158 protein-coding genes, 1 tRNA gene and 2 pseudogenes (1 of these 161 running past the window's edge) are annotated in these 165,007 nt (G+C 61.5%); 100 read left to right on the top strand and 61 right to left on the bottom strand.

What is annotated here, in order from left to right:
• Nucleotides 1–114 (bottom strand): annotated as a pseudogene (locus tag GTW23_RS09675) (sugar phosphate isomerase/epimerase); the annotation flags it as partial.
• Nucleotides 115–664: 550 nt separating this feature from the next.
• Here GTW23_RS09675 and GTW23_RS09670 point away from each other — a divergent pair.
• Nucleotides 665–1,942, top strand: coding sequence for a glycerate kinase type-2 family protein (locus GTW23_RS09670; RefSeq protein WP_252915534.1), 1,278 nt, complete (start codon nt 665–667; stop codon nt 1,940–1,942).
• A 167-nt stretch (nt 1,943–2,109) separates the two neighbouring features.
• Here the strand turns inward: GTW23_RS09670 and GTW23_RS09665 are convergent, their stop codons facing one another.
• Entirely contained in the window at nt 2,110–2,397 is a 288-nt protein-coding gene (locus GTW23_RS09665) for a hypothetical protein (RefSeq protein ID WP_152008920.1), read from the bottom strand.
• Between the two features lie 566 nt (nt 2,398–2,963).
• Here GTW23_RS09665 and mgtE point away from each other — a divergent pair.
• Nucleotides 2,964–4,337, top strand: coding sequence for a magnesium transporter (gene mgtE / locus GTW23_RS09660; RefSeq protein WP_244615402.1), 1,374 nt, complete (start codon nt 2,964–2,966; stop codon nt 4,335–4,337).
• An 86-nt stretch (nt 4,338–4,423) separates the two neighbouring features.
• Nucleotides 4,424–4,810 (top strand): MerR family transcriptional regulator, encoded by a 387-nt coding sequence (locus tag GTW23_RS09655; RefSeq protein WP_152008918.1) that lies wholly within the window; start codon nt 4,424–4,426, stop codon nt 4,808–4,810.
• Between the two features lie 46 nt (nt 4,811–4,856).
• Here GTW23_RS09655 and GTW23_RS09650 read toward each other — a convergent pair whose 3' ends face one another.
• From GTW23_RS09650 to GTW23_RS09630, 5 genes are all read right to left on the bottom strand, one after another.
• On the bottom strand, nt 4,857–5,321 hold the full coding sequence (locus GTW23_RS09650; protein ID WP_252915533.1) for a methyltransferase family protein: 465 nt from the start codon (nt 5,319–5,321) through the stop codon (nt 4,857–4,859).
• A gap of 55 nt (nt 5,322–5,376) precedes the next feature.
• Entirely contained in the window at nt 5,377–6,357 is a 981-nt protein-coding gene (locus GTW23_RS09645; RefSeq protein ID WP_252915532.1) for an acetyltransferase domain-containing protein, read from the bottom strand.
• Between the two features lie 126 nt (nt 6,358–6,483).
• Nucleotides 6,484–7,401 carry a DMT family transporter gene (locus tag GTW23_RS09640; RefSeq protein ID WP_252915531.1) on the bottom strand — a complete coding sequence of 306 codons (918 nt, stop codon included), beginning with the start codon at nt 7,399–7,401 and terminating at the stop codon, nt 6,484–6,486.
• Nucleotides 7,398–7,697: a DUF3253 domain-containing protein gene (locus GTW23_RS09635; RefSeq protein ID WP_252915530.1), complete on the bottom strand. Its 300-nt coding sequence runs from the start codon at nt 7,695–7,697 to the stop codon at nt 7,398–7,400. The genes GTW23_RS09640 and GTW23_RS09635 overlap by 4 nt, the downstream gene beginning before the upstream one ends.
• The gene (locus tag GTW23_RS09630) at nt 7,694–8,389 is read right to left on the bottom strand and encodes a DUF599 domain-containing protein (RefSeq protein WP_152008915.1); all 696 of its coding nucleotides are present in this window, start codon (nt 8,387–8,389) and stop codon (nt 7,694–7,696) included. The genes GTW23_RS09635 and GTW23_RS09630 overlap by 4 nt, the downstream gene beginning before the upstream one ends.
• Before the next feature lie 605 nt (nt 8,390–8,994).
• On the opposite strand from GTW23_RS09630, the gene GTW23_RS09625 reads away from it, so the two are divergent.
• Together GTW23_RS09625 and GTW23_RS09620 are read left to right on the top strand one after the other, a co-directional pair.
• Nucleotides 8,995–10,395: an L-serine ammonia-lyase gene (locus GTW23_RS09625; RefSeq protein WP_152008914.1), complete on the top strand. Its 1,401-nt coding sequence runs from the start codon at nt 8,995–8,997 to the stop codon at nt 10,393–10,395.
• Nucleotides 10,396–10,517: 122 nt separating this feature from the next.
• Nucleotides 10,518–10,955, top strand: coding sequence for a DUF1489 family protein (locus GTW23_RS09620; RefSeq protein WP_152008913.1), 438 nt, complete (start codon nt 10,518–10,520; stop codon nt 10,953–10,955).
• Between the two features lie 26 nt (nt 10,956–10,981).
• Here the strand turns inward: GTW23_RS09620 and GTW23_RS23495 are convergent, their stop codons facing one another.
• On the bottom strand, nt 10,982–12,943 hold the full coding sequence (locus GTW23_RS23495) for an autotransporter family protein (RefSeq protein ID WP_193217262.1): 1,962 nt from the start codon (nt 12,941–12,943) through the stop codon (nt 10,982–10,984).
• A gap of 211 nt (nt 12,944–13,154) precedes the next feature.
• On the opposite strand from GTW23_RS23495, the gene GTW23_RS09610 reads away from it, so the two are divergent.
• The 3 genes from GTW23_RS09610 to GTW23_RS09600 all read left to right on the top strand — a co-directional run bounded on the left by GTW23_RS09610 (nt 13,155) and on the right by GTW23_RS09600 (nt 15,288).
• Nucleotides 13,155–13,409, top strand: coding sequence for a hypothetical protein (locus tag GTW23_RS09610; protein WP_193217261.1), 255 nt, complete (start codon nt 13,155–13,157; stop codon nt 13,407–13,409).
• A 407-nt stretch (nt 13,410–13,816) separates the two neighbouring features.
• A complete protein-coding gene (locus tag GTW23_RS09605) occupies nt 13,817–14,596 on the top strand; it encodes a VWA domain-containing protein (protein WP_252915529.1) in 780 nt (259 codons plus the stop codon).
• Nucleotides 14,593–15,288, top strand: a complete 696-nt coding sequence (locus GTW23_RS09600) for a DnaJ domain-containing protein (protein WP_252915528.1) — start codon at nt 14,593–14,595, stop codon at nt 15,286–15,288. Before GTW23_RS09605 ends, GTW23_RS09600 begins: the two co-directional genes overlap by 4 nt.
• Nucleotides 15,289–15,373: 85 nt before the next feature.
• Here GTW23_RS09600 and GTW23_RS09595 read toward each other — a convergent pair whose 3' ends face one another.
• Nucleotides 15,374–16,711, bottom strand: a complete 1,338-nt coding sequence (locus GTW23_RS09595) for an SPOR domain-containing protein (protein WP_252915601.1) — start codon at nt 16,709–16,711, stop codon at nt 15,374–15,376.
• A gap of 344 nt (nt 16,712–17,055) precedes the next feature.
• Here GTW23_RS09595 and GTW23_RS09590 point away from each other — a divergent pair, with 344 nt between their 5' ends.
• The 5 genes from GTW23_RS09590 (at nt 17,056) to GTW23_RS09570 (ending at nt 21,754) form a co-directional block, all read left to right on the top strand.
• Nucleotides 17,056–17,385, top strand: a complete 330-nt coding sequence (locus GTW23_RS09590) for a phasin family protein (RefSeq protein WP_152008908.1) — start codon at nt 17,056–17,058, stop codon at nt 17,383–17,385.
• Nucleotides 17,386–17,618: 233 nt separating this feature from the next.
• A complete protein-coding gene (gene clpS, locus GTW23_RS09585; RefSeq protein ID WP_152011530.1) occupies nt 17,619–17,966 on the top strand; it encodes an ATP-dependent Clp protease adapter ClpS in 348 nt (115 codons plus the stop codon).
• 10 nt (nt 17,967–17,976) lie between these two features.
• Nucleotides 17,977–20,529, top strand: a complete 2,553-nt coding sequence (gene clpA / locus GTW23_RS09580) for an ATP-dependent Clp protease ATP-binding subunit ClpA (protein WP_252915527.1) — start codon at nt 17,977–17,979, stop codon at nt 20,527–20,529.
• Between the two features lie 143 nt (nt 20,530–20,672).
• A complete protein-coding gene (locus GTW23_RS09575) occupies nt 20,673–21,401 on the top strand; it encodes an AzlC family ABC transporter permease (RefSeq protein WP_252915526.1) in 729 nt (242 codons plus the stop codon).
• The gene (locus tag GTW23_RS09570) at nt 21,401–21,754 is read left to right on the top strand and encodes an AzlD domain-containing protein (RefSeq protein WP_252915525.1); all 354 of its coding nucleotides are present in this window, start codon (nt 21,401–21,403) and stop codon (nt 21,752–21,754) included. Before GTW23_RS09575 ends, GTW23_RS09570 begins: the two co-directional genes overlap by 1 nt.
• Before the next feature lie 36 nt (nt 21,755–21,790).
• Here GTW23_RS09570 and GTW23_RS09565 read toward each other — a convergent pair whose 3' ends face one another.
• Complete coding sequence (locus GTW23_RS09565) at nt 21,791–22,279, bottom strand: hypothetical protein (protein WP_252915524.1); 489 nt, start codon at nt 22,277–22,279, stop codon at nt 21,791–21,793.
• A 299-nt stretch (nt 22,280–22,578) separates the two neighbouring features.
• Between GTW23_RS09565 and GTW23_RS23490 the strand changes: the two genes are divergently transcribed.
• Complete coding sequence (locus tag GTW23_RS23490) at nt 22,579–23,466, top strand: SHOCT domain-containing protein (RefSeq protein ID WP_252915523.1); 888 nt, start codon at nt 22,579–22,581, stop codon at nt 23,464–23,466.
• 69 nt (nt 23,467–23,535) lie between these two features.
• On the opposite strand, the gene GTW23_RS09555 is transcribed toward GTW23_RS23490, so the two are convergent.
• The 4 genes from GTW23_RS09555 to GTW23_RS09540 all read right to left on the bottom strand — a co-directional run bounded on the left by GTW23_RS09555 (nt 23,536) and on the right by GTW23_RS09540 (nt 26,565).
• Nucleotides 23,536–23,964, bottom strand: coding sequence for an HIT family protein (locus tag GTW23_RS09555; RefSeq protein WP_252915522.1), 429 nt, complete (start codon nt 23,962–23,964; stop codon nt 23,536–23,538).
• Nucleotides 23,965–24,036: 72 nt separating this feature from the next.
• A complete protein-coding gene (locus GTW23_RS09550) occupies nt 24,037–25,272 on the bottom strand; it encodes a GNAT family N-acetyltransferase (RefSeq protein ID WP_252915521.1) in 1,236 nt (411 codons plus the stop codon).
• Nucleotides 25,273–25,350: 78 nt separating this feature from the next.
• Nucleotides 25,351–26,091: a glycerophosphodiester phosphodiesterase gene (locus tag GTW23_RS09545; RefSeq protein WP_252915520.1), complete on the bottom strand. Its 741-nt coding sequence runs from the start codon at nt 26,089–26,091 to the stop codon at nt 25,351–25,353.
• Nucleotides 26,092–26,097: 6 nt separating this feature from the next.
• The gene (locus GTW23_RS09540; protein ID WP_152008899.1) at nt 26,098–26,565 is read right to left on the bottom strand and encodes a RidA family protein; all 468 of its coding nucleotides are present in this window, start codon (nt 26,563–26,565) and stop codon (nt 26,098–26,100) included.
• A 125-nt stretch (nt 26,566–26,690) separates the two neighbouring features.
• On the opposite strand from GTW23_RS09540, the gene GTW23_RS09535 reads away from it, so the two are divergent.
• From GTW23_RS09535 to lpxB, 17 genes are all read left to right on the top strand, one after another.
• Nucleotides 26,691–27,512 (top strand): cell envelope integrity EipB family protein, encoded by an 822-nt coding sequence (locus tag GTW23_RS09535; protein WP_252915519.1) that lies wholly within the window; start codon nt 26,691–26,693, stop codon nt 27,510–27,512.
• Between the two features lie 163 nt (nt 27,513–27,675).
• Nucleotides 27,676–27,942: a hypothetical protein gene (locus GTW23_RS09530; protein WP_252915518.1), complete on the top strand. Its 267-nt coding sequence runs from the start codon at nt 27,676–27,678 to the stop codon at nt 27,940–27,942.
• 121 nt (nt 27,943–28,063) lie between these two features.
• Nucleotides 28,064–29,719: a hypothetical protein gene (locus GTW23_RS09525; protein WP_252915517.1), complete on the top strand. Its 1,656-nt coding sequence runs from the start codon at nt 28,064–28,066 to the stop codon at nt 29,717–29,719.
• A gap of 230 nt (nt 29,720–29,949) precedes the next feature.
• Nucleotides 29,950–31,254 carry an Hsp70 family protein gene (locus tag GTW23_RS09520; protein WP_252915516.1) on the top strand — a complete coding sequence of 435 codons (1,305 nt, stop codon included), beginning with the start codon at nt 29,950–29,952 and terminating at the stop codon, nt 31,252–31,254.
• 204 nt (nt 31,255–31,458) lie between these two features.
• Complete coding sequence (rpsB, locus tag GTW23_RS09515) at nt 31,459–32,253, top strand: 30S ribosomal protein S2 (protein WP_152008894.1); 795 nt, start codon at nt 31,459–31,461, stop codon at nt 32,251–32,253.
• Nucleotides 32,254–32,404: 151 nt separating this feature from the next.
• Nucleotides 32,405–33,328 carry a translation elongation factor Ts gene (gene tsf, locus GTW23_RS09510; RefSeq protein WP_252915515.1) on the top strand — a complete coding sequence of 308 codons (924 nt, stop codon included), beginning with the start codon at nt 32,405–32,407 and terminating at the stop codon, nt 33,326–33,328.
• A 107-nt stretch (nt 33,329–33,435) separates the two neighbouring features.
• Entirely contained in the window at nt 33,436–34,158 is a 723-nt protein-coding gene (pyrH, locus tag GTW23_RS09505; protein ID WP_152008892.1) for a UMP kinase, read from the top strand.
• A 63-nt stretch (nt 34,159–34,221) separates the two neighbouring features.
• On the top strand, nt 34,222–34,782 hold the full coding sequence (frr, locus tag GTW23_RS09500) for a ribosome recycling factor (RefSeq protein WP_152008891.1): 561 nt from the start codon (nt 34,222–34,224) through the stop codon (nt 34,780–34,782).
• Between the two features lie 38 nt (nt 34,783–34,820).
• The gene (locus GTW23_RS09495) at nt 34,821–35,564 is read left to right on the top strand and encodes an isoprenyl transferase (RefSeq protein ID WP_252915600.1); all 744 of its coding nucleotides are present in this window, start codon (nt 34,821–34,823) and stop codon (nt 35,562–35,564) included.
• Nucleotides 35,564–36,400: a phosphatidate cytidylyltransferase gene (locus tag GTW23_RS09490; RefSeq protein WP_252915514.1), complete on the top strand. Its 837-nt coding sequence runs from the start codon at nt 35,564–35,566 to the stop codon at nt 36,398–36,400. The genes GTW23_RS09495 and GTW23_RS09490 overlap by 1 nt, the downstream gene beginning before the upstream one ends.
• A gap of 77 nt (nt 36,401–36,477) precedes the next feature.
• Nucleotides 36,478–37,611, top strand: coding sequence for an RIP metalloprotease RseP (rseP, locus tag GTW23_RS09485; RefSeq protein WP_152008888.1), 1,134 nt, complete (start codon nt 36,478–36,480; stop codon nt 37,609–37,611).
• A 203-nt stretch (nt 37,612–37,814) separates the two neighbouring features.
• Nucleotides 37,815–40,166 (top strand): outer membrane protein assembly factor BamA, encoded by a 2,352-nt coding sequence (gene bamA / locus GTW23_RS09480; RefSeq protein WP_152008887.1) that lies wholly within the window; start codon nt 37,815–37,817, stop codon nt 40,164–40,166.
• A 52-nt stretch (nt 40,167–40,218) separates the two neighbouring features.
• Nucleotides 40,219–41,280, top strand: a complete 1,062-nt coding sequence (gene lpxD / locus GTW23_RS09475) for a UDP-3-O-(3-hydroxymyristoyl)glucosamine N-acyltransferase (RefSeq protein ID WP_252915513.1) — start codon at nt 40,219–40,221, stop codon at nt 41,278–41,280.
• A complete protein-coding gene (gene fabZ / locus GTW23_RS09470) occupies nt 41,280–41,750 on the top strand; it encodes a 3-hydroxyacyl-ACP dehydratase FabZ (RefSeq protein ID WP_152008885.1) in 471 nt (156 codons plus the stop codon). The genes lpxD and fabZ overlap by 1 nt, the downstream gene beginning before the upstream one ends.
• On the top strand, nt 41,750–42,580 hold the full coding sequence (gene lpxA / locus GTW23_RS09465; protein WP_252915512.1) for an acyl-ACP--UDP-N-acetylglucosamine O-acyltransferase: 831 nt from the start codon (nt 41,750–41,752) through the stop codon (nt 42,578–42,580). The genes fabZ and lpxA overlap by 1 nt, the downstream gene beginning before the upstream one ends.
• Before the next feature lie 5 nt (nt 42,581–42,585).
• On the top strand, nt 42,586–43,467 hold the full coding sequence (locus tag GTW23_RS09460; protein ID WP_252915511.1) for an LpxI family protein: 882 nt from the start codon (nt 42,586–42,588) through the stop codon (nt 43,465–43,467).
• Nucleotides 43,464–44,627 (top strand): lipid-A-disaccharide synthase, encoded by a 1,164-nt coding sequence (gene lpxB, locus GTW23_RS09455; protein WP_252915510.1) that lies wholly within the window; start codon nt 43,464–43,466, stop codon nt 44,625–44,627. The genes GTW23_RS09460 and lpxB overlap by 4 nt, the downstream gene beginning before the upstream one ends.
• Nucleotides 44,628–44,829: 202 nt before the next feature.
• On the opposite strand, the gene gltA is transcribed toward lpxB, so the two are convergent.
• Nucleotides 44,830–46,119: a citrate synthase gene (gene gltA / locus GTW23_RS09450; protein WP_252915509.1), complete on the bottom strand. Its 1,290-nt coding sequence runs from the start codon at nt 46,117–46,119 to the stop codon at nt 44,830–44,832.
• Between the two features lie 317 nt (nt 46,120–46,436).
• On the opposite strand from gltA, the gene GTW23_RS09445 reads away from it, so the two are divergent.
• Complete coding sequence (locus tag GTW23_RS09445; protein ID WP_252915508.1) at nt 46,437–48,884, top strand: ComEC/Rec2 family competence protein; 2,448 nt, start codon at nt 46,437–46,439, stop codon at nt 48,882–48,884.
• Between the two features lie 128 nt (nt 48,885–49,012).
• Here the strand turns inward: GTW23_RS09445 and lexA are convergent, their stop codons facing one another.
• Complete coding sequence (gene lexA / locus GTW23_RS09440) at nt 49,013–49,729, bottom strand: transcriptional repressor LexA (protein ID WP_152008879.1); 717 nt, start codon at nt 49,727–49,729, stop codon at nt 49,013–49,015.
• Nucleotides 49,730–50,081: 352 nt separating this feature from the next.
• Nucleotides 50,082–50,861 (bottom strand): IclR family transcriptional regulator, encoded by a 780-nt coding sequence (locus tag GTW23_RS09435; RefSeq protein WP_152008878.1) that lies wholly within the window; start codon nt 50,859–50,861, stop codon nt 50,082–50,084.
• Between the two features lie 204 nt (nt 50,862–51,065).
• On the opposite strand from GTW23_RS09435, the gene GTW23_RS09430 reads away from it, so the two are divergent.
• The 17 genes from GTW23_RS09430 to GTW23_RS09350 all read left to right on the top strand — a co-directional run bounded on the left by GTW23_RS09430 (nt 51,066) and on the right by GTW23_RS09350 (nt 70,233).
• Nucleotides 51,066–51,824: an SDR family NAD(P)-dependent oxidoreductase gene (locus tag GTW23_RS09430; protein WP_152008877.1), complete on the top strand. Its 759-nt coding sequence runs from the start codon at nt 51,066–51,068 to the stop codon at nt 51,822–51,824.
• A 65-nt stretch (nt 51,825–51,889) separates the two neighbouring features.
• The gene (locus GTW23_RS09425) at nt 51,890–53,116 is read left to right on the top strand and encodes an ABC transporter substrate-binding protein (protein ID WP_252915507.1); all 1,227 of its coding nucleotides are present in this window, start codon (nt 51,890–51,892) and stop codon (nt 53,114–53,116) included.
• Between the two features lie 72 nt (nt 53,117–53,188).
• Nucleotides 53,189–54,097 carry an SMP-30/gluconolactonase/LRE family protein gene (locus GTW23_RS09420; protein WP_252915506.1) on the top strand — a complete coding sequence of 303 codons (909 nt, stop codon included), beginning with the start codon at nt 53,189–53,191 and terminating at the stop codon, nt 54,095–54,097.
• A complete protein-coding gene (locus GTW23_RS09415; RefSeq protein WP_252915505.1) occupies nt 54,094–56,208 on the top strand; it encodes an acetate--CoA ligase family protein in 2,115 nt (704 codons plus the stop codon). Before GTW23_RS09420 ends, GTW23_RS09415 begins: the two co-directional genes overlap by 4 nt.
• A complete protein-coding gene (locus GTW23_RS09410) occupies nt 56,195–56,737 on the top strand; it encodes a nuclear transport factor 2 family protein (protein ID WP_324288458.1) in 543 nt (180 codons plus the stop codon). Before GTW23_RS09415 ends, GTW23_RS09410 begins: the two co-directional genes overlap by 14 nt.
• Nucleotides 56,738–56,843: 106 nt before the next feature.
• Nucleotides 56,844–57,350: a flavin reductase family protein gene (locus GTW23_RS09405; RefSeq protein ID WP_252915504.1), complete on the top strand. Its 507-nt coding sequence runs from the start codon at nt 56,844–56,846 to the stop codon at nt 57,348–57,350.
• A gap of 19 nt (nt 57,351–57,369) precedes the next feature.
• Complete coding sequence (locus tag GTW23_RS09400) at nt 57,370–58,950, top strand: glucose 1-dehydrogenase (protein WP_252915503.1); 1,581 nt, start codon at nt 57,370–57,372, stop codon at nt 58,948–58,950.
• A 175-nt stretch (nt 58,951–59,125) separates the two neighbouring features.
• Nucleotides 59,126–60,754 carry a long-chain-fatty-acid--CoA ligase gene (locus GTW23_RS09395; protein WP_252915502.1) on the top strand — a complete coding sequence of 543 codons (1,629 nt, stop codon included), beginning with the start codon at nt 59,126–59,128 and terminating at the stop codon, nt 60,752–60,754.
• A gap of 45 nt (nt 60,755–60,799) precedes the next feature.
• The gene (locus GTW23_RS09390) at nt 60,800–61,924 is read left to right on the top strand and encodes an acyl-CoA dehydrogenase family protein (RefSeq protein WP_252915501.1); all 1,125 of its coding nucleotides are present in this window, start codon (nt 60,800–60,802) and stop codon (nt 61,922–61,924) included.
• A gap of 11 nt (nt 61,925–61,935) precedes the next feature.
• The gene (locus GTW23_RS09385) at nt 61,936–62,715 is read left to right on the top strand and encodes an enoyl-CoA hydratase/isomerase family protein (RefSeq protein WP_152008871.1); all 780 of its coding nucleotides are present in this window, start codon (nt 61,936–61,938) and stop codon (nt 62,713–62,715) included.
• Complete coding sequence (locus GTW23_RS09380) at nt 62,715–63,878, top strand: acyl-CoA dehydrogenase family protein (protein WP_252915500.1); 1,164 nt, start codon at nt 62,715–62,717, stop codon at nt 63,876–63,878. Before GTW23_RS09385 ends, GTW23_RS09380 begins: the two co-directional genes overlap by 1 nt.
• A gap of 27 nt (nt 63,879–63,905) precedes the next feature.
• Nucleotides 63,906–64,706 (top strand): ABC transporter ATP-binding protein, encoded by an 801-nt coding sequence (locus GTW23_RS09375; RefSeq protein WP_252915499.1) that lies wholly within the window; start codon nt 63,906–63,908, stop codon nt 64,704–64,706.
• Nucleotides 64,696–65,415, top strand: a complete 720-nt coding sequence (locus tag GTW23_RS09370; protein WP_252915498.1) for an ABC transporter ATP-binding protein — start codon at nt 64,696–64,698, stop codon at nt 65,413–65,415. Before GTW23_RS09375 ends, GTW23_RS09370 begins: the two co-directional genes overlap by 11 nt.
• 6 nt (nt 65,416–65,421) lie before the next feature.
• On the top strand, nt 65,422–66,303 hold the full coding sequence (locus GTW23_RS09365; RefSeq protein ID WP_252915497.1) for a branched-chain amino acid ABC transporter permease: 882 nt from the start codon (nt 65,422–65,424) through the stop codon (nt 66,301–66,303).
• On the top strand, nt 66,303–67,235 hold the full coding sequence (locus GTW23_RS09360; protein WP_152008866.1) for a branched-chain amino acid ABC transporter permease: 933 nt from the start codon (nt 66,303–66,305) through the stop codon (nt 67,233–67,235). The genes GTW23_RS09365 and GTW23_RS09360 overlap by 1 nt, the downstream gene beginning before the upstream one ends.
• A gap of 97 nt (nt 67,236–67,332) precedes the next feature.
• Nucleotides 67,333–68,973: a flavin-containing monooxygenase gene (locus GTW23_RS09355; RefSeq protein ID WP_252915496.1), complete on the top strand. Its 1,641-nt coding sequence runs from the start codon at nt 67,333–67,335 to the stop codon at nt 68,971–68,973.
• A gap of 75 nt (nt 68,974–69,048) precedes the next feature.
• A complete protein-coding gene (locus GTW23_RS09350; protein WP_152008864.1) occupies nt 69,049–70,233 on the top strand; it encodes an NADH:flavin oxidoreductase/NADH oxidase in 1,185 nt (394 codons plus the stop codon).
• A gap of 30 nt (nt 70,234–70,263) precedes the next feature.
• Here GTW23_RS09350 and GTW23_RS09345 read toward each other — a convergent pair whose 3' ends face one another.
• From GTW23_RS09345 to GTW23_RS09325, 5 genes are read right to left on the bottom strand one after another with little or no spacing between them, the layout of a single operon-like run.
• Nucleotides 70,264–71,475 carry a molybdopterin molybdotransferase MoeA gene (locus tag GTW23_RS09345; RefSeq protein WP_252915495.1) on the bottom strand — a complete coding sequence of 404 codons (1,212 nt, stop codon included), beginning with the start codon at nt 71,473–71,475 and terminating at the stop codon, nt 70,264–70,266.
• A 10-nt stretch (nt 71,476–71,485) separates the two neighbouring features.
• Complete coding sequence (gene moaC / locus GTW23_RS09340) at nt 71,486–71,980, bottom strand: cyclic pyranopterin monophosphate synthase MoaC (RefSeq protein WP_252915494.1); 495 nt, start codon at nt 71,978–71,980, stop codon at nt 71,486–71,488.
• Complete coding sequence (gene trpC / locus GTW23_RS09335; RefSeq protein ID WP_252915493.1) at nt 71,981–72,796, bottom strand: indole-3-glycerol phosphate synthase TrpC; 816 nt, start codon at nt 72,794–72,796, stop codon at nt 71,981–71,983.
• A gap of 4 nt (nt 72,797–72,800) precedes the next feature.
• Complete coding sequence (gene trpD, locus GTW23_RS09330; protein WP_252915492.1) at nt 72,801–73,835, bottom strand: anthranilate phosphoribosyltransferase; 1,035 nt, start codon at nt 73,833–73,835, stop codon at nt 72,801–72,803.
• Nucleotides 73,836–73,862: 27 nt separating this feature from the next.
• Nucleotides 73,863–75,752: a peptidylprolyl isomerase gene (locus tag GTW23_RS09325; protein WP_252915491.1), complete on the bottom strand. Its 1,890-nt coding sequence runs from the start codon at nt 75,750–75,752 to the stop codon at nt 73,863–73,865.
• 254 nt (nt 75,753–76,006) lie between these two features.
• Between GTW23_RS09325 and GTW23_RS09320 the strand changes: the two genes are divergently transcribed.
• From GTW23_RS09320 to GTW23_RS09290, 7 genes are all read left to right on the top strand, one after another.
• Complete coding sequence (locus GTW23_RS09320) at nt 76,007–77,182, top strand: GGDEF domain-containing protein (protein ID WP_152008858.1); 1,176 nt, start codon at nt 76,007–76,009, stop codon at nt 77,180–77,182.
• 229 nt (nt 77,183–77,411) lie between these two features.
• Complete coding sequence (locus tag GTW23_RS09315; protein ID WP_152008857.1) at nt 77,412–77,873, top strand: PilZ domain-containing protein; 462 nt, start codon at nt 77,412–77,414, stop codon at nt 77,871–77,873.
• A gap of 156 nt (nt 77,874–78,029) precedes the next feature.
• The gene (tpiA, locus tag GTW23_RS09310) at nt 78,030–78,800 is read left to right on the top strand and encodes a triose-phosphate isomerase (protein WP_152008856.1); all 771 of its coding nucleotides are present in this window, start codon (nt 78,030–78,032) and stop codon (nt 78,798–78,800) included.
• A gap of 130 nt (nt 78,801–78,930) precedes the next feature.
• Nucleotides 78,931–79,338 carry a preprotein translocase subunit SecG gene (gene secG, locus GTW23_RS09305; RefSeq protein WP_152008855.1) on the top strand — a complete coding sequence of 136 codons (408 nt, stop codon included), beginning with the start codon at nt 78,931–78,933 and terminating at the stop codon, nt 79,336–79,338.
• Nucleotides 79,339–79,493: 155 nt separating this feature from the next.
• A complete protein-coding gene (gene pyrG, locus GTW23_RS09300; protein ID WP_152008854.1) occupies nt 79,494–81,131 on the top strand; it encodes a CTP synthase in 1,638 nt (545 codons plus the stop codon).
• A 381-nt stretch (nt 81,132–81,512) separates the two neighbouring features.
• Complete coding sequence (locus GTW23_RS09295; protein WP_252915490.1) at nt 81,513–82,913, top strand: BON domain-containing protein; 1,401 nt, start codon at nt 81,513–81,515, stop codon at nt 82,911–82,913.
• Nucleotides 82,914–83,235: 322 nt separating this feature from the next.
• Nucleotides 83,236–83,649, top strand: coding sequence for a hypothetical protein (locus GTW23_RS09290; protein ID WP_252915489.1), 414 nt, complete (start codon nt 83,236–83,238; stop codon nt 83,647–83,649).
• A gap of 85 nt (nt 83,650–83,734) precedes the next feature.
• Here GTW23_RS09290 and GTW23_RS09285 read toward each other — a convergent pair whose 3' ends face one another.
• Entirely contained in the window at nt 83,735–84,604 is an 870-nt protein-coding gene (locus GTW23_RS09285; protein ID WP_252915488.1) for a D-alanyl-D-alanine carboxypeptidase family protein, read from the bottom strand.
• A gap of 172 nt (nt 84,605–84,776) precedes the next feature.
• Here GTW23_RS09285 and GTW23_RS09280 point away from each other — a divergent pair, with 172 nt between their 5' ends.
• Both GTW23_RS09280 and kdsA read left to right on the top strand, forming a co-directional pair.
• Complete coding sequence (locus GTW23_RS09280) at nt 84,777–85,670, top strand: VOC family protein (RefSeq protein ID WP_252915487.1); 894 nt, start codon at nt 84,777–84,779, stop codon at nt 85,668–85,670.
• Nucleotides 85,667–86,497, top strand: a complete 831-nt coding sequence (gene kdsA, locus GTW23_RS09275) for a 3-deoxy-8-phosphooctulonate synthase (protein ID WP_252915486.1) — start codon at nt 85,667–85,669, stop codon at nt 86,495–86,497. Before GTW23_RS09280 ends, kdsA begins: the two co-directional genes overlap by 4 nt.
• A 91-nt stretch (nt 86,498–86,588) precedes the next feature.
• On the opposite strand, the gene GTW23_RS09270 is transcribed toward kdsA, so the two are convergent.
• Nucleotides 86,589–88,520 carry a methyl-accepting chemotaxis protein gene (locus tag GTW23_RS09270; protein ID WP_252915485.1) on the bottom strand — a complete coding sequence of 644 codons (1,932 nt, stop codon included), beginning with the start codon at nt 88,518–88,520 and terminating at the stop codon, nt 86,589–86,591.
• A gap of 597 nt (nt 88,521–89,117) precedes the next feature.
• On the opposite strand from GTW23_RS09270, the gene eno reads away from it, so the two are divergent.
• The 13 genes from eno to GTW23_RS09205 all read left to right on the top strand — a co-directional run bounded on the left by eno (nt 89,118) and on the right by GTW23_RS09205 (nt 99,966).
• Nucleotides 89,118–90,392 carry a phosphopyruvate hydratase gene (eno, locus tag GTW23_RS09265; RefSeq protein ID WP_152008848.1) on the top strand — a complete coding sequence of 425 codons (1,275 nt, stop codon included), beginning with the start codon at nt 89,118–89,120 and terminating at the stop codon, nt 90,390–90,392.
• Between the two features lie 171 nt (nt 90,393–90,563).
• Entirely contained in the window at nt 90,564–90,872 is a 309-nt protein-coding gene (locus tag GTW23_RS09260) for an FtsB family cell division protein (protein WP_152008847.1), read from the top strand.
• Nucleotides 90,873–91,019: 147 nt separating this feature from the next.
• Nucleotides 91,020–92,057 carry a pyruvate dehydrogenase (acetyl-transferring) E1 component subunit alpha gene (gene pdhA, locus GTW23_RS09255; RefSeq protein ID WP_252915484.1) on the top strand — a complete coding sequence of 346 codons (1,038 nt, stop codon included), beginning with the start codon at nt 91,020–91,022 and terminating at the stop codon, nt 92,055–92,057.
• Nucleotides 92,058–92,071: 14 nt separating this feature from the next.
• Complete coding sequence (locus tag GTW23_RS09250; RefSeq protein ID WP_252915483.1) at nt 92,072–93,466, top strand: pyruvate dehydrogenase complex E1 component subunit beta; 1,395 nt, start codon at nt 92,072–92,074, stop codon at nt 93,464–93,466.
• A 14-nt stretch (nt 93,467–93,480) separates the two neighbouring features.
• Nucleotides 93,481–94,863: a pyruvate dehydrogenase complex dihydrolipoamide acetyltransferase gene (locus GTW23_RS09245; RefSeq protein ID WP_252915482.1), complete on the top strand. Its 1,383-nt coding sequence runs from the start codon at nt 93,481–93,483 to the stop codon at nt 94,861–94,863.
• Between the two features lie 35 nt (nt 94,864–94,898).
• A complete protein-coding gene (locus GTW23_RS09240) occupies nt 94,899–95,447 on the top strand; it encodes an HdeD family acid-resistance protein (RefSeq protein WP_252915481.1) in 549 nt (182 codons plus the stop codon).
• A 39-nt stretch (nt 95,448–95,486) separates the two neighbouring features.
• Complete coding sequence (locus GTW23_RS09235; protein WP_252915480.1) at nt 95,487–96,125, top strand: SGNH/GDSL hydrolase family protein; 639 nt, start codon at nt 95,487–95,489, stop codon at nt 96,123–96,125.
• Nucleotides 96,126–96,211: 86 nt separating this feature from the next.
• Nucleotides 96,212–96,448 carry an HP1242/YdcH family protein gene (locus GTW23_RS09230; protein WP_152008841.1) on the top strand — a complete coding sequence of 79 codons (237 nt, stop codon included), beginning with the start codon at nt 96,212–96,214 and terminating at the stop codon, nt 96,446–96,448.
• Between the two features lie 75 nt (nt 96,449–96,523).
• Nucleotides 96,524–97,969 carry a dihydrolipoyl dehydrogenase gene (gene lpdA / locus GTW23_RS09225; protein ID WP_252915479.1) on the top strand — a complete coding sequence of 482 codons (1,446 nt, stop codon included), beginning with the start codon at nt 96,524–96,526 and terminating at the stop codon, nt 97,967–97,969.
• Nucleotides 97,966–98,217: a hypothetical protein gene (locus GTW23_RS09220; RefSeq protein ID WP_252915478.1), complete on the top strand. Its 252-nt coding sequence runs from the start codon at nt 97,966–97,968 to the stop codon at nt 98,215–98,217. The genes lpdA and GTW23_RS09220 overlap by 4 nt, the downstream gene beginning before the upstream one ends.
• A 2-nt stretch (nt 98,218–98,219) precedes the next feature.
• Nucleotides 98,220–98,495, top strand: coding sequence for a GlsB/YeaQ/YmgE family stress response membrane protein (locus GTW23_RS09215; protein WP_382263665.1), 276 nt, complete (start codon nt 98,220–98,222; stop codon nt 98,493–98,495).
• A 27-nt stretch (nt 98,496–98,522) separates the two neighbouring features.
• On the top strand, nt 98,523–99,500 hold the full coding sequence (lipA, locus tag GTW23_RS09210; protein WP_252915476.1) for a lipoyl synthase: 978 nt from the start codon (nt 98,523–98,525) through the stop codon (nt 99,498–99,500).
• A 4-nt stretch (nt 99,501–99,504) separates the two neighbouring features.
• Complete coding sequence (locus GTW23_RS09205) at nt 99,505–99,966, top strand: type II toxin-antitoxin system RatA family toxin (RefSeq protein ID WP_252915475.1); 462 nt, start codon at nt 99,505–99,507, stop codon at nt 99,964–99,966.
• On the opposite strand, the gene GTW23_RS09200 is transcribed toward GTW23_RS09205, so the two are convergent.
• Both GTW23_RS09200 and ispF read right to left on the bottom strand, forming a co-directional pair.
• Complete coding sequence (locus GTW23_RS09200) at nt 99,942–100,496, bottom strand: CinA family protein (protein ID WP_382263668.1); 555 nt, start codon at nt 100,494–100,496, stop codon at nt 99,942–99,944. The genes GTW23_RS09205 and GTW23_RS09200 overlap by 25 nt on opposite strands.
• Nucleotides 100,493–100,990: pseudogene (gene ispF, locus GTW23_RS09195) on the bottom strand (2-C-methyl-D-erythritol 2,4-cyclodiphosphate synthase); the annotation flags it as partial. The gene GTW23_RS09200 and the pseudogene ispF, both read right to left, overlap by 4 nt.
• A 201-nt stretch (nt 100,991–101,191) precedes the next feature.
• Between ispF and dusB the strand changes: the two are divergent.
• The 9 genes from dusB to hflX all read left to right on the top strand — a co-directional run bounded on the left by dusB (nt 101,192) and on the right by hflX (nt 113,569).
• Nucleotides 101,192–102,208, top strand: coding sequence for a tRNA dihydrouridine synthase DusB (gene dusB / locus GTW23_RS09190; RefSeq protein ID WP_252915474.1), 1,017 nt, complete (start codon nt 101,192–101,194; stop codon nt 102,206–102,208).
• Nucleotides 102,209–102,258: 50 nt separating this feature from the next.
• On the top strand, nt 102,259–103,368 hold the full coding sequence (locus tag GTW23_RS09185; protein WP_152011524.1) for a two-component system sensor histidine kinase NtrB: 1,110 nt from the start codon (nt 102,259–102,261) through the stop codon (nt 103,366–103,368).
• Between the two features lie 4 nt (nt 103,369–103,372).
• On the top strand, nt 103,373–104,824 hold the full coding sequence (gene ntrC / locus GTW23_RS09180; RefSeq protein WP_152008833.1) for a nitrogen regulation protein NR(I): 1,452 nt from the start codon (nt 103,373–103,375) through the stop codon (nt 104,822–104,824).
• A gap of 194 nt (nt 104,825–105,018) precedes the next feature.
• Nucleotides 105,019–107,283 (top strand): sensor histidine kinase NtrY-like, encoded by a 2,265-nt coding sequence (locus GTW23_RS09175; RefSeq protein ID WP_252915597.1) that lies wholly within the window; start codon nt 105,019–105,021, stop codon nt 107,281–107,283.
• Nucleotides 107,273–108,637, top strand: a complete 1,365-nt coding sequence (gene ntrX / locus GTW23_RS09170; protein WP_152008832.1) for a nitrogen assimilation response regulator NtrX — start codon at nt 107,273–107,275, stop codon at nt 108,635–108,637. The genes GTW23_RS09175 and ntrX overlap by 11 nt, the downstream gene beginning before the upstream one ends.
• 54 nt (nt 108,638–108,691) lie before the next feature.
• Entirely contained in the window at nt 108,692–110,068 is a 1,377-nt protein-coding gene (gene trkA / locus GTW23_RS09165; protein ID WP_152008831.1) for a Trk system potassium transporter TrkA, read from the top strand.
• Between the two features lie 4 nt (nt 110,069–110,072).
• Entirely contained in the window at nt 110,073–111,542 is a 1,470-nt protein-coding gene (locus tag GTW23_RS09160; protein WP_152008830.1) for a potassium transporter TrkG, read from the top strand.
• Between the two features lie 379 nt (nt 111,543–111,921).
• Nucleotides 111,922–112,170, top strand: a complete 249-nt coding sequence (hfq, locus tag GTW23_RS09155) for an RNA chaperone Hfq (RefSeq protein ID WP_152008829.1) — start codon at nt 111,922–111,924, stop codon at nt 112,168–112,170.
• Nucleotides 112,145–113,569, top strand: a complete 1,425-nt coding sequence (gene hflX / locus GTW23_RS09150; protein ID WP_252915473.1) for a GTPase HflX — start codon at nt 112,145–112,147, stop codon at nt 113,567–113,569. Before hfq ends, hflX begins: the two co-directional genes overlap by 26 nt.
• A 37-nt stretch (nt 113,570–113,606) precedes the next feature.
• On the opposite strand, the gene GTW23_RS09145 is transcribed toward hflX, so the two are convergent.
• The 4 genes from GTW23_RS09145 to GTW23_RS09130 all read right to left on the bottom strand — a co-directional run bounded on the left by GTW23_RS09145 (nt 113,607) and on the right by GTW23_RS09130 (nt 116,257).
• Nucleotides 113,607–114,029: a hypothetical protein gene (locus GTW23_RS09145; protein WP_252915472.1), complete on the bottom strand. Its 423-nt coding sequence runs from the start codon at nt 114,027–114,029 to the stop codon at nt 113,607–113,609.
• A 153-nt stretch (nt 114,030–114,182) separates the two neighbouring features.
• Nucleotides 114,183–115,004, bottom strand: a complete 822-nt coding sequence (gene mazG / locus GTW23_RS09140; RefSeq protein WP_252915471.1) for a nucleoside triphosphate pyrophosphohydrolase — start codon at nt 115,002–115,004, stop codon at nt 114,183–114,185.
• 157 nt (nt 115,005–115,161) lie between these two features.
• Nucleotides 115,162–115,572, bottom strand: a complete 411-nt coding sequence (locus tag GTW23_RS09135; RefSeq protein ID WP_252915470.1) for a GFA family protein — start codon at nt 115,570–115,572, stop codon at nt 115,162–115,164.
• Nucleotides 115,573–115,654: 82 nt separating this feature from the next.
• Nucleotides 115,655–116,257, bottom strand: a complete 603-nt coding sequence (locus GTW23_RS09130) for a nucleoside deaminase (RefSeq protein WP_252915469.1) — start codon at nt 116,255–116,257, stop codon at nt 115,655–115,657.
• Between the two features lie 180 nt (nt 116,258–116,437).
• Here GTW23_RS09130 and cysG point away from each other — a divergent pair, with 180 nt between their 5' ends.
• From cysG to GTW23_RS09075, 11 genes are all read left to right on the top strand, one after another.
• A complete protein-coding gene (cysG, locus tag GTW23_RS09125) occupies nt 116,438–117,883 on the top strand; it encodes a siroheme synthase CysG (protein WP_252915468.1) in 1,446 nt (481 codons plus the stop codon).
• Between the two features lie 10 nt (nt 117,884–117,893).
• Nucleotides 117,894–118,217 carry a DUF2849 domain-containing protein gene (locus GTW23_RS09120; RefSeq protein WP_152008825.1) on the top strand — a complete coding sequence of 108 codons (324 nt, stop codon included), beginning with the start codon at nt 117,894–117,896 and terminating at the stop codon, nt 118,215–118,217.
• A gap of 12 nt (nt 118,218–118,229) precedes the next feature.
• On the top strand, nt 118,230–119,900 hold the full coding sequence (locus tag GTW23_RS09115; protein WP_252915467.1) for a nitrite/sulfite reductase: 1,671 nt from the start codon (nt 118,230–118,232) through the stop codon (nt 119,898–119,900).
• A 20-nt stretch (nt 119,901–119,920) separates the two neighbouring features.
• Entirely contained in the window at nt 119,921–120,415 is a 495-nt protein-coding gene (locus GTW23_RS09110; protein WP_252915466.1) for a DUF934 domain-containing protein, read from the top strand.
• A 17-nt stretch (nt 120,416–120,432) separates the two neighbouring features.
• Nucleotides 120,433–120,768 carry a 2Fe-2S iron-sulfur cluster-binding protein gene (locus tag GTW23_RS09105; RefSeq protein WP_252915465.1) on the top strand — a complete coding sequence of 112 codons (336 nt, stop codon included), beginning with the start codon at nt 120,433–120,435 and terminating at the stop codon, nt 120,766–120,768.
• Nucleotides 120,769–120,859: 91 nt separating this feature from the next.
• Nucleotides 120,860–121,753, top strand: a complete 894-nt coding sequence (locus tag GTW23_RS09100) for a LysR family transcriptional regulator (protein ID WP_252915464.1) — start codon at nt 120,860–120,862, stop codon at nt 121,751–121,753.
• Between the two features lie 96 nt (nt 121,754–121,849).
• Nucleotides 121,850–122,329, top strand: a complete 480-nt coding sequence (locus GTW23_RS09095) for a formate dehydrogenase subunit gamma (RefSeq protein WP_252915463.1) — start codon at nt 121,850–121,852, stop codon at nt 122,327–122,329.
• Entirely contained in the window at nt 122,326–123,882 is a 1,557-nt protein-coding gene (locus GTW23_RS09090) for a formate dehydrogenase beta subunit (RefSeq protein ID WP_252915462.1), read from the top strand. Before GTW23_RS09095 ends, GTW23_RS09090 begins: the two co-directional genes overlap by 4 nt.
• Nucleotides 123,883–123,887: 5 nt before the next feature.
• Nucleotides 123,888–126,773 (top strand): formate dehydrogenase subunit alpha, encoded by a 2,886-nt coding sequence (gene fdhF, locus GTW23_RS09085; RefSeq protein WP_252915461.1) that lies wholly within the window; start codon nt 123,888–123,890, stop codon nt 126,771–126,773.
• A gap of 30 nt (nt 126,774–126,803) precedes the next feature.
• Nucleotides 126,804–127,649: a formate dehydrogenase accessory sulfurtransferase FdhD gene (fdhD, locus tag GTW23_RS09080; RefSeq protein WP_252915460.1), complete on the top strand. Its 846-nt coding sequence runs from the start codon at nt 126,804–126,806 to the stop codon at nt 127,647–127,649.
• Nucleotides 127,639–127,872: a formate dehydrogenase subunit delta gene (locus tag GTW23_RS09075; protein ID WP_252915459.1), complete on the top strand. Its 234-nt coding sequence runs from the start codon at nt 127,639–127,641 to the stop codon at nt 127,870–127,872. The genes fdhD and GTW23_RS09075 overlap by 11 nt, the downstream gene beginning before the upstream one ends.
• A 58-nt stretch (nt 127,873–127,930) precedes the next feature.
• On the opposite strand, the gene tmpT is transcribed toward GTW23_RS09075, so the two are convergent.
• The 5 genes from tmpT to GTW23_RS09050 form a co-directional block, all read right to left on the bottom strand.
• The gene (gene tmpT / locus GTW23_RS09070; protein ID WP_252915458.1) at nt 127,931–128,566 is read right to left on the bottom strand and encodes a thiopurine S-methyltransferase; all 636 of its coding nucleotides are present in this window, start codon (nt 128,564–128,566) and stop codon (nt 127,931–127,933) included.
• Nucleotides 128,567–128,576: 10 nt separating this feature from the next.
• Nucleotides 128,577–129,293 carry an LrgB family protein gene (locus tag GTW23_RS09065; RefSeq protein WP_252915457.1) on the bottom strand — a complete coding sequence of 239 codons (717 nt, stop codon included), beginning with the start codon at nt 129,291–129,293 and terminating at the stop codon, nt 128,577–128,579.
• Nucleotides 129,286–129,654: a CidA/LrgA family protein gene (locus tag GTW23_RS09060; RefSeq protein ID WP_152008813.1), complete on the bottom strand. Its 369-nt coding sequence runs from the start codon at nt 129,652–129,654 to the stop codon at nt 129,286–129,288. Before GTW23_RS09060 ends, GTW23_RS09065 begins: the two co-directional genes overlap by 8 nt.
• Before the next feature lie 73 nt (nt 129,655–129,727).
• Nucleotides 129,728–130,165 (bottom strand): YqaA family protein, encoded by a 438-nt coding sequence (locus GTW23_RS09055; RefSeq protein WP_252915456.1) that lies wholly within the window; start codon nt 130,163–130,165, stop codon nt 129,728–129,730.
• 101 nt (nt 130,166–130,266) lie between these two features.
• Nucleotides 130,267–130,485, bottom strand: a complete 219-nt coding sequence (locus GTW23_RS09050) for a GFA family protein (RefSeq protein ID WP_252915455.1) — start codon at nt 130,483–130,485, stop codon at nt 130,267–130,269.
• Nucleotides 130,486–130,713: 228 nt separating this feature from the next.
• Between GTW23_RS09050 and GTW23_RS09045 the strand changes: the two genes are divergently transcribed.
• Nucleotides 130,714–131,163 carry a MarR family winged helix-turn-helix transcriptional regulator gene (locus GTW23_RS09045; RefSeq protein WP_252915454.1) on the top strand — a complete coding sequence of 150 codons (450 nt, stop codon included), beginning with the start codon at nt 130,714–130,716 and terminating at the stop codon, nt 131,161–131,163.
• Between the two features lie 124 nt (nt 131,164–131,287).
• Complete coding sequence (locus GTW23_RS09040) at nt 131,288–132,196, top strand: DMT family transporter (protein ID WP_252915453.1); 909 nt, start codon at nt 131,288–131,290, stop codon at nt 132,194–132,196.
• 212 nt (nt 132,197–132,408) lie between these two features.
• On the opposite strand, the gene GTW23_RS09035 is transcribed toward GTW23_RS09040, so the two are convergent.
• Nucleotides 132,409–133,893, bottom strand: coding sequence for a carboxypeptidase M32 (locus GTW23_RS09035; protein ID WP_252915452.1), 1,485 nt, complete (start codon nt 133,891–133,893; stop codon nt 132,409–132,411).
• Nucleotides 133,894–134,135: 242 nt separating this feature from the next.
• Between GTW23_RS09035 and GTW23_RS09030 the strand changes: the two genes are divergently transcribed.
• A complete protein-coding gene (locus GTW23_RS09030; protein WP_252915451.1) occupies nt 134,136–135,071 on the top strand; it encodes a hypothetical protein in 936 nt (311 codons plus the stop codon).
• A gap of 268 nt (nt 135,072–135,339) precedes the next feature.
• A complete protein-coding gene (locus GTW23_RS09025; protein WP_252915450.1) occupies nt 135,340–136,437 on the top strand; it encodes a CaiB/BaiF CoA transferase family protein in 1,098 nt (365 codons plus the stop codon).
• Between the two features lie 15 nt (nt 136,438–136,452).
• On the opposite strand, the gene GTW23_RS09020 is transcribed toward GTW23_RS09025, so the two are convergent.
• The 9 genes from GTW23_RS09020 to GTW23_RS08980 form a co-directional block, all read right to left on the bottom strand.
• Nucleotides 136,453–136,971, bottom strand: coding sequence for a YbaK/EbsC family protein (locus tag GTW23_RS09020; protein ID WP_252915449.1), 519 nt, complete (start codon nt 136,969–136,971; stop codon nt 136,453–136,455).
• 2 nt (nt 136,972–136,973) lie between these two features.
• Nucleotides 136,974–137,816, bottom strand: a complete 843-nt coding sequence (locus tag GTW23_RS09015) for an MBL fold metallo-hydrolase (RefSeq protein WP_252915448.1) — start codon at nt 137,814–137,816, stop codon at nt 136,974–136,976.
• A complete protein-coding gene (locus tag GTW23_RS09010) occupies nt 137,789–138,571 on the bottom strand; it encodes a TatD family hydrolase (protein WP_252915447.1) in 783 nt (260 codons plus the stop codon). Before GTW23_RS09010 ends, GTW23_RS09015 begins: the two co-directional genes overlap by 28 nt.
• A 5-nt stretch (nt 138,572–138,576) precedes the next feature.
• Entirely contained in the window at nt 138,577–140,124 is a 1,548-nt protein-coding gene (metG, locus tag GTW23_RS09005; protein ID WP_382264191.1) for a methionine--tRNA ligase, read from the bottom strand.
• A gap of 122 nt (nt 140,125–140,246) precedes the next feature.
• Nucleotides 140,247–141,266: a DNA polymerase III subunit delta' gene (locus GTW23_RS09000; RefSeq protein WP_252915445.1), complete on the bottom strand. Its 1,020-nt coding sequence runs from the start codon at nt 141,264–141,266 to the stop codon at nt 140,247–140,249.
• Nucleotides 141,263–141,943 (bottom strand): dTMP kinase, encoded by a 681-nt coding sequence (tmk, locus tag GTW23_RS08995; protein WP_252915444.1) that lies wholly within the window; start codon nt 141,941–141,943, stop codon nt 141,263–141,265. Before tmk ends, GTW23_RS09000 begins: the two co-directional genes overlap by 4 nt.
• Nucleotides 141,944–142,067: 124 nt before the next feature.
• A complete protein-coding gene (locus tag GTW23_RS08990; RefSeq protein ID WP_252915443.1) occupies nt 142,068–143,225 on the bottom strand; it encodes a D-alanyl-D-alanine carboxypeptidase family protein in 1,158 nt (385 codons plus the stop codon).
• A gap of 152 nt (nt 143,226–143,377) precedes the next feature.
• Nucleotides 143,378–144,382 (bottom strand): septal ring lytic transglycosylase RlpA family protein, encoded by a 1,005-nt coding sequence (locus GTW23_RS08985; protein ID WP_152008799.1) that lies wholly within the window; start codon nt 144,380–144,382, stop codon nt 143,378–143,380.
• 204 nt (nt 144,383–144,586) lie between these two features.
• On the bottom strand, nt 144,587–144,982 hold the full coding sequence (locus tag GTW23_RS08980) for a hypothetical protein (protein ID WP_152008798.1): 396 nt from the start codon (nt 144,980–144,982) through the stop codon (nt 144,587–144,589).
• A 24-nt stretch (nt 144,983–145,006) separates the two neighbouring features.
• On the opposite strand from GTW23_RS08980, the gene GTW23_RS08975 reads away from it, so the two are divergent.
• Both GTW23_RS08975 and GTW23_RS08970 read left to right on the top strand, forming a co-directional pair.
• Nucleotides 145,007–145,330, top strand: coding sequence for a hypothetical protein (locus GTW23_RS08975; protein WP_252915442.1), 324 nt, complete (start codon nt 145,007–145,009; stop codon nt 145,328–145,330).
• Nucleotides 145,331–145,627: 297 nt separating this feature from the next.
• Nucleotides 145,628–145,717: transfer RNA gene (locus GTW23_RS08970), tRNA-Ser, on the top strand.
• A 159-nt stretch (nt 145,718–145,876) separates the two neighbouring features.
• Here the strand turns inward: GTW23_RS08970 and GTW23_RS08965 are convergent.
• The 4 genes from GTW23_RS08965 to GTW23_RS08950 form a co-directional block, all read right to left on the bottom strand.
• Nucleotides 145,877–146,875 (bottom strand): glycosyltransferase family 2 protein, encoded by a 999-nt coding sequence (locus tag GTW23_RS08965; protein WP_252915441.1) that lies wholly within the window; start codon nt 146,873–146,875, stop codon nt 145,877–145,879.
• Between the two features lie 29 nt (nt 146,876–146,904).
• Nucleotides 146,905–148,590 (bottom strand): ArnT family glycosyltransferase, encoded by a 1,686-nt coding sequence (locus GTW23_RS08960; RefSeq protein ID WP_252915440.1) that lies wholly within the window; start codon nt 148,588–148,590, stop codon nt 146,905–146,907.
• Nucleotides 148,591–148,753: 163 nt separating this feature from the next.
• The gene (locus GTW23_RS23485) at nt 148,754–149,575 is read right to left on the bottom strand and encodes a phosphatase PAP2 family protein (protein WP_252915439.1); all 822 of its coding nucleotides are present in this window, start codon (nt 149,573–149,575) and stop codon (nt 148,754–148,756) included.
• A 226-nt stretch (nt 149,576–149,801) separates the two neighbouring features.
• Complete coding sequence (locus tag GTW23_RS08950; RefSeq protein WP_152008793.1) at nt 149,802–150,017, bottom strand: hypothetical protein; 216 nt, start codon at nt 150,015–150,017, stop codon at nt 149,802–149,804.
• Between the two features lie 217 nt (nt 150,018–150,234).
• On the opposite strand from GTW23_RS08950, the gene GTW23_RS08945 reads away from it, so the two are divergent.
• Nucleotides 150,235–150,636, top strand: coding sequence for a DNA-binding transcriptional response regulator (locus GTW23_RS08945; RefSeq protein WP_252915438.1), 402 nt, complete (start codon nt 150,235–150,237; stop codon nt 150,634–150,636).
• 40 nt (nt 150,637–150,676) lie between these two features.
• On the opposite strand, the gene ligD is transcribed toward GTW23_RS08945, so the two are convergent.
• Nucleotides 150,677–151,789, bottom strand: a complete 1,113-nt coding sequence (ligD, locus tag GTW23_RS08940) for a DNA ligase D (RefSeq protein ID WP_252915437.1) — start codon at nt 151,787–151,789, stop codon at nt 150,677–150,679.
• A 53-nt stretch (nt 151,790–151,842) separates the two neighbouring features.
• On the opposite strand from ligD, the gene GTW23_RS23550 reads away from it, so the two are divergent.
• A complete protein-coding gene (locus GTW23_RS23550) occupies nt 151,843–151,995 on the top strand; it encodes a hypothetical protein (RefSeq protein ID WP_382263694.1) in 153 nt (50 codons plus the stop codon).
• Here the strand turns inward: GTW23_RS23550 and GTW23_RS08930 are convergent.
• The 4 genes from GTW23_RS08930 to GTW23_RS08915 all read right to left on the bottom strand — a co-directional run bounded on the left by GTW23_RS08930 (nt 151,977) and on the right by GTW23_RS08915 (nt 156,005).
• The gene (locus GTW23_RS08930) at nt 151,977–152,207 is read right to left on the bottom strand and encodes a hypothetical protein (protein WP_152008790.1); all 231 of its coding nucleotides are present in this window, start codon (nt 152,205–152,207) and stop codon (nt 151,977–151,979) included. The two genes, GTW23_RS23550 and GTW23_RS08930, sit on opposite strands and share 19 nt — an antisense overlap.
• Nucleotides 152,208–152,291: 84 nt before the next feature.
• Nucleotides 152,292–154,499, bottom strand: coding sequence for a xanthine dehydrogenase family protein molybdopterin-binding subunit (locus GTW23_RS08925; protein ID WP_252915436.1), 2,208 nt, complete (start codon nt 154,497–154,499; stop codon nt 152,292–152,294).
• 1 nt (nt 154,500) lies between these two features.
• Entirely contained in the window at nt 154,501–155,478 is a 978-nt protein-coding gene (locus GTW23_RS08920; RefSeq protein WP_252915435.1) for an FAD binding domain-containing protein, read from the bottom strand.
• Nucleotides 155,475–156,005 (bottom strand): 2Fe-2S iron-sulfur cluster-binding protein, encoded by a 531-nt coding sequence (locus GTW23_RS08915; RefSeq protein ID WP_382263699.1) that lies wholly within the window; start codon nt 156,003–156,005, stop codon nt 155,475–155,477. The genes GTW23_RS08920 and GTW23_RS08915 overlap by 4 nt, the downstream gene beginning before the upstream one ends.
• Before the next feature lie 149 nt (nt 156,006–156,154).
• Between GTW23_RS08915 and GTW23_RS08910 the strand changes: the two genes are divergently transcribed.
• On the top strand, nt 156,155–157,414 hold the full coding sequence (locus GTW23_RS08910) for an NAD(P)/FAD-dependent oxidoreductase (RefSeq protein WP_252915434.1): 1,260 nt from the start codon (nt 156,155–156,157) through the stop codon (nt 157,412–157,414).
• 57 nt (nt 157,415–157,471) lie between these two features.
• On the opposite strand, the gene GTW23_RS08905 is transcribed toward GTW23_RS08910, so the two are convergent.
• The 7 genes from GTW23_RS08905 to chvE all read right to left on the bottom strand — a co-directional run.
• Nucleotides 157,472–158,092, bottom strand: a complete 621-nt coding sequence (locus GTW23_RS08905; protein ID WP_152008786.1) for a glutathione S-transferase — start codon at nt 158,090–158,092, stop codon at nt 157,472–157,474.
• Nucleotides 158,093–158,173: 81 nt separating this feature from the next.
• Nucleotides 158,174–159,091, bottom strand: coding sequence for a dihydrodipicolinate synthase family protein (locus tag GTW23_RS08900; RefSeq protein WP_252915433.1), 918 nt, complete (start codon nt 159,089–159,091; stop codon nt 158,174–158,176).
• A 60-nt stretch (nt 159,092–159,151) separates the two neighbouring features.
• A complete protein-coding gene (locus GTW23_RS08895) occupies nt 159,152–160,093 on the bottom strand; it encodes a Gfo/Idh/MocA family protein (protein WP_252915595.1) in 942 nt (313 codons plus the stop codon).
• Nucleotides 160,090–161,832: an L-arabinonate dehydratase gene (araD, locus tag GTW23_RS08890; protein WP_252915432.1), complete on the bottom strand. Its 1,743-nt coding sequence runs from the start codon at nt 161,830–161,832 to the stop codon at nt 160,090–160,092. The genes GTW23_RS08895 and araD overlap by 4 nt, the downstream gene beginning before the upstream one ends.
• Nucleotides 161,833–161,891: 59 nt before the next feature.
• Nucleotides 161,892–163,115: a multiple monosaccharide ABC transporter permease gene (gene mmsB / locus GTW23_RS08885; RefSeq protein WP_252915431.1), complete on the bottom strand. Its 1,224-nt coding sequence runs from the start codon at nt 163,113–163,115 to the stop codon at nt 161,892–161,894.
• Nucleotides 163,116–163,119: 4 nt separating this feature from the next.
• Complete coding sequence (gene mmsA / locus GTW23_RS08880; RefSeq protein ID WP_252915430.1) at nt 163,120–164,640, bottom strand: multiple monosaccharide ABC transporter ATP-binding protein; 1,521 nt, start codon at nt 164,638–164,640, stop codon at nt 163,120–163,122.
• 96 nt (nt 164,641–164,736) lie between these two features.
• Nucleotides 164,737–165,007: the end of a multiple monosaccharide ABC transporter substrate-binding protein gene (gene chvE, locus GTW23_RS08875; protein WP_152008780.1), read on the bottom strand. It continues 794 nt past the right edge of the window; the window shows 271 of its 1,065 coding nt (coding positions 795–1,065); the start codon falls outside the window, past its right edge; the stop codon is at nt 164,737–164,739.

Below are 165,007 nucleotides of genomic sequence, written 5' to 3'. Positions count from 1 at the left end.
CCCCTTGTAGCCGCAATCCGCCGCCCACTTGGTGATCGACTCCCACGAATTGAACGGCGCTTCATCGCCGGCAAACTGCGCCAGGAACAACGCCGGCCCCTTGATCGTTCTCATTGGTTTCCTCCTCCAGAATTCAATCGCCCCCAGGCTTTCATTGAATGTCGTCCGCAGAAACGTGTCGACATCCATCCGTCCCGCACCATCCTAAAACAAGAGGCAGGAGGCGTTGAGACCCTCCGTTGTGGTGCAGGTCTCCTCACGGATCTGCAGCGTTTCTCGCCTGTGTTCAGTGCTCCCAGCGCAAATCATTAAATCGTTTGTATCTTCGCCAATACACTGCTTCAGGGCATTAGGCAAAACCGATATCCGGATTGCCAAGATTGTCGATGCTGATCGCCGGCGCTCCTTTGCCCGGCTGACCAATCAGCTTTGGGCTGCAGTTTCGGCGTGGTGCTGGAGGGATCCGGGGTGTCCGGCCAAATGCCTCATCGAGCCTTGTCTTCACCGCGGCCTTGATCGCTGTTCCCGCATCTGATGGCTGATCGATCCGGTTTGACTTCGTACGCAAAACAATCAGAAATGGCGTTTATGAAGCCGACGGCTGGGCCCGGCACTTATTCCAGTCTTGCCCCACCCGGCAGAGCTAGTTGATGTGGTAACAAGCGTGATTGATCCCCGAAAACGTGATTTTCTGACCAGCCTGTTTGAGGCCGCCGTAGAGCGGGCCGATCCGCGAAAGGCATTGATCGATGCGCTGCCGGAAAGGCCTGTTGGCAGGACCGTGGTGATCGGTGCGGGGAAGGGCGCGGCCCAACTGGCAGCGGCGTTCGAGGATCTGTGGGACGCTCCGCTGTCAGGCGTCGTCGTGACCCGGTATGGCTACGCCGCGCCGTGCCGCAGGATCAAGGTTCTCGAAGCCAGCCATCCCGTACCGGACCAGGCCGGACTTGAAGCAACCCGGACCCTGTTTGATGCCGTGTCGAACCTGACCGCGGACGATCTGGTCGTGGCGCTCATCTGCGGCGGCGGGTCGGCGCTTCTTCCGGCACCGCCCGAAGGCCTGACGCTTGCCGACGAGCAGCAGCTCAACCAGGCGCTGCTCGCCTCGGGCGCCCCGATCGGGGTGATGAACGCGATCAGAAAACACGCAAGCCGGATCAAGGGAGGCCGGCTTGCTGCCGCCGCCTTTCCGGCTCGGGTGGTCTCGCTGGTTGTCTCCGACGTGCCGGGAGACGAGCCCTCCCAGGTGGCCTCCGGCCCCACCGTGCCCGACCCGGTCACCATGTCCGAAGTCCGGTCCATGATCGAAGCCCGGAACATCGTCCTGCCCGAACGGATCCAGCGGTATTTTACCAGCGGTGCCGATCTGCCGCCCCGTCCAGATGATCCGGTCTTTGCAAGCAACGAGGTTCGGGTTATCGCGTCGGCCGGCTTGTCGCTTGAGGCCGCGGCCGATCTGGCGCGCAAGTCCGGGATCGATGCCGCCATCCTGTCTGATGCGGTGGAGGGAGAAGCCCGCGATGTCGGCCTCGTCCATGCGGCGATCGCCCGGGAAGTCGCCGGCCGCGACCGTCCGTTCGCCAAACCCGTCATTATCCTCTCCGGTGGAGAGACCACGGTCACCCTGAAAGGAAAGGGCAAGGGCGGGCGCAACACCGAATTCCTGCTCTCCTTTGCTTCCGCCATCGATGGCGTTGACGGGATTGCCGCGCTCGCCGCCGATACCGACGGCATTGACGGATCCGAGGACAATGCCGGCGCTTTCGCCGGTCCGCAGACCGCAGCTGAAATGCGGGCACGGGGCATTGATCCACTGGCGAGCCTTGCCGCCAACGATGCCTGGACGGCCTTCGATGCGATCGGTGCGTTGTTCGTTACCGGTCCGACCGGCACCAACGTCAATGATTTCCGGGCGATCCTGATCGGAGACGTGCCGGATTGAGCAATTTTGGAAGCTGTCGGCAAGCTGTCAGTTGGATGCTGTCAGGGGGTGTTGGGCATGCTCGGGCATATTCTTGAACGCCCGTGCGATGTACCGCAGGCGCATGTGAAGAGACGCCACGCCAAGTAGGCACGCTTGGAACAGAAACGCCGCCGAGCGGACGTTCATCATGCAGCCGAGTGCATTCTCAGTGAAATCTGGCTTCCGACATAGCTGCGCAACTGCACCAGCGCATTGTCGAGTTCCGCCGCTTCCTCAAGCAGGTCGTAGTTTCCCGGCTCGGCCGAAATCTCTCCGTAGAGCAGAGCCGAGATCCGGCACAGGTTGTTCAGGCAACCGTAAATCACTTGCTTCTGGCGGGTAGGAGTATTCGCATCTTCTGTCAGGCGAATGATTTCAGGCGCTTTGGTTTCGTGAACTCTCTTCAGATTTTCGAGCCGTTGTGAAACTGTCATCTGTTCGTGTCCTGACAGGAGTTGTTGGCGACACTCAAATCACGACTCAATACTGATGATTTAAAATAGAACTTTATAAGATAAGCCATGATTCGCAATGAATTGTCCAGTTTTCGCGCTGGTCTTATGATTTGCGCAAGTGGTAAGCTTGCAACGGGGTCTGTGATCTGCTCGCATTTTCGGGAATGAAAAGCCGCTCGCAGTCTTGCGGTCCGCGCCCATCTAGAGGGAGCAGTCCAAATCCTTTTCTGATCAGTTCAGAAACAGCGTTGCACGTAGCTTCGGTTGTAGCAATTCACCCAAGGTCGCGGGGGGACATGTTTCCACAGTTAAATACGCCTGTATTTTAGAACGGGCTTGAAATAGAGAGATAATCCTGTTCCGACCTGTGACGATTCGAAATTCGATGCCGCTGCAATAGGTATCCTTATGGCGCTGTTGCCCGCCGCACTTTAAGACCTGTTGGCCCGTTCCCGCTGACAAGAACCTGCCTGAGAGTTTTGGCCATGACCGACCCCGCTGACCGCGAAGAAGACATCACTGCGTCTCCATCCCCGTCGGAAGCGATGGATCAGGACGACATCTACGGCGACGACGGTTCCATCCGGCAGGATTACCTTACCGCGGTGGGCGCTGCGATTGCCGACCGGGATGTTCTGTTCCTGCGCGAGCACGTCGTTCGCCTGCACGAATCCGAGCTCGGCGACCTGCTGGAATCGATCAATGCCGCCCAGCGCCATGCGCTGGTCTCGCTGCTCGGCGATGATTTCGACTTCGCCGCGCTGACCGAAGTCGACGAGGCCATCCGCCTGGAGATCATCGAGGCGTTGCCCAACGCCAAGATCGCCGAAGCCCTCGGAGATCTCGATTCGGACGACGCGGTCTACATTCTTGAAGACCTCGACGAGGCGGACCAGAAGGAAATTCTCGCAGCCCTGCCATTTACCGAGCGGGTGCGTCTGCGCCGCTCGCTGGACTATCCCGAGGACACGGCCGGCCGCCGCATGCAGACCGAGTTTGTCGCCGTGCCGCCGTTCTGGACGGTTGGCCAGACCATCGACTACATGCGTGACGAGGAAGATCTGCCCGACAGCTTCAGCCAGATCTTCGTCATCGACCCGACCTTCAAGCTGGTCGGCGCAGTGGCTCTCGACAAGATCCTGCGCACCAAGCGGCTTGTTCGCATCGAAGAGGTCATGGACGAGACCCGCTACCGCATCAATGCGGAGATGGACCAGGAAGAAGCCGCGCAGCTGTTCGAGCAGTACGACCTTCTCTCCGCCGCCGTGGTTGACGAGAACGAGCGCCTGGTCGGTGTGCTGACCATCGATGATGTGGTCGATGTCATCCATGAGGAAGCCGAAGAGGACATCAAGCGTCTGGGCGGCGTGGGCGACGAGGAACTCTCCGACAGTATCCTGTCGACCGTGCGGTCCCGTTTTACCTGGCTGCTGATCAATCTCGGCACCGCCATCCTGGCCTCCGCCGTGATCAGCCTGTTTGATGCAACCATCGAGCAGATGGTGGCGCTGGCGGTGCTGATGCCGATCGTTGCCTCGATGGGCGGCAATGCCGGAACCCAGACCATGACGGTGACCGTGCGCGCTCTGGCCACCCGCGATCTTGATATCTACAATGCCGGCCGGATCATCCGCCGTGAAGCGGCCGTCGGTTTCATCAACGGGGTGTTGTTCGCGGTAATCATCGGTGTTGTCGCCGGCGCCTGGTTCTCGAGCCAGGGTCTTGGCGGCATCATTGCTGCGGCCATGGTGGTCAACATGCTGGCAGCGGCTCTCGCCGGCATCCTGCTGCCGCTGTTTCTCGACAAGGTGGGAGCCGACCCGGCGATCGCGTCGGCGGTGTTTGTCACCACCGTCACCGACGTCGTCGGCTTCTTCGCCTTTCTCGGATTGGCAGGATGGTGGTTGTCACTCGCCTGATTTGCGTTTGCAGCGGTGGCCATGCACGCGATTTTGACTTATACGTAAGCGTAAACTGTCATCAGAGATTTGCGGATAGGTCCCCCTTGGACAAGTACTATACCATTACCGAGTTGACCCGCGAGTTCGGGATCTCGACCAGGACCCTGCGTTTTTATGAGGACGAGGGGCTGATCCAGCCCGAGCGCCGCGGCCGGACACGTCTGTTCCGGTCGGCTGACCGGCGGTTGATCCAGGAAATCCTGCGCGGCCGCCGTATCGGCTTCACGATTGCTGAAATCCGGGAAATCATTCAGGTCTACAAGGACCCGCCGGGCGAAGCGGGTCAGTTGAGGCTGCTCATGCGCAAGGTCGAGGAGAAGCGCGAGGACCTGCGCCAGAAGCGCAGGGACATAGATGAAACGCTGGTCGAACTCGACCACATCGAGGAATCCTGCCTGACCCGCCTTGCTGAAATCGGCGTCAACACCTGAGCCGGAAAGGCCGCAAACCGGGTCCTGAACGCCTCTCTGGTGGCGCTCAGATCCAGCGCCGGACCTTACGGCAATAATCTTCGAACTGATACCCGAACCGGGCCAGCAGATGTCGCTCCTCGCGCCTGATCGCAAGCAGGTGCGTGAGGATGCCGTCCACAGGCGCCAGCACCACGAACCAGGCATTCATAGAAACAAAGCCCATGCCTGCAAGCAGCACCATGTTGGCCAGATAGATCGGATTGCGGCTGTAGCCGAACGGCCCGTTTGCGACGAGGTGGCTGGAGCCCCGGTTTGGCAGGATGGTGGTCTTGGCTTCGTGCAGGGTGCGCATCGCCCAAAGGTCAATCCCAAGAGCCGCGACAATCAGGATGCCGCCAAGCGTTCTGGTGCCTGTGAACTCAAGTGGCAGCGGGGATGCAAGGTTGAGCAGGATTGCCGAGAGGGTAAAGCCCACAAGCAGCAATGGTGGCCAAGGAATGAAATTCGGTCTCTCCCGGTAGGCATTCATGTTTCGGAATCCCTGTTTTGGCAATTAAAAAAATAAATATTACAAATATATAGGTCTATCGTGACTGTGCCGTGCACTGCTCCGCAATTGCCGGTATTCGCGCGTCTGTTTCCTGGGTGATCTGCCCCGAAACATAGGGCTGGAACAATCCGCGCGACAGCAGTTCATCGGTCACACACCCGCAAAACCGTTGACAGAATGCCGCGCTGTTGTTGGCACTGCAACCTGTTTCGCACTCGGCGACGAATGCGGGCAGGGGGTCGACCGGAGTTGGTGGGGCGACCTGGGATGCAGCCCAGACCAGCGACAGCAGCACCGGTTGATGCAAGAGATAAAAGGCCAGACTGTGGCGGCCGCAGAAACGGGTTGCGCGTGCAACCGGGCTGTCGCCCGGCTCAATCGCTGCAAGGCGCTCGGTCAGACCGCGCGAAAGGGCGGCACGGGTCACGCCCATGCCGATCAGGAAAGGACCAAGCCAGGGCAGCAGCGGAACGAAATCGTTGGAACGCGGCGGCACCGTGAACAGGCCGATCCAGCTCAGCCAGGCCGGGTTGAATGCCTCGTTGCGGTAGACCAGGGGGACGGCAATGCAGAGAATTCCTGAAAGCACGGTCAGCGGTGCCGGCAGCCTCAGAAACGCCAGCCCGACGATGCTGGCGGCCGCGATTGCATGCAATATCCCAAAAAAGATGAAACTGTCCGGCGTGGCGAAATAGGTCGCCAGGCTGATCAATGCCGCCGCACCTGCAACCATGCCTATCCGTTTGGCAAAGGCGCTTGGCCTTACTCCCTTGCCATGGGCGAGGACAAGGCTGACGCCTGCGAGGAACAGGAAGCTTGCAGCGATCGCACGGGCGTAGAGCTTGAGAGGCCCATGCGTGCTGGTCCCAGGATCGAGATAGCCGAACAGTTCGAGATCCCATGAGAAATGGTAGGTCGCCATGGCGAACAGGGCCAGGCCGCGAGCCAGGTCGAGCACATCGATGCGCCGCGTAGGTGTTTGCGGTTGCGGTGCAGTCCCGACGGTATCACTCAAGCCTGTTTCTCCATGGGAAGCATCGGCAAGGCCGCCGGCCTCCATTCTAGAACCGATGCCTGCGAAAGGGAATCGGGTGAACTCCGTTATACCCCAAACAGTCTTCGAAACTCCGCTCGCAGCCGATTACAAAATGTCGGAAGGCGGTTTTCTCCCGCCGCTGCTGACCACGAGCCCGGCCAGTACCAGGGCCAGAGCCGCAACAAGATTGAGAGATATCGGCTCACCAAGCAGGACCACGCCCAGGGCCACTCCGAAAATCGGAACCAGATTGATGGAGAGTGAGAACCGCGTATAGCCGATCGAGCGGATCAGCGAGAACCTGAGGATATAGGCAATGCCTGTGGGAAACAGGCCGAGATAGATCAGCGAGCCGATGGCTGTTGCCGACAGTGCAGGCGACAACAGGCCTTCGGTCGCGATTGCCAGGGGAATGAGCACCGCGGACCCGATCGCCAGCGCGAGACAGGCGAGCCGGACCGGGGGAAGCGTGATGCGCCGTATCAGAAGCCCCGCCATGACATAGCAGGCCGAAGCCGCCAGCGCGGCAAGCTTGCCGAGCAGGGGGCCTCCAGCCAGCCCGGCGAAGATGCTGGGTCCCACCAGAACCACAATTCCCGAAAAACCCAGCAGCACGGACACCAGCTTGCGCGGTGTCAGCCGGTCGTCATCGGTCATCAGATGGCTGCCAATCAGCGCAAGAAAGGGCCCGGTCCCCATCAGAAGTGCCAGGACACTCGCCTCGATGGTCTTGCCGGCCCAGGCCACGAGAATGAACGGCACCACCACGTTGAGCAGCGCCATGCCGATGATCAGCGCCCATTGCGATCGACTGGCGGGCCATACCATGCCGCGCCACATGGCATAGGGCAGAAGCACCATGAAACCGATGCCGACTCGGATCGCGGCAAGCCATACCGGCCCGGTCTCGGGCACGGCAAGCCTGATGGCGATGAACCCCGAGGCCAGCATCAGCGATGTCATGATCATGAGACCAAGATCGAGTTGCGTCGGGATCCTGATCGGTTGCGCGGGTGTGCTCATGACGCGCCAGACCCGTTGGCGTTGTTCGGCGGCAGGGCGAGGCGATAGACGCCGCGGAAGTCCGATGGATTGGCGGGCTTGTTCTTGCGCAGGATCTGGAGTTCACCCGCTTTGGCCATCTCGATGGCAACCGCGCGCAACGGCTTCATCAGGCGGCTCCATTGCTGCTCGTCCGGCCCGGCGATGGACCGCGCGGCTTCTGTGGGCGAGATGCTCTTGCCTTCCGGCTTCTGTGCAAGCAGGTCGAGTATGGCCGCCCGCAGCGCAGCCGGATCATGCGATTGATTGGATGTCACGAGATCACGGTGTCCTTGAGGATTGCATCGCGGGCATTGGAGAAGAATTGCCGCCGCAGCAACACCAGAATCACCAGCGTTGTCGAGCCCATGAGAAACCATGGCCCGGCGAACCAGCCGAGATAGCCAATGGAAAGAAAGGTGGCTCTCAGGCCGGAATTGAAATGACGTCCTGCGAGAATGTTGATCGAAGCGGCCCGGTTTGCCGCCGCTTCCAGCGCTGCATCGTCACCGCCGTCGCTGCCCTTCATCGGGATCGCGCCGAACAGGATCGAGGAATAGTTGAAAAGCCGGTAGGACCAGCCGAACTTGAAGAAGGCGTAAGCGAAGATCGCGATCAGGCCAAAGACCTTGAGTTCGAACGCGGCCGGATCTGCGACCAGCCTGATCGGCAGGTCATCGGCCACCGCCATCACCCGGTCGGTGGCGCCCAGCAAAGCAAAGCACCCGCCGATGGCAAATATGGTGGTTGAGGCGAAAAAAGCCGTGCCGTTCTGCAAGCCGGCCATGATCGCAGTGTCGATCATGCGCAGGTCGCGCCGCGCCGCCACCTGCATCCAGCGCTTGCGATGCTGATTCATGGCCGTAGTCAGGCTCACCCGCTTGATCGGCAGGTGATTGTTTGACGCCAGCGAAAAGGCGAACCAGGAAAACGCAAACCAGCAGAATGCCAGATAGTCATGATTTGTCATGCTTCGGTTTTGGCATGAAGCGATTGCGGACGCAAAGCTTCTGTTGCGGGATTGCCTGGTAACCATTCTTTCATGCCCATGGCCGAACTGTGGTCGAAATCACCGGTAGGTTTTTAGCCCGATCACGCTAAGGTGTTGAATTGTCATATAGCCATGCAGGAATGTCGGGGCTGATATGAAAACATGGCCACAGATTTGCCTTTTTTGCGGTTGCGAAAAGGTTTCCGGATCGTTAAACACCCGAGCCTGCGCCGAGCGCCGCCAAGCGGACGGGACGGCCTGAGATTTGTGTTTACAACCGGAGTGATCATGGAAGAGACCGCACAGAAATCCTGCTGGGGCATTACCGCCCGCGCAGTGATCGGTTTTTCGGGAATTCTCGCACTGGCCTACCTTTTCGGCGGCATCTGAGCGAACGTATCGTCTGACAATTTGTGATCGGAAAACGACAGCGCATGGCCCCGGCGGCCGGCGCTGTTTTTCTTTGTCCGAACGGCGCTCCAGACAAGCCCTGTCGCCTTAGCGGCACCGGACGTCGGTGGATTGACGGTCGTGCACCCGGCGCGCATGTAATGTGTGTCGTCTCACCGGAGCAGTCACGATCCATGTTTCTTTCAGTCTTTGATGTTTTCAAGATCGGCGTCGGCCCGTCGAGTTCCCACACCATGGGACCGATGTCTGCTGCCGTGCGCTTCCTCGATGAGATCGCCGGGTCCGACTGGCCCCGGCCGGCTGGCGCCAAGGTTGCCCAGATCAAGGCCTCTCTGCATGGTTCGCTGGCCTTCACCGGTGTCGGTCACGGAACGGGCAGGGCGGTGATTCTCGGCCTCACCGGCGAGTTGCCGGACCAGGTCGACCCTGACCGGATGGATGCGATCATCGACGGCGTGGAGAAGAGCCGGATGATCAACCCTCGCGGCCATCCCGGCTATCAGTTCGATCCGAAGGCCGACCTTGTCTTTGACAAGAAGAACCCTTTGCCGGGCCATGCCAACGGCATGACGTTTTCGGCCTATGATCGTGACGGGCAGATGCTGCTGCGCCGTATCTACTATTCCGTCGGCGGTGGCTTTGTCGTCTCCGACACCGAACTGGAGGCCATGAAGAGCGCAAAGAAGGCAGCTGTCGACAAGACAGTGCCCTATCCCTTCCGAAACGCCCAGCAGATGCTGGAAATGGCGAAGAAATCCGGCCTCAGCATCGCGCAGATGAAGCGGGCCAACGAAGAAACCCACATGTCCGGCGAGGAACTGGATGCCGGTCTCGACCGTATCTGGAGCGCCATGAGCGGCTGCATCGACCGCGGACTGGCTGGCGAGGGCATCATGCCGGGCGGTCTCAAGGTGCGCAGAAGAGCCCGCGTTCTTCACGACAAGCTGCAGGACGAATGGCGGCAGAACAGGCGCAATCCGCTGTTGGCCAACGACTGGCTGAGTGTCTACGCCATGGCGGTCAACGAGGAGAATGCCGTCGGCGGCCGTGTCGTTACCGCGCCGACCAATGGTGCGGCCGGCGTCATACCCGCCACCATCCGCTACGTTCTGCAGTTTCATGATGGTGCAGACCAGCAGGCTATCCGCGACTATCTGCTGACCGCGGCAGCGGTCGGCGGCATCATCAAGCACAACGCCTCGATTTCCGGCGCCGAGGTCGGCTGCCAGGGCGAAGTGGGTTCTGCCGCGGCGATGTCGGCGGCGGGGCTTGCCGCAGTCATGGGCGGCACTCCGGAGCAGATTGAAAATGCTGCCGAAATCGCGCTGGAGCATCATCTTGGCATGACCTGCGATCCGGTCGGCGGGCTGGTTCAGGTGCCGTGCATCGAGCGCAATGCGCTGGGTGCGGTCAAGGCAGTTACCGCCGCCTCCCTGGCGATGAAGGGCGATGGCCAGCATTTCGTGCCGCTCGACGCCTGCATCGAGACCATGCGGCAGACCGGGCTCGACATGAACGAGCGCTACAAGGAGACCTCCACCGGCGGCCTGGCCGTCAATGTGGTCGAATGCTGAGTGGCCTGGGCTGCTTTCGGGCGAGTGCCGCACGGGCGTCCGGACACTGAGCCTGTGGACGGCGCCGGGTTTCGTCCGCCTCTGTCTTGACCCCGGCCGGTCGGAACCCGATGTATCGTCCCATGGCTCTTCATCTTCTCAAACTCTGTGTCGGTGCGGAAAGCGTTGAGGACCAGCGCGACTGGATGCAGCGCCGCCTGGCAATGATGGCGGCCGCAGGACAGGAACCCGAGCAGTTTCACACCACCCGCATGGTCCCCAAGCGGATGGCCGAACTGCTCGATGGCGGCTCGCTCTACTGGGTGATCAAGGGCAATATCCAGGCCCGGCAACGTCTTGTCGACATCCGGCCATTCGTTGATACCGACGGTATCTCCCGGTGCCATCTCGTGCTTGAGCCGGTTCTGCACGAAACCTCCTGGGCACCGCGGCGCCCCTTCCAGGGCTGGCGTTACCTCGATCCCAAGGACGCGCCGCCTGATCTCGGCGCGCCTGGTAGCGGCGACGACGAATTGCCGCCCGAGCTCAAGCGGGAACTGGCGGGGCTGGGGTTACTCTGAGCGAAACGCCCCAGCTCTGGGCCTGATCAGAATTTGACTTTCAGATGTGCGCCGCCGCCAATCTCATGGCCATTCTGGTTGCGCGAAGCGGTCACTCCGGCGCGTATTGCTGTTCTGGCAGTCAGGGAACCGCTCAGTCCCAGCCCGCCTGTCACGGAATGTGCGCCCCGGTTCTGTCCGGCCTGCGTGAATGTCCCGAACAGGTGGCTCGTCGCGGAGACTTGGTGCGCCGTGGTCTTTGCGGCTTCGAAGTCGTGATCGTACCGCAGGAATGCGACCAGCATGAGATCACGGCCTGTCGCGGTGGTGGAGAGATCTGTACTGAAGTTCACGCCGACACCGCCTGTCAGGGCCTCGGCGTGAGCCTTTGCAATGCGGTAGTTGAAGTCATGCCCGCCGCTCTCGGCAAGGCCGCTCTGCCATATCCTGGAGTAGGAGCCGGTGACGAACGGCTCAAGACGCGTCGTGTCGTCAATCTCTATCCGGTAACCCAGCTGGGACGAGGCAAAGGCGCTTCTCGAGGTAAAGGCTGCGCTGGCCACGCCCCCGGTGAACAACCCGACATTCGGGTTGAAGCGCTTGGATGTGTGCCAGCCGTGTGCATAGCCCGCGGTCATCGACAGGACGAATTGGTCGATTTCTGCAAATCCGTAAACGCCTGCGACAGCACTTTGGCCCGAAAAGTCCTGAGACACCTTGTCGTGCTCGTGCATCGTCTTGTGGGCATAGCCACCATAGACGCCTGCACTGAAGCGCTCGTGCTCGATCAGGTCGGCGCCCACCAGCAGGTTGGACAGCGAGTAACCGAAATCGCCAAGACCGTTCTTGCCGTCCACACGTCCCCGAATATGCGAGACGTCCATCCACAGGCCATCATCTCTGGCGTTGGAGCCATCATCGGCCGACATGCGCGCCATTACCGACGAGGCAATGTGTTCGAGTTGTTCGAGGCCGACAGTCAGATTGGAGGAGTAGGGCTCCGCATGGACCTGGTCGAGTTGACCAACCTGAGCGTTCGTCAGTCCCAGCCAGGCGGTGCTGACGGTTTGTCCGTTGCTCAGTCGCTGTTGACCGCCACTGCCGCTTCCGGTCCCGCCCGGAGCGGTGCCGCCGCCAGCGATGCCGTTGACCACGGTATTGTGGTGGGTGGCCGCAATAGCCGAGGCCAGTGTAGACCACGGTGTTGAGGCAGGCAGTTTCGACGGCACATGGCCCGGAGTGGCGGAATTGTCGGTGAAGCCGACCACAACCTGACCGGTGGCGCTGGGCTGGCCGATCAGCCTGGCCGAAAGATGGGCGTTGAGCGATCCGCCCTCCACCAGCGTAACCGCATCGCTGTCGATGCTCGCTGCTGTCAGCACCGTATAGGTCGATCCGGTAAAGTCGGAAATTTCGCCTGCGCCGCTTGCTGAAAACCCGCTGTCCTTTTCAAGCGTGACGGTCAGGTTGTTGGCGCCGGTCAACGCCCCGGTGACGGAAAGCAGGTCTGCTTTCTGTGCTGCGTTGGGGTCGATTTCGGATATGAGTGATGTCGCTCCCTGAACGCCAAGACTGCCCTCAATGTTGAGTGTGCCGATTGACAGTCCCGGTGAAAGAACCGAGCCGGATCGCGTGAAGAAACTAACGCTGCTTCCGGCACCGGCTGCGCCGCGAATCGTCCCGTTGCCTGCCAGCGTTCCATCAAGCCTGACGAATTCCGTGTCGATGGTGCTGGCATCGAGTTTCAGGGTCGAGCCCTTTTCAATGCCCAGCACCTTTGCATTGGTAATGGCGCTCTGTTTCAGCGTCAGATCGGTTGGCTGGACAAATGTCTGTCCGATGATGTTGTAGGCGCCAATGGCAACCAGGTTGGGATTGGAGATGCTAAAGCTCTGATAGGTCCGAGGTTGGGCGCTCACGATGTAAACGTCCTGGATCTGTTTGATTCCCGATGCCTTGGTCAGCTCTATCGAGCGGTTCTCGCCGATGTCCACACCCACGAGGTTCACTCGCATCGCTCCGATTGAGTCAGCTATCGGGAGAGGGTGAGTTCTCAGGAACGGCGTACCCGGATTGGGGGCTGCGGCAATGCTTGTACCGGACAGCAGGATGGAATTGAGATGATAGGAATCGATGACAAAGGAAGGGGCAAAGGTCTGCCCTGTATAGACATCCAGCACGCCATTTGGTGGGATCGTGCCCGCTTGGAAGATTACATCGGTGCGCGAACTCAAACAGTATCTCTTTGGCGGATCCAGCGTGGCGGGATTCACGAACGCGTTGCCCGAGACCACGAAAGTGCCCACTCCCGCGGATATACAGCCCGATGCGGATGCGGGCTTGATTCCGAGCGGAACGGCCACGGCAACCGTCGCCAGCCCGACCATCAAGTTGCGATGCATGCTTCGTGAAATGTGCGGCCTGCAAACGATGGCTGGTTTCAAGGTTGCGCCCCTTTTGATCTTGAGCAAATAAGTAAATGCTCAAATAGCTGGCGTAACCTTGTGTGAAACTATTCCAAAGCCGCTGCACTGGATCACCAACGCAGTTCATGCTGCTTAACGTCTTGAATTTGACAGTTGTGTCGTAAGATACGGAGTGAATGATTCCTCTGTACTCCCAGTCTACACATTCACCCGGCCCGGGCAGTCCGCGTGGGCCGGCTCAGAATCGGCAAGCAGTTGGTTGAGGCGAACGGCTTGCCGATCGGGGACAGTACGACCTCGTGCAATCGACACGGCATGCGCCGGACCGGATGCGAAACCATGATACTCTTGTGTTTGTGGAACAAAGCGCCAAATAGGTTCTAACTGACCGCAGAAGTGAAGCTAAGAGTCGTCTGCGGGGCGAAGCAAATCCGAAAAGGGCGGTTCTACTCCTCAATGACAAAAGATAAGACCGGATCTGAGAAGGCCTTGTCAAAGCGTGGCGGTGCCGCGCCTGCAGAAGGCGCTGCCATGTCCTCGCGCTCCGAGATCGCGGCCTTTCTCACCGCCGCCAAATCCGTTGTTCCCGCAAGTGCCGGTGGCTCCGGCCGTCTGGCCTTTGCGCTGGACGCGACGATGAGCCGTCAGCCGACATGGGACAGCGCCTGCAAATTGCAGGCCGAGATGTTCGATGCGGTCGGCAAGACGGCCGCGCTGTCGGTGCAACTGGTCTACTTCCGTGGCCTCGGCGAATGCCGGGCGTCGCGCTGGGTCAACGACACCCGCCAACTGGCCGATCTGATGACCAGAATCGACTGCCGTGGCGGCCAGACCCAGATCGGACGGGTCTTGCGCCATGTTGCCGACGAGGCAAAGGGCAGGCCGGTCAGTGCGCTCGTCTACATCGGCGATGCCATGGAAGAGGACATTGACAAGCTTGCCGTGGTGGCAGGAGAGCTGGCGCTCAGGAAAGTCCCGTGTTTCATGTTTCACGAAGGTCATGATCCGGCCGCGGCCGTCGGATTCCGCGAGATCGCCCGTGTCACCGGCGGTGCCTATGTCCGGTTCGACCAGAACGCCGCATCGGAACTCGCAAGCCTGCTCAGGGCCGTGGCCACCTATGCCACCGGCGGCAGGCCCGCGCTGGAGAAGTCCGGCGGATCAGCGGCGCGCCTGTTACTTGAGCAGCTCGGACCGGGAAAACCCGGCAAGGGCGGAGGAGCCGGGCGGTCATGAGCGCTATCGCGATGTTTCTGGGCGGCTTGCTGGTTCTGGTGGCTGTCGCCGGTGGCCTGATGAGCGTCAATCCTTCCGCTCTGGCAAGGGCGCTGAGATACGGCTTGCCCGTCGGACTCGGGGCGTTCGCCGTGACAATGATCATTCTTGGACGCTCCGGCATCGGCATTCCGCTGCTGGCCTTTGCGGTTGCGATGCTCGCACGCGCCCGCAGCGCCGCGCGCGCCATCCGGCAACCCGGGGGGCATTCCCATGTCCGGTCTGCAGCTCTCGAGATGGAGCTTGACCTCGATACCGGCGAAATGAACGGTCTCGTGCTGGCCGGCAGTTACGAAGGGCGGGAACTCGACGATCTCGACGAGGCGGATCTCATGCACCTGTACACGGAGCTCGCCGCCGACGCTGAGAGTCTCGGCCTACTGGAAGCGTATCTTGACCGCCGCGCGCCCGACTGGCGTGCCGGCTTTGACATGAATGACGACGCGGGACTGGGAGCTTCTCCAAGCTCGGGCGCCATGACAGAGAAGGAGGCCTACGAGATCCTTGGTCTTGGCCCGGGGGCGGGTGAAGCCGAGATCCGCGAGGCGCATCGCCGCCTCATGAAGCGGATGCACCCCGACGCGGGCGGTTCTGCGTTTCTTGCTGGCCGGATCAACGAAGCCAAAGCTGTTCTCTTGAGTCGACATGACTGAATTCCCCGAATACGCGATACAAATACGTGGATAGTCCCGGATCCCTTGTTTCCGGACGCAGACGCTGAACAAGCGCCGCGGTTCTTCAGTTGGCTGTTGCCCAACAGGCGTAGCCTTTCTTCTTGAGTGTCTTGCAGGCCTGTGTGGCGGCTGCCTGTCCGTCAAAGCCGCCGAAACGGGCCCGGTAGAGCTGCTCGTTGCTCTTTGTATAGGCCATGGTGAATGGTTCGGTGCCCGACAGCGCGCTGCCGCCCGCGGTCTGCGCCCGCGCAAGCAGTTCGATTGCGGCATTGCGGTCTGGCATTGCACCGATCTGGATCATCCAGCCGTCCATGGCGTTCGTTGACGCGGTGGTGACCGGGTCGACCGCTTCGTTGGATGCTGTTTCCACCGGCAATGGCGGCACAACGGCCGGTGCGGGCGTTGGAATTGCGACCTTCTGGGCGATGAGCGAATTGACCAGCGCGGCGCGACCAACCACAGGTTCGGGCGTGGGTGCTGCATAGGCAAAGGCCAGGCGCTGGTTGCCCTGATGGCGCTGCGAGGGAACCGGGCCGACCTTCGGCAGTTCCAGCGCGGCAATCGCCACAGCCATGTTGGCAGGCGCGCCGCGGGCAATCAGGTTGCCGTTGCCGCGGGTCGATGCCTTGGGCAGATACCGTGCGATCAGATCCTTCATCTGGGCGTTGCGGCTGGCACCTGTTCGCCCACCCATCACCACGGCGACAATCGAGCGGTCACGGTCGATCACCGATGAGACCAGATTGAATCCGGAGGCGCGGGTGTAGCCGGTCTTTATGCCATCGACACCGCGCACGGCGCCCAAAAGCCTGTTGTGGTTGCCCATCCGCGTCTTGCCGAAGGTGAAGGACCGGGTGGAAAAGTACTTGTAGTAACGAGGATGGTGCTCGCGCAACGCGATGCCGAGCCGCGCCATGTCGCGTGCCGTGCTCACCTGCTTGGAGTTGGGCAGGCCATGGGCGTTGCGGAAAGTGGTGCGGCTCATCCCGAGCGAACGTGCCTTGGCCGTCATCATTGCGGCGAACTTGGCCTCGCTGCCGCCCAGATGCTCGGCGATTGCCGTGGAGGCGTCGTTCGCCGACTTGGTTACCAGCGCATAGATCCCCTGTTCGACCGTGATCGAACGGCCGGTGCCGACGCCAAGTTTGGTCGGAGGCTCCTTGGCGGCGTTGGCGGAAAACTTGATGCGGGTGCTGAGCTTGATCTGACCGCGCTCCAGCGCCTCGAACACAAGGTAGAGCGTCATCATCTTGGTGAGCGACGCCGGATACCGCAATTCGTCCGCATCATGGGCGTAGAGCGTCTTGCCCGTCTTGGCATCGACAACAATGCCCGCATACTTGGAATTGGCAGCGGCCGGACCGCTTCCAAGCACAAGCGCAATGCCGATCAGGGCAAGCAGATGAAGCGCGGAGGAGGGAAGGGCGGCAAACCGGTCGGCTGAACTGGATTTACGCTGGTACACGATAACTCACTCATGAACTTGCAGGTGAAAGGGTTTCTGACTGACGCCCTCCTTGATCAGCCATTGTGTCCGATCTTAGCCCCGCGTCGTTACCAATCCGTTTATGATGAATTATTCCTTTCCGGGTTTTGTGCCGGAGCGACCCGTTGAGCCGGGTGCCGGTGTGCCATTGTGAAAACCGTGGATTCGCGACTTTGGTGCAATGCACAATATTCTTGACATTATTGTGCATTGCACATAGATGAAACTCATAACCTTCCCCAACGACAGGAAATTCCGCCATGATGAACTTTGACAGCACTTCGAAAATGAGCAAGGAAGCCATGGACAGCATGCTGACCACGGTTTCGTCGATGACCAAGGGTTTCCAGCAGATCGCTGCCGAAGCAACCGAATATTCCAAGAAGTCCTACGAGGACGGCACCGCAGTCGTCGAGAAGCTGGCATCTGCCAAGAGCCTCGACAAGGCTATCGAAATTCAGACCGACTACGCCAAGAACGCCTATGAGACGTTTGTTGCGCAGGCCACCAAGATGAGCGAACTCTACGCTGACATGGCCAAGGAAGCCTACAAGCCCTTCGAAAAGGCAGCAGCCAAGGTTTCCGCCTGATACCTGCCTGCCTTCCACCTGTCTGGGTGGAGGATCGAATTCGCGCAAACCCGGTCGCATATCCGTGCGGCCGGGTTTTTGCGTTTGGCGCACCCGTGCGGGAAATCTCTTTCTTCGGTGTCGAAGGGGGCTTAAAATCCCCGCAGGAAAGACTAAGTTAGAGCCAATGCCGGTGCTTCGGTTTTGCGCGCGCCGGCGGCAAATGACAGGAACTTGCCAGAGTGAACGACAGCATGAATCTGCTACGCCTGCAGGCGGACAAGAAAAACGGCGACGGGGACTCGGAGAGAGGCACGTCCGTCATCACCCGTACCAAGCCGCAGGTGAAGAAGCCCAGCATGTACCGCGTGCTGCTACTGAATGACGACTACACCCCGATGGAGTTTGTAATTCATGTACTTGAGCGCTTTTTTCAGAAGGACCGAGAGCAGGCCACCCGGATCATGCTTCACGTCCACAATCACGGAGTCGGCGAATGCGGTGTGTTCACCTATGAAGTGGCTGAAACCAAAGTGACGCAGGTCATGGATTTTGCACGCGAAAACCACCATCCGCTGCAATGCGTGATGGAAAAGAAATGAGGACCTGAAATTGCCTAGCTTTTCAAACAGTCTCGAAAAGGCGATCCATCAGGCGCTGACCTATGCCAATGAGCGGCATCACGAATATGCCACGCTTGAGCATTTGTTGCTGGCGTTGATCGAGGATCCCGATGCTGCGGCGGTCATGGGCGCGTGCAATGTCGATATCGACCAGTTGCGCCGCACGGTCAGTGACTATGTCGACAAGGAACTCGGCAACCTGGTGACCGGCTACGACGAGGACTCCAAGCCCACATCCGGCTTTCAGCGCGTCATTCAGCGCGCGGTGATCCATGTCCAGTCGTCCGGTCGCGAGGAAGTCACCGGCGCCAATGTGCTCGTGGCGATCTTCGCCGAGCGCGAAAGTCATGCCGCCTATTTCCTGCAGGAGCAGGAGATGACCCGTTACGACGCGGTCAACTTCATCTCGCACGGCATCGCCAAGCGTCCCGGGGCGGAAGAAGGCCGCACCGTCCGCGGTGCGGAGGAACCTGATCCCGATTCGGCCAAGGCCGATCAGGCCGGCGAGGAAGGCGGCAAGAAGAAGGGCCAGGATGCCCTGACAGCTTACTGCGTCAATCTCAATGAGAAGGCCAAGACCGGGCGGATCGATCCGCTGATCGGTCGGATGGAAGAGGTCAACCGCACCATCCAGATCCTTTGCCGCCGGTCCAAGAACAATCCGCTCTATGTCGGCGATCCCGGCGTCGGCAAGACCGCCATCGCCGAAGGCCTCGCCAAGCGCATTGTCGAGGGCGACGTTCCCGACGTGCTGTCCGATGCGGTGATCTATTCGCTTGACATGGGCTCGCTGCTCGCCGGCACCCGCTATCGCGGCGATTTCGAGGAACGCCTCAAGCAGGTGGTCAAGGAACTCGAGGATCTGCCCGGCGCGGTGCTGTTCATCGACGAGATCCACACCGTGATCGGCGCCGGCGCGACCTCCGGCGGCGCAATGGATGCATCCAACCTGCTCAAGCCCGCCTTGTCTTCCGGCGCAATCCGTTGCATCGGTTCGACCACTTACAAGGAGTACCGCCAGTTCTTCGAGAAGGACCGGGCTCTGGTGCGCCGGTTCCAGAAGATCGATGTCGCCGAGCCGACGATCCCCGATGCGATCGAGATCCTCAAGGGCCTCAAGCCCTATTTCGAGGAGTATCACAAGGTCGGCTACACCGACGATGCAATCAAGGCCGCCGTGGAACTCTCGGCGCGCTACATCACCGACCGCAAGCTGCCCGACAAGGCCATCGACGTGATCGATGAATCGGGTGCGGCACAGATGCTGTTGCCCGAGAAGAACCGCAAGAAGACACTGACCGACGTCGAGATCGAGAACACCATTGCCACCATGGCGCGGATTCCGGCCAAGACCGTGTCCAAGGATGACGAGACCGTTCTCGCCAATCTCGACAAGGAACTGCGTTCGGTCGTTTACGGCCAGGATACGGCCATCGATGCTCTGACGGCTGCGATCCGCCTCGCCCGCGCCGGCCTGCGCGAGCCCGACAAGCCGATCGGCTCCTACCTGTTCTCGGGCCCCACCGGCGTCGGCAAGACCGAAGTCGCCAAGCAGCTGGCATCCTCGCTGGGGGTTGAGCTGTTGCGCTTCGACATGTCCGAGTACATGGAGCGGCACACGGTTTCACGCCTCATCGGCGCGCCTCCGGGCTATGTCGGTTTTGACCAGGGCGGGCTGCTCACCGATGGTGTCGACCAGCATCCCTATTGCGTGCTGCTGCTTGACGAGATCGAGAAGGCCCATCCGGACCTGTTCAACATCCTGTTGCAGGTCATGGATCACGGTTCGCTTACCGATCACAACGGCAAGAAGATCGACTTCCGCAACGTCATCCTGATCATGACGACCAATGCGGGCGCATCGGATATGGCAAAGGCCGCCATCGGCTTCGGTTCGTCCAAGCGCGAAGGCGACGACATGGAAGCGATCAACCGGCTGTTCACGCCGGAGTTCCGCAACCGTCTCGACGCGATCATCCCGTTTGGCGCACTGCCGGTGAAGGTCATTCACATGGTCGTGCAGAAGTTCGTCATGCAGCTTGAAGCACAGCTGGCCGAACGCAATGTCACCTTCGATCTCGGGGAAGACGCCATCGCCTGGCTGGCCGACAAGGGTTATGACGAACGAATGGGCGCCCGGCCTCTTGGCCGCGTGATCCAGGAGAACATCAAGAAGGAGCTCGCAAACGAGCTTCTGTTCGGCAAGCTCAAGCATGGCGGCACGGTCAAGGTCACCGTCGGTGACAAGGACAATGGCACCAGGGGACTGATCCTCGAGGCGATCTCGGCGGAAGTGCCGGTCAAACCGAAGAAGGAAAAGGCCCCGGCCAGGAAAAGCGCTCCGACCAAGGCGAAAGCCAAGCCGAAGGCGACGACTTCCAGGACCACGCGCAAACCCTCTGGCGGCAAGGGAACTTCCAATTCCGGCAGGCCCGAGCCGGAAGCCTCGGCACAGACGGAAGAGCCGAAGGCGGCTGTCGCCGAAAAGCCGGCCGCCAAGAAGCCTTCGAGCGCCGTCCCGAAGGTGCCGCGCAAGAAGTAGCCCCGCAAGGGAAGCGTGATAATCAAAAACACCCCGGTCATGCCGGGGTGTTTTGCGTTCCAGTTGCAGCCTTGCGGAAAATGCATCGTCAACATGCATGAAAAACGGTTGCAGCGCGGCTGAAAGTCTCTCACAAACCCTCCATGAGCACTCCTTCCGCCCAGCGCGGCCTCCACTGGTTTCTCAAGGGCGCGCGCGGCATCGTCTCGCTTCCCGCCATTATCCTGATGAGCGCCTTTGTCGGCTTCTGCGGTTTTGCCGTCGAGGCGGGGATTCCGCTCGGCGAGACCGTGTTCATGACTGGCATGATCTGGGCCCTGCCGGCAAAGGTGCTGCTGGTCGGCTCGATCCTGGCCGGCGTTTCGCTGCCGGCAGCCTTCATCACCGTTGCGCTGTCATCGATCAGACTGATGCCGATGGTCGCCGCGCTGATTCCTGAAATCCGGACCGAGAAAACGCCCACCTGGCTGCTGCTCTTCCTGTCACATTTCATCGCCATTACCGCCTATGTCTTCACCATGGAGCGGATCCGCGACGTGCCGCGCGAGCATCGTGTCGCCTTCTTCGCGGGCTTCGGCATCACGGTCACCTCGGCCAATATTGTCCTGGTCGCCGTCATCTACTCGACGGTCGCCAATCTTCCGGCGATGGTCGCGGGTGCCTTGTTCTTCCTCACGCCGGTCTATTTCCTGACCTCGATCTGGGCCTCGACCCGCGACCGGGCAGGGCACATCGCCATGATCATCGGTCTTGCCCTCGGGCCGCTGTTTCATCAGGTGGCACCGGAGTTCGATATTCTCTATGCCGGCGTTGTGGGGGGCACCCTTGCCTTTTTTGCTGACCGCCTCTGGACGCGGAGGGAGGGCAAGTGATGAGCTATGCCGCCTTTGACACCTGGTGGTGGCCCTACTTGTTCATTGCAATCGCCGGCTGGCTCGGAACCGATATCTGGCGCTGGCTGGGTGTGCTGGTCGGAAACCGGCTCAGCCAGGATTCGGCTGCGCTCACCTGGGTTCGCGCTGTCGCCACTGCCCTTCTGGCAGCGGTTATCGCCAAGCTCATCCTCTACCCGACCGGCGAATTGCGGACCGTTCCGGTCGAGGTGCGTCTGTTTGCCGTAACTGTCGGGTTTGCCGTCTTCCTGATCGGGGGAAAGCGGATCTGGCTCGGCATCGCCGTGGCATTGACGCTCCTGCTTGCAGGTCAGCTTCTCCCGGGGCCGTGAGCGGGCATCATCTGCATGGCTGGAAAGCGGGCCGGATCATTTTTCGAAACGGCGCGCGACCCAGGAGTAGCTGTCGGTGACCACATGAACCGGCTCCGTCATCAGTGACTTGAGGCTCTCGGTGTCAGGCAATGCGTCCTGAACCCGCTTCAGCATCCTCGCCGCAAAACCGGCTTCTGCCTCATCGTCATTCAGCTGTGTCTGCTCGGTGCTCTCGGCCGGAATGTCGACCTGCGGCACCAGCGCATTCTGCACCGAGGGCGCAATGTCGATTGTGCCTGTGTCTTGCGAAGGCAGGCCGCCCTGTTCGGCTGCGGCCTCCTCTATGCCGGTGTCTCCAGGCGTCTGGCAGACCGCGACCACAACCGGATAGTCGATATTGGCGTAGCCTCTCAGCCTGTCTTCCGAGTGCGCATCGCATTCCTGGATCGTCGCCCAGCGCTCTTCAAGCATTTCGACATAGTGGCACTGGGTCGCTGAATCGTCGCAACCAAGTATCGTCATGATGATCAGGGCGGTTTGCATGAAATCCTCACAAAATATGTCGGCTTCGTTTCATGCCCCGGCAGTGTTGCAAAAACAAGGCAGCGGGCCGGTCGGGTCTGCATCTTCGCAGTGAGCCTCTTGGTTCCTCCCGCCACCGTGCCTATCTGCACCCCACGCATTTCTCACGATTTAAGAGTGAACCGCGGAATGCTTGCCGCTGCGGGTCGTGGCGCTAACTGTCCAAAGGTGTTTCTTCAACAGTAGACATCAAGCCATTAGAGATGTTGAATGTGTTGCCCCGGTAGAATCTGGATCAGGCAGGTCAGGAGTTTTCCACAGTGTCACAATTTTCCGAGGAGGGCCGTGAGGCTCTCGCCCAAATCGCGAGCCGCCACGATGTCAGCCCCGACGCAGTCGAACATGTGCTTCTGGCGCTTCTGGCCGGGCAGGGGAGCCAGGCGCAGTTCAACCATCCCGACCTCGGGGGTATGGGGCAATGGTCGCAGGGCGGCATGACCATGGTCGGTGACATGTTCAACAATACGCTCAAGGCTAGGGTAGATTCGCTCTGTTCGGAGGTGGCGCAATTGATGCAGCGGTCTGAACTGCTGCACCGGCCAAATCAGGGCGCAAGCCAGTCACAGTCCCAGGGCGACGGGACGAGCTTGTTTGTTGCCGGCCGGGAGTCGGGCAACTGGTGGCCCGCAGGTCTCGGTCATGCCGCCTCCACCGGCGCACAGAACCAGATGCGCTACGCCTGGTTTCCTGACAAGGCAAGACTGGCGATTGATGCCGGCGACGGCAAAGTGCATGTCTATGACACCGCCGACCACCGCATCGGCGGCTTCTCCCAGCAGCAGTCGGGTGACCAGACGCTCAGCTTCACCTCGCAACATGGTCCTGTGAAACTCTCGGAATTGAGCGAAGTCCCGATGGGCGAAGAACCTGATTTGAAAAGCGGATCAGGAGCCAAGCAAGGCGCCAAAGCTTTGTCAGAGGCGCTTCTCAAGTCCGCCGCTGGTAGCCGCACCAAGGATCATGAACCGGAAGCGGAAACCATGGCTGCGCCCACCGGGATGAGCAATGCAAGCGATCTTGTTCAATCATCCGCTGAGGAGGCCGATATCTTCGCAAAGATCGAGCGGCTCGCGGCCCTGCATCAGAAAGGTATCCTGACCGATCAGGAATATCAGGCCAAGAAAGCTGAGTTGCTGGCACGGATTTGAGCCTGATTGATCAGGTTGCTGGCAAGGCGATTGCTTGAAAGGCGCGAAGACCGGCCGAAAACCGCGGGATCAGGCCAGCGCCGAACGGATCTTTTCTGCATTGGCCTTGAGCACGTCGCCGTCTTCCATCGTGCCGGTATGGGGCTTCAGGCTGACGCCGTCAAAACGCGGGATGACATGGACATGCAGGTGAAACACCACCTGGCCACCGGCGCTCTCGTTGAACTGCTGGATGGTCACCCCGTCCGCATCAAACGCCCTGATTACAGCCCGCGCCATCTTCTGCGTGGTCTCCATCACACGTGCAAGACTGTCGGTCCCGACATCGAGGATGTTGCGCGCCGGAGCCTTCGGGATCACCAGGCAGTGGCCGTTTCCACGCGGCATGATGTCCATGATCACCAGCGTATGCTCGTCCTCGTAAAGACGCTCGGCCGGCAGTTCGCCGCGCAGGATCTTTGCAAAAACATTGCTGTCGTCATAATGGGGCGCGGTCATCGGCAGGTCTCCGTTTGATCAGTCTGGCACGTTTGTATCCGGCCCGGAGCAGGGGTCAAGCATCTCGCCCGGTCAGGCATCCGTACCGTCGGTTCTGTTGCCCTTGCGGAACGGGCCATGTTCGCTCAGCACCTGGCCGATATGCGCGACATCGCGGCGCTCCCGCTCCAGATAATCGGCGACAGCACGCCTGAGCCCGGGGTGGTCGATGTAATGCGCCGAATGCGTCGTCGCAGGCAGGTAGCCGCGCGCCAGCTTGTGCTCGCCCTGCGCCCCTGCCTCTACCCGCGCAAGCCCTTTGGCGATGGCGAAGTCGATCGCCTGGTGGTAGCAGACCTCGAAATGAAGGAACGGGTGGTCCTCGACACAGCCCCAATGGCGGCCATACAGACACTCGCCGCCGATGAAATTGATGGCGCCGGCGACAAACCGGCCCTCGCGCCGCGCCATGACCAGAAGCACGTCTTCGGCCATGCGCTCGCCGATCAGAGAGAAGAACGGGCGTGTGAGATAGGGCCGTCCCCACTTGCGCCCGCCGGTGTCGATGTAGAAGTCGTAGAAGATATCCCAGATGCTTTCGGTCAGGTCCGCGCCGGTCAGCCACTCGATGGTAATGCCATTTTCGAGGGCTGCGTTGCGCTCCTTCCTGAGCTGCTTGCGCTTGCGTGAAGCCAGTGTGGCGAGAAAGTCCTCATAGCTTTCGTAGCCGGCATTCTGGAAATGGAACTGCTGGTCGGTACGGTGCAGGTAGCCCTCGGACTCGAAGCTTGCAATCTCCGCTTCGGGCACGAAGGTGGCATGCACCGAAGACAGGCCGAGCTGGTTGCACAGGGATCGCCCGCCCGCCGCAAGCGCCCGCCTTCGGCTGTCATCTCCCGGACCGGGCCGGACCATCAGCCGTGGCCCGGTCGCCGGCGTAAACGGCGCCGAACATTGCAGCTTTGGATAATACCGTCCGCCGGCCCGCTCAAAAGCATCTGCCCAGGCGTGGTCGAACACATACTCGCCCATCGAGTGGCTCTTGATATAGGCGGGCATTGCCCCCTCGAGCGATCCGTCCGGTGCCCGCAAAACGATATGCCGCGGCAGCCATCCGGTTTCGGCCGTGACGGAGCCAGACTCCTCCAGGGAGGATAAAAAAGCGTGACTGACGAAGGGGTTATAGACGACTCCAGACTCTGGATGTGAGCCGCTTGAATCAGATTGCGAGGCCCTTGCGGTACCGCCGAGGCGGCTCCAATCGGACGCAGTAACGGAAGCCATGCTGTCGATGGTCGACAGCGTGTAATCTGAACTCTCGGTGGTCATGCGTCTCCGTCCGGCAGGGATGGCCTGCGCGCTTGGTCTCTGCTCTTCAACTTATGAACCGGGCCGGGATTGGCAAGGTCAGGATGCGTCTTCCACCGCGTCCGGATCAAATCCCTCGAAAGTCATCTGGTCGGCATGAACCCGGGTCTTTTCCCGTGCCTCGGCATCGCGCACCGTCCAGGTGATGATCGGCACGCCCTGGGCGCGCTGCACCTCGATGAAGACGTTGGGCAGGTGGTGGACGCAATAGGAGATGAAGTTGAGCCCCAATTGCATCGCCTCTTCATGGACAAAGAAGATCTCGGGTTTCGTCCCTTCGGCTGTGAGCCCGATCGGGCAGCGGGGCGCACTGGCCTTGAGGTCGCGCAGCAGGCCGTGGTCGAAGCTCATCAGTGCCACCGGCCCCTCATAGCTTTCCAGGCATTCGACGACCGCATCGGCAAAGCCGTCATCATCGTCCGGTCTGCCCTTGAGCTCGATGACCAGCGGGACCTTGCCGGCAACCTGCTTGAGCAATTGCGGTAGGGAAGGGATCCTGTCGGCGGTGCCTCCGACTGTCAGCTGTCCCAGCTCCTGCGATGTGCGGGCCCGGACATCGCCGCGCAGCCCGCACAGCCGCTCGAGATCGTCATCGTGAAACACCACAGGCACCCCGTCGGCTGCGATCTGAACATCGCATTCGATAGCGTAGCCTGCGTCGATGGCCCGCTGGAATGCACTGGGCGTGTTTTCCCACACGCTCTGGTTCATGTCGTGATAACCGCGATGGGCGATGGGGCAAGCCGTCAGCCAGCCCAGATCCGTCTGCTGCTCGGCCATGGCGCGTTACCCGATCTCGATGACGGCGTCGATCTCGACCGACGCATTGAGCGGCAGGCAGGCCATGCCGACAGCGGCGCGGGCATGCTTGCCGCGCTCGCCGAGAACTTCGGCAATCAGGTTTGAAGCGCCGTTGATGACAAGGTGCTGCTCGGTGAACGAAGGCTCCGATGCGACAAAGCCGTTCAGCTTCACCACCCGGACGATCCGTTCGAGATCGCCGCCAAGCGCAGCCTTGGCCTGGGCCAGGATGTTGATCGCGCAAAGCTCCGCCGCTCTCTGGCCGGTGCCGACATCAACGTCGCGGCCGAGCAGGCCCTTGACCGCAATGGATCCGCTCTCCATCGGCAACTGGCCGGAAATGAACAAATGCGAACCGGTGATGACATAGGGAAGGTAATTGGCAGCGGGGGCCGCCGCCTCGGGAAGCGTGATGTTGCGGGCTGCCAGGCGGGATTCAATCGTGTCGGTCATCTAGGGCTCCAAGGTCGGCTCTGTTAAGGCTGCTCCAACGAATTGGCGTAGCACCAAAGTTACGCCTCGCTTTTGCCACCTGCGGTCATATATCATTGGTTCGGGATTCGACAGGAGAAAACCTGATGCGCATGCTTGCAATTGCGTCACTCGCCGTCATCGCAGCCACATCTGCACACGCCGCGCCACCCGTTGGCGGCGGCGGACTTGCCGCCCATCGCGCGGTCTATGATCTGTCGCTCAAGGACGCCTCCGAAAGGTCGGGAATCTCCGGGATGGTCGGCCGTATGGTCTATGAATTCAATGGATCGGCCTGCGAGGGCTACACGGTGAGTTTCCGTTTCGTCACCGAGATCGCGACCGCCGATGATTCCAGGCTGACCGATCAGCAGACGACGACCTTTGAAGATATCCGCAACGGCACCTTCCGCTTTGTCACCCGCTCCTATGTCAATCAGAAGCTCGATCACGAGGTGCGTGGCTCTGCTGCCACGAGTGGCGAGGGACTGGCGCTTGATCTCGAACAGCCCGAGCGGGTTGAACTCGACATCGCAGCAGCGCGTTTTCCAACGGAGCACATGATCGAATTGATCGACAAGGCCAACGAAGGCGAGCGCTTCTATGAATCGCGGATCTATGACGGCTCTGACGAGGGCGACAAGGCAATGATCACCACGACGATCATTGGCGAGAAGCAGTCGGCGGATGGCGGTGACGCAGAGGCAGAGCGGGCGGGTGAACTCGCCGATGACGATTACTGGCCGGTCTCGATGTCCTATTTCGAGGAGTCCGAAGAGGGTGATGCGCTGCCGGTCTATTCCATTGCCTTCAAGCTCTACGAAAACGGAGTTACGCGTGATCTCACCATGGATTACGGCGACTTCGTGCTGCAGGGCGAACTGGCGCAGCTCGAAATGTATGATCCGGAGCCATGCGTCGAGCAATGACGCATCTGGCTTGCCCGGAATCGATTGCGAAAACTCGACCCCTGCGGGGCTGAACCGCTCCCGGCACCGCGCGGATAAGCGAGTTCAAATCCCTCCATATCCGTGTCTTCAAGTCGGTGGAGCCTGTTTTGCATGGTGACAAATGCTGCGGGCATGCAGTCTGATGCCGGTGTACACCTTTGGAAGCGGCGCTGGACCGGGGCAGATCTCTGCAACAATCGTCGCAGAAGCTGCGCTCCGCCGCCGGGAAAAAACGGCGAAGGATCCAATCAGGCGCCTGCCGGTCGATAAACCTCAGTCTGAAATCCGTGGAGTGCACAACCGGTTAATCGAAACGAAACCAATATTCCCGATCCTGTTGGCATCCAAGTGGGGTGCTGGATTCAAGGTTGAGTTCAATTTTTTGAATTCATTGGATGTTTTGTCCTGAATGCGCTTTGGACCGATTTGGATTGCGCGTAACTGACGCCTGATGCAGAACCGTTCGAAAGTTAAACCTGAACATGAGCAAAGCCTACATAACCAATTCAATATATTGGATTTATGGTCTGATGCTTGGCACAGTAGCGCTGCTCGCCGCCTGTCTCAGCCTCCCCATGGAAGTGCCGCTCGGCGAAAGTTTCTGGGACACCTACATCTACATTGACGGTGCCCACCGGCTTTCCATCGGACAGGAAATCTACCGGGATTTTCACGCGCCAGTCGGGCCGCTCAACTACATCCTGTTCGATCTGTTGAGTTCGGTCTTCCCACATGGCAATGTGGCTCTTGTCATCCAGTGGTGCATGATGCTGGTGACGATGCCCGTGGCATTGGTCATTGGCCTTCATGCGCTTGAGCGGGGCACATTTGCCGCCTTCGGCCTGCTGCTGCCGTATCTGGCATTCTCGATCCTGCCCTTCAACGTCACATCCTGGAACGCCTTTCCCGGTGTCGACGGCTTCGCCTATTACAACCGGCACAGTTCCGTTCTGCTCTATCTGTTGGTCGCCACCTTGTTTTTCGTCCGCTCGCGATTGGTGCTTGTCGGTCTGGTGACGGTGCTTCTGCTCAGCCTCGCCTTCGTCAAGATCAACGGCTTTGCCGTCGCCGGGATCCTACTGGCCTTTGCGCTTGTTTCGCGTCGCATCAGTGTCAGCGCCTCGCTCGCAGTTGCGGCACTGTGCCTGCTTTTTGTCGGTGTGCTGGAAGTGTTGACCGGCAGTGTCTCGGCCTATCTTCAATCGGCATGGCGGCTTCTGGACGCCAATGACGGGGTCCTGCTGACCAATCTTGTGACCACGGTCAGCGCGCATTTCGATGTCATCCTGGTTGCGTCACTGCTGGCCGCCTACCTTCTTTACTCCCGCTGGCGCGGCGGTGAGAACCTCCTCACCGGTTTCGACCGCGCCCACCCGCGCGCACCAACGCCGGGTCAACTGGACCAGGACTGGCTGTGGGTCGGCGTGCTGGCCATCGCCAACACGGTGTTCGAATCGCAGAATTTCGGCGGCGCGGCCTTCATTTCTGCATGGCCGCTCCTGCTGGTCTTCCTGCTGGCGGCGGAACCGGAGAGGCGCATGCGGGTTTCACCATTGCCGGTGCTGGTCGCGTTGATCATCTTTCCGACCGCCACCAAAGTGGTCCATTCGGCGGCGCGTGCGGCTGCAACCGGGCTCAAGGACATGACGATCGAGACCGAGCACCTGCCATCGAGCATGCGGTTCAGTGCCAAGGACCTGGCCGTGGAAGCGGCTGAAAAAGCCCGCCCGATCATGGCCGCGGGCCGTGAGACCTACGGACAATATGCGGAAGCCAACATCCTGCCGGCCTATTGGCTCTATTTCGACCACCGCTTTCAGGTCAACGTGCTCACGACCATGGATGAGGTCATCGGGGCGATCCGCAGCCGCGAGGCGGAACTCGGCCATCATTACGAGGTGATCGATCTGCGTGACTTCGCCAACCCGGTCACGGCGGTGATGGGTCGGACGCCGGCGCGTGGCGTATCGATTGGCGGCGATCCCTACCGTGCCGTCTTGCCGCTGACACCGGAAGAAACGGCGGCATTGTCTCAGACAGATATCGTGCTGTTGCCGACATGCCCGCTCACAGCCGCCCGCGAGAAGCTCCATGACCGCTACGCCGAGGCCTATGCCGGCTTCAACCGCATCGTGCTGACCGATTGCTTCGATGCGCTGGAACACCCCCAGTTTGCTTCGCAATGACCGGCGCATGAGCATCAGAAAGCTCTGCGCTTCTGACATGCAGGGTGTGGTGACTTTCCGGTAATGGCATGGTTCCCGACTGCGAAGAACGCCAATCATGGCCGCCCGGGTGGACTGTGACAGCCCATCGTGGCAAGAGGCCACCTCGCGTCGGCCGGTTCCCGGTCCGGACTTCGCCCTGACCTCCCTGCAAGACAAGACTTCCCCGCAAGACAAGATGGAGCAACGCCATGGCGACCGCGCTTGGGCTCGATTTCGGCACGACCAACACCGTTCTTGCCCGATTGGCGCGGGGGACGGATACCACGTCTGTCAGCTTCCAGTCCCCTGCCGGGCAGAGCGATGCGATGCGCACTGCGCTGTCCTTCATCAAGGATCCGCAGCTTGGTGCCAGCGCTCTGCAGGTTGAAGCGGGCCAGGCCGCGATCCGCGCCTTCATCGACAATCCCGGTGAGTGCCGGTTCCTGCAATCGATCAAGACATTCGCCGCCTCGCCGCTGTTTCAGGGCACGCTGATCCATGGTCGGCGCTTCCAGTTCGAGGATCTGATGGAAGTCTTCCTCAAGCGGCTCGAGATCTATGCCGGCGACGATTGGCCATCGCCGGTCAGCCGTGTGGTCACCGGCCGTCCGGTCCAATTCGCTGGTGCCAGGCCGGATCCGGATCTGGCCATGCAGCGCTACAATGAGGCGCTTACCCGTCTCGGGTTTCCGGAGTTGCACTATGTCTACGAGCCGGTGGCCGCTGCTTTCTATTTTGCGCAGAACCTCAAGCACGATGCCACCGTTCTGGTTGCCGATTTCGGCGGCGGCACCAGTGATTTCTCGCTGATCCGGTTCGAAAGCCGGGCAGGGCGGATCAGTGCCTTGCCGGTTGGCCATTCGGGTGTGGGCGTCGCCGGCGACCAGTTCGATGCACGGATCATCGATCATCTGGTCGCGCCGGAAATCGGCAAGGGCAGCCAGTTCAGAAGTTTCGGCAAGAAACTTGATGTGCCCGGAAATTACTATTCGAACTTCGCCCGCTGGAACCAGATGTCGATCTTCAAGACAACCCGCGAGTTTGCCGACCTGAAGGGGCTGGTGCGCCAGGCCGTCGAGCCTGACAAGCTCGAGCTGTTCATCGACCTTGTCGAGCAGGACGAGGGATACCGGCTCAACCAGGCGGTCTCTGCCACCAAGGTGGCGCTGTCGTCGCAGGATGAGGCGGATTTCCGCTTCGAGCCGCTCGGCGGGGCGGGAGAAAAGCAGGTTCTGCGCCGGGACTTCGAATCCTGGATTGCCGCAGATCTCGACCGCATCGAGGCCGCGCTGGATGAGGTGCTGGACAAGACCCGTACCGCGGCCGACGCCGTCGACAAGGTCTTTCTCACCGGCGGCACCTCGTTTGTCCCCGCCGTGCGCCGTATCTTCTCCGAGCGCTTTGCCACGGACCGCATCGAGACCGGCGGCGAGCTGATCTCGATCGCCCACGGCCTGGCGCTGATCGGCGAGCGCGATGACATCGAACAGTGGACCGTGCCGGTTTCGGGGTGATCGTAGGCGCCTTTCGCCTGCCGGAGCGCCCGGATATGGCGGTTCCGCGCCCTTCGCACTTGCAATGCCGCCCGGTTGCCTGTATGGGCACGCTCATTCCACACGTGGGGCATGGGTCGGTCCGGGAGAAATCCGGATTGGTCCGCCGGTGGCGCAAAGCGCTCACGCCCTGCGGAGGTTCAACCGGAAACAGGAGTAAAAGGCATGGCATTGCCGGAATTTTCCATGCGCCAGCTGCTTGAAGCAGGCGTGCACTTCGGACACCAGACTCACCGCTGGAACCCGAAAATGAAGCCGTACATCTTCGGCGCTCGCAACAATCTTCACATTCTCGACCTCGGCCAGACCGTTCCGATGCTCAATCAGGCATTGAAGCTGGTCTCCGACACCGTGTCCAAGGGCGGCCGCGTGCTGTTCGTCGGCACCAAGCGTCAGGCTGCCGAGATCGTTGCCGATGCTGCATCGCGTTCGGCCCAGTACTACGTCAACGCCCGCTGGCTCGGCGGCATGCTGACCAACTGGAAGACCATCTCTCATTCGATCCAGCGTCTGCGCAAGCTCGATGAGATCCTTTCGGCTGAAGCTTCGGGCTTTACCAAGAAGGAACGCCTCAACCTCGAGCGCGAGCGTGAAAAGCTCAACCGCGCACTCGGCGGTATCCGCGACATGGGCGGCACGCCCGACCTGATGTTCGTCATCGACACCAACAAGGAAGGCATTGCCATCCAGGAAGCCAAGCGTCTTGGCATTCCGGTCGTCGCGATCATCGATTCCAACTGCGATCCCGACGTTGTCGACTACCCGATCCCGGGCAACGACGACGCCAGCCGCGCGATTTCGCTCTACTGCGACCTGATCAGCCGCGCCTGCATCGACGGCATTGCTCGCCAGCAGGGTTCATCGGGCGTTGATCTGGGCGCGATGGATGCTCCTGTCGAGCCTGCGCTCGAAGAAGCAGCGCCGGCAGAAGCAGCCGCGGAAGCGCCTGCCCAGGCTTAAATCCGGGTTTCGGACACAACCGGCCCGGCCGAGCCATCGCGCTTTGCCGGGCTGTCACATTTCAATGGCATGTTGATGTGCCGATTGGCGAATCCAGGTCCGAAGCCGTTGCTGCGGCAGGCCCGGGCGCCCCAAGAATGAAGAGGCTGTTATGAGCATTACCGCTGCAATGGTGAAAGAGCTGCGCGACAAGACCGGCGCCGGCATGATGGACTGCAAGAAGGCCCTCGGTGAAACCGACGGCAACATGGAAGCTGCAATCGACTGGCTGCGCGCCAAGGGCATTGCCAAGGCCGACAAGAAGTCCGGCCGTACCGCTGCCGAAGGCCTGATCGCTGTCGCTTCGGAAGGCAATTCGGCCGTTGTGGTTGAAGTCAACTCCGAAACCGATTTCGTCGCCCGCAATGACGGCTTCCAGGATCTGGCCCGCTCGATTGCGACCGTTGCCCTGAGCACCGATGGTTCGGCTGAAGCCGTTTCCGCCGCAACCGTTGCATCCACCGGCAAGTCGGTCACCGACACCGTCAAGGATGCGATCGCCCATATCGGCGAGAACATGAACTTCCGCCGTTCAGCGAAGCTTTCCGTGGATGACGGCGTTGTCGCCACCTACGTGCACAACGCGGTTGCCGATGGCCTCGGCAAGCTCGGCGTCATCGTTGCCGTCAAGTCGACCGGCAACAAGGATGCGCTCAACGAGATCGGCCGTCAGGTGGCCATGCACATCGCAGCGACCAACCCGCTTGCGCTGACCTCCGATGATGTCGATGCGACCGTTGCCGATCGCGAGCGCAACGTGTTCATCGAACAGGCCCGCGAATCGGGCAAGCCGGAGAATATCATCGAGAAGATGGTCGAAGGCCGCATGCGCAAGTTCTACGAGGAAGTAGCTCTTCTTTCGCAGGCATTTGTCATGAATCCCGATCTGACCGTCGGAGAAGCCGTCAAGGCGGCTGCGGAGCAGGCCGGTGCGCCGGTTGAAATTGCCGCGTTCGTGCGCTTCCAGCTCGGTGAAGGCATCGAGAAGGAAGAGAGCGACTTCGCAGCGGAAGTGGCCGCTGCCGTAAAGGGCTGACCTCTGGCAGCTTTAGAGCGTATTGCCAAAAAAAGCGGAAGGGCATCGCGTGACAACGCGGTGCCCTTCGTGTATCCGGGCCTGACACATAAAATCCGGATCAATTCATGTCTCCAGCACCCCTGTTCAAGCGCGTTCTCCTCAAAGCCTCAGGCGAAGCCCTCATGGGCGAACAGGGGTTCGGTATCGATGTCGCGGTCGTGGACCGGATTGCAGGCGACATCGCCGAGGTTCGCGCAATGGGGATCGAAGTCGGCGTCGTGGTCGGCGGCGGCAACATTTTCCGCGGTGTGGCCGTGGCCTCAAAGGGCGGCGACCGCGTCACCGGCGACCACATGGGCATGCTGGCAACCGTCATCAATGCGCTGGCGCTGGCCACGTCGCTTCGCAAGCTCGGCATCGACACCGAAGTTCTCTCGGCCATCTCCATGCCGGAGATCTGCCAGAGCTTTTCCCAGCGCGCCGCGCTGCATCATCTCGAAAAGGGCAGGGTGGTGATCTTTGCCGGCGGCACCGGCAACCCCTTCTTCACCACCGATTCCGCCGCGGCGCTGCGTGCGGCCGAAATGGGCGCCGAGGCGATCCTCAAGGGTACCCAGGTGGATGGCATCTACTCGGCCGATCCGAAGAAATTCCCGGACGCCACCCGGTTTGAAAACATCACCCATGACGAGGTGCTCAACAAGGGGCTTGCCGTCATGGATGTCGCAGCGGTTGCGCTGGCACGTGAGAATTCCATTCCGATCGTTGTCTTTTCGATCCATGAAAAGGGCGCATTTGCAAAGATCATGGTCGGCGAAGGCCGGGCAACCATCGTTCGTGATCACTAACCACGGCAAGCGTTACAGGCGCGCCGTGAGCAACATTTGGGTTATCTGCAGGAAGGACTGGGGATGAGTGAAGGCGTCGACTTGAAAGAACTCAAACGTCGCATGGAAGGCGCGATTGCCGCCTTCAAGAGCGATATTGCATCCTTGCGTACCGGCCGGGCTTCGGCAAACGTGCTCGACCCGGTGATGGTCGAGGCCTATGGAAGCCGTGTGCCGCTCAATCAGGTCGCCAACGTGACCGTGCCCGAGCCTCGCATGCTCGGCGTCTCGGTCTGGGACAAGCAGATGGTCGGCGCTGTGGACCGCGGCATCCGCGAAGCCAATCTGGGTCTCAACCCGATCGTCGATGGCCAGAACCTGCGAATTCCGCTGCCCGAGCTCAACGAAGAGCGCCGCAAGCAGCTGGTCAAGGTGTCGCACACCTATGCCGAAAACGCCCGCGTCGCCATTCGCAACGTGCGCCGCGACGGCATGGACACGCTGAAAAAGGCGGAGAAGGACGGTGACATCAGTCAGGATGACAGCCGCCGCGAATCCGACCAGGTTCAGAAGATGACCGACGAGACGATTGCCGAAATCGATCACTTGCTGGTCGAAAAGGAAAAGGAAATCATGCAGGTTTAGGCGCGACTCGCGCTACAGGTCGGGAAATGACAACAGCAATGCGCTCCGAAACACCCATCAACGTACCGCAGCACGTTGCCATCATCATGGATGGCAATGGCCGCTGGGCCAATGCGCGCGGGCTGCCGCGGACCGCAGGGCATCGGGCGGGTGTGGAGCGCGTGCGCGAGGCGGTGCGCACTGCTGCCGAGGCTGACGTCAAGTATCTGACGCTGTTCGCCTTCTCTTCGGAGAATTGGAACAGGCCGAAGCAGGAAGTCTCCGACCTGATGGGGTTGCTGCGGTTCTTCATCCGCAGGGATCTGGCCGAGCTGCATCGTGAAAATGTCCGTGTCCGGGTTATCGGCTGCAGGCAATCGATCCAGCCCGATATCAAGGCGCTTCTCGTCGAAGCCGAGGAACGCACCCGTGAAAACACCGGCATTAGCCTCGTCATCGCCTTCAACTATGGCGCCCGCGACGAAATGGTGCGTGCGGTTCGCGAGATCGCCGAGGCGGTCAAGTCCGGTGACATGGATCCGGCCTCGATCACGGAAACGACCGTCGCCGGCCATATCGACACCGCCGGGATACCCGATCCGGATCTGGTGATCCGCACCAGCGGTGAGCAACGGCTTTCCAATTTCCTGCTATGGCAGGCGGCCTATGCGGAATTCGTTTTCATGCCCTGCCTCTGGCCGGATTTCGATCGGGCTGCGTTTCACGAGGCGCTAAACGAATTTGGCCGGCGGGACCGGCGTTACGGCGCGGTGGCGGCCCCTGAACTCGCGGTCGGTTCCTGATGTCGCGGGAATTGAGGCTGCGCATCGTCTCGGGAGTGATCCTGGGCATTCTGGTGCTGGCAGCCACCTGGGCCGGCGGCATCTGGTTCAGAAGTCTGTCTGTCCTGATCATGGTGCTGGTGCACTACGAGTTTTCCACGATCACCAATGCGCCGGTCAAGGCGCCGCTTGCCAACGCGATCGGCTGGTTGTCGGTTCTGGCCACCGCCGGCTTCATTCTCACATCCCTGCCATCCATGGCTCTCGCCGCGATCATCATCGGTGCCGCTGGCGCGGTGCTCGCGGGCGTGATTCGTGGAGCGGGCCTTTGGTCGGCAGCAGCCGTTCTCTATGCCGGATTTTCCGGGCTTGCCCTCGCGGAAATCCGCGGCGAGGGTCATTTCGGCCTGTTTGCCATGCTCTTCCTGTTTGCCATTGTCTGGTCGACCGACATATTGGCCTATTTCTGCGGCCGTGCCCTGGGTGGCCCGAAGCTCGCGCCGCGCATATCGCCCGGCAAGACGTGGTCGGGAGCCGTGTTCGGCGCAGCCGCGGGTGTTGGTGCGGGTGTCGGCGTGGCGTTGATCGTGCGCCAGGGCGGCGGATTGATGATCCCGCTCATCGCCCTGATCCTGGCGGTGGCGTCCGAAATCGGCGATCTGTTTGAATCCTGGGTCAAGCGGCGCTTCGGCGCCAAGGATTCCAGTCAGCTCATCCCGGGCCATGGCGGCGTCATGGACCGTGTCGACGGTCTTGTCTTTGCCGCATTTGCAGCCTTCTTGCTTGGCAACCTTCTGCCGCTGGCCGATCATGCCGGCGTTGCAGACGAGCTTGCGGCAAGGTTGCTTGGTCTATAATCGCCCCAAGCGGCGGACATGACCGTTCTGAACGAAATGGATAGCGGCAAGGCTGCGTCCCGAAAGGATCCGATCCAATGGAATTTCTGACCTCGTCGGCTGGAAACATCCTCAGCGCCTTGCCGCCGTTTCTGCTTGTCTTGACCATCGTGGTCTTCTTTCACGAGCTCGGCCACTATCTGGTTGGTCGGTGGTGCGGCATCAAGGCGGAAGTCTTTTCCGTCGGCTTCGGCCCGGAACTGATCGGCCGCACCGACAGGCACGGCACGCGATGGAAGCTGTCGCTGATTCCGCTTGGTGGCTACGTCAAGTTTCTCGGCGATGAGAATGCGGCAAGCCAGCCGACCGGCGCGGGCGCCAGCGGTTTGAGCGAGGCGGAACGGGCTGCATCGTTCCCCGCTGCATCCCTGTGGCGCCGTGCGGCCACCGTGGCAGCCGGACCAGTTGCGAATTTCATCCTTGCGATAGCCATCTTTGCCGTGATGTTCAGCATCAATGGCCGCATGATCGCCGATCCCGTGGTTGCCCGGGTCCAGCCGGCGAGTGCCGCCGAGGCCGCGGGTATCCTGCCGGGAGATGTTTTTGTCGCCATTGACGGTGTCGAGGTTGAGATCTTCGACGATGTGCAGCGTTACGTCACTGCGCGCCCCGAGGTGCCGATGACCATCAGCCTGGAACGCGGTGGTGCCATCGTTGATGTCACACTGACACCGGCCAGAACGGAAATCACTGACAATTTCGGCAACAAGATGGAAGTTGGTCGCATCGGGGTGATCACCAGCGACGATGCGGGCAATTTCCGGGTCCGCGAATACGGTCCTCTGGAAGCGGTCGGTGAAGGCGTGGCCCAGAGCTGGTACATCGTCACCCGGACGGTGGACTATATCGGCAACATCATCACCGGACGCGAGAAGGCCGATCAGCTCGGCGGACCGATCCGGGTGGCCAAATATTCCAAGGATATGTCGACCATCGGCATCGGCGCGCTGATCCAGCTTGCAGCGGTTCTCTCTGTGTCCATCGGTTTGCTCAATCTGATGCCCATTCCCATGCTGGATGGTGGGCATCTCGTTTTCTACGCCATCGAGGCTGTCCGCGGACGCCCTCCGGGTGAGGTCGCCCAGGAGTGGGCCTACCGCTTCGGCTTGTCTGTCGTGCTGGCGCTGATGTTGTTTGCGACATGGAACGATGTATCCATGCTGATCGGTTGAAATTGAGGGGCAGGCCGTGCTAACGATCTGTTTACCTTGATATTGGGTAGACGTGGCGATTTGGCCACGTCTGCAAAGGAAGTAAATAGAAATTAACTCCGTCCCTTGCTTGTATGGGAAAAGCGGGTAAAACGGGCACCAGTCATGACTCACGAAGTGTGTCGCCGTTTGGGGCATCCGAGTAAAAAAAGGTAATAAGATCAATGAAGGCCGGTTCAAACCTTTTGAACGCTGTATCAGCCGTTGCGCTGACAGCGGGGATCGTTGTGACAGGCGCGGGCGCAGTGACGCTTGCCGGAGTTACGGTAGCAGAAGCTGCGGTTGTCAATCGCATTGATGTGCGGGGAAATTCCCGCGTTGACGCATCGACGGTGCGCGGCAATCTGACGATTTCGCCCGGTGCCAGCTTCAACAACAACGATATCGATGAATCGGTCAAACGCCTCTTTGCCACCGGCCTGTTTTCCGACGTTCAGATCAATGTCTCCGGCTCGACACTGGTTGTGACCGTCGCGGAAAACCAGATCATCAACCAGGTGGTCTTCAACGGCAACAAGAAGCTCAAGGACTCGGCGCTCAAGAATGTCGTGCAGAGCCGCCAGCTTGGCGCCTACAACGATCTTATTCTTCAGGCTGACGTCCAGTCGATCCGCGATGCCTATTCGGCTATCGGACGCAGCGACGCCACCGTGACCACACGTCTGGTTCCGGTCGATGGCGGCCGCGTCAACATTGCCTTCGAAATCAATGAGGGCGACCGCACAAAGATCTCCTCGATCAATTTCGTCGGCAACCAGGCCTTCGGTGACGGGCGCCTTTCGGACGTCATCACCACCAAGAAGTCCGGCCTGCTGTCGTTCCTGAACCGCAAGGACGTTTATGACGAAGACAAGCTGCGCGCCGACGAGGAATTGCTGCGCCGGTTCTACTACAACCGAGGCTATGCCGATTTCCGCGTGATCTCGTCGTTCGCCGAGCTGGATGAAACCAACAACGAGTATGTTGTCACCATCACGGTGGAAGAGGGTGAGCGCTATGTCTTCGGCGATGTCAGCGTCGAAAGCACCGTTCCGGGAATCGACGCTGAGTCTCTCAATCGTCTGATCGAGACCCGCAGCGGTTCAGTCTACAGCGCCAAGGATGTTGAAGACACCATCATGGCGATTTCCGACCGGGTGGCGACGCAGGGCTATCCCTTCGCTCAGATCACGCCGCGCGGCGATCGCGACTTCAACAACCGCACCATTTCCGTCGTCTACTTGGTAGACGAGGGCACCCGCGCCTATGTCGAGCGCATCGAGATCCGCGGCAACACCCGGACCCGTGACTACGTCATTCGCCGCGAGTTCGACCTGTCCGAAGGTGATGCCTTCAACCAGGTGCTGGTGCGTCGCGCCAAGAAGCGTCTTGAGGATCTCAAGTTCTTCTCCTCGGTGGATATCTCGACACAACCCGGATCGCAGCCGGACCGCGTCGTTCTGATCGTTGATGTGAAGGACCAGGCAACCGGTGAATTCGGTGTCGGTGGTGGATACTCGAACACCGATGGCTTCACAGCCTCGGTCGACATCACCGAGCGCAACTTCCTCGGCCGCGGACAATTCATCCGCGCCTCTGTGGGCGGTGGCGTTGATACCCGCGAGTACACGCTCTCGTTCACCGAGCCTTACTTCCTCGGATACCGTCTTGCTGCCGGCTTCGACCTCTTCAAGAATTCCGACGCCAGCTACACCGGTTTCACCGAAGAATCCCAGGGGATCAATCTGCGTCTTGGCGCGCCGATCACTGAAAACCTCTATCTGACGACGGCGTTCAAATACACCCAGACCAAATACACCGGTGTAACAACCGTCGCCTCGGCTCCGGAACTCGCGGCAATCAATCGCACGATTGCCAGTGGCAGCCATGATGTTGGCGTGCTGTCCTACAGCCTGTCCTACAACACGCTCGACGACAATATCCTGCCGCGGGAAGGCATTTCCGCAAAGTTCACGCAGGAATATGCAGGTCTCGGCTTCGATTCGGAGTACCTCAAGACCACCGCCAAGGCCAGCTACTTCCACATGCTGTCCGAATCCGCCGATGTGATCGGTCAGGTTTCCGTGGGCGGCGGCTATCTTGCCGCCACGGGCAACAGCCTGAGCGTCTTCGATCATATCTTCATTGGCCAGGAGACAATCCGTGGTTTCGACACGCGGGGCATTGGTCCGCGTGTCTTTAACGGTACCACCGATGTCGGTGCAGCCGGCGGCACCACCTATTTCAACGGCACGCTCGAGGTTTCGGCTCCGTTGCCGGCGGTTTCGCGTGATTTCGGTCTTCGCTTCAATGTCTTTGCCGATGCCGCAACGCTTTACGGCAACAGCATCAGCGCCGCTGATTTCGGGACCCAGACCCTGGTCGGTTCGGGCATGGACTGGCGCGCTTCGATTGGCGCCGGTATCATGTGGGCCTCGCCGTTTGGTCCGCTGCGCGTTTATTACGCCGAACCCGTCGTCAAGAAGAGCTATGATGACGTCAAGAAGTTCGGTTTCGGCGCCTCGACGCGCTTCTGATTTGGCGCGGGTGGCCCTGTGCCACCCGCCGCTCTTTCCACCCGGTCACTTTATGGACATTCATCGCTTCTTTCCTCCGCATGAAGGCATTTCGCTTTCTGACCTGTCGGGTCTTTGCGGAGCGGAGCTTGCTGACCCGTCCCAGGTCGATCGGAAGGTCACCGGTATCGGCTCTCTGAGCCAGGCCGGCGAAGGCGAAGTCACCTTCGCAGTTTCCGCCAAGAACCTGCCCGATCTGGCCAAGTGCCGCGCTGCGGCGGTCTTCGTGACCGAAAAGATGGCGGAACACGTTCCGTCGGATGTTGCAGCGCTCATTGTCGCCGCGCCCCAATCAGCCTTCGCCCGGGCCGCTGCCATTCTGGTTCCGGACGCTCTCAAGCCGCTCAGCTTCACGTCGGACACAGGCATCTCCGGTGCGGCAACAATCGATCCTTCCGCAAGGCTGGAGGACGGCGTCGTAGTCGAGGCCAATGCCGTCATCGCCGCGGGCGTGGAAATCGGCGCCGGTTCGGTCATCGCCGCAGGCGCCGCCATCGGTCCGGGAACACGCATTGGCCGGGATTGCCACATCGGGCATGCGGCCACGGTTCAGCATGCGCTGCTGGGCAACAATGTTGTCATCCACCCGGGCGCTCGGATAGGACAGGACGGCTTCGGCTATGTTCCGGGGCCGAGGGGACTTGAGAAGGTCCCGCAGATCGGTCGGGTGATCATTCAGGATCAAGTCGAGATCGGGTCGGGTACCACTATCGACCGCGGCGCACTGGATGACACGGTGATCGGCGAAGGCACCAAGATCGACAATCTTGTCCAGATTGCGCACAATGTCCGGATAGGTCGCCACTGCGTGATCGTTGCTCAGGTTGGGATCGCCGGAAGTGCCACGCTCGGAAACGGCGTGATGATAGGCGGAGCGGCCGGCATCAACGGTCATGTTACCATAGGCGACGGTGCCCAGATCGCGGCTTTGAGCGGCGTTGCGGGTGACGTCCCACCGGGAGTTCGCTGGGGTGGGCAGCCCGCGCGGCCCATGCGAGGGTTCCTTCAGGATGCGGCTGCAGCAAATGCGCGCGCGTTCGGCAAGAAAGAGAGAAAACGGGGCGGAGAGGACTGATGACGGAAACCGCGACAAACACACTTGAGTCTGCTGATATCCGGGAGATCATGAAGCTTCTGCCGCATCGCTATCCGTTCCTTCTGGTTGACCGGATAGAAGCGATAGACGGTGACAATTCCGCCGTCGGCATCAAGAATGTCACTGCCAGTGAGCCGCATTTTACCGGACACTTTCCCGGCAACCCCATCATGCCGGGTGTTCTGATCATCGAAGGTATGGCGCAGACGGCCGGCGCCATCTGCGCCAAGGCCACCGGGGGCGGCAACAACATCGTCTATTTCATGACGATTGATAACGCCAAGTTCCGCAAGCCGGTTGTTCCGGGTGACCGGCTCGAGTATCACGTCACAAAAATCAAGCAGCGCGGCAACATCTGGCGGTTCCATTGCGAAGCCACGGTTGATGGCGCCAAAGCCGCCGAGGCGGACATCGGAGCCATGCTGGCTCCCGGAGAAAGCGAGTCCTGATGACATCCCCTGCGCCTGCTGCCCTTCACGCGGCCCGCATACACCCTACCGCACTCGTCGAGGATGGGGCGCAACTTGGCATCAACGTCGAGGTCGGGCCGTTCTGCCATGTCGGGCCCCAGGTTCAACTCGGCGACAACGTCCGGCTGATGAGCCATGTTGTCATCCAGGGCTGCACCACGATCGGCGAGGGAACCGTGGTTTTTCCCAATGCCGTTCTAGGCTGCGCACCGCAGAATATCCACTACAAGGGTGAGGATACCGAGCTGATCATCGGCAGATCCTGCACGATCCGCGAAGGCGTCACCATGCATCCGGGAATGCCGGATTTTGGCGGAAAGACCACGGTTGGTGATCATTCCATGTTCCTGGCCTATTCCCACGTCGCTCATGACTGCCATGTGGGCAGCAATGTCATCCTGTCCAACAATGTTATGCTGGCCGGTCACGTAACCATCGGTGATCGCGTGATCATGGGCGGTGGCGCGGCTGTGCATCAGTTTGTCCGTATCGGTCATCACGCCTTTATCGGCGGATTGGCGGCGGTCAACAATGATGTCATTCCCTATGGCATGCTCAATGGCAATCCCGGCATCCTTATGGGCCTCAACATCATCGGTATGCAGCGCTCCGGCTTCAGCAAGTCCGACATCCATGAGGTCCGGCGCGCCTTCAAGGCGATCTTCAATCCGACCACGCCGATCCGCGAGAACATTGCCCGTGTTCGCGAGCAGACCGACAACAATGCGGCCGTCGTGGATATCATCGCCTTCATCGATGCTGAAAGCGAACGCGCGCTGTCATCGCCGGCCCGGGGTCAGCGGGGCTGAAGCCGGTGAGTGCTGCACCCGGCGCACAAGAGATTATCGGACGCCTCGCAATTCTGGCCGGAAAGGGCAGTTTCCCGCTTCTGGTAGCGCATGCAGCACGAAAGCTCGGCCATGATCCCTTTGTATTCAGGATCACCGGAGAAGCGGATCAGGACTGGTCCGGCTTCGACAGCAGCGAGCTCAGCATCGCCGATCTCGCTTCCTTTGCCGCCATGGTGCGCCGTCAGAAGATAGGTTCTGTCGTGCTTGCAGGCGGCATCAGGCGGCGCCCGCGGCTCCGTGAGGTCCGTCCCACGTTGCGCTCGCTGTTTGCCTTCGCCTCGTCGCTGGGGCTTCTCGCCTCGGGCGGCGATGACAAGATCCTCAGGCTGGCAATTGCCGTGCTCGAAAACGAGGGCGTTCGGGTTCTTGGCGCGCAGCAGGTGGCACCCAATCTGCTCGGGCAGGCGGGTCCGTTGGGCAGCAAGATACCCTCTGCCGCCGACAGGCGGGATATAGAGGCGGCGTCCGGTGCCGCCCTGGCATTGGGGCGCCTCGATATCGGTCAGGGCGCGGTTGCCGTCGGCGGCCGGGTCATTGCTCTTGAAGGCCTGGAGGGGACAGACGCGATGCTGGCAAGAGTTGCCGACCTGCGCCAGGGCGGAAGACTGTCGTCTCCCGGCGGAGTTCTGGTCAAGCTTTGCAAGCCTGGACAGGACGAGCGCGCCGATCTTCCTTCGGTTGGGCCCGATACCGTAACCAATGCCCATGCGGCAGGCCTCTCGGGCATCGCCATCGAGGCGGGCCGAGCTCTGGTTCTCGAGCGCGAGCAGCTGGTGGAGGTGGCTGATCGGCTGGGCCTTTTCGTGACCGGCATCGAGCCGGGCCAAGGCGGGGGCAAGCAATGACGGCGTTGAAATTGGCAGTCATTGCGGGCGAACCTTCCGGCGATATTCTCGGCGCGGACCTTGTCCGCCAGATTGCCATTCAGAGCGGCGAACAGCCCGAACTGGTTGGCGTCGGTGGTGAGCAACTGACTGCCGAGGGGCTGAACTCGCTCTTCGACTTCACCGAATTGTCCATCATCGGATTTTCCGAAGTGCTGGCCCGCTTGCCCAGACTGGTCATGCGCATACGCCAGGCCGCCGATGCCATCATTGCGGCAAGGCCCGATTGCCTGATCATTATCGACAGTCCGGATTTCAGCCACCGCGTCGCCCGCAAGGTTCGCAAGGCGTTGCCTGCCACCAGGATCATCAATTATGTCTGTCCGACCGTCTGGGCCTGGAAACCCGAGCGGGCGGCGGCAATGACGGCGTATGTCGATCATGTGCTCTCCATCTTTCCGTTCGAACCGGAAATCGTGGCACGGCTCGGCGGACCGCCGCTGACCTATGTCGGCCACCGGTTGATGGAGGATCCGGGTCTGGCCGCGGCATTCGCAGCCCAGATGGCCCGCAAGCCGGCAAGGTCTGCCCAGGCACCGCTCACCTGCCTGCTGCTGCCCGGGTCTCGGCAAAGCGAGGTCAGGCGGCTTGCACCGGTGTTCGGGGAGGCGGCCCGGGTTCTCGCCGGGATCAACCCGCAAATCCGCTTCGTGCTTCCAGCCGGTGCCCATGTAGAGCGGCAGATCCGAGATGAGATTCTCGGCTGGGATGTCGGTTGCAGGATTGTTACCGGTGAAGCCGCCAAATGGCAGGCTTTCGGCGAGGCCGACGTCGCCATGGCCGCTTCCGGAACGGTCTTGCTTGAACTGGCACTGGCGGGGGTGCCGCACATGTCCTGCTACAAGCTCGATCCGATCGCCAGAGTGCTGTTCAACATGATCACCACCTGGACAGGCGCCTTGCCCAACATGATCGCCGACCGCGTTGTCATTCCCGAGTATTATGACAAGCAGGTGCGCCCGGAGCGCCTGGCACGCCAGGCAAACCAGTTGGCCACGGACACATTGCACCGGGCCGCCGTGCTGTCTGATTTCGAGCTGATCCGCTCGCGGATGGAAGTCGGTGTGCCTGCATCGGAGCTTGCGGCCCGGACCGTGCTTTCGGTGCTCGCGGGCAACTGAACGCCCACCACGAGCGCATCCGGGCAAACGGTCTCCGACACTGCCGTATCGGCGAACCCGAAGGATGATCCGGCCCGGCGCCTGTTCCCTCATGGTCCAGAATTGGCAACACCGCATTTCATACTGGACTCGAAGATTACCCCTGAAACGAAAAAAGCGCCCGAAGGCGCTTTCTCGGTAGTCTGTCGGTCAGGCGCCGAACTCAGCGCTTCGACACAGGCACGTAATCGCGGGCCGGTTCACCGATATAGAGCTGGCGCGGACGTCCGATACGCTGGCCCGGATCCTCGATCATTTCGCTCCACTGGGCAATCCAGCCGACGGTCCGCGCAAGCGCGAACAGAACCGTGAACATGGTGGTCGGGAAGCCGAGCGCCTTCAGCGTGATGCCCGAGTAGAAGTCGATGTTCGGGTAGAGCTTCTTCTCGATGAAGTAGCTGTCGGTCAGCGCGATCCGCTCGAGCTCCATTGCCACTTCGAGAAGTGGATCGTCCTTGATGCCCAGTTCGCCCAGCACTTCGTGCGTGGTCTTCTGCATGATCTTGGCGCGCGGATCGTAGTTCTTGTAGACCCGGTGACCAAAACCCATCAGGCGGAACGGATCGTTCTTGTCCTTGGCCCGGTTGACGAAATCCGGGATCTTGTCGACGCTGCCGATCTCCGAAAGCATGTTGAGTGCCGCTTCGTTGGCGCCGCCATGAGCCGGGCCCCAGAGGCAGGCAATGCCCGCTGCGATGCAGGCGAACGGGTTGGCACCCGAGGAGCCTGCCAGGCGAACGGTCGAGGTCGAGGCGTTCTGTTCGTGGTCGGCGTGCAGGATGAAGATCCTGTCCATCGCCCGCGACAGCACCGGGTTGACCTCATACTCCTCGCAAGGCACCGCAAAGCACATGCGCAGGAAGTTGGAAGCGTAGTCGAGATCGTTCTTTGGATACACGAAGGGCTGGCCGATATGGTATTTGTAGGCCATCGCGGCAAGTGTCGGCATCTTTGCGATCATCCGCATCGAGGCGACCATGCGCTGATGCGGGTCGGTGATGTCGGTCGAGTCGTGGTAGAACGCCGACAGGGCGCCGACGCAGCCGCACATGACGGCCATCGGGTGGGCATCACGGCGGAAACCGGTGAAGAACCGGCTCATCTGCTCGTGCACCATGGTGTGGCGGGTCACGCGATAATCGAAATCTGCCTTCTGTGTCGCTGTCGGCAGTTCACCGTAAAGAAGCAGATAGCAGACCTCAAGGAAGTCGCCGTGCTCGGCAAGCTGGTCGATCGGGTAGCCCCGGTGCAGCAAAATGCCTTCATCTCCGTCGATAAAGGTGATCTTGGATTCGCAAGACGCCGTGGATGTGAAACCGGGGTCATAGGTAAAGGCGCCGGTGTTCTTGTAAAGCGTGCCGATGTCGACGACGTCGGGGCCGATTGTGCCGGTTTTGATCGGCAGGTCGACCTCTTTACCGTCCATAGTGATTTTTGCGTTGTTGTCTGCCATGGCATGTCCTTCCACAAATGCAGGCGTTCGGCGCGTGGCCGACGTCTTGGATGACCGTCACGCGTCTAGCTATATGATTTGCTGCACCGTGCCAAGCTATGCACATGGCTAATTGTCGGGCTGCGAGCGGATATGCAAAGGCCCGCAAACGTTCGCTTTAGAAAATGATAACACTTTGGAATTGTGTAACAAACGCCATGGAGTTGGCGCATGACGATGAACGGTGACGAGTTGCGGTGCGGTAACCGTCATTGCAATTCAGGGTAGCGTTTCTGCTCGTTTCGGTGGTAGACTCGCACGCTTCAGGCGAGGCGTGCATGATGCAGGCAGAACGCGAGGTCACAGAACACGAAAAGGTCGGTGCGCGCGCCGTTGCCACGCCGGCACTTCCGCTTGACGATGCCGGCACCTTGCCGGTCGCGTGGCGTGATACCCGGCGTCTGAGTGATGTCGCCGCCGCCCGCCCGGCGCCCGGCATCGCAACCCGCCTCGGTCGTGCTTTCCAGTCGGCAGCATCTGTGGAAACAGACCGGGGGCTGGCTTTCCTGTTTCTTCCCGTGGCCATGGGCGCAGGGGCGGGGCTCTACTACATGGCGCCCACCGATCCTCCCTTGTTGCTTTTGGCGGCCGGATTGATGGCTGCCTTGCTGGCGGGTGTATTTACCCGCTTGCGCCACAGTGGGGTAGCGCGAACGGCCGGATTTGCAGCCGCCCTGATTTCGGGTTCGCTGGCCGCGGCTTTCGAGGCGCACAATGGTGTCATCCTGCTCGATTCCGACGTGACCACCTCGGTTACGGGCCTGGTCGAGGCCCGTGAGTTCGATCCCGACGGCAGGGTGCGCTACCTGATACGCCTCAAGAACACGGCTGATCCTCAGATCCGGCGGCCTCCGGACCGGGTGCGGCTTTCGGCAAGACGCCCGCATCAGCCGGCGCCGGTCGGTTCCCAGATCAATGGCCGGGCGAGGTTGACTGCCCCCTCGGGCCCGGTCATGCCGGGCGGTTATGATTTTGCCTTCCGCTCCTTTGCCGATGGTATTGGTGCGCAAGGCTATTTCTACCGTGCACCGGCTTACAACGTCGAGCCACAGGATGGACGCGGCCTTGTGCAGGTCTGGAAAGACGGCTTGCGCACGGCCAGGGAGGACATTGCCGCCCGGATACGCCTGGTACTGCCGGGGGATCCGGGTGGCATTGCAGCGGCGCTCACGGTCTCCGACCGGCGCGGCATCAGTCGGGAAACTGTCGATGTGCTTCGCGCCACGGGTCTTGCCCACATTCTCGCGATTTCCGGGCTGCACATGGCTCTGGCTGCCGGCATACTCTATATCGGGGTCAGGAAAGCCCTGGCGGTGTTTCCGGCCCTGGTGGAGGCATTGCCGGTCAAGAAAATTGCGGCGATCGGTGCGCTGATGACCGCCACGGCCTATCTGATGATATCGGGCGGCAGCGTCTCGACGCAGCGGGCCTGGGTGATGCTAACCGTGATGCTTGTGGCCGTATTGGTCGACCGGCCGGCGCTGACGATGCGCAATGTCGCGCTTGCGGCAATCGTGATCATCCTGATCTCACCCTCCGCAGTCGTTGGCCCGGGCTTCCAGATGTCGTTTGCCGCAACCGCGGCGCTGATATCCGCCTATGCCGCCATTGCCCGTCGGCCCCGTAACACCGCCGCCCGCGAGGTGGCTCAGGCCAGGCGGCCGGGACTGCGCAGCCTGCCGGGTCTTGTCGCAAAGGCAATGCTTGGCCTTGCCATCACATCGCTGGTCGCGGGTCTCGCCACCGGTCTGTTCTCCGCACATCATTTTCACCGGGTGGCGGGCAACGGATTGCTTGCCAATCTTCTGGCGATGCCATTGGTGACATTCATTGTCATGCCTGCCGGGCTTCTTGCCATGCTCGTGATGCCGTTCGGTTTGGAGGCCTGGCCGCTCAGGCTGATGGGGCAGGGGCTCGAAGCTGTGATTGCGGCAGCCAATTTCGTCAATGATCTTGGTGGCGATGTCAGTGTCGGGCAGATCCCGGTCGAGGCCACGCTGATTGCGGGAACAGGCTTTGTGCTGCTGGTGTTTCTGACAAGCTGGCTGCGTCTCTTCGGGCTGGCCCTGATCTGCCTCGGTCTCACATTGGTGTTGCCGCCATTCAGGCAGGCTGAACCGGATCTGCTGGTCAGCGAGGATGGCAGACTTGTCGGGCTGAAAACCGGGGGTAGCCTTGCCAGCAATGCAGCCAGGCCATCGGCCTTCATCTTTCGCCAGTGGCAGACTGCGCTCCGGGGGATGCCACATTTGCCACCGCTACCTGCCGAAACCGTCAAAAAATCCACGTCGGATGAACCGGCCCCGGATATCCTTGACCGGCTGCTTGCGTCGGCGGTTCGCGAACCTTCCCGGTTTCACTGCGCCGGCCGCGGCCTCTGTGCCGCAGTCCACAAGCAGCTTGCCATCATCGCCATCGATAAAGCGGACTTGATCGGCGCCGCCTGTGACCGGGCCGATCTGGTGATCGTGGCTGTTCCCGTCTATCTCGGCAGGTGCTGGTCGGGCGCCACACTGATCACGTCGCGAACACTGCGCCGCTCCGGGGCGCTGGCAATTACACTCGAGGAGCCAACCCGGCAATATCTGCCGCAAAGCGGTCCGAAGCCCGATCCCGAAATCAGGCAGGACATTCAAATCAGGGCGGCCCTGCAGGGCATCACCCGACCGTGGACGATCCAGCGTTACTATGATTGGCGCACGGACACGTTCGATTTGCCAAATTGACCACACTGCCAGCGATCTTTTCGCCCATACATTCATCAGGGGATGCAATGCACGGCACGGTGTCTCAAGCGATCATTTAAGGACTGCAGGCAGAGATCATACTTCCGGCACAGTGAAGGGTACGCGCTTCAGTGATAGCGCCGGATAAGGCCGACCAGCTTGCCTTGCACCTTCACCCGGTCGGGCCCGAAGATCCGGGTTTCATAGGCCGGGTTCGCCGCCTCGAGCGCGATCGACGCACCCTTGCGCCGGAAGCGCTTCAGTGTTGCTTCCTCGTCATCGACCAGTGCCACGATGATGTCGCCCGGATTGGCGGTCGACATGTTGCGGATCACCACGGTGTCACCGTCAAAGATCCCGGCATCGATCATTGAATCGCCCTTTACCTCGAGCGCGTAATGGTCTCCGGGGCCGATCATCTCGGCAGGAACGGTGATGTTGTGGGTGATGTTCTGGATCGCCGAAATCGGCACGCCAGCTGCAATGCGGCCCATCATTGGCACTTCCGCCACGTGCGACGCCTCGTCATTGGCAGGTTCCGCCCGCCGTGCCGGCTCTGGCTGTTTGCCCAGACTGCCTTCGATCACGCTCGGAGAAAATCCGCGGCGTGGCTGCAGGTTGGCCTGGTAGCTGTCGGGAAGCTTGATCACCTCAAGCGCACGGGCGCGGTTTGGAAGCCGCCGAATGAAACCGCGCTCTTCCAGCGCCGTGATCAGACGGTGGATGCCGGACTTCGATGCCAGGTCGAGCGCATCCTTCATCTCGTCAAACGATGGCGGAATGCCGCTTTCCTTCATGCGTTCATTGATGAAGAGCAGAAGCTCGTGCTGTTTGCGCGTCAACATTGGCATTTTACCCCGGGGTCCGGCCCAATTGCCGGAATGAAACAAAACCAGAACTTGGGTACCATGTTCCATATGTGTTCCGCAAGGGGTAAAGAAACAATGAAGGAACATTGGCGGCGCGAACCATAAACGGGTGCGGAACATGGCCGTTGAAAGCTCACGGGCGCTGATTTTCTGCCTAAATCATTGAGATGTTTATGTATTGTGCCTGTAGGCAAGGCGCAGGTGGCTTGTCCGGTCCGGGGCGAACAGGAGATGCCTGGTCCGATGTGGGTTGTTTGGAACACAGGATAAGCCGAATCACTGGGCGAGGGTCCATCCACCTGCCTGCCACTCGGTTAAGATGCTCTGTTCAAAGGCTGATGCGGACCGGCAGGTCGAAGTCATTGTCCTGCTTGACCGCTTCCGCTGCGGCGAAGAGTGCTTTCTTGTACTCCGTAAAATTCTTCTTGAACCGGTCGGTGACGCCGCCCAGTGCCAGCGCCACTGGCTGTCCTTGCAGTTCGGCCGGAAGCCTCAGTGCCAGGGTGGAGCCGCCTTCAAGCGGCATGTTCTCCGCATAGGCAAAGCCGTTCTCGTGGATCTCCTTGATCCGCGCCAGTATTGTCTTGGTGTCTGTGCGCTCGTTCGGGTTCTGCGTGGCGATGTTGGCCCGCCGGACGATGTTGTCGATCTTGTCCTCGGGCAGCGTGGAGAGCAGGATCCATCCCGCAGCCGAGAGCGTGATCGGCCGCATGAAGCCTTCGTCGATGTGAAAGCGCAGCGCGTGAATGGACTCCTTCGTCCGGGTATATTGCAGGTAGATGTCGTTCTTGGTTCCCAGGAACACGCCTTCGCCGGTCGCTGCATGCAGGTCGTTGAGCGCATCGATCATCTGTCCGGAGCCGAACATGACGCGCGGAATCCAGTCCCCCAGAGCGGTAAGCTTCGGGGTGGGAAAGTAGTCGCGCGTGCTTCTGTCGAAATTCAGATAGCCGAGGTTGACCAGCGTCTTGAGCATCACGGTGGTGCTTGATTGCGGGTAGCCGAGATCGCTCGCCATCTGCGACATCGAACGCGGTTGCTGCGCCAGCTTGAAGTATTCGAGGATCTCGATGGCGCGTGTCGCTGATTTGACCTGCGGATTCGCCATGGCCCGTTAACCTCCCAAATTCACATCTGTGAAATTCTGCCCCACATAAGAATATTTCTACTGGAACTGGCGGAAACATGCCAGTTTCTTTTCCAAGGAAGACGCCGGGTTGAAGCGCGGCAGGAGGAGGCGACCAGGGTTGCCTTTCGCGCTGGAAACCGGCTCCGCTGGAGGAAATCGGATGCACTTTCGGAACATCTCGCTATGAGCGGCAGGCTCGAGGGGCGCGTCGCGCTCATCGTCGGCGGTGGTCAGGGCATCGGCCGTGCGATCTGTGAAGCCTATGCCCGCGAGGGGGCTGCAGTCGGTGTCGTCGACATCCGCCAGGATACTGCCGAGCAGGCAGCAGAGGCACTTCGCGCATCCGGCGGCAAGGCCATCGCTATCACCGGCAACGCGGCAAAACGCGACGAGGTCTTTGCCGCCGCCGAGGCTGCGCGCGAGGCTTTCGGGCCGGTAACGGTGCTGGTCAACAACGCCATGTGGAACCGTTACGGCCCGCTCGAGGAGCAATCCGAAGAGACCATCGGCAGGATGATCGACGTCGGTTTCAAGGGCGTGATCTGGGGCTATCAGGCTGTGCTCGAGCAGATGCGCGGAGCGGGCGGCGGGGCGATCGTCAATATCGCGTCCCCCTCGGCGGTTCTCGCGATGAAGCATGGCATCATGTACAGCGCGATCAAGGCCGCCGTCGCTGCGGCCACGCGCAGCGCGGCCGCCGAATTCGGTGCCGACAATATCCGGGTCAATGCGATTGCCCCGGGGTCAACCCGCACAGACGGTGCAATGCGGGTGGTGAGCGAGGAGGCCTGGGAGCGCCGTCGCCAGCGGGTGCCGCTGGGGAGGCTGGGCGAGCCCGAGGATATCGCGCGCGCCGCCGTTTATCTGGCGTCTGATGAGTCATCCTACGTGACAGGCGACATGATGTTTGTCGACGGGGGAATTACCTACGCGTTTTCGTAGCCGGCAGGGAGCCGGCGCATGTGGCGCGCGATCAAATCTGGACAGAAATTCAACGGGAGGAAACCATGACTACATTGAGGAAAACCACTGGCCTTGCCGGCATGCTGATGCTGACCACGGCTCTAGTCGCATCGCCTGCGAGCGCCGAAATCTCGGACAACGTTGTCCGTATCGGCGTGATGGCCGACCAGTCCGGCCCCTATGCCGACAATTGTGGCCCCGGCTCGGTGCTGATGGTCAAGATGGCCGTCGAGGACTTCGGCGGCTCGGTCAACGGATCGCCAATCGAGGTCGTGGTCGCCGACGACCAGAACAAGCCCGATATTGGTGTCGCACAAGCGCTCAAGTGGGTGGACGAGGAAGGCGTCGACACGATTGTCGGCTGTTCCGCGTCGTCTATCGCCCATGCCGTCAACGACATCATGCGTGACAAGCAGAAACCCTACATCGTTTCGGGCAGCGCATCCACTGCGGTAACCAATGAATCCTGCTCGCCGATGACCACCAACTGGGCCTTCGACACCTATACCTTGGCCAAGGGTGCGGTTGCCGCGCAGATGGCGCGGGGCATGGACAGCTGGTACTTCATCACCGTCGACTACACCTTCGGCAAGACGTGGCAGGAAGACGCCACCCGCTTCATCGAGGCCGCCGGCGGCAAGGTCGTCGGCTCGACGCTGCATCCGCTCGGCACCAACGACTTCTCGTCGCAGTTGCTGCAGGCTCAAGCCAGCGGCGCCAAGGCCATCGGCATCGCCAATGCCGGCGCCGATCTCGGAAACCTGATCAAGCAGGCCAACGAATTCGGTATCGTGGCCGCCGGGCAGAACCTCGCTCCGCTCGGCGTGCTGATCAACAACATCCACGCCATCGGCCTGGAGCCGACCAAGGGTATGGTGTTCTCGAGCGCTGCCTACTGGGATCGCGATGATGAAAGCCGCGCCCTGGCGCAGCGCTTCAGCGAGGCCTTCAACGGACGCAAGCCCAACGAAGCGCAGCTGGTCACCTATTCCGCAGTCACCCATTATCTGAAGTCCATCGCTGCGGCTGGTGCCGATGATGGCGTCTCAGTGATGACATCGATGCGCGAAATGCCGGTCAGTGACGCCATCGTCAAGGATGCGAAGATCCGCGGTGACGGCGTGGTCATGAAGCCGATGCTGGCATCCAAGGTGAAGGCGCCTTCGGAATCGAAGGGTGAATGGGACTACTACGAAATCATCGGCGAAATCGCCGCTGAGGACGCGTGGCGGTCTGAAGCCGACAGCGCCTGCGCGCTTCTCAAGAAGTAGGCAGACCTGAACCAGCGCGGCCGGACCTTTGCTCCGGCCGCGCCTGTTCCCGAATGCATTCCAGAGCCCGACATGACCAAAGTAGCCAGAAACGTAACCGCCCGGCGCATTTCACCGACCGCTGACATGCTCGGCGAAAGCCCGGTCTGGGATCCGCACAATGCGACGCTCTACTGGGTGGATGGCGTCTCGCGCCTGATCAGAATGCATGACACGCTGGCCGGAACCTTCCGGCAGATCGAGGTCCCCTCGATGATCGGCTCCATCGGTCTGGCCCAGGACGGCAAGCTGGTGGCGGGCCTTGTGGACGGTATCTATCTCGTCGACATCGCCAGCGGAGAGTGTGCGCCGCTTTATAAGTTGCCGCGGCCAAGCGACCGCATCCGCTTCAATGACGGCAAGGTCGACCGCCAGGGCCGCTTCCTCTGCGGCTCGATGGGCGTCTACGCCGAAGCCAGCGGCGAGCTGATCCGCGTCGACAGCACCGGCAAGGCCGATGTGCTGGCCAATGGCATCCGCATCGCCAATTCGCTCTGTTTCAGCCCTGACGGGGCGACGATGTATTTTTCCGACAGTCTCGACCGCAAGGTCCGGGCCTATGCCTACGACAAGGAAGAGGGGGCGCTCGACCGACCCCGGATCCATGTCGATACCGCCGAGTTTGATTCCGGACCAGATGGCGCCACGGTCGACAGCGAAGGCTGCATCTGGGTAGCGCTGGTTCAGGCGGGAAAGATCGGCCGCTTCACGCCCGATGGCAAGCTCGACTGCCTGATCGAGGCGCCGACCGACATGCCGACCTGCATGAGTTTCGGCGGACCCGACCTGACAACGCTCTACCTCACCTCGATCAAGGATTCCGGATCGGGACGCGCCATTTCCCGCCATCCGCACGGTGGCGCGCTTTACGCGCTTGAAGGGCTCGGCGTCAAAGGCCTGCCGGAACCCCGTTTCGGACAACCGCAGGATCTGACGCAATGAGTGACGCATTCTCCAGCCTGCTGGCGCCGCTGAGCGTTGCCCTTGTCGGCGCGTCCGATGATCCGACACGGATCGGCGGCCGGCCGTTGCGTTACCTCAGGGAGTCCGGTTTCAAGGGTCAAGTGCTGCCGGTAAATCCGAAGCGCGAAACCGTGCAGGGACTGCCCGCCTATTCCAGCATCGCGGCACTTCCGGCAATCCCCGACACTGCCATTCTCGCCGTGCCTTCGCACCTCACCCGACAGGCGGTGGAGGAGTGCGCGCAAGCCGGGGTGAAATCGGCGATCGTCTTTTCCGCAGGCTTTGCCGAAACCGGCACCGACGGCGCGCGGCTTCAGGCCGACATGGTCGCCATTGCCAGGAGCAGAGGCATGCGGCTGCTCGGACCGAACTGCCTGGGCGTCTTCAACCCGTCGGTTGGCTATTTCGGCACGTTCTCCGTGGTGCTCGACAATCAGCTGATTGCGCCCGGTCCGGTCGGCATCGTCTCCCAAAGCGGCGCCTACGGTGCGCATATTGCCCATCTTGCCCGCAAGCGCGGGCTCGGCATCAGCCAGTGGGTCACCACCGGCAATGAATGCGACATCGATGTTGCCGAAACGCTCGACTGGATGGTCCGGCAACCCGAAACAAACGTGATCATGGCCTATGCCGAGGGCGTGCGCGATCGCGACGCCTTCATCGGTGCGCTCGAACGGGCGCGCAAGGCGGAGAAGGCCATCATCTTCATGAAGACCGGCCGCTCGGACGTCGGCGCGGAGGCCGCGGCATCGCACACGGCTTCGCTTGCCGGCTCGGATGCGGTTTTCGACGCGGTGCTGCGCCAATATGGCGTCTACCGGGCCAGCACCACCGCCGAGCAACTGGATGTCGCGTATGCCTGCGCGTCAGGCATCTATCCTCCCTCCAACCGCACCGGCATCTTCACCATGTCGGGCGGCTTTGGCATCCAGTTGGCGGACGACGCCGAAGCGGCCGGTCTCGATGTGGCGCCCATGCCCGACGCGGCGCAGGACAAGCTCAGAGAGATGTTGCCCTATTCGTCGCCGCGCAACCCGGTCGATGCGACCGCGCAGGTGGTCAGCGACATGGACATGCTGACGAGCTATGTGCGCGCCATGATCACCGAGGGCGGCTACGACATCTTCACCGCCATTCTCGGCACCGGACCGTCATCGAAAAACTTTGCCGATCCGTTGCGCAAGGCGTTGATGGCGGCGATGGACGGGCAGGAGGGCAAGATCCGGGGCCTGACCATGTCGGCGCCCGACGAGGTGGTGCGCCAGTACGAGAAGGACGGCTTCCTGGTCTACGAGGATGGCTCGGCGCTCGCCGGAGCGCTCGGCGCACTGGTCTGGCTCAGGCAGGGCTTCGATCTCAACCGGGATGGGGCTCCGGTGGCCCCGGGCGCGCGGCTCGAGCTGCCGGAAGGCCCGTTGAGCGAGGCGGATGCAAAGGCGATCCTCGCCCGGGCGGGGCTCGATTTCCCCGGCGAGCGGCTTGTGCCATTGGGTGAGGACGTGGGCGAGGCGGCGAGCCGGATCGGCTTTCCGGTGGTGCTCAAGATCTGCTCCCCGGATATCGCCCACAAGACCGAAGTCGGCGGCGTTGCCGTCAATCTGCGCGATGCCGATGCGGCCCGGAAGGCAGCTGCAGAGATCCTGCATCGCGCCGCCGAACACGCGCCTGGCGCCAGGCTCGACGGCATCCTGGTGGCGCCGATGGCGCCCGAGGGCGTCGAGACGATCGCCGGCGTCATGCAGGATCCGGTGCTGGGTCCGGTGGTGATGTTTGGTCTCGGCGGCATTTTCGTCGAGGTGCTCAAGGACGTGACTTTCCGCGCGGCCCCCTTCGATGAAGCGGAAGCCATGCGGATGATCCGCGAGATCCGTGGGCACGCCATGCTCGAAGGGGTTCGCGGCGCCCCGCCATCCGATATCGAGGCGCTTGCGCGGATGCTCTCGAACCTGTCACGCTTCGCCGCAGCGCATGCCGACCGCATCGAGAGCATCGATCTCAATCCGGTCCGGGTGCTGCCGCGCGGACAGGGCGTTGTGCCGCTCGACGCGCTGATTGTTCTGAAAGAGGAGGCCACCGATGACCGCCACTGACATGGAAGCCAGAATTGTCGAACTGATGGACCGCGAAGCCATCCGCGATTGCCTGTATCTCTATTGCCGCGGCATCGACCGTGCCGACGAGGCCACGCTTCGCTCAGCCTACTGGCCCGACGCGATCGACAATCACGGCAGCTACAACGGCCCGATCGATGGTTTCGTCGAATGGGCAAGAGCGGTCTGGGCCAAGGGTCCGCGCAACATTCACGCCATTTCCAATGTCCTGATCGAGTTCAAGTCGGCGACGACGGCGCATGTGGAAAGCTATTTCTCGGCCTTGCAGCGCGGCGCCGGTGGCGATGGCGTGGTGCGCCAGTTTGCCTTGAGCGGCCGCTATTGCGACGTCTTCGAGAAACGCGAGGGCGAGTGGCGCGTGCTCGAGCGCACGGTGGTCTTCGACTGGGTCGAGCCGCAGACCGCGCCAGGAGAGAGTGAGGAAGAGCGTTTCGGGCCAAGAACCCCGATCGGCGGCAATTACCCCGACGACCCGGTCTACCACATGGGCAAGGCCAAGGCTGGCTGATCAATCAGGCAACGGTCGTCGGCCCTCCGAACCCGCGCGATCACGCTGCACGTTGGCGGTGTGGCGCAATTGAATGATACATTTCCAGGAGCATGGTTTGGATAACGTGCTGACAAACAGAGCTGAAACCGTTTCCACCGAGGCCTATCTGGCCGGCATGCGCGCGATCGTGCAGCCGGTCGGCCTGGTGACCGCCGCCTGCGGCGGAGAGCGCGACGGCGTGACGGCTGTCACCGTCTGTTCTGCGACGATGGAGCCGCCGACCCTTCTTGTCAGTATCAAGCAGGATTCGGCCGTGGCGCAGATCATCACCCGTTGCGAGGCCTTTGGCGTCAGTTTCCTCGCAGATACGCAGGCGCGCATGGCGCGGCGGTTTTCCGATGGCGGAGCCGAAGGCGAAATGCTCTTTGGAGACGGCAAATGGCTCACCGCGGCCACCGGCGCACCGTTGCTCGACGGCGCGGTCAGCGCCTTTGATTGCCGCCTCGTCGATGTCGTTACCTGCGGCGGCCACAGCCTGTTTCTCGGCCGCGTGGTGTCGATGATCTCCAATGAGGGCGAGGGCCTTCTGTATGGCGACGGCTATTTTCGCCGCCTCGCGTCCAAGGACTGAACCGGTAGAGGACAAGCACATGAGCACCCCCCGCGTTGTAATCATTACAGGTGCTGCAGGCGGCGTCGGCCGCGCCATGCTGGCGGAGTTCGCCGCGCGCGGCGATCTGCTGATCGGCGTCGATGTGGTGCAAAGCGGCCTCGCCGATGCGGTAAGGGAATTCGGCGACCAGCATCATGCCTTTGAGTGCGACCTCTCCGACGAAGCCAACATCATGGCCCTGTTCAATGAGATCGATGGGGTCGTCGACCGTGTCGACGTGCTCCTGAACAACGCCGCCGTAGGGCCGACCATGCAGCCGACGCTCGAGACCGACATGGCCGGGTTTCGCAAGGCGATCCACACCAATCTCTACGGACCCTTCGTGATGGCGCGCGAGGCGGCTCGGCGGATGCCCGCAAACGGCGGCGCCATCGTCAACACGGCCTCGCTCGCCGGCGTTCTGGGCAATCCCGGCCGCAATGCCTATGCCGCCTCAAAGGCGGCGCTTATCTCGATGACCAAGTCGCTGGCCTGCGAATGGGCGGCGCGCAAGGTGAGGGTGACAGCGATCGCGCCGGGCTACATTCGCACTCCGATGGTCGCAGCGCTTGAGCGCGAGGGAAAAGCGGATCTGTCGCTGGTACGCCAGCGTATCCCGGTTGGCCGGCTCGGGCGTTCCGACGAGATCGCCTCCATCGCGGGCTTTCTGGCCTCGGATGCGGCGCGCTATGTGACCGGATCGGTGGTGGTGGCCGATGGCGGCTGGATGTCGTTCAACCAGCCCGGAACCGCCCATCCGCCGGTCGATGGAACGCCGGCGGCCGAGCTCGCACGACCTGAACCCGCAGTAGACCCGCGTGTGGTTGTCGTCACCGGTGCAGGCAACGGCATAGGCCGGGCAATCGCTCGGCGGTTCGCCGAAAACGGCGACCGCGTCGCGCTGATCGACAGGGACGGCGAGGCGGTGCGCAAAGCGGTCGAGACGCTTGGCGATGGGCATCTCGCCATCGAGGCAGACATCGGTTCAGAGACATCGGTCGCAAATGCCTTCGCCCAAATTGCCGAGCGGTTCGGCCATATCGATGTGATGATCAACAATGCCGCCATCGCCGATGTGTTCAAGCCGGCGATGGAGCAGCACACGGCTGATCTTGAGCGGGTCATGGACGTCAATCTCGCTGGCGCGTTCATGTGCACAAAGGCGGCGCTGGCGCTGATGCGGGGCAGGGCGGGGATGATCCTCAATATGGGCTCGATCAACAGCTTCCTGCCGTTCGCGCCGCGCCATGCCTATGGCGCCTCGAAAGCGGCAATCGACATCCTGACGCGCTGCTTCGCCGCCGAACTCGGCCAGAAGGGCATCCGCAGCGCCACGCTGGCACCGGGCTATATCCGCACCCCGGGCGTCGCCGCGCTCGAGCAGTCGGGCAAGGTCGACAGCGATGCGATCCGCAAACGGATACCGCTCGGCGATATGGGACGCCCCGAAGACATCGCCGGTGCAGCACTGTTCCTGACGTCTCCGGCAGCGTCCTACATCAATGGCGGCATCCTTTATGTCGACGGCGGCTGGACCTCTTTCGGCAATGCCGGACAGGCGTCCGACGGCGGGCAATAGGGCCGCTGACCAACGGGGGATCACCTGGCGCGCGATCCATGTTCTGCAAGGAACTTCACATCTGTGAAACTCTCCTTCAGGTGAAGGTTTTCCTTCTCATCGCGCGCTCAGTGCCGATAATCTGAATGTGGACTGCTGGGAGGCATTGTCCGCGGTTACATGGGAGGAGACTGGTATGCAGGGCCTTATGCAGGCGCAGCCGCTGATGATTTCTAGCTTGCTTGAACATGCGCGGCGCTACCATCCGGATACAGAGATCGTTTCGAAGACCTGCGAGCAGACAATCGTGCGCAGCAACTACCGGACATTGTCGCATCGCGCCAAGCAGATGGCCCAGACGCTCATTGCCTTGGGCGTCAAGCCCGGTGACCGCGTCGCCACGCTTGCGTGGAACACCCATCGTCACCTCGAACTCTATTTCGCAGTGTCGGGCATCGGCGCGGTGCTGCACACGGTCAATCCGCGGCTGTTCCCCGAGCAGATCGAGTATATTCTCAACCATGCTGAAAGCGGCGTGCTGTTCTTTGATATCACCTTCGCCGGCCTGGTCGGAGACCTGACGCCGGCCCTGCCGCATGTCCGGCGCTTCATCGCCATGACCGATGCTGAGCACATGACCGGAATGCCCGCCCAGGCGGAACCCTATGAGGACCTGATCGCGCAGCAGGACGGCAAATACGACTGGCCGGTGTTTGATGAAAACGCGGCGTCTTCGCTGTGCTACACATCCGGCACCACCGGCAACCCCAAGGGCGTGCTCTACAGTCACCGCTCCACCTATCTTCATTCCCTGCTGGTCTGCCAGGTGGACGGCCTGCAGCTGAGCAGTGCCGACAGCACCCTGCTCGCCGTCCCGCTGTTTCATGTCAATGCCTGGGGCGTTCCCTATGCGTCCGCCCTGTGCGGCGCCAAGCTGGTGCTGCCGGGGCCGCATCTCGACGGCAAGAACCTCTACGAGCTCGCCGTCGAGGAGAAGTGCAGCTTCAGCCTCGGCGTGCCGACGGTCTGGATGGGCTTCTTCAAGCATCTCGAAACCGATCCCGCCGCCGACCCCTCGCGCCTGTCGCTCCAGAGGGTTGTCATCGGCGGTGCTGCGGCGCCCCGCACCATCATAGAAAAGTTCCACGGCATCGGCGTCTTCGTCATCCAGGCCTGGGGTATGAGCGAGACCAGCCCGGTCGCCACCATCGGCAACCTGTTGCCCAAGCACCGCGACCTGCCGTTCGAAAAGCAGGTCGATATCCAGGTGCTGCAGGGCCGCGCCATGTGCGGCGTCGAACTCCGTGTGGTTGGCGAGGATGGCTCCGAAATCCCGGCCGGCAGCGGCCGGTCCGGCGATCTGCAGGTGCGTGGCCCCTGGGTCACCGCCGGCTATTTCCGCGGTGAGGGCGGAGATGTGCTCGATGCGGACGGCTGGTTTTCGACCGGGGACGTCGCACGGCTCGATACCGACGGCTACGTCCAGATCACCGACCGCTCCAAGGACGTGATCAAATCGGGCGGCGAATGGATCAGCTCGATCGACCTTGAGAATGCCGCGATGGCCCATCCCGAAATCGAGGAGGCCGCGGTCATCTCGCGGCCGCATCCGCGTTGGCAGGAGCGACCGTTGCTGATCGTCGTCCGCAACAAGGGATCACAGGTTACCGGCCCCGAAATCCTCGAATTTCTCGCCGAGCGCGTGGTCAAGTGGTGGTTGCCCGACGATGTCGCCTTTGTCGACGAACTGCCGCACACCGCGACCGGCAAGCTCATGAAGATGAAACTGCGCGAACAGTTCGCCGATTACGTCCTGCCGGCCTGACCGCGCCGCGAGCGCTCGACCCATTCGCATTTCCACGGAGGCACCATGCCCGAAATCATCCTTGAAGACCCGGACGGCACCTTTGCCATGCTGCGCGACAGCGTTGCAGCGTTTGCGCAACGCTTCGATGGCGCCAAGTCATTGAGAGCGCGGCGCGGTGCGGGCCGGGATCTTGATCGCGACATCTGGTCGGCCATGGCCGAGGCCGGCTGGCTCGGCCTGATGCTGCCCGAGGATCTTGGTGGCGCAGGCCTCGGCTTGTCCGAACAGGCGATCCTCAGCGAGGCGCTGGGCCGAGCGCTGATCACCGAGCCGCTGGCGCAGCTCTCGGTGTTTTCCGGCACGCTGCTGGCCGGGGCCGAACCAGGTGCCGAACGATCGAGGCTGGCCGAAGGGCTGATCTCGGGCTCGCTTGTGGTTTCTCCCGTCTGGCAGACCACTGACGGCGGATTTGCCGTGGTCACCGCGACCGCAGATGTGGCCGGGGTGACGCTTTCAGGCACGGCGGATCTTGTTGTGGCGGCAGCATCGGCGGATGTTTTCTTGGTTCTCGCCCGGTCGAAAGACGAGCGGGTGCTGATCAGCGTACCGGCGGGATCGGATGGCCTGAGTGTGTCGGAACGCCCGACGGTCGATGGTGCAACGTTGGCGCAGGTCCGGTTTGACGGTTGCCCTGTCGCCGCGGAACAGGTTCTGGCGCGCGGCCTGCTCGGCAATGACCTGCTCGATGACGCCATCCAGGCGACGCGGCTGACGCTGGCCGCCGAGCTCGCCGGGGCCGGGTCGAAGGCGCTCGAAGCCACGGTGGACTACACCAAGGAGCGGGTGCAGTTCGGCAAGCCGATCGCAAGCTTTCAGGCGATCCAGCACCGGCTGGTCGATATGTGGAGTGTCGCCGAATTCTCCTGTGCGGCCATCGTCAACGCACTTGAACGGCTGGCCGACGAGCCGGGCAAGCCCGCGGCCCTTGCCGTGCTCGCCGCCAAGGCTCGAGCCGGCGACGCCGCCGTCGACATCACCCGCAAGGCCATCCACCTGCACGGCGCCATGGGCTTCACCGATGAATGCGACATCGGGCTCTACATGAAGCGCGCCGTCAATCTGAACGCCACCCTTGGAAACCCTGCGCAGCTCAGGCTGCAATTCGTTGCGCTCGAGCGCGCAGCCTGAAGGAACCGGACATGGAAAACAATCTGATCAAGACCGTCATCAAGGACCACATCGCCGTCGTCACCATGGACGCGCCGCCGGTCAATGCGCAGAGCCGGGAATTCGTCGAGGAACTGATCTCGGTCTTTGACGAGCTCAACGAGACCCCGGGCGTGCGGGTGGTGGTGCTCACCGGCGCGGGAAAATGCTTCTGCGCCGGCGCCGACATCAAGTCTCGCGCCAAGGTTGGCCAGGGCGTGCCCGGCGACACCAACCGGCATCTGCGCCGCGCCCGTGAAGTCGGCTTCGTCATCATCGAGATGAACATTCCGGTGATTGCCGCGGTCAATGGCGTGGCGCTCGGCGCCGGCATGGGGCTTGCGATCTGCAGCGACATGATCGTCGCCTCCAAGAATGCCTCCTTTGGCCTGCCGGAGATCGACATCGGCCTGATGGGCGGCGTCCGCCACACAATGCGCGTCTTCCCGCAGGGCCTGACCCGCCGGATGGTGCTGACCGGCTGGCGGGTGCCTGCGGAAGAACTCTACCGCCGCGGCCTGATCGAGGCCTGCGTCGAGCCCGAGGAGCTGATGGACACCGCAATGGAAATTGCCCGCAACATCGCGTCGAAGAGCCCGGCCGCGATCCGCCTTGCCAAGCGTGCCATCAACACCGTCGAGACCATGGGACTGAAGGACGGCTACCGCTTCGAGCAAAACCTGACGGTCGAAATGACCCGGCACGAAGACAGCAAGGAAGCCATGCGCGCCTTTGTCGAAAAGCGCGCCCCGGTGTTCAAGGACGAATTGTGATGGCTGAGCAGCAGGACTGGAACAGCCTCTCCGACACCGAGTTCCGAAAGATCTTCCGCAGCTGGGTGGACGAGAACTGCCCCATGCGCTTGCGCAACATGCGCAAGCAGCGGCCGGTGTTCGATGAGCTCGCTGACTGGTACCACGCGCTGGCGGACAAGGGCTGGCTCTCGCCGGTCTGGCCACAGGAATACGGCGGAATGGGGCTCAATGCCGCCAAGCACATCATCTATGTCGAGGAATGGGCCCGGCTCGGCTGCCCGCGCATTCCCGACCACGGTATTGGGCTGGTCGGCCCGCTGCTGATCGAGTTCGGCACCGAGGCGCAGAAGGCGCATTACCTGCCGCGCATCCTGTCGGGCGAGGATGTCTGGTGCCAGGGCTATTCCGAACCCGGTGCCGGCTCCGACCTCGCCAGTCTGCGCACCGCCGCGGTGCGCGACGGCGACAGTTTCATCGTCAACGGCCAGAAGATCTGGACCACGCTCGCCCACTGCGCCAACTGGATCCTGCTCCTGACCCGCACCTCGCGCGACGAGAAGGTCAAGCAGAAGGGCATCACCGTGCTGCTGGTCGACCTGACCTCGCCGGGCGTCACCGTTCGACCGATCGAGAACCTGCGCCAGGAAGCCGATTTCTGCGAGGTGTTCTTCGAGAATGTCCGCGTCCCGGCCGAAAACCTGGTCGGCGAGGTCGACAAGGGCTGGAACCTCGCCAAGGCGGTGCTCGGCCACGAGCGGATCTTCCTCGGCGCGCCGTCGCGGCCAGAAGTTGCGCTGTCCCGGCTCGAGCAGCTCGCCGAGGCGCGCGGAGCCTTCGCCGATCCCGCCTTCGTGGCCCGTTACGCCCGGCTCCGGCTCGATCTCTACGATCTCGGTTCGGCCTTCGAGCGTTTCGCCAAGCAGTTGCGCGACGATGGAACGCTCGGCGCGGATGTGTCGGTGCTGAAGATCTTCTGCTCCGAGCTCTACCAGAAGATCACCGAGGAAACGCTTGATATTGCAGGCGAAGAGGCCCGCTTTCTCGACGATCTGCCGACCGGAAACGGTGAGGTCGACGCGATGAACCTCTATCTCGATTCCCGCGCACTGGCGATCTTCGGCGGCTCGAACGAGATCCAGCGGACAATTCTGGCCAAGGCCGTGCTCGGGTTGCCATCCTGATGTGCTGCAAGGGAGGAAAGACGGATCATGCAACACACTGAGCAGCAAAGTCCGGCGGAGGCAGGTTCTCCCGCGCCCGAATACGCCCTTGAAGCCCGGGGCATCAGCAAGTCCTTCGGCGGCTTTTTCGCGGTCAAGGATGTCGACCTCAAGATAAGGCGCGGGTCGGTGCACGCGCTGATCGGGCCGAACGGTGCGGGCAAGACCACCTGCTTCAACATGCTGACCAAGGCGCTGCAGCCGACCTCCGGGCAGATCCTGCTCGAGGGTCGCGATATCTCGCGGCTTCCGACCTCCGAGGTGGCGCAACAGGGCCTGGTGCGCTCATTCCAGATTTCCGCGACGTTTCCGCACCTGACCTGCCTTGAAAACGTCCGCGTCGCGCTGCAGTCGAAATATGGGCGCTCCTTCCATTTCTGGCGCTCGCTGCGGGCAGTCGCCGAGCTCAACGAGCGCGCGATGGCGCTGCTCGGCGAAGTGGGACTCAGCGACAGCGCTGGCCTAGCCGCCTCCGATCTCTCCTATGGCAAGAAACGCGCGCTCGAGATCGCCACCACGCTGGCGCTCGATCCCTCGGTGATGCTGCTCGATGAGCCCACGGCGGGCATGGGGCACGAGGATGTCGAGCCGATCACCGAGTTGATCGCCAAGGTCGGCAAGGACCGCACCATCGTCATCATCGAGCACAACCTGTCCGTGGTCTCCAGCTTGAGCGAGCGCATCACCGTGCTCAAGCAGGGCGAAGTCCTGACCGAAGGCACCTATGCGGAAGTGTCGAGCAACCCGGACGTGATCAGTGCCTACATGGGAGGCGTCGATGAGCTCTGAGACCGCAAAGGCCCCATTGCTTCAGGTCGAGAACCTGAACGCCTGGTACGCAGAATCCCAGGCCCTGCATGGAATGAATTTCGAGGTTCCCGAAGGCGAACTGGTCACGTTGATCGGTCGCAACGGCGCGGGCAAGTCGACAACGCTGCGCTCGATCATGGGGATCGTGCGCAAGCGCAAGGGCTCGATCCGGTTCAGGGGCGCGGAACTGATCGGCAGGCAGACCTACGAGATCGCCCGCCAGGGTATAGCCTATTGCCCCGAGGAGCGTGCGATCTTCGCCTCGTTGTCGGTGCGGGAAAACCTCGGCCTGCCGCCGGTCCTGAGTGCCGGTGGCTCCTCCGACGAGGAACTGCTTGAACAGTTCCCCAATCTCCGCGCCCGGCAGAACAGCATGGGCACCATGCTCTCGGGCGGCGAACAGCAGATGCTGGCAATTGCCCGGATCCTGCGCACCGGCAGCCGTTTCCTGTTGCTCGACGAACCAAGCGAAGGTCTGGCACCTGTTGTCGTCAAGGAGATCGGCCAGCAGATCCTGAGGCTCAAGCAGCGTGGCTACACCATCCTGCTGGTCGAGCAGAACCTCAAATTCGCGCAGATGGTCGCCGACCGGCACGTCGTGGTCGAGCACGGCCAGGTCGTCGATGTCCTGGCGGCAGATCAGCTCCAGGCCAACATGGCCCGCGTCAAAACCTATCTGGGAGTGTAAGCGGCGATGTTCGACGGCATTTCAATCCAACTCCTCATGGGCCAGCTGCTGATCGGTCTGATCAACGGTTCCTTCTACGCCATGCTCTCGATGGGGCTGGCGATCATCTTCGGCCTGATGCATGTGGTCAACTTCGCCCACGGCGCGCAATACATGCTCGGCGCCTTCATCGCCTGGCTGCTGCTCAACACGCTTGGCATCAACTACTGGGGCGCGTTGTTCATCGCGCCGGTGGTGGTTGCCATCTTCGGCATGGTGATGGAGCGTCTGGTGCTCAAGCCGATCCATCATCTCGACCATCTTTACGGCCTGCTCGCCACCTATGCGGTGACGCTGATCGTCGAAGGATTGATCCGCCAGCAATACGGCTCATCGGGATTGCCCTATTCGTCGCCGATCCCCGGTGGCGTCAATCTGGGCTTCATGTTCCTGCCCTGGTACCGGCTCTGGGTGGTGCTGTTCTCCTTCGCCATGTGCCTGGGCACCTGGTACCTGATCGAGCACACCAAGCTCGGCTCCTACCTGAGGGCCGCCAACGAAAACCCCGAAATCGTCGAGTCCTTCGGCATCAACGTGCCCAGAATGATCACGCTGACCTACGCCTTCGGCGTCGGTCTGGCGGGGCTGAGCGGGGTGCTGGCAGCACCGATCTACCAGGTGTCGCCATCGATGGGGTCGAGCCTGATGATCGTCATCTTCGCGGTCGTGGTGATTGGCGGCATGGGCTCGATCATGGGCGCCATCCTGACCGGTTACCTTCTCGGCGTGGTCGAGGGCCTGACCAAGGTGTTCTACCCCGAAGGCGCCAATCTGGTGATCTTCGTCATCATGATCCTGGCTCTAATTTTGCGTCCGCAGGGTCTGTTTTCAAAGAAGGAGGGCGCGTGATGAGCCGCTATCTTGGCCTCGCCGCGATCCTCGTTCTGGCGCTGATCGCACCGTTCTTCGTCTACTCGGTGACGCTGATGACGATCCTCGTCTTCGTCATCTTCGCATCCTCCTTCAACCTGCTCCTGGGCTACGCCGGACTGCTCAGCTTCGGCCAGGCGATGTTCTTCGGCACCGCGGCCTACATCACCGGGCATATCCTCAAGACCACCGGCGTCTCGCTTGAGATCGCGATCATCGGCGGCATGCTGATCGGCGCCGTGATGGGCTTCCTCGTAGGCCTGGTCGCGGTGCGCCGCTCGGGCATCCAGTTTGCCATGATCACGTTTGCCATCGCGCAGTTCGTCTACTTCCTGCTGCTGCAGTCCGAGTTCACCGGCGGCGAGGACGGCATGCAGCGCATTCCGCGCACCGAGATCTTCGGTTTCATCGACCTGTCGGACAATTTCTCCTTCTACTATTTCGTCCTTGCCGTGACCGTTCTGTCGATCGCGTTTTTCTACCGCGTCGTCCATTCGCCCTTCGGCGAGGTGCTCAAGGCAATCCGCGACAACGAGCCAAGGGTGGAGTCGCTGGGCTTCAAGCCCGACCGCTACAAGCTTGTGGCAATGACGCTCTCGGCCGGCATGGCCGGGCTGGCTGGCGGCCTGAAGGCCACGGTGTTCCAGTTCGCCACCCTGACGGACGTCTCGTGGCACGTCTCGGGCGAGGTCATCTTCATGACGCTGCTTGGCGGCCTCGGCACGCTGACAGGCCCGATGGTCGGCGCCGGTATCGTCATCGGCCTCAACGACCACCTGGCGCAGTTCGGCGAATGGGCGCTGATTTCGCAAGGCGTCATCCTGCTCGCCGTCATCCTGTTCTTCAGGCGTGGCGTGGTGGGCGAACTCGGCGCATTTGTCCGCCGCTACAAGGCCGGAGGGCGCAAGTGATGCGCCCTGGCCGGCGCAATGGTGCTGTGTGGCTGCCGCCCGTCGCCACTCTCCCTTTCAAGACCCGCATTTCAAAAGTCAGACCGGAGGTATCGAGATGAACGCCAAGACAGGAAACCCGGCCACCAGACACGTGGACATCATCGTAGTTGGCGCTGGCTTCGGCGGCATGTACGCCGTCTATCGCTTTCGCGAAATGGGCAAGAACGTCCTTGGTATCGAGGCCGGTGGCGACGTCGGCGGCGTCTGGTACTGGAACCGCTATCCCGGCGCGCGCTGCGACCTGATGAGCGTCGACTACAGTTACGGTTTCTCCGATGAGATTCAGCAGGAATGGAGCTGGTCCGAGCAGTTCGCCGCACAGCCGGAAATCCTGGCTTACGCCAATTTCGTCGCCGACAAGCTGAAGCTGCGCGACAATTATCTCTTCGACACGCGGGTCGAGAGCGCGGTGTGGGATGACAAGGCAAAACTCTGGCGCGCCACGCTCGAAAGCGGCGAGATCGTCGAGGCGCCCTATTGCATCATGGCGACGGGCCCCTTGTCCGTCCCCAAGGATCCGGAGATCGAAGGGATCGGCAAGTTCAGGGGCCAGATCTTCAGGGCGCAGAAATGGCCGCATGAGAAGGTCGACTTCACCGGCAAGCGGGTCGGCGTTATCGGCACCGGCTCTTCCGGCATCCAGATCGTGCAGGAAGTCGGCCGCCAGGCGGGCGAACTCTATGTCTATCAGCGCACGCCCAGCTGGAGCCTGCCGATGCGCAACCACGCGATCTCGGACGAATACCAGGCCGAGATGAAGGCCAATTATCCCGGCATGCGGGCGGCGATGCGGCTCAATCCGACGGGCGGCACTCGGCCCGTCACCTCACGGCCTTTTTTCAGCCTGCCGCCGGAGCAGCGCCTCCAGACCATGGAACAGGCCTGGATCAATGGCGGTCACACCTTCCTCGGCTCGTTCTCCGACCTGCTGGTCAACCAGGCGGCCAACGACCAGGTCGCAGAATTCGTCCGCGGCAAGATTGATGAAGTCGTCGACGATCCGGTCACGGCAGAGGCGCTCAAACCCCGCGGCTATCCGGTCTTTGCCCGAAGACCCTGCCTCGATACCGAGTACTACGAGACCTACAACCTGCCCAATGTCCACCTCAAGGACTGCCTCAAGGATCCGATCGTCGAGATCACCGAAAACGGCATTCGCACCGAGGCCGGCGAGGTCGAGCTCGACATGATCATCTTCGCCACCGGTTATGACGCGCTCACCGGCGCGCTGATGGCGTTCCGGGTCGAGGGCCGCGACGGCCGCTCGATCAACGACAAGTGGCAGGGCGGCGCCCAGTCCTATCTCGGGCTGATGGTCGAAGGTTTCCCCAACATGTTCCTGACCTGCGGTCCCAACGGGCCGGCGGCACTCGCCAACATCATCACCATCAGCGAACACGATGTCGACTGGATCGCCGACTTGATCACCCACATGGAAGACAACGATCAGCGCGTCGTCGAGGCGACGGAGGCGGGCGAGGCGCGCTGGATGGATGTCGTCGTCAATCTTGCCGCCATGTCGCTGGTGCGAAAGGCCAAGACCTGGTGGGTCGGCGCCAATGTCGAGGGCAAGTCGCAGGGCCTGACCATGTTCATCGGCGGTTTCAACAAATATGCCGAAGCCTGTGCCGCGGCCAAGACCGGCGGCTACCCCGAGCTCGCTTTCGAGCCGGCGCGGCAGAACGCCGAAGCCTGACAACGATGTTTCGGGCAGCATCCGGCCAGATTCCGGCTTGCCCGCGACCCGATACAGATTGAAGGAGGTGCAGCGTTGAGCGCACTGTTTCAGCCATTTGAGATGGGCGGCGTTTCGCTCGCCAACCGCATCGTCGTGTCGCCGATGTGCCAGTACAGCGCCGTCGAGGGGCTGGCGCAGCCCTGGCACCTGATCCATGTCGGCGGGCTGATGCTCTCGGGCGCCGGCCTTGTCATCATGGAAGCCACCGCCACCGAGGCGGCGGGGCGGATTACCCACGGCTGTCTCGGGCTCTACACCGACGAGCACGAGGCGGCGCTTTCGTCGCTGGTCTCCGAGGCGAGAAAACTGTCGGATGCGGCAATCGGCATCCAGCTCGGCCATGCCGGCCGCCGCGCTTCCTGCCGATCGATCCGCGATCGCAACAAGGGCGAATCGCTGCCACCGGAGGAGGGGGCCTGGCAGACCTTCGGTCCCTCCGCCTTCGGCTATGACGAGACCTGGCACACGCCAAAAGCAATGGATGCGGACGACATTGCCCGCGTAACACAATCCTTTGTCGACGCCGCCGTCCGCGCCGGCCGGGCCGGCTTCGATGTTCTCGAGATCCACGCGGCGCACGGCTATCTGCTGCACCAGTTCCTGTCGCCGGTCACCAACCACCGCACCGACGCCTATGGCGGCTCGATGGAGAACCGCATGCGGTTTCCGCTCGAAGTGGTGCGCGCGGTCAGGGCGGTCTGGCCGAAGCAAAAGGCGCTCGGCGTCAGGGTCAATTCCACCGACTGGCATCCTGACGGACAGAGTATCGACGAGGCCGTCGCCTTTGCCCGGCAACTCGAAGCGCTGGGTGTCGACTATGTTGTGATGTCGGCGGGCAACCTGGCGCCCGGATCGAAGATCCCGGCGGCCACCCCCGGCCATCAGGTCGATTTCGCCACGCTGATCAAGAAGCATACGAGGCTTGTATCCATGGCCGTCGGGCTTATTGCCACGCCGGAGCTCGCCGAAGAGATTGTGAGCGAGGAAAAGGCCGATCTGGTGGCCATTGGCCGGGCCATGCTCGACAATCCCCGCTGGGGTCTGCATGCCGCCGCCCGGCTTGGCGTCGATGTCGACTACGCGCCGCAATATCTGCGCGCCCGGCCCAACAACTGGCTCGGCTTTCCGTTGGTTCATCCCGACGCGCAACCGGTCAAGGCCACCCGCCAGGTCGACCGGCCCGCATCAGGTGCAGGTTGGGACCGGCCAGCAACATAGCCATGGTTTGCCCGGAACTGACCAGGGCGGTCAGGGCCGCAAAACCAGTACCTCGCAGATCGATCCGGCCCTGGCCGCGGGCGCGAAGGGCGGCCTGATGATCAGGCAGCGGGCGTCGGCGAACACCGTCATCAGCGAGGAATCCTGCTGCGCCGACGGGATGGCAAACAGCCGGCCTTCTGCATCGATCTCAAGATCGCCGCGCAGATAGTCCTGGCGCTGATCGTTTTCCGGCAGGTCATTGCCAAGCCGCGCGGTTCTCTTGCGGTCAGGGTCGGGCCGTCCGGCCAGCCGCGCAATCAGCGGCTCGAGGAACAGGTGCGCGCAGACCAGGCTCGAGGCCGGGTTTCCAGGCAGCCCCAGCACCCGCAGCTTGCCCAGATTGCCCGACATCAGCGGCTTGCCCGGCCGCATCGCGATCTTCCAGAAATCGAGCGCCATGCCGCGGCCGGTCAGCGCCTTCTGGACCAGGTCATGGTCGCCAACCGAAGCGCCGCCGATCGTCACCAGCACGTCGACCTCGTGCGCCAGCGCCGTATCCAGCGCCTCGTCGAGCGCGTCCAGCCGGTCGGCGGCAATACCGAGGTCGATGACGTCGGCGCCGGCACCGCGCGCCAGCGCGGCGATACCGAAGGTGTTCGAAGCGATGATCTGGCCCGGGCCAAGTGTCTGGCCCGGCAGGCGCAACTCGTCGCCGGTGGCAAGAATTGCGACCCGCGGCTTGCGGATGATCGGCAGCTCGGCATGGTTCATCGCTGCAGCGAGCGTAATGGCGCCGGCATCGAGCACGCGGCCTCTTGCGAGCCCGGTTCTGCCTTCCGTGAAATCGACGCCGGCGGGCCTTATGTTGCGACCGGCCTCGGGGGCTTGCATGACCAGCACCAGACCGTCATCGAGCCGCTCGGTATCTTCCTGGATCAGCACCGTGTCCGCGCCCTCGGGCACCGGGGCTCCGGTAAAAATGCGGATGGTCGAGGCCGGGGCAAGGGGGGCGTCGAATCCGTGGCCTGCGGCAGATTCACCCTGCAGCCTGAGTTTGGCGCCGGTCACCGCCTCGCTCGCGCGCACTGCGTAGCCGTCCATCGCCGAGGCTGCGAAGGGTGGCTGTGTCCGCAAGGCCAGGAGATCGCGGGCAAGAACGCGCCCGCCGCCTTCCGCGAGAGGCAGAATCTCGGTGTTGGCCGAGGGGGCAGCGCCGTCCAGGATCCGCGTCAGGGCTTCGTCAACCGGCATCAGCGCCATGATGTTTCCTTCAGGTGTCGAGTTTCCAGTCGCCGGATTTTCCGCCCGATTTCGCCAGCACCTTGATGCCGTCGATTTCCATGCCCCGATCCACCGCCTTGGCCATGTCATAGATGGTCAGGCAGGTCACGGAGACGGCGGTGAGCGCCTCCATCTCGACCCCTGTCTTGCCGGTGAGCTTGGCAAGCGCACGCACGCGGAGGCCCGGCAGCGCCTCATCTGGCTCGATCTCGACGCTGACCTTGGTCAGCGCCAGCGGATGGCAGAGCGGAATGAGATTGGCGGTCTGCTTGGCGGCCATGATCCCGGCGATCCGTGCCGCACCGATCACGTCGCCCTTCTTCATGTTTCCGGCCAGGATCAGTGCGAGTGTTTCGGGTTTCATCCGAACATGGCCGATCGCCTCGGCAACTCGCACAGTATCCGCCTTGTCGCCGACATCGACCATGGCGGCCGAGCCGTCCTCGGCAAGATGGGTCAGGCGCGGGGAGCTCTCGTCAGCCATTCATTCCGCCGCCGCGTTTGCGACCGCGCCGGTCAACAGCGCCTTGGTGGAGGCCGTCACATCGGCCTGGCGCATCAGGCTTTCGCCCACAAGGAAGGTGGAAATGCCTGATTTTTCAAGCCGCTGGCAGTCGGCGAACGAGCCGATTCCGCTTTCGCCGACCAGGATCCGGTCACTGGGAACCATCGGCGCCAGCCGTTCGGAATTCGTCAGCGACACCTCGAAGGTGCGCAGGTTGCGGTTGTTGACGCCGATCAGCCGGCTGTCGAGCTTCAGTGCCCGTTCGGTCTCGGCCTCGTCATGCACCTCGATCAGCGCCGCCATGCCGAGCGCATGCGCCTCGTCTTCGAGCCTTCTCGCGTCATCGTCGTCGAGCGAGGCCATGATGATCAGGATCGCGTCGGCGCCCCAGGCGCGCGCCTCGTGCACCTGGTAGACATCGAACATGAAATCCTTGCGCAGCGCCGGCAGGGCGCAGGCAGCACGTGCGGCGGTCAGGAACTCCGGAGCACCCTGGAACGACGGCGCATCGGTCAGCACGGAAAGACAGGCCGCGCCCCCGGCCTCGTAAGCGCTGGCCAGCGATGGCGGGTCGAAATCCGCGCGGATCAACCCCTTGGATGGACTGGCCTTCTTGATCTCGGCGATGAGCCCGTAGCCGCCGGCACGGTGCTTTGCCTCGATCGCCCCGATGAAATCGCGTGGGCTGTCCGCATCGCGGGCGCGCGCCTTGATCTCTTCAAACGGGATGGCGGCCTTGGCAGCGGCGATCTCATCGCGCTTGTAGGCCTCTATGCGGTTGAGAATATCGCTCATCGTCTCACCCTGCCTTCGGTGCCGGCGCATGCGCCTGCGACACGCTCACCAGCCTGCTCAGCGCTTCGAGTGCTGCGCCACTGTCAATCGACTGTGCGGCGATGGCGATGGCGTCGCGCAAGCCCTGGGCTTTCCCGGCGATCACCAGCGCGCCGGCGGCATTCAGCACCGCGATGTCGCGATAGGCGTTCTTCTCGCCTTCCAGCACCCGCTTCAGCGCCGCCGCATTGGCGACGCCGTCGCCGCCCTTGAGCTGGCTCAGCGGAACCCGGGTCAAGCCAACCTCTTCCGGGGTAACCTCGAATGTGCGGATCTGGCCGTTCTCCAGCGCATGAACCTGGGACACGCCGGTGGTGGTCATCTCGTCAAGGCCGTCGCCATGCACCACCCACACTGTCTCCGAACCGAGATCGCGCAGCACCTGTGCCAGCGGATCGAGCCAGTGCGCTGAGAACACGCCCAGCAACTGCTTCTTCACGCCGGCCGGGTTGGAAAGCGGACCAAGCAGGTTGAAGATAGTGCGGGTGCCGAGTTCCACCCGGCTCGGTCCGACATGCCGCATCGCCGAATGATGCGCCGGGGCGAAAATGAAGCCGAGGCCAGCCTCTTCGATACAAGCCGAGATGCCTTTCGGGGCAAGCTCGAGCGAAATCCCAAGCGCAGAAAGAGCATCAGCCGTGCCTGACTTCGAGGACAGAGCCCGGTTGCCATGCTTGGCCACCTTGACCCCGGCGCCGGCGGTGATGAAGGCCGCCGCCGTTGAAACATTGTAGGTGCCCGACGCATCGCCGCCGGTTCCCACGATATCGACTGCATCGGCGGGCGCCTTGACCGGCAGCATCTTCTCGCGCATCACGCTGACCGCGCCGTAGATCTCGTCGACGCTTTCGCCGCGGACCCTGAGAGCCATCAGGAAGCCGCCGATCTGGGAGGGCGTGGCGTCACCCGACATCATCACGCCGAATGCAGAGCGGGCTTCGTTCCGGTCGAGCGCCTGACCGTCGGCCACCTTGGCGATGAAGGACTTCAGATCAGCCATTGCGGTCGACCCCCGTTTTCCTGTTCCTCAGAATGCCAGCGCGCGTTCGGCCAGCTGACGGTTGACCGCAACGCCGTAGTCGGACTGAAGCCGCGCAACCATCTGGTCGAGAATGTCGTCGGCGATCTGCTGAGACACCTGGCGCCGCTGTTCGACCGAGACCGAATCCGCGGTCACGGTTGAGGCGTCGTTGACCGAAGTCACCTTGAGCAGGATCCGGTTTTCCCCCGACGCGTCATTGGCAACCTCGGCCAGGCCATTCGGGCCCGAGAAGGCGGACGCCACCGCCGCCTCGCCAAATACGGCGTCCGCACCGTCGCGGGTCAGCGCGTATTTGGTTTCGACGGCAACCGCCAGCTCTTCGGCGATCGCGGAGAGCTCGGCGCCCTGGGCCAGACGCTCCTTGAGCGCCGTAGCCCTGGTGCCAAGCGCTTCAGCGGTCTTCATTGCGGTCCAGTCGGTGACAACCCGGTCGCGCACCTCGTCAAGGGTGCGGTCCCTTGCTGGCGTGACGTCATTGACCTCGAACCAGACAAAGCCTTCGGCGCCAATGTTGATCGGCGGTGTTTCGACGCCGGTTTCGGCCTCAAAAGTGTCGCGCAGCAGCGCCTGCGATTCCGGGATGTCGCGCACGACGGTTCCGTCAGGCGTCTGGCCGCTGCGGTCGATGGCCTCGACCGTTACCGGGGTGAGTTTCTGCTGTGCCGCCGCTTCTGGCAGCGTCATGCCGCTCGCACGCGCATCCTCGTAGGCGTCATGCACGTCGAGCAATACCTGCGCGGCCTCCGCCAGCGCCAGTTGCTCGCGGATTTCGGCTTCGACTTCTTCGAAGCTCTTGGAGGATTCAGGCGTGACCTCGGAAACCCGGAGGATGACCGGGCCGAACTGACCGTCGACCACCGGTGTGGTGCCGCCGGCCTCGCTCACCGCAAAAACCGCTTCAGCCAGAGACTGATCGGGCACCGTATTCCTGGCGAAGCTTCCGATCCGGACGTCGCTGGCCGTGCGGCCCTGTTCGGTAACCAGTTCGTCAAAGCTCTTGCCGTCGGCCAGCGCTGCCGCGGCGGCATCGGCCGCCGCGCGATCGGCAAACACCAGCTGGTCGATGGTCCGGACCTCCGGTGTCGTGTAGCGATCCTTGCGTGCCTCGTAGTCAGCCCGTGCCGCTTCGGCAGTGATTGCGGCCGGATCGGCAATGTCCTCGTTCTCAAGCTTCACATAGGTGATCTTGCGGTACTCGGGCGCGGCATAGCGAGCCTTGTTTTCCTCGAAATAGGAAGACAATTCGCTTTCGCTGGGCGCTGCCACGGGATCAATGCTGGATTTTGTCAACAACAGGTAATCGACGTCGCGGGTCTCCGCATCATATTGGGCGAATGCCGCAATGAGCGCCTCGGGCGCGGAGAAACCGTCTGACACCGCCTCGACGATCTGGGTGCGCACGGCCACCTGGCCGCGGCTCCTGAGATAGTTTTCCTCGGTCATGCCCGCGGAACTGAGCACGCGGCGAAAATTGTTGCGGTCAAATCTGCCGTTGAAGTCATGAAAGGCCGCGTCCTCGGCAATCAGCGCGGCGAGCCGGTCATCGGAAAGGCCGAGGTTCATCAGCCTGGCCTGTTCGTCGAGAAGCGCGCCGGCGACGAGCTGTGAATAGACCTGGTTCTCGATGCCGAAGGCTCGGGCCTGTTCCGTGGTCAGTCGCTGACCAAGCTGGCGGCTCACCACGGCGACCTGACGGTCGTAGGCAAGGCGGAATTCGTTGGGCGTCACCACGGTTTCGCCTACGGTGATCACCGCATTGCTGCCCGCGTTCAGGATCGATCCGGAGATGCCCCACACGCCGAACGACGCAACCAGCAGAATGAGGAGGAATTTGGCAACCCAACCCTGGGCACCCTTACGCAGAATATCAAGCATCGAAGCTCCTGAGGCATCAACATTATCGGTCTCGGATCGGCATGGGAGCCAGCCCGAGATCTCTCACCCGACCCTTTAGACCAAACCGGTGGCGAAATGAAGAGCGGGCAGGTCGATTAACAAGCCTCCGGAGCAGCTGCTGATCGGGGCGGGAGCGGTGGCGGTTGCGCGGCAGATCTGCTTCCCGAAGCGGACTGCGTATCCGGCCGGGAGCCGTCCGGGGCAGAAAAGTGCGGCTGCAGTCTAGGTGGTCGTTGCCAACAAAACGCCTCCCTCAACCAGTACGTCACCGGGCCGAAATTAGCTGTTTTTCAATACATATGGTGTCAAATGTAGATCCGAAATATTGTAGTCACACTTTCATGAAGCGTTCCGTGGTTCAGTTGCAAAACAGTGAAAGCATCGATCCCGCAGCAACGGTGATCACCAAGATGCGGGAGCAGGGAATCTCCTCGCTGCCGCGCAACTACGCGCTTGTGTGGGAATTTCTCAACACCTCGGACCCGGCCTTTATCCGCGAGTTTGGCGCTCTCGGACGTCGTCCAAGTCAGACCCAGCTTGATGAGATAGGCAAGAAGTTCCTGCCGCATCATCATGGTGTGAGGGTCGTGGAAGAGACCCGGGAGCGTATCTCCGATGAGATGAAGGGTGTGATCCGCCTTCTCAGGCAGGATCGCGCCGAAAGGCAGCGTTATTCCAACCTGCTTGACGACACCTCGTCACGTGTTTCCGGCAAGCCCGAGTCCGGCCCCAATACCGTGGATGCACTGGTCAAGGCTCTTTCTTCGGCGACAGGGGACACGATGGGAAAAGCCCAGGATGTTGTCCGTCAACTCGTCGAGTGCGCCAGTGAGATGGCTCAGGTCAGATCGGAACTGGAAGAGTACAAGCGCCTCGCCACCATTGATGCCATCACCGGCCTGTCCAACCGGCGGGCCTTCGATGCGCGGCTGGCTGATCTTTACAACCACCAGCAGAGCGATGGCCAGCACGCTTTGCTGGTCGCCGACATCGATCACTTCAAGATGTTCAACGACACCTATGGTCACCAGGTCGGAGATCGCGTGTTGAGCGTTGTGGCGAACGTGATGAAGAGTTCGCTTGGCGACGACGTGTTCGTTGCCCGTACCGGTGGCGAGGAGTTCGCCATTGTTCTCACTGACACAAATCAGGAAATCGCCACGGGCATAGCGGATCGCATCCGCCTCGTCATCGAGAAAACCGCGCTGAAAAACCACTATGACGGCCTCGATTGCGGCCGTATCACGATCACGCTCGGTCTTTGCATGGTGCACAACGCCAAGACCGCCGAGGAATTGTACAGCAATGCGGACATGGCCCTTTATGAAGCCAAGAACAATGGCCGCAACCAGATCAAGGCATTCGACAGAAAAATGAGGATGAAGAAGGTTTTCCGTTTGAAGCGCTGACTTGCCGTTCATGCCGTCTCGTCCCGCCGTGTTGATGCCGAGAAACGGTGTGCCTTGGCGTCACCTGGGTACAGGAGAATGGCGCTGGATAACACGGGTGACGGTTTCACTGCCGTCAGAGGCGGCGAATGCACTCCGTGTCAGTGGAGCAGTTGACGGAGAGGTTCTTGGTTGATGGAAGCTGAAATGGGCTGCGTTGAGCACTTTTGGCGGAAGAAGGGAATGGGGCATGGATTCTAACGCCTCGAGTGCTACCGATCTGACCGGAGAAGCCTACAATCGCAATTCCGATGTGCGCTATGGTGCCCATTGTCCCGGCATCATCGAGCTGATCTTCAAGGACGGCAAGCATTTCATGGCGCTCACCGGCGTGATCGTCAACCTTTCGGTAACCGGCTGTCTTTTTTCCAATGACAAGATGCCATGGTCCAACCTGGAAGGTCGCAAGCCGGGAGATTCCCTGTTTGATATCATCAATGAACGTTGCCACATGTATGTTCCCTGGACGGGAACCCATTGCACAGCCCGGATCAAGCGTGTCGGTTCCTTCATCATCGGCGTGCAGTTCGATCAGGAGCTCAAGGAGAGCCTCGTCCGGTTGATCGCGAGCCTTGAGCCCGGACAGAACAGGCGCCTGCGGCCAAGGGACAGAGGCCGATACAACCGCATTCTCCCAATTTCCCGCAGGTAGGGTTCACTTGTGTCGCGAGCCAGCCGGGGTGTCCAAGCGAACTTCTGCCTGCGGCAGAAATCGCCTTTCCGGTGTTTTACACTTGACCCCTGCCGTTTGCAAATCATGCTTCGTCTGCTAAGCCCCGTCCAAAGATGACAGCAACGGGGACAACAGATGACACCTGACATTCGCCCGCTGGTGGCCGGCAACTGGAAAATGAACGGCACGCGTGAGAACCTCTCCGAGCTCAAGGCTATTGCCGAGGGCCTCGGGGCGGATCTTGCGGATGCCATCGACGCGCTGATCTGTCCGCCCGCCACCCTTCTCTACGTCGCCACCGCACTTGCCGACGGGACGCCGCTTTCGATCGGCGCCCAGGATTGCCACGACAGGAAGAGCGGCGCCTATACCGGCGACATCTCGGCCGAAATGATTGCCGATTGCCTCGCCGGTTTCGTGCTGGTCGGACATTCCGAACGCCGCACGCTGCATGGCGAGAGCAACGAGACCGTGCGGGCCAAGGCAGAGGCCGCAAAGGCTGCCGGTCTCACCCGTGTTATCTGCATCGGCGAGACCGAGGCCGAGCGCAAGGCCGGCGAGACGCTCGCGGTTCTGGGCCAGCAGCTCGCGGGTTCTGTCCCCGATGGTGCTATCGCCGCCGATACCGTCATTGCCTATGAACCGGTCTGGGCGATCGGCACCGGTCTGACGCCGACGGTCGGCGATGTTGCTGAAGCCCACGCGTTTATCCGCGCCGAAATGGAGAAGCGATTTGCAGGCGAGGGGGCGCTTATGCGACTGCTCTATGGCGGTTCGGTCAAGCCCGACAATGCTGCAGAACTCCTCGCAGTGCCGCATGTCGACGGTGCGCTGATTGGCGGCGCAAGCTTGAAAGCCTCTGACTTCCTCGCCATCTGTAAGGCTTGCCGCGGCCTCTTGGGCTGATCAGCGACATGATCTTGCACCCGCTTTGGCCTGTTGCGCCCCGACGGGACTTGGAAAGCTGGCTGCCCTCGTGTAAAGAGCCGCCAAACCGGACAAAGATTACGCCCTGACAAGGGCAGGAAAGAAACCGATGCAAACCGTTTTGATTGTCATTCATCTCATGATCGTGCTGGCGCTTGTCGGCATCGTGCTGATCCAGCGCTCCGAAGGTGGCGGCCTTGGCATCGGCGGCGGTTCCGGCTTCATGTCGGCGCGCGGCGCCGCCAATGCGCTGACCCGGACCACCGGCATCCTTGCCGCTGCATTCTTCATCACCTCGCTGGCGCTTGGCATTCTGGCTCGCTACAGCGAAAGCCCGACAGACATTCTCGACCGGATTCCGGCCCAGACCCAGGGCACCGGCTCGGGCGTTCTCGACCAATTGGGCGGCGCACCTGCACCTGCCTCCGCGCCGGAAACGGCACCCGCTGGAGACGCTGCAGGCGACATTCCGGCTGCGCCGGTGCCATCCGGCTCGGACGTTCCCTCCGGGCAGTAAGGCCTGACCATTCATTGACCGGCGGTTGGCACAAAAGCCTCCGCCGGTTTTTTCATGTGATTTTGCAGGCGCTTGTTCTGTTATTCACCGCTAAAATGCGTCATCTGAATTTTGGGGTGGCGGAATCAGTTCTCTAAAGGTATCGGTTCAATCCCATGGCGCGATATGTTTTCATAACCGGCGGCGTGGTCTCCTCGCTTGGAAAAGGCATTGCCTCGGCCGCCCTTGGTGCGTTGCTGCAGGCCCGTGGTTACCGGGTGCGGCTGCGCAAACTCGACCCCTATCTCAACGTTGATCCGGGCACGATGAGTCCGACCCAGCACGGCGAGGTGTTCGTCACCGACGACGGCGCCGAGACCGATCTGGATCTTGGCCACTACGAGCGCTTTACCGGCCGCTCGGCGGTGAAATCCGACAACATCACCACCGGCCGCATCTACAAGAACATCATCGACAAGGAGCGGCGCGGCGATTATCTCGGCGCCACCGTTCAGGTCATTCCGCATGTCACCAATGAAATCAAGAACTTCGTCCTCGAAGGCAACGAGGACTACGATTTTGTGCTGTGCGAGATCGGCGGCACCGTCGGCGACATCGAGGCGATGCCGTTCATCGAGGCAATCCGTCAGCTCGGCAACGATCTGCCGCGCGGCAATGCCGTTTATGTCCACCTCACGCTGATGCCGTGGATTGCGGCTGCGGGCGAGCTCAAGACCAAGCCGACGCAGCATTCTGTCAAGGAACTGCAGGCCATGGGTATCGCGCCCGATATCCTGCTGGTTCGCGCCGACCGGGAGATTCCGGCCGAGGAGCGCCGCAAGCTCTCCCAGTTCTGCAATGTCCGTCCGTCCGCTGTCATCCAGGCGCTCGACGTGCCGTCCATCTACGATGTGCCGATCGCCTACCACAAGGAAGGCCTCGACACGGAAGTTCTGGCCGCCTTCGGCATAGATCCGGCGCCTGCGCCGCGCATGCAGTCCTGGGAAGCAGTCTCCGAACGCATCCACAATCCCGAGGGTGAGGTCACCATTGCCATCGTCGGCAAGTACACCGGCCTCAAGGATGCCTACAAGTCGCTGATCGAGGCGCTGTATCACGGCGGCATCGCCAACCGGGTCAAGGTCAAGCTCGAATGGATCGAGAGCGAGATCTTCGAGAAGGAAGACCCGTCGCCCTGGCTCGAGAAGGTCAACGGCATCCTGGTGCCCGGCGGTTTTGGCGAACGCGGCGCGGAAGGCAAGATTTCCGCCGCGAAGTTCGCCCGCGAACGAAGGGTTCCCTATTTCGGCATCTGCTACGGCATGCAGATGGCGGTGCTTGATGCGGCGCGCAATCTCGCCGGCATCGAGGATGCGGATTCCTCGGAGTTCGACCGCAAGAACGGCACCCATGTGGTCGGCATCATGACCGAATGGCTCAAGGGCAACCAGCTCGAGAAGCGCGCTGCCGATGGCGATCTCGGCGGCACCATGCGGCTGGGCGCCTATCCGCATCCGCTCAAGCCCGGCAGCCTGATCTCGAGGGTCTACGGCTCCACCGAGGTCTCCGAGCGCCACCGCCACCGCTACGAGGTCAACATCGCCTACAAGGACCAGCTTGAACAGGCAGGCCTGGTGTTCTCCGGCATTTCGCCGGATGGACTGCTGCCTGAGACGATCGAGTATCCCGAGGACGTCCATCCCTGGTTCATCGGCGTCCAGTACCACCCCGAGCTCAAGTCGCGGCCGCTCGAGCCTCATCCCCTTTTCGCAAGCTTCATCGAAGCGGCACTCGAGCAGTCACGTCTGGTGTAAGGGCCGCGCAGTCTGCTTGCGGTTGACCGATGAGCCGTCCGTCGTTGCCATTTATACGGACGCGTTTTGCGGTCCCGGTCCTGAAAATCGTCTAAGAAAACCCGGCATCGTGGCTGGCGTCACCGTCAATCCTGCCGCTGCCATGCCGTGCCACGCTGTTTAGGCAAATTGGCGGCACCGGGGACGTGATTGCGACGCTCTGGCGGTGGCATTTGCCAGATGAAACCTGGCCGGGCGCTCTGCCGGGGCTTCGGTTTGTAGTAGACGCCAAAGCGCGCCATCATCGCCCAGCCGAATCGGTCTAGTCTGGGCGCTCACCGGTCGGAGTTTCCGTCCGCTTCTCGCCCATCAAGACAAAGGCCATGCGGCCAGGACGGAAAAATGCGGCCAGTCCTCTCCTTGCTCTGCTTCCCTGTGCGCCTGGCCATTCTTGTCGTGGCACTGTCTTTGCCGTGGTCGAGCGTCCACGCGCAAGAAACCGTGGAGCCGGCCGGGCCGACCATCGAGATCGGCGAGGGCGTGATTACCGATGCGGAAATCCGGTCCCGAATTCAGACCATCTTCCGTGAAATAGAGGGTTTGGGCCAGATCAGGGTATCGGTCAGCTCAGGTGTGGTCACGCTGAGCGGTCAGGTGGAGGAGGCGGCTGCTGCCAACAAGGCTGAGGATCTGGTCAGCCGCGTTTCCGGCGTGGTCGCCATCGAAAACCGGCTGACCGAACAGACCGCGGTGACCGAGCGGCTCAAGCCGGTCATCGGCCGCTTCGAAAGCCGGCTGCAGCAAACACTGGATTATCTGCCGCTGGTGATGGTGGCAGGGCTTGTCTGGGCGTTGATCGGGCTTCTCGGATGGTTTGTCACCACCCGCAGGCAGCCGTGGGACTGGCTCACGCCCAACGCGTTCATTGCCGATCTCCTGCGTCAGACGGTCTGGCTGGCGTTCCTGATGTTCGGCGCGCTGATGGCGCTTGATATTCTCGGCGCCACGGCGGTTCTTGGCACAATTCTCGGCGCTGTCGGCATCATCGGTCTTGCCATCGGTTTCGCCGTCAAGGACACGGTGGAAAACTACATCGCCTCGATCCTGCTCTCCGTCCGGCAGCCATTTCAGCCGCGCGATTTCATTGCGCTGGAAGGCACCGAAGGCTTTGTCATCCGGCTCACCTCCCGCGCCACCATCCTGATGGACATCGATGGCAACCACATTCGCATACCCAACGCCACGGTGTTCAAGGCCAAGATCGTCAATTACACGCGAAACCCCGAACGCCGCTTCTCTTTCGAGCTTGGCGTTGATGCAGACAGCGTGCTGCATGAGGCGCTGGCGGTCTGTCACAAGACGCTCGACGGCCTCGACTTCGTGCTCAAGAAGCCCGAACCCGGCGCCTGGATCGAGCAGGTCGGCGATTCCAATGTCGTCATCGGCGTCTCGGGATGGATCAACCAGACAGAGACTGATTTTCTCAAAGCCCGCTCCGAGGCCATCCGCACAGTCAAGACAGCGCTTGAGGCGGCTGGCTTCGCGCTTCCCGAACCGATCTACAGGCTGCGATTTGATGCAGGCGCCGCGTTGCCGGCTATCGCAGAGCAGGGAGCTAAGTCGGAGACAAAGCCTGCACCTGCCAGACCCGCGGCCGAGACGATGCCGGGCGAAGAGGTTACCAACACCCATGTTGATGAAGCCGTGCTGAAGAAGGTCGATGAGGAACGCGAGCAGCAGACCGGTGCCGACCTGCTGTCGAGCAATGGCCAGGACGAACTGGGAACCCGACCCACTGTTTGAGCCTGGTCGAATGGCAAGGTGAAACAGAGGACGGCCAGCGTGTCCTCGCGGCAGCTGCGTGACGTCAATCTACAGCCCGACCCCGTTCTATAACTAACGGCAGTCGCGTCCCTGATGGCTTGTGGCAGAAGCATTGCGGTTCGTCCAGAGATCATGCGCCTGGAAAGCCCTGGCGCAATCGCACCCGTGCTTCCGAGCCAATGCGTGCTGCCTTGCCGCGAACCCGAAAATTTGAGACACTCTTGCCGTGTGGGGCGCGGTCTAGCGGGAAATGGTGCGAGATGATGGCGTGAGAGATACCGCGCCGGAGGAGGATCAAAAGATGCCCATCAATAGGTCAAGCATCGTCAAGACCGTGTTTGCCGCAGCCCTTGCATCATTCGCTGCCGGTGCCGCGCAGGCGACCGTCTCGATCTCCTGTACAGACATGAAATCCGATTCGAGCCTGGATATCGTGCTGGGCGCGGGACCCGTTCCAAACGTGTTCTCGGTGCAACTGTCCGTCGCCGGGCGCGAATTCACCACAGAGCCGGCTCTGCCCGGCGAGCCCGTCACCATCGCGCAGGCCTTTGATGACGGTGAACTCTTTCGTATCGATCTTGTCGACGACCAGGCCACCATGCGGGTCGCCGTCATCAGGCTCCTGAACGCCGAGCACGACGCCATGCCGCTGCGCATCGGCTTTCTGCAGATCGAGGACGAGCCGCCGGTTGGTGTTTCCTGCATAGGCCCGTGACCTGCAGACCCGGCAACACTGCAAAGGCAGCTCATGCTGATGTCGGGTGCGTTTCAGCGCCTCAATGGAACGGGATGGTGTCGACCTATTTCGCCTTGCGCACATAGGCCGACATCAGTGCGGCCATGCGGGCGTTGCGGATGGCAGCCGTGTTTTCGCCCATTACCACGCCGACCACTGATTTGCCGCCGCGATTGACGGAGGTGGCAAGGTTGAAGCCCGACGCCCGGGTGTAGCCGGTTTTCAGCCCGTCCGCACCCGGGATCATCTCCATTGCCTTGTTGTGGCCCTTGATGGTGCGGCCGGCGACGGTGACTTCGGTCTGGCCGAAATAGCCGTAGTAGTGCGGGAAGGTCCGTCGCAACAGGATCGACAGCCGCGCCATGTCGGTCGCCGTCGTCACCTGACCGGGATCCGGCAGTCCAGAGGCATTCTTGAAGGTGGTGCGGGTCATCCCCAGTGAGCGGGCCTTGGCCGTCATCATCTCGGCGAAACGCGCTTCCGAGCCGTTGCCGAGAAATTCCGCAACTGCGGTTGCCACATCGTTGGCGGACTTGACCACCAGTACCCGGATCGCTGTGTCGACGGGAATCGACTGCCCGGCCTTCAGCCCGAGTTTCGAGGGCGGGCGGGCAGCCGCATTGCGCGAGATCGGAATCAGATCCGTTCGGCTGACGCGGCCCTGGTCCATGGCTTCGAACACCATGTAGAGCGTCATCATCTTGGTCAGCGAGGCCGGATAGCGCAGCTCGTTGCTGTTGGCGCCATAGAGCATCTTGCCGCTCTTGGCGTCGACAACGATGGCCGCGTACTTTTCCGTTGTCGGCGCAATCGGCGCGACGCTGTCTTCGATGGAGCCGCCCGAAGAAGCGCAGGCAGAAACGGTGCCGACCACCACGATCAGTGTCAGGTACAAGCGGCAACGGCGCCACGCGTCTGCAATCAGTCCGGTCAAAACCAGCTCCCGTTTTCAGCCCGTTAACCAATTACCGCCTGGCCGCGATTCCTGCAAGGGTGCGACGGCTTTCATCGTGCAACCGCGCGGTTGCCGGCGGCGTTTGGTCGAGTGCAGTTGCACCCGATCCGGGCTTGCTGGTAAGGGAAGGCCGAACGGAGTCAAATCATCGATGCCATCACCGCGAACCCCACGTCCTCTCGATCATCTCGTGCTTCCGGTCGAGGACCTTGACACCGCGCGCGCCCGCCATTCCGCGCTCGGTTTCACCGTGGCCGCCGATGCGCGTCATCCTTTCGGGACCGAGAATGCCTGTGTCTTTTTTGCCGATGGCACCTATCTCGAGCCGCTCGGCATTGCCCAGCGTGAGGACTGCGAGGAAGCCGCAAGGAGCGGCAACGTCTTCGTCGCCCGTGATCAGGCCTACCGCTTTCGCAGAAGTGACAACGGCTTTTCAGCGCTCGTCGTCGGCTCGAAGGACGCCGGTGCGGACCACGATCGTTTCGTTGAACTGGGCATGTCGGGTGGCGACATGCTCACCTTCTCCCGGCCGATGAAACTGCCGGATGGATCCGAGGTCACGCCGAGTTTCAAGCTCTCCTTCGCCGCCGATCTGCGAGCGCCCGACCTGTTCGGCTTCGCCGTCGAGCGGATCAATGTGCCTGCGGCCGACCGTTCGGCGCTGACCGCACACCCGAATGGGGTTGTTGGCATTTCCGAAGTCATTCTGTCCGAGCCCAATCCGACGGATTTTCAGTATTTCATCCAGGAATTGGCCTGCAACCGTGAGGTTGATGCCAATTCGTTCGGAATGTCGGTCGAACTCGAGGGCGCAACCATCACCGTGTTTAACAAGGCCGGTCTGGAAACCCATCTCGGCATCGTCGATCCGTCTCGTGAGCGCGGCCTGCTGGGGCGCGCCTTGGTCTACAGGGTGTCGGACCTGCAAGCCCTATCGGCGCTGTTGCTGAAAAACGAGGTTCCCGTCAGGCAGGTGGCAGGCCGGCTGATCGTTGATCCCGCGCCGGGCCAGGGCGCCTGCTACTGTTTTGAGGAAATCCGATGAGTGCTCCCAACGCCACCGTCGCGGTCGGTGATCTCCGCATCGGCAATCACCTGCCGATCACCCTGATCGCCGGTCCCTGCCAGATGGAAAGCCGCGAGCACGCCTTCGAGATCGCAGGCTCGCTCCAACAGATCTGCGCCGGTCTCGGGATCGGGTTGGTCTACAAGTCGTCCTTCGACAAGGCCAACCGCACTTCTCTGGGCGGAAAGCGCGGCATCGGGCTGGACATGGCCATGACGGTGTTCGCCGACATCAAGGCAGAACTGGGCCTGCCGGTGATCACCGACGTCCACACCGAGGAGCAATGCGCCACCGTTGCCGAAGTTGTCGACATCTTGCAGATCCCGGCCTTCTTGTGCCGGCAGACCGATCTGCTGATCGCTGCGGCACGCACCGGACGCGTCATCAACGTCAAGAAGGGTCAGTTCCTTGCCCCCTGGGACATGAAGAACGTGCTCGCCAAGGTTACCGAAAGCGGCAATTCGAATGTCTTGCTCACCGAGCGTGGTGCGTCCTTCGGCTACAACACGCTGGTCAGCGACATGCGGTCGCTGCCGATCATGGCGGCAATGGGCGCGCCGGTGGTCTTCGACGCCACCCATTCTGTCCAGCAGCCCGGCGGGCAGGGCGGTGCATCGGGCGGACAGCGTGAATTTGTCGAGACACTGTCGCGTGCAGCCGTTGCGGTTGGCGTCGCGGCACTGTTCATCGAGACCCACGAGGATCCCGACAACGCGCCTTCCGACGGTCCGAACATGGTCCCGCTCAGCGAAATGCCGCGGCTGCTTGAAACGCTGATGGCATTTGATGCGGTGGCCAAGCGCTAGAACACGAGCAAGTGTTCACGCTTTGAATCAGAAAGGCCGCCGGATTTCTCCGGCGGCCTTTTTTACATCGGGAAACTGATTCTGAGAGAGCTTAGAACTCACTCCAGCTTTCTTCCTTCTGGGCTGTTGCTGCGCCGCCGCGTCCGAAGGCGGAGGCGATCTTGGCGCCGAGCGCCCGGGCCGGAGACTGCGCCGGTTTCGATGAGGCGTTGGCAGCAGCAGGTGCCGCATGTGTTGCGCGGCCGCCGGTGTTGAAGCGCCGCACCAGGCCTTCGAGCTTGACGGCTTCGCCCGACAGGCCCTGGGTCGCGGCGTTGGTTTCTTCCACCATAGCCGCGTTCTGCTGCGTCGTCTGGTCCATCTGGTTGATTGCCGAGTTGATTTCGGCAAGCGCAGTGGACTGCTCGCGCGCCCCGGTGACGATCGACTGGATCAGGTCGTTGATCTTGCTGACCTGGCCCTCGATCTCGCCCAGCGCGGTGCCGGTCTGGTTGACCAGGGTGACGCCGTTGCCGACTTGGGTCGAAGAGGTCTCGATCAGCGTCTTGATCTCCTTGGCGGCGTTGGCCGAACGTCCGGCCAGCTCACGCACTTCCTGGGCGACCACCGCAAAACCCTTGCCGGCCTCTCCGGCGCGTGCCGCTTCCACGCCGGCATTGAGCGCCAGCAGGTTGGTCTGGAAGGCGATGTCGTCGATCACCGAAATGATCTGGCTGATCTGCTTGGACGATTCCTCGATCCGCTCCATGGCCGAGATGGCGTTCTTGACGACAGCGCCGGATTTTTCGGCGCCGGCCTTGGCGGTTCCGACCATGTCGGAAGCTTCCTCGGCGCGCTGCGACGAGCTTTTCACCGTCGAGGTGATTTGGTCGAGGGCCGCGGCGGTTTCCTCGAGCGATGCGGCCTGCTGCTCGGTCCGGCGGGACAGATCGTCCGAGGCCGAGCCGATTTCCGAGGAGGCGAGGCGAACCGCTTCGGTGGTCGAGGAGATGTCATCGATGGTTTCGCTGAGCGAGCCGACCGCGGAGTTGAACTCGGTGCGCAGCTTCTCATAGGCCGGCGCGAAAGTCGCGTTGATGCGGTAGGCGAGGTTGCCCGACGACAGGTTCTCGAGCCCTGTTGTCAGCGCTTCGATCACCCGGACGCGTTCGGCATCCTCGGCGGCCTGGCGTTCTGCGGCTTCCTGTTCGAGGCGCTTGATCTCGGCCTGTTCCTTCTCGGATTGCGACCGCGCCTCTTTCCGCTCCATGGCGGCCTGGCGGAAATAGGCGACCGACTGCGCCATCTCGCCGATTTCGTCCTTGCGCCCGGCATGCGGCACTTCATCGGAATAGTCACCCGCCGCAAGCTTGCCCATGTAGCCCGTCATGTCGGTCAGGGGGACAACGGCGCGCCAGCGGAAGAGAATGAGGCCGCCCAGGAACAGTGCTACAGAAACGATGCTGGCGATAAGGGTCAGGTTGGAAAACAGCGCATCTTCGGCGCGCGCGTCGGCCTCTGCCTTTTCGAGGAAGGTCGATGCTGAGGTCACCAGTTCATTCACGGCTTCATCATGGATATGGAATGTCCGGTACAGCTCGTCGAGCACCAGTCTCGCCGCTTCTCTGTCGCCCGACAGAACAGTCGGCAGGAACTGGTCGTTCATGGCCGTCCAGTAAGCGTCGCCCTTCACCAGGACATCGTCCTGAAGCTTCCCGTTGAGCGAGGGTTCAAGATCGGATTGCTGCCAGAAGGTTCGACGCTCTTCATAAAGCCCGTTGAGAGACCGAATTTTCGTGGAATTCTTTTCCACAACCTCCTCATGCGCGATCATTTCGTTTGCCAGCATGTAGGACTCAACCACGTAAAGCGGCGGCGGCAGAATGTCCGCGATCAGGTCCTTGCCGTTGACGATCTCCTGGTAGACCGGTCCATTGACCTTCAAATCCTCGAAGACATACTTCTTGAGCGCCATCGAGGCGACGAGGCCAAGTGAAACGACTGCCCCGAAGACGATAAGGCTCTTTCCAATATTCAGTTGCACGTGCGTGATCTCCGCATTTCTGATGAAGGACTATTCGATCTGGATTGTCGAAGATGATTTCGCGTCATGCAAAGCCACGCTCGGCGCGTGACGATTATCGCCTTCGGTCGCTGTGAAACATAGATGAAAGCGATTACTTAAATGTAAATTAGGTATTAATCATTGTACCCAAGTTCTCATTACAAGGTTGTAGAGCGATTGGCCGCGATCGGTCCAATATTTCCCCGCCGCTCCTAAAAATTCGGAATTCTCACTGGTAATTCTCAAGGGTTTGAGCCCGAAAATGGAAAAAATGCCTTAGAGATGCATAAATAAGAAAAAACTAATTAATTAACAGAATCGGTACAACCTGTGCAAAATCTTAAGTGTCGAACAGAAAGTTCCAACGCCTGACGCCAGAAATGTGAGGGAAGTTGAGCGCACGGACCAGTGCATGTTTCCAAGGGTGCGAGCAATGGTCATGGAACCTGTATTGGCCAAGCGAATCAGTCACTCTGTACGGGCGCGCAATTGATTTTTCGGCGAAGTGCGGTAAGACGGCGCAACGCCGCCCGGCGGCAGTTTAACCCCAGCCCTACCTCAACAAGGAACCAGACCATGACCGCCATCATCGATATTGTCGGACGGGAAGTCCTCGACAGCCGCGGAAACCCGACCGTGGAAGTTGACGTGCATCTCGAAGATGGATCCATGGGCCGTGCGATGGTGCCGTCAGGCGCGTCAACCGGCGCGCATGAGGCGGTTGAATTGCGCGATGGTGGTGGCCGTTACCTGGGCAAGGGTGTCGAGAAGGCCGTGGCCGCCGTCAATGGCGCGCTGTGCGACAATATCTGCGGTATGGATGCGGAAGGCCAGATCGCGCTCGACAAGGCGATGATCGCGCTTGACGGCACCGCCAACAAGAGCAAGCTCGGCGCCAACGCCATTCTCGGTGTTTCGCTGGCCGCAGCCCGCGCCGCCGCACAGTCGAGCGGCCTGCCGCTCTACCGCTATGTCGGTGGTGCCAACGCCCGGCTGCTGCCGGTACCGATGATGAACATCATCAATGGCGGCGCGCATGCCGACAACCCGATCGACTTCCAGGAATTCATGATCATGCCTGTCGGCGCCGCTACCCTGCGGGATGCCGTGCGGATGGGCGCCGAGGTTTTCCACACCCTCAAGAAGGAACTGTCGGCCGGCGGCTACAATACCAATGTCGGAGACGAGGGCGGATTTGCACCGGACCTCAAGAGCGCACCAGACGCACTCGATTTCATCATGAAGTCGATCGAGAAGGCCGGCTACCGGCCGGGCGAGGATATCCATCTTGCGCTTGATTGCGCCGCCACCGAGTTCTTCAAGAACGGCAAGTACGAGCTGGAAGGCGAGGGGCGCTCGCTCGAGCCCGAAGCCATGGCCGCGTATCTCGCCGAACTGCAGGGCAAGTACCCGATCATCTCGATCGAGGACGGCATGGGCGAGGATGACTGGGACGGCTGGAAGGCGCTGACCGACAAGATCGGCGACAAGTGCCAGCTGGTGGGCGACGACCTGTTTGTGACCAACTCCGCCCGCCTGCGCGACGGTATCAAGATGGGTGTGGCCAATTCGATCCTGGTCAAGGTCAACCAGATCGGCACCCTTTCCGAAACGCTCGATGCGGTCGAGACCGCCCACAAGGCGCGCTATACGGCTGTGATGAGCCACCGTTCGGGCGAGACCGAGGATTCCACCATCGCCGATCTGGCCGTCGCCACCAATTGCGGGCAGATCAAGACCGGTTCGCTCTCCCGCTCCGACCGGCTTGCCAAGTATAACCAGCTCATCCGCATCGAGGAAGAACTTGGTGTCGAGGCGGCCTATGCGGGTGCATCCGTGCTGCGCGGATAAGCTGCCTGAAAATGCTTGCCGATGCCTGGCACCGCCAGGCCAGCCTGGCTCAAGCCCGCGTGAAAACGCGGGCTTCTTTGTTTGCGATGCAGCAATTCGCACGGATGGCTAACTCAATCTTAAGCATGGCCTGTCATCCTGTCTCACTCGCAGGGGTAAGGCGTTTTTCGAATGCGGACACAGTTCAGAAAAAAGCGATACTGGAGCCGATGGGTCGTTCCGGCGCTTTCGGTTGCCTGCTTCACCTATTTCGGCTTCCATTCATGGTCCGGTGCCTATGGGCTTGATTCTGCCGAGGCGCTTGAAATCCGCCGCGTTGAATTGTCCGAACGGCTTGCAACGCTGACCGAACGCAGGCAACATCTCGAGCGCATGGTGATGCTGTTGAGCGACGGCGCGGTAGAGGCCGACATGCTGGACGAGCGGGCGCGGGCCCTGTTGAACGTGGCCCGTGAGGACGAGGTTGTGTATTTCCGCTGAATTCAGTTGATTAACCTGATGCCGGTTAATATCAAAAATATAAATTAATATCAGGTACTTAGTTGGAATATCAGCTATGCGTTTATGCGCTTGCTGATCGCCCGCAATTTCCCTATGGTCACCTCGAAGCACCATTGGGAGGATGAGATGGCTACACGCAAGAGCGCCACCGCCGCATCCCGCAAGAAGCCGGCTGAAAAGAGCGGGCTGAACGGCGGGATCACCGAATTCGACAAGGAAACCGAGCTCGAAGCCTATCGCGAGATGCTTCTGATCCGCCGCTTCGAGGAAAAGGCCGGCCAGCTGTATGGCATGGGCTTTATCGGCGGGTTCTGCCACCTCTATATCGGCCAGGAAGCCGTGGTCGTTGGCATGCAGATGGCGCTCAAGGACGGCGACCAGGTCATCACCGGCTACCGCGATCATGGCCATATGCTCGCCACCGGCATGGAAGCCCGCGGCGTGATGGCCGAGCTGACCGGCCGCCAGGGAGGTTACTCCCGCGGCAAGGGCGGCTCGATGCACATGTTCTCCAAGGACAAGAACTTCTACGGCGGCCACGGCATCGTCGGCGCCCAAGTGTCGCTTGGAACCGGTCTCGCCTTTGCCAACAAGTATCGCGGCAATGACAATGTCTCTGTCGCCTATTTCGGCGATGGCGCCGCCAACCAGGGCCAGGTCTACGAGAGCTTCAACATGGCGGCTCTGTGGAAGCTGCCGGTGATCTATATCGTTGAAAACAACCGCTACGCCATGGGCACCTCGACGGCCCGCTCCTCGGCCCAGTCGAACTTCTCGCTGCGCGGCAACTCCTTCGGCATTCCCGGCCACCAGGTTGACGGCATGGATGTCCGCGCCGTGCATGCCGCGGCTGTCGAGGCTGTTGCCCATTGCCGGTCCGGCAAGGGGCCGATCATTCTCGAAATGCTGACCTACCGTTATCGCGGCCACTCGATGTCGGATCCGGCGAAATACCGCTCCAAGGATGAAGTGCAGAAGATGCGCTCCGAGCATGACCCGATCGAGCAGGTCAAGGCACGGCTGCTCGAACTCAAGCACGCCAGCGAAGATGACCTCAAGGCCATCGACAAGAAGGTGCGGGATGTTGTGGCGGATTCGGCGGACTTCGCCCAGAACAATCCGGAGCCGGATCCGTCCGAGCTCTACACCGACATTCTGCTGTAAGGGGAGGGAACACCATGCCGATTGATATCCTGATGCCTGCGCTGTCCCCGACCATGGAAGAGGGCACGCTGTCGAAATGGCTCAAGAACGAAGGTGACAGTGTTGCGGCCGGCGACGTGATCGCCGAGATCGAAACCGACAAGGCTACGATGGAAGTCGAAGCCGTCGACGAGGGCAAGATCGGCAAGATCATGATCCCCGCCGGCACTGAAAACGTCAAGGTCAACGCGGTCATCGCGGTGCTGCTCGAAGAAGGCGAAAGCGCCTCCGACATCGGATCGGGCAAGAAAGCCGACCCTGCTCCCGCACCTGCCGAAGAGGCAACGGAAGCAAAACCGGAAGCTGCCGCACCTGTTCCGGCGGCGCCCAAGGCGCCTGTCGAAAACACCGCAGCCGCCGATCCGTCGATTCCCGATGGCACGGAGATGGTGGCGACAACGGTGCGCGAAGCCCTGCGCGACGCCATGGCCGAGGAAATGCGCGCCAATGAGGACGTGTTTCTCATGGGCGAGGAAGTGGCCGAGTACCAGGGCGCCTACAAGATTTCGCAGGGTCTGTTGCAGGAATTCGGCGCTCGTCGTGTCGTCGATACCCCGATCACCGAGCACGGCTTCACCGGTATCGGCGTAGGTGCTGCCATGGCAGGCCTTCGTCCGATCGTCGAGTTCATGACCTTCAACTTCGCCATGCAGGCGATCGACCAGATCATCAATTCTGCTGCCAAGACGCTCTACATGTCCGGCGGCCAGATGGGCGCGCCGATCGTCTTCCGTGGCGCCAATGGCGCGGCTGCCCGCGTCGGCGCCCAGCACTCCCAGTGCTACGCCGCCTGGTACAGCCACATTCCGGGCCTCAAGGTGGTGATGCCCTACACGGCCGCCGACGCCAAGGGCCTGCTCAAGGCCGCGATCCGCGACCCGAACCCGGTGATCTTCCTCGAAAACGAGATCCTTTATGGCCATTCCTTCGATGTGCCGAAGATGGATGATTTCGTGCTGCCGATCGGCAAGGCCCGCATCCACAAGCAGGGCAAGGACGTCACCATCGTCTCCTTCGGCATCGGCATGAACTACGCCGTCAAGGCGGTGGAGGAGCTCTCCGGCATGGGCATCGATGTGGAACTCATCGATCTCAGAACCATCCGCCCGATGGACCTGCCGACCGTGATCGAAAGCGTGAAAAAAACCGGTCGCCTGGTCACCGTCGAGGAAGGCTATCCGCAATCGTCGGTCGGCACCGAGATCGCCACCCGCGTGCAGCAGCAGGCATTCGACTATCTTGATGCGCCGATCATCACGATCGCCGGCAAGGATGTCCCGATGCCTTACGCAGCCAATCTCGAGAAGCTCGCGCTGCCGAACGTTGCGGAAATCGTCGACGCCGTCAAAGCCGTTACCTACACGGCGTAAGGGAGGACTGTCAGATGCCTATCAACATCACAATGCCCGCCCTGTCGCCGACCATGGAGGAGGGCAACCTCGCCAAATGGCTGGTCAAGGAAGGTGACAAGGTGGGTCCCGGCGATGTGATCGCCGAGATCGAGACCGACAAGGCGACGATGGAAGTTGAAGCTGTCGATGAAGGCACGGTCGCCAAGATCGTCGTCCCGGCCGGCACCGAGGGCGTCAAGGTCAATGCCGTGATCGCCATCCTCGCCGGCGAAGGCGAAAGCACCGATGATGCGGCCAGGGGTAGCGGTGACGCAGCTCCCGCACCCGCGCAAACCCAGCAGGCAGACGCGCCGAAGCAGGAATCCGAAAAACCGGCGCAGGCGTCCGACCCGGCTGCGAGCCTCGACAAGCCAATCCGCGACCAGAATCCTGGCGCACCGTCTCCCGCGCCGACCACACAATCGGGAGAGCGGGTATTCTCCTCGCCGCTGGCCCGCAGGATTGCCAAGGATGCCGGTGTCGACGTGGCGCAGATTTCGGGCTCCGGTCCGCATGGCCGCGTGGTCAAGAAGGACGTCGAGGCAGCTATCGCTTCGGGCACCGGCAAGGCGCCGGCTAAGGAAGCAGCGCCGCAGGCCGCTGCCTCGACTGCGCCGGCCGCCGCAGCACCCAAGGGCATGTCGGACGACGCCGTTCTCAAGAACTTCGCCGAGGGCTCCTACGAGCTCGTCAAGCACGACGGCATGCGCAAGACCATTGCCCGCCGCCTGCAGGAATCCAAGCAGACGATCCCGCATTTCTACGTCACCGTGGATTGCGAACTCGATGCGCTTCTCAAGCTCCGCTCCGAGCTTAACAAGGCGGCTCCGCTCAAGGATGATAAGCCGGCCTACAAGCTCTCGGTCAATGACATGGTGATCAAGGCGCTGGCTCTCGCCCTGCGCGATGTGCCCGATGCCAATGTCTCCTGGACCGACGAGAACATGGTGATCCACAAGCATTCCGATGTCGGCGTCGCCGTCTCCATCCCAGGCGGGCTGATCACGCCGATCATCCGCTCGGCCGAAGAGAAGACCTTGTCGACGATTTCCAACGAAATGAAGGATCTGGGCAAGCGCGCCAAGGACCGCAAGCTCAAGCCCGAGGAATACCAGGGCGGAACCTCGTCGGTTTCCAACATGGGCATGATGGGCGTCAAGGACTTTGCCGCTGTCATCAACCCGCCGCATGCGACCATCCTGGCCGTCGGCGCGGGCGAACAGCGTGCGGTCGTCAAGGACGGTGCGCTGGCGGTGGCAACGGTCATGAGCGTCACGCTCTCGACCGATCATCGCTGTGTGGATGGTGCGCTCGGCGCGGAACTGCTGGCGGCCTTCAAGGGATACATCGAAAGCCCGATGGGGATGCTTGTCTGAACGGTCTGACGACCAACACCTAAGGGGCATGCGCGATGAGTGACCAAGATCGGAACGGAAGCTTTTCCGGAAGCTGGACCTGGATGGCGGTTCTGGCGGTGATCTGCATCGTGGGCGGCTTTCTGGCGCTGCTCAACCCCTTCGGCGCGACCGTCTTCGCGGTTACCCTGGCTGGCTGGGTGTTCCTCATCCAAGGCGTCATCCAGGTGATCCATGCTTTTCGGGTTCGCGACTGGTCGGGCTTCATCTGGTCGCTGGGTATCGGTGTATTGTCGCTGCTGGTCGGCGTTGTGCTGGTCGCAGATCCACTGGCGGGCGCAATTCCGTTGACGCTCTTGGTGGCGGTGCTGTTCCTCGCCACAGGTGTCGCCAAGACCATGTTTGCGCTTGCGTTGCGGCCTGCTTCTGGCTGGGTCTGGGTGCTGGCTTCCGGACTGGTTTCGGTGGTGCTCGGTGTGATGATCCTTGCCGGGCTGCCGGCAACGGCGACAACCATTCTGGGACTGCTGCTGGGCATCGAACTGGTTTCCAATGGTGTCCTGTTCCTGTTTGTTGCTCTGGGGCTTCGCAGACTTGGCAGCTAGCGCGTCGCGATACAGGCTCTATGGCGAGAAGGTGGATTGATGAAGACTGTCCTCTGCTACGGCGACTCGCTCACCTGGGGCTACGATCCGCAAAGCCGTTCGCGGCATGCGCTTAAGGACCGCTGGCCGTCAGCATTGGCCGCTTCCCTGGGTGAGGGCGTGCATGTGGTGGCGGATGGGCTCAATGGCCGTACCACCGTGTTTGACGATTACACCGGCGATTGCGATCGCAACGGAGCCCGCACGCTGCCTACGGCTTTGCATTCTCATGCGCCGCTCGACTTGGTGATCCTCATGCTCGGCTCCAATGACATGAAGCCGGTGGTTGCCGGGACCGCCCATGCCGCATCCAAGGGCATCAGGCGGCTGGTGCAACTGGTACGGCTGCACAACTGGCCGGTCGAGCAGGATGTGCCACAGATCCTCGTTGTCGCGCCGCCAACGCTGGTCGAAACGGCAGACCCGGATTTTGCCGCGATGTTCGAGGGTGGCGTCGAGCAATCGGCGATGCTTGCCTCGTTCTACGCCGATCTGGCAGATGAAATGGGGGCTGGATTTTTCGACGCGAGCTCGGTTGCCCGGTGTTCGTCCATTGACGGCGTGCATCTGGACGCAGACAACACCCGCGCCATCGGGCGCGGGCTGGCACCGGTGGCGCGGCTGCTGTTGGGGCACTAATTGTGAGAAATTGACCAAGGTCAAGGAGAACAAGGACTTCGGGCGGATAGAGTGCAGTCATCAACACACCAACGAGGAGATGATTGATGTCGCACACGCCCCACGAACTGGCGGAGGAGTTTCCCGAGCACGTCGCGAAAATGCATGAGTTGAAACAGGCTGACGCCCATTTCGCCAAACTCTTTGATGCCTATCACGACATCAACCGGGCCGTTCACCGCGCCGAAACCAACATAGAGCCGACGGACGATTTCAACATGGAATCGATGCGCAAGGAGCGCCTGAGGCTCAAGGACGAAATCTACGGGATGCTGGCGGGCTGAGACGGCCGCGACGCGCCCCGTGCAGATGGCGGGGCGGACGTTGGTCCGTCCGCCCTGACATAGAGGAGACGAGGCGTGTCAAACAATTACGACGTGATCATCATCGGTTCCGGCCCCGGCGGCTACATCGCAGCCATCCGTGCCGCCCAGCTCGGCCTCAAGACCGCCGTGGTCGAGCGCGAGCATCTCGCCGGTATCTGCTCGAACTGGGGCTGCATCCCGACAAAAGCACTGCTGCGCTCTGCCGAAGTGCTGCACCTTAGCGAACACGCCAAGAATTATGGCCTGAAACTCGAAGGCACGGTGACGCCGGATCTTCAGGCCATCGTCAAGCGCTCGCGCGGCATTGCCGAGCGGATGAACGGTGGTGTCGGCTTCCTCATGAAGAAGAACAAGGTCGATATCATCTGGGGCGAGGCCAAGCTCACCAAGCCGGGCGAGATCGTGGTCTCCAAGACAACCAAGAAGATCGTCGAGCCGCAGGGACCGATCCCCAAGAACACGCTGGGCGAGGGCACCTACACCGCCAAGCACATCATCGTCGCCACCGGCGCCCGGCCGCGTGCGCTGCCAGGTATCGAGCCGGACGGCAAGCTGATCTGGACCTATTTCGAGGCAATGAAGCCCGAGAAGATGCCGAAATCGCTGCTGGTCATGGGCTCCGGCGCCATCGGCATCGAGTTTGCCTCGTTCTACCGCACCATGGGTGTCGACGTGACCGTGGTCGAGGTGATGAAAACAGTCATGCCGGTCGAGGACGCCGAGATCTCCGCCTTCGCCAAAAAGCAGTTCGACAAGCAGGGAATGAAGATCCTGCTCGAGGCCAAGGTCACCAAGGTCGAAAAGGGCGCTGATTCCGTCACCGCCCATGTCGAACTCAAGGACGGCAAGGTCGAGAAGATCACCGCCGACCGGATGATCTCGGCTGTCGGTGTGCAGGGCAACATCGAGAACATCGGCCTCGAAACGCTCGGCGTGAAGACCGACCGTGGCTGCATCGTCATCGACGGCTACGGCAAGACCAATGTGCCGGGCATCTACGCCATCGGCGATGTCGCCGGCCCGCCGATGCTGGCACACAAGGCCGAGCACGAAGCCGTCATCTGCGTCGAGAAGATTGCCGGCCTGCCCAATGTGCATCCGATGGACAAGCTCAAGATCCCGGGCTGCACCTATTGTAACCCGCAGGTCGCCTCCGTCGGCCTGACCGAGGCGAAGGCAAAAGAGCAGGGCCGCGACATCCGCGTCGGCCGTTTCCCGTTCGTCGCCAACGGCAAGGCGATTGCGCTTGGTGAAGACCAGGGCATGGTCAAGACCATCTTCGACAAGAAGACCGGCGAGTTGCTGGGCGCGCATCTGGTCGGTGCCGAAGTCACCGAGCTGATCCAGGGCTTTGTGGTTGCCATGAACCTCGAAACCACCGAGGAAGACCTGATGCACACCATCTTCCCGCACCCGACCATTTCCGAAACACTGAAGGAAAGCGTGCTCGACGCCTATGGACGGGCGTTGAACGCGTGACGATGAGGGCGCGGCTGCCCAACCTCGTCGTTATACCAGCGCTCGGCGGGGCAGGATTGGGCGCAGTCGCCGGTATCGCCGCCCTCCGCGGGCGCGGTGCGGTGGAATTCGGCACGGTTCAGCTTGAGGGAATGGCCGGAATTGCCGCTGTTTCAGCCATCCTGGCATTGATGGGGCTGATGCTCGGCCTTACATTCTGGTTGATCATGCGTGCGCTGCATGCTGCGGCCAATGGAGACAGGCGGTGATAATGGAATACCAGATGGGATTCATGGCAATGCCGGGCCTGGGCTTTTTCGGCCTGCTGCTGGTCGGCCTGATCGCCGGCTATGTCGCCGAACGGGCTATGAACCGCGACCACGGACTGTTGACCAACATGCTGGTCGGCATCGCCGGCTCCTTTGTCGGCAGCGCGCTCGCCGGTGTGCTCGACATCAACTATTACGGTTTTGCCGGAAACCTGGTCGTCGCCATCCTCGGCGCCATCCTCATCCTCTGGCTCTTCGGCCGCTCGAAGCGCGGCTGAAACACACGAAAGATAAAGGACCGCATCATGGTCACCATTCTCGACGCCACAACACCGGTCGCAAAGCGCGTCCGGCATCCGGAAAAGCAGAACCGGCCCGATACCGAGGTCAAGCGCAAGCCGGAATGGATCCGGGTCAAGGCGCCCACTTCAAAGGGGTATCAGGAAACCCGCTCGATTGTGAAGGAGCACAACCTCGTCACCGTCTGCGAGGAAGCCGGCTGCCCCAATATCGGCGAATGCTGGGACAAGAAGCACGCCACCTTCATGATCATGGGCGAGATCTGCACCCGCGCCTGCGCCTTCTGCAACGTCATCACCGGCAAACCGAACGCGCTGGATATGAACGAGCCGGAAAACGTCGCCAAGGCGGTTCGCGAGATGGGGTTGATGCACGTTGTCATCACCTCGGTCGACCGCGACGACCTCGATGACGGCGGTGCCGAGCACTTCGAGAAGGTGATCTGGGCTATCCGTGCCGCGTCGCCGGAAACCACCATCGAAATCCTGACGCCCGATTTCCTGCGCAAGCCTGGCGCGCTCGAACGCGTCGTTGCGGCCAAGCCCGACGTCTTCAACCACAATCTTGAGACCGTGCCCGGCAACTATCTCACCGTCCGTCCCGGCGCGCGCTATTTCCATTCGCTGAGGCTTCTGCAGCGGGTCAAGGAGCTCGACCCGACCATGTTCACAAAGTCCGGCATCATGGTCGGCCTGGGTGAAGAGCGTAACGAAGTGCTGCAACTGATGGACGATCTGCGCTCCGCCGACGTCGATTTCATGACAATCGGGCAGTACCTGCAGCCGACGCGCAAGCACCACGAGGTCATGAGCTACATTACCCCCGAGGAATTCAGGAGCTACGAGAAGATCGCCTACACCAAGGGCTTCCTGATGGTCTCTTCAAGCCCGCTGACACGTTCGTCGCACCACGCCGGCGATGATTTCGCCCGGCTCAAGGCCAACCGGGATGCGCGCATGGCAGCTGCGGACACCCACAACTGATACCATGCCAACCTACAAAACCTCCCGCCCTGTCCCTCATTCACCGCGCCAGATGTTCGATCTGGTGGCCGATGTCGAGCAGTATCCCGAGTTCCTGCCGCTGTGTGAGGCGCTCACCGTCCGGTCGCGCAAGGAGCGTGACGGCAAGACGCTTCTGATCGCCGACATGACGGTGGGCTACAAGGCAATCCGCGAGACGTTCACCAGCCAGGTGCTGCTCAAGGCCGAGGAATTGGCGATCGACGTCAAGTATCTCGACGGCCCGTTCAAGTACCTCACCAATGAATGGCGTTTCGAGCCGCGCGACAACGGCGGCTGCGAAGTCTGCTTCTTCATTGATTACGAGTTCAAGAGCAGGATGCTGGGCGCCCTGATGGGGTCAATGTTCGATCGCGCCTTCCGCATGTTCGCCGAGGCCTTCGAAAAACGGGCCCGCGAGATCTATGGAGAAGTCGGGGTGTCCTGAGGACGCCGAGCGAGGGCGGCGCGGCCCAGCAAGGCTTCGAGTGCCGCGCGGACCGTGGCGGCGCGGATCATGTCCCGGCTCCACTCCGGGTTCCAGCGCAATTCGACGGCGCTGGTCAGATCACCCGGGCCTGACAATCCCATCCACACCAGTCCGACAGGTTTTTGCGGCGAGCCGCCGCCGGGGCCGGCAACGCCGGTCACCGAGACCGCGAAATCCGCCCGCGATTTGCGCCGGGCGCCAAGCACCATTTCGGTTGCCACCTGCGCCGAGACCGCACCGAAGGCTGCGAGTGTGGTTTCGCGGACGCCCAGCATGTCCTGCTTGGCCTCGTTCGAGTAGGTGACGAACCCCCGGTCGAACACCGTCGAAGAACCGGCAATGTCGGTGATTGCGCCGGCAATCAATCCGCCGGTACAGGATTCCGCCGTCGCCACCATCGCCTTGTTCTCCGGGAAGGTATCGATGATCTGCTGCGCCAGGTTGCGGCATTCCATGCGTAGCTCGTCCAGTTCTTCTGGCGTGTTCATGTCCGCTCCCCAAAAACCACGGTGGCTGTGGCGATCGCGGCGATGCCTTCCCGGCGGCCGATGAAGCCGATCATCTCGTTGGTGGTCGCCTTCACCGAGCAGCGCTCAAGCGAAATGCCGAGAATGCGGGCTAGTGCCTGTCGCATCTCGAGCCGGTGCGGACCGATCTTCGGGGCTTCGGCGATCAGGGAAACATCCGCATTCATGATCACGCCGCCGGCCTCGCGGACGATGCTTGCCGCGTGCGCGAGAAAGATCTCCGAGGCCGCGCCGCGCCATTGCGGATCCGATGGCGGAAAATGATCGCCGATATCGCCCGCGCCGCAGGTCGCCAGCAAGGCATCGGTCAGCGCATGCAGCCCCACATCTGCGTCGGAATGGCCGTCGAGGCGTTGATCATGCGGGATTTCCACGCCGCACAACGTCACGAAAGCGCCCGGAACCAGCCGGTGCACGTCATAGCCATTGCCGGTACGCACATCTGGCAGGGAGGGAAGTGCGCTCGTTTCGGTGACCATGTCAGTTTTCTCCGGCGTATGGGGCGGTGGCGGATGCTTGCGTTGTCTCGTGTTTAGGGCTTGCGTTAACCGGAAAAAAGATCTTTTGCATTTTTCTCGACTGGCGAGTGAATTCGCCTTGGCAATCCCGGCATATTTGTCTAAAAAAGCGGCAACAAAGAAAGTTGCACTGTACGCATGCAAAATAGTCAGCCTACACTCAGCCAGCCACTTGAGATCGGGCCGGTGACCGCCAGGAACCGCGTGTTTCTGGCGCCGTTGTCCGGTATTTCCGACCTGCCATTCAGGCAATTGGCCTGGCGGCACGGGGCAGGACTGGTCTTCACCGAGATGGTGGCGAGCCGGGAACTGGTGACCGACAACCGCGAATCGCTCGCCCGGCTGCGTGGCGATGGTATCGATCCTCATGTGGTGCAGCTCGCAGGCCGCGAAGCCCGCTGGATGGCCGAAGCCGCAAGGATTGCCGAAGCCAGCGGTGCAGCGATGATCGACATCAACATGGGGTGCCCCGCCAAAAAGGTGACGGGCGGCTATTCGGGATCGGCGCTGATGCGCGATCCCGATCACGCGCTCGGGTTGATAGAAGCCACGGTGAACGCGGTCTCGGTGCCCGTGACCCTCAAGATGCGGCTCGGTTGGGATCACGACAACCTCAATGCGCCGTTGATCGCCGCCCGGGCTGAAGCAGCCGGCGTGAAAATGATCACCATTCATGGTCGCACCCGCATGCAGTTTTACAAGGGCTCTGCCGATTGGGATGCCATCGCCCGCGTCCGTGAGGCGGTTGCTGTCCCGTTGATCGCCAATGGCGATGTGACCTCACGCGCCGATATCGATGAGTGCCTGCGCCGCTCCGGCGCCGATGCGGTGATGGTCGGACGCGCCGCGCAGGGCCAGCCGTGGATTTGCGGCGAACTCGCCGGATCGGCCGACGTTCCTGTGGATCGTGCGGCACGCAATGCCGTGGCTCTTGAGCATTACGGAATGATGATCAGCCATTACGGCGAAGATGTCGGGGTCCGCCACGCCCGCAAGCATATCGGCTGGTATCTGGAAACACTGGCGCCACAAACGCCGGCTTCGCGGAAGGTCAGGCTGATGACGTCCGATAGCGCCGATGAGGTTCAGGGGATCTTCGCCGAGGTGCTCGATGCCGCAGTCAGTTCACCCTCGCTGATGGAGAGTGCCGCGTGAGTGAAAAGCTTGCCGATCAGGTTGCCACGATTGAAGCGGACACCGCCAGCATGGTGCTCAACGCCATTCAGCACCCGGTGATCATGGTTGACGCCAACAGCGTTGTCTGTTTCGCCAATTGGGAGGCTGAATCCTTCTTTGCAGCCAGCGCCGCTCATCTCGGCCGGCACAAGCTCGACGCGTTTATCCCGTTTGGAAGCCCGCTGCTCGAACTCATCGAACAGGTGCGCGAGCGCCGTGCGGCGGTCAACGAATACCGGGTCGATCTCAGTTCACCCCGCCTTGGCAGCGACAAGCTGGTCGATCTTTATGTCGCGCCGGTCGCGGGCCTGCCCGGAAATGTCGTGGTGGTCTTCCAGGAACGTTCGATGGCGGACAAGATCGACCGCCAGCTCACCCATCGTGCCGCCGCACGCTCGGTGACTGGTCTTGCGTCGATGCTGGCGCACGAGATCAAGAACCCGCTGTCGGGCATTCGCGGCGCAGCCCAGCTGCTCGAAATGTCGGTGGGTGACGAGGACCGCGCGCTGGCCCGGCTGATCCGCGACGAGACCGACCGTATCGTCTCGCTTGTTGATCGCATGGAGATTTTCTCCGACGAGCGTCCGGTCGACCGGGTTCCGGTGAACATCCATTCCGTGCTTGATCACGTCAAGGCGGTTGCCAAGGCGGGGTTTGCCCGCAAGATCAGGTTCGTCGAGCTCTACGATCCGTCGCTGCCTTCGGTCTATGCCAATCGCGACCAGCTGGTTCAGGTCTTCCTCAACCTGGTCAAGAACGCCGCCGAAGCCATCGGCGAGGATCCTGAGGGTGAGATCGTCCTGACCACGGCCTATCGTCCGGGGATCAAGCTGTCCGTGGCGGGAACTCGCGAAAAAGTCTCGTTGCCGCTCGAATTCTGCGTTCAGGACAATGGCCCCGGCGTACCGGCCGACCTGGTCTCGCACCTGTTTGACCCGTTCATCACCACCAAGACCAACGGATCCGGACTGGGACTTGCCCTGGTCGCGAAAATTGTTGGCGGACATGGCGGCATCGTCGAATGCGACAGCCAGGGCCGCAAGACCACCTTCCGCATACTGATGCCGGTTTCGCCCGACGGCCGGCCACCAAAGCCGTTGTCTTCTGCCGAGGGCAGCGTGCCCGGAGAAAAGGACTGAACCGATGGGCAAAGCGACCATTCTTGTAGCAGACGATGACGCGGCCATCCGCACCGTTCTCAACCAGGCACTGACCCGCGCAGGCTACGATGTGCGCATTACCTCCAATGCTGCGACGCTGTGGCGCTGGGTGTCTGCCGGCGATGGCGATCTCGTCATCACCGATGTGGTGATGCCCGATGAGAACGCCTTCGACATGCTGCCGCGCATCCGCCGCGCCCGCCCGGATCTGCCGGTGCTGGTGATGAGCGCGCAAAACACCTTTATGACAGCGATCAAGGCGTCGGAAGGCGGCGCCTATGATTACCTGCCCAAACCGTTCGACCTGACCGAGATGATCGGCACCATCGGCCGGGCGCTGTCAGAGCCGCGCAAGCTGGCAGCCCAGCCCGAGGAAACCACCGAGGGCATGCCGCTGGTCGGCCGTTCGGCCGCCATGCAGGAAATCTACCGGGTTCTGGCCCGGTTGATGCAGACAGATCTGACGCTGATGATCACCGGTGAATCCGGTACCGGCAAGGAACTGGTTGCGCGCGCGTTGCATGACTATGGCAAGCGCCGCAACGGCCCGTTCGTTGCCATCAACATGGCGGCCATCCCGCGCGACCTGATCGAATCGGAGCTGTTCGGACATGAGAAGGGCGCCTTTACCGGTGCCCAGAACAAGTCCACCGGCCGTTTCGAGCAGGCGGAAGGCGGTACCCTTTTCCTTGACGAGATCGGCGACATGCCGATGGATGCGCAAACAAGGCTTCTGCGCGTGCTGCAGCAGGGGGAATACACCACCGTTGGCGGTCGCACGCCGATCAAGACCGATGTGCGGATCGTCGCTGCCACCAACAAGGACCTCAAGATCCTGATCAACCAGGGCCTTTTCCGTGAGGATCTTTACTATCGTCTCAACGTTGTTCCCCTGCGGCTCCCCGCTCTGAGGGACCGGGCCGAGGATGTGCCGGATCTCGTCCGTCATTTCGTCCGCCATGCGGTTGGCGAAGGGCTCGACGCAAAGCGGTTCGACGGCGAAGCCTTGGAATTGCTCAAGGCTTACCCCTGGCCTGGCAACGTGCGTGAACTCGAAAACGTCGTCCGCCGCGTCATGGCACTCTACCCGCAGGACGTGATCACCCGCGAAATTATCGACAATGAGCTCCGTATCGAATCGCCTGAACCGGCCTCGCCGCAAGGGTCGACTTCAATGGGCCCGGCAACAATCGCCCAGTCGGTGGAAGAAAACATGCGCCGGTATTTCGCCGGGTTCGGCGAGGATCTGCCACCTTCCGGCTTGTACCAGCGCGTGCTGGAGGAGGTAGAGTATCCGCTGATTCTTGCCGCGCTGACCGCGACGCGAGGCAACCAGATCAAGGCCGCTGATCTGCTCGGCCTCAACCGCAACACGCTGCGCAAGAAAATCCGCGAACTCGGCGTCACGGTCTACCGCTCTCCGCGCCCGGTCTGATTTTCCCGATCGCCACCGGCACCGCTTGACACGCCTTGCCCTGAAGTTGCATTTTCGCCACATTCTGTTGCTTGTTCGCAACGGTTGGGTTCGAGCGCAATTGGGATGGCACGCAACACATGGCAATCGACACCGCGACCGGACCGGCCGATGCCGGCATGGCCCACAGCAAGCGCGATGCCGCCGGTTCATCGATGGACCCGGCAAGCCCGGATGGTCAGGCCGGTGAAGGTCAGGCACCGGGACGGCGCAACCTGTTCACGCTTCCCGGGATCGCACTCGTCGTCTCGGCATTCCTGAGTGCCCTTGTTTCCTTTGCGATCCTTCTCGGACTGACCCCGATCGAGCCGGTGGACCAGGTGGTTCTCGCCGCCGTGGTGATCAACCTTGTCTTCGTCATCGGCCTTGTAACGCTGGTGTTCCTCGAAATCCGATCGCTGCTCAGGGCGCGACGCAGGGGCAAGGCCGCAGCCAAACTGCACATCCGCGTGGTCGGCCTGTTCTCGATCGTGGCGATCCTGCCCGCCATTCTGGTCGCCATAGTCGCTTCGATTACCCTTGATGTCGGGCTCGACCGCTGGTTTTCGATCCGTACCAAATCCATCGTCAATTCGTCGCTCTCGGTGGCGCAGGCCTATGTGCTGGAAAATGCGCGCTTCCTGCAGGGCCAGACGGTGTCGATGGCCAATGATCTCGACAACGCCCGCTCGCTCTATTCACTCGACCGGGTGGGCTTCACCCAGTTCATGACGCGGCAGGCAACTGGACGCGGTCTCTTGGGGGCGTTTCTGGTTCGTCAGGACGGCAGTGTCATCGTTCAGGCCGATATTGAAACCGAGCGGCCGCTTCCGGCCGTGCCCGAACAGGCTCTCAGGGATGCGGTCAAGGGGCAGCCGACGCTGATTCCACCCGGCGTGACCAATCTGGTCGGCGCCTTGATGCCGCTGCAGCAGATCAGCGGTGCATTGCTCTACACCGTGCGCGTTGTCGATCCCGAGGTGATGCGGTCGATGCGGCTGATGGAAGAGGCAACGCAGGAGTATCAGACCCTGGAGGAGGGCAGAACATCGCTGCAGCTCGCCTTCGGCATTCTTTACCTGGGTTTTGCCCTTATCGTGCTGCTGTCGGCAATCTGGACCGCGATCGCAGTGGCTGATCGACTGGTGCGACCGATCCGCGTGCTGATCGGCGCCTCCGACGATGTCGCAAGCGGCAATCTCGATGTGGTCGTGCCGGTGCACGCCTCCGATGGCGATGTCGGGTCGCTGGCGCAGACCTTCAACAACATGATCGTGCAGATCCGCACCCAGCGCGACGAGATCCTGTCGGCCAAGGACCAGATCGACGACCGCAGGCGCTTTACCGAAGCGGTGTTGTCGGGTGTGTCCGCCGGTGTCGTCGGGGTCGATCACAATGGCGCGGTCACCATCGCCAACCGCTCGGCCTGCGAGATCCTTGGCGGCGGCGAAGCCGAGGTCATAGACCATCATTTCACCCAGTTGGCGCCGGAGTTCGAAACCGTCATGGCTGAGGCCTCGATGCGACCGCGAACCGCTGCCATCGCTCAGGTCACGCTGAACCGGGCAGGCAAGGAGCGGACACTCAACGTCAAGGTGACCCGTGAGGAAAGCCATGACGGGCTTGAATCCTTTGTCGTTACCCTTGACGACATTACTGACCTGGTGATTGCCCAGCGCTCGACGGCCTGGGCCGATGTCGCCCGGCGGATTGCGCACGAGATCAAGAATCCACTGACGCCGATTCAGCTTTCGGCAGAGAGAATTCGTCGCCGCTACGGCAAGCAGATCCCCGACGAAGACCGCGCCGTCTTCGACCAATGCACCAACACGATTGTCCGCCAGGTTGAGGATATCGGCCGGATGGTGGACGAGTTCTCGTCCTTTGCACGCATGCCCAAGCCGTCGAAAGTACGCACGGACCTGCGCGACATCCTCAAGGACGCGGCGTTCCTGCGCGAGGTCAGCCGCTCCGACATCGATTTCAGCAATGAATTTCCGGACTTTCCGCTCGAAGGCGAGTTCGACCCGCGCATGCTGGGTCAGGCCTTCGGCAATCTCGTCAAGAACGCCACCGAAGCAATCGACGCCGTTCCGTCCGATCAGGAGCGCTCGGGCAAGATCATCATCTTGCGGGCGTCGCTGTCTCCGGATGAACGCGAATACGTGATTGACATCATCGACAATGGCCGGGGTCTGCCAGGTGAAAACCGCCACAGGCTGCTTGAGCCCTACATGACCATGCGCGACAAGGGCACCGGCCTCGGCCTCGCCATCGTCAAGAAGATCATTGATGATCATGGCGGTACGATCCAGTTGCGCGACGCACCGGCCGATGTCGACGAGGGCAGGGGTGCGATGATAACGGTCCGCTTACCGGTGGACGCGCAAATCAGCGAAGAACAAGAAGAAAACGAAAGGGAGCCGGCAGATGGCGTCTGACATTCTGGTCGTTGATGACGAAGCCGACATACGCGATATCGTATCCGGCATTCTGGATGATGAAGGTCACGAAACCCGCACGGCAGCGGACAGCGATTCCGCACTGGCCGCGATTTCCGACCGTGTTCCGCGGCTGATCTTTCTCGACATCTGGCTGCAGGGCAGCCGGCTCGATGGGCTGGCGCTGCTTGACGAGATCAAGGCCCGCTATCCCGATCTTCCGGTGGTGATGATTTCCGGCCATGGCAACATCGAAACCGCGGTGTCCGCCATCCAGCGCGGCGCCTATGATTTCATCGAGAAACCGTTCAAGGCCGACCGCCTGCTGCTTGTCGCCGAGCGCGCGCTCGAGACCTCGAACCTCAAGCGGGAGGTCACCGAGCTCAAGAAGCGCTCCGGTGATCCGGTCGAGCTGATTGGAACTTCTGTCTCCGTCTCCCAGCTCAAGCAGTCGATCGACAAGATTGCTCCCACCAACAGCCGGGTGATGATTCTCGGCCCTTCCGGCTCCGGCAAGGAACTGGTCGCGCGGTTGATCCATCGCAAGTCGTCGCGCGCCGGCGGGCCGTTCGTGGTGCTCAATGCGGCGGCGATTACGCCCGAACGCATGGAAGTCGCGCTGTTCGGCACCGAAAGCGCTGCAAGCCACGAGCGCAAGATCGGTGCTCTGGAGGAAGCCCATGGCGGCATTCTCTATCTTGATGAAGTGGCCGACATGCCGCGCGGCACCCAGAGCAAGATCCTGCGGGTGCTGGTCGACCAGCAGTTCGAACGGGTAGGCGGCACCAAGCGGGTCAAGGTGGATGTACGCATCCTGTCCTCGACCGCGCGCAATCTCGAGGAACTGATTGCCGCAGGTGAATTCCGCGAGGATCTCTACCATCGGCTGGCCGTGGTGCCCGTGCGCGTGCCCTCGCTCAGTGAGCGGCGAGAGGACATTCCGTTTTTGGTCGATACCTTCATGCGCCAGATTTCCGAGCAGGCAGGCATCCGCAATCGCCGCATTGGCGACGATGCGCTGGCGGTGATCCAGGCCCATACCTGGCCGGGCAATATCCGGCAGTTGCGCAACTATATGGAAAGATTGATGATCCTGGCCCGTTCCGATGGTCCCGAGACCGTCATCAGCGCAGACATGTTGCCAGACGATGTCTCCGACATGCTGCCCAAGGCATCGGCTGCCGGTTCGAACCACATCATGACGCTTCCCCTGCGGGAAGCCCGCGAACTGTTCGAGCGTGATTATCTGATCGCTCAGATCAACCGCTTTGGCGGCAATATCTCGCGGACAGCGGAATTTGTGGGGATGGAGCGGTCCGCCCTGCATCGCAAATTGAAATCGCTTGGCGTATAAGCGGCACGAAGCGGTTCAGGCCGTATCATGTCAATGACGCTATAGGGGTCGACAATGAAGGTCATCATCTGCGGTGCGGGACGGGTCGGTTACGGCATTGCCGAACGGCTGGCATCCGAGGACAACGATGTCTCTGTTATCGACACGTCGGCCACGCTGGTCCAGGCCATCCGCGACACGCTCGATGTCCGCAGCTATGTCGGTCACGGCGCTCATCCCGACGTGCTCGCCCAGGCCGGCGCCGACCAGGCCGACATGATCATTGCGGTCACGCTCTATGACGAGATCAACATGGTGGCCTGCCAGGTCGCCCACTCGATCTTTAACGTGCCCACCAAGATTGCCCGTATTCGCGCCCAATCCTACCTCAAGTCGCATTGGGCTGATCTTTTTTCGCGCGACCACATGCCCATCGACGTCATCATCTCTCCGGAAGTCGAGGTCGGTCAGATGGTGCTGCGCCGTATTGCGCTGCCGGGCGCCACAGACGCGGTCCGATTTGCCGACGACAAGGTGGCGATGGTGGCCATCGAGTGTCTGGAAGATTGCCCGGTGGTCAACACCCCGCTGGTGCAGCTCAGTGAGCTGTTTCCCGACCTGATGGCGACCGTCGTGGGCGTCTGGCGCAATGAGCGGCTGTTCGTACCGCATTCCACCGACCAGCTCGAAACCGGCGATCTGGCCTATGTCGTGTGTGACCGTGACCATGTCCGCCGCACGCTTGGCCTTTTCGGCCACGAGGAGCAGGAGGCGGGTCGCATCGTCATCTCCGGCGGCGGCAACATCGGCTACTACGTCGCTGCCGCCATCGAGGAACGCCAGCCCAAGACCAAGGTCAAGATCATCGAGGCCGACCGGGGCAGGGCTGTCTCGATCGCCGATTCCCTGTCCCGCACGGTTGTGCTGAACGGCTCGTCGCTGGATCAGAACATTCTGGTCGAGGCAGATATCCAGAATGCCGACCTGATGGTGGCGCTGACCAATGATGATCAGGTCAACATCCTGTCTTCGGTGATGGCCAAGCGGCTTGGCTGCAAGGCCAACCTGGCGCTGATCAACAACCCCTCCTACCAGACCTTCACCAAGACCCTTGGCATCGACGCCCATATCAATCCGCGCGCGGTTACCATTTCGCGGATTCTCCAGCATGTCCGCCGCGGCCGTATCCGGGCGGTCTACTCGGTGCAGAAGGGGGCCGCCGAGGTGATCGAGGCCGAAGCGCTGGAAACCTCTCCGCTTGTCGGCAAGCCGCTGCGCAGTCTCGATCTGCCCGACGGCGTCCGGATCGGGGCGATCTATCGCGACAAGCAGGTCCTGCGCCCGAACGGGTCCTTAAAGATCAAGGCGAAGGACCGGGTGGTAATGTTCGCCGCACTCGAATCCGTGCGGCATGTGGAGCAGATGTTCCGCGTAAGCCTCGAGTTCTTCTGAGCTCATGCTCGGTATCCTGCACGTCCTGGCAGTCGCGGTCGCGGGCTTGTTCGCGCTCATCGTGCCGGCGGTGCTGTTCGCGATTGCCGACGGCATGCGTGACCTTGCTCTGTCGATGCTGCTGGTCGGTGCGCTCGGCGTCTTTGCCGCCTTGATGGTTCTGGGCTCGATTTCCGGGTTCAAGCGTCCCCTGGGGCGGGCCTCGGGTTACCTCGCGCTCGTTGCCATGTGGGTGCTGGTGCCGATGGTCGCCGCGGTCTCTTTCAGGACGCTTGCCGGATTGAGCTGGATTGACGCGTGGTTCGAGGCGGTCTCGGCGCTCACAACCTCCGGGGCAACGCTTATTTCGCGGGAAACCGCGCCCCAGGCAATCCTGTTCTGGCGCGCCTCGATCGAATGGTATGGGGGGTTTTTAACCCTGCTGTCGATCATCCATGTGCTGGCCCCGGGCGGGTTTGGTGGCCTGCCGGCCGGTGACCGTCGTGTCATCACCGGCAATGCCAGCAACATGACCATTGATCTGGGCGATTTCCGTGAGGTGCTCGGCCAATACATCCTGATCACCTTCGTGATATTCGTCGGTTTGATGCTGGCGGGCGTGAGCGGACCTTATTCGGCGATGTTGTCGATGATCGTCATTGCCACCGGCGGCTTCCTTCCCTTCGAAGGTGCTCTTGAAAATCACGCGGGACCTATGGCCCAGCTCGTACTGACGATCGGGTTGATGATCGGCACGATCAGCGTTTTCTGGCGCCGGCGCCTGCTGCGGACGCCGGCACAGTTTTTCTCCGGAAATCCAGAGGTGATGGTCATCGTTATCGTCATTCTGGGTGTTGCCGTTCTCTATGCGGCGCGACTGTCGGCAGTCTCGGGCGGCGCCGAGTTGGGGCCGATCTTCGTTGAAAGCCTGCTTGCATCGACATCGCTGGTCGCGACAAGCGGCATCGAAAGCCGGCCGGGTGTGATCGCGTTGTGGCCCGATATCGTCGTGCTGATGATCATTCTGGTCGGCGGCGGCATCTACTCGACCACCGGCGGCTTCAAGGTCTACCGTGTGGCTGCGATGGCGGTTCATTCAGCCCGTGAGCTGAACCAGCTCATCTACCCCAGCAGCGTCACCAACCTGCATTTCGGTCGTCAGGTCATCAACGAAAACAGCATGCGGGCGATCTGGACCTATTTCTCGCTGTCGCTGCTCATCGTCGCCTTCAGCGCCATGGCGCTGACTTTCGAGGCGACGGATTTCGAGGGCGGTCTCACCATGGCCATCGCGTTCTTTTCCAACGCCGGTCCGGTCTATGAGGCCCTGATACCACCTGCCTATGTGACCGCACCCGAGAACCAGGTCTGGCCGCAGTTCCAGGCCCTGCCGGTATCGGCGAAGATATCGGCGGTGGTGATCATGACCCTTGGGCGGCTCGAGGTGATGATTGTCTTCGCAGTCCTCAATATCCGCTACTGGATGAGCAGGTAAGCAGGATTTCCGGTTGCATTGTGTTGCAAGACCACGAGTGCTTGCGGCCAATTCTCGTGTGTGCCGCACGCCAATCCGGCAACCTTTGCGAAACAGGAAAAAGCGAAAGCGATCTGTGCCCGCAAAAACAAGTGTTTACAAAACTGCACAACAATGGTCTTCTGTCGTCTGTTCGGACGAGCAAATTTCTGTCAGCGGCAAGACGATCATATCTGACTGTCAGAGGGAGTGGGAATGTTCGGGACTTGACGCTACGTAAGCCTTTTCGGCTGCGACGCGCCTTTTTTCGTTTGTGAAGAAGGCGTTTGCCATCAAGGACTAAACTGGTGCGGTAATGACCTGCGGAAGCAGGCAAGAAAAAGACGGATGAAAAGGCGCAATGGCGGAGCGTTCACAAAACCTGCAGGATCTTTTTCTCAACACGGTTCGGAAGCAGAAAATCTCCCTGACGATCTTCTTGATCAACGGGGTGAAATTGACCGGTGTGGTCACGTCTTTTGACAATTTCTGTGTCCTGTTGAGACGCGATGGCCATTCGCAGCTTGTCTACAAGCATGCGATCTCCACCATCATGCCGAGCCAGCCTGTGCAGATGTTTGAAAATGAGGACGCCGCAAACGGCGCCTGACAGGACAACCAAAATCGAAACTGTTGACAGCTCCGGTAATTTCATCGACGCGGACGGCAAGTCCGGCGTCACACGCGCCGTTGTACTCGTGCCGACGCTGCGCACGCGCAATGCTGCGCCCGGCAGCGGGCCTGACGGCACCAACGTGGTCAAGCGCCCCGACGCCAATCGCCGTGAAGAGGCGATTGGCCTCGCCGGCGCCATCGACCTGAAGGTTGCCGAAGCACTGATCGTGCCGATTTCCGATCCCCGGCCTTCGACGCTCTTTGGCAAGGGCAAGATGCTCGAGATCAAGGCGCTGATCGATCAGACCGGATCGCAACTGGTCATCGTCGATCACCCGCTCACTCCGGTTCAGCAACGCAATCTGGAAACCGAGTGGAAGGTCAAGGTGATTGACCGCACCGGTCTCATTCTCGAGATCTTCGGCCGCCGCGCCTCCACCAAGGAAGGCGTTCTGCAGGTTGAACTGGCGCATCTGAACTACCAGCGCGGACGTCTGGTGCGCAGCTGGACCCACCTTGAGCGCCAGCGCGGCGGCGGCGGCTTCATGGGTGGTCCGGGTGAAACCCAGATCGAGGCCGACCGGCGGCTCTTGCAGGAACGCATCATCAAGCTCGAACGCGAACTCGACCAGGTTCGCCGCACGCGGCAACTGCACCGCGCCAAGCGCAAGAAGGTGCCGCACCCGATCGTGGCGCTTGTCGGCTACACCAATGCCGGCAAGTCGACCCTGTTCAACCGGCTGACCGGCGCCGAGGTGCTGGCCGAGGACATGCTGTTCGCAACGCTTGATCCGACTTTGAGGCGGATGAAGCTGCCGCATGGAGCGACCGTGATCCTGTCCGACACCGTCGGATTCATTTCAAATCTTCCCACCCATCTGGTCGCGGCCTTCCGGGCAACGCTGGAAGAGGTGGTCGAGGCCGACCTGATCCTGCATGTGCGCGACATGTCCGATCCCGACCGCGCGTCACAGGCCGATGATGTCGAAGCGATCCTGAAAAGTCTCGGCGTCGGCGAGAACCAGCCCAAGCGGATGCTGGAAGTCTGGAACAAGGTCGACCTTCTGGAGGCTGACGCCGCCGAAGCGCTGAAGGCGCGGGCCCAGTCAGGCGCTGCAATCGTCGTCTCGGCCCTGAACGGCGAGGGCGTCGACGCACTTCTGTCGGAAATCGAGGCGCGGATTTCGGGCGAGTTGACCATGCGGACAGTGCGGCTCTCAGCCAGTCAGCTGCCGGTCATGTCCTGGATCTACCAGCACGGCCGGGTCAAGGACCGCCAGGACCACGAGGACGGCTCGGTCGAGATCACCGCCGAATTCACCATCTCCGACAGCAACGACCTGGACCGGCAACTGGGTCTGGGACCGAAGCCCGAGGCGGAAGGCTGGGAATAGTTAGGAGCCATATCCCTGTCAATTTTACCTGTCCCTCTTAATCCCATTCCACCGGTAGAGGGCCGAATTTATTCGTCAGAGAATCAATAGAAAGTTCAAATTGCCGACAATGTTTTTTGTACTCTTCCAAGTTCTTCGTTTCAACTTCTAGCTCAAAAACTAGATCTCCATCATCATCAACATATATACGGCATCCAAATAGTCCGGTCTTATTCAAAACGCCGCCGATTGCAGGAATGTGTTGTGCTTGGGTCCCTCCTCCAAAAATAATACAACTGAATGAGGTCATTCTTGGATGATTGTTTTTAGAGGTGCATGAGAACTTTGGGCCACGCCAACTGGTAAACATGAAGGAGCTAACAACCTTCTGACCTGTATCATTAAAGTAAGCATTATACTCACTAACATTGGTGAATGCGGATTTCAGGTAGTCTTCAATGTCATCAATGTGAGATTTCATTACAGATCCTTGTTGATGCAAATGATTGGATGAGAAACTTTAACCGTTCAGCTTTAATAAACGGCCGATTCGTCCGGCATAACCGATGTTGAGTATGGTTTAGTCGGTTTTCGATTCATTCATAAGGTTGTCTTTTTTCTCCAATACTCTTTTTTAATGCTCTGACTTCGCCGCCTGCCAAAGCGCTTCCATCTCGTTTAGCGTCGCCTCGCCGGGCGTTTTGCCCTGTCTGGCGAGTTCCGCCTCGACATGGGCAAAGCGGGTGCGGAACTTGGTGTTGGTGGTCCTGAGCGCGTGTTCGGGATCGCTCTTCAGGTGCCGGGCCAGGTTGGCGACGGCGAAGATCACGTCGCCGAGTTCGTCCGCCGCCTTTTCGCTGCGGCCGCTGGCGATCTCGGCGCGCAGTTCGGCGATTTCCTCCTCGATCTTGTCGAGCACCGGTCCGGCCGCGCCCCAGTCGAAGCCGACGCGTGAGGCCGCTTCCTGGAGCTTCAGCGCTTCCATCAGCGCGGGCAGGGCGCGCGGAACCCCTGTCAGCTGCCCCGGCGTCTCTGTCTCGGGCAATCCCCTGGCAGTGCGGCGTGCCTGGCGTTCGGCCTTTTCCGCGGCCTTGATCTCGGCCCATTGCGCCTTGACCTTGTCCGGCGTGTCGGCGTCCGAGCGATCGAACACATGCGGGTGACGCCTGATCATTTTCCGGGTGATCGCCTCGACCACGTCTTCGAACGAGAACAGCTCTTGCTCCTCGGCCATGCGGGTGTGAAACACCACCTGCAGCAGCAGATCGCCCAACTCGTCGCAAAGATCCTCGTAATCCTTGCGCTCGATCGCGTCGGCAACCTCGTAGGCCTCCTCGATTGTGTAGGGCTTGATCGAGTTGAAATCCTGCTTGATGTCCCACGGACAGCCGGTCTCGGGGTTCCGGAGTGCCGCCATGATCTCGATAAGACCGGAAATGTCGCGTGATGGTTTCATGCCCGAAGTCTAGCCGAGCAGGGTGATGACCGCGACTGTTCTGCCGCGGCCGGTTCCGTTGTCCACAGCTCAGTCACAAGCTGCTTGAGCCGCTCCATGCGGCAGGCAGCATGACGCAGCCTGCGGGTTCCCTGGAGTGCTGTTTCAATCTTTGGGGTCAGGCGCCCGGAAGCCCTGCCAGAACAGGGACATCTTCAAGGTCATGGTCCCATTCCGCCCGGCTGTCGCCGCAGATATGCGCGTTGGGGCGAATGTCGATCGGATCATCAAGGCTTCCGGCGGGAACGACCAGCAGGCCGGAGTCGGCATCGGCATAAGGCAGTGCGGAGCCGCAGTCCGTACAGAAGCTTTTTTGGTGTCGCGTATCGGGGAGACGGAAGGTCCTGATCAGGTCATGCCCGGACAGCCATTCCAGTGTTGCGGTTGTCGAGAACAGATTGGCCGCGTGGGCTGATCCGGTGTCCTTTCGGCAGCGCCGGCAGTGGCAGAGAAAGAAGCTCTCGAGCTTGCCGAGGATTTCAAAGCGGACGGCGCCGCACAGGCAGGAGCCGGAAATGGGTTTTGTCATGATGGTCGTATCCCGGATCGGAGATGATGTGGTTCTTCGATGGCGGATGACCGGCCCGAACTGCCGGGCCGGTTCAAAAGGCTCAGTTCAGTGGAATCGCGTTGTCATCCTTGCTCGCCTGGTAGGCTTGAGACAGCGCCGCATAGCGGCCGCGGATGCGGTTCGCCTGTTCGAGGAGCGGCTGCGCTTCGTCGTCGGGCAGGGTGGCGATGATGTCGAAGATGCCGCGGCCGCGCCAGAACGCGTTGTCGTGGTTGTAGCCGCCGGGCTCAAGCCCGAAGACTTCCTTGAGCATCTTGAGATCGTGCGGAATCGAAAAGCTGTCGCGTGAATCCTGGTGGCTGAAGAAATAGAAGAAATTGTCGAAGCCCGCCCAGGCGATCGCCGACATGCACATGGTGCAGGGCTCGTGGGTCGACAGGAAGATCATGTCCCTGGTGGATTCGGCTTTCGACACTGGCTGCTCGTAGAAGCACTTGAGCAGGTGAACCTCGCCGTGCCACAGCGGGTTCTCGGTCTCATTGTTGGTCTCGGCCATCACCAGCGAATGGTCGGACTTGCGCACAAGCGCGCCGCCGAACACCTTGTTGCCACCAGCCACGCCCTTTTCCGTCAGCGGCAGAATGTCGTGTTCCATTACATTGAGCAGCCTGCTCGCCAGGTCCGCGTTTTCCTTGATCTCCATATTGGGGGGTCCGTGTGTTTTGTCCGACCGCATGAGCTTTGAAGCGTCGCGGTTACGCTTTCTCCATAACCCGAATTAAGAGGTAAAAGAATATCAGTTCACCCCAAACGGCACATGTTTGTTCCTTCATTTGCTTCGTCGAATTCCTGAAAATGGCTTCAACTCAGGAGATTGACCTAAATGGCGACGCAATCGGCGCAACTGACCACATTCCCCGCCTTCATGCGGGTGGACGCGAGAAAGGTGGCGATCTTTGGCAACGGCGCCGAGGCCGCGGCCAAGGCGCGGCTGGTCGCCAATACCTCGGCTCATATCGCCGTCTATGCCGATTCCCCTGAAGCCGAACTCGTCGACAGCCTGGCCCGCCTCGGTATCGAGCCGGTGATGGCAGCCTATGCCCCCGCCCAGATGGACGATGCGACGCTTGTGTTTGCCGCCACCGGCGATGCGGTTCAGGACCGCGCCATCGTTGCCGAGGCCCGCGCGCGCCGGATCCCGGCCAACGCCGTGGACCAGCCGGAATACTGCGACTTCCTCACCCCGGCGCTGGTCAACCGCGCACCGGTAGCGATCGCCATCGGCACGGAAGGCGCAGGCCCCGTGCTGGCGCAGATGATCCGCGCCCGCGTCGACCAGATGCTCTCGCCCTCCCTCGGCGCGCTCGCCCGTCTTGCCCAGGACTACCGCATTGCCGTTGACCGGCTTCTGCCGCGCGGCGTGGCGCGCCGGGTGTTCTGGCGCCGCTTCTTCGAGGCGGATGTCGCCACCCACGTCGACAATGGCGACATTTCACTCGCCCGCCGCGCCGCCACCCGCATGTTGCGCGGCCGTGAACCGGTTCCCGGTCACATCTGGCTGGTCGGCGCCGGTCCCGGTGCGGAAGATCTGCTGACACTGCGGGCCCAGCGTGCGATGATGGAAGCCGACGCGATCGTCTACGATGCGCTGGTGCCGGAAACGGTCGTGGCGCTTGGCCGCCGCGACGCCGAGCGGATCTCGGTCGGCAAGCGCAAAGGCTGCCATTCCAAGAGCCAGGCCGACATCAACGAACTTCTGGTCAGGCTCGGTCGTGAGGGCAAGCGCGTGGTCCGGCTCAAGTCCGGCGATCCGCTGGTCTTCGGCCGCGCCGGCGAGGAAATGGCCGCCCTCAGGGACGCCGGCGTCTCCTTCGAGATCGTCCCGGGCATCACGTCCGCCCTTGCTGCTGCTGCCGATTTCGAACTGCCGCTCACTTTGCGCGGCGTCGCCTCGTCGCTGGTCTTTACCACCGGCCATGACCTGACCGGGGCGGCGCTACCGGACTGGGCGCGTCTCGCGGTGTCCGGCGCCACGCTCTGCGTCTACATGGGCCGGACGGTGGCAGCCAGCGTCGCCTCGCGCCTGATCGAGGCCGGGCTGCCCGCCGACATGACGGTGGCCATCGTCGAGAACGCGTCGCGCGGCAACCGCCGCCTGTTTCACGGCACGCTCGCCGACCTGCCGGCACTGGAGCATCGCAGCGAGCTTGCGGGACCGGTCATGGTCGTCATCGGCGATTCCGTCGCCGGCGCCAGTTTCGAGAATTCCATACCCATTGCCGCCGGCCAGCCGAACGCTGCGCCCGCCACAAGAACCCAAGCCGCCTGAGGAGGCCTCGATGAAAACCACACAGACCAAGACCAAGGTTCTCACCGCCAACCGCCTGACCGACGGGATCTCCGTCTGGCTTGGCGCCAGTGGCGAATGGACCACCTCGCTCAAGGACGCTTTCCTGGCGCGCCACGAGGATGCCGTCGCAGCCATTGAAGCGGCTGGCCAGACAGCGCTCGCCGACAACCGCGTGGTCGATGTCAACGTGATCGAGATCGAGGAAACCGAAAGCGGACCGCGGCCCTACCGGCTGCGCGAGCGCATCCGCGCCGATGGACCGACAATCGACTACGCGCCGGCCTCCGCCGCGCGGGTCTCGCAAGCCGCCTAAGGACCCAGCCCTATGTACCGTTACGATGAATTCGACCACGCCTTCGTGGAAGCGCGCGTCAACCAGTTCAGCGACCAGGTTGCGCGCAGGCTGTCGGGCGAGATCTCCGAGGATGCGTTCAAGCCGCTCCGGCTGATGAACGGGGTCTATCTCCAGCTTCATGCCTACATGCTGCGGGTCGCCATTCCCTACGGCACGCTCAACAGCCGGCAGATGCGCAAGCTCGCCCATATCGCCCGGACCTATGACCGCGGTTACGGCCATTTCACCACGCGGCAGAACATCCAGTACAACTGGCCGGCGCTCTCGGACATGCCGGCGATCCTGAAGGAACTGGCCGAGGTCGAGATGCACGCGATCCAGACCTCGGGCAACTGCATTCGCAATGTCACCGCCGATCATTTCGCAGGTGCGGCCGCCGACGAAATCGCCGATCCGCGCCCCTATGCCGAGATCCTGAGGCAATGGTCCTCGGTGCATCCGGAATTTTCCTTCCTGCCGCGCAAGTTCAAGATCGCGGTGACGGGATCGGAGCGCGACCGCGCGGCGATCCAGGTACACGATATCGGCCTGCAACTGAAAAAGAACGATCAGGGTGAACTCGGCTTCGCCGTCTGGATCGGCGGCGGCCAGGGGCGGACGCCTATCCTCGCCAAGAAAATCAGGGACTTCCTGCCCGAAGCCGATCTGTTGAGCTACACAACGGCAATCATGCGGGTCTACAATCTGCATGGCCGCCGCGACAACAAGTACAAGGCGCGAATCAAGATCCTGGTGCATGAAACCGGCGTCGAGCAATTGAGCGCGGAAATCGAGGCGGAATGGGCTCATCTCAAGGATGGCGAGCTGAAGCTGCCTGGCGCTGATATTGCCGCGATCAACGCCTATTTCGCGCCGCCGGCGCTCGCGCCGCGCGCCGAGGGCTGGGGCGAACTGGCCGCCTGGAAAAAGTCCGATCCCGGTTTTGCCGAGTGGGTCGGCCGCAACGTCGCTCCCCACCGGCATCCGGATTACGCCATGGTGACGATCTCCCTGAAGCCGATCGGCGGTATTCCGGGCGATGCGTCCGCCGACCAGATGGATGCGGTGGCGCGGCTGGCCGAGGAATTTGCCCATGACGAAATCCGCGTCACCCACGAGCAGAACCTGGTGCTGCCGCATGTCGCGCTGGCCGATCTCGAGCCGCTCTACCGGGCGCTGCTGACCGACGGCCTGGCGACGGCCAATGCAGGCCTGATCACCGACATCATAGCCTGCCCGGGGCTGGATTATTGCGCGCTGGCCAATGCCCGCTCGATCCCGGTGGCGCAGGAGATTTCCAACCGCTTCGGCGATCCCAAGCGGCAGGCCGAGATCGGTGATCTGAAGATCAAGATCTCGGGCTGCATCAATGCCTGCGGCCATCACCATGTCGGCCACATCGGCATTCTCGGTGTCGAGAAGAAGGGCGCGGAACTCTACCAGATCTCGCTTGGCGGCTCGGGCGACGAGCACGCCTCGATCGGCCAGATCACCGGCCGCGGCTTCGAGCCGGGCGAGCTCACCGATGCGATCGAGACCATCGTCGACACCTATCTCGCCAACCGAACTGGTGCTGCCGAGACCTTTATCGAATGCTACCGCCGTATCGGCGCCGGTCCCTTCAAGGCCGCGCTTTACAACAGCGAATCCGAAGCCGCCTGACAGAGGCGCGGAGAACAGACATGACTGTCATTTGGACACAAAACGGGATCGTCGAAAACGATCCCTGGGTTTCGGACGTAACCGGAGCGGATGCCCCAAAGTTGCTGCCATTGGCCGAGGCGCTCGAACATTCTCAGGACAATGCGCCCTTCGGCGTGGTGCTGCAGCCCGCCGACGATGCGCGGGCTCTGGCGCCGATCCTCGAGAGCGTCGCCATCGTCGCGCTGACCTTCCCGGCGTTCAGCGACGGGCGCGGCTTTTCGCAGGCCATGCTGCTGAGACAGCGGCTCGGCTACACCGGAGAACTGCGCGCGGTCGGCACGGTGCTGCTCGACCAGGTGCCGCTGATGCTTCGGACCGGCTTTGACAGTTTCGAGGTCCATCATGCCCCGACCATCGAGCGGCTGGTCGAAAAGCGTCTGCCGGGCATTGACCTGCACTACCAGCCCGCAGCGGACAAGACCGATGCGGGGACCGGCTACAGCTGGCGCCGCACCGCTATCTTGAACGGCTGATCCGGGGAGACTTCAGCATGCAGATCCACGTCACCGACCAGAGCGGAACCCGCCACACGCTTGAGGCGCTTGAGGGCTTCCGCGTCATGGAAATCATCCGGGACTGGGGGCTCAACATCAAGGCCGAGTGCGGCGGCGCCTGCGCCTGTGCCACCTGCCATGTCCACGTTGCCGCAGACTGGATCGATCAGTTGCACCCGATCGAGGCGGAGGAAGAGGACATGCTCGACCAGGCTTTTGACGTGCGCGACAATTCGCGGCTGTCCTGCCAGTTGCTGATGAGCGCTGAGCTCGACGGGCTTGAGGTGACGCTGGCGCCGGGCACCGAGGACGGCGACCGCGCTGCCGCCTGAATATTGCCTTTCGGAAGCCGCGTATTCCCGACATGGAAGCGTCGCTTGATGAGCTTGCGCCAGGCATGCTCGCCATGCGAATCTTGTTTTCATGATCGACAAACTCGAATTCTTCATCGTTTTGGCGCGGGAGCGGCACTTCGGCCGCGCCGCGGAGGAATGCGGTGTGACCCAGCCGACGCTGTCGGCGTCTCTCAAACAGCTTGAGGATCAGCTTGGCGTCACGCTTGTGCAGCGCGGTTCGCGTTTCCAGGGGCTGACACCCGAGGGTCAACGGGTGCTTGAATGGGCCCGTCGCATCGTCGGTGATGCTCGTACCATGCGTGAAGAGATGAAGGCCGCCCGCAAGGGGCTGTCCGGTCACGCCCGCATCGCGGTCATTCCGACAGCCACCCACATGGTCACCGAACTGACGGTGGCCTTTACCGAAAAACACCCCGCCGTCACCCTGTCTGTGACGTCCTGCACCAGTTACCAGGTGCTCTCGCGGCTGGAGAACTTCGAAATCGACGTCGGCATCAGCTATCTGGAGAACGAGCCAACGGGCCGTGTGGCAACCGTGCCGCTTTATGCCGAACGATATCAATTGATTACATCGGAAGGCCAGCAATATTCTGACCGCGAGGCTGTGACCTGGGCTGAGGTCGCGACGCTGCCGCTCTGCCTGCTCACGCCGGATATGCAGAACCGGCGGATCATCAACCAGCACCTCACCGAGGCGGGCGCGACGGCCAAACCGACGCTGGAATCCAACTCGATGATTGTCTTGTTCTCGCATATTCGCACGGGCAGATGGGCTTCCATCATGCCGGTCAATCTGGCCAAAACGCTGGGGTTTGACGGCGACATCAAGTCAATTCCGATCGTCGAGCCTGACGCCCACCACATCGTCGGCATGATCGCAGCACCACGCGAGCCGCATACGCCGATCGTCTCCGCCTTGCTTCATGAAGCAAGGATGTTCGCAAAATCCCTGTCGCCTTGATAGAAGTTTTCTATCGCACAACGAATATGATCCCTTGATTCAAGCACTTGTTACCGGCCTAGTGACCCTGCTGTCATGCCGTCGGAGGGATTTGGGATGGAATCACGCAGTGCAGACACCGATATTGTCTCGCGAACGGAGGCCATTGTCGGGCGGTTGAAGCCGCTCGAGGGGCCGTTGCTGCCCATTCTGCATGATGTTCAGCGCGAGTTCGGCTACGTCCCGCAGGCGTCACTGCCGGTGATTGCAAACGGTTTGAACCTGTCCCGGGCCGAAGTTCACGGCGTTGTCAGCTTCTATCACGACTATCGCGAGGCCCCGGCGGGCCGGCATGTCATCAAGCTCTGCCGGGCGGAGGCCTGCCAGTCGATGGGCGGGGATGAGCTGGCCGAACGGCTTCTCGGGCTTTTGGGCCTTGGTTGGCACGAGACCAGCGCCAACAGCAAGGTCACCATTGAACCTGTCTATTGCCTGGGGCTGTGCGCCTGCGCGCCGGCGGCGATGGTCGATGGCGAAGTGATCGGGCGGCTGGATGCCGCCATGGTCGACGAACTGGCGAAGGCGGTGCAGGCATGAGCGTGAAGATCTACATCCCCGGCGATTCCGGCGCGGTGGCGCTTGGGGCCGACAGGCTGGCGATGCGGATGGCGGAAGCGCTCAAGGCGCGTGACCTCGACGCCGAGATCGTCCGCAACGGTTCGCGCGGCCTCTACTGGCTCGAGCCGATGGTCGAGGTCGAGACGGATAAGGGCAGGGTGGCCTACGGTCCGGTCAAAGCCTCCGATGTCGACAGCCTCATTGAAGCCGGCCTGCTCGAGGGTGGCGATCACCCGCTCTCCCTCGGCGCGCCGGAAGAGCTTCCGTTTCTCAAGCGTCAGACACGGCTTACATTTGCGCGCTGCGGTATCACCGATCCGCTTTCGCTCAAGGATTACCGGGATCATGGCGGACTGACCGGATTGACCACTGCGGTCGCCATGGCGCCCGAGGCAATCGTTGCCCAAGTGACGGAGTCGGGCCTGCGCGGCCGCGGCGGCGCCGGCTTTCCGACCGGCATCAAGTGGAAGACGGTGCTGGAGGCCGAAGGCGAACAGAAATACATCGTCTGCAATGCCGACGAGGGCGATTCCGGCACCTTCGCCGACCGCATGATCATGGAGGGCGATCCCTTCGTGCTGATCGAGGGCATGGTGATCGCCAGCATCGCAACCCGCGCCACCAAAGGCTATGTCTATTTGCGCTCGGAATATCCGCACGCTATAAGCATGATGAACCGGGCGGTCGAGATTGCCCGAGAGGCCGGAATTCTCGGCAAAGCGGTGCTGGGTTCAAATCATGCCTTCGACATCGAAATCCGCGTCGGCGCGGGCGCCTATGTCTGCGGCGAGGAGACGGCGCTGCTCGAAAGCCTGGAAGGCCGCCGCGGCGTGGTTCGCGCCAAGCCGCCGTTGCCGGCGCACAAGGGGTTCCTCGGCCGTCCGACCGTCGTCAACAACGTGATTTCGCTCGCCTCCGTGCCTGTGATCATGGACAAGGGCGCTGATTTCTATCGCGATTTCGGCATGGGCCGGTCGCGCGGCACCATTCCGGTCCAGATTGCCGGCAACGTCAAGCATGGTGGCCTGTTCGAGGCCGCCTTCGGCATGACGCTGGGCGAGCTGGTCGATGACATCGCCGGTGGCACCGCCACCGGACGTCCGGTCAAGGCTGTGCAGGTCGGCGGACCGCTGGGTGCTTACTTCCCGCGCGAACTGTTCGACACGCCGTTCGACTACGAGGCCTTTGCCGGCAAGGACGGGCTGATCGGTCATGCCGGCATCGTCGTGTTCGATGACACCGCCGACATGCTCAAGCAGGCGCGCTTCGCCTTCGAATTCTGTGCCGTGGAAAGCTGCGGCAAGTGCACGCCCTGCCGTATCGGCTCCACCCGCGGCGTCGAGGTCGCCGACAAGATCCGTGCTGGGATCGAGCCCGAAAGCCAGATCACATTGATGACAGATCTGTGCAACACGATGAAGTTCGGGTCGCTCTGCGCGCTGGGCGGCTTTACGCCGTACCCGGTTATGAGCGCGCTCACGCATTTTCCCGATGATTTTCGTCCTGCCCAGATATCCCAGGCCGCGGAGTGAACAAGATGACGCTGATCCAGGAAATTGACTACGGTACCCCGGCATCGAAGGCTGAAAAGACCGTCCGGCTCGTCATCGACGGCAACACGATCGAAGTGCCCGAAGGCACCTCGGTGATGCGCGCCTCGATGGAGGCCGGCATCCAGGTGCCGAAACTCTGCGCCACCGACATGGTCGACGCCTTCGGCTCCTGCCGGCTTTGCCTGGTCGAGATCGAGGGCCGCAACGGCACGCCGGCCTCCTGCACCACGCCGGTCAGCGAAGGCATGGTGGTCCATACCCAGACGGGGCGGCTGAAAGACATCCGCCGCGGCGTGATGGAACTTTATATCTCCGACCATCCGCTCGATTGCCTGACCTGCGCCGCCAATGGCGATTGCGAATTGCAGGACATGGCCGGCGCCGTCGGTCTGCGCGACGTCCGCTACGGCTATGAGGGCGACAACCATGTCAAGGCGCGGCAGAACGGCGAGGCCAATCCGCGCTACATGGCCAAGGACGAGAGCAATCCGTATTTCACCTATGATCCGTCCAAATGCATCGTCTGTTCGCGTTGCGTACGGGCCTGCGAGGAAGTGCAGGGGACATTCGCGCTCACCATCGAGGGCAGGGGCTTTGAAAGCCGGGTCTCGCCCGGCATGCACGAGAGCTTTATGAATTCCGAGTGCGTCTCCTGCGGCGCCTGCGTGCAGGCCTGCCCGACAGCGACGCTCACGGAAAAATCGGTGATCGAGATCGGCCAGCCGGAACATTCGGTGGTCACCACCTGCGCCTATTGCGGCGTCGGCTGCTCGTTCAAGGCGGAGATGCGCGGCGAGGAAGTCGTCCGCATGGTGCCGTGGAAAGACGGCAAGGCCAATCGCGGCCATTCCTGTGTCAAGGGCCGCTTCGCCTGGGGCTATGCCACCCACCAGGACCGCATCTTGAACCCGATGGTGCGCGAGAAGATCACAGATCCCTGGCGCGAAGTCAGCTGGGACGAAGCCTTCGCCCATGTCGCCAAGGAATTCCGCCGGCTGCAGTTCCAGTACGGCAAGGGCTCGATCGGCGGCATCACCTCGTCGCGCTGCACCAACGAGGAGACCTTCCTAGTGCAGAAGCTGGTGCGTGCCGGCTTCGGCAACAACAATGTCGACACCTGCGCCCGCGTCTGCCATTCGCCCACCGGCTATGGCCTCGGCAAGGCCTTCGGCACCTCGGCCGGTACCCAGGATTTCGATTCCGTCGAGCACACCGATGTGGTCATTCTGATCGGTGCCAATCCGACCGACGGCCACCCGGTGTTTGCTTCGCGGCTGAAGAAGCGGCTCAGGGCCGGCGCGAAACTCATCGTCATCGATCCGCGCCGCATCGACCTGGTGCGCTCGGCCCATGTCGAGGCCAGCCATCATCTGCCCTTGCGGCCCGGCACCAACGTCGCCGTGCTCACCGCACTCGCCCATGTGATCGTCACCGAGGGCCTGTTTGACGAGGCCTTCATTCGCGAGCGCTGCGACTGGTCGGAATTCGAGGACTGGGCGAGCTTCGTCGCCGATCCGGCCCATTCGCCGGAAGCCACCGAGGTCTACACCGGCGTGCCGGCCGAGGAACTGCGCGGCGCGGCACGGCTCTATGCCCGCGGCGGCAACGGCGCGATCTATTACGGTCTTGGCGTGACCGAGCACAGCCAGGGCTCGACCACGGTGATGGCGATCGCCAACCTGGCGATGGCCACCGGCAATATCGGCCGTCCCGGCGTCGGTGTGAATCCGCTTCGCGGCCAGAACAACGTGCAGGGCGCCTGCGACATGGGCTCGTTCCCGCACGAACTGCCCGGCTACCGGCATATTTCCGGCACCGAAGTCCGCGACGTGTTCGAAAAACTCTGGGGTGTCGAGCTCAACCCCGAGCCGGGCCTTCGGATTCCCAACATGCTCGATGCGGCTGTCGACGGCACCTTCCGCGGCATCTACATTCAGGGCGAGGACATCCTGCAGTCCGATCCCGATACCAAGCACGTCAAGGCGGGGCTCGAGGCGATGGAATGCGTCGTCGTCCACGACCTGTTCCTGAACGAAACCGCCAACTACGCCCATGTTTTCCTGCCCGGCTCGACCTTCCTTGAGAAGGACGGAACCTTCACCAATGCCGAGCGCCGCATCAACCGGGTGCGCAGGGTGATGAGCCCGAAGAACGGGCTTGCCGACTGGGAAGTCACGCTGAAGCTGGCGCAGGCTATGGGGCTTGACTGGAGCTATGCTCATCCCTCTGAAATCATGGATGAAATCGCCGCCACCACGCCGAGCTTCGCCAGCGTCACCTATCAGATGCTGGAAGAGAAGGGCTCGGTGCAGTGGCCCTGCAACGAGGCCAAGCCCGACGGCACCCCGGTCATGCATCTCGATGGCTTCGTGCGCGGCAAGGGCAAGTTCATCCGCACCGAATATGTGGCGACCGACGAGCGCACCGGCCCGCGTTTCCCGCTGCTTCTGACCACCGGCCGGATCCTGAGCCAGTACAATGTCGGCGCGCAGACACGGCGCACCGAGAACGTTGCCTGGCACGGCGAGGACCGGCTCGAGATCCATCCGCATGACGCCGAACAGCGCGGCATCCACCAGGATGACTGGGTCAAGCTCGCCAGCCGCTCCGGCGAGACGGCGCTGCGCGCCACCATCACTGAACGCGTGGCGCCCGGCGTGGTCTACACCACCTTCCACCATCCCGGCACCCAGGCCAATGTGATCACCACCGATTTCACCGACTGGGCCACCAACTGCCCGGAATACAAGGTGACCGCGGTGCAGGTGTCGCCATCCAACGGTCCGACGGCCTGGCAGCAGGATTACGAGGCGCAGGCGACACGGTCGCGCCGGATTGCCACAGAGGACGCGCTTGAGCCCGCCGAGTAGGGCGGGGTCAGGCATCCGGGAGGAACCGACATGGCGAAAGCCATCTCCAGCACGGCGGTCGCGCCCCGCATTGCGGTCAGGGCAGGGGTTGCCACGCCAGGATCCCGGACCTTGCCCGAGGAGGTGCCCGTCGCGCTGTCCTTTGGCGGCACCACACAGGCGGTGATGATGGCGACGCCGGATGATCTGGAAGATTTCGGCATCGGTTTTGCGTTGTCGGAAGCCATCATCCGCGCGCCCGGGGATATCGTATCTATGGATATCGTCGAGGCGGACCAGGGCTTCGACATTCAGATGCAGCTGGCCGAAGGGCTGCAGACTGCCTTTTCCGCCCGCCGCCGCAAGATGGCCGGACCGGTCGGCTGCGGCCTGTGCGGCATTGAATCGATAGAGGAAGCGCTGAGATCCCTGCCGGATCGCAAGGCCGTGGAACTGGCTTTTAGCGGCGACGACATCCGCGAGGCCGTCCGGTCGCTGTCGATGCACCAGAAGCTTCGCGCCGAAACCGGCGCGGTGCATGCGGCGGGGTTCTATCAGCAAGGCAAGGGCATGGTGTGCGTGCGCGAGGATGTCGGCCGCCACAATGCGCTCGACAAGCTGATCGGCGCCGTTGCGCGCTCCGGCGCAAGCGCGTCTGACGGCGCGATCGTGATCACTAGCCGTGTCTCGGTCGATATGGTGCAGAAAGCGGTGATCGCCGGTACGGGCCTGCTGATCGCGGTCTCCGCACCCACCGCGCTTGCTGTGCGGACCGCCGAAGCCTCGGGCCTGACGCTGGTCGGCATCGCCCGCGGCGCGGATTTCGAGATTTTCACCCGGCCAGATCGCATAACAACAAGCCGGATAGACCAAGGAGTTGAAAGCGATGTCGCCTGACAAACTGCGCTACCAGGCCAACCAGATCGCCACCTTCTTCGCCTCGCAGCCCGAGGCCGAGCAGATCGAAGGCGTCGCCGACCACATCAACAAGTTCTGGGACCCGCGCATGCGCACGCAGCTGTTCGAGATCGCCGATCAGAGCGCCGAGGGCTTCAAGCCGATGGTGGTGGCGGCGCTGGAGAAGATCCGGCGGCCGGAGTTGGCGAAGGGCTCACAATAGGCAACTGCCAGCAGTCGGTATGCCGGGGCACCTGATTTCGCCCAAAGGGGCGAAAAGGTTAATGCGGGGTAAGCAGCCAGACGCTTTCCCAAGCGGGAATTCCCTTCATACCGTCCCTCAGTTTTTGGCGCACCATTTCGCTGATTCCGTAGACGCCAGAGTAGCGTCGGCGTACCTCGTCCTGTGTGATCGAAAAAGGCGGACCGCTTTGCAGGCGCTGGTCATATTCAAAACAGACGAGAAGTTGTGGCGCGGCGCCGGTCAGGTCAACGAGATGTGTGGCATAGCTTGCCCGCATCTCCTCGGGCAGGGCCACCAGCGCCGCGCGGTCGAAAACGGCGTCAACAGGTCCGAGCATCTCAGGGGTCAGGGCAAAGATGTCGCCTACGAAAATCTCGATGTCTATTGCGCTGTAACGCTTGAGCGCGCCCATGTCCGAGATCGTGGGCTCCACGCCTAGCTCTTCAAACAATTGCCGGATTGCCAACTCGCTAAGTTCCGCGCCAACCACCTGGTGGCCGCGCGACAGAATCCAGCCGATGTCGCGGGTCTTGCCGCATAGCGGCACGAACACGCGCCCGCCATCGGGAACCGCGAGGGCGGGGAAATGCGCCACCAGAAGCCTGTTCGGCTCCCCTTCGTGAAAGCCGATGCGGCCGCTTTCCCAGCGGTCGTGCCAGAAGCTGTGGTCCATGCCTGTCCTTTCAGAAAAACACCCGCCACAACACCGGCAGCAGGATCGCCGTCGCCAAGGCATTGAGCCCCATGGCGAGCCCGGAGAAGGCGCCTGCGAGTTCATTGACCTGCAGGGCGCGGGCCGTGCCGATGCCGTGGCTGGCAGTGCCCAATGCCAGGCCACGGGCGCGCCAGTCCCGGATCCGGAGAAGATTGAGCACCAGCGGTCCGATCACAGCGCCGAGGATGCCGGTCAGGATCACCAGCACCGCAGTCAGCGACGGCAGGCCGCCCAGTTGCTCGGTGATGCCCATGGCCACGGGCGCGGTTACTGATTTCGGCGCGAGAGCCAGCAGCGTCTCGCGGCTGGCGCCAAGCGACCAGCCAAGCCCGACGGCGGTGCCAATGGCGGTTAGCGAGCCGCAAAGAATGCTCGTGACCAGCGCCAGCGCCGAACGCTTGACCCGGTCGAACTGCCGGTAGAGCGGGATCGCCAGCGCCACGGTGGCGGGCCCGAGCAAAAAGTGCACGAACTGCGCGCCCTCGAAATAGGCCGGGTAGGGCGTCTCAGTCAGCGTCAGGATAGCAACCAGCAGGATCACCGCCGTCATCACAGGGTTGAGAAACGGCTTGTGACCGGAGCGCTGGTAGAGCCAGCTGGCAGCCTGGAAGGCGGCCAGTGTCAGCGTCAGGAACAGAAGCGGGCTGGCGCTGAGATAGACCCAGACTTCAGTGAAATCAGTCATCGGCTTTCGTCGCCTCCGGGCTCAGGGAGTTGCGTGCAAGCCAGCTCATCAACAGCGCGGTCACGGCGATGGTGGCCACGGTGGAGCCGATCAGCGCCACGGCGATCGGCAGCAGATCCTGGCCGAGCAGTCCCAGATGCGCCATCACCCCGACACCTGCGGGCACAAACAGAAGCGAGAGGTTTTTCAAGAGCGCATCGCCCAGAGCGCCAACCGTCTCGGGCACCGAGCCGCGAATGACCAGCAACGCAAACAACAGCGCCATGCCCGCCACCGGCCCGGGAAGCGGCAGGCCGAAAAACCGGGTGACGAGCTCGCCGATCAGCTGGCAGGTCAGGATGAGGGTGAGGGCTGACAGCATGGGCGGACACCTGTGAGGCGAGGGGGGCTTGTCTTGCGATACTGCCAGATTCCCTGGCGGCGCCCCAACCGTTTTATCTGAACACGCCCACCCCGGCCGCCAGCACGGCATAGCGTCCGACCTTGCCGATCGAGACCAGGATCACAAACCGCCACAGCGGTTCGCGCATGATGCCTGCCACCAACGTCAGTGGATCGCCGATGATCGGCACCCAGGCCAGAAGCAGAGACCAGTAGCCGAAGCGCTGATACCGCGCCTGGGCGCGTTCCAGCTGCGCCTGGCTTGCGGGGAACCATTGCCTCGTCCGGAACCGCTCGATGCCGCGGCCGATCAGCCAGTTGAGGACGGAGCCCAATATGTTGCCCAGACTCGCCACCGCGACAAGGGCCGCGACCGGCTGGCCGCCGGCCAGGATCAGCCCGGTGAGAACGCTTTCCGACTGCGCCGGAACAAGCGTGGCGGCGAGGAAGGCGGCAAGAAACAGGCTGCCATAGGCGGCAAGATCGGTCATGCGGGCGGACCTCTGTCGGACGGCGCGGCGATTGCGCGCCCATCCTGCCTACAGGCCCCGGCCGACGATGGAAACACCGGTCAGGACCATGGCCCCAGGTTTTATCCCGGCATGCGCTCAAAGGCGGGCAGGGCGGGGTCGATCCTGTCCCAGGATTGGGCGCGGATAGCGTAAGTCAGTGCTTGCGGAACAAACAGGCCGGGATCGTCCAGGCTGGCGGCCGTAACCGTAAACAGCTCCGGCATGGCGACGAAGATGAGATGGACCGGCGTTGCGCAATTGGGCCAGAAGGCGTGGATCTTGTCGTTGTCTGCGGTCACGCGCCATGTCGAGGCCTCACCTTTCACACGTCACTGTGACTTCGGAACAGTGCGCGAAGCTCAGGTAGGATCCGCGTCCGGTTCAGCCGGCAAACCGCAGACAAGGCCGTTTGACTCATCTGCGTTTTATTTCAACAACATAACGGACAAATGGCTGTCGGATGACCCGCTATTGCATAGCATGCTATGGTATATTGAATAGCATGCTATTTGATGCTAGAAGACATCATGAACTTCGACAGAACACGTGCGGCCGGCGTTCTCGCCGCTGAACTGGCCAGGCTCTACGGCGCCGAACTGCAGCGCCGCCTGGTGCCGCTAGGGCTGTCGGCGGCGCAATTCCTGGTGCTGAGCGAGTTGTGGGCCGAGGACGGCCAGACCCAGCGTCAACTGACCGCACGGCTTGGCGTGGAGCAGGCGACCATGGCCAACACGCTTGCGCGCATGGAGCGCGACCGGCTCATTGAGCGGATGCCGCATCCCGACGACCGGCGCGCGCAGATCGTGGCGCTGAGCGATGCGGCGCGGACGCTTCGGGCCGAAGCCGTCGACGCTGCCGCCGAGGTCAACCAGTCAGTGCTCGAGGGGCTGCCTGCTGCCGAGCGGGAGCTGTTCCTGAGCATGCTGGGGCGCATCGTGAATGCGATGCGCGCGCCTGGAGCAAATCCGCAGACATAATGCCTGTTCAGGCCTCAACGAGGGTTTCACCGATCCCTCAAACCGGATAGGCACGCCAGGCGCACGTTGGCGCTTGAGAGTCATCGCGCCACAACGATACCGAGGTCAGCCGGGAGGCATTTTCATGGACAATATGCGCGGCATCATTCTGATGGTGCTCGGAATGGCAGGTTTCGCCGCCGAGGACATGTTCATCAAGCTTGCCGCGTCGGGGCTGCCGGTGGGGCAGATCCTTGCTGTCCTGGGCTTTGTCGGCGCCCTGATCTTCGCCGTCTATGCACGGCTGAATGGGACGAGCGTGATGTCCCGAGGCTTCTTTCATCCTGCGGTGCTGCTCAGAAACCTGAGCGAGATCGTCGGCGGTCTCTGCTTCGTCACCGCCCTGACGCTGATCCCGCTGGCGATGTTGACCACGATCCTGCAGGCGACGCCGCTCCTGGTGACCATGGGCGCGGCACTTGTGCTGGGCGAAGCGGTCGGCTGGCGGCGGTGGACGGCGATCCTGATCGGTTTCTGCGGAGTCCTTCTGGTGATCCGTCCTGGCTTCGAAGGGTTCGAGCCCGCAGCCCTGTGGGGCGTGCTGGCCGTCATCGGGCTGGCGGTGCGGGACCTGGCAAGCCGGAAGGTGCCGAAATCCATCTCCTCGCTACAGTTGTCGGCCTGGGGCTTTTTCGCAGTGGGCGTCTCGGGCGCCGCGCTTCTGGCATTTACCGGCGGCGCCGAAGTTCCGAGCCCGCGCGAGGCAGGCTATCTCACCGGCGCGGTCGTCGTCGGCGTCGGCGCCTACTGGGCGTTGACCGAAGCGACGCGTATCGGCGAGATCGGGGTGGTCACGCCGTTCCGCTATTCGCGGCTGGTCTTCTCCACCTTCATCGGCATGCTTGTCTTTGCCGAATTCCCCGATGGCTACACGCTTGTGGGTGCTGGCATCATCATCGCGACCGGTATTTACACGATCCTGCGTGAACGCAAGCGCAAGCGGCAGGAGGCGGCTGAATTGCGCGCCGCCTCGGCTGCGGGCAGCCTGCTTTAGAGCCGGTCAGCTCCGGACGATTTTGATGGGTTGGTTCTGGTCGAACTCCTCGTCTTCGTCAGGCTTGGACATCTTTTCCGCGTCAGCGTCGTCAAAATCGTCGCGTGATGCACTGCATCGCGCTTGTGATCTTTCCTCGCTGATACGTAAGATCCTCCATCAAATCGCTTCCAGCTAAGATGATCGGCTCTTGGGGCAGCGCGCTCCGTGGGCTATTGCCCGTAGCGGGCTTGCAGATGAGCGATGAAGTAAGCCGGGTTGAGGTCTTCACCGGTGGCCTGGCGCAGGATATCGGGCGTTGAGGCCGTCGAGGCCTTTGACCAGATATTGTCGCGCCGCCATTCATTCACCTGGCTGAAGTCACCTTCGGCAATCTGGCGTTCGACCTCGGGATTGATCCTGGCGATTGCCGCCCATTGCTGTGCCGCCATCAGCGCACCCAGCGTGTAGGACGGGAAGTAGCCGAACGAACCCGACGGCCAGTGCACATCCTGCATTGGCCCGTTCTTCGGATCATCGAGGGTGGAAATGCCGAGCGACGCCTGCATTTTGGCGTCCCAGGCTTCGGGAAGTTCCTTGACCTCCAGGGTGCCGGCGAGCAACTCCTGTTCGATTTCGTAGCGCAGGATCACATGCAGCGGGTAGGTGACTTCGTCGGCATCGACCCGGATCTTGCCGCGCTTGATCAGATGCACATGCGGCAGAAGGTCCTCCATCGTCCAGTTCTCCTGAAGATGGGTGTCGACCAGGGGCAGGGCGAAGTTCCAGAAGGCGGGATTGCGGCCAATCTGCTTTTCGACGAACAGGCTCTGGCTTTCATGGATCGACATGCCGCGCGCCTTGCCCGACGGCCAGTGCGCCCAGTCCTTTGGCAGGTTCTGCTCGTAGAGCCCGTGTCCGGTCTCGTGCAGGATGCCCATCAGGGCTGACAGGAATTCATCGGTGCGGTAGCGGGTTGTCATCCGCACATCGCTCGGCACGCCGCCACAGAACGGGTGGTCGGAGATCGACAGGCTGCCGTGGTTCATGTCGAATCCGACCGCCTTCATCATCTCGATGCCTAGCGCTTTCTGACGCTCGACCGGATAATCCCCTGAAAGCGCCTTCAACGGCCGCTTTGCCAGCCGTTCTTCCTGGGCTGCCAGGGCTGCTGGCAGGAAGTCGACGAGAAACGCTTTCAGCTCAGTGAAGACCGGCGTGATCTGCGCCGTGCGGTTGCCCGGATCGAACTGCTCCATCAGCGCGTCATAGGGGGCGAGCCCGAGCACCTCGGCGCGCATCGCCGCTTCCTCGCGCATCATCGACACCACACCTTCAAGCGCAGGCGCGAAGGCCTGCCAGTCTCCGTTGGGGCGCGCCGACCGCCACAATTGCTCCGACCGCATGCTGGTGCGCATCTTGCGCTCGACAAAGTCTGAGGGCAGGCAGGTCATGTTGATGTAGCTGCGTTCCAGTTCGCCAAGCGCTATTTTCTGTTGCGGCTCCAGCACTTCCGTCTTTGCAGTCTCTATCCAGTCGCGCACGTGGCCGTCGGTCGCCTGCCGGTGATACATCCCCGACAGCGTTGCCATTGCTTCGGCGCGCTCTTCGCCGCCGCCGGGCGCCATGTTGGTTGCTTCATCGGTGCCGAGAATGGAAAGCGCGTGCTCCAGTGCACCCAGGGCACGGCAATGGGCGTCGAGCTTGGCGTAGGACATGTCGGGACTCCGGTGTGTGGGAATACTCTAGGAGATAGGCCAAGCATACAGCGGCCGCAAGCGCAAAGCTGGCTTAGGCGGATCCTGACCGGAGGACGGGGTGCATCCGGCAGCAGCAAGGCAGCTGTGCAACCGCGGCCCTGTTGTCAAACTGCAAAATACAAAATGTATAAATCCGAAGAGCCGACAGGTTCGAGCAAGGCTGCGTATGGATTGTTGGAATCATTTGTTAGGAGCTTTTCATGAATATCGAAGGCGTCAGCCATTCGAATATTCGGACTCTCAATCGTACGGGATCGGTCAAGGACTCCGTACCGACGATCCATGCCTATGCCATTCAGTCCTATCAGGAACTCGGACCGGTCGATGGCGTGGACGCCACGGGCACTTATGATACCTTCGGCAAGGTTTCGCCAACCGCCGCCACATTCTCCGTCGCGCCGCCAAACGGCTACGAGATCTACATGCCGGTTCGTGCTGGCTATTCCTCGAACAACCTTGCCATTGCCATCACCGATCCCTCCGCAGAGCCGTTTTCGTCCGGCAAGACCAAATCCGAGGTGGTTGATGCGGCCCGCAAGGCCATCGATTCGAAACTCGCCAGGCTGAACGAGAGCGAACAACCGTTCCGGCCGAAAACCAACGAAGGTGTCGACTGGTACACCGTCTTCGGGGACCTCGACCGGCGTGCATTGAGCGCCATACGGACCGATGAGTCGGGGTTCTTCCTGAGCGTTGAAAAGGAAATCGCGCGAACCATCATGACCCAGCAGCAATCGCTGGCCATGGGCATGTATCACGGACCCAAGCGGCTGGCGGGAACATACGCAGATATGGAAGACCTCGACCCGTCCAATCACATGGCCGTGGGGAAGGCGGGTGCACTCTGGCTGGACCGGGTCAGCCAAGAAGAAAAGACCACGTCTTCCGACTGGATGGAGCAGCGTGCGGCGGCACAGTACCTCTACGAGAATGCCGCCAGGCAGACCGGTGCCAGTCCCGAAGACCTGTCTTCGGGATTTGGCTTCGTGGACATGCTGCTGCAGGCCTACAGCGAACTTGAGCAACTCGGTGACGGATACGAACTGAATTATCTGCCGGCTTACCAGAAGGCGTGGCAGATGTTCGTTGATCAGGTGCCGACGGAACAGACAGCATCCACGACGCTGTTTTTCTGAGCTTGCATCTGGACGGTCGAGCCCATGAACAAAGATCGCATAAGATGGATTATGGAACTTACGGGTGTGGACCCGTTGGTATTGATGACGTGTGTTAGCTCAGCAAAATCAAAAACATCTTTGCATTTTCTCGTGTTCTTATCCATTTCCATTCTTCGTGGCTGTGCCAGCAGGATACATGTTGCAAGTGTGTCTTCCGACAGAATCTGATCTAGTCGTTCCGGGTTGGAGCCCGCCAAGGCTGCGGGATGTATGGAGTGAGGACGGCATGCTTGAAGGATTGCGGATCATTGAAATTGAAGGACTGGGTCCGGCACCGTTCGCGGCAATGCTGCTGGCCGATCTGGGCGCCGATGTCATCGTGGTTCATCGCAAGAATGGCCCTCCGGCGCCCGGCATGCCGGAACGCTCGCTGATCGACCGTGGCAAGCGTTCGATCGAACTCGATCTGAAGTCGGCCGATGATACAGCGGTCTTGAAATCGCTTGTACGGAAATCCGAAGCGCTGATCGAGGGTTTCCGGCCCGGCGTGATGGAACGGCTCGGGCTCGGTCCAGACGATCTGTCCCAGGTCAATCCGGACCTTGTCTACGGCCGCATGACCGGCTGGGGCCAGACCGGGCCGCGGGCGCAGACGGCCGGACACGATCTCAATTATGTCTCGCTGTCCGGCGCTGCCTGGTACGCCAGCAACCAGGGTGAACCGCCTTTCACGCCGCCAACGCTTGTCGGCGACATTGGCGGCGGCGCGCTCTATCTGGTGACCGGTGTCCTTTCGGGTGTCATGGCGGCGCGCGCCGGCCGCGGCGGCACCGTGGTCGACGCGGCAATAGTCGACGGGTCGGCCCACATGATGAACCTCCTGATGGCGCTGGCCCAGACCGGTGGCCTGTCGATGACGCGTGGCCGCAGCCTGCTCGACGGTCCACACTGGAGCCGCTGCTATGCCTGCGCCGATGGCGGCTATATCTCGGTGCAATGCCTGGAACCCAAGTTCTACGCCGAGTTCCTCGCACGTCTCGATCTTGCGGAAGATGCTGATTTCAAGCCGCAATTTGATGCCACGCAATGGCCCAGGCAGACGGCGCTGCTGGCCGGCATCTTCGCCAGGCATCCGCGGGCGCATTGGGAGCAGGTGTTCGCCGGATCGGATGCCTGCGTGGCCCCTGCCCTTGATCCACGGCAATCCATGTCCGAGCCACACATGGCGGCGCGCGGCGTCTGGCAAACCATCGACGGCGTGTTGCAGGCCGCTGCCGCACCGCGGTTTTCAACCGAGCCGTCATCCGGCCCGCATGCCATCCCGGCACGCGGTGAGCATTCGCAATCCATCCTGGACTGGCTGGAAAATGGCGCCGATGAGTAGCGCCTCTAACGCGATCTACGACGCCGCCCGCACGTCAATCAGTTCGGCCCCGATGGCCGACGCCAGCGCCTTGGGGTCAACGCTGAAGACACTGTCGGGCCTTCCGGCCGCCGCCCAGACCAGGTCATGATCGAGCAGTGTCCTGTCCATATAGACCGCAATCGCGTTCAGATGCCCGATCGGTGCCACGCCGCCGATGGCGAAGCCGGTCTCGTCACGCACCCGGCGCACCTCGCAGCGCGTGAAGGAAAGATTGTAATGTTCTGATATATAATCCATATCGGCATTGTGAACGCCCGAAACCAGCATCAAATTGAGCTCTCCGGAGCTCGTGTTCTCGAAAACCAGCGACTTGACGATCTGGCTGACATCGCATCCGGCAGCGACTGCGGCTTCCTCGGCCGTGCGCGTCGACTGCGTCATTTTCAGGATCCGGATCTCAAGGCCTGCGTCTTTCGCGGCCCGCGCCACACGCGCCATGCTCGAGCCCTCGGCAATCAGGTCCGGCGTCATTTCAATTGCAGTTTCGCTCATGCTTACAACTCGATGTCTATGGTCATTCCGTCATATCCGGGCTCGACGTGATCCGGCGTCTCGTTGAGCACGGTTTCATAGTCAAGCGGCACATGCATGTGGGTCAGGATGGCGCGCTTGGGGCCCAGCTTCTCGATCCACCATAGCGCCTGGTCGATGGAAAGATGGCTCGGGTGCGGCTTGTACTGCAGCGAGTCGATGATCAACACATCGAGATCCTGGAGCTTCTCCACCGTGGCGCGCGGAAAATCGCTGACATCGCAGCAATAGGCGAGGTTGCCGATGCGGAATCCGAGCGACCGGATCGAGCCATGCACCTGATCGAGCGGCTGGACTTCGATCGTTCCGCCCTCGCCCGCAATGCTGATCGGCTCGTTGAGCGAGTTGATCAGCACCGGCTGAGTGATCGGCGGGTACTCGCTGCCCGCCGGCGTTTCGAGGCAATAACCGAAGCCGGCGCGAATGCGGGCCATGGTTTCGGGATCGGCATGGATCGGGATGCGCCTGCGTTGTGTGAGCGCAAAGCCGCGCAGGTCGTCAATTCCGTGCACATGGTCTGCATGCGAATGGGTGTAGAGCACCGCATCGATGCTGTGCACCTTGTTGGCGATCATCTGTTCACGGAAATCCGGCCCGGTATCGACCACGATTGTCGTCTCGCCGCCATCGGCGCCGAACTGCCGTATCAGGAAGGCCGCGCGGGTGCGCCGGTTTTTCGGGTTGTCCGGATCACAGGCGCCCCAGTCGCCATTGACCCGCGGAACGCCCGGCGAGGAGGCGCAGCCAAGAACCGTGAACTGGCGGCGGACCGGCGCCGTCACAGCCGCGGCATCTTCGAGAAGCAACGGAACGCGTTTTCGGTCGTGATCGCGGCAATCTCGTCGTAGGAGACGCCCTTGACCTCGGCCAGCACTTCCGCCGTGTTGACCACGTAGGATGGCTCGTTGCGCTTGCCGCGCCAGCGTTTGGGCGCCAGATACGGCGCGTCGGTTTCCACCAGCAGCCGGTCCATCGGTACGGTTGCGGCGATCTCGCGAAGCTCGGTCGACTTCGGGAAGGTCAGGATGCCTGAATAGGAAACATAACCGCCCAGCGCCACGCCGGTGTCGGCCAGCCCCTGGCCCGACGAGAAGCAGTGCAGAATGAAAGGGAAGGCCCCCTTCCCCGTTTCCTCGGTCAGGATCGCCGCCATGTCGTCGTCGGCGCTGCGGCTGTGAATGACAAGCGGCAGCTGTGTGCGCCGCGCCGCCTCGATGTGACGCCTGAGACCGGTCTTCTGGTCCTCGGGTTTCTGCGTGTCGTAGAAATAGTCGAGCCCGGCTTCGCCGATCGCCACGACCTTGGCGTTGGCTTCGGCGAGCTGCACCAGCTCGTCCGCCGTCACGTCGAGTTCTTCATCGGCATTGTTGGGATGGGTGCCCACCGAACAGAAGACACTGGGATAGCGCTCGGTCAGCGCCAGCAGCTTCTCCAGCTTCCGCACCCGCGTGGAGATTGTCACCATCTGCCCGACGCCCGAGGCATGTGCACGGGCAACAAGTTCATCGCGTTCCGCATCGAAATCGGCGAAATCGAGATGGCAATGGGTGTCAACCAGCATCCGCCTCAGGCCTCCTCGGGCGCGATATAGCGCGGGAAGACCGGCGTCGGTTTGTCGATCGGCGTTCCGGCTTCCAGGCGGCCGGCTTCGCCGAGCGCCCTGAAATCGCGCTTGTCAGCCGGGATACCGAGCAGATCAAGCAACTTGCCCGCCGATTCCGGCATGAATGGCTGCAACAGGATCGAGATCTGGCGCACGGTTTCCGCCGTGACGTAAAGCACGGTTTCCATCCGCGCCGGATCGGTCTTCTTCAGCGCCCAGGGCTCCTGGCCGGCGAAATAGCGGTCGCTGTCGGCGACAACGTCGATGATCGCGGCCAGCGCCTTGTGGATCTGGAAACTGGCCATCTCCGCGCGCGCGCTGTCGATCACCTTGTCGATGGTGTCGAGAAGCGCCTTGTCGTCGTCGGTCAGGGCACCGCAGGCTGGCATCTTGCCGTCGCAGTTCTTGTTGATCATCGACAGCGACCGGCTGGCGAGGTTGCCGATGCCGTTGGCGAGATCGGAATTGATCCTTGTGGCAATCGATTCAGGGCTGTAGCTGCCGTCCTGTCCGAACGGCACTTCGCGCATGAAGAAATAGCGCACCTGATCGAGCCCGTAGGCCTCGATCAGCGCAAACGGGTCGACCACGTTGCCGATCGACTTCGACATTTTCTCGCCCTTGACCAGCAGGAAGCCGTGGGCGAACACCTTTGCCGGGAGAGTGAGCCCTGCCGACATCAGAAACGCCGGCCAGTAGACCGCGTGGAACCTGACAATGTCCTTGCCGATCATGTGGATGGCGGGCCAATAGTTCCATTTGTCAGCCGCCTCGTCGGGAAAGCCCGCGGCGGTAATGTAGTTGGTCAGCGCGTCGACCCAGACATACATGACGTGCTTGTCATTGCCCGGCACCGGCACACCCCAGTCGAAGGTCGTGCGAGAGATCGACAGGTCTCTCAGACCGGATTTGACGAAACTCGCCACTTCATTGCGCCGCTCTGTCGGCGCCACGAATTCCGGATTGTTTTCGTAGAGCGCAAGCAATTTGTCGCCATAGGCAGACAGCCTGAAATAGTAGCTTTCCTCTTCCACCCATTCGACCGGCGAACCGAGCGGTTCCCGCCTGACGCCATCTTCGCCAACGGCGGTTTCAGCCTCGTCGAAATAGGCTTCCTGGCGGACCGAGTACCAGCCGCCGTAATTGTCCAGATAGATGTCGCCATTGGCTTCCATCCGCTTCCACAACTCCTGCACCGAGCGCTTGTGGCGCTCCTCGGTGGTGCGGATGAAATCATCATTCGAGCAATTCAGCTTGACCAGCATGTCGCGGAAGACGGCGGAATTCCTGTCCGCCAGTTCGATCGGCTTGATGCCTTCCTTTTCCGCAGTCTGCTGCATCTTCTGGCCATGCTCGTCGGTGCCTGACAGGAAGAACACGTCCTTTCCGTCAAGCCGCTGGAACCGCGCCAGAACATCGGTGGCGATCGCGGTGTAGGCATGGCCGATATGCGGAACCCCATTGGGATAGAAGATCGGGGTGGTGATGTAGAAACGCTCGGTGCTCATGATAGCCTTCGAATTCTGTATCCGGGTCCGGATCGACACTCGGGACCCCACGCGCCGGTTTCATAAGCGATAAAGCCGCGGGATGCCATGCCCTGTGATTGTTCAAATGCCTCGGCCGAAGCGCCTCATCCGAAAAATATGGAAAACACATGCAGCACGGTCTGCTTGCGATCAAGATTGTAGGCGGCTGCGGTGGCAAAATGTTCTGCGAGCGTCGCTGACATGCGCGCCAGCCGGTCGGCCTCGGCGAGGTCACCTGCGGCGCCGGCCTCCCGCGCCATCTGCTGAACCCGGTCGACGGCAAAGCCGGTGAAGAAGTCGTAGGCGACATCCCGGTCCCGCGCCGAAAGCGTCTCGGCCAGCTTGTAGATCGGTTCCCGGTCGTTGAGGTTGCCGCGTTCCAGGATATCGACAAACGCCTCGGCGATGTCGACGCCGCCATAGTTTCTCAGCAGCAGGGCCCGCGCGACGCTGCCCTCACTGAGCCTGATGATTGCATCGGTCTCGCCGGGGGCGGCCCCCAGATGCGCCAACGCCCGGTCGAGATCCGGCGGCGACAGCGCCTGAAGCTTCAGCGACAGGCAGCGCGAGCGGATGGTTGGGAGCAGCCGCCCCGGCGTGTGCGACAGAACCAGAAACAGCGACCGTTTCGGCGGTTCTTCGAGGATCTTCAGGATGGCGTTGGCGGCATTACGGTTGAGATCGTCGGCCGGATCGATGATCGCCACCCGCCAGTTGCCGGTCCCCGATGTCTGGCCGAAGAACTTGCCGGCCCGCCGCACTTCATCAACGGTGATGACCGATTTGGCCTTGCCGGTCTTCTCGTCCACCGGACGTGCCAGGTGCAGCACATGGTGCGAGGCACCGCTTGAAATCTGCCGGCCGACCGGATCATCAAGATCCGGATCGGCGATGTGATCGGGAGCATCCAGCGGGTCGGGATGGGTCAGCACATGATGGGCAAACCGATAGGCAAGCGTCGCCTTGCCGATTCCTTCTGCACCCTCGATCAGGATCGCATGGTGCATGCGGCCCGACCGGTACGCCGTGGCAAGGAATTCCTGTGCGGAATCATGGCCATAGAGCACGGTGTTGCGCTCGGGCGGTATTGCGCCCTCCAGAAGACCCGGCTGCTCTCCATTCATGCCTTGCGGCCCTTGGCCGGTTCCCCGGTCCGATTGTCATCGAGAACGGGTTCAACGGCCGCAAGAATGGCGAGCGCCACGGCGTCCTCCGACTGGTTGGCGTCAATCAGCCTGCAGCGGTCCGGCTCGGTCCGGGTCAGGTCGATAAAGGCCTCGCGGCGCTTCTCGTGTGTTGACACCTCCTCTTTCTCGAACCGGTCCGGCGCGGCATTCTTGCCTTCCCGCGCCTTGGCCCGCCGCAGGCCCGAAGCTGCGGGCAGGTCGAGCACGAGCGTGAGGTCGGGAACCATGCCGTTGATGGCTACGCGTTCGAGGTTCTGGATGAATCTGGGTTCGAGATTACCGGTGACGCCCTGGTAGACCCGGCTTGAATCCATGAATCGGTCACACAACACGATCGTCCCTTCGGCAACCGCGGGACGGATCACTTCCTCGATATGGTCGCTGCGGGCTGCGGCAAACAGCATGGCCTCCATGCGCACGCCGAATTCTTCCGCGGCCCCCGACAAGAGCACGTGCCGCACCGCTTCGGCGCCACGCGACCCGCCCGGCTCACGCGTCACCAGCACATCGTGCCCGCGTCGTCTGAGCACGTTGGCCAGCCGGTGGATCTGCGTCGACTTGCCGACGCCCTCCCCGCCCTCAAATGTAATGAATCGCCCTGTGCTGTTCGTCACGCTTACTTTCCCTGTCGCCGCAGGCAGACAATGCACACGGAACATTTTGCTGAGCTCACCGGTTGGCACCGGTTCACCCCTGTCTAAAGCAATTCAGAGCAGAAATGAACGCTTGGCGAATACGTTACAGCCAGAATTGCGCAAGTTCGATCAGTGCATCGAGCGCTTGGGTGTGCAGCGGCCCCTTGTCCACGGCCCGGGCGGCGAAAAGCGGTGTCTCCTGCGAGAGCGTATCCCCGATATAGACCTTGAGAACCCCTACCTGGGCACCTTCTTGGATCGGTGCGCGCAGCGGCCAGCGGTAGGTGATTCGCGCTGTCAGCCGGTCCGGGTTGGTGATTGGAAGCAGGATGTCGACCGCCCCCGGGGCCTTGACAATCGCACTGTCCGCACCCCCGTAGACGCTGACCTCGCCGATGGTTTCGTCCTTGGCGAACAAGGTCTTGCGTTCGAAGGCACGGATGCCCCATTCGAGCATCTTGCGAGATTCCTCCGCCCGTTCCCGTTCGGTCGCCAGCCCGCTCATCGCCAGATAAAGCCGCCGCCCGTCACGCTTGATCGAGGAGACGATGCCGTAGCCGGACTCCTCGGTAAATCCGGTCTTCAGGCCGTCCACGCCAATGTCGAGGCCCAGAAGTGGGTTACGGTTGCGCTGGCGAATGTTGTTCCAGGTGAACTCCGGCTGGGAGTAATACCGGTAGAATTCGGGATAGGTCGACTGGATGTGCCGCGCCAGCGTGACGAGATCCTTCATGGTCACCTTCGAGACCGGGTCGGGCAAACCGTTCGAATTGCCAAAGACCGATTTGGTCAGACCGATTTCACGCGCCCGTTCCGTCATCAGCCGGGCGAAGTTCTCCTCGGAGCCCGCCATGCCTTCGGCAATAATGATGCAGCCGTCATTGGCCGACTGGACAATGACGCCCTGGATAAGGTCTTCGAGCCGGATCGAGGACTTGAGTTCGGCGAACATGGTTGACGTCCGCGACATGGCGCCGCCGGTCCGCCAGGCGTTTTCGGAAACCTGAAATGTGTCATCGAGTGTCAGCCGACCGCTGCGGATGGCGTTGAACACCACCTCCATGGTCATCAGCTTCGCCAGCGATGCCGGCGGCACCGGTTCGTCTTCATTCTTGGCAAACAGAACCGTGCCGGTATCGGCATCGATCAGGTAGGCCTGTTGGGCACGCGTCTCAAACAATTGCGCCAGCGCAGGCGTTGCCATGCCGCTTGTCAGAAGCGCCAGAACGAAAAACAGGCGGGCAAGCACTGACCGGGTCATAAAACCATCCATCACAGGAGAATACCGATTACCTGGATAACTTTAGCAATCTCGCGGGAACGGATCAATGCTTTGATAAATCTCGGTTTTGCCGTCGCGGACTCTTCGCGGAACGATGTAACGAACCGGCTCGCACGGCGATGCGGCTTCGGTCAGGGCCGGTGGAGGTCTTTTGAAAGCAGGGTCTCGAAGGGACGCCGCGCCACGGTCACACGCCCGCCCCAGAAGGCCATTCCTACGTCATGCATACCTGTCAGGCCATTCGCGGCGATCGGAAGCCCGAAGGATGGCCGGTCGGGAAGCACCGGCCCGATCTCGGGCAGGATAAAACCGGCCGGAATGTCGAGCGGTGAGCCTGCCAGGGTGCTTGCCGGCACCGATTGGTAGGAAGCCACGGAAGCCGTGCCCAATGCTGCCGGGGGGGCGACACTGGAAGCTGCAGAACCAACACCGGGCAGTGCCTGGTCCACAGCATTCATCGCGAGCATCACGCCGCTGGCAATAACGCCGCCCGCAGGCGCGTCGGAGCCGCCGGGCTGATAGCTCGCCATCAGGTAGCGGGTGTCGTCGCCCTCGACCGGCGCTCGGCCGACATACTGGACCCGGACTGCCGCGACGCCCTCGTGCTTCATGTCGAGAAGTTGCGCAGCCTTGTTGGACAGGTCGATGATCCGCCCATGCGCGAACGGGCCCCGGTCATTGACCCTTACGATGACCGAGTTTCCGTTCTTTTTGTTGGTAACCCGCGCATAGCTGGGCAGCGGGAATGTCGGATGCGCCGCGGAAAGATGGAACTGGTCATAGATCTCGCCATTGGCGGTCAGTCGGCCGTGAAAGTTGGGCCCGTACCAGGATGCAAGCCCGGCCTTGTCGTAGTTCGGGTCTTCCTTCGGTGTGTACCACTTGCCGCGTACCCGGTAGGGTTTTCCCACAAATGCGCGTCCTCCCCCCTTTTTCGGGCGCACTTCGGTCGTGACCCGGGGACTTGCGCCGACGCCATATTCGGCGGATGAGAACTTGGTCTTGGTGTTGATGTGAGAACCAGCGGAGCCACTGCCGGATTTGGATGTGGAGCTGCAGCCGGAAAGCCCGATAGATACGAGCGCCACCAGTGCTGCACAGGCCGCGTGGCGCAGCCGTGCTCCGTTTTGATACATCACCGTGTGTCCCACACCGCTACCCGATACTCTGGCGGCCGCCAATATGGCCAGGCAGTTCGTCCCCTGCAAAGCCGTCCCCTTCGATCAATGCGTTTGATAAGCTAATCGAAGGTTTAGATCGCCGGGCAAGATGGCAAAATTGCGATTGCCTGCCCGGAGATGGCCGTCAAAGCGGCGGATATGGTGAATTTTGGGTAAAGCTCAACCCTCGACCCGCGCCCTGCCGCTGCGGCCGTCATCACGAACCCAGTCGAGTGACCGTTCTCCGGTCTTCTTGATTCGGAAGCAGCTTGGCTTGCCGTCATACCAGGTCGGCCACTGCTGACACAGGTTTTCACCCCTCACCCACCATTTGCCACTCTCTTTCGGAGCAAAGAACTTGCCCAGGCCGAGCGCCGTGCCGTCGCCCGTGACAATGCCCGAACGCTTGTAGTTCAGCGGGAATTCGCCGCCGAAGGGTGTTGCCAGATAAACCCGTTTGCCCGAAACGAATTGCTTGAGTTCGCTGCCCTCGAGCTGTTCCGCCTGGGCCGTAACGGGAACAAGCGATACAGCGACTGCCGAAAGAATGCCGAGAAGTGTGGTCTTACCGCGCATGTTTGATCTCCGTGTGGATGTCGGTTGAAGGTGGTACGCTTCAAATACGCAATTGGTTTCATTCAAGAGAAAAAAATGTTGCCGTCCTGCAGTGCAGAAAGGAACTGTGCCCCCATGAAGACTACCCTCCTGCTGGTTTCAGGTGCACTGGTTTTACTGGCAACCTTTGCGCTGTTCTACCTCTTCAATGCCTATGCCTGCGGAATGAACCCGACCGGTTGCCGCGGGTTTGTGCTGAACTGGGATGACTGGGAAACACTGCGGTTTCTCGCCCCGACCTTCCTTATTGGAATGGCGCTGTTGATCGCCGGAACCTGGCGCCTATTGACGCGGCGCCCACCTCTCTGAGCAGCGGATCCGGCAAGAAAACTTGGGTCTTGCCTGCGATTGGGGCGCTGGATGATGTGCTCCGGCCCGCTCGGCCGATAACGGCATCTCGAGCGTCCGAATCCTGCAGGCAGAAAGACCGCAGCCACCGGTTCGGGAACGGTGGTGGCAAAAACTGGCGGTATGGTGGATTGGCGTTGACTGCTGCTCGCGGAAGGCTGTAGAAGCGCGGGCGGAAGATATTGGGTGGCAAGTTGGAAGCAAGCGCTGCAAACCGGGCGTCTGCCACTTCCAGACTGCAAATCAAGTCAATATCCTGGAGGGGTGGCCGAGCGGTTTAAGGCACCGGTCTTGAAAACCGGCGTGCGGGAGACCGTACCGTGGGTTCGAATCCCACCCCCTCCGCCATTTCCTTCTGCGTCTTGCCGCACGCCAACCCAAAACGCGATGGCTACGGCTTCGGTCTTTGTCCTCTCTCCTCCGCCGCATACAGCGAAGCCAAGCCGGACGACGACAGGCCGACCATGTCAGGTCCATGCGCCGCGACTTCAAACCGTGTTCGGCCGGTCAGCGCGTGCGCTGTTTGCTGTTCATTGTCTTTGCAGTTTCACTGCCTTCAGGCGAAAGGCCGTGCCTGGTGCGAACCAGGTAGGTGGGGCGGCGTTTGACCTCGGAATAGATACTCGAGACATATTCTCCAAGAACGCCAATGCCAAGGATCTGGATGCCGCCGAGAAACAGAATGCCTGTCAGCAGCGACGCGTAACCCGGAACATCGACGCCGAACACGAATGTTCTTGCGACGATGAAGCAGGCATAGGCAAGCGACAGCATCGAGATCATCAGGCCGATATATGTCCACATGATCAATGGTACCGCACTGAAGCTGGTGATGCTCTCGATCGCCAGCAGCCAGAGTTTCCAGAAGGAAAAGCTCGATTTCCCCGCCGAGCGTACCGGACGCTTGTAATCGACAAAGACCGGAGTGAAACCGACCCAGGCGAAAATGCCCTTCATGAACCGCCGGTTTTCGGGAAGCGCATTCACCGCATCGACGACGCTGCGATCCATCAGCCGGAAATCACCAACATTTTCAGGAAGCTGGATTTTGGCAAGGCTGTTGTGAAGCCGGTAGAACCATCGCGCCGTCGAGCGTTTGGCAAGACTGTCCTCGCTTCGGTCGGTCCGCCGGGCAAGCACCAGTTCGGCACCGTTGAGCCAGAGTTCGACCATGTCGGCAATCAGCGCCGGCGGATCCTGCAGATCAACATCGATCGGCACCACCGCGTCACCTTCCGCCTCGATGAGCGCGGCCGTCAGGGCGGCTTCCTTACCGAAATTCCGGGTCAGGTCGATAAGGGCCACATCGGTGGTGTCTTCACGCCAGCTCAAGATCCGCTCGACGGTCGAATCCGAGCTTCCATCATTGACAAACAGTACATCGAGCCGGACGCCGCCTTCAAAACGCCTGGCCAATTCGTCGCGCAGCTCTTCGATCGCGGCGCGAAACGGCCCGATCGCCTCTTCTTCATTGTAAACGGGAACCGCAAGCGTCACACGCTTCATGTCAACCTTCGCCTGTCTGATTAATGGTCCTATTGGGCCTTGACCTTGAGCACCACAACCGTCTGGAATTGACCGCCGGAATTGGTGTTGTACCCCGAAACGCGACCGACCGCCTCCAGACGGCCCTCGCCCACCAGGTTTTGAATGGCCTCAACCTGGTTTGCAAGGGCAATGACGATTTTTTCGCCCGGGCCCGAAAGGATCTTGCGCCGGCTTTCTTCATCCGCTGGCAGCAGGTCGATGATTTCATCGTGGGGAAGCCCGACATAGAAAATCAGGCTCGGCTCACGGTAAGTAACGGTATAGACAGGGCTGTGACTTGCGCGCGTGGCGTTGACGATCTCCGCCAGTGGTTTTGATACCTTGAGCGCTGTTTCCGCCTGCGGCACGACCACCCATTGCAAAACGGCCAACACCGGAAACACGCTGGCGAGAGTGAGCCGCGTGGCCGCCTTGAACTCTCCCTTCCACTGCAGCCGGAAGATGACCACGGCGAAGCCGGCGATCAGAACCCCGATGAGTGCCGTTGCACCCCATCCCAGCCCTCCGAACCCAACCACGCCAAAGCCGATGACGGCCACAGCCAGCGTCAGGGTGAAGACGAGATAGGCCAAGGCCCCGATGCGAAGCCAAACCTGCTTTCCCATTGGACCGGGCTGGACCAGAAAGGCAGCCACTGCGAGGGCAAGTGCCGGAAACACCGGCGCGACATAATGCGGAAGCTTGGTGGCCGCGAGCGAGAAGATGACGAAGGCTGGAGCAAACCAGCTCAGCAGGACAATCCGATCAACGCGGCTGCCGAGCGCGCCTGAAAAGGCAGCGCGCCCGGCAGCCGGAAGATGCATGATCCAGGGTGAGATGCCGACCAGGATGACCGGGATATAGACCGGAAGCGTGGCGATATAGCCCAGCAATCCGGAGCCGCCATGACCTTCCATCGGTTGCAGGAAGCGGCCGACAATATGGATGCCGACGCCTGCTTCGTAGAGCTCGCCGCCACTCATCATGTTTGCCGGCACCGCCCACAGCAGAAACAGCCCCAGGCCGCCGATTGAAGAGAGGGCAAACAGCACCATGGTCCCGAAGGCTGGCCTTCGGGTGGTGTCGAGCAGCAGCCAGGAAATGGCGACCGCCGGGATCACCACGGCTGGTCCCACCGGTCCCTTTGTCAGCATTGAAAGCGCGATGGCGATGCCGAACACAAGGGCCATGGCCTTTGGCCGTGTGCCATCATAGACGACCTCGATATAGGCCCACATGGCCAGGCAGATGAAGGCGATCAGGGTCGCGTCCAACATTGCGGTCGCGCCGAGATAGGCTATCAGCAACGATGAAGGGTAGAGCAGCATGGCCCAGAAACCGGCAGCTGTGCCGAACATCCGCCGGCCGATAAGAAACAGCAGAAAGGCGGTTGCGGCCGTGGCCGGGGCTGAGATGAAACGGGCAGCAAATTCGTTTTCACCGAACACCGCCATGGATCCTGCCATCAGCCAGTAGATCAGCGGTGGCTTGTGGGCGAAGATGTCTCCGTTGAAGTGGGGAACCAGATAGTTGCCGGTTTCGAGCATCTCGACTGCCGTGCGCGCATAAAATGCCTCGTCCCGGTCCCAGAACATTGTTGTCGGCATCAGCGCGGCAAGAGCGACAAGAATGGCCACGGAGACTAGGAGCGCCGAACCGGTTCCCCCGTTGCGGCTGGTGTCAGCTGTGCTCATTCACCACTCACTTCCCAAAAAACGTCGTCAGACGGATGCAACACTCAATCGGGCCTGTCTAGGCTCTTTCCAGAGGGGCAGAAGCGTTGTGCAGGTCCCCTATGGAAGATCGCTGGACGCTGCCGGTTTCCGGATCCCTGAACGCGTCCGAGACGGGTTTGCCCTATTCGAAATGCCGGCGCAACCGAAAAGCGGGCCGAACCCCGATCCGCACGCTAGCTCGTGTGTCGAGAAACAGAAGCCCGTGGGCTGCAAACAGCTTTGCCACCACATAGGCCATGGTGGCGCCAAACAGCAGGCCGACGATCACATCGCTGGGGTGATGGGCGCCCACGCCGACCCGGCTGAAACCAACCAGAACGCCGACCACAAGAAACACGTGGCGGAAACGCGGCGCCAGCAGCGACATCACCATGGCCATCGCACCGATGGTCGTGGAATGCCCGGATGGGAAACTGGCAAAGCTGGCATCGATGGCGAAAGGATGAAAATCGAACAACCCGTGCTCTTCGAACAGCCGTGGCCGCGGGCGGCCGATGACCCGCTTGATCAGGGTGGCCAGCAGTGAGGGCAGGCCAACGCCGATGAAGATGTAGCTGAGTGTGACGATCCAGCGGAACATCCGGACCCTGCCGCGCCGTGACAGCAGTTCGGTGTTGATCAGGGCGAAGGCAATCAGCGCTATACCCGTCGGGATCAGGATCCAGTCCGACTTGCCCAGGCGGGTCAGCAGGTTTGAGATCCAGACGACAATCTCGGGGTAGTTGCCCCTGTTGGCAGCAACCGCAGCGTCGAGCCAGACCATCGAGATCAGTCCGCCCAAAACGCACAACAGGACCACTTCCCAAAGCAGAAGTGGCGAGATGACAGGCCCGGGTTTGCGGCGGGCGCGCCGGCGAAAGGCGAGACCGAAATTCGAGCGTACATTGTTGACTGCGCGGGTGTAGATCCTTTTTGTGAACCCTTTCACCTGTGTAAATTTCACGCTGCTCACATCAAGACACTCTTTCAAAGCCGCGCAACCTCGCCTTTCCGGATCGGAGTGTGTGCGGCGATGCGGGGGAATCCATTTCGGCCAATCATCCGGACACGCTTGCCAGACTTCACCGCGCGGGACATTATCCGATATGCCGAATGATGCAAAGACAGTGGACAGCAATCAACCAGTTGCTACTGCAGCTCGGTGGCGCGCATGGTGACGTACCGGCCTTTTACTCGTCGCTGCGTTTTTCAAGTACCCCGAAATCGCTTGATTTATCGCTGATCTCGGCGATCTCCACACCTTCGGACTGAAGTCCGCGGCGCAACAGCTCGCGCACAGCGGAAGCCCGGCTGGGCATGCGCAACTTGAAACGCCAATCGTCAATCGCCGAGAGTTCCTCTGGCGACAGCATGATCTGAAGGCGTTCATTTCTTTCACGGTACATCGCAGGAATTCCGTAAAGCCGGGTTTCGCATGGTGTTAGTAACTGGTGCATCTTACGCAATCGGCGGCAAATTGGCCATAGGTGCACTGTGTACTCCCGATGCAACCGTGGCCTTTATACCTTCGCAGGAACACGTATCTATTGGGATAGAAAACGGCGTTTATCCGGCCGCTGGCCTGCCGCGCCGGCATCTGCTGCCGGAAAAGAGGGAGTACGCATGCAAAAAGATCCGAAAATTCTCGTTGTCGCAGAAGAACCTATGTTGATGGTGGACATGCTGTCCGAACTCGAAGGCCGTGGCTTTTCGGTCGAGCCTATGAAACCAGGCGAACAGTCGCACAACTGCCTTCACCCCGGTGCGGTTGACGCGGCGGTGTTTGATTTCCACCGGCTGAAAGAATTCTCTCTTCGTTTTGCATTGGAACTGCGCCGCCTGTCGGTTCCGGTCGTGGCTTTGGGCGACGACCATTCATCCGACGTGGCCCGCCGGGCAGGTATCGAAGACTGTCTTCCCATGCCGGTCGACTATGACAGGCTATCCGAACTCCTGCTCGCACTGGTGCACTTTCCTGCCCCCACACACGACGGCGCAGGCGGCCATGCTGGTAATCCGGTCTGAGGCCCGGGCTCAGACTGATCATGTTATTACCGGCTCTGGACTAGCTTCCCATAAAGTGCTCCAGCTTATCAACCACATCCAGCGATATCGATTGCCTTGCCGGGATGCTGTCCAGCGGACAGGGTTTGTCGAAACGCTTGAGTGCCTCTCCCATATCGAAAACGTTGGCCGCTTCCAGCCCAGCCAGTTCCTTCCATGACACTGGAATGGCAACGGGGGCACCTTTGCGGGCACGAACCGAATAGGGAGCGATCGCCGTCGAACCGCGGTCGTTGCGCAGCCAGTCGATGAAAATCCGGTTCTTCCGTTTCGCCTTCGACATCGTGGCGACGTAACGCTCCGGCTCTTTTGATGCGAGGTAACTGGCCACGGTCCGGGAGAAAACCGATACGGTTTCCCATCCTGCTGTTCTGCGTAGCGGAACGATCACGTGAACCCCCTTCCCCCCGGTGACCATCGGAACGCAGTCGAGACCGACCCGGTCAAGCAGCGCGCGGATGGCCTCGGCTGCCTCCTTGACATCCGAGAAGCTCAGTCCCTCGTCGGGATCAAGATCGAACACAAGCCGGTCGGGCTTCTCCAGCATGTCTTTCCGCGATCCCCAGGTGTGAAACTCGATGGTGCCCATCTGTGCGGCTGCCACAAAACCTGCCCGGCGGTTGATCACCATGTACGGCTCGGTCTTGCCGGAACTTTCCTTGAGATCCATCGTATCGATGCCATCGGGAAATCCCTTGCCTGCATGCTTCTGAAAAAAACAGTCTCCGTCCCGCCCGTCCGGACAACGAAGCAGGGAAACCGGCCTGCTCCCGGCCAGCCCGAGCATGCGGTCCGATGCCTTTTCGTAGTAGCCGACGATATCGCCCTTGGTACAGCCGGCATCGGGAAAGACAACGCGATCCGCGTTGCTGATCATTACACCGAGAACGGTTGTTGTATTGTCCGGATTTTCGGGTTGCTTCTCCAGTTTGACCATTCTGCCCTCCTTGTCCTCGCGTACACCCTTGAACACGGCATGCCGGAGAATGCCCTGGTCGGTGAGTTCGGCATACTCCACCTCGACGACCATGTCCGGCCGGAGCCACCGCGCGGAGTCCGCAACATCATCAGGTACATCTTCGAACGGGCTTGTCTGGCGGCTTTTGTCGTTCATCAGGGCCGACAGCGTTCCAAAGTGGGCATCATTGAAGCCAACGCCTGAAGCTGATGCGCCCGCCCGAACTCGTCGCGGAATACATTTCCACCGGTATCGAGACCAGCGAAAAACGTAACTGCCCCTTCCAGATCGGTCGTGCGGCCATGGTTCACTCCAGTCTTCACCTGTTTGAACGGCTCAATGATCAGCCGTTCGTGCCCTGATCTGCATAGAGCTTGCGAGCCCGCAACCGAGGAGCCAGCATCCAGGCGAGCGGCGCGGTCAGAATGAAGCCGGCGATGATGACGGCAGGCAACAGGTAGACAGCGTTCTGCGAAAGTGCGGGTATCGAAAGAACGGTGATCGCGCCTGCTCCGAAAAGCACGGCGTTGAGTGGCAAGGCGATCATGCCGGCGATGAATGTGCGTGTACGCATTTCGCTCTCCTTTGTTCCTGCTGACCAACGCTCAAGTTGCGCTGTTGTTCCGATCTGCTTTGCCATGCACAGGTGCTGGCCGGCCTAAACTGCTGGCAGGCGGTCGAGTAGATCTTCCATGTGGACCGGGAACTTGCGGACCCGCACGCCTGTCGCTTCATGGACCGCATTGGCAATCGCGGGCCCCGCGCCGCAGATGCCAAGTTCCCCGATCCCCTTGCTTCCCAGCGGGTTTGAGTGTTCGGAGTAACCGTCGAGGATGTGCACTTCCAGATCGGGAACGTCCCGGTTGACCGCAATGTGGTACTCGGCGAAATCGCGGGTCATGAAGCTTCCGAAGCGGTCGTCCATCAGGCTTTCTTCCAGCAGCGCCCCGCCGATGCCGAAAATCATGCCTCCCATCAGCTGCGACCGAGCGGTCTTGCGGTTGAGGATGCGTCCCGCATCGAAAACGCCCAGAAGTCGCCTGACCCGGATTTCTCCGGTGTCGGCATCGACTTCAACTTCTGCGAACTGTACTCCGTAGGAATAGTCTGCCTGGCCCTTCGCATGGTTGTCTGGGTCCACGGCGCCGTCCGCGCTCAGACCTTCAGCACCGATGAGGTCCGCAAGTTCGATACGTTTTCCATTTGCCAGGACCCTGCCGTCCTTCATGGCAAATGCGTTGGCGGAGACGCCGCTTTCGGTGAGCCGTTCACTCAGCGCCGATTTGAGTTTGGCGCAGGCGTCGAGCAGCGCCGAGCCCGAACTGGACGCTCCAAACGATCCCCCCGACCCCGCCGTTTCGGGAAAACGGCTGTCGCCGAGTTGCACAAGCACCTGGCTCGCCGGCATTGACAGTGTTTCCGCCGCGATCTGGGTGAGGATCGTGTAGGTACCGGTTCCGATATCGGTCATGTCCAGTCGCGCAACAAGTCTGCCATCGGCAGCCAGTTTGACTTCCGCCTGTGCAGGGCTCAGCGTATTGGGGCGAATGGCGACGGCCATTCCCCGCCCGACGAGCTTGCGGCCCGCCATTCGGCTGCCGGGTTTGACCCGGCCGGACCAGCCGAACTTGGCGGCCCCGGTTCTGATACAGTCCAGAAGCCGTCTATCGGCAAACGCATGCCCGCTTGTGGGATCCTGTGTCGGTTCGTTGAGGATCCGGAACTCGACCGGATCGACCCCGCACATTTCTGCCAGTTCGTCGATGGCTGTTTCGTATGTCAGCGTGCCAATGGCTTCTCCAGGCGCGCGCATGCTGTCGACCTTGGGAATGTCTGCCTTGACCATCCGGTGGAAGGTATGAATTGCATCGGCGGCGTAGCTGGCCCGCGTTGGCGATGCCGGTGCTTCGGCAAACGGATAGTTGCGGGCCATGGAGGCAAGCGAGGAATGGCGGACAGCCCTGAGCTTGCCGCTGGCGTCTGCGCCGAGCTTCAGCTCCTGAAGATGCCGTGATCGGTGCGGACCGTTGGCAAACAGGTTTCGGCGGGTTTGCGCAACGCGCACGGCTTTGCCGCACTGCTTTGCGGCGAGAGCGGCAAGAATTGCCTCGTTGTGTACCCCGAGCTTCGAGCCAAAGCCGCCCCCGGTGAAGGGGGATATGATGCGGACATTGGCTTCGTCGATACCAAGTGTGTTGGCATAAGCCGAGACAGCGGACGCGACGATCTGGATCGCCATGTGGACAATCAGTGTCTCGCCATCCCATTGCGCCACCGTGACATGCGGCTCCATTGCCGAGGCATGTTGGGCGCCGGTCAGATAGCTTACCTCCAGTTTGTGTGTGGACTGGGAGAACTGCGTCTCGAAATCTCCATCCTGGGTGTCCACTTCATCAAGCCCATCGACACTGTCCGGCTTTTCCGCCTGATCCTTGTGGTCGAGTGCATTGAAAACACCCTCTTCAGTTTCGATTTCGACTCGGACCAGACTGGCGGCATACCGTGCCTGTTCAAGCGTCTCCGCCACCACCAGCGCCACCGGTTCGCCGAAGTGGCGGACGCGGTCGTTCTCAAGCACGGCGTGAGACTGGGTGAAGCGTCCCTCGTCCTCCGGGCTGCCATAGGGCTTCTGCTGCGGCACGGTCTTGTAGGTCAAAACCGAAACCACGCCATCGGCGGCTTCCGCGTCAGCCACGTCCAGTGCCACAATCTTGCCCGGAGCGGCTGGCGCTTCGACGATGAAGCCTTCTGCAATACCGCCTTCCACCTGATGGTCCCCGGCATACTCGGCCCTGCCCGTCACCTTCGCCGGACCGTCCACGCGGTTCATCGGCTCGCCGATGATCTTGCTGGTCGATTGTTCCATCTCAATTGCCTCCCAGTCCGGTCAGCTCCCGCAGCATCGCAACAACAACGCGCGGTGCCAGAATCTTTTTGAAATCATTGTGCCCATGGCCTTCGGCGTCGGCCATCTCCTGTTCCAAGGCCTCCATGAACAGCGCGGCTTCGGGCATCTTGCCTTCCAGCATTGCTTCGGCCTTGGTCGCGCGCCACGGCTTGTGCGCCACGCCGCCCAGCGCAATGCGTAGGTTGCGCATGTGCCCGTCCTCAAGATCGAGTGCAATCGCGGCTGATACCACCGCAAAAGCATAGGACGACCTGTCACGAACTTTCCGGTAGGACTGAAGCCGCGGCGGCGAGGCTGGCAGTTCCACCGCGACAATCAGCTCTCCCTCATCAAGCACATGATCGAGATCGGGCCGGTCGCCGGGCAACCTGTGCAGTTCCGTAACCGGAATCCGGCCTTCCGTGCCGTCGCGCTTGCGTGTAACGACTACCGCACCCAGGGCAGCCATCGCGACCGCCATATCCGAGGGATGAACTGCAATACAGTTTTCGCTTGCTCCGAGGATGGCATGAAAGCGGTTGAGCCCGTCGAGCGCATCGCAGCCGCTGCCGGGTTCCCGCTTGTTGCAGGCCCGCGCCGTGTCATAGAAATACTGGCAGCGGGTCCGCTGCAGCAGGTTGCCGCCGGTCGTCGCCTTGTTGCGCAACTGCTGGGTCGCGCCTGACAGAAGCGCAGACGAAAGCACCGGATAGTCTCTGCGGATCAGCGGATGGGACGCCAGATCGGTGTTGCTGACCTGTGAACCGATAAGCACAGCGTCTCCGCGCTCCTCGATCCGGTCCATTCCTGCGCGGGTGACATCGACGAGAACATCAGGGGTTTCGATCTGGTGTTTCATCAGATCTATCAGATTGGTTCCGCCACCCAGGAACCGCCCGGCTTCGACGTGGCCGAGATGCTCTGGTGTTTCAAGGCGCTGATAATCAAAGGGTTTCATCGCTTGTCTCCCGACACGGTTCTGATGGCCTCCACGATGTTGTTGTAGGCACCGCATCGGCACAGGTTGCCGCTCATCCGTTCGCGGATCTCCTCATTGGTCATCGCCACACCAACCTCGCCTGTTACCACGCTCGGCAAGCCTTCGCGGATTTCGTCCACCAGTGCTGCAGCCGAACACAACTGCCCGGGCGTACAGAAACCGCACTGAAGGGCATCCTTGTCGATGAATGCCTGCTGCAGCGGATGCAGTTCGCCGGCTTCTGAAAGCCCTTCCACCGTGATCACGGTGTCGCCCTCATGGGTCACTGCCAGCGAAAGGCAGGAGTTGATCCGCCGGCCGTTGACGATCATCGTGCAGGCGCCGCACTGGCCATGATCACATCCCTTTTTGGGACCCTTCAGGCCCAGCGTTTCCCGCACCAGATCGAGCAGCGAGCGGCGCGGATCGATCTCGACATCGTGAACCGTGCCGTTGACGGTCAGCATAAGTGGATACAAGGCGTGTGCCTCCTCATCTGCAAACATTGAACCGGACAGACGCCGGTAACCTCACGGTAAACCTCCCAGCCGTTGCAATCGTTCCGCCATGAACTGAAATTTTTGGACCATCGGTCGATCGCGGAACGATCCATCGCGCCCGCCGTTGTGCAGAGCCAACCTGTTGAGGATTCCACATGACTTTTGATCGCCACGGTGAAAGAGAAGCCAGAAAGTCACTGGTGGAGAAGAAAAAACTCCATGAAAACAAATCGTTCTGGGCGAAGACACCGCGAATCTCGGTTCGACACCATCAAAAACCGCCAGTCGGGTCCTGCGATGTGCTCATCATCGGCAGCGGCATCAGCGGCGCCCTTGTGGCGGAACATTTGTGTGACGGCACGCGGAATGTGATGATGGTCGACAGGCGCAAGCCTGTGCGCGGCAGCAGCCTCGACAGCACGGCAATGATCCAGCACGAGATAGATATCCCGCTTCATCAACTGGCGCGGAAGATCGGTGAAGACAGCGCCATCCGTGCATGGAGACGCTCTCGCGACGCCGTCACTTCGTTGGTCGATCTTGTCCACAGCCTCGAGATCGATTGCTCTATGCAGGCCAAGCGCACGCTGTATCTTGCGGGAAACGAATTTGGATCACGGGCGCTCCGGACCGAGGCCGGGTTGCGAGAGAAAGCGGGGATCGAGGCCAGATATCTCGACCGGGATACAACCGCGAAGGAATTTGCCATAGATCGTCCGGCATCGATCGTCTCGAGCGATTCCGCATCGGCAAACCCGGCCCAACTGACGGCTGGGCTGATCAGGATCGCCCAGGCACGGGGACTGAAACTGGCAAGTGCGGTTGAGGTGACCGATGTGCAGTCCTTTGGGGACCGGGTTGCCTGCGCGACCAGCGATGGCCGGCTGATTACCGCCAGGCATGTGGTGTTCTGCAGTGGCTACGAGTTCCTCAAACGGCTCGAAAGCAGGAAACATTCGGTTATCTCGACCTGGGCGATTGCTGCAAGGCCGCGAGGCTCTGTGCCAGGCTGGTTGGAGAACCACCTCGTCTGGGAGGCCAGTGACCCCTATCTCTATCTCCGCATGGCCGCAGACGGCAGCATCATCGCCGGCGGCGAGGATGAGGACAGCGCCGATGCCTTTGACGACCCGGTCAAGCTGACCGTCAACACCCAGACGATCATCGCCAAGGCCGAAGCCCTGCTCGGGATCCGTCTTTATCCGCCTCACAGCCGGTGGGCCTCACCGTTCGGCAATACGAGTACGGGGTTGCCGTTCATCGGCGCGGTTCCAGGTCTTGAAAACGTCTATGCGGTGATGGGATTCGGCGGAAACGGCATCACCTTCTCCAAGATCGCCGCCGAAATCATCAGGGGCGAAATCAATGGAAGCAAGGATCGGGATGCAGAGCTGTTCAGCTTCCCGGAAACGTGACCGAAGCAAGGGCACAGCCGCTTTCGCGGCCCCTTCTGGCAACGGTCAATCAGGTTTTCACCGGCCAAGCACGATCGGGCGATCGCCCTCCTGCCATTGCGGATACTTCTCCATGATCTGCGCGAACCGCTCGGACGCCAGAAACCGCTCGAGCCAGGCCTGCAGACTTGGCCAGGACTGTGAATCGAACCAGTCCTTGTCGATGAAGGCGAACTGGCGGACAAAGGGCAGGATGGCGAAATCGGCAAGGCTCGGGCCGTCGAAGATCCAGTGGTCGATCGTCGCGTCGAGTTGGTTCAGGAAACCGGCGGCCACGCTGCGCTGCTGCTCCGGGTCAGTGCCCGGATAGCGGTCGGCATACTTGGTCCGGTCGAGTGCGTGCTTGAAGGGGCCGTCCACCTCGGCAATCAGCCCGTAACCCGCTTGCGGCATCGACAGCCAGCCTTCGGGATCATGTTGTTTCAGGGCCCAGATCATCACGTCCAGGCTCTCGTCTATCACCTCACCGGCGTTGACAAGACAGGGAACCGTTCCGCTCGGAGAGGCTTCCAGAAAGGCAGACGGTTTGTCCCGCAACACGACTTCGCGCAATTCGACCTCAAGCCCCGCCGACAAGATGGCTAGACGGGCGCGGATCGCGTAGGGGCAGCGGCGAAAGGAGTAAAGAACGGGCGTCATCACGCTCCTGCTGTAGCAAACTCGGCCCGGATTTCAAATGTGGCGGGGTTGCCATCCGGTCACCTCCGGCTGCAGCAAAGGCTATTTGCCCCACCTCAACGCCATCACATCGAGATCCCTGGCGAGTTCGAGCAGGCGTGTCCGGGTACGTTCCGACATCGGCTTGAGCGGGTGGCGTACATGGTCGCTGCCGATCACCCCGCCTTCCTTGAACACCACCTTGGCCGCACGCAATCCGCATTGGCGGTTCTCGTGATTGATCAGCGGCAGGCATTTCTGCCATTGGGCCAGCGCCGCATCCTTGTTGCCGGCCCGGTACTCGGTGACTATCGGCCGGATCAGTTCGGGAAACATCGCAGAGGTCATCGTGCCCGTGGCGCCGGCGTCAAGATCGGCAAGCAGCGTCACCGCTTCTTCTCCGTCGAACGGTCCGTCGATGTGGTCTCCGGCGGCCTCGATCAGAGCGGCCAGCTTGTCGGCGGCAAAGGGGCATTCGATCTTGAAATAGGACACGTTTTCAAGCTCGCGGGCGAGCCGCGCCAGCAAGTCGACCGGCATGGTGACCCCGGACAGGGGTGCGTCCTGCACCATGATCGGGATCGAGATGGCGTTGCTCACGGCTTCGAAATGCTCGAAGATTCCCTGCGGCGCGGGGTACAGCCCGGAACCGTGATAGGGCGGCATCATCATGATCATCGATGCGCCCATCGATTGCGCCGCCTGTGCCCGCTGCGTCGCGATCTGCGTCGAGAAATGGCTTGTGGTGACGATCACCGGTACCCGGCCATCCGCATGCTCGAGACTCAACCGCATCAGCAGGCTGCGCTCGTCATCCGACAGCAGGAACTGCTCGGAATAGTTCGCCAGAATGCAGATCGCATCCACCCCCTGATCGATCATGCAGTCGATCACCCGGCGCATCCCGTCCTCGTCCACGCGTCCGTCCGGATGAAACGGTGTCGGAGCCACGGGGAGAATGTTGGCGAGCGGTTGCTTCATCTCATAGTCCTTTCGGGAATTGGCATCGGGCGAACTGGCGGGCAGCTATCCCTGGCAGGCTTACTCGACAAACGCTTCGACGGTGATCCGCTTGCCGAGCAGAAACGCATCTGCCACATGCGCCATCGGCGCCAGATCCATGTCGATCGCCCCTGCCCGCACCAGCCTGGCCATCCGGGCATAGAGCCGCGGATACTCCCCCTGAAGCGCGTTGTCGTGGGTAGCGGCGCTTTGAACCACGCCGTTGATGGATAGCGTCGCCCCGCCTTCCGACAGCACCAGGCTGCCCTGATCGGTTTCAATCGCGATGTTCCAGAACTGGTCGCCTTCCTTGCGGAAATCCAATTCGGCGGAAACCTCTGCTCCGTGCGGGTGGTTGAAGCGAATATTTGCCGCGATCGGCGTTTCACAGTTCTCCGGAACCAGCAGTTCAGATGCTGAGACATGGATGGGATCAGCAAGAATTTCCGTGACGATCGAGAGTGCATTGATACCCGGATCGAAGACCCCGAGCCCGCCCGCCTGCCAGATCCAGGTCTGGCCCGGATGCCATTTGCGCACGTCTTCCTTCCAGGTCACCACGAGACTCTTGAGCCTCTTGCCGGCCAGCCAGGCTTTTGCCGGCGCTACCATGGCCGCTTCCCGCGAATGCCAGCTCGCATAGATCGAGACGCCGGCTTTGCGTGCCAGTGCCTCGAGCGCATGGCACTCGGACAGCGTTGCGCCGGGTGGCTTTTCGAGCATCACGTGACGCCCTGCGCGTATCGCGGCTTTCGCATAGTCGAACCGCGGCACCGGCGGCATGCATAGTGATACGACGGTGATGTCCGGCCGTGCCTGAAGCATCGTGTCGAAATCATCGAAGGCTTCGACCCCTTCAACCGTTCCATGCCGCGAGACGGTTGCGGCCAGTTCCCAGTCCGCTGACGCCGCGAGCGCCGGCACATGCTGGTCGCGGGCGATCTTGCCTATTCCCGCCAGAGCAATCTTGAATGGCATCAGTGTGAATCCCTTCCGACTGGTGAACCTCTGCATCCGACGAGAAAATCGAGATCCGCGCCAGTGTCGGCGCCGCCGATATGGGTGTGGTGCAGCCAGGCGTAGCCTGAGACTGGCTTGGTCTCGCCCGGTTTCCATTTGCCGAGCCGTGTCGCCAGTTCCTCGTCGGATATGTCGAGCCGGATGCTGCGCGCAGAAACATCCAGTTCGATCATGTCCCCATTCTGCACAACCGCCAGCGGCCCGCCATCCGCCGCTTCCGGGGATGTGTGCAGGATCACTGTGCCATAGGCGGTGCCCGACATTCGCGCATCCGAAATCCGGACCATGTCGGTGATCCCCTTCTTCAGAATCTTCGGCGGCAGTCCCATGTTGCCGACTTCGGCCATGCCCGGATATCCCTTCGGTCCGCAATTCTTCAGCACCATTACGCAGGTCTCGTCGATGTCGAGCGCGTCATCGTTAATCTTGGCCTTGTAGTCGTCGATGTCCTCGAACACCACCGCGCGGCCGCGGTGCTTGAGCAGATGCGGCGATGCGGCAGACGGCTTGATCACGGCGCCACGCGGCGCAAGGTTGCCTTTGAGAACGGCAATCCCGCCCTGCGCCGTCAGCGCCTTCTCGACCGGCAGGATCACCTCCTCGTTGTGGTTGACCGCATCCTTGACCTCGTCCCAGATCGCGGTTCCGCTGACCGTCATCGCATGCTTGTTGAGTAGACCCGCCTCACCCAGGCGCTTGAGCACCACCGGCAGGCCGCCGGCATAGAAGAACTCTTCCATCAGATACTTGCCCGACGGCATCAGATTGACGATCGTCGCCACATCACGTCCGCACCGGTCCCAGTCATCCAGCGTCAGATCTACGCCGACCCGACCAGCAATCGCCAGCATGTGGATGACGGCATTGGTAGATCCGCCGATGGCACCGTTGGTCCGGATGGCGTTTTCAAACGCCTGCTTGGTCATCACGTCGGACGGCTTGAGGTCATCCTTGACCATGTCGACGATGCGGCGGCCCGACATCTGCGCCATGACCCGCCGGCGGCTGTCAACCGCGGGGATCGCCGCGTTGCCCGAAAGCGCCATGCCGAGTGCTTCGGCCATCGAGGCCATGGTAGATGCAGTTCCCATGGTGTTGCAGGAGCCCGGCGAGCGCGACATCGAGGCTTCGGCTTCGAGAAAATCTTCCGGCGACATTTCGCCGGCCTTCACGGCTTCCGAAAACTTCCACAGATGCGTGCCCGAGCCAACCCGCTCGCCGCGGAAATAGCCATTGAGCATTGGCCCGCCGGTCACGACGATCGACGGCAGATCGGTCGACGCGGCTCCCATCAGGAGGCTTGGCGTTGTCTTGTCGCAACCAACGAGAAGCACCACCCCATCCATCGGCTGGCCGCGAATGGTTTCCTCCACCGCCAACGCCGCAAGGTTACGGAACATCATCGCGGTCGGGCGGAACGAGCTCTCTGAGGCGGAGAACACCGGAACCTCCACCGGAAAACCGCCGGCTTCCAGCACACCATGTTTCACCCTTTCGGCCAGATCGCGCAGATGCGCGTTGCACGGCGTGAGTTCCGACCAGGTGTTGAGGATGCCGATCACCGGCCGCCCATCGAACATTTCATGGGGAAAGCCCTGGTTCTTCATCCATCCCCGATGATAGATCTGATCGCGGCCGGTTCCGCCGAACCATTCCTGGGAGCGCAGCCTTCGCGGCCAATGTGCTGGTTTGAATGTCATGGTGTTTCCAGAACCGCGGCAGCCGTCAGTGTGGCCGCGAGCGGTGTCTTCCTTTCGGATCAGCTTTGTTTGTTCTTGTTGTAGACATCGAAAATGACGGCCGCGAGCAGCACCAGGCCCTTGATCACCTGCTGGTAGTCGATGCCGATGCCCATGATCGACATGCCGTTGTTCATCACGCCCATGATGAAGGCGCCGACGACGGCGCCGACGATCTTGCCGACACCGCCCGACATCGACGCGCCGCCGATGAACACGGCTGCGATCACGTCAAGCTCGAACGAGACGCCGGCCTTCGGCGTCGCGGTGTTGAGCCGGGCGGCAAAGATAAGTCCCGCGAGCGCCGCCAGCATGCCCATGTTGACAAAGGTCAGGAAGGTCAGCCGCTCTGTGCGGATCCCCGACAGCTTGGCTGCCTTTTCGTTGCCGCCGAGAGCGTAGATGCGACGGCCGAGAACCGTCGATTCCGTCACGAATGCATAAATGATGGTCAGCAAGCCCATGGTGATGAGCACGTTCGGAAGGCCGCGGAAGGTGGCAAGCTTGTAGGACACGAAGACAATCGCCCCCGCCACCAGCAGGTTTCTGAGGATGAAGAAGCTCATGGGTTCGGCAGCCATGCCGTAGGCGCAGTTGCGGGCCCGGGCCCGCAAGCCGAGCCAGACGATCAGGCCGGCGATCACCAGACCGGTGACGACCGCGAACCCGTTCATGCGCTCGACACCGAAGATGGTTTTGACGAAAGGCAGAAGATCGGGAATGAATCCGGTGGAAAGCGCCTGGAACTGTCGCGGAAACGGCCCCACCGATTGCCCTTCGAGCAACCACAGCGACGCCCCGCGGAACACCAGCATGCCGGCGAGCGTCACGATGAAGGAGGGAATGCGCCAATAGGCGATCCAGTAGCCCTGCGCCGCCCCGATCAGGATGCCGACCATCAGGCAGGCGGGAATGGTCAGGTAGATCGACCATTCCCAGTTGACCATCATCACTGCCGCCAGTGCCCCGACAAAGCCAACCACCGACCCCACGGAAAGGTCGATATGGCCGGCGACGATCACCAGCAGCATGCCCAGAGCCATGATGATGATGTAACTGTTCTGCAGGAACAGGTTGGTGATGTTGACCGGTCTGAGCAATGTGCCGTCGGTCATCACCTGAAAGAACGCCATGATGGCGATCAGCGCCAGCACCATGCCGTAGTCGCGCAGGTGATTGGCGAGGTATTGCCCGGCCGACCGGCCTTGCTGGTTGTCCTGGGTATCAGCGGCTTCGCTCGCCATTGTCTCAACTCCTCACGATGAAGGACATGATGCGTTCCTGGCTCGCTTCCGCGGCGGTCAGCTCGCCCACGAGGGCGCCTTCATTCATCACATAGATTCTGTCACACATGCCCAACAGCTCGGGCATTTCAGACGAAATCATCAGCACGCCCTTGCCGTCGGCGACGAGCTTGTTGATGATGCCGTAGATCTCGTACTTTGCGCCGACATCAATACCGCGTGTCGGCTCGTCCAGGATCAGCACCTTGGGATTGGCAAAGAGCCACTTGGACAGCACCACCTTCTGCTGGTTGCCCCCCGACAGGTTTCCGACCTTCTGGAACACGCCCGGAGTGCGGATGTTGATCGCCTTGCGAAAGCCTTCCGCGACATTGATTTCCTGGGCTTCCGAAATCACCCCGACCGACGCCACTTCCGGAAGGTTGGCGAGCGTGATGTTGCGCTGGATGGTTTCATCGAGAATGAGGCCGAGATGCTTGCGGTCCTCGGTCACATAGGCAAGGCCCGCAGAAATCGAGCGATCGACGGTGGAGACATCCACCGGCGCCCCGTCAACCAGCACTTCGCCCGAGATCCGCCGCCCGTAGCTCTTGCCGAAGATGCTCATCGCCAGTTCGGTGCGGCCTGACCCCATCAGCCCGGCAATGCCGACCACCTCTCCCGCCCGGACGTTCAAACAGGCGTCACGGATGACCTGGCGTTCGGTGTGTTCCGGGTGCCAGACATTCCAGTTGCGCACTTCCATCAGCATCTCGCCGGGATTGCTTTCTCGCTCCGGAAACCGTTGCGCCATGTCGCGCCCGACCATGTCGCGAATGATCCGGTCCTCGGTGATCTCGTCGCTGTCGGCATCAAGGGTCGATATGGTTGCGCCGTCGCGGATTACGGTCACCCGATCGGCTATGCTTCTCACCTCGTTGAGCTTGTGGCTGATGATGATCGATGTCACGCCCTGCTGCTTGAGTTCGAGAAGCAGGTCGAGCAGCGCCTGGCTGTCCTTCTCGGAGAGCGCCGATGTCGGTTCGTCCAGGATCAGCAGGCGCACATCCTTGGACAGCGCCTTGGCGATTTCGACCAGTTGTTGCTTGCCGACGCCGATGCGGTCGACGAGTGTGCCGGGTGCTTCCGAGAGTCCCACCTTTTTCAACAGCGCCTCGGTGCGCTGGAACGTCTCGTGCCAGTCGACGATGCCCCTGGTCGCGCATTCATTTCCGATGAACAGGTTCTCGGCAATCGACAGCAGCGGAACCAGTGCCAGCTCCTGATGGATGATGATGATGCCGACGCCTTCGCTCTGCGAGATTCCGGAGAACTGAGCTCGAGCGCCGTCGTAATGGATCTCGCCTTCATAGGTTCCGGCCGGATAGACACCCGAGAGAACCTTCATCAGTGTCGATTTGCCCGCTCCGTTTTCGCCTACCAGCGCATGGATCTCGCCTTCCATCACGGTCAGGTTGACCTCGTTGAGCGCCTTGACGCCCGGGAAGGTCTTGGTAATGGAGCGCATCTCCAGAAGCGGTTTCATGGCTCGGTCTCAGTATCGATGGAATTGGAGGTCAGAGCCCGGGCCGCGCGCGGAAACAGGCGCGGCCCGGACGGCATGCCGGCTGCTTGGGACAGCCTACTTGATCTGATCCATCGTGTAGTAGCCAGAACCGATGAGGATCTCCTCCCAGTTCGACTTGTCGACCGAAACCGGCTCCAGAAGGTAGGATTCAACCACCTTGACGCCGTTGTCATAGGTCGAGGTGTCGTTGATTTCCGGAGTGCCGCCCTGCAGCAGCGCTTCGACCATGCCCACGGTAACGCGGGCAAGCTCGCGGGTGTCCTTGAACACGGTCGAATACTGCTCGTCCGCCAGGATCGACTTGACCGACGGCACCTCGGCATCC

Origin of the sequence: Parahoeflea alexandrii (genome assembly GCF_024105735.1) — a bacterium.
Classification (GTDB): domain Bacteria; phylum Pseudomonadota; class Alphaproteobacteria; order Rhizobiales; family Rhizobiaceae; genus Hoeflea; species Hoeflea alexandrii.
The sequence above is the reverse complement of the archived record's forward strand: the minus strand, read 5'-3'. Positions and strand labels throughout refer to the sequence as shown.

Bases quoted from the DNA above. Each gene is read 5' to 3' on its own strand.
- GTW23_RS09145 (WP_252915472.1), bottom strand. From the start codon at position 114,029: ATGAAATCTCACATTGATGACATTGAAGACTACCTGAAATCCGCATTC.
- GTW23_RS09395 (WP_252915502.1), top strand. From the start codon at position 59,126: ATGCAGGGCCTTATGCAGGCGCAGCCGCTGATGATTTCTAGCTTGCTT.
- GTW23_RS09365 (WP_252915497.1), top strand. From the start codon at position 65,422: ATGTTCGACGGCATTTCAATCCAACTCCTCATGGGCCAGCTGCTGATC.
- secG (WP_152008855.1), top strand. From the start codon at position 78,931: ATGCAAACCGTTTTGATTGTCATTCATCTCATGATCGTGCTGGCGCTT.
- GTW23_RS09630 (WP_152008915.1), bottom strand. From the start codon at position 8,389: ATGACAAATCATGACTATCTGGCATTCTGCTGGTTTGCGTTTTCCTGG.
- GTW23_RS09625 (WP_152008914.1), top strand. From the start codon at position 8,995: ATGTTTCTTTCAGTCTTTGATGTTTTCAAGATCGGCGTCGGCCCGTCG.
- GTW23_RS08910 (WP_252915434.1), top strand. From the start codon at position 156,155: ATGACTTTTGATCGCCACGGTGAAAGAGAAGCCAGAAAGTCACTGGTG.
- GTW23_RS08920 (WP_252915435.1), bottom strand. From the start codon at position 155,478: ATGAAACCCTTTGATTATCAGCGCCTTGAAACACCAGAGCATCTCGGC.
- GTW23_RS08925 (WP_252915436.1), bottom strand. From the start codon at position 154,499: ATGGAACAATCGACCAGCAAGATCATCGGCGAGCCGATGAACCGCGTG.
- GTW23_RS09355 (WP_252915496.1), top strand. From the start codon at position 67,333: ATGAACGCCAAGACAGGAAACCCGGCCACCAGACACGTGGACATCATC.
- GTW23_RS09120 (WP_152008825.1), top strand. From the start codon at position 117,894: ATGAAAACCACACAGACCAAGACCAAGGTTCTCACCGCCAACCGCCTG.
- mgtE (WP_244615402.1), top strand. From the start codon at position 2,964: ATGGATCAGGACGACATCTACGGCGACGACGGTTCCATCCGGCAGGAT.
- GTW23_RS09435 (WP_152008878.1), bottom strand. From the start codon at position 50,861: ATGGCGAATCCGCAGGTCAAATCAGCGACACGCGCCATCGAGATCCTC.
- GTW23_RS09575 (WP_252915526.1), top strand. From the start codon at position 20,673: ATGAGCACTCCTTCCGCCCAGCGCGGCCTCCACTGGTTTCTCAAGGGC.
- GTW23_RS08900 (WP_252915433.1), bottom strand. From the start codon at position 159,091: ATGAAGCAACCGCTCGCCAACATTCTCCCCGTGGCTCCGACACCGTTT.
- GTW23_RS09525 (WP_252915517.1), top strand. From the start codon at position 28,064: ATGCTTGGCACAGTAGCGCTGCTCGCCGCCTGTCTCAGCCTCCCCATG.
- GTW23_RS09075 (WP_252915459.1), top strand. From the start codon at position 127,639: ATGTCGCCTGACAAACTGCGCTACCAGGCCAACCAGATCGCCACCTTC.
- GTW23_RS09605 (WP_252915529.1), top strand. From the start codon at position 13,817: ATGACAAAAGATAAGACCGGATCTGAGAAGGCCTTGTCAAAGCGTGGC.
- pdhA (WP_252915484.1), top strand. From the start codon at position 91,020: ATGGCTACACGCAAGAGCGCCACCGCCGCATCCCGCAAGAAGCCGGCT.
- lpxB (WP_252915510.1), top strand. From the start codon at position 43,464: ATGACGGCGTTGAAATTGGCAGTCATTGCGGGCGAACCTTCCGGCGAT.
- mazG (WP_252915471.1), bottom strand. From the start codon at position 115,004: ATGAAACCATCACGCGACATTTCCGGTCTTATCGAGATCATGGCGGCA.
- clpS (WP_152011530.1), top strand. From the start codon at position 17,619: ATGAATCTGCTACGCCTGCAGGCGGACAAGAAAAACGGCGACGGGGAC.
- GTW23_RS09065 (WP_252915457.1), bottom strand. From the start codon at position 129,293: ATGACTGATTTCACTGAAGTCTGGGTCTATCTCAGCGCCAGCCCGCTT.
- tsf (WP_252915515.1), top strand. From the start codon at position 32,405: ATGAGCATTACCGCTGCAATGGTGAAAGAGCTGCGCGACAAGACCGGC.
- GTW23_RS09540 (WP_152008899.1), bottom strand. From the start codon at position 26,565: ATGACCGACACGATTGAATCCCGCCTGGCAGCCCGCAACATCACGCTT.
- GTW23_RS09370 (WP_252915498.1), top strand. From the start codon at position 64,696: ATGAGCTCTGAGACCGCAAAGGCCCCATTGCTTCAGGTCGAGAACCTG.
- GTW23_RS09025 (WP_252915450.1), top strand. From the start codon at position 135,340: ATGCTTGAAGGATTGCGGATCATTGAAATTGAAGGACTGGGTCCGGCA.
- GTW23_RS09535 (WP_252915519.1), top strand. From the start codon at position 26,691: ATGCGCATGCTTGCAATTGCGTCACTCGCCGTCATCGCAGCCACATCT.
- cysG (WP_252915468.1), top strand. From the start codon at position 116,438: ATGGCGACGCAATCGGCGCAACTGACCACATTCCCCGCCTTCATGCGG.
- hflX (WP_252915473.1), top strand. From the start codon at position 112,145: ATGAGGACGCCGCAAACGGCGCCTGACAGGACAACCAAAATCGAAACT.
- hfq (WP_152008829.1), top strand. From the start codon at position 111,922: ATGGCGGAGCGTTCACAAAACCTGCAGGATCTTTTTCTCAACACGGTT.
- GTW23_RS09045 (WP_252915454.1), top strand. From the start codon at position 130,714: ATGAACTTCGACAGAACACGTGCGGCCGGCGTTCTCGCCGCTGAACTG.
- GTW23_RS09035 (WP_252915452.1), bottom strand. From the start codon at position 133,893: ATGTCCTACGCCAAGCTCGACGCCCATTGCCGTGCCCTGGGTGCACTG.
- lipA (WP_252915476.1), top strand. From the start codon at position 98,523: ATGGTCACCATTCTCGACGCCACAACACCGGTCGCAAAGCGCGTCCGG.
- bamA (WP_152008887.1), top strand. From the start codon at position 37,815: ATGAAGGCCGGTTCAAACCTTTTGAACGCTGTATCAGCCGTTGCGCTG.
- fdhF (WP_252915461.1), top strand. From the start codon at position 123,888: ATGACGCTGATCCAGGAAATTGACTACGGTACCCCGGCATCGAAGGCT.
- pyrG (WP_152008854.1), top strand. From the start codon at position 79,494: ATGGCGCGATATGTTTTCATAACCGGCGGCGTGGTCTCCTCGCTTGGA.
- GTW23_RS09280 (WP_252915487.1), top strand. From the start codon at position 84,777: ATGCCATCACCGCGAACCCCACGTCCTCTCGATCATCTCGTGCTTCCG.
- GTW23_RS09555 (WP_252915522.1), bottom strand. From the start codon at position 23,964: ATGACCGCGCCCCATTATGACGACAGCAATGTTTTTGCAAAGATCCTG.
- GTW23_RS09530 (WP_252915518.1), top strand. From the start codon at position 27,676: ATGCCGGTGTACACCTTTGGAAGCGGCGCTGGACCGGGGCAGATCTCT.
- mmsB (WP_252915431.1), bottom strand. From the start codon at position 163,115: ATGGCGAGCGAAGCCGCTGATACCCAGGACAACCAGCAAGGCCGGTCG.
- GTW23_RS09135 (WP_252915470.1), bottom strand. From the start codon at position 115,572: ATGACAAAACCCATTTCCGGCTCCTGCCTGTGCGGCGCCGTCCGCTTT.
- fabZ (WP_152008885.1), top strand. From the start codon at position 41,280: ATGACGGAAACCGCGACAAACACACTTGAGTCTGCTGATATCCGGGAG.
- GTW23_RS09345 (WP_252915495.1), bottom strand. From the start codon at position 71,475: ATGGCGCTGATGCCGGTTGACGAAGCCCTGACGCGGATCCTGGACGGC.
- GTW23_RS09425 (WP_252915507.1), top strand. From the start codon at position 51,890: ATGACTACATTGAGGAAAACCACTGGCCTTGCCGGCATGCTGATGCTG.
- GTW23_RS09570 (WP_252915525.1), top strand. From the start codon at position 21,401: ATGAGCTATGCCGCCTTTGACACCTGGTGGTGGCCCTACTTGTTCATT.
- GTW23_RS09160 (WP_152008830.1), top strand. From the start codon at position 110,073: ATGCTCGGTATCCTGCACGTCCTGGCAGTCGCGGTCGCGGGCTTGTTC.
- lpxD (WP_252915513.1), top strand. From the start codon at position 40,219: ATGGACATTCATCGCTTCTTTCCTCCGCATGAAGGCATTTCGCTTTCT.
- GTW23_RS09375 (WP_252915499.1), top strand. From the start codon at position 63,906: ATGCAACACACTGAGCAGCAAAGTCCGGCGGAGGCAGGTTCTCCCGCG.
- GTW23_RS23550 (WP_382263694.1), top strand. From the start codon at position 151,843: ATGCGCCCGCCCGAACTCGTCGCGGAATACATTTCCACCGGTATCGAG.
- moaC (WP_252915494.1), bottom strand. From the start codon at position 71,980: ATGGCTGACGAGAGCTCCCCGCGCCTGACCCATCTTGCCGAGGACGGC.
- GTW23_RS09565 (WP_252915524.1), bottom strand. From the start codon at position 22,279: ATGCAAACCGCCCTGATCATCATGACGATACTTGGTTGCGACGATTCA.
- tmpT (WP_252915458.1), bottom strand. From the start codon at position 128,566: ATGGACCACAGCTTCTGGCACGACCGCTGGGAAAGCGGCCGCATCGGC.
- GTW23_RS09245 (WP_252915482.1), top strand. From the start codon at position 93,481: ATGCCTATCAACATCACAATGCCCGCCCTGTCGCCGACCATGGAGGAG.
- gltA (WP_252915509.1), bottom strand. From the start codon at position 46,119: ATGGCAGACAACAACGCAAAAATCACTATGGACGGTAAAGAGGTCGAC.
- GTW23_RS09105 (WP_252915465.1), top strand. From the start codon at position 120,433: ATGCAGATCCACGTCACCGACCAGAGCGGAACCCGCCACACGCTTGAG.
- GTW23_RS09385 (WP_152008871.1), top strand. From the start codon at position 61,936: ATGGAAAACAATCTGATCAAGACCGTCATCAAGGACCACATCGCCGTC.
- GTW23_RS09115 (WP_252915467.1), top strand. From the start codon at position 118,230: ATGTACCGTTACGATGAATTCGACCACGCCTTCGTGGAAGCGCGCGTC.
- GTW23_RS09060 (WP_152008813.1), bottom strand. From the start codon at position 129,654: ATGCTGTCAGCCCTCACCCTCATCCTGACCTGCCAGCTGATCGGCGAG.
- GTW23_RS09040 (WP_252915453.1), top strand. From the start codon at position 131,288: ATGGACAATATGCGCGGCATCATTCTGATGGTGCTCGGAATGGCAGGT.
- GTW23_RS09495 (WP_252915600.1), top strand. From the start codon at position 34,821: ATGCGCTCCGAAACACCCATCAACGTACCGCAGCACGTTGCCATCATC.
- GTW23_RS09250 (WP_252915483.1), top strand. From the start codon at position 92,072: ATGCCGATTGATATCCTGATGCCTGCGCTGTCCCCGACCATGGAAGAG.
- GTW23_RS09215 (WP_382263665.1), top strand. From the start codon at position 98,220: ATGGAATACCAGATGGGATTCATGGCAATGCCGGGCCTGGGCTTTTTC.
- GTW23_RS09410 (WP_324288458.1), top strand. From the start codon at position 56,195: ATGACCGCCACTGACATGGAAGCCAGAATTGTCGAACTGATGGACCGC.
- GTW23_RS09230 (WP_152008841.1), top strand. From the start codon at position 96,212: ATGTCGCACACGCCCCACGAACTGGCGGAGGAGTTTCCCGAGCACGTC.
- kdsA (WP_252915486.1), top strand. From the start codon at position 85,667: ATGAGTGCTCCCAACGCCACCGTCGCGGTCGGTGATCTCCGCATCGGC.
- GTW23_RS09520 (WP_252915516.1), top strand. From the start codon at position 29,950: ATGGCGACCGCGCTTGGGCTCGATTTCGGCACGACCAACACCGTTCTT.
- GTW23_RS09295 (WP_252915490.1), top strand. From the start codon at position 81,513: ATGCGGCCAGTCCTCTCCTTGCTCTGCTTCCCTGTGCGCCTGGCCATT.
- trkA (WP_152008831.1), top strand. From the start codon at position 108,692: ATGAAGGTCATCATCTGCGGTGCGGGACGGGTCGGTTACGGCATTGCC.
- GTW23_RS09490 (WP_252915514.1), top strand. From the start codon at position 35,564: ATGTCGCGGGAATTGAGGCTGCGCATCGTCTCGGGAGTGATCCTGGGC.
- GTW23_RS08960 (WP_252915440.1), bottom strand. From the start codon at position 148,590: ATGAGCACAGCTGACACCAGCCGCAACGGGGGAACCGGTTCGGCGCTC.
- dusB (WP_252915474.1), top strand. From the start codon at position 101,192: ATGCAAAATAGTCAGCCTACACTCAGCCAGCCACTTGAGATCGGGCCG.
- frr (WP_152008891.1), top strand. From the start codon at position 34,222: ATGAGTGAAGGCGTCGACTTGAAAGAACTCAAACGTCGCATGGAAGGC.
- GTW23_RS09020 (WP_252915449.1), bottom strand. From the start codon at position 136,971: ATGAGCGAAACTGCAATTGAAATGACGCCGGACCTGATTGCCGAGGGC.
- GTW23_RS09360 (WP_152008866.1), top strand. From the start codon at position 66,303: ATGAGCCGCTATCTTGGCCTCGCCGCGATCCTCGTTCTGGCGCTGATC.
- ligD (WP_252915437.1), bottom strand. From the start codon at position 151,789: ATGAACGACAAAAGCCGCCAGACAAGCCCGTTCGAAGATGTACCTGAT.
- GTW23_RS08915 (WP_382263699.1), bottom strand. From the start codon at position 156,005: ATGTTTGCAGATGAGGAGGCACACGCCTTGTATCCACTTATGCTGACC.
- eno (WP_152008848.1), top strand. From the start codon at position 89,118: ATGACCGCCATCATCGATATTGTCGGACGGGAAGTCCTCGACAGCCGC.
- GTW23_RS09000 (WP_252915445.1), bottom strand. From the start codon at position 141,266: ATGAATGGAGAGCAGCCGGGTCTTCTGGAGGGCGCAATACCGCCCGAG.
- GTW23_RS09640 (WP_252915531.1), bottom strand. From the start codon at position 7,401: ATGAGCACACCCGCGCAACCGATCAGGATCCCGACGCAACTCGATCTT.
- GTW23_RS09315 (WP_152008857.1), top strand. From the start codon at position 77,412: ATGGATTCTAACGCCTCGAGTGCTACCGATCTGACCGGAGAAGCCTAC.
- GTW23_RS09200 (WP_382263668.1), bottom strand. From the start codon at position 100,496: ATGAACACGCCAGAAGAACTGGACGAGCTACGCATGGAATGCCGCAAC.
- GTW23_RS09620 (WP_152008913.1), top strand. From the start codon at position 10,518: ATGGCTCTTCATCTTCTCAAACTCTGTGTCGGTGCGGAAAGCGTTGAG.
- GTW23_RS08980 (WP_152008798.1), bottom strand. From the start codon at position 144,982: ATGCGCGGTAAGACCACACTTCTCGGCATTCTTTCGGCAGTCGCTGTA.
- GTW23_RS09290 (WP_252915489.1), top strand. From the start codon at position 83,236: ATGCCCATCAATAGGTCAAGCATCGTCAAGACCGTGTTTGCCGCAGCC.
- tpiA (WP_152008856.1), top strand. From the start codon at position 78,030: ATGACACCTGACATTCGCCCGCTGGTGGCCGGCAACTGGAAAATGAAC.
- GTW23_RS08945 (WP_252915438.1), top strand. From the start codon at position 150,235: ATGCAAAAAGATCCGAAAATTCTCGTTGTCGCAGAAGAACCTATGTTG.
- GTW23_RS08930 (WP_152008790.1), bottom strand. From the start codon at position 152,207: ATGCGTACACGCACATTCATCGCCGGCATGATCGCCTTGCCACTCAAC.
- GTW23_RS09030 (WP_252915451.1), top strand. From the start codon at position 134,136: ATGAATATCGAAGGCGTCAGCCATTCGAATATTCGGACTCTCAATCGT.
- GTW23_RS09390 (WP_252915501.1), top strand. From the start codon at position 60,800: ATGCCCGAAATCATCCTTGAAGACCCGGACGGCACCTTTGCCATGCTG.
- GTW23_RS09400 (WP_252915503.1), top strand. From the start codon at position 57,370: ATGAGCACCCCCCGCGTTGTAATCATTACAGGTGCTGCAGGCGGCGTC.
- GTW23_RS09665 (WP_152008920.1), bottom strand. From the start codon at position 2,397: ATGACAGTTTCACAACGGCTCGAAAATCTGAAGAGAGTTCACGAAACC.
- trpC (WP_252915493.1), bottom strand. From the start codon at position 72,796: ATGAGCGATATTCTCAACCGCATAGAGGCCTACAAGCGCGATGAGATC.
- GTW23_RS09240 (WP_252915481.1), top strand. From the start codon at position 94,899: ATGAGTGACCAAGATCGGAACGGAAGCTTTTCCGGAAGCTGGACCTGG.
- GTW23_RS09600 (WP_252915528.1), top strand. From the start codon at position 14,593: ATGAGCGCTATCGCGATGTTTCTGGGCGGCTTGCTGGTTCTGGTGGCT.
- ntrC (WP_152008833.1), top strand. From the start codon at position 103,373: ATGGGCAAAGCGACCATTCTTGTAGCAGACGATGACGCGGCCATCCGC.
- mmsA (WP_252915430.1), bottom strand. From the start codon at position 164,640: ATGAAACCGCTTCTGGAGATGCGCTCCATTACCAAGACCTTCCCGGGC.
- GTW23_RS09590 (WP_152008908.1), top strand. From the start codon at position 17,056: ATGATGAACTTTGACAGCACTTCGAAAATGAGCAAGGAAGCCATGGAC.
- GTW23_RS09095 (WP_252915463.1), top strand. From the start codon at position 121,850: ATGGAATCACGCAGTGCAGACACCGATATTGTCTCGCGAACGGAGGCC.
- GTW23_RS09130 (WP_252915469.1), bottom strand. From the start codon at position 116,257: ATGGAGATCAAGGAAAACGCGGACCTGGCGAGCAGGCTGCTCAATGTA.
- GTW23_RS08950 (WP_152008793.1), bottom strand. From the start codon at position 150,017: ATGTACCGTGAAAGAAATGAACGCCTTCAGATCATGCTGTCGCCAGAG.
- GTW23_RS09260 (WP_152008847.1), top strand. From the start codon at position 90,564: ATGCGGACACAGTTCAGAAAAAAGCGATACTGGAGCCGATGGGTCGTT.
- ntrX (WP_152008832.1), top strand. From the start codon at position 107,273: ATGGCGTCTGACATTCTGGTCGTTGATGACGAAGCCGACATACGCGAT.
- rpsB (WP_152008894.1), top strand. From the start codon at position 31,459: ATGGCATTGCCGGAATTTTCCATGCGCCAGCTGCTTGAAGCAGGCGTG.
- GTW23_RS09175 (WP_252915597.1), top strand. From the start codon at position 105,019: ATGGACCCGGCAAGCCCGGATGGTCAGGCCGGTGAAGGTCAGGCACCG.
- pyrH (WP_152008892.1), top strand. From the start codon at position 33,436: ATGTCTCCAGCACCCCTGTTCAAGCGCGTTCTCCTCAAAGCCTCAGGC.
- GTW23_RS09205 (WP_252915475.1), top strand. From the start codon at position 99,505: ATGCCAACCTACAAAACCTCCCGCCCTGTCCCTCATTCACCGCGCCAG.
- GTW23_RS08965 (WP_252915441.1), bottom strand. From the start codon at position 146,875: ATGAAGCGTGTGACGCTTGCGGTTCCCGTTTACAATGAAGAAGAGGCG.
- GTW23_RS09380 (WP_252915500.1), top strand. From the start codon at position 62,715: ATGGCTGAGCAGCAGGACTGGAACAGCCTCTCCGACACCGAGTTCCGA.
- GTW23_RS09185 (WP_152011524.1), top strand. From the start codon at position 102,259: ATGGTGCTCAACGCCATTCAGCACCCGGTGATCATGGTTGACGCCAAC.
- GTW23_RS08985 (WP_152008799.1), bottom strand. From the start codon at position 144,382: ATGTATCAAAACGGAGCACGGCTGCGCCACGCGGCCTGTGCAGCACTG.
- trpD (WP_252915492.1), bottom strand. From the start codon at position 73,835: ATGGCTGATCTGAAGTCCTTCATCGCCAAGGTGGCCGACGGTCAGGCG.
- GTW23_RS08905 (WP_152008786.1), bottom strand. From the start codon at position 158,092: ATGACGCCCGTTCTTTACTCCTTTCGCCGCTGCCCCTACGCGATCCGC.
- lexA (WP_152008879.1), bottom strand. From the start codon at position 49,729: ATGTTGACGCGCAAACAGCACGAGCTTCTGCTCTTCATCAATGAACGC.
- GTW23_RS09010 (WP_252915447.1), bottom strand. From the start codon at position 138,571: ATGCTGGTTGACACCCATTGCCATCTCGATTTCGCCGATTTCGATGCG.
- GTW23_RS09110 (WP_252915466.1), top strand. From the start codon at position 119,921: ATGACTGTCATTTGGACACAAAACGGGATCGTCGAAAACGATCCCTGG.
- GTW23_RS09650 (WP_252915533.1), bottom strand. From the start codon at position 5,321: ATGAATGCCTACCGGGAGAGACCGAATTTCATTCCTTGGCCACCATTG.
- GTW23_RS09545 (WP_252915520.1), bottom strand. From the start codon at position 26,091: ATGGCCGAGCAGCAGACGGATCTGGGCTGGCTGACGGCTTGCCCCATC.
- GTW23_RS09325 (WP_252915491.1), bottom strand. From the start codon at position 75,752: ATGCTTGATATTCTGCGTAAGGGTGCCCAGGGTTGGGTTGCCAAATTC.
- GTW23_RS09055 (WP_252915456.1), bottom strand. From the start codon at position 130,165: ATGACCGATCTTGCCGCCTATGGCAGCCTGTTTCTTGCCGCCTTCCTC.
- GTW23_RS09445 (WP_252915508.1), top strand. From the start codon at position 46,437: ATGATGCAGGCAGAACGCGAGGTCACAGAACACGAAAAGGTCGGTGCG.
- GTW23_RS09100 (WP_252915464.1), top strand. From the start codon at position 120,860: ATGATCGACAAACTCGAATTCTTCATCGTTTTGGCGCGGGAGCGGCAC.
- fdhD (WP_252915460.1), top strand. From the start codon at position 126,804: ATGGCGAAAGCCATCTCCAGCACGGCGGTCGCGCCCCGCATTGCGGTC.
- GTW23_RS09550 (WP_252915521.1), bottom strand. From the start codon at position 25,272: ATGACCACCGAGAGTTCAGATTACACGCTGTCGACCATCGACAGCATG.
- GTW23_RS09420 (WP_252915506.1), top strand. From the start codon at position 53,189: ATGACCAAAGTAGCCAGAAACGTAACCGCCCGGCGCATTTCACCGACC.
- GTW23_RS09415 (WP_252915505.1), top strand. From the start codon at position 54,094: ATGAGTGACGCATTCTCCAGCCTGCTGGCGCCGCTGAGCGTTGCCCTT.
- GTW23_RS08990 (WP_252915443.1), bottom strand. From the start codon at position 143,225: ATGACCCGGTCAGTGCTTGCCCGCCTGTTTTTCGTTCTGGCGCTTCTG.
- GTW23_RS09235 (WP_252915480.1), top strand. From the start codon at position 95,487: ATGAAGACTGTCCTCTGCTACGGCGACTCGCTCACCTGGGGCTACGAT.
- araD (WP_252915432.1), bottom strand. From the start codon at position 161,832: ATGACATTCAAACCAGCACATTGGCCGCGAAGGCTGCGCTCCCAGGAA.
- lpxA (WP_252915512.1), top strand. From the start codon at position 41,750: ATGACATCCCCTGCGCCTGCTGCCCTTCACGCGGCCCGCATACACCCT.
- GTW23_RS09430 (WP_152008877.1), top strand. From the start codon at position 51,066: ATGAGCGGCAGGCTCGAGGGGCGCGTCGCGCTCATCGTCGGCGGTGGT.
- GTW23_RS09090 (WP_252915462.1), top strand. From the start codon at position 122,326: ATGAGCGTGAAGATCTACATCCCCGGCGATTCCGGCGCGGTGGCGCTT.
- rseP (WP_152008888.1), top strand. From the start codon at position 36,478: ATGGAATTTCTGACCTCGTCGGCTGGAAACATCCTCAGCGCCTTGCCG.